Here is a 230,686-nt window from a genome sequence, read left to right as displayed (position 1 = left end):
ATTGCTCTGAATAATAGGAACATTATTATTTACAGCTACTTCTTTGGCTCTTACTTTATCTCCTAAAGATCTTAGGACATCCACTTTAGGACCTATAAAAATTATTCCGTTTTCTTCACATTGCCGCGCGAATTCAGCATTTTCAGAAAGAAAACCATAACCGGGATGGATTGCATCTACCTCATTTTTTTTAGCTACCTTTATAATGGTGTCTATATTAAGATAAGGTTTCAAAGGATCTTTGTCCTCTCCTACCTGGTAAGATTCATCGGCTTTATAACGGTGAAGGGAATACCTGTCTTCAAAGGTGTAAATTCCCACTGTTTTAATTCCAATTTCGGTACAGGCTCTAAATATTCTGATAGCGATTTCACCCCTATTTGCAACTAAAACTTTTTTTATCTTCATTGTTTCTATAAATTTTTCGGAATTTACGGAAATTAGAAAAGTTATTTAATTTTTTAGAAGGATAAAATTAAAAAAGACTGCTATAGTTGCAGCCTTTAACACATTTGAGGATTTTGTTATTTATTTTACCTTATAAATACAGGCTCCTCCTCTTTTGTAGTTTCAGCTTCACTAAAACGATAATCCATATAATTAAAGGATTTCAATTCTTCCAAATTCTTTACATCCTTATCTATAATATAACGAACCATAGCTCCTCTTGCGGTCTTTGCAAAAAAGCTTATAATTTTTAATTTGCCATTTTTGAAGTCTTTAAACACAGGAGAAATAATTGGAACCTTTAATTTTTCCGTATCAACCACTTTAAAATATTCATTACTGGCCAAATTGATAAAAAGTTCATCCTTTTCAAGTTCCTTATTTAGATGAGAAGTTACCTTGTGTTTCCAAACATCGTACAGGGTTTTCTTTCTCCCTATTCCTATGGAAGTACCCATTTCAAGCCTATATGGCTGAATGAGGTCGAGTGGCCGTAGAATACCATACATCCCGGAAAGGATTCTCAAAGTCTCCTGCAGCTTATCTAACCTGTCTACTGGAAGGGAATAAGCATCCAGACCTAGTGTAAACATCTCCGGCAAAAGCATAGACAGCGGCCCGGGAATTTTCTTTATTATGACTGTTCTGAAATTCCCTGTCTAGGGTGGTAATTAAGATCTGCAAGTTTTGCGCTTATATCCATAAGATTTGCAATCTTTGATTTGCTCATCCTGGCAAGTTTGCTGTTTATTGCTGCTGTAGTTTCCAGAAATGCAGGTTGAGTTCCTCTGCCAGTTGGCAGGTCACTTTCATAATCAAGAGTTTTGGCGGGGGATATAACAATTTTCATAAAAAAAGAATATTTGTACTGAAGGCTTTGCGCAAAAATAACATTCTACAACAAAAAGACTGGCTCATATAGTCATTAGTTACCAATAGAGCCATTGAAGAAGTTTATACATTAAGAATTGCAGAAAAATTGACAATAATCCATCACATTAGATTTGGTTTAAATACTGAAATTTTCAACCAAAGCTTCTGGTAGCAGGAAAGAGAAATCTTAAATCGGTATATTAGATCTAGAGCTAAATTAAGCAGGTACAAAAACTTTCTTTATTAGGATAATTTAGAAAATTTAATCCTCGTCTAAAAAATCCTTCTGATTTTTGGAATAGTTTCTCCACTTTTCGATACAAGCTTCCATATCCTGAGGAAGCGGTGTTTCAAAGCTCATCCATTCCTTAGAGACAGGGTGAGTAAATCCCAAGGTCTTGGCGTGTAAAGCCTGTCGTGGCAATATTTTAAAGCAATTCTCTACAAATTGCCTGTATTTTGTAAAAGTAGTTCCTTTTAAAATTTTATCTCCTCCATACCGCTCATCATTGAATAACGTATGGCCAATATGTTTCATATGAACCCTGATTTGATGGGTTCTTCCGGTTTCAAGTTTGCAGGAAACAAGCGTCACATAACCAAGCCTTTCCAGCACTTTGAAATGAGTGACAGCCATTTTCCCATATCTTCCTGATCCCCGGTGTAAACTGTATTTTGTAGCCTGTTCTTGGGATGTCTTCCTATATTTCCTTCAACAATACCTTCGTCCTCTATTACATTCCCCCATACAAGAGCAACATATTCACGCGAGCTGGTTTTTTTGAAGAACTGCTTAGAAAGATGGGTCATTGCCATCTCAGTTTTTGCTATTACGAGAAGTCCGCTGGTATCTTTGTCTATGCGATGCACCAGTCCAGGCCTTTCACTGCTGTTGTTAGGCAGATTATCAATATGATGAACAAGAGCATTTATAAGAGTACCGCTGTAGTTCCCGTGCCCGGGATGTACCACCATTCCTGTAGGTTTGTTTACTACTAAAAGTGAATCATCTTCAAAAATGATATCAAGAGGAATATCCTCAGGCGTTAGGAGAAATTCATAAGGTGGGTGTTCAAACATCACCTGCACCACATCCCCCGGTTTCACTTTGTAATTAGATTTTACAACTGTATTATTAACAAAAATATTTCCGTCTTTAGCAGCCTTTTGAAGTTTGTTTCGGGTCGCTTTCTCAATATAATTCATCAAAAATTTGTCTACCCGCATGGGCTGTTGACCTTTGTCTGCAGTAAATTTATGATGTTCATATAGATCATCATCCTGAGATTCCAATTCGGGATCTATATTAGAATTCGTCATTGGATTCTGTTTCGTAGTCATATTCGTCATTCACCTGAAGAGAATCGGTCTCTTCCTCCATATCAAATCTTCCTGATCCATCGCCCACCACAAGATCAATGACCGATGTTTTCATTAATTCATCACCCGGCTCCAGCAATCGACCGCGATGTCTTAGTTCCAGTACATCTGTTCCTATGTCTGGCTTTGTAGTAACATCTCCAATTTCAAAGCCGAGAGACTTTAGGGTTGGCTCAACCTGTCTGCGGGTCCTTCTAATTAAATTTTCGGGAATAGTAACTTTCCTGTATCCGGAAGGGTTTAGAGTCAAATATATCTTTCTGTTCTCTTTTACATATTTTCCGGGCAGAGGCGCCTGTTCAATAACGGCATATCGAGGATAGTCGGGATTGTAATTAGCCGAATCTAAAATTTCATACCGAAGATCCATCTCATTAAGACGCTCCTCAACCACATCCAGGGATAAGCGGCCAAGATCTGGCACCTCTATCCTTTGGTCCTGGTTGGTGCTGAAGTCCAGCCACTGAAGTGTAATAAATGCAATTAGGACCAGGGCTAATACTGCCAAACCTAACTGAATCAAAAAGGTTTTGCTAAAGAGAAATTTAAAAAAGCTCATAGAATTTTAATAATAGGCAAAGATATAAAAACGGCTGACTTTTGGTGGCACCCGTGAATAGTCATATTTTTGTTTAACGGAAAACAAGTACAAATATTAGGGATGAAGAAAAATATTGCTATTGCAATGGGCGGTTACTCCAGCGAATATCGTATTTCTATTAACAGTGGAAATGTAGTTTACAAGAACCTTGACCGCAGCCTTTATGAGCCTTACCGGGTTCACATTATGCAAAAAGAATGGTTTGTGGTTACAGAGGATGACACTCCATATCCCATCAACAAAAGCAACTTCACAGTTAAAATTAATGATAAAACTATAGTTTTTGACTGCGTTTTCAACACTATTCACGGCACACCTGGTGAAAATGGTCTTTTACAGGCATACCTGGAATTGGTAGGGATTCCCCAAACATCATGTGATTCTTATCAGGCTGCTTTAACTTTTAATAAAAGAGACCTTATAAGCGTTTTACAACCCTATGGGATTAAAACTGCCACAAATTATTTCCTGAACAAAGGAGATGAAGTTGATGCTGAAGCAATAGTTGAAAAAGTTGGAATTCCCTGTTTCGTAAAGGCCAATAAATCAGGAAGCAGTTTTGGAGTTACAAAAGTGAAAAAGGCTGAAGACCTGGAGCAGGCGACAAAAGTGGCATTTAAAGAAGATGATGAAGTAATTATAGAATCATTTCTGGATGGAATGGAAGTTTCTGTTGGAGTGGTGAGGTATAAAGGTGAAATTCTGGCTCTTCCGGTAACAGAAATTGTTTCTGAAAATGAGTTTTTTGATTATGAGGCTAAATATCTGGGCAAATCTGAAGAAATTACTCCGGCAAGGCTTTCAGAAGAACAAACAAAGAAGGTTCAGGACATTTCGAAACTAATCTATTCTAAACTGAAAAATGAAAGGCTTCTCAAGATCTGAATTTATTTTTCACAATGACGAACCATATTTTATTGAGATCAATACAACACCGGGATTGAGTGAAGCGAGCATTTTGCCACAACAGGCGATAAGTGCGGGTATATCTTTAAAAGAATTATTTGGAAGTGCGATAGAAGCTGCTTTGGCCCGTTAACTCTCAACGGAGGAAAATCTTTAATCTAAGTTTTGATCTTAGGGTAAATTTCAATTGTTCGCTTTTCTAACTACTCTTAAAAATTATTTAGAGAAAGTAAATAGTATATTTAATTACATAACCTTTTTACCATGAGAAGAGCAGTATTTCCGGGATCTTTTGATCCTGTCACTTTAGGACATGTAGATATTATTGAACGAGCACTTCCTCTCTTCGATGAAATTATTCTTGCTATTGGTATAAATGCAGATAAAAAATATGCCTACCCTCTTGAAGAACGGGTAAAGTTTTTAAAAGACACATTTCAGGGGGAAGCAAAAATTAAAGTGGATACCTATGAAGGTCTTACGGTAGATTTCTGCAAGGAAGCAGATGCTAGTTTTATCCTTCGCGGACTCCGAAATTCCATTGATATGGAATATGAGAAGACCATTGGACAGGCAAACTTCAAAATGTCCGGAATAGAGACGGTGTTTTTAATTTCTTCTCCGGGAAAAAGCTACATCTCCTCTACTGTGGTAAAGGATATCAAAAAGAATGGAGGGAATTTTTCACATATGGTGCCGGAAGCAGTGAATAAATAACAGTTCTAAAAACTATAATTTAATCCTACTCCTCCAAAATAGTTTCGGTTATTCCCGGGATAATAATAACGTGGAGCCGCTCCTCCAAAGCCTACAGCATTTGGCAGTACACTTGCCGCATAGTGTTCCTCAAAAGCATTATTAATCCCTCCGGAAAATACAATTGTAAAATCTCGTAGAAGCTCAAGGTTGTAGTTTAGCCTCAGGTTCACCACCCGGTAAGGATCAGTAAATTTGCTGTTCTCATCATTTAAAGGAATTTCTCCCACTGCCAGAAGGTTGCTGTAAAAGGAAAAACCTTTGTAATTAGCATCGAGTCCAACATTCACTGTACTTGAAGGAACTCCAGGTAAATTATTACCCTCAAAATCTTCCTCTCTGTCCTGAAATTTTCTAAATTCAAAGTTATTTATTGCTGCATTAAAGTAGGGCTTCACCTGAAATTCACTAAGCCAGGGTAAATGCATATCTAAGAAAAATTTCTGCTCCCGTATGGCTGGTTTTTCCGGCATTGATTCCTACATATTGGTCTTCGGCAATTCTTTCAGCAACCAAAAGATCAGTAATTTGGATAGAGTATAATGAGACTTCAGAATACAAACTGTTATTAAACCAGTTTCCCTTGAAGCCAACTTCATAGTTCCACCCGGTTTCAGGTTGTAGGTCAGTATTTATTAAACCTTCCGGAGTTAGAGTTTCGGCTACGGTCGGTGTGGAAAAACCATGGCTCACAGAGGCGTAAATATTTTTTGCGGTTCCAACTTCATACGTAACACCTACTCTTGGAGAAAGAATACTGGTAAAGGTGTAGTCACCACTCTGGTCCACCTCATCACCTACAAAAAGATCTGTCAGGCTGTAACGGGTTGTGTTCAGGTTGACGCCTGCTTCAACATCTAATCTTTCTGACAATTCCATCCTAAGCTGTGCAAAGAAATTTGTATAGTTCCTGTCCTGCTCGTTATTGCTCAGGCGCTCACCCAGAACACTTCCCCTGTCTTCAAATTCCACGTAGAGATTTTGAAAAGTTCCTATTTCGTACCATTCTTTGTAATATTCAGCTCCAAAACTTAATTGGGAACCAGCATCAAAAACAACGATGTCGTAGTTAAACTGTGTCCTTGCTCCTGCTGACACCCGCTCCTCTTTTAGAATATCAAACGGCCGCGGCTCATATGCATCTCTAAAATTTACATAGACGCTTGTAAGATTAGAAAATTTATTAGAAAAGTTGTGCAGATAAGAAGCACCAAGCAATCCCCTGTCATACGATTCATAGCCCCTGGACTGTCTCCAGGTAAAAGCTGCTGTTGTAGGATCATTTCTAAAATCTTCTTCATTTATAGAACTCGGGATATAAGCCTTTAACCGTGTAAAATTAGCAAGGAAACTTAGAGTGTTTCCTCCTGCTGTGGTGAGACTGGCATTTGCGAGACCAGATTGCCTGCTATACTCTCCATTTTCGCGATACCCATTAGTCTGCAAATCATTAAAATTAATATAAATCCGGCTGTTTTCTGTTCCGTGACGAAGGCTCACGCTATTTTTGGACATATCGTAGCTTCCGAAGAAACTTTTTACTTCTGCATTAGTTTCGTTTGCAGCAGGTTGCTCAGAATAAAGATTTATAACACCACCCAATCCCGCACCATAAATACTGGAAGTGGGGCCTTTTATAATTTCTACCCTTCCCAAAGCTTCGGGATCTATATCATCAAGGGTTAATTCACCCTCGGCAGTAGTAAGCGGGATTCCGTCAAAATAAGCCTGAATTCTGTTGGTACTGTATTGGGAACGGGCGCCTATCCCCCGAATATTCAACTTCGTCGTATTTAAAGCTCCCTGATTCACATATACCCCCGGCACATTATTAAATGCCTGCGGAAGGTTGGTGGGATCAATGCGTTGAAGATCTTCGGAAGAAATGACACTAACAGCTGCAGGCACCTTTCTTAATTCTGAAGGAATTAAGGTACCTCTTACTATTACTTCTGAAAGATTTTCTGAAACCGGAACCATATAAACGGTTACCCTGTCTTCATAATTAAATCTTCTGGTCCTGTTTTCAAACCCAATAGCTGAAAATCGAACCGTAACCGGAAATTCTTCTACCCTAAATTCAAAATTACCGTTGCCATCAGAAACTGTTCCCGCTTGTGCATTTTCAATAGAAATATTGACATTTTCAAGTGGAAGATTTGTGGCGGCATTAATAACTGTGCCCTTTAGGCTTTGGGAATAAATACTCCCAAAGCACAAGGTCATTACTACTAAAACTAAGAGGGTTCTTTTCAATATAATTATTTTTCAGCCGAAACTCTCCAAAGCACATTTGAATCATCGTCATTAACCAGAAGAGAACCATCAGGTAATGTTGTAACTCCTACAGGTCTTCCATAGACCTCGCTTTTAGATTCATCGGCAATAAAACCAGTTAAGAAATCCTCTGGTTGCTGGGGTTGTCCATCTTTAAAAGGAACAAATAAAATCTTATAACCTGCAAATTCAGCCCGGTTCCAGGACCCGTGTTGTCCTACAAAAGCTCCGTTTTTGTATTTTTCAGGAAATTGATCGGCCGTGTAGAACTCCAGCCCCAGGGAAGCTGTGTGCGCTCCCACGGGAACATCAGGCACAATCGTTTTTTGAACAAGCTCTTTATGAGGATCGTCTTCCCACCTGGGATCAGGAATTTGACCAAAATAAGAATATGGCCAGCCATACCAGCCATCCTCTTTTACACTCGTAATATAATCGGGAACAAGATTATTTCCAATTTTATCCCTTTCGTTAACAGCGGTCCATAATTCTCCTGTCACAGGATTCCAATCCATTCCTACAGGATTTCTTAAACCTGAGGCATAAATCTTTTCACCCGAGCCGTCAGGATTAATTTCCAGTATAGCCGCCCGGCGTTCTTCTTTTTCCATTCCATATTCCCCGGCGTTACTTGCTGATCCAACTGAAATGTAAATTTTTTCCCCATCCTTGCTTAGCTATTAAATTCCGGGTCCAGTGATTATTATATCCACCTGCAGGGAGATCTACAATTTTTTCTCCTTCAGCATCTATTTCCAAATCTCCTTCAGAATATGGGTAGCGATATAGGCCATCGGTATTTGCTACGTAAAAAAAGTCTCCAAGGATCAACATTCCGTAGGGCTGATTTAAATTATCAAGAAAGACTTCTCTTACTTCAGGCACAGCATCGCCATCTTTATCACGAAGAACAGTGATCCTGTCGGCACTGTTTTTAGTATTGGATTCTACAACAAAAAGATCATTATTAGGTGCTAAATAAGTTCTTCTTGGGTGTTCAAAACCATCGGCATATCGCTCTACTTTAAAACCTGCTTAAGTTGCCTGGGGAGTCTTTCCCTCCGGCCAGCCAATAACTTTGCTATTCTTCGTAACCGATTGAGATTTGTAGGGAGGAGGCAACGTAAGTTTACCTATTGTAGTTTCCACTGTGACGGGTCCTTTTTTGGTCCACTCTTTTTTCTTTGCTCGCTAAGTTCTTTCATTTGGGAGTTTGCACAAAAAGCGCATCCCATTAAAAGCAGGGTAAATAATCTTGTCTTCATTTTCTTTTCTTTAGTTCCTAAAATTAGTTTTTAAAAAATAAGCCTAAAAATTTTGCTGCAGGATTAGTGAATCTTTAACAGGAAAAGGCTTTATTTGGCTTCTCAATTAGTTTTGGCTGCTTAAGGAGATTTGAGTAAGTTTATATTTTAATCAGGAAATTTTCCTATGAAAAAAATCTTTGCAACACTTCTTGCAGTTATTTGTTTGTCCTCCTGTGATTTATCCAAGTACAAATTAGTAAAGGAGTATGATTTCACCACAGTTTTTGAAGCTTCAGAAGGAAAAGAAACCGCTACATATCCTGAAATAATATCCTATTACACCCGGCTTGCAGAAGCTTATCCCACTATACAATTACAGGAATATGGAACTACTGATAGCGGAGAACCTTTACATTTGGCGATATATAGTCCAGGTGAAGATTTTGTTCTGGACGAAATAAGAGAAGATCATTCAATAATCTTTATAAACAATGGGATTCATCCTGGAGAAAGTGATGGAATAGATGCCACCATGATGTTGTTTAGAGATCTTGCGGAAAATAAAATTACAACTCCCAAGAACACCATTTTGGTCACCATACCTGTATATAATATTGGCGGGGCTTTAAACCGGAATTCTACTTCCCGAACAAATCAAAATGGTCCATTAGAATACGGCTTTAGAGGAAATGCCAGATTTTATGATCTCAACAGGGATTTTATTAAAGCTGATACAAAAAATACCCGCAGCTTTGCTGAAATTTTTCATCAGGTAAAACCAGATATACTGGTAGACACCCACGTAAGTAACGGAGCAGATTACCAATACACTCTCACCCATCTTTTTACACAGCACAATAAACTGGGTGGGGAATTAGGAGAATATTTACAAAAACGAATGATTCCCGCTTTTGAAGAATCTTTATGGGAGCACGATTGGGAGATCACGCCGTACGTAAATGTATTTAATGAAGTTCCCGAGAAAGGTTTTTCGCAGTTTATGGACAATCCCCGATATTCTACGGGATACGCAGCTTTGTTCAACACCCTTGGATTGATGATCGAAACTCATATGCTTAAACCCTACAACGAAAGGGTGGAAGGAACCTACCAGGCCTTAATATCTCTCATTGATGTTTCTGAAAGAGATTGGTCAACAATTAAAGATCTTCGTGCCAGGGCGCAAAGGAAATATCTTACAGAGCGCTGGTATCCTGTAAATTTCGAGATTGACAGCAGCAAAGTTTCCCAGCTTCAGTTTAAAGGTTATGAAGGGGAAATGGTGGAAAGCGAAGTCACCGGGAAACAACGGCTACGGTATAACAGGGATAAACCTTTCGAAAAATCTGTGGATTATTATAACAATTTTACAGCTTCAGAAAATATAGAAATACCACGCGCTTATATAATCCCGCAAGCCTGGTGGAACGTAATCAACGTACTGCAGGCCAGTAAGGTAGAGATGCAAATTTTCCCGAGAGATACAATTGTTCAGGTAGAAGTTTATAATATTGACAGTTACGAGACGCAGAAAAATGCTTATGAAGGTCACTACCCTCATTACAACACCCAGGTGAGCAAATCTGTTCAAAATGTAGCCTTCAGAAAAGGTGATTACTATATTAAGACATTTCAGCCGGGAGTGAGATATTTAATTGAAACGCTGGAACCTACTACTGTAGATTCCTTTTTTAACTGGAATTTTTTCGACACCATCCTTCAGCAGAAAGAAGGATTTTCACCTTATGTTTTTGAAGATATAGCCAATCAATTACTGCAGGAAAATGAAGCGCTTAAAGCTGAATTTGAAAGAAAAAAGGAAAAAGACAGAGACTTTGCGAGCGACTCTTACGCTCAACTCGAGTGGCTACACAAAAGATCTCCTAATTACGAAAATTCTCATTTACGCTACCCTGTTTTTAGGGTTAGTCGATAAGTATTCTTCCGGAAAAAGCAACTTAATGTTTGAGTAGGATTTGGTAAGGGCTTTGCGGCTCTTTTCAAGGTTTTTCCACTTTACTTTTTTAATACCTTCATTAAGTTCGGGAATGAGCTCTCCATCATAAGTGGAGAACATTTTATACCAATGGGTCACCTTAATCCTGTATTTATCTTTCCTTTTAAATATATGATAGGTTTCCTTAATATGAGAGGTGATCTCAAGGTCCTTAATCCCGGTTTCCTCCATCACCTCCCGCCTGGCCGATTCTTCAAGGGTTTCTCCTTTCTCCACTTTCCCTTTGGGTAAATCCCAGCGTTTGTTCCTGTAAATAAATAAAATTTCGTTTTTATCATTAAAAACCATTCCTCCTGCAGCAGTAACTACAGGTAACTTCTTAAAAAGGTGCTTAAGAAGCTTTTCCTCTTTGTCATGATAAAGATTAACAAACATTAATTCTCCATCATTAATTTTGTTTATTATTCTTTTTAACTTCACGGTCTTTATGGGAAAGGACTTGTACTTTTCTCCAATATCCTTTTTTGTTGACAGAATAATAGGAATATCATTTACAAAAACTTTATACATTTGCAAGTATGATTTTAAATAAAGAAACAGCTATAAAAACGGCTGAATTATTATTGCAAATTAAGGCAATAAAATTAGAACCGCAACAACCCTTTACGTGGGCAAGCGGGTGGAATTCTCCAATATATTGTGATAACAGGATTATCCTCTCATATCCCCCCATAAGAAATTATGTAAGAGAACAATTTGCCCGACAAATTGAGGATTTGTATGGGAAACCAGATGTTATTGCCGGAGTGGCAACAGGAGCTATAGGAATAGGAATGCTCGTGGCAGAATATTTAAGCCTTCCATTTATATATGTTCGCCCGGAGCCTAAAGGACACGGTAGAAAAAACCAGATAGAAGGAGTTTTACATAACGGACAAAATGTTGTGGTAATAGAAGATCTTGTGAGTACGGGAAACAGTAGTCTTAATGCTGTAAAAGCCTTAAAAGAAGGCGGAGCAACAATAAAAGGAATGATGGCTATTTTTTCATACGGTTTCAAAGAATCTGACGATAACTTCAAAAAAATGAAGACAGATTTATACACGCTAAGCAACTATGAATATTTAATAGATACAGCCTTAAAAACACATTATATTAACGAATCTGAAGCTGAGACCTTGAAAGCCTGGCGGAAAGATCCAAGTAACTGGAAACCATAATTATGAATTTAGAAAGTCCAAAAGTAACGACCCAGAAGAGTCAACAGGAAATGTATAATTTCCTGACCAATGTTGAAAATTATGAACAGGTGATGCCGGAGAGTCTTGAGAATTTTAAAGTTAAAGCCCCCGATACTTTTTTATTTTCCCTCAAAGGAATGCCACAAATTGAATTGCAAATTAAAGAAACCAGAGAACCGGAACTGGTTGTATTAGGCTCAACATCAGAAAAATTGGATTTCTCAATAGATTTGGTTATCGAACCTGCTTAGTGAAAATATGAGTGAAGTTCAATTATTCTTCAATGGCAAATTTAATGCGATGACTGCTATGATGGTAAAGAGCCCATTGAAGAAATTTATAAATACCCTGAGTGAAAATATCCAGAAGGTTTAAAACAGTAGTTTTACTTCTTTTAAATCAAATGGTTTAAGGACCTCATCCTCTACCCGGACCTTTAGAAGCCCGGTAGAAGTAACTCCAACTATAATACCTGTGAGAAAATTTCCATCTTTAAGTTCAAAGGTGGAAATTTTGTCTTTTTTAAAAAGCAATGCTTCATACTTCTGAAAAATTTTTTCTGAAGAATTCCTGTCCAATGTATTTACGAAATCTTCAATAGATTTTACCACTACATTGAGCACCTCCTCCAGTTCATACTCTTTTGACGATAAATTACGTAAGGAAGAAGCCTGGGGAAGGTCGGGAAATATTTGCTGGTTGACATTTAATCCAAGACCTATGACAGAAGCGGCAATCCTGCCATTTGATAATATGTTTTCAATTAGAATACCGCCAATCTTCTTATTCGCTGCCATAATGTCGTTTGGCCACTTCAATCTAACTGTGTTAAAATTTAGAAGTTTTAAGGCCTTTGTAATTGCTAATCCCACCCCTGCACTTAGAAGAAATTGCTCGTTTATTTCCAGGGAAGGAAGAGGAAAAAGGAGACTCATAGTGAGGTTTTCCCCTCTGTTTGAATTCCAGGTTGCCCCTCTTTGTCCACGTCCCGCAGTTTGTTCATCTGTAACAAATACTACTGCCCCGGAGTCTTTATTGGAAACATACCATTCCTTAGCCAAATTATTTGTAGATTCCGTGGCACTAACTTTGATAATACGCATATTGAAATGGACTGGTTTTTGGGAATTAAATGTTGTGTTAACAAACCCTCTAAAAGACTAAAATGTAATAACTTTGCGTAAAGAAATAAATTTAATGGCAAAAAAAGAAACGAACAACGATCAACTTATAGCTCATATAATAAAAGGAATAGAAGAGGTTAAAGGAAATAACATAGACATTCTTGACTTAAGGGAAATTGACAATACTGTTTGTGATTACTTTATTATCTGTAGTGGAACATCAAATACCCAGGTAAATGCCATAGTAAACTCCGTACAAAAAATTGTAAGCAAATCTTTAAAAGATAAACCCTGGCACATTGAAGGAAGTGAGAATGCCGAGTGGGTGTTAATGGATTATGTAACTGTGGTAGTTCACATCTTCCAAAAACACATCAGGGAATATTACGATATTGAGAGTTTGTGGGGCGATGCTAAAACTACCTCCATCCAAACAAATTATTAAAAGAAATAAAGCAAGAATGGCTAAAAAGCAAACAAATAAAAATATAGAACCAAAGAAGCCCAAGTTTAATGCTTATTGGATTTATGCCGCTATAATTATTATTTTCATTGGGATGAATTATTTCGTAGGAGGCGGTTTTAACGATCCTGCACAAACTAATCCTGCGGAATTTGAATCTTACCTTAGACAGGGAGACGTAAAAAAAGTTGAAATTGTAAACCGCAACCACGCAAAGGTTTACTTAACTGAAGAAGCTAAAAATAAGGAGGAGCACAAGAAAGTTGGAGAACCTGAACTTTTTGCAGCCGGAGATACCCCTGCTTATACTTTTGAATTTGGAGACCTTCAAAATTTTGAAAATTCCATAGAAGCAATAAAATCTGAAAACAATCTAGACACAGTAGTTACTTATAATACTCAGAAAAACGTTTGGGGAGAAGTTCTTCTTACACTTCTGCCATTTATTTTAATTATTGGGATCTGGATCTTCATAATGCGTAAGATGAGTTCTGGTGCCGGAGGTGGTGCAGGTGGACAGATCTTTAACATTGGGAAATCGAAAGCAAAGCTATTTGATCAAAATACTGATGTGAAAACGACTTTTAAAGACGTTGCCGGGCTGGAAGGTGCTAAAGAAGAAGTACAGGAAATAGTAGACTTTCTTAAACAACCGGAAAAATATACCGCCCTGGGAGGTAAAATTCCTAAAGGAGCATTATTGGTAGGGCCTCCGGGAACAGGGAAAACTCTTTTAGCCAAAGCGGTTGCAGGAGAAGCCAAAGTACCATTCTTCTCACTCTCAGGTTCAGATTTCGTTGAAATGTTTGTGGGAGTTGGAGCTTCCAGAGTTAGAGACCTTTTTAAACAAGCTAAGGAAAAATCACCTTCAATTATCTTTATTGATGAAATTGATGCAATAGGGCGCGCGAGAGGGAAAAGTAATTTTTCAGGCTCTAATGACGAAAGAGAAAACACACTTAACCAGTTGCTTACAGAAATGGATGGTTTTGGAACCAATACAAACGTTATTGTAATAGCAGCGACAAACAGGGCAGATGTTCTTGATAAAGCATTAATGAGAGCTGGTCGTTTTGACAGACAAATTTATGTTGATCTACCGGATGTAAGGGAGCGAAAAGAAATTTTTGAAGTACACCTTAGACCATTAAAGAAAGTTGCTGAGGAACTGGATATAGACTTCCTGGCCAAGCAAACTCCTGGATTTTCGGGAGCAGATATCGCAAATGTTTGTAACGAGGCTGCTTTAATTGCTGCCCGTAAAGGTAACACGGCAGTGGGAAAACAGGATTTTCTCGATGCAGTAGACAGGATCGTGGGAGGACTCGAGAAGAAAAATAAAATCATCACGCCTGATGAGAAAAAGGCAATCGCTTTTCACGAGGCAGGCCATGCAACCGCCAGCTGGATGCTGGAACATGCAGCACCCCTTGTGAAAGTAACAATAGTTCCCCGTGGGCAATCTCTGGGTGCAGCCTGGTATCTTCCCGAAGAAAGGCTTATCGTACGACCCGAACAAATGCTCGATGAGATGTGTGCCGCCTTAGGTGGTCGTGCAGCAGAAAAAGTTATCTTTAACAAGATCTCTACAGGAGCTCTTAGCGACCTGGAAAAGGTTACGAAGCAGGCTAGAGCAATGGTGACAATTTATGGCCTTAATGAAAATTTAGGTAACCTTACTTTTTATGATTCAAGTGGGCAGAGTGAATATAATTTCACCAAGCCATACAGTGAGAAAACATCTGAACTTATAGATAAAGAAATTTCTAATCTTATTGAGTCTCAATATCAGCGTGCAATAGATCTTTTAGAGCATAACAAAGATAAACTTACACAGCTGGCAGAAATTCTTTTGGAAAGAGAAGTGATTTTTAAAGATGACCTTCAACAAATCTTTGGCGACAGGCCTTTTGACAAAAAAGAAGAGACTGTTCCCCTTGTAACCAAAAAAGGTGCAAGTGGCCCAAATTTCACTGAAGATGCCCAGATAACTGAAGGTTCTTCAGTTAATAAGTAAGTTAATAATGTATCGGAAAAAATCTTAATTTGACGTAGTGTTAGATTAAGATTTTTTACCTTTGAAATAAAGGCTTTATTAAACCCCTAATCTCAATATGAGTCTATTTAGAAAATTCTTAAATCCTAAATCTAAATCAGACAAAAGTCAGGACATTCCAGACAAGGCTGATCGGGGGAAATATATGCCGGATGTTAAACTTCCAACAGATGAGCGGTTCATGCTCAATTTTAAAAACAACGGCGGAAAATTTATTTATTGTGAAAATGATGATGAGATTTTGGATGCTTTTGATAACATTCTCCTGGAGAATGACTGGTACGAAAAAAACCAGCTGTTGTTTTGATCCAAATCTTAAAACGAAATTTGACAAATTCAATCTCGAATTTACAAAATCTGGTAATTCTTCATTTTTCCTCTCCACCTGTGAATATTTAATAGCAAATGATGGTTCAATTTTAATTTCTTCAAACCAAATTAAAGAAAAGAAGTTGAACGAATTACCTGCTAATTTCATCATCCTTGCCTCTACCAGTCAATTAGTTGACACCATTGGCGAAGGTTTAAGAGGTATTAAATATCACAATAAAGAGCGTATTCCTTCAAACATTACCACTATAAAAAGTTTCGAAACTCAAAAAGAAGGCGATTTTATGAGTTATGGAAGTAGCACAAAAAACCTATATTTGCTGCTTCGGGAAGATCTATAACCAATGAGGGAAACAATTATTAGAACAATATCAGGATTACTGTATGTATCCATTTTGGTTGTTTCTATACTCTCTTCTGAAACTATATTTATAACCCTTTTTTTTCTCCTTGGCTTCGTTTGCCTTTTGGAACTTGAAAAACTGCTCAGGTTAAAAAGTTACGCTTTATACGGGGTACATGTGCTGTTCTTTGTGTTGTTCAGTTATATGAAGTTTAATCCCAATGCCATTGTAGTTTTACTGTGTATTACCATATTTGTAAATCTTTTCCTGGTCAAAGACCTTTTATTTATCAGGAAAATTCCTGTTTTTGAAAAGAAGAAATACATCATTCTCATATTTTACCTTATTTCCTCTATAGTTTTTCTCACTCTTATTCCAACTTACAACGGTACATTCAATCCTATTTTAATTGTGGGAGTGTTTATATTGATATGGATCAATGATACTTTTGCTTTTATTATTGGCAAGAACTTTGGAAAAAACAAACTGTACGAAAAAATTTCTCCAAACAAGACTATTGAAGGTTTTATGGGTGGATTAGTGTTTAGTTGCATAGGGGGTTATTTCATTTTTGAATTCACACATTACCGCAATTTTCAGTTCTGGTTGGGAATGGCAATTATATTGAGTATTTTTGGAACACTCGGTGATTTGATCCAGTCCAAATTTAAACGACAGGCAGGAGTCAAAGACAGTGGAAAGCTAATGCCCGGGCATGGAGGTTTATACGATAGACTGGACAGTATAATATTCTCGAGCCCTTTTATATATGCGTATCTTTTAATCATACAAAATGTTTCATAAAGAAGGACATAGAATTATTATTATTACCGTGTTTTTACTCATCGCAGTAAATATCATCTCTTACCTGTCAATTAACACCTATTGGATCAAATTTGCGATTCTGGTATTAAGTATCCTTGTGTTTTTGCTCATTATTCAATTCTTTAGAAATCCAAAGAGAACAACTCAGGTAAATGATGCTCATGTTGTTGCGCCTGTTGATGGTAAGGTGGTAGTGATAGAAGAGGTTTTTGAAAAAGAATATTTTAATGAAAAACGTCTACAGGTTTCAATTTTTATGTCACCTATAAATGTTCATGTTACCAGGCATCCTATAGGAGGTGTGGTAAAATATAGTAAATATCATCCTGGAAAGTTTCTTGTAGCCTGGCATCCAAAGTCAAGCGAGGAGAACGAGAGAACTACTGTTGTGGTTGAAAACTCTAAGGCTGGAAAAGTCCTTTACAGGCAAATTGCTTAGGTGCTTTAGCGAAGCGTATTGTAAATTATGCCGAGGAGGGCCAGGAAGTGGCTCAGGGAAGCGACAGTGGCTTTATTAAGTTTGGTTCCCGGGTAGATGTCCTCCTTCCATTAAATACAAAATTAAACGTTAAGCTTCAGGATAAGGTTAAAGGGGGCTTAAGCGTAATTGCAAATATTGAATAGATTTACAATGACAGAAATTTCTGATCAGAAGTTTTCGAGGGCTTATGAAATGGCTAGTAGTACAGATTTAAAGTTCCCGCCGGATATTATGCTGCACTTTTATGCATATTATAAAAGAGCAACAGAAAAAGATGGTTTTTACACCCCAAGGAAAGATGAAGATATCCGCAACGGTTTTAAGGCAAATGCTCTTTTACAGGTAAAGGATCTTTCCAAGGATGAAGCCAGGGAAAAATATGTAGAAATGGTAGAAAAATATATAGGAGAGGTTTAACCTCCCCTATTATTTCATTTTCTATCCTATACGTCTTATTTTAGGGAGGCAAGACTTGCTTCCAGCACTTCAATTTTAGATTGCGCATCTGCCTGCTTTGCTTTTTCCACAGCCACCACACTCTCAGGTGCATTACTCACAAATCGTTCGTTGTTCAACTTCTTTTCTACGGAATTCAAGAAACCTCGCGTATATTCCAACTCCTCCGTCAACTTCTTTCTTTCAGCTTCAACATCAATAGCTCCTTCTACAGGAATAAAATATTCATTCGATTTTATACGGAAGGAGAAGGCTCCTTCAACTTTTTGATCTACGGAAGAAATCTGTGACAGGTTTCCAAGTTTTGCTATTACCGAATTAAAATCATTTGAGGCTTTTTCAGTATTTATTACCTGAAGAGAGATTTCATCTTTAAAAGATATATTTTTCGATTTCCTTATATTTCTTATTCCTGCAACAACTTCCGAAGCAAAAGCAAATTGATCAATTATCTCTATGTCAAAATTCTTCATTGCAGGCCATTGCGCCACAATTAGCGCGTCCTGTGGAGATCTCTTTTCCAGCTGTTGCCAAATTTCTTCAGAAACAAAAGGAATAAAAGGATGAAGGATCTTTAGGTTATCTTCCAAAATTGCAATAACATCTTTGTAAGTTTGACTATCTATAGCTTCACCAAATGGAGGTTTAACCATTTCCAGGAACCAGGAACAGTAATCATCCCACACCAGCTTGTATGTGGTCATAAGGACGTCACTCATCCTATACTTGTTATAATGATCCTCGAGCTCTCTCAATGATTGCTGAAAACGTGCCTTGAACCATTTCACTGCCATTTTGGAAGAATCGGCCTGCTCCCTTTTTTCATCAACCTCCCAGCTTTTAATTAACTTGAAAGAATTCCATATCTTATTTATAAACCCACTCCCCTGCTTACAAAGATCTTCATCAAACATAAGGTCATTTCCCGCAGGAGAACTAAGCAACATTCCCACCCGTACGCCATCTGCTCCATATTGATGTATTAAACCCAGAGGATCGGGGGAATTACCCAAAGATTTGGACATCTTCCTTCGCTGCTTATCCCTTACAATTCCTGTAAGGTAAACATGGGTAAAAGGCTTTTCCTTTCTAAATTCATAACCCGCCATGATCATTCTCGCAACCCAGAAAAACAAAATTTCGGGAGCAGTAACAAGATCATTGGTGGGATAATAATAGTTTACTTCTTCATTCTCCGGCTCAAGAATTCCATTAAAGACACTTATAGGCCATAACCACGAGGAGAACCAGGTATCCAGTGCATCATTATCCTGCTTTATATCATAATGAGAAAGTTTTGGATCTCCGGATTTCTCCCTTGCCCGTTCCAAAGCTGCTTCAAGAGTTTCAGCAACTACAAAATCTTCTTTCCCGGGACCGTAATAGAAAGCAGGAATTCTATGTCCCCACCACAATTGACGTGAGATATTCCAGTCTCTCACGTTTTCCATCCAGTGTTTGTAAGTATTCAGGAATTTCTCCGGAACGAGGTTCACATCTTTTTCAAGTACTGCGTCAAGAGCAGGTTGAGCCAGTTCTTTCATTTTTAGGAACCATTGATCACTAAGGCGCGGTTCAATTACTGCACCTGTACGTTCACTGGTACCTACTTTGTTAAGGTGGTTTTCAGTCTTTATTAAAATGCCTGATGCTTCAAGTTCTTTTACTATTTCCTTCCTTACCTCGAATCGGTCCTTACCTTCATAATGCAATCCGTAGAAATTAAGAGTAGCATCTTCATTAAAAATGTCTATTACTTCCAGGTTATGCTTTTCTCCCAGGATCTTATCATTTTCATCGTGTGCCGGAGTAACTTTTAAACATCCCGTTCCAAACTCAATATCAACATATTCATCCTCAATAATTGGCACTTCCCTGTTAGCCAGGGGAACAATTGCAGTTTTTCCTTTTAGATGAGTAAATCTCTCATCGCCGGGATTTATACATATCGCAGTGTCTCCCAAAATAGTTTCGGGACGGGTTGTAGCAATTGTTACCGTGTCCTCACTACCCTTAATTTTATACTGAAGATAATATAAGGTTCCCTGCTTCTCCTGATAAATAACCTCTTCATCACTTAGAGTAGTCTTTGCCTCAGGATCCCAATTCACCATCCTGTAACCGCGGTAGATGAGTCCTTTGTTATAGAGATCCACAAAAACCTTAGTTACAGAAGCAGACATGTCATCATCCATGGTAAATTTAGTGCGTTCCCAGTCACAGGAGGCTCCAAGCTTCTTTAGTTGTTCCAGGATGATTCCCCCGTGTTTATGGGTCCATTCCCAGGCATGTTCCAAAAATTCCTCCCGGGAGAGATCATCCTTGTTAATACCTTCAGCTTTTAACTTTGCTACTACTTTTGCTTCAGTAGCAATGGACGCATGATCTGTACCGGGAACCCAACAGGCGTTAAAACCTTTAAGTCTGGCTCTCCTAATTAACACATCCTGTATAGTATTATTCAACATGTGTCCCATGTGCAGGACTCCCGTCACATTTGGCGGAGGTATAACAATAGTATATGGCGTTCTTTCATCTACTGTGGAATAAAAATACCTATTATCCATCCAGTACTTGTACCATTTTTCCTCTACCTCGCGAATATCATATTTTGGGATAACCGTCATTTGTGGTCTAATTTTTGAAAATATTGAGCAAAAGTACTTATAAGTTGAAGATAAAAAAAGAAGTTGTTAGGCATATCAATTTTGATATAGGACAAAAACAACCTATCTTTATTGACTATCATTACTAAGTAATAAAAGAAAAAAGATGAAAATAGTAGTTTCAATACTGGCCTTATTTTTTGCAGGATTTACTACAATGACTGCGCAAAACACCCCCAAATTCCAGTTTAAAACTGAGGTTATAGATTATGGAGAAATAAAGAAAGGCAGCAATGGGGTAAGAGTTTTTGAATTTAAAAACATTGGAGATGCTCCTTTAATTATAGAAAATGTTTATTCCAGTTGCGGTTGTACCGTTCCCTCCTGGACCAAAACTCCTGTTGCCCAGGGTGAAACAGGCCAAATTGAAGTCAAATACAATACTGAAATTGTTGGACCTATAAGAAGGACAATTAGCATAACCTCTAATGCAGATGAGTCGACAAAGGCTGTGAAAATTAAAGGAAAAGTACTGGAATAGCATTTATACCTAAACAATTTTAAGCTCCCAAAATCCGGGAGCTTTTTTTATTAAGATTTTTACCGTCGCAAATTTTTCTCTTCTTCTCCTCTACTTCTTGCCTGTCTATCTTCATAATTTCCTGCCATACAAATATATTAGATAGCTGTTATAATATAACTTACTCACCGCATTTTAAGGGGGAAGCAGATTTTCTTGTGTACATCTAAAGGTATATTAAGAGAAATTGTCTATTTATTTTTGCACTTTTGCAGCTATAAAAAACCAAACTTTTTATGCCTAAAATTTCACAAAAAGGAATTTCCATGCCGGAATCTCCAATAAGAAAATTAGTTCCTTATGCAGAAGAGGCCGTAAGGAAAGGAAGAAAAATTTATCAGTTAAACATAGGTCAACCAGATATTAAGACACCTCAACTGGCTTTAGATGCGGTAAGAAATCACAATATTGAAGTGCTTGCATACAGTCATTCAGCAGGTTTTGAGGAATATAGAAATAAACTTGCCGATTACTATTATAAAAATGAGATCCCAGTAAGGGCCGATAACATAATTATAACGACAGGAGGATCTGAAGCTTTGCTATTTGCAATGGGAAGTATTGCAGATGCCGGAGACGAAATCATAATTCCTGAACCTTTTTATGCAAATTACAATGGTTTTGCAACTGCATCTGGTGTTAGTATTATTCCTGTTGAATCAAAAATAGAAACAAATTTTGCCCTCCCTCCTATTGCAGAATTTGAAAAACTTATTACCTCCAGGACCAAAGCAATTTTGATTTGCAATCCTGGAAATCCTACAGGTTATCTTTATACTGAAGACGAGATAAGGCAGTTAGCCAAAATAGCTCTAAGACATGATATCTTTCTTGTCGCAGACGAAGTTTACCGGGAATTCACTTATGACGGAGAAAATCATTTTTCAATCATGAGTATTCCTGAACTTGAACAAAATGCAATAATGATCGACTCCGTTTCAAAGCGATATAGCATGTGTGGAGCGAGAATTGGTTGCCTGGTCTCTAAAAACAGGGAGGTAATTCAAACTGCCATGAAATTTGCACAGGCCCGGCTAAGCCCTCCTACTTTTGAACAAATAGCAAGCGAAGCAGCTCTGGATACTCCACAAAGTTATTTTGATGAGGTTATTGAAGAATATACAAACCGAAGAAATTTACTTGTTGAAGGTCTCCAATCAATTGAAGGTGTAACTGTAGCTATTCCCAAAGGAGCATTTTATTGTATTGCAGAATTACCTGTTTCCAATGCTGATGATTTTGCTAAATGGCTTCTGGAAGAATTCCATTACAATAATGAAACGGTAATGGTAGCTCCTGCTGCAGGATTCTATTCTACGCCTAACACAGGATTAAATCAGGTAAGGATTGCGTATGTGCTTAAAAAAGAAGACCTCATACGTGCTGTGGAAATTTTAAAAGTTGCTTTAAAGGAATACAACCAATAATGAAAATTTCCCGTAATACTTCTTTAAAACCCTATAATACTTTTGGAATAGATGTTACCGCCAGTAGGTTTATTTCGGTTACTACTCTGGAAGATCTAAAAGAAGTTCTTAGGAAAAATTATTCCGAAGATCTTTTTATTCTTGGAGGCGGCAGTAATATGCTGCTTACAAAAGATGTAGAAGCTACAGTATTGCACGTAAATCTCAAAGGAAAAGAGATCATAACCGAAACGGAAGATGAAGTTCTGGTTAAATTCTATGCAGGGGAAAGCTGGCATGAAACCGTTCTGTTTGCCCTCGAAAATGATTGGGGTGGGCTTGAAAATCTTTCATTAATTCCCGGGAATACAGGAACTGCACCCATTCAAAATATTGGAGCTTACGGGGTAGAACTTAAAGACAGCTTTGTTTCCTGTGAAGCAATAGATATTCAAACTTTAGAACTTATTACATTTACTAAAGAGGCCTGTAAATTTGGATATAGAGATTCTATATTTAAGAGTGAAGTAAAAGATAAATACATAATTACCAGTGTCACCTTTGGACTTACAAAGCGTAATCACGTGTTAAATACGGGATACGGCGCAATAGAAGAAGCTTTGACAAACATGGGTATTAATTCCCCTTCTATTAAGGATGTATCTTCAGCCGTAATTAAAATTAGAAAACAAAAACTACCCGATCCTAAAGTCCTTGGAAACAGCGGAAGCTTTTTTAAAAATCCCATCGTTTCTACGGAAGAATTAAAGCAAATCCAGGCTCGCTATCCGGAAATTCCATTTTATATAATTTCTGAAGATGAAGTCAAAATTCCCGCGGGTTGGTTAATAGATAAAGCGGGATTAAAAGGTTACAGGGAAGGAGATGCGGGAGTTCACCAGCATCAGGCTTTAGTTCTTGTTAATTACGGCTCTGCAAGAGGACGGGATATACTTCATCTTGCTGAAACTATTCAGTCTAAAATTAGAAATCAGTTTAATATAGAACTTCATCCCGAAGTAAATATTTTCTAAAACAAGAAGAGGCTCACAAAATTTGTAAGCCTCTTTTAATTTTAATGCAGCTGCAATTTTTAGCTACCGGTTCCTGTACCCTGGCCAGTTCCGCTACCCGAGGTAGTATTTGAATTTTTGGTCATCCTTTCCGCCGCAGCATTTTTAGTTGGATCTTTAGGTTTTAAAACAGCATCAATGACATGCACAACCCCATCAGATGCCGTACTATCTGTTTGAGTAATTCTTGCCTGGTTACCAGATCCATCTTTTAAAACGATTTGGTCTCCTTCAAGAGTAGCTGTTATTTCTTCCCCTTGCATAGTCTTAATTGCATAAGAACCGTTTGAACTCTGAATTTGTTGTTTCAGGTCTTCTTCGGTTAATCTTTCCTCTACCATTAAATAGTTAATAGAAGCCACGTTTACATTTCGGTTATCTTCAGTATTACTATTAATTTGATTACGATCTGCCTCAGGTAATTTTTCATACGCACTGTTTGAAGGGGCAAAAATTGTGTAAGTCACCATTCCCTGTGTTTGTTCCATGGTTCCACTTTGGTTACCTGTAGCCCTTTCTCGTACTCCCGTGGCCGGGTCAGGATTATTTTCCTGGTTTTGAGCAGCTTTTTGTGCCTCAGTCGTGGTGGAAGTGGGACTATTTCCTGTAGTTGAAACAGACTCATCCTGACGCAGACTTGTAGTTACCTGATTCCGGTTCATATTTTGGGAAAAGGTACTTAATTCCTGATTTTCCTGAATTCTGGCCGTAACACTGTTCCTTTCGTTCTCAAGTCGCTGCTCATTCATCCTTAAATCGGCTTCCCGCTCTGAATCGACCAGTTCAATGTCCTCATTCTCTCCTTCACTGGCATCGTTTTTACACGAAGAAAATGCAAATAATGAAAGCACTCCCAGCATTAATAAATTCTTTAGTTTCATAATTTAATTTTTTTGTTGATTTAACTGTGCAATTTAGCTCTCAAGTACCTGATACAAATGATATTACATTTAAATTTTAGTTAAATAGTGTAAAGGTTGTATTAATTAGGAGTTACACTTTTTAAGACCCGTTATTATTCTTATTTTTGCATCAGGAATAAAAAACTATGAAACTATTAATTATAACATTTATATTACTGGCACTTGCCGTTGCGTATTGCCATTAAAATATGGGGTAAAAAGGATGGTAAATTTGCAGGCACATGTGCCAGCCAAAGCCCATTTTTAAATAAAGAAGGAGAAGCTTGTAGCTTCTGCGGAAAGTTACCCGATGAAGTTAAAGATTGTTCTGATAGCAGGAAGGTAAATTAACCTACTTTATGGCAATAACTTTACTGGTCCTCTTTCTTATAATTTCTATACTTAATATCCTATTCTATATAGGATATTTTAGTTTTGCTTCAGATAATCCAAAAATGCCCGCACCGAGGAAAGTGCTTAGTTTCGGTTATTATTTGCGCAAAGAATGAAGCAGAAAACCTCAAAAAGCTGGTACCTTCTGTTTTAAATCAAAAATATTTCGATTTTGAGGTTATTTTGATAAACGATGCTTCTACCGATGAAACTTTAGATTTGATGGAGCAATTTCAGGAGAAAGATCCTCGAATAAAGATCGTGAATGTTCAAAATAACGAAGCGTTCTGGGGCAAGAAAAAGTACGCCCTAACGCTGGGCATTAAAAAATCCAAAAATCCTTACCTTCTTTTTACTGATGCAGATTGCCTTCCGGAATCTGACCTGTGGATAGAAAATATGGCCTCTCATTTTGAAAAGGAAAAATCGATCATTCTGGGTTATGGAGGGTATCAAAAAGATAAAACCTCTCTTTTAAATAAACTGGTGAGATTCGAAACTCTATTTACTGCTCTGCAATATTTCTCTTATGCCAAATGGGGGATTCCATACATGGGGGTGGGTAGAAACCTGGCCTATACTTCTACTGAATTTTATAACCAAAATGGATTTGCCACTCACCTTCATGTAAAGTCAGGTGATGATGATCTATTTGTAAATCAGGCTGCAACAGCCAGCAATACTGCCATTTGTTACCATAAGGAAGCAATCACTCGAAGTGTACCCGAGACCAATTTGCGTTCCTGGATTAGCCAGAAAAGAAGACATGTTTCCACTGCAATTCTTTACCAAAAGAAGCATAGGATATTACTGGCAACATTTTTCCTTTCCCAGTTTGGATTTTGGGTTCTATTCCTGGCACTTATAAGTCTTCAATTATTTTGGCAGGTAGCTCTTGTGATTGTAGCTCTTCGTCTTCTTCTTCAATATACAGTCTTTTGGAGAGCAGCTCAAAAACTGGACGAAAGGGATATAGTTTGGCTCGTGCCATTTCTGGATATATTTTTGGTTTTCATGCAATTCGGTATCTTTAGTACAAATCTTATTTCAAAACCCGCTAATTGGAAATAAATAAAGCTGCGCTGCTAAATCAAATAGAACAGGCAAAGGCAGGCCAGCAGGCAGCCTATAAATTTCTTCTCGATACGTTTTGGACAGATGTCTATGCTTTCCAGTTAAAGCGAACCAGGAATGAGTATGATGCTGAAGAAATAACAATACAAACTTTTTCTAAAGCTTTTGATAAACTGGAGACTTTTGACAGTAATTATGTATTTAAAACCTGGCTTATCACTATCTCAAAAAATATTCATATTGACCTGGTAAGAAAGAAAAATTCCTCCATTAGGGCAAGAACTGCCGATGAATCCAATGAGAAAGTTTATAAAATTCCTGATGAAACTCCTACCATTGAAGACAGCCTCATTAGTGAACAACACCTGGCTCAACTGCTAAGTGATATTAAGCAATTAAAACCTCCTTATCAGGAAGTAATCAACCTGCGCTATTTTCAGGAAAAATCATATAAGGAAATTGCTGCGCATCTTGATGAACCGCTTAACAATATTAAGGTAAAATTGCTTCGGGCGAAGAAATTATTGTCTCAAATAATTGAATCCCGGAGAGGCTAAGATCATCCTTTAGATCCCCTTCTACTTTTTATCGATTTCATCATATTATTGTATCTTTGCACCCAAGATTTTCAAAATGACGACAGATACTTTACCTACTCAAAAACCTACTCCAAAACCTAAATGGCTACGGGTAAAATTACCTACGGGAAAGAAATATACCGAACTTAGGAGTCTTGTTGATAAATACGATCTTCATACAATTTGCACTTCGGGAAGTTGCCCTAACATGGGGGAGTGCTGGAGTGAAGGTACTGCTACATTTATGATCTTAGGAAACATTTGTACCCGTTCCTGCGGATTTTGTGGCGTTAAAACAGGAAGGCCGGAAACATTAGATTGGGATGAGCCCGAAAAAGTTGCAAGATCGATAAAATTGATGAAAATCAAACACGCGGTCATTACCAGTGTAGATCGTGACGACCTCAAAGACATGGGATCAATTATGTGGGCTGAAACTGTTAAGGCAATAAGACGTATGAATCCCGATACGACTTTGGAAACTTTGATTCCGGACTTTCAGGGGAACGAGAGAAATATTGACCGTATAATAGAAGTAAATCCTGAAGTTGTATCTCACAATATGGAAACTGTAAAACGACTTACAAGAGAAGTGAGAATACAGGCAAAGTATGAAAGAAGTCTTGAAGTTTTAAAATATCTTAAGGAACAGGGAATCAATCGCACGAAGTCCGGAATTATGCTTGGTCTGGGAGAAAAGGAAGAGGAGGTCATTCAAACTCTGGAAGACCTGCGAAGTGTTGGCCTCGATGTGGTTACAATAGGTCAATACCTACAGCCAAGTAAGAAGCATTTACCTGTTAAACAATTTATTACACCAGATCAATTTAGAAAGTACGAAGCTATAGGATTGGAATTAGGCTTTAGACATGTAGAAAGTAGCGCTTTGGTAAGATCCTCTTATAAAGCACAAAAACATTTAACCTAATTCTCCAGCAAGTCTATGGCTGAAAAAATTAAAATCGGGATCAATGGATTCGGAAGGATTGGTCGTAACCTCTTTAGGCTTGTTTTTGATCATGAATCTATTGAAGTAGTAGCAATTAATGACATTGCAGATGCTATAACTCTTTCCCATCTTTTAAAATATGACAGCATCCATGGGAAATTTCCTTTTTCTGTAAAAGCGGCAGGTGATGCAATTAAAGTAAACGATAAAATTATACCCGTTTTCAATCAGGTTTCCCCTGGAGATATTGATTGGGCTAAGTACGATGTAGAATATGTAGTGGAATCCAGTGGAAAATTTAAAACTACGGCACAACTCCTCCCCCACCTTGGCAAGAGTGTAAAAAAGGTAATTCTCTCGGTGCCACCGGAAGATGAGGAGATAAAAATGGTAGTTTTGGGAGTTAATGAGCATATTTTAGACGGAAGTGAAAAAATTATATCTAACGCCTCCTGCACTACAAATAATGCTGCACCGATGCTGGATGTTATTCATAAAAACTTTGGTGTTAAACATGCGTATATATCTACTATTCATTCCTATACCTCAGATCAAAGCCTGCATGACAGACCGCACCGGGATTTACGCTATCCCGGGCAGCTACACAATCTATAATCCCTACAACCACGGGTGCTGCAAAAGCACTTACAAGGATATTTCCCGATCTACGGGATGTAATAGGCGGTTGCGGGATTAGAGTACCTGTACCTAACGGTTCCCTAACGGATATGACCCTGAATGTTGACACCCCGACGACTATTGAAAAAGTGAACGCAGTTTTTAAAGAAGCTTCAGAAACCTACCTCAAGGGACTTTTAAGTTATACTGAAGAACCTTTAGTATCCATTGACATTATTGGAGAACCTTTTTCCTGTGTGTTTGATGCACAGATGACCTCGGTAATTGGCGGTGATCTCATTAAGTTGATTGGCTGGTACGATAACGAAATTGGTTATTCCAGCCGCCTTATTGATTTAATTTCTTTCATTTCAAAGATTTAACTATATTTAACCGATTATGTACTAGCCATACCCCCAATGAAAAACCTACTATTTTCCCTCATTTTCCTGCTTAGCTGCTACACGTCTGTAGCATTTCAGGAGAAGAGTCAGGAGGAGATTTCGGATATTAATGACAGCATACAGCTCCTACTCAACGAGGCAGAAATATCAGTAAACGTTCTTGACTTTGAAAAAGCACTTAATCAACTAAACCAGGCGCTGGAACTTGCCAAGCGAATTAATGACCAAAAATACATTGCTTTATCGAGCAGTATTCTCGCCCAGCTTTACTACATAAGACACGATAATGAAAGGGCTATTACAGAATTACAAAGGGCAATAGCAATACAAAGAGAGATTGGTGATAATGCCAGGTCTCGCTTACAGTTACCTCAATTACGCTAAAGTTTTTAATGCTCTTGGTGATTTTGACAGGGCATTTAAATATCTCAATTTAGCTGAAGATTTTTATGCTCAGGAAGAAAATTCGGAATACCTGGGAATTGTTAACCTCAACAGGGGAGTTACAACCATCAATGCCGGGGTAAATTTAGAAATTGCCCTTTCTCAATTAAATAAAGCTGAAGATTATCTTCAAAGCAGCGACAATGCATACGAAAAATCCCGACTTTACTTCTATAAATCCAGAGCTCATCTCACGATGAATAATTTTGAGGAAAGCGAAAGAGAAGCTCTAAGATCCCTGGCCATTTCTGAAGAGTACAGTTTTGGCAGTATGATCATGAGCAACAATAAGCTGTTAAGCCAGATCTATGAAGCAACCGGAAAGCCGGAAAAATCTTTGGATTATTTAAAAACAAGCAATCACGTAAGAGATTCTATATTTGATATAAATCGCGAAGCATTGGCCCTTGATGCTAACACGAGGTATAACGTAGACGCAATGCGTACCAGCGTGAAAGAACTTACAAGGAGAAATGCTGAACAGGAAAAATCTTTAAAGGTCAATAAGCTTACCACCATCCTAAGTGTAGCTTTAATTACAATTCTTTCCTTACTCACTCTTTCCCTTTACAAGAACAACAACTTACGGGCAAGAGCCAATGACCTTTTGCAAAAGAAGAATGATGAGCTTACGATTGCAAAGGAAAATGCAGAAAAAGCGTCTCTGGCCAAAGCCCAGTTTCTCTCTACTATTACTCACGAATTACGCACACCACTTTATGCAGTCACAGGCCTCACCCATCTTCTATTGGAGGAAAGCCCAACTGAAAATCAAAAGGAACATCTTAATTCGCTCAAATTTTCCGGAGAATATTTGCTTTCTCTCATTAACAACATTTTGGACCTCAACAAACTTGAAGCCCGAAAAGTTGAAATTCTGGAAACCTCATTTAACCTGGAGAAAAGAATTTCAGATGTACTGGTAGCATTAAAAAATTCAGCTGATGACAAGAAAACCCAGCTACATTTCAATTTTGACCCCGATATTCCGAAGAAATTAAAAGGAGATCCACTTAAAATTTCTCAGATCCTGATCAACCTGATCGGCAATTCCATAAAATTCACCGAGAACGGAGATATCTGGATCAATGTAAACAGGGTTAATCAGGTAGGCCAGCAGGTATTCCTCCATTTCGAAATAAAAGATAATGGAGAGGGTATAACCAAAGAGAAACAAACTTCAATTTTTGAAAATTTCACCCAGGGATCCATGCAGATTAACAGGAAATTCGGTGGCACAGGTCTTGGTTTATCTATTGTTAAAAACCTTCTGAATTTAATGAATAGTGAGATCCACCTGGACAGTGAATTGGGGAAAGGCTCTACATTTAGTTTCGATTTAAAATTTGAAGCTTTTGAACAACCTGTACCTATAAATACTGCCCGAGGAAGAAAAGCAGTTGCTCTTACCAATGATATCATGCACGGTAAAAGTATTCTTATCGTAGAAGATAATAAGATCAACCAGATGATCACGCGTAAAATTCTCGAAAAGCACCAGGTGAAATGCGATGTGGCTGATAATGGGACAATTGCAATTGACAAAGTAAAGTCCAATCATTTTGATTTGATCTTAATGGACATCCATATGCCCGGAATAAGCGGAATTGAAGCTACTATTGAAATAAGGAAATTTGATGAAAATATCCCCATTGTTGCGCTAACTGCTGTAACTCTGGACGAAAACCTGGATGAATTTTATCTTAATGGATTTACCGATATTATACCCAAGCCTTATAAAACCGAGGAATTCTTCCAAAAAATTAATATGCATTTGGCTGCGAGTATTCCTGCCTAGCTCTTTGGCATAAAGCTTGAATATATTGGGCTAGTAGAATTATATACAAAAGAATTGATATAGTTTGAATTAGCCAAAATTGAAAAAATGAGGTGCAAAAGCGCCTCATTTTTCATTTATAAAATCCTGAATGGCCAATTGGAAATCTTTCTCCTTATTAAGAAATTTTGTTCTTATAGGTATATAATAAAATTGGGAGTGAGAAATTGAATTTTGAAGTCTCATATAATCCTTTTCTGTTGTCACAATAATTTCAGCTTCAGAAATTTTAAAGATATCCTTTTCTAAAAAATTGTGATGATCTGGAAATTGCAGATGATCAAAACTCAGGTTTAGTGAGCTTAAGTAATGAAGTAGTGGCTTGGGCTTTGCAATTCCCGTAACCAGAGTAAATCTTTTGCTTAGCTAATAATGCGGGATCAATATTTCTGCCTTTACCGTCGAGCAAATAATCACTATATTCTATATAAGAGAAGAAAAGTTGCTGATGGGTTTTGATTTTCAGTTTTTTCCCGATCTTCTCCTGGTCGTGCAAACTTAAATTTTCCGGAGATTTAGTTACAACAATAACATCTGCCCGCACAGCTCCCGATTTCGGCTCCCTTAGATTCCCTGTGGGAAGCATACGATCTTCCGAATAAATATTATCAAAACTTGTAAGAAGAATATTAAATCCTGCCTGGATTTTCCTGTGTTGAAAGGCATCATCCAGCAGTATTACTTCAGGTTGATATTCAGAAACAATTCTCTCTATCCCCTGCTTGCGGTTTTCATCTACCGCTACAACCGCCTCAGGAAATTTTGTTTTAAATTGAAGCGGCTCATCCCCTACGGTCTCTGCAGCCTCCTTTCCGTGAAGTTCAATATATCCTTTGGTTTTTCTACCATAACCCCTGCTAAGAGTTGCAATTTTATACTGAGGCAAGAGGAGATTAAGCAGGTATTCTATCATTGGAGATTTTCCCGTACCTCCAACACTAAGATTGCCAACAACTATAACGGGAGTAGAATAGGAAAAAGAAGATAAAATTTTCTTATCGTAAAACCAGTTGCGCAATCTTATAACGAGGCCATAGAGTAGTGAGAATGGCAAAAGGAATTTTCTTAGTATACTCATCAAAGCGAAAGTATAATATTTATATTTGAATTAAAATAGTTTTATGGTTATTGCTGAAGTGATAAAACATCTGGAAGAATTCACTCCTCTTTCAACAGCAGAAGATTTTGACAATGTAGGTTTACTTGTAGGGAATCCTCAAAGTGAGCTAACGGGAATTCTCATAACCCTTGACACTTTGGAAGAAGTAGTAGAGGAAGCGATCCAAAAGAACTGCAACCTTATAGTAAGTTTCCATCCTATTATTTTTTCAGGACTTAAAAACCTCATAAGTAAGGATTATGTGCAAAGAGCTGTCATAAAGGCCATAAAAAATGATATTGCAATTTATGCAATTCATACTGCACTGGACAACCACCGCCTGGGAGTTAATAAAATGATCTGCGATAAGTTAGGACTGAAAAACACCCGAATTCTTATTCCCAAAAAAGGAGTAATAAAAAAATTGACCACCTATGTTCCACTTAACGATTTTGAGCAGGTAAGGGAGGAATTATTTTCTGCGGGAGCGGGTGCAATTGGCAACTACGAAAATTGCAGTTTCAAAATAGAAGGAGAAGGCAGCTTCTTACCTAATGAGGATGCAAATCCAACTAAAGGTAGCCGGGGAGAATTGCATCTCGAAAAAGAAGCACAATTGAACCTTATTTTTCCATCCCACCTGGAGAGCAAGATCCTGAAAACCTTATTTAAGAGCCATCCCTATGAAGAAGTAGCTTATGAAATTGTCACATTAGATAATGAACATCAGGCACAGGGATTGGGAATGATAGGGGAATTAGAGAATGCGATGGAAGAGGGAGAATTCCTGTCTCATTTAAAAAACACCTTTAATTCAGGATGCATTAGACATTCTGAACTTCTGGAAAAATCGGTTAAAAAGGTCGCTGTGTTAGGTGGCAGTGGCAGTTTTGCTATTGAGAAGGCGAAAAAAGCAGGTGCAGATTTTTTTATTACTGCCGACCTGAAATACCACGACTTCTATAAAGCTGAGAAAATGCTGGTCCTGGCAGACGTGGGCCACTATGAAAGTGAGCAGTATACAAAAGAATTATTACATTGGTTTCTTAGCAAAAAATTTAGTAATTTTGCGCTTATTTTAGCGAATACAAAAACCAATCCTATCAAGTATTATTAACTATGGCAAAAAAAACCGATGTTACTGTAGAAGAGAAGTTAAGAGCGTTGTACGATCTTCAACTAATTGATTCCAGGATCGATGAAATTAGAAATGTACGAGGTGAACTTCCGTTGGAGGTAGAAGACTTAGAAGATGAAGTAGCCGGATTAAATACACGTATACAAAAGTTAGAGGCCGATCTTGATGTTATCGAGAATGACATTAAATCTAAGAAAATCCAGATTGATGATTCTAAATCGGCAATTAAAAAATATAGCGATCAACAAAAAAATGTTCGTAACAACCGTGAATTTAACGCTTTAAGCAAAGAAGTAGAATTTCAGGAACTGGAAATAGAACTGGCTGAGAAGCACATCAAAGAATACCGGGCACAAATTGAGCAGAAAAAAGAGGTAATTGACCAAACAAAAGAACGTTTGGAAGATCGTCAAAAACATCTTACTCATAAAAAAGGGGAACTTGATGCAATTCTTGCAGAGACTCAAAAAGAAGAAGAATCTCTTCTTGAAAAGTCTAATGAGTTTGAAGCCCAAATTGAACCACGCTTAGTAGGGGCTTATAAACGTATTCGCAATAATGTTAAGAATGGATTGGCAGTTGTACCTAGTAGAACGAGGTGCATCTGGAGGTTCTTATTTCACTATACCGCCACAGGTTATTGTAGAGATCGCAGGCCGCAGGAAGATCATTACCGATGAGCACAGTGGTAGAATACTTGTAGATGAAGATTTAGCTAAAGAAGAACAGGAAAAAATGTCTTCCTTTTTTTCCAAGATCTAGATTAATATAATTTTATTATCCAGGGGTATTAGAAGGTAGAACTTTTTAATACCCTTTCTTTTTTGCTCCTGCCAAGTGTTAACATGGCTTTTACAAAAAAAATGATTTTATCTTCTAACTTTAAAAAATTAAATTCGGCACTATGAAGATCAAATCCCTTTTTCCATGTATTCTGGTTCTATTGATGGTTTTTTCCTGCAAAAACAATAATAAAACTGAAGGCGAAATAGTCAATCCAGAATCTGATGTTCAATTTTCCCCTACTCCCAATGAAATTAGCCGGAAAGATACTTTAGGAAGAACGATAGACTCAACACCTGTTTCACGGGAAGAGGAAGAATTACCCAAAGAATTAAAGACTGCTACTACGTCTCCTACTAAGCAGATATATAAAGGCTGACCAGCAGGGAGATAATAATTGTGCCTGTTACTGTCTTGATATTAACCCAGGAGCAACTTCAGAATTATGCCTGGTAGATGGGACCATGTACATTTCCACCAGAATGGAGAAAAGTGGAAATAATATTAATATATATTTTATTGAACCCTCTGCCCGAAGTTCTGAAGGAAAAGATATTCCCTGGAAGGATTTCGATAAAAATTCTCCAATTGCTACCATTATTCCGCAGAACAATGGAGAAATTGAATTGGATTGGTTAGGTTTTACTGTTAATGGAGACTTAGCTATGGACTACGCCATCTATGGTAAAAAAACCTTAGAAGGTGTTTACAAAAAGAAATAAAATGAGAAATCTATTTTTACTAACTATTGCCCTCTCCCTTTTTTCCTGTGGCAATGGTAATACACAAACCGTAACTAAAAAAGAAATTGCCAACGCCGAACTAGTAGAGGTTCCTATGGAAGGAAATCTTGCCCGCGCATATTTTGCCAGCGGTTGCTTTTGGTGCGTGGAAGCAATTTACGAAAGCATGCAAGGAGTTGAGGAAGTGATCTCGGGTTATTCCGGTGGCCATACTAAAAATCCAACTTATGAAGAAAGCAACAAAGGAACTACTGGACATGCTGAAGCTGTGGAGGTTATTTATGATCCCGAAGTAGTTGATTTCGCCACCCTTGTAGAAGTTTTTTTTGGGTCCCAAAATCCAACCCAGCAAAATGGACAGGGACCTGATGTTGGTTCTCAATACCGTTCTATAGTATTTTTTCAAAATCAGGAACAAAAAGAAGTAATTGAAAGGATAAAAGCTGAAGTTGCAGAAAATTATGACAAACCTATAGCAGCTGAAGTCTTACCATTTCAGAAATTTTGGGTTGCTGAAGATTATCATCAGAATTATGAAAAGCTCAATCCTGATAATCCTTATATCCAAAATGTTTCTATCCCCCGATTAAACAGGTTTAAGAAAAAATTTCCGGAGCTACTGAAAGCCAATGCAAAAGCTGCCCATAAATAATTAATTTTCAGAAAGAATAGATTTGAAGCTCACCGGGGCTTCATTTTTATTAATAGCAAAAGCTGAATTAAATTTTTACCACCAACACAGGAACTTTAATGGAAATTACAACAGAAAATGTTTTACTCATAGGATCCCTCCTGTTGTTCATAAGCATATTAGTAAGTAAAACCTCGTACAGGTTCGGTGTTCCAACATTGGTGTTATTCCTTATGGTAGGAATCCTGGCCGGATCTGAAGGTATAGGAAAAATAAATTTTGATGACCCACAGCTCGCTCAATTCGTGGGAATTGTCTCCTTAAATTTCATTTTATTTTCGGGAGGACTGGACACCAGCTGGAAAAGTATTAAGCCTGTGATGTGGCAGGGAATTTCTCTATCAACCCTGGGAGTTCTAATTACTGCCTTAAGCGTCGGAGTATTTGTAAGTTTTATTACAGACTTTACTATCTATGAAGGTTTACTCCTGGGGGCTATTGTCTCTTCTACAGATGCTGCAGCTGTATTTTCAATATTGAGATCTAAGAATCTTGCACTTAAATCCAATTTAAGGCCAACCCTTGAGCTGGAAAGCGGAAGTAATGATCCTATGGCCTATTTCCTTACTCTCGCCTTTCTGGGACTTGTCCTTGCACCTGATAATAGTATTTACAGCATCATCCCTTTTTTCCTTCAGCAAATAATTATAGGTACTCTCCTGGGGTTTGGGTTTGGAAAACTCAGTAAGATAATTATTAACAGGATTAAACTTGATTTTGAAGGTTTATACCCTGTTTTGGTAATAGCTCTAATGTTCATCACTTTTTCTGCAACAGATTTTTTTGGGGGTAACGGGTTCCTTGCCGTCTACTTATGTGCTGTATATTTAGGTAACCACGACATTATTCATAAGCGAACAATAATGAGGATGTTTGACGGTCTTGCGTGGTTAATGCAAATTGTATTATTCCTTACCCTGGGACTATTGGTCTATCCAAGTCATGTCTTACCTGTAGTGGGAGTAGGAATTTTTGTATCAGTCTTCCTCATATTTATAGCAAGGCCCTTAAGTGTATTTATAAGCCTGCTTTTCTTTAAAATGAAAATGCGCCGCAGGTGGTATATTTCCTGGGTAGGTTTAAGAGGAGCAGTTCCTATTGTGTTTGCCACGTATCCACTTCTTGCAGGTATAGAAAAAGCAGATATGATCTTTAATATTGTTTTCTTCGTCTCCTTATCCTCAGTTTTGCTACAGGGAACGACTTTGTCTCTCGTGGCAAAATGGTTACGTGTTGCTTTACCGGGGAAAGCCAAACAGCGATCTCCTGTAGATACCTTTTTAAATGATGGGGTGAAATCCTACATTAGAGAAATTATTATTCCAGAACATAATCACTCTGTAGGCAAAAGAATTGTAGATCTCAAATTCCCACGCAAAGCCATTATTGCTATGATCTCCAGAAACGACAAATTTCTTACTCCAAACGGTGCCACTCAAATTGAACCCAATGATATGCTTATCATTCTTACAGAAGATCAAACCTCCCTGCAAAGTGTTTATGAAAGCCTTCATCTTGATATGTCACTGGAACAGGAGGAATTTTAATTAATTTCTATGTTTTGATCTTTTAAAAGATGAAGTATTAGTTCTTCTATTTCGGGACTGTTCCACTTTTGAGCTATGTCTTTAGTTTTCATGACTTTATCCATAATCTCCCTCTGCTTAGTCTCCTATCGCAAGAGCTTCAGCATAAGGTTTATTTGAAAAAGTTACCCGCGAGTAAAGTGGAATCCATTTTTCAGGAAAATTTTCAGCAAAGCGATTTTCAATTTTCTTCCGAAGCAAAAATTCGGGAGTTGCAGTTTTATTGCTCATTTCAATAAAATTGCGGTAACTTAATTCTGCAATTGCATCAGCATTGGGTTTTCTCAATTCCTGATACTGCTGGAAAATCATTTCCCAATCATCTCCATGTTCTTTTATTAGATCATCCAAAACCGAGATATCCTCAAAACCTGCATTCATCCCCTGCCCGTAAAATGGAACTATAGCGTGAGCTGAATCTCCCACTAATGCAACCTTATCATTAAAAGTCCAGGGATAACATTTCATAGTCACCATTGCACTTGTGGGATTGCGAAAGAAGTCACGTTTTAGATTTGAAATCTCGTCCCGGATGTCCGGGAAATACTTTACAAAAAATTCATCTGCCTCCTTCTCGGTCTTGATGTTCTCAAAAGAAACAGGACCCTCAAAAGGCAAAAATAAGGTGCAGGTAAAACTGCCATTTATATTAGGCATGGCGATAAGCATAAACTCACCTCTTGGCCAGATATGGAATGAAGTATTATCAAGTTTATGAGATCCATCTTCGTTAGCGGGAATAGTTAACTCTTTATAACCCACCTCAATAAAATGCTGGGAATAATTGAACCTACTTTGCCTTTGCATTTTATGCCTTACCCGGGAAAAAGCTCCATCGGCCCCAAAAACGAGATCATACTGGTATTCGTTCCATTCACTCTTTTCGGTTTTTCCGGTATAAATTTTAGCCTCTGCCAAATCAATATCCCAAACCTTTTCCTCAAATTTAAATTCGGTTCCTGCTTCTTCTGCAAGGTCAATCATTTTTCTATTCAACAATCCTCTGGAAATAGACCAGATTGCTTCCCCTTCTTTACCATATTTTTGAAAATACAAAGGTTTGTCATTGACATGCATTGCCCTCTTATCCAGTGGGAGTGCTAGTTTTCTAACCTCATCCTCGACGTCAATCTTCCTTAAAGCTGCCCAGCCCCGGTTGGACATTGCCAGGTTAATGGACCTTCCTGAAAATTCAACAGTTCTTACGTCCTGCCGTCTATCAAAGACAGTAACAGTATGCCCGTTTTTTCGTAAATAAAGAGCCAGTAGAGATCCTACCAGTCCCGAACCAATAACAGCTATATTCCTGGGGTGTTGCATTCGATTTTTCTAACTATATATAATTTCGAGCATTTTCGAAATTCATAGAGTAAAAGTACTTAAAATATATAAGAACTGCCCCTGTAACCCCTCCTACATATGATTGGATTCTTTCAGGGAGGTATTTATTATATTATTAACAGGTTCTGTCATTGGGATAGCTAACTTTAGATAAAATAGTTTCGATAAACAACTGGAAGAAAAATATCCACTTGTTATAATCAAACAATTAAAAGATAGAAAAATGGATCAGGAAAAGTTAGACCAGATGCGCCAGATACGCAACAAATTAGAAGACATTAAAAATAGCCAGGAAAGTGTTATTGATAAAATCAACCATGTAATTACAGATCTCTTTCAGCATCCTGATGCTGATTTGGAAAAGGCAATGGAAGAGGCTCATCAAAAATCTTCAGATAATGTAGATGCTGTTCGGGAGGTGATAGAAGATTATGATATTAAAATAAATAAACTTGAGAACGAAGGCTGAGAGAATAGAAGTTTCAACTAATTAACCCTGCTAAAGACTTTAGTGGTGGTTTGAATAAGTTAATATTTTTAGGTAACGGGAGAGTTTCAATTTCAGTTTATCTAATAATTTAATCAACATAATTAGAATTTCAAAATCCCATTATTATTAGTCTCATTGAAATTTTTACAAAAATCCTTGCAGGATTAAGGAGAAAAAAATTAATTTCTTATTTAATCGCTTTTTAATTAAGAAATTTCGTTAAACACTCGTTAAAGTAGTTTCGCCTGGACTTCCTATTGTATAAATTCGTAGAGAATAACTAACCAGGTTATGTGATTTTTGAAATGGAGTTTTTTTTACCTGGTTATGGTACAGCTTTATTTTAAAAATCAGTAACTATTAATTTGTAACTAATTGTTACATTAAAACTTTAAATTATGAGAGATTTAATTTGGCTTATCGTAGTATTATTAGTAATCGGCTGGCTAGTAGGTTACTTTGCTTTTCCAGATTTGGGAAGTATTATTCACATTTTAATTGTGATAGCCGTAATTTTAATTCTGTATAAATTACTGACTGGTAGAAGAATGTAATTTTAAAAATTAATACTGGGAGCCCTTTGAATTTTCAAAGGGCTTTTTTATTTAAAAAATTTAGAGATGAACAGGATGTGGAATTTAAATGGATGTACTGCTGTAGTAAGTGGGGGAAGCAAGGGAATAGGCAAAGCAACGGTTATTGAGCTGTTAAATTTGGGAGCAAAAGTGATCTTTACAGCCCGGAAGGAAGAGGATATCAAAGAGTTGGAAAATGAACTTCAGAAAAAGAATTTTGATGTGAAAGGTTTGGTTGCCGATGTTTCTGTACAAAAGGATAGAGATATCATTTTAGAAGAAGTAAGGAGCAAATGGGAGAAGCTTGATATTCTCGTTCACAACGCGGGAATCAACATCAGGAAAAAAGCAAATGAGTATACTGAAGAGGAATACCGTAAGATCCTGGAAATAAATCTATTTTCTCCTTTTGAGCTAAGCCGAATGCTTTATCCCTTACTTAAAAAGAGTTCCGGAGGTACAGTTATCAATGTAGCCTCTGTTGCAGCCCTTCAGGATGTTGGAACAGGAACCCCCTATGCTATGTCTAAAGCCGGACTATTACAACAAACCAGAAGTTTGGCTGTAGAATGGGCCATAGATGGAATTAGAGTAAACGCTGTATCTCCATGGTTTACAGAAACGCCATTAACACAGGGATATCTTTACCAAGAAGAAAATATTGTTAATATTCTAAAACGCACTCCTTTAAAGCGGGTTGCAAAAGCCGGGGAAATTGCGAATATTATAGCTTTTCTTGCTATGGAAAAATCTTCCTACATAACTAAGCCAAAATATAGTAGCAGATGGGGGAATGACAATTAATGCCATTTAACCGGAGTCTTACCAATTAGAAGGAAATTATTATTACATTTAAACAAAGCTTTGAATATGAATAAACTGTACTTTCTCCTTGCTATTTCTCTCTTCCTTGGAAGCTGTAAAAATGAATCGACCCCTTCTACTTCTGTAGAAACGGAGACTACTAAAGACCCACTGACTACGGAAATTGCTCTTGCAAATGGTTTCAGTAATTTTGAAAATGTAGAACAATTGAATTTTACTTTTAACGTGAAGGTCAATGACACGCTGAGATCTCAACGCTCCTGGAAATGGTTTCCAATGGATGAAAAAGTGGAATTAACAGAAAATGGAAGTACATTAAGCTATATTAACGACGGAGATCTTACTGATGAGGAAAAATCTATAGACCAGAAATTTATAAACGACTCCTATTGGTTATTATTCCCATACCAACTCATGTGGAGTGATTATGAATTTGAGCAAAACAGAAGTGCAGTTGCACCTATAAGTGGAGAACCAATGAGACAGGTCTCTATTTCTTATACGAACGATGGTGGTTATACTCCGGGAGACACCTATCACCTGTTCCTGGATAACGAAAATTCTCTAATAAAGGAATGGACCTACGAATCTTCGCAAGGCAGAACAATGTCTACTACCTGGGAAGATTACGAAACTTTTAATGGTATCACTATAGCTCAAATGCACAAGAGTGAAGACGGAAGTTTTCAATTATACTTTACAGATATTGAAGTAAAGGCGGAACAGGATTCTACTTTGTAAAATTAATATTTAAGACCTCTCACTAAATTTTCAGAACCATCAGCAGGTTTCCATTTCGATTCAGGTTCAAAATAATTCCAAAGGTAAGCAGAAATTTTTCTTTGTAAGACCCAGCTTTCATTATCATATTCCCAGGAAGCATCTTCGTTTTCTTTTGTAGCCACATAGAAAACGTAATCACCACCGGGAGCATTGACCATCACTAATTCCGATCTTGACCTGTCTACCATTCCCTGCTTGGCCGCAGTTTGTACGTAAGGAGGAATTTGGGAAAGAGAATAATCGGTATAAAAAGAATTTGTCATCATCCGGTACATTTCGTCACTGGCCGCGGCACTTACTAATTTCCTGTTCCTCATTTTCACTAGTAACGAAGCCATTTCTTTAGGAGTTGTTTGTCCCCATCCAAATTCTTCCCAATTCTCTTCTCTGCCCTTCGTTCTGGAATTCACCCGGGTATTTTGAAGTCCCAGCTCCTCCATAATTTTGTTTATTGCCTCTCCTCCACCTGCCAGTTCCTGGCTCCAAATGGAGGTGACATTATCACTGTAAGTAATCATAAGTGCTGCAAGGGTACGAAGATCTGTTTGAGTACTGTCCTTAAAAAACTGCATTAAACCTGATCCTCCATATACCCGCTCATCCCGGTAGATAAGGGTGTCGTTCAGGGAAAGTTCCCCGCTGTTGATCTTGTCAAATAGTGCTATTAGAATTGGAACTTTAACTATACTGGCCGTGGGGAAAATAGTGTCCTGATTTATTGCGGCTTCTTTGCCAGTTTTTAAATTGTAAACATATACTCCTGCTGTTCCATTAAAGTCACGGGTTATTTCTTTTAAACCCTTCACAAGTTCCAAATCCTGTTGAGGAGATTGAGCCCGGAATTCAAAGGGGTAACTTAAAGCCAAAATAATTAAAAGTCTACAGATCATATTTCAGGAGAATTTGATAAAAATATTAACGACAAATAAATTCTAAATAGGGATTTTTACTCCAAAATACCTCTTTTAAGGATTTGTCCAAATTTATACATATCTTCAAAAGAACAGTAAAAAGGTGCAGGCGCCAATCTTATAACATTAGGTTCTCTCCAGTCTGTAATTACACCATTCTTCATAAGATACCTAAAAATCTCCTTTCCTTCTCCATGGAGAAAAACAGAGAGTTGCGTCCCTCGTTCTTCCTGCAGCATAGGAGTAATTATTTCAAATTTTCCATTCACTTCCCTTGCAATTTCCTGAAGTATGAATTCAAGGTAAGCAACAATTTTATTCCTCTTTTCTATTAATGCTAAGCATTCCTACCTCATCAAACATCTCTATAGACGCAAGGTAGGGTGCCAAAGCAAGAACGGGAGCATTGCTAATTTGCCAGGCGTTAGCATCTGGTTCAGGTTGGAAATTCGGTTCCATTAAAAATCTTCTTTCCTTATTATGGCCCCACCAGCCTTCAAAACGTGGAATGTCAGTCCTATTATGATAGCTCTCGTGTACAAAACATCCTGAAGCGTTCCCAGGTCCGGAATTCATATACTTGTAGCTACACCAGGCTGCAAAATCTACATTCCAGTCATGTAACTTAAGTTCAATATTTCCCGCAGCATGTGCAAGATCCCATCCTACTTTTGCACCAATTTTTTGACTAAGCGGCAGTAATAGTTTTCATGTCCATCACCTGCCCTGAATAGTAATTGACACCCCCAATAAGAACAAGCGCACATTCCTCCCCAATTTCCTCTATTTTTTTAACTATGTCTTCGGTTCTAAAATGATGTTCTCCTTCCCGCTTTTTAATTTCCACTACAGCCTCACGTGGATCGTATCCATGGAATCGCACCTGTGAGGCAATCATATACTGGTCGCTTGGAAAAGCTTTTTCCTCACATATAATTTTAAATCTTTTACCTGCAGGCCTATAGAACGACACCATGAGTAAATGAAGATTCACTGTAAGGGTATTCATTACTGTCACCTCGTGGGGTTTGGCTCCAACAATTTTGCTTAACTTTTCCGGAAATCTTTCGTGATAGTCCCACCAGGGTTTATTAGAATGAAAATGACCTTCCACAGCCAGTTCCGCCCAATCTTCCATAATATCATTGACATATTTTGCTGCAGAGCGGGGTTGCAACCCGAGGGAATTTCCCGTGAAGTAAATTACTTTTTTCCCATCCACTTCAGGAAATAAAAATTCCTCTTTATATTTAGCTAAAGCATCATTTTTATCCAGGGATCTGGCGAAATCCCGGCTATTCTCAAAATCCATAACTATAGTTTTGCAGTAAAAATACCATTAAAAAGCTGCATCAAAAAGCTGCACATCCATTTAAAGGAAATTCATTTTAATGGCGGTAGAGTTTATTAAATTTGCTAAAACGACCCTTATGCATTTTATCCCCGAATCCTTAGATGAATATTCAGTAAATCACACTCAACAGGAACCTCCATTACTAAAAGAACTGGCAAGGGAAACTCATCAAAAAGTTTTACAGCCCCGAATGTTGAGCGGCCACTATCAGGGAAGGTTACTTAGTATGATTTCAAAAATTGTTAAGCCACGAACAATTCTTGAATTAGGAACCTACACAGGATATTCAGCCTTATGCCTGGCAGAAGGTTTACATCCTGAAGGAGCACTTCACACCATAGATGTGAATGAGGAACTGGTAGATTTTCAGAAAAAATATTTTCAGTTATCAAATTACAAAAACCTTATCCATCAACACCTGGGAAATGCATTAGATATTATTCCTACACTAGACCTGAAATATGACCTGGTTTTTATGGACGCCGATAAACCAAATTATCCGGCCTATCTGGACTTGTTGATAGATAGAATTAATCCGGGAGGAATTCTTCTTACAGATAATGTACTATGGAGTGGAAAAGTAGTGGAACCTAGTGAAAGAGGACGATCTTTCTACTATTGCTTTAATAGAATACAATAAAAGAATTGCACAGGATGACAGACTTGAGACGGTCATGCTACCAATAAGAGATGGACTAAGTATTACAAGAGTTAAGTAGGAAAGAAGATCTTAAGAAGTTAAGACTTGTTTGTAAAAGGAAGAAAGTATCTAGAAACGCCTTTTTACAGAGGTAATTTCTTCAATGTCTTCTTTAACTTTGCTTATTTCCTGCCGAACATCCTTTGAAATATCAGAATCTATACCTTGTTTTTCGGCACTTTTGGTGATCTCATTTTTGATGTCATTGGAAGCATCCCGTAAAGTGCGCATTCCTTTCCCAAGACCTCTGGCGATTTCGGGAATTTTATCGGCACCAAAAACCATTACCAGTATAAACATTATAAAGGCAATTTCTGCTCCACTAATAAATAAAGGAAGATGAATCATAGCACACAAATATAACCACAAATTTATCCAAAAAAAGAAGCCGACTCGTTAAAGTCGGCTTAATATTTTTTTTACACTAAATTAGTTTCCTGAACTGTCCCGAAATTGTTCAAATTTGTCCACTTTCACTTCTTCCGGCCAGGAATTGTTTTTAAGATCTACATCTGCAGTTTCAAGATTGGGATCTACTACAATTTTTACTATTTCCTTATCGGTAGCTACTGCCTTACTTATTTCATTATCATTCTTTCTCCAAACCTGAACAGGATAGGTAATTTTTTCTGAAGTACCATCAGCATAAGTATATTCTACTATCATAAGCATTACGAGACCTCCCGGTTTTACAAAAGTGATCTGGTAGAAATACTTTGGAGATTTTAAACTGGCTCTTTCAGCAGGTGTAAAATTGTCCATCACATATTCATTAAGCCGGGGGACATTTTCAAGGGGAGTCCTGCCTTTCATTTCTTCAGAATATTCTTCACTTCCTTCTTCTACTACAAAGAGAGCTTTTACCTCTTCAGGATTTTCAACTCCATATTGCTTTAATCGTGCAATTCCATCCTTTGTAGGCTTATCTGTTACATAATATTTTTTAACCTCCTTAATTCCTATGTCCACATTATCGGTACTGTAGAACCAGCCTCTCCAATACCAGTCAAGATCAACTCCAGATGCATCTTCCATTGTTCTGAAAAGATCCTCGGGTGTTGGGTGTTTAAACATCCAACGTTGTGAATAGGTCCTGAACGCATGATCAAATAAATCCGGACCCATTACAGTTTCCCTCAGGATGTTAAGAGCCGTAGCAGGTTTACCGTAGGCATTGTTCCCCAGTTGATAAACATTCTCAGGATTGCTCATGATGGGAGCAATATAATTTTGGTCGCCCTTCATATAAGGAACGATATTGGCAGGAATACCTCTCCTGGAAGGATAAACCTCGTTTGGCGCAATTGCCTGCGGATATTCTTTACCAAATTTTTGTTCAGCAAGATACTGGAGGAAAGTATTTAGTCCTTCGTCCATCCATCCCCATTGCCTTTCATCACTATTTACGATCATTGGGAAAAAGTTATGCCCCACTTCGTGAATAATCACGCTAATCATTCCAAATTTAGTTCTGTCACTGTAAGTACCATCTTCCTCGGGTCGTCCATAATTCCAACAGATCATTGGATATTCCATCCCCTGATTTTTGGCATGAACCGAAATTGCTTTATGATAAGGATATTGAAAAGTGTGATGTGAATAGGTCTTCAAAGTACTTGCCACCGCAAGAGTAGAATATTCCTCCCACAGAGGGTTTCCTTCTTTAGGATACATAGAAATAGCCATCACATTTTTTCCCATCACATCTGTATTCATCATATCAACGACAAATTTTCGTGATGTAGTGAAGGCAAAATCTCTCACCATCTCTGCCTTAAGTTTCCAGGTCTTCTTTTTTTCTGAAAAACCTTTTTCAGCTGCTTCAGCTTCTTGCTGGGTTACAATAATAACAGGTTTGTCAAAAGACTTTTTAGCCTGTTCATACAAGTTCATCATTTCACGGGAATAAACTTCTTTTCTGTTCTGGATTTCCCCTGTTCCATCTAAAATATGATCTGCGGGAACAGTAATATTTACTTCATAATTCCCGAAAAGCAGGGCAAATTCACCGTTCCCCCAAAATTGCATATTCTGCCATCCTTCTACATCATTGTAAACAGCCATGCGGGGAAAGAATTGGGCTATGACATAAACATTATTTCCATCTCCAGGAAAATGTTCGTAACCCGATCTCGCTCTGTCAGTAACGTGATTGTTAATTTGATACCACCATTTAATTTTAAATGAGTAACTCTCTCCCGGTTTTAATGGCTGCGGAAGATCTATTCGCATCATTGTGAAATTTATGGTATAAGGAAGAGCTTTCCCGTCCTTACTTACTTCTTCAATTTTAAATCCACCGTCAAAAGGCTCCTCCATAAACTGAGTTACAAAACTCCCCGGATTGGAAACCGGAGGTATCCCACTTGCATCTTTTTGCAAGGCAGGCGAATCTTTAGTTCGTATATTTTGATCCAGTTGAACCCAAAGATATTCCAGCGGATTGGGAGAATTATTATGATAAGTTATAGTTTCTACCCCTTTTAATTGCTGGGTTTTATCATCAAGCTCAATATCCATTTTATAGTCGGCCTGATTTTGATAATAAGCTTCCCCGGGTGCACCTGAAGCGGTACGATATTGATTGGGTGTAGAAAAAAGGTCATAAAGTTGACGAAACTTATTCTCATTAAAATGGCCTTTTTGTGTTACTTCCTCCTTTTGGCTTTCGTTTTCCTGAGCATAGACAATTTAGCGGAAATAGTAAAGCAAAAAACCAGTAATAGGGATTGTATTTTTCTCATTCTAAAAATTAGTTTATACAGGGCCTAAAAATAAGGTTTTATTCCTCATTATTAGGTACTCTGTTAGAATTTAATAGAGTCCATATCCTTGTCAGAAATTAAAACCATACTTCGGGTACGGCCATTGAGAACTACATGGACAAGGTTCTTTTGCTCTTCAAAAAGGTCCATTAAAACGGAATTTTTTACAGAAATTTCCTTAAATGGTTTAACCCCCGGCACTTCAATGTAAAATAGGATCATATCGTTTTGAAACTCTTTCCCCAGGTATTTCACCTCTACCTTTTTTCCGTCTAAAGCAACATCAATTTTTTGTTCAAGGTATTTTTCAATGTACTCCTCTACACCCGAAGTTTCTAAGCGGGGTCCAAGTTTAATATTCTTATCATACCTGTCTTTTAAAACATCTTCAAAGTCATCAATAAAAACCCGGGAAAGGATTTGCAGACTTTGGGCTTTTTCGTTGTATTCAATTTCAGTTACGCTTACATAAAACTTGTGAAGACTGGGTAAAGGAGGTAAGGCTTATTACAGCCAGTAAAAGAAGGATTTTATTTCTCATAATAAAATGCGGTGTAGGTGCAAATATCTTCAAGAAGTATTCCACAAAAAAACAGCAGGGCACCTCCTCTTGTTTCCATAAGGAATTACTGCTTTTTAAAATAAGCGAACTGCTTTTGCATTTTTTGAAAATATTCTATTAACTGCAGTTCGTTTTCATTAATAATCCTGTTGCGGAGGTCAGAATTTTCTGCACAATAATACATGAAGGAGTATATTTCCTCCTTCGGAATATGAAGAAGAGTGGTAAAAAACTCTGTGGAAAAAGCATCAATAGCCCTTTCTATAAGGCGCGATAGGTCCTCATTTGCTTTTATCATCTTAAGCCTTTTCAATCGCCCGGTGAGAGCATTAATGGCCATATCCAGCGGAATTTTCAGAGTGCGATGTTCAAACTTAACGCTTTCAGAATGTAGCTCTCTTTCAGCTTTTGTTGGCAGAGGTTTTTTAGACAAAGGAACTCCAAGCTTAAACTTATCGATGATCTTGATATCTGCAACGTCCTTTCCAAGATTTCCTGATAGACCGGAATCATTAATGTTTACTTCTTCTAATTCATTAATAACTTCTGAAAGCTTTATCTCAAGATATTTTTTCTGAAGATTTTCAGCTGTCACAATGACCTATAGTTTTTCGTATTGCACAGAAGAAAACCACAGCGTATCGTTTTCCTGAACTTCAATGAGAAATGATCCTGTTGCAGTGTTTAATGTTCCCGTGCCGCGGGAAATGTTAATTATATGAAGAGTAGATTCTTCCAGGGAGTCTGCAAAAACTTTTCCTGAAAGATTCACCACCTGGCTTTGACAGTATATACTGAAGAAAAGAAAAAGGAACAGGGGGAAATTTCTATTCATATAAGCTTTTAACTCCGTATAAAAGCAATTATTTTAATTGCCTGCACGAAGAGCTTTATACTTTTCACTTTCGTTAAATAAAAAGTCAATGAGAGCGAGCTGGTTTTCCTTTTTAAGTAATGCAGAATTAATACCTACGTCGTCCAGATAGAAAATGAAATCCTCAATCCTGTCTTTGGTAATCCCCAGGCTGCTTGTAAAAAAATTATCATCAAATAACTCTCTCACCTGTTTAGAAGCTGGTTTTGCAGGTGCGGTATACATAGGTTTGGATTTCCCTTTTATACCAAGCACATCTGCTAAAAGGCCAAGCCCGCCAAGGATGTTTAAACTACTAAGCACCAGTAGATATTTCATTTTGCCTCATGGCAAGATGATCTGGTGCTGCAAGGGGATCATTAATATCAGCCTCGAATCTTTTGTTTTTAATAGCACTAAAATCTACTTCTACAGGAAGATCCTTTACGATCTCAATACTGGAAAGATCAGTATTTATATTAAGGTAAGTTTTATATTACTAATATTTACCTCGGCAAGCTCATTAACATCCTCAATAAGATTTACTTCAATAACACCAGCTTTTAAGTCTTCTTTAGTTACTACACGTTCTTCATTTACAAATTGAATAGATGAAAAGAGAAGAGTATCATTTTGTTTCACCTCTATTACAAAGGTACCTGTGGAGGAATTCACAGTTCCTGTTTGTTGAGATTTGTTGATAATGTGCACCGCTGAACCATCGAGATTATTTGCTATGATTTTTCCCCGTAAAGGGATATTTTCCTGAGCCTGTGCCGCAAAGGAGAAGAAAGCTCCAATAATCAATAGGAGTAACTGTTTTTTCATATAAGTATAGATTTATTCAGAGTGACGCAATATTTTACTTCCTGCCACGCTGCCTTTTATATTTTTTACTTTGTTCAACTAAAAAATCTATTAGTTCAAGCTCGTTCCCTTTCCGTAACATATGCTCTTCAAGCCCATTCTCATCGGCGTAATAAATAAATTCATTAATATTCTCAATTTCAATATTTAAATTTTCCTTGAAAAATTCATCTCCGTATAACTCCCGCACATCCATTTCCAAAGAAGCCGATGGTTGTTGTACCTGCTCCTGTCTACTTGAAATAAGCAAAGCTTTAAACAAGTTTACAAAATTTAATCCATTCACCAATCTGGTTTGATAGGTGGCAAGGGCTGTATTATATGGAGCGTCCTGGGTATTTGGTGCTGCATCTGCCTCGAAATACATGTTTTGAACCTGCATACCATTTAAGGTATCGGGAATATTTACAACCGGAAGCCGTGCAATATCCACCTGTACATTACCAGTAAGATCATAAGGACTTACAATTACCTCTGGCAGTTCATTAACAACTTCAGTCACATTAATATTTAACTGTCTTGAATTTATAACACCTTCATTAATAACTACAGTAAAACCCTGAAATTGTACAGCTGAAATACGAATGCTATCATTGACCCCAACATTAAGCCTGAATTCCCCGGCATCATTGGAGACAGTTCCTCTATTGGTATTCAAATTAAAAACACTTACTCCTCTGGCCTCATCTTCGGCTGGCATTTGTATACTCCCGTCAACACCAACTCTCAATTTGTCCTGACTATACACCTTACAACAGAACAGGATCAAAATAAAAATTAAAATCTTTTTCATAAATGGCAATTTACTTAAAGAAACAATACTTTTTATTATAATTCCTATAGAAGCGGCTAAACTTTTGTTAAACAAGTTGATTTATTAAATTTACAAAAAACACTCATTCCTGTCTAATTCCAGGGATTAGGAAAAATGATTTAATATGAAAAATGCTATACTGGCAAGCACCTCCACCCTTCACGGTGAACAATATTTAGAATATTTGATTCCGGAAATAACTAACCACTTCAAAGACTGCAGAGAATTGATTTTCATTCCCTATGCCCGGCCTGGTGGGATTTCTCATGAAGTGTATACCCAGGGTGTAAGGAAAGCTTTCGAAGGCCTGGATATAAGAATAAAAGGTCTTCATGAATTTAAGGATCCTGTACTGGCAATAGATAATGCGGAAGGTATATTTACAGGTGGAGGTAATACTTTTTTACTGGTTGAGAAACTTTACCGAAACAAAATCATGAGTTCCCTGCGGGAATCTATCCTAAGGGGCACCCCCTATCTTGGCACCAGTGCGGGAACTAATATTGCTTAAGCCTCACTATGCAAACAACTAATGATATGCCAATTATATATCCGCCTTTATTTCAAACTCTGGGAATTGTACCTTTTAACATCAATCCTCATTACCTCGATCCCGATCCTACCTCAAAACATAAAGGAGAAACAAGGGAAACCAGGATCAAGGAATTCCATACTTTAAATACTCAACTAGGTAGTGGGTTTAAGAGAAGGAAGCTGGATTGAAGTTAAGGCTGATAAATTTTCGTTAAAAGGAATTCATTCCGCCAGAATTTTCCGGGTTGATGAAGTACCTTACGAGTTAGAACCGGAAAGCAGCCTTACACATTTAAATTAATATGGATTACCAAAAGATCTTAAACACAATTTACGAAGAATTAAGTCACATAGATCTACAGGGAGAAGTTGCCAGTTACATCCCTGAACTCGCCAAAGTTGATCCCCGAAAATTTGGAATGCATCTATATGTTGGAAAAGGAGAACATTTCTGTTTTGGTGACAGTACCGAAAAATTTTCTATACAAAGTATTTCCAAGGTATTTACCTTAACCATAGCCATGCAATTATTGGGAGAGAACGTATGGGAGAGGGTTGATGTGGAACCATCTGGCGATCCTTTCAATTCCCTTACGCAGCTGGAATATGAGAACGGAATTCCCCGAAATCCCTTCATAAACGCAGGAGCTCTGGTAATATGTGACATCCTGGTCTCTAATTACGAGGATCCCAAAAAGGAGTTGCTTTCATTCGTGCGAAAAATAACTCAGGACGAGAATATTAACTACGACCATAAGATAGCAGCTTCAGAAAAATCTACGGGTTTTAGAAATATTGCTTTGGTAAATTATATGAAAGCTTTAGGTAATATAAAAAACGATGTTGAACCCATTGTAGACTTCTATTTTCATCAATGCTCCCTTGCTATGTCCTGCGAAGAATTGGCTAAAGCTTTTATGATCTATGCCAATAACGGAAAAATGTTGGAAACAGGAGAAAAAATCCTTTCCAGAACAAAGACAAAACGTATTAATGCTCTAATGCAAACCTGCGGATTTTATGATGAAGCGGGCGAATTTAGTTTTGAAGTGGGATTGCCGGGGAAAAGTGGAGTTGGCGGGGGTATAGTCGCCATTCATCCCGATCAATACTCGGTGGCGGTATGGAACCCTATTCTTAATCAAAAAGGAAATTCTGAATTAGGTATGGCAGCTTTGGAAAAACTTACCACAATGACAGGATTGTCAATTTTTTAGCTATAAATATTTCCATAAAAAACCCATCTATTGATGAGGTTTTTAAGAGCAGGAGACCGGGTTCCCTTCTGCTACACTCAGGACAGGTTTCTCACCCGATATGAAATTGAAAAACCCCATCTGGCGATGAGGTTTTATGAGCGGGAGACCGGGTTCGAACTAAGCGACATTCAGCTTGGAAGGCTGACGCTCTACCAACTGAGCTACTCCCGCGGACACTGCAAATATAAAGTTTAAATTTTTCAACTTCCAAAACTTTTTTAGAGCTTTTTCAAAAAATGATAACCCTTGATCACAAAATCGTGATTCATGTAAAATTTATGAGATCTAAAGTTGTGAACGTATGAATTAAGCTCAATTGTTTCACAATCCTTTTCAGCAGCATAATCAAATATAAAGGAAAAGATCCTGGTCCCAATTTTTTTATTTTGGTACATAGGATCAATAAAAACGTGATCAACCTCACATGATTTTCCAGCATAGTGCCGTGTCATAAACCACATGCCAAAAACTCCTATGATTTCACCAGCATTATACACCCCATAACATTCGTAATTTTGGTCAAACATTTCAGCAAAACGTTTGCGAAGTAGATCCAGGGGAGTTTGATGCTCCCCCAGCTGGTGAACAAAAGGAAGGACGATCTCCAGATCTTTCTTTAAAATCTTGTTAAATGCCAATTCCATCCTGCCGTTTTCTGCGAAAATAGTCATAATTTTAGCTTTTATTATCTTCGGCTTAGTATTTAGTTTCTGAAGGAGAATCTTTCAAAAACCAGCTGAAGTTTCTATAATTTATTAGATAAAATTGAACAACAACTTATGAAAGATAAAGCCGGAAAAGCACAGGACCTTATAGATGAACAATTTCTTAAACAACGGAAAATTTTTCTTTGGGGAGAGGTTAACGATAAAACAGCAAAACACGTAATAGATAGATTACTTTACCTGGACGCTCAGGGTGATAAAGAGATTCAGTTTTTCATAAACAGCCCCGGAGGATATGTAACCGATGGATTTGCCATTTATGATACCATGCAAACCTTAAAAAGTCCAGTATCTACCATTTGTACAGGACTGGCCGCCTCTATGGGATCCATATTGCTTTCCGGAGGAACTAAAGGAAAAAGATATATTCAGAAACACGCTAAGGTGATGATCCACCAACCAAGCGGGGGAACCCGTGGGCAGGCTTCTAATATTGAGATACAGGCAACAGAAATTTTAAAGACCAAAGAACTTAGTGCCAAAATTCTTGCAGAAAATTGCGGGCAAACTATTGAAAAGGTTTTAAAAGATTTTAACAGGGATTACTGGATGGATGCAGAGGAATCTGTTTCCTATGGTATTGTAGATGCAGAATTCAAACCATAAACGATGGAAAAAGAGATAAAACATAAGGAAAGCGACCGAAGAGGTATGTTCTACATGGAGGATGAAAAAGGAATAATATCAGAACTTACCTATGCCCGGAAGGAAAATGGAATTATGGTAATTGATCATACTGAAACCCGCCCGGAACTTGAGGGTCAGGGTCTTGCCTCACGCCTGGTAAAAAGAAGTGTGGAATTTGCCCGGGAGCAAAATTTAAAAGTTGATCCTCTCTGTCCTTTTGCAGAAGTTCAATTTGATCAAAATCAAGATTATAAGGACGTTCGTGTGGATTAAAATTGAGGGAAAATTCTTTTTATTTTTCCTACCCAATTTTATAGATAATCCGGATTTAGATTATAAAAAATCACTTACAGTGGTTTATAAATATGCGTTGCCAGTAATAAAAGCTGGCAACGTTCTTTTTAAGGAGGTTTTTAAATAGTCTTAAATGAATTGAGACGATCCTCATTTGAATGAACGTTTTTATAGATTAGAAATAAATGATGATAAAAAAGATATTTTTAAATAACTATAGTAAAAGCATTAAAGGATACCTGCTGCTTTTTATTTTATTCCTTTTAATATCCTGTAAGAATGACTCCTCCGGGAGTAAGGATTCTTTCTTTTCCTTTGGAAGTGATGAAGTAGAAATTTTGGGAACTGCCGACATTATTCAACAGGAGTTGACTACTGAAGAAAATCTAAAGTTGTTACGCAAAGATTCAGCACTGGCATTTTATAAAAGAAGGAATTTTGAGCCCGCCTGGCAGGATCACGATACACGTGAGAATCTACTAAAAACATTTGATGAAGCTGAAGTTGAAGGTCTTTACGCGAAGGATTACCACGGGGAAGAAATAAGAAAGAAGCTTGAAAATATCCAGGATCTGGATGATACAGAAAAAAGCCGTTTGGATATTATACTTACAGATGCTTTTTTAGAATTTGGAGAACATCTGTTAAATGGTAAAACCAATCCCAAAAACTTTCATGAAATTTATGATGTACCACGGGACTCTCTTAGCACGCTGTCCATCTTAGAAGAAGTGGTACAGGAAAAGAAACTTGAAGAATCAATTGAAAAACTTAGGCCACATCACCCCCTTTATTTTGGGCTCATAGAATCTTCACGAGAGTATAAAAAACTTAAAGAAAATTTTAAAGGCTTTGAAATCATTCCTGAAGGAGAAATGGTCAAAGCAGGTGAAAAAGATCAACGTTTGCCCTTAATCCAGGAGCGTTTGAAATTTTTTGGACATCTTAATGAGGTCGATTCCACTAACGTTACGAATTCTGAAAACATTCAGGAGGCTCTTAAAAGCTTTCAAAAAGAGAATGGAATTGAAGCTGATGGTATTATAGGTAACAGCACCATTAAAATGCTCAACAAAGGTTATGATAAACGATATGAAGATGTACTGGTAAACCTGGAAAGATGGCGTTGGTATCCCCGGGAACTAGGAGATCATTACATTATAGTGAATATAGCTAACTTTCAATTACATGTAGTAAAAGATAACGATACCGTCAAATCTCATAAAACGATGGTTGGTACAGAAGCCAGAAAGACACCAATTTTTTCCGAGGAAATCGATCACATTGTTTTTAATCCCACCTGGACTATTCCTCCTACTATTAAAACGAGAGATGTAATACCCGGAATGAGAAAAAATTCTAATTATTTATCCAGGAAAAATATTGAAGTTTATGATGCGAGCGGTTCGCCAGTAAGTGCTTCCTCTATTAACTGGAACGGCGATGAGGCCCAATCCTATACATTCAGGCAGGAACCAGGGGTTACAAACCCTCTGGGGAGAGTGAAAATTATGTACCCTAACCAGTACTTGATTTATTTACATGACACCCCATCAAAAGCTCTGTTTGAAAGGGATTCAAGATCTGAAAGTTCGGGTTGTGTAAGAGTCGAGGATGCCATAGGCCTTGCTGAATATCTTTTAAGTGATCAGGGCCAATACTCCTCTAAAAAAATAGAAGAGATTATTGCAAAAGGAGCTACAAAGCAAATTGAGATGAAGCAAAAAGTAAAAGTTTATCACTTATACTGGACAGCCTGGAGGGAAAATGGCAAAACCAGATTTACAGAAGATATTTACAATTATGACAATAAGATCCTGGAAGCTTTAAAAGCTTCCTAAGCTCTTATCATTTTTGAATTTTTTGTGTATTTAAGATCGTTCGAGTGAATATAAACTACAGACTTATCTTTAATAATATCTATAAATTTTTGAGTTAGATCTCTGGGTACTGCAGGGCAGCCATAACTTCTTCCCAATCTTCCGGTGCGTTTAGCTACTTCAGGATTCGCGTAATCTGCTCCGTGGATTACTACATAACGCTCACGGGCTCTTGAATTAAATTCCTTTTCCTTACCATCAATAAAGAGAGATAAACCATTTTTTCCGAAGTAAGTTTCCCCGGTCACATAGAAGCCAAGAGAACTTTGGAGAGAGTTCACAGTGTTGGAAAATTTGGTTGCAAATTCCCCCTAAGTGTTCTTTCCATGGGATACAACAGTGTTTAAAAGAACTTTTTGTTTGTCCATATCCAAAACCCATAATCTGTTTTTAGTTGAGGACATCGTGAAATCAATAATTGTAAGTATTTTTTTATCTACCTGCCCCTGATTTTCCAGTTTATAATAACCTAACATTCCATTTTTAAAGCTTGCCAGGTTAGGCATAGTAGCATTCTTTTCAGAAAATTCGTCGTATAATTCTATGATTTCTTCCTCTAAGGTAAGATCCTCAGTAGTGCCGGAACTGAAGTAAGTGCTTTTTTGGAAGGAGTAAATGTGCTGGAGTCGGTGGTAGTAAAAGCGAATGAAAATATAAAAATTGCCAGTACAGTTAAAATCTTATGCGTCATAAATTAAGTTTTTTTTAGTAGTTGGTGTTAATAAATGTACAAACACAATACCAACTTTAAACAATATTAATTTAATTTCGTTAAAACCCAAACTTTAACGTTTGGAAGTCTTTAGGATTAAAAATCAGGCAAATAGAGCTATTTTTTCTGATCCTTCACATCCTTCAAACGCGAAAAAACTTCTTTTATTTCGTATCTAAAAAATAATTTCGTTAAAATTTTTAAATTAATATTTTAACATTTGGATATAAATGACAACTGTTCCTTCAGATAAATTAATTTGAACTTTCTAAACCTTTTTTATTCTCCTTTAAAGCAATGATTATTTTCTTACGTCTTCTACACTAAAGTTAGCCTGCTAAATTTCGAAGCGCACCAATTAGTTTTTATCTTTACCATACAAACTTTAAATCATGAATAAAAAAGTAATCTTAATGATTCTGGATGGCTGGGGACTCAGCCAGGATGAAAACGTCTCGGCCGTTGCAAAAGCTAAAACTCCTAATTTTGATTCTCTTCTCTCGAGGTATCCAAACACACAACTCCTCACCCACGGAATGAACGTGGGACTTCCTGATGGACAAATGGGCAACAGTGAGGTAGGACATATGAATCTTGGAGCAGGAAGAATAGTTTACCAGGACCTGGCTAAAATAAATCTTGCAGTGCAAAACAAGAGCTTATCCAAAGAACCTGTGCTCGAGCAGGCTTTCAATTATGCTAAAAATCATAACAAACCCATTCATTTTATGGGCTTATTGAGTGATGGTGGCGTCCATAGTCATATAGATCATTTAAAAGGATTACTAACAGCCGCCGATGAGTTTGGGGTGAAGGAGAAGTACGTACACGCATTTACAGATGGCCGTGATGTTGACCCTAATTCAGGCCTTGGCTTTGTTAAAGAAATAGAAGAACATCTTAAATTGACCAATGGAAAACTTGCATCTATTATTGGCCGCTACTATGCCATGGATAGAGACAGAAGATGGGAGCGGGTACAAAAAGCCTATGACCTAATTGTTCGTGGAGAGGGAACCAAAACAACAAATGCCAGTGAAGCTGTACAAAGAAATTATGACAATGGTATTACAGATGAATTTATAGAACCTATTGTTCTTACCGATGATCTTGGAAATCCTGTGGCCACTCTAAAAGAAGACGAAGTAGTGATCTTCTTTAACTTTAGAACAGACCGCGGCCGACAGCTCACTTATGCTCTTACCCAGGAAAATATTGCAGAATACAATATGAAAATACTTCCATTGTACTTTGTGACGATCACTAAATATGACGACAGTTTTTCCAATATTAATGTTGTCTTTAAAAAAGATAATATTAAAACAACTTTAGGGGAAGTGTTGGAATATATGGGCAAAACCCAAATTAGGATTGCAGAAACCGAGAAATATCCACACGTAACATTTTTCTTTTCAGGAGGTCGCGAGGAGCCTTTTAAGGGTGAAAAAAGGATCATGGTCAATTCTCCTAAAGTGGCCACTTATGACCTACAACCCGAAATGAGTGCCTATGAATTAACCGAAAAAATTATTCCCGAAATTAAGTCCCACAGTGCAGATTTTGTATGTTTAAACTTTGCAAATCCCGATATGGTAGGACACACAGGGGTCTTTGAAGCTGCAGTTAAAGCTTGTGAAGTTGTAGATGAGTGCCTTGGAAAGGTGGTGGATACAGCTCTTGAAAATGAGTATAGTGTACTTATAATTGCCGATCACGGAAATAGTGAAATGATGATAAACCCAGATGGATCGGCCAATACAGCACATACTACTAATCCTGTTCCTTTTATTTTGGTAGATAAAGATGTGAAATCTTTGAAAAGTGGTAATTTAGGAGACATTGCACCGACTATTCTGGAATTGATGGGCATAACCAAACCCGAATTAATGACTCAACATTCACTTATATAAGATTATCTTATGAAAATTACATTTTACATTTTAGCCCTGGCCGTAATGACTTCCTGCGGAAATACATCAAAGACGGCAAAGGATCCTATAGCACAAAGCACTCCAACTGAAGCAGCTCCCGTTCTAACTGAAGCAGCTTCCACTGCACCCACTCTGGCTAAGGCTCCACGGGCACAACAAAGTAATATGATAGTAGGGCAATTTCAAAAAGAAGATCTTCAGGAAGAGCCTTATTCCAGCTGGTTTAACAGCAGTTATGAAAGTTACTCCCCTTCAAAAGAGGCAATGGAAACTATAAAGAAAAACATTTCAGATTATGAGATCGTTGCTTTCATGGGAACCTGGTGTCCTGATAGCCGACGGGAAGTACCGCATTTTTTTAAAATTTTGGACCAGGCTAATTATGACCTTTCCAAACTTAAAATAATTGGGGTAGACAGAAGTAAGACTACACCAGATAATTTACAGGAAGGGCATAGTATTAAACGTGTTCCAACTTTTATTTTCTATAAAAACGGAAAAGAGGTTAACCGCTATGTAGAATATGCAAAAGAAAGCCTGGCAGAAGATATAGCCGCCATAGTTTCGGGCAGGGAATACAAAAATTCCTACGCTGAATAGTCTTGTAAACACTATCCTCAGAAAGATCGTGTAAGAATTTTTTTCTTCTTAACTTTGCGACATGCACAAACAATTAACTATTGCTGTTGATTTTGACGGCACCATAGTAGAGAACAGGTATCCACGAATAGGAAAACCACTTTTGTTTGCAATTGAAACTTTGAAAAAACTTCAGGACGAAGGGCACCATCTTATACTGTGGACCTATAGATGCGGAAATGAACTTGAAGAAGCTGTAGAATTTTGCAGAAGCAAGGGAATTAATTTTTATGCAGTAAATAAAAGTTATCCCGAAGAAGTTTTTGAAGAAAGGATCAGCAGGAAGATTCAGGCTGATATTTTTATAGATGATAGAAATATTGGTGGTCTAAAAGGCTGGGGAGAAATTTATCATTCCCTTGCCTCGGCAGGCGGGCCAAGGTCACAAAATATTATTAGGAACAAAAAACGAGGTAAAGATGTTTTACATTACCTTAAATCAAAATTATGATGGTTACAAAAACCAGGGAAGAGATTGAATTAATGAGAGAAAGTGCCTTAGTCGTTTCAAGGACATTAGGCATGTTAGCTGCTGAAATTAAACCCGGTATTACTACATTATATTTGGATAAACTGGCAGAGGAATATATAAGGGAGCAGGGAGCAGTCCCCGCTTTCCTGGGATTATACGATTTTCCAAACACACTTTGCATGAGTCCCAATGCACAGGTGGTACATGGAATCCCAAACGATGTTCCTTTGGTGGAAGGTGACATCATATCTATTGATTGCGGGGCTAAGAAAAATGGATTTTATGGAGATCACGCTTATACTTTTCCCATAGGTGAAATCGCCGAAGAAACCAGGAAGCTCTTAGAAGTCACGAAGGAATCTTTATACGTGGGAATTAATGAATTTCGTATTGGAAATCGTGTTGGAGATGTAGCTTATGCAATCCAGAAATATTGTGAGGACCACGGCTATGGAGTTGTAAGAGAGCTGGTAGGTCACGGTTTAGGCACAAAAATGCATGAGGACCCTGAAATGCCAAATTACGGTCAACGAGGCAGAGGTAAAAAATTTATTGAAGGAATGGTCGTAGCGATTGAACCTATGATTAACCTTGGCACCCAACGAATAAAACAATTAAAAGATGGTTGGACTATCCTAACGGCAGACAATAAGCCGAGCGCTCATTTTGAACATGATGTCGCTATTTTGGATGGAAAACCAGAACTTCTTTCTACATTCAAATACATCTATGATGCTCTGGGAATAGAAAGTACTGAAGAGGACAATTTCAGGTCTAAAGTATATGATTAAAAATTATCGGCACGAGGAATGGAAAACTCTTCATAAGGATATCTGGCAGGACAGGTTCGTATATAAAGTTTCCAATTATGGACGGGTTATCAGCTACGTTAAAAATCCGGAAGGAGAATTACTCTCAGGGGGAAAAACGGCAGGATATCTTTCATTTGTTGTTGTCCTGAAATCAGGAAAAAATAAAAGTTATTATTTTCATCGCGTCATTGCCGAACTATTTCTGGAAAAAGGTGAAAATGATCAATACGTAATCCACAAAAACTACGTGAAACATGAAAACCAGGTTTCAAATTTAGAGTGGGTTACAAAAAAAGATTGGACCTTACACCAGTATAACAATCCGCAGGTACAGGAGAATAAGCTTAAAAGAAAATTAAGACAGGCTACTTCTTATTCCAAGCTCACCTATGCACAAGCGGTTATTCTCAAAAAGAAACTCCTGGACCCTAATAGAAAAACAAGGATTCGGGTTTTGGCAAAACAATTTGGAGTTTCAGAAATGCAATTATATCGCATAAAATCGGGAGAAAATTGGGGCGATATTGAGGTATGAAGATCTTCAGGAAAGTTTTAAATACCATTCCCCGCCCTTTACTCATTCGATTTAGTTACCTGGCTAAGCCATTCCTCCAGCTATTTCTTAAGGGTAATAAATTTGAAGATCCCATAGATGGAAAAACCTTTAGGAAATTTCTGCCTTACGGATACGAGAATCAAAGAGAGAATGTTCTTTCTCCTTCTACTTTGTCTTTGGAAAGGCACAGGCTTTTATGGCTCTACTTAAATGCCGAAACAGGATTCTTTAGGGATAACCTTAAAGTTTTACATTTTGCTCCGGAACAAGCCTTCTATAGCCGTTTCAGGAAATTAAAAAACCTTAATTATACTACTACCGATCTTAACTCTCCTTTAGCTGATGTAAAAGCTGATATTTGTAATTTACCTTTTGAAGATAGTTCTTTTGATTTTATTCTTTGCAATCATGTTCTGGAACATATTCCAAATGATACCCGGGCCATGCAGGAGCTTTTTAGAGTTTTAAAACCGGGTGGCACGGCCATTCTACAAATACCTCAGGACCTTTCCCGTGAGGTTACATTTGAAGATGATTCTATAACTTCAAGGGAAGAAAGAGCTAAAATCTTTGGACAGTATGATCACGTAAGAGTGTACGGCAGGGACTACTTTGAGAAATTAAGAAGCATTGGTTTTGAAGTAGAGGAAGTAGAATATTCCAGGGATTTACCTTCAGAAGAAGTTGAAAGATATAGATTGGCAAAGGGAGAAATTATTCCTGTTTGTCATAAACCTATTCTTTAAGAAGTGCCTGCTCAAAACCGGGAGTAGAATACACTTTAACTTCTTCCTCTGCCGTCGAATAAATTAAATAAACATCTACTTTTTCTAATTTCTCTACCAGCTCCACTGCCCTTTCATACCCCATAGCCATAAACGCGGTTGCATAACCATCGGCCAGGGAACATGTAGGAGCAAGAACCGTGGCACTTAAAAGATTACTTTTTTCTGAAAGACCTGTGAGTGGATTAATGGTATGTACGAATCTTCTCCTAATTGGAATCAACTCTAAATTTCCTATAATTACCCGAAGTTGCCATAGCTCTGTTTTCCAGACGCAGGGCAGCTGTAAGGGACCTCTTTCCCTCGACCTGGAGAGGATCATCAATTCCCACGGTCCAGGGGAAATCTTTACCGAGGTTCTTCCCCTTGGCTACAAGCTCTCCACCAACTTCTACGAGAATATCTTCAACTCCTTTACTTTCTAGATATGAAGCAAGTACATCAACAGTATAGCCTTTGGCTATAGCATTAAAATCGAGATATATTTCAGGATGATCCTTTATAATGTGGTTATCATTTGAAAGTTTAAGCTTATTGAAACCTACGTACTGAAGCATTGAATCTACTTCTTCCTGGTCTAATTCTGCCTCTCCTGATTCCGGTCCAAATCCATAGGCATTTACAAGATTTCCAACTGTGGGATCAAAAAAACCGCGGCTCTTAATATAGATTTGATAAGAATCCATAAAGACCTTACGAAAATTTTCGTCAACCATAATAGTGGTATCTCCGGCATTGATTCGGGAGATGTCAGAGTTGTCCTGATAGGTACTCATCGATTCATTAATATTTCTAAAAATGGAATCCAGACTTTCCTGCAGTTCCAGTTCTTCGGGATAGAAAAATTTAATTTGATAAGAAGTACCCAGGGCCTCTCCGCTATAGATCTGTTCTTTGGATTCCTGACTATTACAGGCCAAAAATAAAATAATAAAAAAACCACTAAAGAACAGCTTACTCAATTTCCTGAAGTCCGTCATAATTTATAATATAATCTTCTTCTTTTACCATAAGCTTTTCGTAATCCTGTGAATTCGCAAGACCTACCCCGGCATAGAAGGTTCGTGCATTAAATTTTACTGCGTGATCCTTCACCTTCTTCATCAATGCAAGATCAAAATTTTTTGGGTTATCTGGATAGGTAATTGCTCTAACAACCACGAAGTGCAACTTCTTTTCTTTTAGTGCTACAAACTGGGGATTTGTTTTAAATTCACTGTTGACCCCCAGAAATTCATAACCATTTTCCTCAAGATCCTGTCCTACGATATTCATCGCAAGATTATGAAGTTCCTGTTGAGTAAGTTCCGTTTTCATACTAGCTGCAAATTTACAATTCTGCTAAAGAATATTGTTGATCCTTTTTAAAAATCACAATAGGCTTAACAAAAAACAGCCGCCCTTTGGCAGCTGTTCTATTATTGTATGGTACAGGTTAACCACCAAAATCATCAAATCTCACATTTTCAGGTGGTACCCCAAAATCATCAGTCATTTTTTCTACGGCTTTATTCATAAGGGGCGGTCCACAAAAGTAATATTCAATATCTTCAGGTTCCTCGTGGAACTTAAGATAATTGTCAATAACTACCTGGTGGATAAACCCTACGAATCCATCTCCTTCATCATCTATACTTTTCTTAACCTTCCAGTTGTCCTCTTCAAGAGGTTCAGAAAGGGCAAGGAAAAAGCGGAAATTAGGGAAATCTCTTTCCAGAGCACGGAAATGTTCAGTATAGAATAATTCTCTTTTTGAACGTCCACCATACCAATAAGTTACTTTTCTTCCTGTTTTTACAGTACGAAAAAGATGGTACAGGTGCGAACGCATAGGGGCCATCCCTGCTCCCCCACCTACGTAAAGCATTTCTGCCTCACTTTCATTGATGAAGAATTCCCCGTAAGGTCCTGAGATAATACATTTGTCACCTTTCTTTAAAGAGAAGATATAGGAAGATGCGATTCCAGGATTAACATCCATCCATCCATTCTTTGCTCTGTCCCATGGTGGGGTAGCAATACGCACGTTCAGCATAATTTCTCTTCCTTCAGCAGGGTAAGAAGCCATAGAATATGCACGCTCCACTGTTTCAGTATTTCTCATTACAAGAGGCCACAAGTTGAACTTATCCCATTCCTCTTTAAACTTCTGTGGATTTTCCGGATGCTCATCAGGATGGGCAGTAATATCCATATCCTGATACTTAACTTCGCATTTTGGAATTTCAATTTGAATATAACCTCCTGCCCGATAGTCCATATCTTCAGGAATTTCAACTACAAATTCTTTAATAAAAGACGCCACGTTGTAATTACGTACCACAGTTGCCTCCCATTTTTTGATTCCAAACACCTCTTCAGGTATTTGAACTTTCATATCCTGCTTTACCTTTACCTGGCAACCAAGTCTCCAACCCTGAGCAATTTCTTTACGTGTAAAGTGTGGCTCCTCTGTAGGGAGAATAGATCCCCCACCTTCAGAAACAATACATTTACACTGGATACAAGTACCACCACCACCGCAGGCAGATGGCAAAAATAATTTGTTTTCACCCAAAGTAGACAATAAAGTTCCACCCGATCCAACTTCCAGATCCTTTTCATTATTAATATTGATTTTTCTAAGTCCTGAAGGAACAAGTTTGGCTTTAGCACCTAAAAGTACACCCACCAATATTAAGATCAATACTAAAAATACAATTACACTTGCTATAATAACTGTCATATCTTCTAATTATAATTTGATTCCCATAAAACTCATAAATCCAAGAGCCATTAAATGGTAATAATGAAAGTTATACCTAATCCTTTAAGGGGAGTAAGCACATTAGAATAAGTAATTTTTTCACGGATGGCTGCAATACCTATAATGGCCAGAAACCAGCCAATACCACTACCTAACCCATAAGTTACTGCGTATCCTATTCCCGGAAAATCCTTTTGCTGCATAAATAACGCGCCACCAAGGATAGCACAGTTAACCGCAATAAGTGGAAGGAAGATACCCAAAGCCCCATATAAAGCCGGAGCAAATTTCTCAACGACCATTTCTACCAGTTGCACCATTGCCGCAATAACGGCGATAAACATAATAAAACTAAGGAAACTAAGGTCAATCGTTGCATATTCTGCTCCTAACCAGGATAAAGCACCGGGACGAAGCAGGTAGTTGTCCAGAAGGAAGTTAATAGGAACGGTCATTGTAAGTACAAAAATAACCGCAGCACCTAATCCCACAGCTGTTTTCATTGTTTTGGAAACTGCCAGGTATGAACACATCCCAAGGAAATAGGCGAAGATCATATTCTCTATGAAAATACTCCTGACAAATAAATTTACGTAATCCATGATATATTTTTTAGCTGTTATTGATTAGGCCTCAATTAGTTTTCGGTTTCTGGATCTTTGGAACCAGATCAAAATACCAACAACTATAAGAGCCATTGGGGAGAGGAGCATTAATCCGTTATTTTCATATCCTATAGCATATAAATAGAGTAGATTCTGCAAGGGTAGCTCCTTTATGGCCAAGAACTTCATAGCCGAACAATTTGCCAGCACCTAACAATTCCCTGAAGAAAGCTACAATAACAAGAATTAATCCGTATCCGGCAGCGTTACCTACCCCATCAAGAAAAGACCTGTAGACACCATTACCAAGAGCAAAGGCTTCCAAGCGTCCCATTACTATACAGTTCGTAATAATAAGACCAATGAATACTGAAAGCTGCTTACTCACATCATAAGCATAAGCCCTTAAAACCTGGTCTACCAATGCCACCAAAGATGCTACTACAACAAGCTGAACGATAATTCTGATCCTACTCGGGATCATATTTCTCAACATTGAAATAATCATGTTAGAGAAAGCCATTACCGCTGTTACCGCTAAAGCCATTACAATAGCTGGTTCCAGCTGCACTGTAATTGCAAGTGCTGAACAAATACCAAGCACCTGAACAGTTATAGGGTTATTATCATTTAAAGGATCTGAAAGTAGTTTCCTGTTTCTCTTAGAGAGAAAACTTTCTTTTTCTTCAGAATCTGATAAGAAAAGAACCATTGCGTTCTTCTTATCTTCCCGTGATTTTTGTGTTACCTCAGCAGATTGCTCAGGGTTTAAATTTTTTTCCTGTGCCATAATATTAATTATTTGCAACTTTTACGTCAGTTTGGCTTTTGAAGTATGGTAAATAGTATTGAAGCCTTTCTGAAATCATATCTGATACCCCATCTCCAGTAATTGTAGCCCCGGAAATTGCATCAACCTGATTGTCATCTTTTGAAGTACTGCTGTTTCCTTTAACAACCGACACTCCAATTAAATTACCTGAACCATCAAAGATCTTTTCATCTGTGAACCGCTCCCTAAACCATTCCTGGGTAATTTCTGCTCCCAATCCGGGAGTTTCCCCAAGGTGATCAAAGACGGCTCCTTTTATGGTGTTTACATCATCTTTAAGAGAGATGTAACCAAAGATCGCATTCCATAATCCCGATCCTCGTAGTGGAACTATATAATATTTTTCACCTTCAACTTCGGCGATATACAATGGAAAATTTTGTTCCAAAGGTTCTCTTTTGATCTCTTTAGCAAGATCCACATCAAAAGCTTCTACACCCTCTTTTATTTCTCCTTCGTAATCAAGTACAATTTCCTCAGTTATGTACTTTTTGTACAATTCTTCAGCTCCTGCCCTGTCCGTTTCAACACCAACAGTAGCAAGAATGTTCTGCATTTTTTCCTGACGCATATTCTCATACTGCGTAGGCTGCAACGAGGTAGCGGCAAAAGCCAGAATACTACCCACTACCACCACCATCACTATAGCAAAAATAAATGTATAGGAGTTAGTGTTTGTTTTATTGACCGATTTCTCTTCCATTTTTAAACAGCTGTATTAATTTGTGGATTCATAGAAGTATCTCTCCTCTTTAATCTCTTTTTAACGTTACCCTGTATTACATAATGATCAATTACAGGCGCGAAAACATTCATTAACAGGATCGCAAGCATAATACCTTCCGGATACGCAGGATTAAACACCCTGATCATTACTGCAAAAAATCCTATTAAAAATCCATATATATATTTTCCCCGTGTGGTTTGTGATGCCGAAACAGGATCTGTAGCCATGAACACTATACCAAAAGCCAAACCTCCGGCAATTAGATGTTTATACCAGGGGAAATTTGTTAGGGCATTTCCTTCAAAACCAAAATAAGGAAGGGAATTAAAAATAAGCCCCATTACTATAGCCCCCACGAAACAACTCAACATTATTCGCCAATAACCAACTCCGGCAAAGATCATAAAGGCCGCACTTAAGCAAGAATACACAGGGTAGAAGTCTCTGCTATAGAACCGGGAATCACTCCCACAAACATATCCCAGGCATCGTACTGCACCTTTTCGCCAGCTGCAAGACTACCTAAAATAGTCTCTCCCGATACTGCATCGAGTTCGTATGCATTGCTCACCCAAACCGAGTTTCCAGACATATAAGTAGGGTATGCAAAGAATGCAAAAGCCCGGGCAGTTAAAGCGGGATTAAGAATATTCATTCCTGTTCCTCCAAAAGCTTCTTTACCTATAATAACTGCAAAAATTACAGAAATAGCTACCATCCACAATGGAATGTCTATTGGCATTATCATAGGGATCAACAACCCGGTAACAAGGTATCCTTCGTTAACTTCGTGGCCCCGCATAATAGCAAATGCGAATTCAATTCCTAATCCCACCCCGTAAGAAACGGCAATCATAGGAAGTATTTTTGACGCTCCGTGACCAAAGGCCTCCCAGAATCCAACTTCTGCCTGAATTTGCGAAAGGAATTGGTATCCCTGGTTCCACATTCCAAAAATTAAAGCAGGAAGTAAAGCAATAACCACTGTAATCATAACCCTTTTCAAATCTACAGCATCCCTAATGTGAGCATAAGTTTTTGTAGTATGGTTAGGGGTAAATAAAAAAGTATCTAAAGCATTAATGGCAGGAGCATATTTTTCAAATTTCTCTCCCTTATTAAATGGCTTTTTAAATTTATCTAATCTCTGTCTTATCCATTCCATAATTAAACTTTTTAACCTACTTCAGTAATCATTAAATCCAAACCTAACCGTATAATTTCCTGTGTTTCAATTTTAGAAGTATTTACATAATCAACTAAAGCAAAATCTTCAGGAGCTACTTCATAAATTCCCAGGTTTTCCATTTTTTCAATATCCCCCGCCATACAAGCCTTAATCAATTGCATAGGGAATATGTCCATAGGAACTACTTCTTCCATTTCTCCCGTCACCACTAAAGCACGTTCCTCCCCATTTAAATTGGTAGTAGGTTCATACTTTTTCTTGGGAAATAAGAAGGACAGGGAAGTCCTGGAACTGGAATGGATATTATTATATGTAAATGGTAACCACCCTAACATTCTATATTGATTTCCTTCCGGAATTAAACTAAGGGTGTTGTGATAAAATCCCAGGTGTTGATTATTGGAGATTTTTGTACCTGTAAGCACGTCTCCGGAAATGATCCTTACATTCTCTGGAATTCTTCCAATTAACTCATTGGAGTTTGCTCCTATTTTAATTTGGTAATACTTTCTGTCTTTAGCTTCACTGCCCACTACTGCAACAGTACGATTTGCGAGATACCTTCCGGTAAGAAAAACATTTCCAATTATAGCAACATCCTCAGGTCCCACTGTCCAAACCCGCTCACCAATATTAACAGGGTCCAGTTTATGGATTTGAACTCCCACATTTCCTGCAGGATGTTTTCCTTTAACATGCACTATTTCGGCCCCTTTAATATCCTTAAGATGAGTAGCAGAACTTTCATCAACAGAAAGATATACTTTCCCGGGGGTCAACTTTTGCAAGGCGTAAATCCCCTCCTGAAAAGCGGCCACTTTATCCTTTAAAATAAATCCCTTATCTCCTGCCAGAGGAGCTGTTGTAACGGCAGAGACAAAAATTGACTTGGGCGTATCTTTTGGATCTGCAACAATATCGTAAGGCCTTTGCATTATAAAAGCACCACATCCACTTCTAAGGATAAGATCTTTTACAGATTCTGCATCTGCCGTTGAAGCATTTAACTTTCCGAAGTCTTTGTATTCATCATTAAAGTAGCTTCAATGATCACTTCCAAAATTCGTCGTTTTTCACCGCGTTTAACTTCCAAAACAGTACCACTCACAGGAGAAGTAAACCTCACCTCTTCAGTATATTTAGAAAAGAAAATTTCATCACTTAAGCAAGAAGTTTATCTCCTTCTTTGACAACCATTTTTGGAATTACTGAGTGAAAATCGGGGGGTTTAATGGCGTAGGTTTTAGACCTTGGGGCCTCAACAACTTGTTTTTCCGCCTCCCCTTTTAATCGTAGAGTTAAACCTCTTTTAATTCGAATGTCCTTTGACATAGGATGGAGTGTATATTAAAAATTATTTTTTTAGGTGCGCAAATTTACTAATTTTAACCCTACAACTCCCAAAGAAATCAGATATTTTTCAGACTTCAAACCTGTTAAAAACAAGGCCTTTTTTTCGGGTATATTAATTGCATCACACTTTTTCCTAATATTGTTATTATGAAGAACTTACTACTGTGTTTCACCATTTTATGGAGTGCCTGTATTTATTCCCAGGTCTTAATGGAAACCCCGGCTCCCGGTTTTATACGCAGTATTGAATTCCGGGGAAGTTCTTCGGTCACTGGAAATCCTGTAATTGCATTAGGAGAACCGCTCCATCTTAAATTTGATGATATAATTGGGGACGAAGCAGACTATTACTATACTATAGAACATTATAATTATGACTGGACCCCTTCAGAACTAGTTAAATCTGAATATCTTTTAGGGTTTGATGATGTGAGAATCTTTAACTATACCAATTCGTTTAATACCCTTCAGCCGTATACTCATTATGAATTAAGCATTCCTAACCGGGATACCCAGGGCCTAAAAGTGACGGGAAATTATGTTCTGAATGTTTACAATAACAGTAAAGAATTGATCTTTTCGAGAAAGTTTATGGTTTACCAACCCCTTACACAGGTGGGAGTAACCATTAAACGTTCCAGGGACCTTCAGTTTATTAATAAAAAACAGGTTGTGAATTTCACTATTTACTCACCAGATATTTTACTGAGAAATCCTGAACGAACAGTAAATGTCATGATTATGCAAAACTATAATCTAAAGTCGGCTATTACGAACATTAAACCACAATACAGTCTCGCCAATGAACTTATCTACAGGTACGATCAATCCACCGCATTTTTGGCAGGAAATGAATATCTTAAATTTGACAGCAAAGATGTTAGAGCTCCCACTGTTCAAATAAGCCGGGTTGAACTCAATGATCTCTATCATCACTTCTTATTTACTGACAGGTCCAGGGATGAGCAACCTTACACTTATAATCCCGATGTCAACGGGCAGTTCGTTGTAAGAACTCTACAGGGAAATGATCCGGATATTGAAGCAGAATATGTTTGGACCCATTTCTCCCTAATGAATTATGAACCCCTGGGCGGTGGGGAAATTCACCTCTTTGGCGCTTTCAATAATTTTCAACTGGACGAATCTACTTTAATGAAATACAATAAAGAGTCGGGTCTTTACGAGAATGCGCGATTATTTAAACAAGGCTATTATGATTATAAATATGTTCTATTAAAAGAGGACCAATCTATGGATCCCGGCTTCATTAGCGGAAATTTCGAAAAAACTGAAAATGAATTTCAGGTTTTAGTTTACTTTAGAGACCTGGGAGCCCGTTATGATCAAATTATTGGCGTGGGGACTGCAAACTCAATTAATATTACAAACTAAGCAGGTAGTAATGGCCTTACTGCAACAAAAAAATCCCCGTACTGCAACAAATCATAGAGGAAACCGCTGCCTTAATTGTGAGCATCCATTAGATACCAGCGATAAATTCTGCCCCCAGTGCGGTCAAGTAAACAGCACTAAGAAATTAAGTTTTGACGACTTCTTTAATGAATTTTTTGCAGGATTATTTGCTTATGATTCCCGAATAAGAAGAACCTTAACTACCATACTTTTTTACCCGGGAAAAATTTCCTGTGAATACATTTTTGGGAAAAGAGTAAGGTATGCTAACCCCTTTAGATTCTATTTAAGTGCATCTATCATCTTTTTCATTATTTGGAATTTTACTGGTGACTATGACAGCATGTTAAATAACTCTACCAATAATAATACTGAATTAACTGCGGAAGAAAGAGAAGAATTAAAGGAAGATCTTAAAAAAGTACCTGGTGGTGAGGCTATAAACATTGATTCTCTAATAGCAGCTCCGGCAAAAACTACAGGTAGGGTAATTGAAATTTCAGATTCTTTAGAAGCTACCTCGCAGGGGACGGCAGGCGGCAATTATATGAATGATTATATTAGTCAGGAAAAACTGGATAGCCTGCCCTGGTATAATTCTCTAATCTCCCAAACCGATTACTACAATAGTTTTTATAAGGAAACTTCGCTTAGAGAACCATTTAGCGCTATTGACTCTTTAAATCATACGAACTCCACCTATAACCGTTGGATCTATAAAAAAGTGGTGGACTGGAATAGTATGCGAGATAATCCATCAATCTTCTACAACTACTTTGTTAGCAAATTGCCTTTTATAATTTTCTTTTACCTGCCAATATTTGCTCTTTTTATCTGGTTGCTTTACCTAAGAAGGCCCTTCAATTATATGGAGCACCTCGTCTTTGCTTTCCATGTTCAAACCACCTTTTTTATAATGATGGCACTGGGGTTAATTCTGGATTATATTTTCTCGTCTGACACCTTTACTGAAATACTCACCTTCATTTTCCTGTTCTACCTTTATAAAGCAATGCGCAAGTTCTATTGCCAGGGGAGATTTAAAACCATTGTTAAATTTATACTACTAAATGGAATATTTACTACATTAGCTATCATCGCTGCCTTATTTTCCCTAACGGCTTCTTTTGCAATCTTTTAAAAATGATACAACAGGTAACTAGTGGCATAAAGATTTCTGTCGAGACCAATTTCGAAGGCACATTTTATAAGAACTATAAAATAAACTTCGCATTTGGCTATAGGATCACCATTGAAAATCAGAGCAAAGACTCTGTGCAATTAAAATCCAGATTCTGGAGAATAAAAGATGCTCTTAATAACACTGAAGTTGTACAGGGAGAAGGTGTTATTGGCAAGAAACTAGGTGCTTAAACCGGGAGAATCGCACACCTACAGCAGTGTTTGCCTCCTAACAGCACCTTTTGGGGCAATGAGTGGACATTTTAATATGATCAATTTCACTTCCTCTAAAAAGTTTAAAGTAGGAATCCCTTCCTTTAAACTTAGTGCTCCCTTCGCTTTAAATTAAGAAAAAATCTAGGTTTTTATTTCCCGTTCTGTTATTATTCCCGTAGTTAGATCTTCATAGACCATTTTGGTGTAATGCTGAAAATTTATTATCTGGGTAATACTTTGGGTTTTTACAAAACCGCGATCCATTATAAGATCTACCTCTGGATTTCCCTCTCCCCCTGAATGATGAAATTTCAAAAGATTTTCTGAAGAAGCTTCAGTTTTCAAGAAATCTTTAAACCATTTAAGACGACTTTGTCTCATCGCCTCATCATATAAAGGAGATGAAGACCAAATATGAGCTTCCAAAGGTAGTTCCTGGATGTGCCGAAGGTTCCCATCCCACACGAATTCTATAAATCTAAGGTTGTCGCTCCAATCCACCAGAATAATTATAAAAGGCTCGATCCCTTCCAGATAATATTCCATTAATGCTGAATCAATATCAACTGCACAGAGTAACTCCTTTACCACCACTCCCCTGCTCTTCCTATATGTTGATTTTCTTTGATGAGCTTCAAAAGCACCATTTTAAAGACAGATCAACCTGCAATTTTCGCCAACTCCTATCCAGGTGCCTCCTGCAACCTTGTCCTTTGGGAAAAGGATGTTCACCCCGTTTACTTCATAGATTTCCGGCGGAACAGCTTTTCTTTCAGCCGCCTCATCCCTGTTTGAAGTTAGTATAAAGCCTTTTGTGGTTTCATTATTCGGAAGCAGAGTTACTGTACACAAAATGGTTTTAGATTTAGCTGAAATATTAAAACTTAAAGATAATCGAAAATGACAACTTCAGAAATCTCACGAGAGCATAAGTCGGTTAATTTTTTTTACCTTTACGCTCCTTAATTAGAAACCTAAAAATCAAAGAAATAATATGGGAAAAGGATTTTTTCAAGTTCCTACAGCGGTCAATGAACCTATAAAGTCATACTCTCCCGGGACCCCCGAAAGAGAGGAAGTATTAAGTACCTACAAGAAATTATGGAAATCTACTATTGAAGTACCATTATATATAGGATCAGAGGAAATTAAAACAGGGGACACAAAAAGCATGCACCCTCCTCATGACCACAAACACAACCTAGGAGTTTTTCATCAGGCAAAAAAAGAACATATAGATTTGGCCATTTCAGCAGCTCTTGAATCTCGGAAAAAATGGTCGCGACTTGAGTGGGAACAAAGAGCAGCAGTTTTTTTAAAGGCAGCCGATCTTATTGCAGGACCTTACCGCTCCAAGATTAATGCCGCTACTATGATAGGACAGTCGAAAACTATTTTCCAGGCCGAAATAGATTCAGCCTGTGAACTTATAGACTTCCTGAATTTTAATGTGGAATATATGGCGCAGATCTATGAAGAGCAGCCCGAATCTACACCGGGAGCCTGGAACAGATTGGAGTAAGCACTTTGGAAGGGTTTGTTTATGCCATTACCCCCTTCAACTTCACAGCAATCGCAGGAAATCTTCCTGCCAGTGCAGCTTTAATGGGTAATACCGTAGTGTGGAAGCCTAGCGACAGCCAGGTTTATTCCGCTCAGGTAATAATGGAGGTTTTTAAAGAAGCCAGTCTACCAGATGGAGTAATTAATATGGTAATGGGAGACCCTGTAATGATTACAGATACTGTACTTGCAAGCCCCGATTTTACCGGAGTGCATTTCACTGGTAGCACCCATGTCTTCAAGGGAATCTGGAAGAAAATTGGAGAAAACATCAACAATTACAAAACATATCCCCGCATTGTTGGGGAAACAGGTGGTAAGGACTTTATTCTTGCTCATCCTACAGCAAACCCTAAACAAGTGGCTACAGCCATCTCTAGGGGAGCATTTGAATTTCAGGGACAAAAATGTAGTGCAGCTTCCAGGGTTTACCTTCCAAAGAGCATGTGGGAGCAAGTGAAAACTTTTGTGACTGAGGATGTCAAATCTTTTAAAATGGGATCTCCGGAAGATATGAGCAACTTTATCACTGCAGTGATCCACGAAGGTTCATTTGATAAACTTGCTGAATATATAGACAGAGCAAAAAATGATAATGATGCTGAAATCGTGGTTGGTGGTAATTACGATAAGTCTAAAGGATACTTTATTGAGCCTACTGTAATTCTTACAACAAGTCCTGAATATACCACAATGTGTACCGAACTTTTTGGTCCTGTGGTAACAATTTATTTGTACGAAGACAGCCAATGGGAAGAAACCCTTAAGCTGGTTGATGAGACAAGTGAGTATGGTTTAACCGGAGCAATTTTCTCAGGCGACCGATACGCCATTGCACAGGCAACTGAAGCCCTTCAAAATTCGGCAGGAAACTTCTACATCAATGACAAACCTACGGGAGCAGTAGTAGGCCAACAACCCTTTGGTGGAGCCAGAGCCAGCGGAACCAACGACAAAGCCGGATCAAAACTGAACCTGTTACGATGGGTTTCTCCACGAACCATTAAAGAAACTTTTGTACCTGCAACAGATTACAGATATCCATTTATGGGATAGAAAAATAAACTAAAATTTTTAGTAATACAGAAGCCATAAACTCTCCAGTTTATGGCTTTTTTTATGCTGTAGGAAGAACAGTACCGTAATGAGAAATTAACATTTTATTTGTAGGTATAAGAGATGATTTTAAATCCTTTGCTATCGGTTTCCTCTCCCGTTTTTGATCTTCATCGACTATTACCGCCTTTCAACGAAAACATAAATTACCATAGTTAAATTGCTGTACTTTAGATTGTTAATTGGCTTTTCCCCAAAGCGAAATTATAGAATTTAACCGTCTTCAATTATCCCCTAACATAGTTGAAAGCACCTAACAATGTACGACTATGGGAAAAAAATTACTTTCTGTATTCTTTCTTCTATTTATATTTTTTTTAAGCTCCTGGAGTGGGTTTGGACAGGAGTGTACTGGTACTGCCTCCGTTAATATTACTTCAAGTGAAGCAGATAATGCCATTTGTGCTTAGTGAAACTGTAACTTTTACAGCTACTGCACAAAATGCAGGTACTAGTCCTAAATTTCAATGGAGAGTAAATGGAATTAATCAAGGATCTAACGGTTCAAATACTACTTTTCCAACACCCTCTAATTTTCAAACTGGCAGTATTGTTACAGTTGTATTGACGCCAGATTGTGAAAATTCTTCGCCAGTTACAAGCAACAGTATTTCTACAACGGTTAACGCATTACCTACTGTTAATGCAGGGACTGCAGTATCCCCCATTTGTCAGGGAGGAACGACGGGACCATTAGGAGGATCTTATGGTGGAGGAGCAACATCAGCCGTTTGGACTGCGGATGTAGCGGGCGGAACTTTTTCAAACAATTCTGGAAATACACCAAATACAGCAACATATACTGCTGCCTCTAATGCACAAGGAATAATTACCTTGACCCTTACTACCTCAGGTGGATCTTGTGGAACAGTAAGTGCAACAAAGGCATTAAGTATTAATCCAAATCCGACTGTAAATGTTGGAGGAAACATAAGTGCAATATGTCAGGGAGGAACAACCTCTGCTTTAGGCGGCTCCTTTGGAGGAGGTGCGACCGGAGCAATATGGTCTGATGGCGGAGCCGGAGGTACTTTTGCCAACAATTCTGGTAGTACCCCGAATACAGCGACCTATACTGCTGCTTCAAATGCACCATCATCAATCACTTTGACGCTTACCACCGCGGGTGGATCTTGTGGTGCCATTAGTGCCACCAAAGCTTTCACCGTCAACCCGAATCCTACTGTCAATGCTTAGGTGGTTCCATTGCCATTTTTTGTCAGGGAGGAACTACTTAGCGCTTTGGGAGGATCTTATGGTGGCGGAGCTACTTCAGCCGTTTGGACAGATGGAGGTGCAGGTGGTACCTTTGCCAACAACACAGGAAATACACCTAATACAGCTACTTATACTGCTGCTGCAAATGCACCTAGCTTCAGTTACATTAACGCTTACAACAGCAGGAGGATCTTGTCAAACTGTGAGTGCATCCAAGACATTAACGATCAATCCAAACCCTACTGTTGATGTGGGAAGTTCAATTGCAGCAATTTGTCAGGGAGGAACAACCGCTGCTTTAGGTGGTTCTTTTGGTGGAGGAGCTACATCAGCAGTATGGACAGATGGAGGAGCAGGTGGAACTTTTTCAAATAACTCTGGAAATACTCCAAATACAGCAACATATACTGCTGCTGCAAATGCACCAAACTCGGTTACTTTAACCCTTACAACAGCAGGAGGATCTTGTCAAACAGTGAGTGATTCTAAAACTATAAGTGTAAACCCAACCCCAACTGTAAATGTTGGTGGAGCAATTGCCGCCATTTGTCAGGGAGGAACAATAAGGCGCATTAGGCGGCTCGTTTGGTGGAGGAGCTACATCAGCAGTTTGGACGGCTAATGTTTCGGGTGGAAGTTTTGCTAATAATACTGGAAATACACCCAATACAGCTACATATACTGCTCCTGCAAATGCGCCTTCTTCCATTATTTTAACTCTTACAACGGCTGGTGGATCTTGCGGAGCCGTAAGTGCCACGAAGACAGTAACTGTAAATCCAACTCAGATACCATCTGTAACCATAACTGCTTCTTCTACTAGTATTTGTACAACGGCACCATCGGGCTCTACCCCGGTTACCTTTACTGCTACGCCAGTAAATGGAGGAGCGTCTCCAACTTATCAATGGTTGAGAAATGGTACACCCATTTCCAATGAGACCAAATCAACTTTTACAGCGAATTCATTAGTCGACGGATCTGTGATTTCAGTAAAGATGACGTCGAATGCAACTTGTGCAGCCCCCCAAACTGTAACAAGTAGCAATAGTATAACTATGAAAGGTTATACACCCCCTGCAGCCCCTGTATTTGTTGCCTCATCTGGAAATGTAAATATATCATCAGGCGTTTGTCCTCCCGTCTCAGATTTGGTTTACACCGTTATTCCTGATCCTAATGTAACTTCCTATAATTGGACAGTTCCTCCTGGGTGGAATATTGTTGGGGGAGCCTAAGCACTAATTCAATCACGGTCGAGGTGACCGGAGCAGCCCAATCAGGAAGAAATGTTAATATAATAGCTTCAGCTAAAAACGCCTGTGGAACTAGTTCTCAAAAGACTTTCTCGGTAAATGTAAATAACTCAGCGTCTGTATATGCAGGTTTAGACGCAACTATATGCAAGGGAGGTTCAATTGTACTTTCTGGTGAAAATAACGGTTATGCTCAAAATTATGAATGGACTGCGACTCCAGCTGTAGGAGAATTTAGCAATAATAAATTATTAAATCCAACTTACAATCCTCCACCAGCATTTACTGGTACAATTAGTCTTAAATTAATTAGTACTAAGCAACCAGGCAATGTAAAATGTCCTGTAGTTGCTGATGAGATGATTTTAACTGTTAATGAACCTGCAACAGCAGTTGCAGGAACCGCAATAACCGCCTGTTCTAATGCTGCTGTTAATATTACAACAGGATCATCAGCTTCTAATAACGCTGGTATAAATTGGACTTCTAATGGAACAGGAACAATTGCTAATCCTACTTCTCTTACTGAAGCTACTTACACACCAGGTACTAATGAAACTGGACTAGTAACTTTAACTTTAACAGCTACAGGAAATACTCCCTGCGCAAATGCCGTATCAACAAAAATAGTGACCATATCAAAAGCTCCAACAGCAGTTGCAGGAACTGCCATAACTGCCTGTTCTGATGCCGCAATAAACATGACAGCAGGATCATCAGCAACTAATCACACTGGAATTACGTGGACATCTAATGGAACAGGAACAATTACTAATCCAACTTCTCTTACTACCGCCACTTACACACCCGGTGCAAATGAGATTGGTCCTGTTATTTTAACATTAACAGCTACAGGAAACAGCCCTTGCGCAAGTGCTGTATCAACTAAAAGCTTGACAATATCAAAGGCCCCAACAGCAGTTGCTGGAATTGCAGTAACTGCCTGTTCAAATGCTGCAGTTAATATAACAGAAGGATCATCGGCTACCAACAACACAGGAATTGTCTGGACATCTAATGGAACAGGTACAATTTCTAATCCTACTTCTCTTACTGAAGCTACTTACACACCCGGCAATGGAGAAACCGGACCTGTCACTTTAACCTTGACTGCTACTGGAAATACTCCTTGTGCAAATGCTGCGTCAACTAAGACTTTGACAATATCACAGGCTGCCACAGCTGTTGCAGGAACAGCAATAACCGCCTGTTCAAATGCTGCAATAAATGTTACAGCAGGATCATCGGCTTCTAATAACACAGGTATTGTATGGACTTCTAATGGAACAGGTACAATAACAAATCCTACTTCTCTTACTGAAGCTACTTACACACCCGCCATTGGAGAAACCGGGTTTGTCACTTTAACCTTGACTGCTACTGGAATCACTCCTTGTGCAAATGCTGTGTCAACTAAAACATTAACAATATCACAGGCTGCAACAGCCGTTGCAGGAACAGCAATAACCGCTTGTTCAAATACTGCAATAAATATTACAGCAGGATCATCGGCTACCAACAACACAGGAATTGTCTGGACTTCTAATGGAACAGGTACAATTGCTGATCCTACTTCTCTTACTGAAGCTACTTACACACCTGGCAATGGAGAAACCGGGCCTGTCACTTTAACCTTGACTGCTACTGGAATCACTCCTTGTGCAAATGCTGTGTCAACTAAAACATTAACAATATCACAAGCAGCAACAGCAATCGCGGGGACAGCCGTAACAGCTTGTTCTAATGCTCCAATAAGTATAACAGAAGGATCATCGGCATCCAATTATGGGGATATTCTTTGGACATCGAATGGAACAGGCACAATTGCGAATCCTACTTCTCTTACTGAAGCTACTTATACACCTGGCAATGGAGAAACCGGGTCGGTCACATTAACCTTAACAGCTACAGGAAATACACCCTGTGGAAATGCTGTGTCAACTAAAGCATTGACAATAAATCAGAAAGTACTAATAATATCCCAGCCTAATCCGTCTCAAATAGTTTGTGCAGGTTTCCCTTTCGAATTTGAAGTTGAAGCGACCGGAACCAATTTAACTTATCAATGGCAACTTGATGGTGTAGATATTCCAGGTGCGACCAGTGCTCATTATTCGGTAAGTCAGGCTTCCTCAACTCATAAAGGGAAATATAAGGTATTAGTTAAAGGATCCGATCCCTGTACCGATGAAATTTCCAATGAAGTTCAATTAGAAGTTAATCAAAGTATAACTTTTGCTACTGGTGGCCAACCGACAGCAGAAATAAAAAGCTGCGTCGGAGACAGCAATCCCATTATATTATCCGTTACTGCTGAAGGTACAATTTCTGAATATTTATGGAGAAAAGATAATATTCCGCTTTCGGATGGTGGAAATATTTCCGGAGCTACGACTGCCCAATTAACTATATCCAACCAAACTCCGGATGATTCTGGTAGCTATGATGTAGTTATAAGCAGTCCGGCGGAGTCCTGTTCACAGATTATTTCAAATCCATCTGTTGTTACTGTGAATTCTAAATCGGCTGATCCGACATCTGTATCTACGTCTGCATCGGAAAATGCAATTTGTTTAGGTGATAGTACAGTCCTTACCCTTAATGGCGGTGGGGGTGGAACCGGAGAAGAGATTAGATGGTATACAGATTCTAATGGTACTAATCAAATAGGTACTGGAAATAATTTAGAGGTAAGTCCTGAAGTAACAAGAACTTATTATGGCAGATATGAAGATCCTTCAGAATGTGCCACACCTTCTGCTTTTGCATCTGTGGAAGTCACAGTAAATTATAACTCTACAATTGAATTAACCTCTGCCGAAGGTAGCGATGAACAAACAATTTGTATTAACAATCCTTTGACCTCTATCATCTATCAGATTGGTGGCGGGGGCGATAATGCTGTGCTCACCGGAGACCTTCCTGAAGATGTCATAGGGTTATTTGCTGATGGGAAATTTACTATTAGTGGTACACCTTCAGAATCGGGAACATTTGATTATACTGTTACTACCGAAGGACCTTGTAATCAGGAATCTTTAAGTGGAACAATAATCGTAAATGCCGATTCTGTTATCGCTTTGTCGTCTCCGGAAGGAACCGATGATCAAACACTGTGCATAAATACTTCAATAACGCCCATTTCTTATACAGTTTCAGCAGGTGCAACAAGTGCGAATCTTGTTGAAGAGAGTTTACGGCAGGATTAATAGGAGCATATAACAACGGTATTTTTACCATAAGCGGAACTCCTACTGAACCAGGAACTTTTGATTATACGGTAACTACTATTGGAAACTGTGTTGAAGAAACTCTTAGTGGAACTATTGTCGTTAATGATGTAGCATCTGTAAGCTTAAGCTCTTCTTCGGGAAGTGATTCCCAAACTTTGTGCATCAACAATGGAATAAAAACAATAACATATTCGGTTGGCGGGGGCGCAACAGGAGTTGAGCTCACCGGATCCCTCCCTGAAGGAATTTTACAGAATTATGATTCTGATAATAGGATTTTTACAATCTCTGGTACAGCTACATCGGCAGGAATTTTTGACTACACTATTACCACTACCGGATCCTGTGAAAATAATTCTATAAATGGAAAAATAACGATTCAGGATAATTCCACAATTGGTCTTTCCTCTGGTGAAAACACTACCAATTTCAACGTATGCATAAATGGTGAAATAAATTCCATAACCTATTCTGTTGGTGGAGGTGCTACGGGGGCAAATATTTCTGCAGGCACATTACCAACTAGGTCTTATTGGAAAATACGAGAATGGAAGTTTTACAATAGCGGGAATACCAACAGTTGCCGGAACTTTTAATTACACTATTACTACTACAGGACCTTGTCAAAATGCTTCAGTAACAGGTTCTATTACTGTGGATCCACTACTAGTTGGAGGAACTTTATCTTTTGGATCTGTAGGAAGAATTTTTATGATTTGCGAGAATCCTTCTAAAGAAAGCTTAACTCCTCTTACCTTAAGCGGGATCACTGGTCACATAAAGGTTTGGAAATACAGAAAAAGTTCTAGCACTTCTTGGACTCCGATTCAACAAAATGGCAGCAATTTTACTGGATCAACCTTATCCAGAGATCAAATTTTTGCTTTAGGTCTGAATGAAACTATTTCATTCCAGGTTGAAATTGAAAGTGGAGCTTGTACACCGAATGTTTTATCACCACGAGCTATATTAAGTATAGTACCCTCAGATATTGAGCCTGCACCCGTGACTATAACTCCTGGAGTGGTATGTTATGGTGCTAATGTTACCCTCAGCTCAAGTACAGGATATGCAAGTGGAGGTGATATTGGAGGAGGAGAATTTGATAACTCCTCTATTACAAATCATGGATGGAGAGTTAAAAGAGATGGAAACAACACTGATCTGGGCTTTAACTCAGGAGCAAATAACACCCGACCTGCAATTTGGCTTCGGGTAAATCCACATGAGTTTTCAACAGCAAATGTAAATAATCCTACAAATAATCCTCCCGATGTTACCTGGGATTCCAATCCATCAAATCAAGGCAACAAAGGTTTTGCAATTATATCTGGTGCCAATGCTGCTACTTTAGAAACACCTGTTTTTAATACTTTTGCAATGGAAACTGGAAAGCTAACTTTTGATCAGGCTTATAATTTAACTTCCGGAGCATCAATAAGTGTGGATATTTCTACTGACGGTGGAGCAACCTATCAAACTCCTCCCCTATATTACAAAGCAGGGCCAGAAAGCAGTGGCTACTTTAATGGATTCAGTGCAGGAGATTCAGACAACCAAATCAGCCTTAATTTAGAAAACTATTTAGGGGAAGGGAATTTGAGAATACGGTTCCATTTTATTGGAACCAGAGTTGGTGATGTTTGGGCTATAGACAATATGGATTTACCTGATGGCCCCAACGGTGTTGGAATGGTTTGGAGAGATTACACTGATCCTGCAGCTCCAATAACCATTGGAACAAGTACTTCAGAACAATGGCAACCAAAAATTATAGGATGGAACACTTTTGAGGTAAGAACGACTCTTCAATTAAATTCTGAAGGACAAGCTTGCCAAAGTATTGAAAATTTTGAACGGGTTAAAGCCTTTGTATTCGACACTTACACCGCAACCGCAACTGCAACTGGTGGCAGTTGTGGAAATAGTAGTACAAAGTTAACAGCAACTGTTGTTAGCGGTACCAAAGGTGCTATGGCAGAATTTAACACTCCAGGATATACCACTCCTGATGGTTATACAGGAAAATGGGAAGTTACTGGGCCAAATGGGTATTCTTATTCTGCTTCACATTTCACCCCAGCAGTGAATGATCCTAATGCCGTTTTTACTCCTAATTATCAGGGAGAGTTTAGCCTTAACTGGAAACTTACTCCCACAACCAAAGGAGAAGATGGAAATTTAATAGAAAATCAAACCTGTCCTCCGGCCAGTACTCCCATTAAGGTAACTATTCAAGATTGTTCTAAGTTAGATTTTGATGGAGTAGATGACTTTGTGGATTTAGGCGAGGAATATACCGGAGACTACAGCATTGAAGCCTGGATACGGCCAGAAGCTGCTACCAGTACAATTATTAGTACTCTTCAATTAGAAATAAATATGGCAGATCTTTCTGGCTTGGTAATACCTAATAGTCGATGGTATCATATAGCTGTGGATTCTGACGGAAAACTTTATGTAGATGGAATATATACTGATAAAAACATTTCCAAAGCTGGTACAACAAGAGCATTCATTGGAGCAAGATGGAATGCACCTAATCCTGAGAATTTCTTTTCTGGATGGATTGAAGAAGTACGGATTTGGAATGGTAAAATCGAGCAGGAGCAAATTCGATTTTTAATGAATCAGAGGCTTCAAACTGGTGCGAACATAGGGGTTAAAATACCTATGCCTGCACCTGGCTTGCCCTATTCAAGCTTGTCTGGCTATTACCAATTATTAGCTAACAATATACTCAATGGAGGATATACACTAGATTTAGCTGGTAATTCTGTTAATGGTAAGCTTAGGAATATGGAAACGTTGCAGGAGAATACTGCTCCGTTACCTTACACTTCAGCGGCTGATGGAGATTGGACTACCCGAGCTACCTGGACTCAACCTGTGGTGTGGGATTATCCAAATAGTACTGGGTACAACGGAACACCTATAGAGTGGAATATAGTAGAGATTTCTCATAATATTGAATCTCAAGCAAAAGATATTACAGTTTTAGGACTTATCTCTGTGGAAAACGAACTTACCATCGCCGCTCCGGGCGCTCAAAATGAATTTAACTCTGGACAATTTTTAAGGGTTAGTCATTACCTTAAATTGGACGGAGGAATTGACCTTGTAGGAGAATCTCAACTACTGCAGGACCTGGAAAGTATTGTTGACCTCCAAAGCTCAGGCTGGCTTGAAAGAGATCAACAGGGAACAGCAAACAGCTACAACTACAATTACTGGTCTTCGCCAGTGAGTTCAAAAGCTGGAAATATTCCTTATACTATTAAAGGTGCAATGAAAGATGGGACAAATTCCGCAATTGGGGCTTTTGCAGATTTACAATTTGGAACTCCATATGCACACGCAGACGGAGCAGCTGCAAATCCCCGAAAAGTAAGTAGCTATTGGCTAAACTTATTTCACGGTAATGAAAATGTATATGCTGAATGGATTAAAATAACTGAAGACACGGGAATTCCTGTTGGTGAGGGTTACACAATGAAAGGTACTGCTGGAAATGCGGCAATCTCCGATAGACAAAATTATACTTTTAGAGGTATACCAAATAATGGCACAATTCATCTATCTATTGCAGCTGAACACAGTTATCTTATCGGTAATCCATATCCATCGGCAATAGATGCAAATGAATTTATAAAGGACAATTTAGAAGATGTTGCGCAAGGAAAAAATGACGGAAATTCATTTAATGGATCCTTATATTTTTGGTCACATTTTGCCGGAGGAGATACTCATATACTTAAAGAATATATTGGAGGTTATGCAGTTTATAATTTAGCAGGGGGAGTGAAAGCCATAGCTAATGATTATCGGATAAATTATGAAGCCGGAGGCTCAGGTGGGGAAGTGCCAGAACGATTTATACCTAGTTGGACAATCCTTTTTTATAAATTCTACATCTGTTGGTGAATGGAATCAAAATAATTCAACCAACAATCCCCCTGCTATAACCGGAGGTGATTTAGTGTTCAGGAACAGCCAAAGAATATTTGAAACAGAAGGTGATCACTCTGTTTTTCATAAGCCAGAAATAGTGGTTAAAGGAAACAAAGAAGTCAAAGATCATTTGGATAAGAGAACGAAATTCTGGTTGAAGTTTAAATCTCCAAAAGGTTATCACAGGGAAATACTTGTCGCTGCAGATGAGAATACTACCGACGGATTTGACCTGGGTTATGATGCTCCTATGATTGAATATAACATAGAAGATATGTTTTGGTTAATTGGTGCTACTGAATTAGTTATCCAGGGAGTACCTGATTTTGACAAAGCAAGAGTAATTCCTATGGGACTTGTTATAGACGGTACTGAAGACTTTACTATTGAAATTGCTAAATCTGTAAATGTTCCGGAGGGTATGGAAATATTCTTAAAGGATAAAGCCACAGATAGTATTCACGATCTAAGAAAGACTGACTATGTTTCTACTTCAGAGCCTGGTTACATCAACGAACGCTTCGAGATTGTCTTCTTTAAAGAGGATCCAAAAATTGAACCTAAACCAGAGGTTCCTGGTGAAGAGGTAGACTATGGAATAGATCTTTCATTTAGACATGCGCACGTGGGAAGAGAACTTCAAATCCTTAATCCTAAACAGGTTCCAATTAACGAGCTTCTTCTGTTTGACATGAATGGTAAATTAATAACAACCTATAAAAATATTGCACACGAGAAGGAAGTGAGATTGCTTAGTGAAGAATTACAGTGCAGGTGTTTATATAGCTAAATTATATTCTGAAAGTACAGTGATAACAAAGAAAATTATAATTCAAAATTAATAAGATTCTTCCTACAAATAGAGGTAATATTGATAGATCTAGTGTATTTGGTCGAAAAATGATGCTTTTAAACGGTAAATTTTTCGGCTAAAACGCTTGTTATTAAATTTTTATATATACTTTTATCCACTATTTCTAAATTTAGTGGATGGGAAAAATTACTTTTCTGGCAAGAACCTCTTTGCTAATAATTTTTCTTTTAGGTTCTTCCCTCTCCTTTTTAACGGCAAAAAATACAAAGACAGTGGAAATTACCATTTCCGGAACTGTCCTGGATGTATCTTGTTCCGGCGTTAATGACGGGAGTATCTCTGTTAATATTTCCGGAGGGGTTGCCCCTTATACCTTCACCTGGACCGAACTTAGCCAAACAACAGAAACAGTTTCCAACCTGCCTGTTAAGTTCCTATACCATCACTGTAACTGATAAAGAGGGAAGTTCTACATCCAAAACCTTTGAAGTTACAGAACCCGCTCCCTTACAAATTTCTCCTTCCACTACAACAGAAGTAAGTTGTCATGGAGCTAGTGATGGTTCTATTACAGCAGGAACCGTTTCCGGAGGAACAGCGCCTTTTGAATATTTTTTAAATGGAGATTTTAGTTCTACGAACACCTTCTCGGGACTTACAGAAGGAACTTATACTCTTACAGTTAAAGATGCTAATGCGTGTGAAATCTCTCAGGAAATTATCGTTTCTCAACCTGAAGCTCTTACCATGGCTGCTCCGTCTTTTACTGCAATTAGCTGCAATGGTGGGAATGATGGAACTGTAACAGCAGGAACTGTTTCCGGAGGAACTGGATCTTACCAGTATAAACTAAATGATGGCACCTTTGGAAGTACAAATTCATTTTCAAACCTTTCTGCTGGAAATTATATATTAACTGTTAGGGATCAAAACGAATGTGAAACTTCTCAGGAAGTAACAGTAACTCAACCTGATGCTCTTAGTATGACTGCTCCGTCATATACGGCTGTCAGCTGCAATGGCGGGAATGATGGAACTGTAACAGCAGGAACTGTTTCTGGAGGAACGGGATTTTATCAGTATAAAATTAATGATAGCACCTTCGGAAGTGAAAATTCATTTCCAGACCTTTCCGCTGGAAATTATATAATAACCGTTAGGGATCAAAACGAATGTGAAACTTCTCAGGAAGTAACAGTAACTCAACCTGATGCACTTATCCTTGCTGCCCCAACTTCTACAGGGGTTAGCTGTAATGGTGCAAGTGACGGTACAGTTACCGCGTGCTGTATCTGGTGGAACCGGAACTTACCAATATAAATTAAACAATGGCAACTTCGGAAGTGCCAAATCGTTTTCAAACCTTTCCGCAGGAACTTATACCATAACAGTTAAGGATGCTAACGCCTGTGAAGCTTCTCAGGAGGTTATTGTTACTCAACCTGACGCTCTTAGCATGGCTGCTCCAGCATTTACTCCGGTAAGCTGCCATGGTGGAAATGACGGAACAATTACAACAGGAACAGTGTCCGGTGGAACCGGATCTTATCAGTACAAACTAAACAATGGCACCTTCAAAAGTGCAAATACTTTTACCAATCTTTCTGCAGGTACATATACTATAACAGTTAAGGATGCTAATGCCTGTATTACTTCTCAGGAGGTAATGGTAACGGAACCGGAGATTTTAAGCGCCACAGTTTCTTTTACTGATATTACCTGTAATACTGCAAACGATGGTACAATATCTATTTTATCTCCTATAGGTGGTTCAGGTGCTTACCAATACAGTATAAACAGTGGTACATCCTGGCAGGACTCCGGAATTTTTACCAATTTGAGTGACGGTACCTACCCAACCTTAATAAGAGATAAATCTCATCCCAATTGTAGAATCTCCCTGGACACGCACCTGGAGATTACCCGCCCTTTTACACTAAGGGGTGATATTTCCGGTGAGAACGTGAGCTGTAATGGGGGTTCTGATGGTAGTATAATTATCTCCAACGCTACGGGGGGATATGATTCATACGAGTTTAGCATAAATGGCACTACCTGGCAAACAAGTGAAATCTTTGACAATTTACCTGTAGGAACTTATTCAGTTCAAATTCGTGATGCGGTAAATCAGGGTTGCACAGAAATTTTGGATCCGGCATTTGAAATTACTGAACCCGCTGAACTATCTGCAACTATTGTGTCTAAAACCGATGTTTTGTGTAATGGTTATGCTACAGGAGCAGTTACTGTTTCGGCCACCGGGGGGACTGCTCCCTATACATATTCATGGGGTTCATTAGGAGCAGGGGATACAAAGACTGATCTGCCTGCAGGAACATATTCGGTAACAGTAAAAGATGCTAATGGTTGTACAACTGCACCTCTTTCCGTTACTATTACCCAGCCGGAGACCTTTGTAGAAATTACATCTGTTTATACCACATCCGGTTGTTACCAGCAAAATAACGGAACTGCAAGAGTAGAAGTTAGCGGTGGAACAGGAAATTACTCCTTCTTATGGAGCAATGGGCAAACAACTCAAACTGCTACCGGACTTGCTCCCGGAAATCATACGGTAATAGTAAAAGACGGAAATGGCTGTGAAAAAGCCAGAACTGTAACGGTGTCTACTCCTACTCAATTGAAGATCACCGGATTTTTGACTACTGAAACCACATCCTGGGGATCGGCAACAGGAACTGCAACTGCACAGGTTAGTGGGGGAAGTCCTAATTATACTTTTAAATGGACAGGTGTTGGAAGCAATAGCCAAACAGGGCAAACAGCTCACAACCTTCCTGCCGGGACTTATACGATCACAGTAACCGATGCCAATGGGTGTAACGTTACTAAAGAAGTAACCATAATAGATGCTCTGGATGCCATTATAATTCCCACCTCAATTTGTGAAGATGATGAAAATTTAATTAGAACCTCCTATTTTAAAGTAGATAATCTTACTGCCAGAGGGGGAACAGGTCCTTATACTTACCAGTGGAATTTTGGTAAGGCAAGTACACCATCGACGGCAACGGGTCCAGGAATTCATCGTGTAGAATATTCAGAAATTGGTGACAAAACTATTTCTGTTATAGTTACTGATTCAAAAGGCCTGAAGTTTACACAAACTATAATACAGTATGTAGGTGGCTGTTTTGCCGATGATTGTGGTTCAAATGATTTGAGTGCAGACGACTATTTCATCGGTGATAGTAATGGTAACGAAATTACTACTGCAAATTGCGATGATGTCCAGCAAAAATATCTTTACGTAAGGGTACCGAGCAGCCCGCATAGATATTCCTTATACATAGAATATATTTATTCCCTTGAGAATATTGATACTGGAGTAAAGGAAAATTTTAAAGATTTTGGCTGTTTTTATGATCGTACAGATATTCCCGACGTAGCACAAACCATCCCTATTGATTATAGTTGTGGAAAAATTTTAAAAATAGAAGGTATTTATTTTACCTTCTCCAATAATAAAAAATGGAAATGTGGAGAAGGTCCCGACCCTAAATGCTATTCTACTAACAATGAAGCAACGGTAAGATCTCCTTTATATGCTGTAGCATTTCCTAATGAGCTTCTATGTAATGGAGGAATAAACGGAGTAATAAATGCCAGAGCGTCTGGAGGAAGTGGAGCTTATACTTATAAATTGCTTTCTTCTACAGGAAGTACCGTTAGAAATGCCCAAACTTCAAGCAGCTTTACAGGACTTCCCGCAGGAAAATATAAAGTTGTTGTTAATGACGGAGTAGAAAATTACACTACTGTCGAAGTGGAAATTCGACAACCCTCTAACCCCCTTTCTTTGAAGTTGACTTCAGAAACAGGTATTACCTGTTATATGGGCAGTGATGGTACTGCTACTGTCCTTGCTGAAGGAGGAACTCCTAATTCTACAGGAGACCCTTATATCTATGTTTGGAGTAACGGCCAAACAACAGCAACAGCAACAAACTTAACTGCAGGAGAATATACTGTTAGAGTCATTGATGCTAATGGATGTGAGTTGACTTTACCTGTACAAATTGCACAACCTGCACAAATTCTTGCAGTCGCAGGACCTGATCAAACCTTATATTGTGGAACTACCACTACACAATTAGAAGCAGTTTATACTTCTGAAGTAACTCCAGGGCAGACAGGGGAATGGACTATTGTCAACGGACCTGCTTAGTGGATCTTTTGCCGACAAGAATAATCCCACAACCACATTTACAGGTGCCCAGGGAACATATACTTTGAGATGGACTGTTCCCTGTGGAGGTAGTGATGATGTCAAAATTTCGGTTAGTTTCTGCAGTACTTTGGATTTTGATGGTATTAATGATCATATTATTTTTGGAGATCATTTTAACCCTTCTGAAAATTTTGCTCTTGAAGCCTGGATCAAACCCAATCCCAATACTTCCGGCGGTATAAAGACTATTTTATCCAAACGCAATATTTCCGGATTAGCTGAAGGAGGATATGATCTTATTATAGAAAATAATATTCCAAAATTTAGATGGAACAACAGCACTCTTGTCTCTCAATATCCCATTGGGACAGACAGGTGGTATCATATTGCTGTAATTAAAGGTGGAATAGACGAAGGTTTATATGTCGATGGAATTAAAGTAAATGCCAGCGGCACATCCCCCGGAGTACCATTGCCTGTTGTTCATCCCTTCCTTGTAGGTGCTGCATACAATACTGCTACTCCTGCCAACCCTCTTAATTATTTCCATGGTTGGATAGAGGAGGTGAGAATTTGGAATGTTGCACTTACCCTGGAACAGCTTCACTTCATGATGAATCAAAGACTCCAAAATAACTCCGATAAAGTTAAGGGTGTGGAAATACCTTTCAATGTGCCCGGAGAACTCTCGTGGACTTCCCTATCCGGGTATTACCAAATGGAAAAGGTTGAAAATGGTTATACTTTGGGAGAAGTGACCAATAGTCCAAAAGGTAATTTGATTAATATTACGACCATACAGGAAAGAACCGCTCCTTTACCTTATATTTCAACCCGTGCAGGAAGCTGGTTCAGCGATGCTACCTGGTTAAGACCGCAGGTGTGGGATCCTCCGGGAAGCAAAGGAATTGACGGTACTACAGTTATAGACTGGAATATCGCCAGTATTTCCCACAACATTAATTCCGGTGGTAAAAACATTAAACTTCTGGGATTACTTTCCAAAACGGGAAAATTAACGATTGCAAATCCCGGGGAAGCATTAAACGAAAAGAATTCCGGTCAAAGTCTCACGATTACCCATTATCTTCAGTTAAATGGATCGATTGACCTGGTTGGAGAATCACAGTTATTACAAACAGATATTCTTTCCAGAGAAGACATAGAGCCTGAAGATACAGCTCTGCCCCAAAGTATAATAAGCGTCTTAGCGGAGTCCAGCTCTGGATTTATTGAAAGAGACCAGCAGGGAACAGCCAATAGTTATAATTATAACTACTGGTCTTCCCCCGTGTCCCTGCGGGGGACTCCCAATAACTCCACCTATACTATAGCATCTGTTATGCTTGACGGAACAAATTCCAGTACTCCAAAAGGCCTGAGTTTTGGAGGACCCTATTGGTTTGCTGACGGTGCTTTTACTACCCCAAGGAAAGTGAGTAATTATTGGTTGAATAAATTTAGGGGCACTGCCAACGTATATAGTGAATGGAAAAGAATTAGCCAATTTGACACTTTAAGGGCAGGAGAAGGCTATACTATGAAAGGTACTTCCGGGGCTGCAGCTATAGAAGATCGACAAAATTATGTCTTTACAGGAAAACCTAATAACGGAACAATTTCTTTAACGGTGGGACAGGAGCAAAATTATCTTTTGGGGAATCCATACCCATCGGCGATTGATGTGAATAAATTTATTCTGGACAACCTTAGCAGTTCTGATGTAAGTGGAGCAACAAACACTGCTAATATTTTTAATGGAGCAGTGTATTTCTGGGATCATTTTTCCGGTGGAGACACTCACATATTAAAAGAATATATTGGCGGTTATGCTACGCGAAATTTAATAGGTGGAGTTCCGGCCATCTCAAGTGACGAACGGGTTATGGCAAATGATAGCATTGGAAATAAAATCCCAGGACGGTATATTCCTGTAGGACAGGGATTTTTCATCAATACTTCTTATTATCCTGAAGATGCCATGGATGTAACCGTAGTTGGAGGAAACGTTATATTTAGAAATTCACAGCGGGATTTCGTACGGGAGACCAGTGGTAATGAAGGTGGTTCCCTTTTCCTTAAACCTGAAGTTCATTCAAAATCTACTGAGAAAACAGATCTCCGTCCAAAGATTCGACTTGATTTTAAATCACCTCTCAACTATAACCGACAAATCTTTGTAGGTGCTGATCCTAATACTACAGATGGTTTTGATCTTGGATATGATGCTGCTTTAAATGACAATGTTCCCGAAGATATGTACTGGCTCATTAATTATGGCGAATATGTTATCCAGGGAGTACCTGATTTTAATCTGAACAGAGTGCTGCCTTTAGGAATTAAAACAACAGAGGAGGGAGATTTGACTATAAAGCTTAACAAAGTTGAAAATCTTGATGAGAAGGTTAATATTTTTGTGAAGGATCTTGAAAATAAGACTTTCTGGAATCTTAAAAAAGGAGACTTTACAATAAACCTTGATCCTGGGTTCTACCACGAAAGATTTCAAATTGTCTTTAAAGAAGATGTAGTATCTGAAATACCTGATGAAAAAGAGGAACCTCAAAAACCTGGAGAAGGCACGGGAGAAGAAAAGCCAGGGGAAGAGGTAAATGGGGAAATTTCTATAAAATACATTTCCGATTTAAAAGAACTGGTTATACAAAATCCAAAACAGGTAGAGATCATAGATGTATCAATTTACAGCCTTGGAGGCCAAATCCTGGAAGATCATAAGAACCTTCAAAATCCTAAAGAAATTGTACTTCCCGTTCGTAACTATAGTTCTGCAGTATACCTTGTAAAATTGACCACTCCTTTGGGTGTTATACAGAAGAAGATTATCATAAACAACTAAAAAAAAGCCCGGAAATTTCCGGGCTTTTTTAGTTATAAATTAAGGAGTCAAAACGACTTTAATGCAGTTATCCTTCTTCTCTTTAAAGGTTTTATAGGCTTCCGGAGCCTCACTTAAAGGCAACCTATGTGTTATTATAAATGTGGGATCTATTGCTCCCTCCTCTATTTTTTCCAGGAGTGGTTTCATATACCGTTGTACATGCGTTTGGCCCATATTAAACTTGAGAGCTTTGTTCATTGCCGCACCAAAAGGAACTTCATTAACGAAGCCTACATAAACTCCGGGAATGGACACTGTTCCTGCTTTTTTACAGCTCATCATGATCTGTTGGAGAACGTAAGGTCTGGACATAGGAAGTGACAGGACTTCTTTTGTTTTATCCACTACCTTTCCTATCATACTATCTCCATGGGCTTCTGCCCCCACAGCATCAATACAGGAATCAGGACCTTTTCCGTTGGTCATTTCCATCAATTTCTCGTAAACATCTGTCCTGTCAGTGGTGCGAATAACTTCTGCTTTACCGTGAACTTCAGCGAGATTTAATCTTTCTTCTACATTGTCTATTGCAATAACTCTTCCTGCTCCCAGCATCCAGGCACTCTGAATAGCAAATTGGCCCACAGGACCGCAACCCCATATAGCGACTGTATCTCCTCTTTGTATATTAGCATTTTCAGCAGCCATATATCCGGTGGGAAAAATATCTGATAGAAATAGCGCCTGTTCATCATTGAGGGTATCAGGCACCTTAATCAAGTCCCACATCGGCATAAGGCACCCTTACATATTCTGCCTGTCCACCGGAAAAACCTCCCATCATATGAGAATAACCAAATATGGCAGAAGTTGCATGGCCCAGATTTGCTTTTGCAAGATCAGGCTTTGGATTTGAATTATCACACAAACTATAGAGGGTGTCATTACAATAACTACAGTGCCCGCATGCAATAGTAAAAGGTACCACTACCCTATCCCCTTTTCGAAACTTTTGGACATTATGACCTATTTCCACCACTTCTCCCATGAATTCGTGACCCAAAATATCTCCTTCTTTCATAGTTGGCACCAATCCATCGAGAATATGAAGATCGGACCCACAAATTGCTGTGGAGGTGATCTTTATTATTATATCTCCGGGATCCTGTATTTTAGGATCAGGTACATTATCTATTCTTACGTCATTCCTTCCGTGCCAAACTAATGCTTTCATATTTTTCTGTTTTAGTTAATATTGAATTATTTCTTTCGTTCATCCCTCACAAACTTTCCGTGAGAGGGAACTCCATCTTCTTTAAAATTATCTGCCAGATGTTTTAATCCCTGTTTTAATTCCTCTCCCTCCATATGACTGCCATGGCCTGTTACAGCATAATCAGGTTTAAGGGCTTCCAATTTTTGAACTGATTCTTCTGCCATTTCCCAGTTAGTAGTTAAATAAACCGGAGGACCCTGTACTTCGGTCTTCTGAACCAGCACTTTGTACATGGAATCCTGTTTTACGGTTACAAAAGCATCGGCCGCAATAAGAACTTTATCCTTTTCCCGGAATAATGCCACCTGCCCCGGGGAGTGTCCCGGGACATGGATCCATTTCCATTCCGGAAGACCGGGTACAGTAAAGTCTGTAGGAAGTTCCCTTAGGACACCCGATATATTAATGGGTTCTATAGGATAAATTGAAGAAATTTTAGCAAGCATACCACCCTCAACAGATGTATCAGGCTCGGGATATCTCTTCTCTCCTGTGAGGTACAAAAATTCAAGAGGGTGTGCGTATACAGGAACTCCCCATTCATTGATAAGATGAACCAGTCCACCAACATGGTCAAAGTGTCCATGAGTTAATATTATGGCTACTGGTTTTTTTCCTTTACCAAACCTCTTCTCAGCAACTTTTACAATTTCCTCTCCCGATTTAGGCATTCCTGCATCTATTAAAACCCAATCTCCTGCAGGATCCCCAATCATTATTACATTTACTATTTGATTGGTGTAGTAAAATACATCATTACGAATTTCCCTTCCCTTACCACTCGAAATAGAGGTCATAGGAATAAACTTGTTATCTTTACTCTGGTGCATTTTCTCTTCCATAATTTTTAATTTATATTACTCCTGAATTCTTTGTAAAGGATCAAAGGCGGGTCCTTCCAGTACTTCCCCTTCTACATCAAAGCGGGTTCCATGGCATGGACAGTCCCAGGATTTTTCGGCATTGTTCCAATTGACAATACATCCCATATGAGTGCAAACCGCAGAGAAAGCTCTAAATTCACCTCCATTTGTGCGATAAACTGCTACTTTTTTATTGTCTATTTTTACAACTTGAGCTTCTCCAGGAGGGATGTTCTTAAGTTGCTCATCTGAACCTCTAGAAAGCCAATCCTTAACCAGTTGGGCAGCTACATCAAAATTTTCCTTTATAAATTCTTTTGATGCTTTTGCAGGATTATGTCGGGAAGCTTTAAAAAGAGCCTCGTATTCATTCTTCCTTCCCGTAATAATATCAGTATTTATTATTGCCGATAAGGTTCCATAGGTTAAACCATCCGTAGAAAATCCTGTTGCAATTAACTCATTGGAATTGGAGGTTTTTCGTCCAATGTACGGGAGGAGATCGGCAGGTTTATAATTTTGTCCACCCCATTTATAAACTACTTCCTTAATTTTAAATTTTTCCTCTGCAAAGCTTATAAGTTCCTGAATATGCTCTTTATTATCTTTTGCCTGGCCAACCTTGTGAGGCCTGCCTATACATAATAGATATTGTTCGCCTCCCCTGGAATACGATCTAAAAGAGAATTTGTCACCATTGAAATATCCCCAAAATATACCTTCAGGATAAGTTCCCGATTGAAGTTTTGCAGCTATTCCATATTCTCTATACGGTCCTAACACGGTGTGATACTGCAGCTCTACACCCTTTGGTGTATGCGTGGCCTGGATCACGTATTTAGCAGTAACTCTTCCCCCAGTAGTTTTAAGAATAAAACCATTATCAGTTTTATCAATATCGCTCACCCGGGTGTTCTCATAAATGGAGCAATTCTCTCCTTCTATCACCTTTGCCAGACCCTGTATATAAAGCAACGGATTGAATTGGGCCTGATCTGGATAACTAAAACCTTTAATACCACTCACCGGAAATGGCTCGGTTAAATCAGCTGTTCCTAACCCGGCTTCTTCGGCTCTTTTTCTTTCAGCTCCCAAATCCTTTTCATTCTTATCTTCAAAAAGATAGAGCGGCAATCTTTTAAAGTCGCATTCAATTTGGAATCGCTGTACCGTTTGTTCAATAAAATTCACAGCGCTTTCCCTTGCTCTCACTATTTTTCCAACCACCTCTTTATCATACTTGGACCTTAGAGGCTCAAGAAGATTATCTGTTATTGCGTAAAGGTTTCCAGTACTGTGGGAAGAAGTACCACGTCCTATTTCACGGGCTTCTAATATGGCTACCTTCATTCCCCTTTCTTTTAAAAGAAAGGCAGTAGTTACCCCGGTAATTCCCCCTCCCACTATGGCAACATCTACCGTAAGATCTTCATTTAATTCTGAAAAAGATTGATTTGCGGCGTGTGCATTCCAAATTGAATTTGTGAACATTCTATTTATATTAAGAGTTAAATAAAAAACCTGAAAATCAAATCTTCAGGTTTTTTATATTCTGATATATTTATTCTAACTGTAATTTTTTTCACCCAAATTTCTTCCGCTGAAGTTTTCCAAGTGATCCATTTCCTCTTCGAGATCCTGGTATAATTTCAATCCCATGGATTCGATCTCATTAAGAATTAGCTGCATAGAGTGTTTTTGAAAAAGCAGCATCTCTCTTATTTGACCCATACTTATTCTCGAAAGCAGACTGTTGTAAAACCCGATGTTTTGCTTTTCCCGGCGGTAGCATTCTTTAATCAGTCCGTCTTTCTCTACCCGAAAAACTAGGTAAAATTGGTGAGTGATGGTCTTCCCAATCTGGGTAAGATTTAATTTCTCCACCCATTAATAAAATTTCATTCTCTAGTACTTCTATTTCGTACTTAATTCTTTTACAAAATGCTCGTTTTTGATGCGCAAGCTTTCGAAAAAAGTTTTTATATAAGAGTCTTTTACTGCTCTCTGCAGCACTTATGTAAACCCTTCCGTCTAAAAAGCTCTTAGCCAGAACTTTATATAATAATCCAATGGTATCTTCCCTGTAACCCATGATTTCCCTCCTTTAATTGTATACTTAAATTTAGCCTCTAAAATTCTGAAATGAGAGCCTTTTAACTAATTTAACTTCATGTAAGGTTTTAGATAACACAGCTTTAACTTAGCCTGAGAAGAAAAAGATTGGGGTCAAAACTTTTGGTAATAAATACTACAAATAAAAAACGCCTGAATTTCTCCAGGCGTTTCTTCTAATATTTTAAAGCGGGAACTATTTTTTTGCTTCCCTGTTTAATCGTCCTTCTGCCATTTTATTAAGATCCTCGTCTGCTTTATATTCCTGTTCCAATGTTTTGGCCAGTTTTTTAGCAATTTTATCATGTCCAAGTTCTTTGGCATAACGAATTACTGTTCCGTATCCGGAAATCTCGTAGTGTTCCACTCGTTGTGCTTCTGCAATAATTCCTGCATCTTTCACATCTTCGTCTGCATCTTCTTCCAGAAAACTTTCGGCCTCTTCAATTAAGCCTTTCATAGCTTTACATTCTTCACCTAAGTTGGTTTAATTCCCAGTTCATCACATACTTCCTTTAAACGTTCTTTATGCTCCTTAGTTTCTTCAAGATGTTTTTCAATAGCTTTTTTCAACTTATCATCACTTGCCTTTTTTGCCATTTTTGGTAACGCTTTAATTAATTGCGATTCGGCACTATAAAGATCTTTTAATTGATGTTGAAATAAATCTTCTAAATTTTTCATAATTATCTGTTTTTATTGGTACTACCAAAACTACAGAGTAAAGGCCTTTTATAGAGTTAAATGATTGATAAAGATATGTTGTATTTGTATTAAAGGGTATCATCTATAATAACACAGAAAACATATAGAGCTAGCCTTTAAATTTCATAAGTAAGTAAACTACTTTTTTTGTTTCGTAGAAATCTTCTGTAAAGTAATTATTAAGCGGAAAGATTTGAACGTTGCGGTAGGGTTCTAATTCTTCAGAAAGGTCACCACCTTTTAAATAAAGAATACCATTTTTGAATTCATGATTATTTTCCTTTGCGATCTTACCTTTTACCCAATGCACAAAGGTTGGCATGGCAGCCACTGCGCGGCTCACAATAAAATCATACTTTCCGGTTATTTCCTCTACACGTGAGTTAGTAGTTTTTACGTTAGTAATTCCCAGGCCGGAGACTACCTCATCAACTACTTTAATTTTTTTTCCTATTGAATCAACCAAATGAAACCGGGTCTCGGGAAAAAGAATTGCAAGAGGAATACCAGGAAAACCTCCTCCAGTACCTACATCCAGAATAGAAGCCCCGGGATTAAATTCCTGCACCCTTGCTATTCCCAGGGAATGTAGTACGTGACGTAAATACAATTCATCTATATCCTTTCTGGACACTACATTTATTTTTAGGTTCCAATCCTTGTACAGTTCCTGTAGTTGGGAGAATTGTTCTAATTGTAGTTGAGAAAGATGAGGAAAATATTTGTTGATTAGTTCCAAAATGCTTTATTTTAAAGCAAAAGTAAGGAAAAATTGAGGTAAACTTTACACTATTCTAGTATCGGCACAATTAATGTTTTACCTTTACATAATTATCTTATACCTCATGAATTTTAATCAAGACTCCATCCGCTTTTCCCGAATTGATTCGGCTAAATTTTTTAGAACTTTAAATAAACGTGTTAATAATTACTTCAAAGAAAATAATTTAGCTAAAACGGGAAACTGGAAATTACACCTTAAAGCATTGGTAATGTTTACCTTGTTTTTGGCTCCGTATTTTCTAATTTTGAGTCTTGACATTTCCCAATGGTGGATGCTACTACTAACCATTGTAATGGGCGCGGGCATGGCCGGAGTGGGAATGAACATAATGCATGATGGTAATCATGGCTCCTATTCAAGTAAAAAATGGGTAAATAAATTTATGGGAGGAACTATATACGTACTTGCAGGAAATGTTTATAACTGGCAGGTGCAACATAATGTCCTTCACCACACCTACACCAATATACACGGGCACGATGAAGATCTTGATGCAGGAAGAATAATAAGATTTTCCAAACACGCAAAGTGGGCAAAATTTCATCGCTTTCAACAGTATTACTCGGTATTTCTTTACGGGCTTTTAACTTTTAACTGGGCCCTCACTACAGATTTTAAACAAACCAGGAGATATCTGGCTCGAAAACTGGCTTATGGCAAATTACCCAGCCCAGTAAAGCAATGGAGTATTATCGCTATCACAAAACTTATTTACGTAAGTATTTGGATCGTACTGCCAATGATTATTTTATCAATTGCGTGGTGGAAAATCTTTTTAGGATTCTTTATAATGCATTATACTGCAGGTCTTATCCTTAGTGTAGTTTTTCAATTGGCGCATGTAGTAAAACAAACTGAAATGCCACTGCCCGATGAAACCGGATCCATGAAGAACACCTGGGCGATCCATCAATTATACACGACTGTGAATTTTGCGACTAATAACAAAATTGTTAACTGGTTCACTGGCGGTTTAAACCATCAGGTAGAACATCACATTTTTCCCAACATTAGCCATATACACTACTCCAAAATAGCAAAGATCGTTAAGGAAACCGCCAGAGAGTGTAATTTACCTTATAACGAATATAAAACAACCAGGGAAGCAATTATTGCCCACTTTGAACATCTTAGAGAAATGGGTATGAAACCTGCAATTTCAGCTTAAGTTTTATTATTAACCAACCATTTATGCAACAAAAATTATCAGACAGGATTAATAACCTCGCAACTTCTCAAACGCTGGCCATGGCTGCCAAGACAAGAGAATTAAGGGAAGAAGGAAAAGACATTATAGGTTTAAGCCTTGGAGAACCAGATTTTAATACTCCAGATTTTATTAAAGAAGCCGCCATACAGGCAATTAATGACAACTACAATTCATACACCCCGGTAGACGGTTATGTTGAATTAAAGGATGCCATTATAACCAAATTTAAGAGAGATAATAATCTTACTTATAACAGGTCCCAAATTGTTGTTTCAACCGGAGCCAAACAATCTCTGGCAAACGTGGCAATGGTCATTTTGAATTCCGGAGACGAAGTACTTTTGCCTTGCCCGTATTGGGTAAGTTATGCTGAAATAGTTAAACTGGCAGATGGAGTTCCTGTAGAAATTCCTACAACAGTAGAAAGTGATTTCAAAATTACTCCTGAACAACTGGAAGCTGCCATTACTCCTAAAACCAGGATGATTTGGTATAGTTCACCCTCCAATCCAAGCGGAATGGTCTATAGTCGTAAAGAACTTCGGGCTTTGGCAGATGTGCTGGTAAAACACCCGAACATTATTGTGGTGAGTGATGAGATCTATGAGCACATAAATTTTGTTGGAGAACATGCGTCTATGGCAGAATTTGATGACATGTACGATCGGGTGGTTACTGTCAACGGAGTTTCAAAAGCCTTTGCAATGACTGGATGGAGAATTGGATATATTGGAGCTCCAGACTGGATTGCCAGGGCCTGCAACAAAATGCAGGGTCAAATTACCAGTGGAGCGAATTGCATTGCTCAACGAGCAGTAATTACCGCGCTCGAAGCTCCCGTAAGCAAAATTCAACATATGGTGGACACCTTTAAAGAAAGAAGGAAACTAATAATTTCCTTACTTAATGAAATCCCAGGATTTAAAACCACTGAACCAGAAGGAGCTTTTTACGTATTTCCTAATATCTCCCATTTCTTCGGAAAAACTATCAAAGGACATCAAATTAAAGATGCTACAGATTTTTCTATGTTTCTCCTGGAAGAAGCACTTGTTGCCACAGTAACAGGAGACGCATTTGGAAATCCTGACTGTATAAGACTTTCATATGCCGCCAGTGAAGAACAAATTGAGGAAGCATTAAAAAGAATTAAGGCTGCAGTTTCCTAAAGATAAATTGTAAAAAAATAAGAGCCGCTTTTTGCGGCTTTTATTTTTAATATATTTTACCCTAAGAGGAAATCTTTAAGGGTTTAGCTTATTATAAAAATAGTTTCTCCACCTTATTAATAGATCGGGGTAGGCAACATACCACTATCCGGTCCCCAGATCTTATCATAAAATCTCCCAGTGCAATTAAACCCTCTCCATTCCTGATGATTCCTCCTATAATTGCAGATCGTGGAAAATCAAGATCTTTAATTTTTTTGTCGCAGACCTGGGAAGTTGGTTTAACTATGAACTCTAAAAGTTCAGCATTCATATTGTTAAGTTTGGTCATGGCCACAACCTCTCCTTTTCTTATATATCTAAAGATATTATTGGCCGCCAGTAGTTTCTTATTGATAAGTGTATCTATTCCAATAGAATGACTTAACTGAAAATAGTCCATGTTTTCAACCAGAGCTATTGTCTTTTTAACGCTCTTGGATTTTGCTACAAGACAGGACATGATATTAGTTTCAGAATTACCTGTTACCGCAATAAAAGCATCCATCTCGTGAATATTTTCTTCATCAAGTAATTCTACATTTCGCCCGTCACTATTGATAATAAGTGCATCGGGCAACTCATCGGCAAGATCAAATGCTTTTTCCCTGTCATTTTCAATTAATTTCACTTTGAAATTATTCCGGCATAAATCTTTTGCTGTCTTTTTACCTATTTTACTTCCTCCAAGGATCATTATATTTTTGATGGTATGCTTTACTTTTCCTGTAAGTTTATATAATTCTTCAACTCCACTAGTAACTGTAACAAAGTAAACCTGATCCCCCTCTTTAAATTGAGTATCTCCTCGAGGAATTAAGGTATACTGTGTACCAAACCTCTGGATAGCAATAGGTACAAAATGGAGTTTTGGGAAAATTTTTGCGGCATCCTTGACAGTTTTTCCTACGAACATAGCAGTCCTGGAGAGATTTAAACCAATCATAGTAAGTGCCCCATCTTCAAACTCGTAGCTGTCATTAAAAGCAGACTGGTCCAGAAGTAAAGCAATTTCTCTCGCGGCAAGTGCTTCGGGGGAAATTAATTCATCAATTCCAAATTGGGTAAATCCAATTTCTTCCTTATTTTCGAGAAATTCAGTATTAGAAATTCTCGCAATAGTGCGTTTCGCTCCCAATTGCTTTGCAAGTACACAAACGGTAATATTTGTGGCTTCACTAGAAGTTACACCTATTACCAAATCAACATATTTTACATTAGCGTCTTTTAAAATAGAAATTGAGGTAGCATCTCCCTTAACAGTTCGTATGTCTAAGTGAGTATCAGCATATATTAAATTGTCCCTGTTGTTATCTATAAGTGTAATATCCTGGGACTCAAAGGAAAGTAATTTAGCCAAATGAAAGCCAACTTCACCAGCACTAAGCGATAATAATCTTCATAAAGAGCGATCAAATTGTAATTATTCTCAAAGGTACATTAATTTAAACAATCCCGAAATTCCTGAATTTGAATAAAAAACCCTTCTCTGTGAGTCAATTATTGGATAACTCTTATCTTTGACCCAAATTTTGCCGTATGGAAAAGAAAGTTACACCTTATAAAGATTCACAGCTTAATAAGAAGGAGCAGGTCGAGCAAATGTTTGACACTATATCTGAAAATTATGATGGATTAAACCGGGTGATTTCTTTTGGGATTGATGTCAAATGGAGAAAAAAGGTTGTAAAGAAAGTACAGGATCAAAAACCTGAAAATATTCTCGATATAGCCATAAGTACTGGTGATCTTGCTATTAGTTTTGCCCCCTCGGGCGCAAAAGAAATTGTGGGTCTGGATATATCAGAAGGAATGCTTGCTGTGGGACGAAAAAAAATTGCTGAAAAAGGTCTTTCAGAAAAAATTAAAATGGTCCAGGCAAATTCTGAAGCATTACCGTTTGATAATAATTCTTTTGATGCCATAACAGTTGCTTTTGGAGTTCGAAACTTTGAAAACCTCGAGAAAGGTTTAGGGGAAATATTACGAGTATTAAAACCCGGGGGTATCTTTGTAGTTTTGGAAACCTCTGTCCCAACTAAATTCCCGTATAAACAAGGCTATCGATTTCATTCAAAAGTTATACTCCCACTCATCGGGAAAATGTTTTCAAAAGATAAGGTGGCCTACTCCTACCTTAGTGAAAGTGCTGCTTCCTTTCCTTTTGGAGAAGAGTTCAACAATATTTTACGTAAAATTGGGTTTATAAACGTAAAGGATGAGCCACAAACCTTTGGTGTAGCTACTATATATACAGCTTCTAAAAATTAATATGAAAAAATATTTTGCCATTTTGGGGCTGCTATTCTGTTTTTCTCAGGGTAACGCACAAATTTTTTCGGGAGAACGATTACTAAATCAACCAGACATTGATGTAAAAAGATGGTCCTGGGGTTATTTCCTCGGCTTTAATAAGTATGACTATTCTTTTAGATATAAAGAATACCTCCCCAGCCCCTCTACCGGGAAAGATTTAATTGTCGAGACTGGAATTGGTTTTAATGTAGGTCTTGTAGGGAGCTTAAAGCTTTCCAACAATTTAGATATTCGATTGGAACCAGGTGTAAGTTTCAACACTGCAGGAATTAAAGCAACTTATACTACTGAGGTTGATGAAGTAAGCAGTACCCACGTTCACATTCCATTGCTGCTGAAATTTTCAGCTAACCGATTAAACAACTTTCGACCCTTTGTTGTGGGAGGAGTATCAACTTCAATAAATTTATCCAGTAACGAAAATAATCCTGAAGCGAATATTAGGATGACTACGAATAACTACTTCTATGAAGTAGGAGTGGGAATAGATTTATATTTTTACTATTTCAAGCTTTCTCCATCGCTTCGTGGAGTTTTTGCCTTGAATAATGAATTTATTTCCGGAACTGCAGACATGATGAATGTTGAAACTATGCACACACGAGGAATTTTTCTGAATTTTACATTCCAGTAATTAATTTATAGTCCGCCGTTTGAATTCGCTTAAGACAATGGCCGTGGCGGTAGCGACATTCAAACTTTCGGTTTCTGCAGCAGTTCCAAACTGTGGGATATGTATTTTTGAGCTAATTACTTCTTCAATCTCAGAAGAAATTCCATTAGCTTCATTGCCTAATATTATAATGCCTTTTTCTGAAATTTCAGACTTATAAATATTACTTCCATCCAGAAAGGTCCCCCATTTTGGGGCACTGGGATTTTCTTCAAGAAACTGAAGTAGATTTTTATAAACTATATTCACTCGCGTAATACTTCCCATTGTTGCCTGTACAACCTTAGGATTATAACAATCTACGGTGTCAACAGAGCAAACAAGGTCCTCTATTCCAAACCAGTCGCATAACCTAATAATTGTCCCCAGGTTTCCCGGATCTCTTACTCCATCTAAAGCAACAATAAGTTTTTGGGTATTAACTCTTTTCTCTGTTGGTATTTCAAAAAGAGCCACCGCAGTTTGAGCCGTTTTTAACCTACTGATTTTTTTCAACTCAGCCTGGGTTATTGTAAAAGTTTTTTCTTGTGGAGAAACAAAAATATCTTCTGCAGTAAAAAGACTATGAAGTTTAAAAGGAGAGCTTAAAAGTTCTGCAATTCCTTTCCTTCCTTCCACCATAAAAAGTCCCGTTTTTGAACGACCTTTTTTTTGCTCAAGACTTGTTATTAACTTAATTTGGCTTTTGCTTACCATTGATTTGAAGTAATTTTAAAATCTCTAAAGAAGTTTTATTGAAACGCCTTTCTGCAAAAATATCGTTATTTATTTTAACCGTTGTATTATTAATTTCCTGTAATGCTGTAAAGAGAGTAGAAAGTGATGAATTGCTTCTTACCAATAATACAATCTACCGTAACGGGGAGGAAATAAAAAAAAACAGAATATATAACCAGCTGTACCAGGAACCCAACTCCCGGCTCTTAGGTGTTCCTATAAAATTACATTTTTATAACTGGGCAAAGCAAGATCCAGACTCCGCTTTTCTTCACTGGTTGCACAAAAAACCGGGAAGGGAGGAAAGACTGGTAAACATTTATTCACGAAAACAGGTGGATAAGATGAGGGAGGCGTACGTTAACTTCAATGAGTGGATAAAAAGCACAGGAGAAGCCCCGGTAATTATTGATGAGGAATTAGCTAAAAAATCCCGGAACCGATTACAATCCTGGTACTTCAATAACGGCTGGTTTAATGCTCAAATAGACTATGAAATACTACCAACTAAAGAGCAACGTGGTGAAATTAATTATTTTGTAACTACCAAAGAGCCCTATATAGTTGACTCCATTCGTACCAGGATTGCATCACCTGTTATAGATTCCATTTATGAAGCACATTCGTCTGCCTCTTTAATTAACTCAGGAGAACAATACCGCACTTTAGATTTTAATGAAGAACGGGACAGGCTTACCTCATTATTCAGGAACAATGGAGTGTATAATTTTGATCAGGAATACATAAGTTTTGAGGCCGATACTGTTGACACTAATTACAAATTAAACTCTACAACAATTATAAATAACAGGCAGGTTAACAATAATGGGATATCCACCAGGGAACCCTTTAATATTCACAAAATTTCGCGGGTAAATGTATTTACTGATTATTCCTATGCCAACAGGCTCAATCCTGTAACCGATAGTGCGCAGTACAACGGGTATTACATTTACAGCTTCGATGAACTTGAATTTAAACCCCAGGCCATTACCGATGCTATATTCATAAGACCGGGACAAATTTATCGGGATAGAGACAGGACACGAACCTATAACAGGGTAAGTTCGTTGCGGGTATTTAAATATCCCACTATTGAATATACTGCAGATCCTGCAGATACTACAGATACCAATTTAATTGCAAACATTTTTCTATCCCCTCTACAAAAATATTCCTTAGGTTTCGATTTTGAGGTATCCCAAAGTAATATTATGGACTTCGGAATAGGTTTTGGAGGCTCTCTTCTAATTCGGAACGTTTTTGGAGGTGCCGAAAATTTTGAAATTTCAGGACGGGGTAGTGTTGGTTCTTCTTCTGATGCTGCACGCGGAAGCTCAAAAGACCGTTTTTTTAATATTTCGGAAGTTGGAGCTGATTTAAAATTGACTTTCCCAAGGATCTTTCTTCCTTTTGATACCGAAAAGTTTATTCCGAAGTATATGTCGCCATTTACCTCAGTGAGTTTAGGAGTAAGTAGCCAAAACAATATTGGTCTGGATAAACAGAACGTAAACGGAATTTTGAATTACAGCTGGAATCCCTCCCGGATTCTTTCACACCGCCTGGATCTTTTAAATATTCAGTACGTTCGAAATGTGAATACCGATAATTATTTTAATGTCTATAGAAATTCCTATAACAATCTAAATGAAATTGTTAGATCGGGTAACGTTGTTACTTCTCCACAATATTTAACTCAGGAAGGCTTACTTTCCATTCCTAATGGTGCAGAGGGATTTATACGCGACGTCACCGAGGAAAATTCAGGAACCTCTGGCCTCTCACCCGGCCAGCGCCAGGAAGTTAGAAATATAGGGGAACGGAAAAAGAGATTAACTGAAAATAACCTAATTTTTTCAACCAACTTCACCTACTTACGCAACAACAAAGAAAATCTTTATGACAGTGATTTCTCCAGATTCCGGTTTAAAGTAGAAACTGCAGGAAATGTGCTGGCCGCCGTTTCGGGAATTGCTTAGGTTTGGACCGTAGTGCTTCAGGAGTTTATGAAATTTGGGGAGTAAATTTTTCACAATACGCCAAGACAGAAATTGATTATATAAAACACTGGGACTGGGGCAATAAAAATATCTTTGCAATAAGAACATTTGGTGGGGTTGCTATTCCTTATGGCAATGCCAACAGCATTCCTTTTATTCGTAGTTTTTTTGCCGGAGGACCAAATGATAATCGTGCATGGCAGGCATACGATCTGGGTCCGGGAAGTAGCGGCGGAAGGAATGAATTTAACGAAGCAAATATGAAAATTGCTTTAAATGCAGAATACTAGGTTTAACATCTTTGGAGCTTTAAATTCTGCCTTATTTGTAGATATAGGGAATATTTGGAATGTGCTGGATATCGTAGAAGAGGATGCCGCCACCTTCAATTCTTTTGCAGACCTACAGGATATCGCAGTTGGAACAGGTACGGGCCTGCGCTACGATTTTAACTTTTTCGTTCTTCGATTTGACGTTGGTTTTAAAACTTATGACCCTGCACTACCTAAGGGTGAAAGGTGGTTTAAGAACTACAATTTTAATAATGCCGTATATAATGTTGGAATTAATTACCCTTTCTAACCAAACAATTTTCCTATTTTTGTATAACTAAATAATGAAAAATCACGTAAAATGAGTCACAACATTAAACCAGGAGTAGCCACAGGAAAACAAGTACAGGAAATTTTTAAATATGCCAAGAGCAAAAGGCTTCGCCCTCCCCGCGGTAAATGTTATAGGCTCCAGTTCAATTAACGCAGTTCTGGAAACAGCGGCAGAATTAAATGCGCCTGTTATAATTCAATTTTCTAACGGCGGTGCTCAATTTAATGCAGGAAAATGGCTATCTAATGAAAACCAACGTGCCTCAGTTGCAGGAGCTGTGGCTGGAGCAAAGCACGTTCACGAGCTTGCAGAGCTGTACGGGGCAACCGTAATATTACATACAGACCACGCAGCAAAAAAACTGCTTCCCTGGATTGATGGGATGTTAGAGGCAAGTGAAGAGCATTTTGAAAAAACAGGGAAACCGCTTTTTAGCTCTCACATGATTGATCTCTCTGAAGAATCTTTGGAAGAAAATATAGGTACCTGCAAAAAGTATCTTGAAAGAATGAGTAAAATGGGGATGACCCTGGAAATAGAATTAGGTGTTACGGGAGGTGAAGAAGATGGTGTAGACAATACAGATGTTGATGATTCTAAACTTTACACTCAACCAGAAGAAGTTGCCTATGCATATGAGGAACTAAGCAAAGTAAGTGATCAATTCACAATTGCAGCTGCATTTGGAAATGTTCACGGAGTTTATAAACCTGGAAACGTAAAGCTTACTCCAAAAATTCTGAAAAATTCTCAGGAGCACATTAGCCAAAAGCATGGTCTTGGAGATAATCACATTGACTTCGTGTTCCACGGAGGTAGCGGTTCTACCCTTGAGGAAATAAGGGAAGGAATAAGCTATGGAGTCATAAAAATGAATATTGACACAGACCTACAATATGCTTATCTCGAAGGAATAAGAGACTATATGTCCAGTAAAAAAGATTATCTTCTTGGTCAAATAGGAAATCCTGAAGGTCCTGATTCTCCAAATAAAAAGCACTATGATCCTCGTATATGGATTCGTGAAGGAGAAAAAACTTTTGTTACACGTTTGAAAAAAGCATTTGAAGACCTTAACAACGTTCATACATTATAAGAACAATATTAAGACAGCCGGAATTAATATAATTCCGGCTGTTCTTATTCATGGTTAACGCACTGATACTAAAAAATTTGTTGCAGACGAACTTACAAAGAGAACAAAATGGCGTGGTTTAAAAGAACACAAAAAGGTATACAAACACCTACTGAAGAGAAAAAGGATGTTCCAAAAGGTTTATGGTACAAATCTCCTACAGGTAAAATTGTAGATGCAGAGCAGCTTGAAAAAAATTTCTATGTTAGCCCTGAAGATGGTTATCATGTGAGAATTGGCAGTAAAGAATACTTCAAAATACTTTTTGACGACAATCAATTTAGAGAACTAGATAAGAATATAACCTCCAAAGACCCTTTAAATTTTGAGGATACTTCTAAATATACTGATAGATTAAAGGCCGCTCAGGAAAAAACCGGACTTACTGATGCTGTAAGAACAGCGGTAGGTAATTCCAAAGGTAAAGAGTTAGTGGTTGCCTGTATGGATTTTAGTTTTATTGGTGGTTCTATGGGATCTGTTGTAGGAGAAAAAATAGCACGTGCTGCAGATTTTTCTTTGGAAAACAAAATTCCCCTACTAATTATTTCAAAATCTGGTGGCGCAAGAATGATGGAAGCAGCTTTGTCCTTAATGCAATTAGCAAAAACTTCTGCTAAACTTGCACGCCTTTCAGATGCTGGTATACCATACATTTCTCTTTGTACAGATCCTACTACAGGAGGAACTACGGCTTCCTTTGCAATGCTAGGGGACATCAATATATCTGAGCCAGGGGCATTAATTGGGTTTGCTTACGTCCACGAGTTGTAAAAGATACAACTGGACAGGATCTCCCAAAAGATTTCCAAACTGCAGAATTTTTAATGGAGCATGGATTTCTTGATTTTATAACTCCCCGATCTGAACTTAAAGATAAAGTTAATCTCTACCTGGATCTTATCCAAAATCAGTAGTAAGGGCCTGAAAAATAAATTTATAGGCCAAAGGTATTTAATCAAAATATTAGTATATTTGCCGCCTGACAGAAATCCTGTCAATACATAAAAATCATTAAAATTAATATTGGAATGTATTTAACTAAAGAAGAAAAACAAGATCTTTTTGCAAAGCACGGTAAAGGAAAAGATGATACCGGATCAGCAGAAGGACAAATTGCGTTGTTTACACAACGAATCTCTCACCTTTCAGATCACCTGAAAACTAATCGTAAAGATTATAATACAGAGCGTTCATTAGTAAAGCTGGTAGGTAAAAGAAGAAGTTTGCTTGATTACTTAATGAAGAAAGATATCATGAGATATCGTGCTATTGTTAAAGAATTAGGTTTAAGAAAATAAATTTTAAAGGGGGCTTTACGCCCCTTTTTTTATACAGGAAAGACTTTTTAAAAGTCTTTTTTTGTTATATTGGTTACAAAACTTACCCTGTCCTGCAAATGGACAGAAAGTAGTTTTTCATTGGTCTGCTACACAACAACTACACACAACAACACAGCAATTCCCGATGAAAATTCAAAGGGAGACCATTGTTTAACGTAATATGTAGAGTTACATATTAAATTCAAAAAAATTTATGATTCCAAAAACATTTAAAGAGGTTATCGAGTTAGGAGATGGAAGAACTATTTCACTCGAGACCGGAAAATTAGCAAAACAGGCCCATGGATCGGTGGAGCTTAGAATGGGAAATGCTGTAATGCTTTGTACCGTTGTATCCTCTCACACTCCAACTACAATGGATTTTTTCCCGCTTACATTAGATTATCGTGAGAAATTCGCTGCAGCAGGAAGATATCCTGGTGGTTTCTTTAAAAGAGAAGCCAGGCCAAGTAATGAGGAGATCCTGGTAATGCGTCTGGTAGACCGTGTTCTGAGACCATTATTTCCATCAGATTACAAATTTGAGACACAGGTAATGATCCAGTTAATGTCTCATGATGAGGAAGTGATGCCAGATGCTCTTGCAGGTCTTGCTGCTTCTACCGCTATTCAGCTTTCTGACATTCCTTTTGAAACTCCTGTTTCTGAAGCTCGTGTAGCCAGAATTAACGGAGAATTCGTTATCAACCCAAGTCGTTCAGCATTAGAAGAAGCTGATATTGATATGATCATTGGAGCTTCTGCAGATTCTGTGATGATGGTAGAAGGTGAAATGAAAGAATGTAGCGAAGAGGAAATGGCTGAGGCTATAAAATTTGCTCACGAAGCTATTAAAATTCAGATTGATGCTCAGGTTCGCCTTGCAGAAGCTTTTGGCAAAAAAGAGCCAAGAGAATATGAAGTTGCGAGAGAAGACGAGAGTGTTCAGCAAAAAGTCAGAGAAGCTGCTTATCAAAAAATATACGATACCGCTAAAGATTCTAAGGCAAAAAAAGATCGAAGTGCAGCTTTTTCTGAAATAAAAGAAGAAATTAAGGCACAATTTTCTGAAGAAGAACTGGAAGAAAATGGAGCTATGATTTCTAAATATTTTAAAGAAACTCAAAAAGCAGCTATTAGAGACCTAACTTTAAAAGAAGGTACTCGTTTAGACGGTAGAAGGACAGACGAAATTCGTCCTATTTGGAGCGAAGTCGCCTATTTACCTGCTACTCATGGTTCAGCTCTTTTTACAAGAGGTGAAACTCAGGCATTGGCAACCGTGACTCTTGGAACATCCAGGGAAGCAAACCAGGTGGATCTTCCAACTTTCCAGGGAGAAGAAACATTTTATTTACATTATAACTTCCCTCCTTTCTCAACAGGTGAAGCTTACCCCTTAAGAGGGACTTCAAGACGGGAAATTGGACATGGAAATCTTGCACAACGCGCACTTAAAAATATGATTCCTGCAGATTGTCCTTATACTGTAAGAGTTGTTTCTGAAGTATTGGAATCCAACGGTTCATCTTCTATGGCTACTGTTTGTGCTTAAGTACTATGGCCCTTATGGATGCTGGTATTAAATTGAAAAAACCTGTATCAGGAATTGCAATGGGATTAATCTCTCAGGGTGAAGATTTCGCGGTTCTTTCGGATATTCTTGGAGATGAAGATGCTTTGGGAGATATGGACTTTAAAGTTACAGGTACCAGAGATGGAATTACTGCCTGCCAAATGGATATTAAAGTAAAAGGACTTTCCTACGAAATTCTTGTGAAAGCTTTGAAACAAGCAAGAGAAGGCAGACTTCATATTCTTGATAAAATAGAAGAAGCCATTTCTCAGCCTAATGAAAGCGTAAAAGCTCACGCTCCTAAAATTGTAACAGTAACCATTCCTCAGGAATATATTGGTGCACTTATTGGACCAGGTGGAAAAGTAATTCAGGAATTACAGAAAACAACTAAAACTGAAATTGTCATTAACGAAGTTAATGAGCAGGGTGTTGTAGAAATCCTTGGAACCAGCCAGGAAGGAATTGATAAGGTTCTTGCTAAAATAGACTCTATCACTTTCAAACCTGAAAAAGGTAGCGTTTACGAAGTTAAAGTTATAAAAGTTCTTGATTTTGGTGCAGTAGTAGAATATTTAGATGCTCCCGGAAATGAAGTTTTATTACACATTTCTGAACTTGCGTGGGAACGAACTGATAATGTTACAGATATTGTAAACATTGGTGATGTTATAGACGTGAAATATTTTGGAGTAGATCCAAAAACGCGAAAAGAAAAAGTTTCACGGAAAGCCTTACTTGAAAAACCTGAAGGTTACCAGGCAAGACCGCCTCGTGAAGGTAATGACCGCAACGATCGTAATGACAGAGGTCGTGATAACCGTGGTGGCTCAAGAGACAACCGTGGCCGCGACGACAGAAGATCTAGAGATAATAGGAACGATTAATTTCACTATACCTAATAACAGAGTCCTGAAGAAATTCAGGACTTTTTTATTTTGTGAAAGTGCGGGATCTTCTGGAAATTTAACTTCTTATAAATTTACTTTAAGTAATTATTCCATATTTTTGGAAAAAATCCATTTTCTCCAAATAGAAAGGAATATTATGTCATTTGAAAGAATTAAAGAGAAGCTGAACATCCTGGCAGATGCCGCCAAATATGATATCTCCTGTTCCAGTAGTGGAAGCAAAAGATCCAATAAGAATAAAGGACTGGGGAACAGCGACGGTATGGGAATTTGCCATAGTTATACGGAGGATGGCCGCTGTGTATCTCTCCTTAAGATCCTTCTTACTAACCACTGCATTTTTGACTGCGCATACTGTGTTACGAGGAAAAGCAATGATATTCCCCGGGCAGCTTTTAAAGTACAGGAAGTGGTAGACCTGACAATGAACTTCTACCGCCGCAATTATATTGAAGGACTCTTCCTTAGCTCAGGAATATTTAAAAGCCCTGACCACACTATGGAACGTCTTGTGCAGGTAGCAAAAAAGTTGAGACAGGAAGAAAACTTTCATGGCTATATTCACTTAAAATCTATTCCCGGAGCAAGTGACGAGCTAATGCTGAAGGCTGGATTATATGCAGACAGGCTATCAGTCAATATCGAGATTCCTACCGTGTCAGGACTTAAATTGTTGGCACCGGATAAAAAGCACGAAGACTTTACTAAGCCTATGCTTGCTGTTCAAACAGGAATAGAAAAATATAACAATGAGCGCAAGATCATCAGAAGCACTCCAAAATATGCTCCCGCAGGTCAAAGCACGCAAATGATCGTTGGTGCCACAGGAGAAAGTGATCGGGATGTGATGTTTTCTGCAGCTTATTATTACAAAAAATATCAGATGAAGCGGGTGTATTATTCGGGTTACATTCCGGTGGCAAATGACAACAGGTTGCCTGCATTGGGCACTCCTGTACCTATCCTACGAGAGAGCAGGCTTTATCAAACAGATTGGCTTCTGCGTTTTTATGGATTTGATGTACGTGAATTATTTAATGAAGATCACCAAAATCTGGATTTAGATATTGATCCAAAACTTAGCTGGGCATTGCGAAACAGGGAGATGTTTCCATTGGATATAAATAAAGCTGAAAAGGCTCTCCTGCTGCGTATTCCCGGAATGGGTTTAAAGAGTGTTTCTAAAATTATTGAAGCCCGCAGGTTTCGAAAACTCAACTGGGAACACCTTAAGAAAATAGGCGTGGCATTAAATAGGGCTAAATACTTTATTACCTGTGATTCCCGGGATTGGGTGAAGCAGGATTTAAGCGGAATTCAAATAAAAGGCCTGGTATTGCAAAATTCTGAAAGTAAGTTCCGGAAAGAATATTCTTCTCAATTAAGTCTTTTCTGATGCAGCGGCAGAGCATAAACTTTATTTACGACGGAAGTTTTGAAGGTCTCCTCACCTGCATCTTTGTTGCTTACGAACAAAAACTTCAGATTACTCGTATTTATACTGAAGAAAATGCACAACCCGATTTTTTTGCTGAAATCCACGAGGTGATAACAGATACTGGAAAAGCTGAAAGAGTTCACAAAGGATTAGAGTCTAAAATAGATTCTAAAGGATTTCAGCAATTATTTTACACCTTCCTTAGTGAACTTCCGGGAGTGGAAATGCTAATCTTTGAAGTTGCTAAACTTGCTTTTGCACAAGATACCTTCAGCATAAAAGATTATGGAAATCCATTAGTTTTGAAAGTCGCACAAACAGCCAAAATGGTGGACAGAGAGAAGCACCGGATGGAGGCTTTTGTGAGATTTAAGCTGACCAAGGATCAAATCTATTTTTCTCTTATATCTCCTGATTTTAATGTTTTACCGCTCATTTTGAGTCACTTTGAATCTCGATATGCCGATCAAAAATGGGTAATTTATGATTCAGGAAGAAATTTTGGAATATTTTATGATTTGGAAAAAGCTGTTTATATCAATTTAAAGGATTATGATAATCACAATAATAGGAGCCAAAATAAAGGAATATTTGATGATTCTGAAAAAGAATTTGAGAATTTATGGCAGAACTACTTTAATAGCGTGAACATCCAGTCCCGTAAAAATTCCCGATTACACGTTCAACACGTTCCAAAGAGGTACTGGAAGTATTTAAGTGAGAAGAGACCTTTGCATAAATAAAAAATAGTTTAAATTTGTCTATTCAACTAATCAAACATTTTAGAAATGAAAAAATTATCTTTATTATTATTAGCTTCTGTTTTCACATTGTCTATCTACTCTTGTAGAGAAACTACTGAAGAAAGAACAGAAGACTCATTAGAAGAAGTAGGAGAAGATATCGAAACTACTACTGAAGAGGCTGCTTATGAGACTGAAGAAGCTGCTGAAAACGTAGAATCTGAAATTGAAGCAGAAGTAGAAGGAACTGACGACTTACAATAGTCGACATTACATTTTATTAAAAAAGCCATCATGATTATAGTTGTGATGGCTTTTTAGGTTGAATCTTAAAAGTGGTAATTATGAAAAAGTCATTCTTAATGTTATTGTTGGCCATTTTCTCGTGCACCCTGTTCTCCTGTAGAGAAACCACCCAGCAAAAAACACAGGACGCAGTAGAAGCTATAGGTGAAGACATTGAAGATAACACCAAAAAAGCAGGAAAGAAAATTGAGGAAGGAGCTAAAAAAGTAAAAGAAGAAGTACAGGAGGAAATTGACAATGCGGATGATGTCAATGGAGAAGAAGTCAATGAAGAAATCCAATAGTACCTTAACACTTAAAAGTACCTAAGTAGAATCCTTTTCTATTTTTTATTATTTTAAATAAAAAGCTCCGCAGAGATTTGCGGAGCTTTTCTATTATACCTTTATTATCTAAGCATCCGTCTTAAGGCTGGCATCAATTCTTGCCACTAGATCATTCCAGTGGTATCGGGTCAAAGAATCATTTGTGTTGGATCTCCTTTGATTAATATCTCTTCTCAATCTCTCCATTTCGCCTCTCATTAAAGCTATAATGTCACTTTTTAAAATACCCTCACTATCCTCTTCTTTCAACTTTTGAACATAGTTGGTCGCTGCATCAACATACGATCTCTGTATATTTCTACGATAAGCATCCACTTTTTTGGAGCTGTACAGTTCGGCGAAAATACCTTTTCTAAGGTCGTTCATAAGTTCAACAACAGTATAAGCCTCTCCTCCATTTACCTGTTCATTGGTTACCATTCGTTTCAACCTGTCTTTATCTAAAAGGTTATCCAAAGAACGTGTTTGCAAACTTTGAATTCGCTCTATAGCCCCTGCAGATTCAATTCTATTCAATAAGTCCTGATTCAATAACCAGTCTGGAGTAGTGAAGGCATCTTTATTCAGAAAACTCACTGCCTTCTTTTGAATATCTTGTGGAACAGGAGTGTAAATAACACCTTGCTGATCGGAAGTTTTACGGGTTTCATAAACTCCTCCCACGTTAGCTATGACGTGAGAAATATATCCTCTCCACATACCGGTCAATTCCCCGTACACTTCTGCAAGTTCATCATAGCCATATCCATCCTTTGCAGTCCATTCCACGAGATTTGGAACCACTTTTTTAAGATTGGCTAAACCATATTCCCCTGCTTTTACCTGGTCAGCTCCCAGACTTTCTCTTTGAGACTGAGGATCTACACCATCATAACCTCCCCCAAACTCGTAGACTCGATCCCCGGCTTTATCCAGAATCCATTTGTCCAGAACCTTTTTTTCTTCCTGAGGAGAATTTGCTTCCGGAAGAAACCTGTAACCCCAGTTTATGGCGTATAAATCATAAGGCCCCATCATTCTTATGTATCGAACTCCTTTATCTTCAGGTTGAGCTATATAGTTAACCCTTGCGTAATCCATAATTGATGGAGTAAGACCATATTTTTGTGTAAATGTAGCAGACCTTAAAGAATCTGTTGGATAAGCGGCACTTGCTTTCATGTTATGCGGTAGACCAAGCGCGTGACCAACTTCATGAGCGATTACCATTCTCATCATTTCTCCTATTTCCTTCTCTGGCGTGTTAAGGCTTCTTGCTGCGGGGTTTTGAGCACCTGCTTCAATCATAAACCTATTTCTATAGGAACGAAGGTGGTTGTGATACCATATGATGTCACTCTCAATGATCTCTCCTGTACGGGGATCTGTCACTGAAGGCCCTACAGCATTCCTTGTAGTACTGGCAACATATCTTACAACACTATATCTTACGTCTTCAGGACTAAACTCCGGATCTTCTTCTTTTGTAGGTGGATCTTTAGCTATTATGGCATTTTTAAAACTGAGCAGCTTCAAATGCTACGTTCCAGTCTTCTATCCCCTGCTTAAAATAAGGTCGCCATTTCTCAGGTGTGCCCGGGTCAAGGTAATATACGATAGGCTTAACAGGCTCAACAAGTTCTCCTCTTTTATAAGCCTCCACGTCCTTAGGTACCAACCTCCATCTTCGAATAATCTCATAATCATCGGACTTCAGTTCCTCAGAATCATAATTGTACTTTTGTGTTGTAAACCACCCTACGCGATAATCAGCCAGCCTCGGCTGCATCATATCGTCCGGAAGTAAGATCATAGACTGGTTCATAAGAAGAGAAATAGTGCCCGCCTGACTTCTTTCCGGCGGTTCTTCAGCTTCATATGTCATTACATGTTTAATCTCTACATTCTTCGGATAAGCCTGAGCAGATTCGATATAGGACCTGTTTTGGTCCAGCTTCTTCACTTTATATCTCTTCTTAAGAGACGAAGAAACTCCATTTATAGCTTCAATATCTGTTTCAAACAAGCTGTTTACCTCAACAACAACTGCAGACTTGTCCTCACTATAAGCCGAAATTTTTGCGCTGTAAAGGATTGGAAAGAAATTGTTTGCTGCAACCGACTGATAGATAGGGGAATTTTCGTCGCTTTGGTTCTCAAAGCTTATAACTTTTACATCTATAAAATTTCCTCTTTGCGTCCAGCGAATTACCTGCTCGTTCACTTTGGAGCCAGCATTAACATAACCTCCTCCAAATCCCGAGGGGACCCTGGCAATCCTGCTTACCAGGAGCATATCCTTGTCTAATAGAGTAAGAGGGATTTCAAAATACAATTTGTCTCCCATCCGGTGGGTGGTGAAAAGGCCTTCATCACTTTTTGCCGCTCCGGCAATAACTTCATGATATGCTTTGAGATCACCTGTAGATTTTTTAAAACTTGTGGAGGAATTAGAAGAGTTTGCCTGTGGGTTTTCTGCAACTTTACCCTGACTTTGACAGCCAAAACAAAGTGCGGCAATAACACCTATTGCCGATATTTTCCTGATCATAAAAAATTTTATTTAAATGCTCAAGATACTAAAAACCCCCATATTTAGTAGAAGAAAAATACAAAGTTGCCCTTCCCAACTGGCAAAGGAAATTTTAAAACTGAAATAATATTTTACGAAACAGAATTTTTTCTTTTTTCTACAATTTCTCTTATCTTAGAAATAAGTTCATCCATTTCAAAAGGCTTGGCAATAAAATCATCTGCCCCGGCCTTTTTACATTTATCTCCGGCATTGTGAAGAGCAGACATCATTAAGATAGGAATATTTTCTGTCTCTTTATTATTTCTTAACCTGGAACAGACATCTGTACCGTTTACTCCGGAAATGAGCATATCTAACATGACCACCTCAATTTGCTTTTCTGCAATTATGCTTTCAGCACTATCGGGAAGTTCTGTCACTGTTACCTCAAATCCATAAAACTCTAATAAGGTTTTCAGCATTTCTCCAATTCCCGAGTCGTCATCTACGACCAGTATTTTAGTTTTTTCACTCATATTTAACTCTCTTGATCTTTAGCGGCCACCGAGAGATTGAAACCAAACTCTGATCCTTTGCCCAATTTACTTTTTACCGTAATAGAGCCCTCATGGCGGTGAATTATTTCTTTAGCAAGGTACAAACCAATTCCAAAGCCTGAATAAGTCTCCTCACTTTTTGTTCCTACACGATAAAAACGTTTAAAAATTCTTTTATGGTCCTTCTCTTCAATTCCTATACCACGATCTTTCACACAAACATTCACAAATCCTTTTTCAATCTCCCGTATATAAATTTCTACTTTGCGGTTCTCGGGTGAATATTTTATAGCATTGGTCACGAAGTTTATTAGAACCTGCCCTATCCTATCTTTATCGGCATGTATATTACAATTAAAATCATGAAAAACTTCTATTTCATGTTGGGTATTGGTATAAGTAATATCCTGAACGGTTTGATCTACCAGTTTATTTAAATTAAAGGTTTCCTTCCTTAGCTCCAGTTTATTTTCTTCCAATCTGCTTAGGTCCAACATTTCTGAAATCAACCGGGTAAGCCGAACGATTTGATGATCAATTCTTTCAAGAGAAGGCTTTAAAGGAAGCGAAGAAATATCGGTTGTTTTACTGTTGTTAAGGAGACTTAGCAATAGCTGGACATATCCTTTAATGGAGGTGACAGGAGTTTTCAATTCATGACTTACCATTTTAAGAAAATCTTCCTTTCTTTTCTCCTCCTCCTTTATTTTTTGAATTTCTGTCGTAGTAGCGATCCATCGGTTAATTATCCCATCTTCATTACGCATGGCCTCTCCCCTACTTAAATGCCATTTATATTTGCCTTCTGCGTTCCTACACCTAAATTCCATTTCAAACCTATTACCTGTTGCTAAAGAGGCATTCCATCGTCTTACAAATTCTTCCTTCTCCTCAGGGTGAATAAGATCCATAACTCCGTGAATTTTGAGCTCCTCAAAGCTTAATCCGCTATACTGTATCCAATTTTGATTAAAATAAATTGGTTCCCCATTAACATCACTCTTTGCAACTTTCTCCGGCATAAGGTCGGCCATTTGCCTAAACCTGGATTCACTTTCCTTCAAAAGATTTTTAGATTCCACCATTTCCGACACATCAAGAGCCATATTTAAAATTCCATAAATTTGCCCTTTCTCATTGCGCAAAGGTTTATAGGTAAAGCTGAAATAACCTGATTTAAGTTCATTCTCGATATTTAACTCCACCCTGTCCTCTTTCCCCCAATATGTTTCACCTGTGGTGAATACCTTGTCAAGAAGACCGTAAAAAGGCTGACCTTCAAGTTCAGGCAAGGCTTCACGCAAGGTTTTCCCCACAACAGATCTGTCCTTACCCCATAATTGGATCATGGCATCATTGGCCAGCTCAATCTTCATCTCTCTTCCCGTATAAAGAGCCGTAGCAACAGTAGCTTCTTCAACAATAGAGCGAATTCTATGCTCCTTTTCCCTTAGCAATTGCTCCTTTATTTTATCCTCGTGAACATCTACAACCGTACCTATCATGCCCTTATAAGTACCATCTGATGTATAATTAGGCACACCCCGTGCTATCATCCACCTGTAATTTCCCGCTTTGGTTAAAAGTCGATAAGTTGTACGATAGCTTTGACGATTTCTATTAGCTTCTATAAATGAAGTTTCGGCCCGTTCTTTGTCATTAGGATGAATGGCATCTAACCAACCATAATTTTTTACCTGTTGCTCACTCTGGCCAGTATAGTCCATCCAGTTTTTATTCAGGAAAGGACTATACCCATCCTTGTTTGTTAACCAAAGAATTACAGGTGCAGTGTTAATAAACGTGCGTAATTGTTTTTCACTTTCTTCGACTTTTTTCCTTGCCAACACCTGTTCGGTTACATCTATAGCATGCACAAAAATGCCATCTACTTCCCCTCCAGAACTTCTTGTGGGATGATACACAAAGTCCAGGTAGGAAAGTCTTGGCTCTTCCTCTCCCACGTCCAGTTTAATAGGGATTTCATTTCCCACAAATGGATTTCCTGTAGAATAAACTTTGTCAAGAATTTCGAAAAAGCTCTGGTTTTCAACTTCAGGCAGAACCTGACGCACTTCCTTACCAAGAATGTTGGTTTTTCCAACCAAGTTAATATAGCGTTCATTGGCCAGTTCAAAAATATGCTTCGGACCCCGTAGGGTACAAATTGCAGCTGGTGCGTGAGATAAAATATCATTCAATCCTTTTGTAAAAGTTCTTTTTGAACCTGTTAAAGGACCTGTAGATGAATTTTTAAAATTTATTAAAAGCAGAATTTCCCCGGCTTCGAGATCCAAACGACCTATAGAAATATCAAATTGTTTTTTGACTGATAAGTTATTGAGAATTATTGTTGAACTATCTGATTGTTTTTTCCCTGTAATTATAGTGTGCAACAATTGTTCGAAGCCCATTTCATACGTAAAAACATCCCGCAGAAATTGTTTTTCTATGACTTTAGGCGAAAGATGAGAATGGATATAAAAATCTTTATTTCCGGAAATTATTCTTAGCTCCCTATCCAAAACAAGTAAAGAACCCTGGGCAACTTTTAATATTGCCTCCGCATTTGCTTTAAGAACAGGTTTAAAAACAATTGAAGAATCAGGTTCTAAAGAAGTTTTTTCCATGATGATAATTTCCGAATAAGATTCGTCAATATTAACTTCAAAAATACATTAATTTTATAGCTTCTGTTGGGGCTTAACAGCAAAATTGAGCATTTTTTAAAAAATTACTCCAGGAATATTACTTTCAAATTAAAAATTATTAAGGTTGAAAGTTTTTCTTATTTTTCAGGAACAGAATTATCTATGAAACCCAGTTATTTTATTTTCATCTTCTTAATGAATATTCTGTGCTTTGGCCAATTAAAAATTTTGCCGAAGGGTTTTGTGTATGTGGATGAAGTAATTCCCGATATTATTGTTGACCTTAGGTACACAGGTACAAACAACTTTTTAGGGTCTCCGGTTACAGGATATAAGGGTTCCCGGGCAATTCTTACTGAACCTGCAGCCAAAGCTTTAGGAAAAGTTCAGGAGGATTTAAAGAACAGCGGATATTGTATTAAAATCTTTGATGCATACCGACCTCAAAGAGCGGTCGATCATTTTATTAAGTGGTCTCGAGACAAGGCTGATACTCTAATGAAAAGAGATTTTTACCCAAAACTTCCAAAGGATCAGTTGTTTCGCCTGGGATATATAGCTACGAAATCAGGACATTCGAGAGGCAGTACCGTGGATCTAAGCCTGGTAGAAGCAGAATCAGGAGAACCTGTTGATATGGGTGGGAGTTACGATTTTTTTGGCGAAATATCTCATCACTCCTCCACACAAGTATCAGAGAAACAAAAAGAGAACAGGGAACTTCTACGAAAAACAATGCGTAAATATGGATTTTTCTCCTATTCCCAGGAATGGTGGCATTACACCTTTCGCCCAGAAATGTTTCCCAATACCTATTTTGACTTTGTGGTTGAATGATCCGGATTTTTATTGCCGTCAACCAACCTGTAAATTTTCTTTTTTTGATTTTTCAGTTTGGAAAGAGCGATTTTGTAATAGTTAATCTCATTTTTTTCCTTGAGCAGCTTATAAAGATCACTACTAATTTGATTATCATTCCTGGTAGAAATTATATACCAAATAAAATTATCTTTATTCTTTCGGTAAACATCTAAATGAAACACATTTTCATAACGCTCCAGTTTGCCTAAAAGATCGAGGGTGAGAGCTGTTCTTAAACATTTTTTACACTTAGAACAATTTATTCCCTCTTCTTGCTTTCTACGAGGACTCGTACAAATATCAAGATGATCATAAGTCCCTTCAAAATCTGCAATAAAGCTTGTTCTTTCTAATCTAGTAAGATTTGCAACTGCAGAAAAAAAGGTTGTAGATTCTGTAGAAAGCATATTTAAAATAAGAGAATCATAATCCTGAGTATCATAGTCGTGAAGCTTGAAAAAATCAAACCTATTTTTAGAAGCTGAATAATAATTTCTAAACAGTTTTTGCAGAAGTAGAGCACAGGACGCATTACGCAAAGTGTTAGTTTTCTGAAACTTCATCATTAAAATTTCACTAAGGTTGGAATCAATTGGTATAATTTCCTTTCCTTCCCGGGCAGCAAATTTTTCAGATTTTTTCAATCTTTGTTTAAAAACTTTTTGAGTGAAATTTCCTCCAGATCCATGAGATCCAGCATTAAAAAAGGTGAAATATTTAATTTTATATGAACCTGTTTCGTTCCTGTGATCATAATAAGCTGAAAATGAATCAACACCGCAGGAAAGACCTGTGGCTGCAACATTACCCACATTTAAATTGTTTTCGTTTAATTCTAAGGCATTAACTTTTATTTCCTTCAAGTCAGGATTTGCAAGGCATAACGCAGGAATTAGGTAATGATTAATTGAATACAGCAGTTTTGACGAAACCGGGCCTTTTAAAGTTATATCTTCTCCCTTCTTTAAAGCTAAAAAAAGTAATCCTACAAGAAAAGCATCCAAATTTTCCGTAACCAAATACTTCTCATATTTTCCGGGAACCGTGTACCAAAGTTTTTGCTCTTTATTCTCTAAAGTAAACTTTACTGATAATTCAGCAAGATCATTTTGCAAAAGCTGAAGATGCGGTTTTTCAATTATTATCATACTTTCAGGGTTTGACTTCTCTATTATAATATTGAATAGAAATATTGCATTTGCAAAGATAGTTTTTTAGGTTGGCGGTTAAAAGTCCTGTTTACTATTTAAACCCTTGTTTACAGGAGCTATGGAGTTAAAAAGAATAATATGATGTCTATCCATTATTAATAACCTCTAAGCCAGGTTTATTTTTTTTCACCTCGAGGTTATTACTTTTATATATTCTAATGGCTTTCCCCCCTTTAACCTCATTATCTTTAATTACTATATTATTGCAATACGAAGCACCTACGTACAATCCTTTTTTATGCGAAACTCTGTCAACATTTCCTTCAATCAAAATATTTTCTGTCCAGCCAAATTTTATGACAGGAGAAGAGCTGCCATAAGTATTGGTTCTCACATTTTTTATAAATTTCCAGTTTTTTCTAATTGTAGGATTCTTCTCATTTGAGGTCCTGCAAAAAATAGTATTACCTGAACCTGTATATTCATTATTGTGAATGTAAATATTACTTACATCACCTCTTCCACCTGCTGCAAAGGGGGTTAACTGAACATCAATTTTTGAATTTCTCACTTCAACATCATTGGCAAAACCTTCATCATGAAAAGGCTCTAAATCAATACCTGATCTCCTACCTTTATCAATCCACACCTTGTCTATAATAATCTTCCTCGCATCAGAGACCGCAATTCCCTGTAAGCCTGTAAACTTGAGATGCAGGTTTCGTAAAATAATGTTTTCTGATGGATTTGTAGTACTTTGGCCTATATATACTCCATCCCCCCAAACACCATAAACGGAGGAATCTTCAATGGTAATATTTTGAGAATTTATAATGTCAAAAGCATGTTCAAATTCCCAGTAAGACTGGTAAGCTGGAAAACCTGATTTACTACCTGAATCCTTTCCACCTTCCCAAAAATCAGGTGTAAATTCTGATGATGAACCTAATACCTTTCCTTCAATAGTATTTGAACCCTCAATTCGAATGTTTCTAACAGTAATATTTGTGCTTTGATGAATTCTGAAATGCCTCCTATGGGAGTAATTTCCTCTACTAACATTACCACCAAAAGGTATTGCGGGAGCCTTGGTGTAAAAAACAGTAGGCTCTTCTTTGGAAAAACCTTCAATAATTAGATGGTGCTTGTTTACAAAGTTTATAATTCCATTTTTTCCCTTTGGGTTCCATTCCAAATTTCCTTCTGTCCAAAATCGTCCTCTTGGGAATTTTATAACATTTGCCTTTTGAGCTGTTCCATTGGGTACAGCATCTATTTGATCCTGAATATGTTTAGTCAAATCACCTCCCCCCTGGACATTGATATAATAAATATTTGTAGTATCAACTACTTCTTCCGCACCCTTTATGGTCCTCAATGTAAGTGCTGAAGTATCTTTATTTAAAGTGGAACTAATTCCCAAGACAAAAATGGCATAAATCAGTAAAAAAGTAGTTTTGTATATGAACATATTTTTAAAACTTAAAAAGTGAAAGAGAAAAAAAATCCAATCCTCATTTTTTAAATCTACGGAAGAATTATGCCAAAGCTGCACCAAATTGAGAAAAGGCAAAAGTTATTTGCAAACTCATTTATATGTTATAAGAAACCGGGTCATTAAAATAAAATATAGAAAACTCTCAGGTACGGATCTACCACACCTCCAAATGCTGATGTATACAAGAACTTAATGGTAAAAAGATAATTCCTGAAAGTGAAGCTAAAAGAATGAGGGGCTATAAAAATTTTAAAGACATATCTGGCCGATAAAATGGTATTTACCCCAGGATCCGGTAAGAAGAATCGATGCAATAAAAAATTTTATAGGTGAAATTTTCGAAAAGGTATAGTGGTTCCTGAAGAAGCCAAAAAAATCTTAACTCGAATTGATCAAAATACTGTTCATTATAATTTATTGTACCGCTCAAAAAATAGTGAACTTCTTTTTTGCTATGTAAGGCACAATTATAATGAATTGCTTATCTGTTCTATTTCTTATAAAAAATCATTGCCTCATCGACAACCCGTTCCAGACCGAGATTCTGTAATTCATTTTCTAAAGGAGTAATTTCATATATTGCTCTTTTCTCCGGATATAAATTCACTACAAAAATTGCTATTTTTTCTTTACCCGAAATTTTTCTCTCAATTTGGGAAATGAACTGGAGAGTCTCCACAGGCTGGAAAAAAGAATCAATACCTAAAGATGACTCGGGATAGAGATATCTAAAAATGTGAGATTTATTTCCATAGAAATATACATTATAGCCTTTGCCCTGTAAATCTGCTACCTCAGCTTGAATTTTTCTCAAAAATTGAGCTCTCAACTCATTCGTTCTAAGCGGGTATAATAATTCACTTTCTACTGGAGAGTTCAACAAATTTAAATTTTTATCTTCAAAAATACCGCTCCCCTTTTCCAATATTGAGAGGGGAATTAAAATGATAAATATCAATATCCAAAACCTTTTTAATTCTATTCCTGTATACCACATTACAAAAGGAAAAAGCAAAAACAAAGAAGAAACTTTTAAAAGTCCGGTTATTGATCCCAAAGGATTGACAAAAAGGAATAGTACAAAGGTGTATATAATCAAGCTATTTTTAAATTGAGGAATCTCGCGGTTCTGGTAAGTGTGGACTCCTACGATAGACAAAGGTAGAGAGATCAAAAAAAGAGAATAATTCCACGAATAATTGGTATTATAAATAAAAAGAATTATAAAGATGAAATATACAATTCCAAAAATTACTAAAGAAATTCTACCCAATTTCTTTAACAGCAGGAATTTGTAAATTGAAAACAAACTCAGGTTTAAAATTATGTACAGCAATAGTTTGAATGCATCCTTTAAATAATTTGTTATAAGACTTTTCAATGAGTAGTATTCTGAACCTTCTACTGTCTTTTGTAATTTTCCCAGCCCGTTGTAATACAATAAATAAAATATAGCTATAGTCGATAAGGAAAGGATAAGCACGAATAAAGGATCTTGCCACCTCTTTTCCCTTTTTCTCCCCTCTTTTAATTGAAAAAATACACTTAGCATAACAATAGGTATTACCGCAACATTAGGAATTCTTACCACAACTGCTGCTCCACATAAAAACGAAATTAATCCTATCAAGAAAAAATTGGCTTTTGAAAGGTATAGAACTGTAAGGGAGAAAATGAGAGAAAGAAGAAATACACTTAGAGTATCATAGCCTAAAATATTAGCATTTAACGGAGAAATTAAAATTAATGTACTGCCCAGGTAAAGATATAATTTGGATCCTTTTTTCTTGTTTCTAACGATGAAGAACGGTAATAGCAAAGAAACCAGTAAAAAAAAGTATTTATAAATCTTAAAGTAATAAGTTTTCCGCCAAAGACTTTAATAATTGATTCAATTGTTAAGGAGCTTAGGAGGAATGAGAAAACGTGTTTATTACCCTCAGAATAAATCGCCTGGTTTAAATGGTAAAAACCATCTGTAAAATCTAAACCAAAAAATATCCACGAGAAATAATAAAGAACAGCAAAGACAAAAAAAACTTTAGAAAGAATATTAAACTTCATAAAGACTGTTAAACAAATATAAATTATATGTGGTAGAGGAATTGTTTTTAGAAGATATTCTCTACAGGTTATATCCTAACACTTATGTCCTTATTAATATCTTACATATTAATTTCCAACCATATATTTAATGCTTAGCTTTTAAATACATCCATTTAAGTCCTCTTTTTCTCCCTTCACGAACAGCAGTTACTTTTAGCTTTGGATGAAGAAGCCACCAGGGCGCTTCCTCAGGCTGCCTCCCCCTAAAATGAATTACCTCAATATTATGGCTATTCCTAAACCTTTGAGTGAATTCTTCTAAAGCGAAATTTTCTTTACCGTCATGCAGCTCTACTAACATATCTATTTTATAAAGCTTCTCGACTTTTTGGGGATCTAATAAAGATGTTTCAGCACCTTCAATATCACATAAAATAAAAATATTTTTATCGGGTAGAGTATTTAAAACTTCGTGATTACAAAACTCATGAACTTCAATATTGTTTTGAACATTATTTTTAATAGCCAATTCTTTGATATAAGGATGAGCAGCCAAATTCGTGTCAAAGGCCTGTATTAAAAAATTTCTGTGTCCCTCTATCTTTTTTAAATAAGCCAATCCTACTACATAAAAACCTTCAGCCGCCCCTATATCTATGATTATCTCATACTCCTTATTTACTATTTCAGAAATAATATTGTGTAACTCCTTTTCGTAAGTTCCTAAAATTTTAGGTAAAAAGGCACTGCCATGAGATGTATTAATATAAAACATTCCCTGAAAAGGACCAGACACAATCTTTTTTTGATGGATGTAATATAAAATTTTTTCAAAAATTTTATATTTTTTGGTTTTCATTTGGGAGGTTTTATGTTAAAGGTACTAGTTTTCCAAAACTTTAAAAAATACTAACTATAACTTCAAAAGGAAGTATAATGTAGTATAAAATTAATTGCGAGAAAAACTAGCTATCTTAGGCCTTTAAAAATAATTAATTCTAAGTTTTTGATAACTGCTTTTGAACGATTAATAATCAGTTGTATTTTGGTAATTTTTAAAACTTAAAACCAAAAAAAACCCTCTAAATCAATAAGATAAAGAGGGTTTCTGTACTCGGAGCGGGACTTGAACCCGCACGACCGTTGCTGGTCATTGGATTTTAAGTCCAACGTGTCTACCAATTCCACCATCCGAGCGTGGATTGTATACTGAGCGAAAAACGGGATTCGAACCCGCGACCTCCACCTTGGCAAGGTGGCGCTCTACCAACTGAGCTATTTTCGCGTATTTCTAAGAACTTACATTCACAATACTAACCTGTAGAATGCGGAGGCAAATTTAAAACAATTCTTATAATACCAAAGACTTTTTTGTACAATTTGAACTTTCTAATGTGCATTTTTTGCCTACTCAAAAAAGAACATCTTTAACTTCTTGTACTTCAACGCCTAAAACATCCAATCTTTTTCCCGTTTGCCCATTCTCTTCTCTCTTCTCTCTTCTCTCTTCTCTCTTCTCTCTTCTCTCTTCTCTCTTCTCTCTTCTCTCTTCTCTCCTACCTCTCTTTCCCCTGGAGTCTTGTATCTTGTTTCTTGTTTCTTGTTTCTTCTATCTTAACTCTCTTTTCTGAAAGTCAGTGTCGATCACGCCTTCGCCTTCTGCTTACTGCCAAGCATCCTCTTGATTTCGTTCAATTTCATCAAAGCTTCTACCGGGGTGAGGGTATCTATATCTATATGTAGTAGTTCTTCTTTTAACTCTAACAAAAGCGGATCATCCAGATTGAAAAAACTCAACTGCAAATCGTTTTCAGCTGATTTCTTCAGCACCGCCCCGGCATCTTCCATTTGATGACTCTTCTCAAGCTTCTTCAGGATCTTATTAGCTCTGCTAAGTACCTGTTGTGGCATTCCTGCCATCTTTGCCACGTGGATTCCAAAACTGTGTGCACTCCCCCCGGGAATAAGTTTCCTTAGAAATAGAACATTATCTTTTAGCTCCTTCACAGATACGTTGTAGTTCTTGATCCTGGAAAATGTTTCTCCCATTTCGTTAAGCTCGTGGTAATGGGTCGCAAATAAGGTTTTGGGCCTCGCCGGATGTTCGTGCAGATATTCTGTAATGGCCCAGGCAATAGAGATCCCGTCATAAGTGCTCGTCCCCCGACCGATTTCATCCAAAAGCACCAGGCTTCTTTCTGAAATATTATTTAAAATGCTGGCTGTTTCATTCATTTCTACCATAAAAGTAGACTCTCCCATCGAAATGTTATCACTCGCCCCTACTCTTGTAAAAATTTTATCTACCAAACCAATACGGGCAGACTTTGCAGGAACGAAACTCCCCATTTGCGCAAGAAGCACAATTAAAGCTGTTTGACGTAATATAGCAGACTTACCACTCATATTAGGATTAGGTTATCATAATGATTTGTTGCATCTCTCTGTCGAGATATACATCATTAGCAATATAAGCTTCTCCCAGAGAAAGTCGCTTTTCGATCACGGGATGACGACCTTCTTTAATATCAAGTTCAACCGAATCTTCTATTTCGGGCTGTACATAATTTTCCAGAATTGCATGTTTAGCAAAGGAGCAAAGGCAGTCAAGTTGACCTATAAGTTTTGCATTTTGCTGTACTTAGCTGTATATAATCAGCCAGCCAATTAACCAATTTAGAGAAGAGTTCCTGTTCCAGCTGCTGTATCTTCTCTTCAGCTCCCAGGATTTTTCCTTCGTATTCCTTAAGTTCTTCTGTTATGTATCTTTCAGCATTAACAAGCGTTTGTTTTCTGGTCCAGTTTGAGGGGACCTTATCTTTATGGGTATTTCGCACTTCAATATAATATCCGTAAACATTGTTACTTCCAATCTTCAAAGAGGAAATACCAGTTTCTTTGGTTTCCCTCTCCAGCATATTGTCCAGGTAATCTTTTCCTGAAAAAGCAATGTTCCTCAATTCGTCCAGCTCCGGGAAAAACCCCCTGGCTATACATTCTCCTTTAAGAATATTAACCGGAGCATCTTCATTAAGTGTTTCCTTGATCTTCGTCCTTAGTACTTCGCAATTTTGTAACTGATCACCAATAACTTTTAAAGATTCCTCCCCACAATCCATGGCTAAAGCTTTTACAGGGACTACGGCATCAAGAGAATTTTTAAGATGAATTACTTCCCGCGGACAAATTTTTCCAGTAGCCACTTTAGAAATGAGCCTTTCCAGATCGCTTATTTGCTTTATATGCTGCTGAATTTTTTCCAGATCATTTCTATTATTTATAAAATAAGAAACAACCTGCTGTAGTTTTTAATCTTTTCAGCATTTTTTAGCGGAAGGGCAAGCCATCGCTTCAACATTCGTCCCCCCATAGGGGAAATCGTTTGATCAATAACATCCAGTAAAGTCACAGCATTTTGAGCCGTAGAATGATATAATTCCAAGTTTCTTGTGGTGAACCTGTCCATCCACACGTATTCTTCTTCGGCTATCCGGTTTAAAGAAGTTATATGCTGCAGCTTGTGATGCTGGGTTTCTCCCAGGTAATGTAGAACAGCTCCTGAAGCTATTACCCCTTCAGCAAGATGATCTACCCCAAATCCTTTAAGGGTTTTGGTATTGAAATGTGAATTAAGAGATTCATATGCATAATCGCTCTTGAAAACCCAATCCTCCAGGTAGAAACAATGAAAAGCATCACCAAAAGTTTTTGTGAATTCCTTTTTAAAATTCTTCTGGATAAGAACTTCGCTTGGACTGAAATTTTGCAGTAATTTATCTATATATTCCTCATTACCCTGGGCCGTCAAAAACTCTCCGGTAGAAACATCCAGGAATGAAATTCCTAATATCTTTTTACCATAATGGATGGCACAAAGGAAGTTGTTAGACTTACTATTCAGCACCTCATCATTCATGGAAACACCCGGTGTAACTAATTCTGTAACACCCCGTTTAACAATGGTTTTAGTCATTTTAGGATCTTCGAGTTGGTCACAGATCGCAACCCGGAGCCCCGCCTTCACCAATTTAGGTAAATAAGTATTTAAGGAATGATGTGGAAATCCTGCCAGTGCAGTTTCTACTTCACTTCCATTCCCCCTCTTTGTAAGTACAATGTTAAGGATCCTGGCAGTCCTTACTGCATCTTCACCAAAAGTCTCATAGAAATCCCCTACCCTAAACAGCAATAAAGCATCGGGATACTTTGCTTTAATAGCATTGTATTGCTTCATCAACGGAGTTACCTGCTGTACTTTTTTTGCTGCCAAAATTTGTGGAATTATTTAAGCTAAAAGTAATTATTCCTATACATTAGAGGAAATATAAGATACACCTTTTATTCAAAATTATTCACAATACTAAAGGAAAGAAAAGCAGGAAACTTACTTTTCTCCTAACCCGGGCAGGCTGGGATAATGCTAATTCTTTAATACAAGAATGAAACCTCACGAATAGTTGCGAGCTGGTTTTTGTTGATAAAATATCAATCTCCCGCATAAAATGTTCTTAGTTCCCAACTCGTCAAATCCAAGGTTGGGATTTCCATAGTGGCTCCAGATGACGGATCATACTTCTTGAAATTCTTCTAATTTACCGCTGAACAAAAGTGATTTCCGGGAAGTTCATTGGATGAAAATCTGGTTTAATTAATTCTTTTGTTTTTCCGGGTGTTTAGGACTTTGCCGACAGAACCATTTTCTGAAGGAAATAAATTAAAGATAAACTGTGAATTTAACCCTTTTTCATGCCTGTGAGAGACATAAATTATGGCGGTTTCGGTTCTTTCTGAAATATAATTTATTAGTCGGGTGAGCAATATTGCACTCTTCTCGTCCAACGAAGTAGTAGGTTCATCTAAAATAAGTAGAGGAGGATGTTTTATCATTGCCCTTGCCACAAGCAGAAGCCTTTGCTGCAGAAGTGATAAATTTATAAATGGTGTATTTCCTTCCTCCGTTAGCTGCAGGGTCTTCAACCAGTCCTTTGCCAACTTATTTTGTTCCTCAGTCGGCTCCTGATACAGTCCCACACTATCTACAAGACCCGATATTAGCATTTGTTCCGCAGTATGAGTTCTTTTAAATAGTTCGGTAAGAGCTGGCGAAAAATAGCCGATTTTCCTTTTAATCTCCCATACACTTTCCCCACTGCCTTTCTTCTTTTCGAACAAAAAAAGTTCCTGGCCATAAGCCTTCGGGTTATCACCATAGATCATACTCAGCAAAGTGCTTTTTCCTGAGCCATTTGGCCCGGCCAGCTTCCAAAATTCCCCTTTTAGAATTTTCCAGTTGATGTTCCTTAAAATTGGCTTACCCTCATACTTTACTGAAACATTCTTCATTTCAACCAATACCTCCGGAATACCTTTATAATCTATTGGCGCCGGAGGAATAACAGGAACAAATTTCGTGTTTTCTTTTCGGTTAACATTCTTCTGAAAATCTGAAAGACTATAGATAGTGGTCTTCTCCTTTTCTTTAAATAATACATGGGAAATACAGGTAAGCAAATCCTCCCTTCTCTTAAAAAGCTGAATTAGAGGAATAGCTTCGGAAAGTTCCTGAAATCTTTTTCTCAATTGCATCACTGATTTTTTATCCAGACTGGCAAACGGATCATCCAGGACCAAAAAATCAGGTTCCTGATTTATCAAATGATCCAGCAGGGCCTTCCGTCTTTCACCACTGGAAAACGTCCTGATCCCCCGGCCTTCTCCCTGCACCAGTTCACTGCGGCCATGCCGTGCATCCTTCTCAATAAATTCATCCAGCACAACATCAGATAATAAAACCCCTTTTTTACCTCGCAATTCTGCCAGCTCTTCAACCACCTCTCCTTTCAGCAGTTCCTGGAGCCACTCGTTATGGAGGGAAAATTCCTCCCCGTATAACGCATAATGTCTTATTTCATTTTTCACATAAAAATCTGTGCCTGTTATTATTGTTTCCCGTTTTTGCTTAAGCTTTCCAGCCAGTCGCTCAACCTATCTGTCCAGGTTGCCAAATAACCACCTTCTTTGGCCATTGCAAATCCGTGCCCTCCTTTAGGATAGAGATGCATTTCAGCAGGAATATCTTTATCTGTCAATGCTTTATAGAATAAAAGAGAGTTTTCCACAGGAACCGCAGTATCATCAGCTGTATGCACCAGGAAGGTGGGTGGTGTGTCCTTAGTTACCTGCAACTCATTTGAAAATTGATTCACCAGTTCCTCAGCTGCATTCTCTCCTAAAAGATTCCTTCTGGACCCCCCGTGGGTAATTCCATTCTTCATGCTTATCACCGGATACACCAGAACAGAAAAATCAGGACGTGCAGAAAGCTTGTCAACAGCATCCTCCTTTTCCAAATAATCCTCATCAAAGCGAGTCGCCAGGCTGGCTGCCAAATGTCCTCCAGCTGAAAAACCCATTATTCCTACTTTATTATTCTGGATATTCCATTTTTCTGAATTAGCCCTTACTAACCTTATCGCTCTCTGCACATCCTGTAGAGGCGCCTTATAACTTTCTATGACCGATTTTGAGTCGGGAAGCCGATATTTCAAAACCACACCTGCTATACCTTTGGAATTAAGCCACTTGGCAAAATCCGTTCCTTCCCAGTCATAGGACAAAAATCCGTAGCCGCCACCTGGGCAAATCACAACTGCCTGGCCTGTTGCCAATCGTTTAGAAGGTAAATAGACTTCTATAGAAGGCTCCTGCACCTTGGAAATGCTTAAAATTTCCTGTTGATTCTGAATTTCTTTCTCATTAGATTTTTCACTATTAGGAATACCGTCAGGCCATAGGGAAAGTGTTTCCTGTTGTGCATAACTAAGCAAAAAAGGCTGAAAAAAAGATAAAATTATAAAGCAGTTGTTTTTTCATTTTTAAAATTGTTTAATTCATTGTTTTAAGTTATTTCTTTGACTTCAGAAAGTTGTACCCTTCTCACTCTTTCAATCTTTGACTCCTTCACTCTTTAACTCCTTCACGTTCTACTACTGATACCCTGCCGCCTGTAAATTAAATAATTCAGCATAAAGTTTATTATTTAGAATTAGTTCCTGGTGGGTTCCTATTTCCAATACAGAGCCATCTTTTAAAACCATAATCCTGTCAGCAATTCTAACAGTACTGAATCTGTGAGAGATAATAACTGCAGTTTTGCCTTCGGTTAACTTAATAAACCTGTCAAAAGCTTCCGTTTCTGCACGTGCATCAAGAGCCGAAGTTGGTTCATCAAGTATTAGGACTTCTGCATCTTTCATATAAGCCCTCGCAATAGCAATTTTTTGCCATTGTCCTCCCGAAAGATCTTTACCCTGTTTAAAGCGTTTTCCCAGTTGCTGGTCATATTCTTTGGGCAGGGCAGAAATAACTTCCCTCGCAAGACTTTTTTCCGCAGCACTGTCTATTCGTGGCTGGTTCCCAATTTCACCTATTTCCCCCATCGCAATGTTTTCCCTAAGCGTTAATTCAAATTTGACAAAATCCTGAAAGATCACTCCAAAATATTGTTGGTACTGCGTCTGATTATATTTTTCAACAGGGTTATCATCAAGCAGAATCTCTCCCTCTGTAGGCTCGTAAAACCTGAGCAATAACTTTATTAATGTTGTTTTACCTGCGCCGTTTTCTCCTACAAAAGCAAGTTTTTTCACCAGCCTTCAACTCGAAATTTATATTACGAACCACCCATATTTCAGATTTTGGATATTTAAAGCCAACATTCCGGAATTGAAAACCTTTCTGGATCTTCTGTGGTAAGGGCAACTTTTCTTCAGAATTATCTTCAGCATATTTTAAATCAAGAAACTCAAAATAGTCCTGCAGGTACAAAGCGCTTTCAGTAATAGCTGTAAACCGGGTGAAAAAACCCTGAAGCTTGGCTCGAAGCCTATTAAAAGAGCCCGAGAGGAATGTGAGATCCCCCAGGGAGAATATGCCTGCAACGGTTCTAAAAATAATAAAAACGTAGGCTCCGTAATAGGCCGCTGTCCCTATAACATTGAAAAAAGAACCCCAGCCCGCGCGCTGCTTTGCCAGCCCTTTGCTTTGCGTATAATATTTATCTGACAGATTCTTAAACCGTAGGGCCAGATAATCAGAAAGGCCAAATAGTTTCACTTCCTTTGCGGTTACATCACTGGCCCCGGCGTATCTTAGATAATCCAGTTCCCGGCGTTCCTGCGTCCAGCTTCTCGCCAGCGAATAACTGGTACCACTAAATTTTATTTCATTTATAATTGTGGGAATAATAGAAACGACAAGCAGGAGAACAAGCCAGGGTTCAAAAGTTACAACCCCGGCCAGTAAGGTTATAATGGTAATTATGTCCTCTCCCTGTGTAAGAATATTAGACATTAGCCCTACTCTCCCGGTGGTTTGCTGCCGTGCTCTTTCCAGCTTATCGTAAAATTCTGAATCCTCCAGTTGATCCAAATTTAATTCTGAAGTTTTCTTAATGATCTTTACTGAAGTATTGATAGAATATTGATCTCCCAGCAAAGCATCACTAAGACTAATCGCCCGGCTGATTAAATCGGATATTATTGCCAGACCAAATTCGGCCGCCACCAATATCCACAGCCTGTCCAGGTCTTTCACGTCTGCTCCTATCTGCAATACCACCTCATCTATAATAAGTTTTCCCACGTATAACATGAGAACAGGTAAAACAGCATTGATGACCCGGCATGATAAAGTTGCATAGAAAAGTAACGGATTAACTTTTCTTATCTCCTTAAAAAATCTGGGGACAAATTTTAAAGAGGCAAAACTCTCTTTAAAATTAATTTTATTGGGTTCTAAAGTGGATTTCAGTTTTGGCAAAAGCTATGATTTCTCTTTCTGTGCAAGTTAGTAATGAATTTTTACACAAAATCTTAAATTTACTGTCTAACTTCTTTTCAGCATAGTTTTAACAACGAGAGTACTATTAATTAGGAAACTTTAAGGATTTCTTCTTCCTGCGTCTCCTCCTTCTTTTTATCGACCTGCTCAACTGAAAACTTGGGGGTTATGTCTTTATAATAATGAGGAATGGGTACGGGAAGGACAGAGGCCAGCATTATCAAAAGCAAAAGGGTAAGCAGCCTTGCTAATTTTTTTATACTTTTCATAAAATAGATAAATAGTTTAGTCTTATTTAATATTGGGAACATGGTGTTCCTCGGGCTAAACTATCAAGAGAGAGGAAAAGGCTCTTTTATAGAAAAAGGCATTACTTTTTTATTCGGTAAAACATAGCTATAATCAATGATTACCTGTTGTTGCTTCAGATAGTTTTGGTAGATATTTTGATCCTGTCTAAGCTGAAAAATTTTAAAATGAAAGCTCGTATGGGCTGTAAGTAAACCTGGCTTAAGCGGAAGGTTCTTATCTTGGAAAAGCAGAAAAGGCTGCCTGGTTATGACTTAGCTTTTCTACCAGTTCCGTAGTTTCAACTTTACCATAATAGGTACAATTATTTCCGTTAGAACAAATCAGGAAACTCAGTAGAAATAAAAGAGCAGTTGCTTTCTTAATAGTATTCAACTTCATTTTATTTAGTGCAAGTAAGGATATTAACTCATTGCTCATCCCTCGCTTTGGAGAGAATCTTAACTAATTCATACTTAAAAGAGGAAACGTCCTGGGGTGGATTGGCAACCGGAATTCTTTTGACTATTATATCATATATAAATCCTGGTTCATAATTGAAGCCGACAATATCATCTTTGAAATAAAAGTATTCCCAATCTTCAGAATCAATCTTTTCTCCCTGCTGAATTAACAGGCATTCCCCTTCCATTAATCCTTCACAGTTAACAGTACTACTGTTTACCCTCATTTTAATCTCTTCTCCAACATCAGCTGTTGCACTGCATCCTGCAGTTAAAACAAGCACCAACAAAACAAGGATCTTCATGTTCATGATTGATTATATAATAAAAGTAATCAATTCTGAAAAAACACGATCATAGACAATTGATTTTCAGAACCTTTTATTGAAAATTTGTTTTTAATGGACCAGCTCTTCAGAAATTAATTCTTTATTAAGGGCTATTCCGGCTAAAGATCCTGCAGAAACTGCATGAGAAACTGCTCTTCCAAGACTCGAATTATCACTAAGCAGCGTAAACACCAGGAACTTCAGTTTTTTGAAAAAGATCTACCTCTATTCTTCCATGTTCAGTAAAAGTACAACCCAATTCCTGCGGGAGGTTAGATTTCTGCTTTATTTCGGGAGAGGCATAAAGCGCCTTTAAATTTTGTTTTGTATTATCTTTGAAAATTACATTTTGAATGTTTCCTTCTACATGTTCAAAGGCAGCGATTTCCTTTTCTTCTATTCTTATGTTATTGTTATGAAGCAGGGCAGTATGGTCTTTTGAAAGTGTAGAAGTACCATTAGTGTATAAAGTAATTTCACCTGACCAGTGGGAAATTAATTTTACCTGCTCATAACCTTTTTCCCCATTTCCGAAAACACCCGTTTTAGCACCCTTAAATTCATACCCGTGACAATAGGGACAATGTAAAACTGAAACACCCCAACAAGCAGCAAAGCCTTCAATATTTGGCATAATATCAATAATTCCTGTTGTAAATAATAGCTTTTTTGATTGATACTCCTCATTATTTGCGGTTTTAATCGCAAATCCCTTTTCAGTTTTTTCTGCCTTGACTGCTTCTCCTTTCAAAAAAGAAACTGTAGGATATTTTAATACATCTTCCCTGCCTTTGGAAGAAAGATTAGCCGGAGTTTCACCATCTCTGGTTAAGTAATTGTGAGTAAAGGGTGTGTGACTGTTACAGGGGTTCCCGGCATCTATAACGAGTACCTTTCGTAATGATCTTCCAAGACTGAGCGCTCCTGCCAGTCCCGCATAACTTCCCCCCACAATAATTACATCGTATAGTGCGTTTTGTGCCATAAATTTTGATAATTGAAGCAGGGCTTAAGAAGCCCTTATAGTTTTCCGAATAAAAATAGGTTCCTTCTACTAAAAGAGAATTGATGTTTTGTTAATTAACTTAGCTTTTGCTTATTCCTGCTGTACAAGGTATTTTCAGAGATATCATTTTTTAACCCCCTGAAACTTTATATTTTTGCCAAATGGAAAAGCGAAAATTGAAGAACAGCGAACTCGATAGAAAATCTGTTTCAGAATTTCGGGAGGCATCTAAAACGCCCTTAATTGTAGTCCTGGACAATATACGCAGCCTGAATAATATAGGCTCTGTTTTTCGCACCTGTGACGCCTTTCTTATTGAGAAAATATATTTGTGTGGTATAACTGCCACTCCACCTCATAAGGACATTCATAAAACGGCATTGGGAGCCACTGAAACTGTTGAGTGGGAATACCGGGAAAGCACATTGGAAGTAGTGCGAAACCTACAGCAGGAAGGAAAGAAAGTATTTTCTGTCGAACAAGCCGAAAACGCTGTTATGCTAAATAATTTCCAGCCAGAAAAGAATGAGGCCTGTGCCGTAATATTTGGAAATGAGGTTAAGGGGGTTCAGCAAGAAGTAGTTAATGCAAGTAACGGGGTCATAGAAATTCCGCAGCTTGGCAGTAAACATTCCCTAAACATAGCTGTGAGTGCCGGGGTGGTGATTTGGGACCTATTTGTTAAGTTATCTTCAGGAGCTTCTGAGCGCTCCAATTTTTCTCATTAGTTCAGTAGAAATCTGGAGGTTCAATTCTTCTATTCTTCCTTTACTCTAACGATAACGAACACGTTACCCCTTCTATTTTATTGTTGAATGCCCTTGACATTCTTCTATTTCTAATTTTCACTCCTAAAGAAAACATTGGGATTTTAAATGTAGTCCCAATTGTAATTTCAAACATTTTTAGAAAATTTTAACTCCTTTTGTCGATTAAGTTTGCACCTTGACGGAAATTATAGTTCTTTTACGCAACCTATTTAGTTCCAGCTGTTAAGAAATTAACAGTAAATAATTTGGATATTTTCGTTAAAAGCAGGCAAGGATTGTTAATAAATCCACTTCCCCCCGTATGAGGCACAATTACTTTGTATTAAGTTTATTGTCAATTTTATTTTTCGCATCCTGCACCCCGGAATTTCGGGGTGAGCTCGATAATATGCTTCATGAAGCCAGTATAACCTACTATATAAGCCCATCGGGGAATGATTCTAATAGCGGCAATACTCCAGATGATGCCTGGAAATCTATAGAGAAAATTAATTCCCTGGTACTTGAGCCGGGTAGCAGGATCTTTTTTGAAGGTGGTAGCGAATTTCCAGGTACTCTTTACCTTGACCAGGATGATGCAAATGACGCTTCCCATCCTGTTAAAATTTCTTCCTATGGAAATGGAAAAGCCAAGATCCTGGCAGGGAATGGCTTTGGAATTAATGTTTACAACACCGCCGGAATAAAAATTAATAACCTTATCGTTGAAGGCAGCGGGATGTATACGAATCAGGAATCGGGAATTCAGTTTTATAACGATTTACCGGGGAATATAAAACTTGAAAATATTGAAATAACAAATTGCGAGGTATACGGTTTTAAAATTTTTGGAATTGTAATTGGAGCCTGGAACCAAAATTCAGGATTTAAAGACGTTCTCATCGAAAACAATAAAGTGCATCACTGCCTGGACGTGGGGATTGGTTCTTATGGGCATTTCTCAACCACAAAGACTGAGTTATGCACATTACAATATCAACGTAAGGAATTGCGAAGTATACGAAATTGAAGGATATAATAAAGGAGGAAATTCGGGTAACGGCATTGTTCTCTCTGATGTTCAAAACTCTGTGATCGAATACAGCACTGTATATAACTGCGGAAAAGGAAACACTTCGTGTGGAGGACCCGTGGGCATCTGGTATTGGGATGCAGATTCAGTCACCATTCAACACAGCGAAGCTTATAACATAAGTTCCGGAAGCGGTGCAGGATGTGATGGCGGGGGATTTGATCTTGATGGTGGTGTTACTAATGGTATAATGCAATACAACTACTCTCATGATAATGATGGTGGAGGTTATCTGGTGGGCCAGTTCGATTATGCACGACCAATGAAAAATATTACAGTGAGATATAATATTAGTGAGAATGATGCTGCTACAAATGGAGGAAGTGTATATCTCTTTAACGGGTCAAGGAATATGAGCGACATTTATGTGTACAATAATACTTTCTATATAGCCGAACAATCTACCAACACCTCTTCGGCTGCAATTAAATTCTCAAACTGGAAACCTATAAATAACAACATCAATTTTTATAACAACATTCTATATGCTGCTAACGGTGCTGATCTTGTAAGCATTCCTAAAGGTTATTCGGCAAAATTATACGGTAACCTTTACCACAGTAGTGACAATGCTAAAATTGTTTATCAGGATGTGATTTATAACAATCTTGAAGCTTTTAGAACCAGTGGCAATGAAATGTATAATAATACTCCCACCTAGTGTTGAAGGAGATCCAAAGCTTATAGCGCCAGGTTTAGGAACTATTATAGGGTTTGGTAACGAATTAAAAGAACTGAAAGCTTAAGGCTTCTTTTTGAATCTCCTGCCAAAGACAGAGGAATTAAAATTGAAAGTAGTATAGGTGAAAGAGATTATTTTGGAAACCAACCCCTCAAAGGATTAAGCCAGGACATTGGAGCTCACGAGCTTTAAGACCGGGATTTAAAATACCCCCTTCCCCCTATCCCCCTGTAAAGGCGAAGAAATCTCTTCGCCTTTTTCATTTTACTCCCGTTGAAGATCTATTTCATTTAAAACTGAAAGATAATCGCCGCGATCATTAACAAAATCTTTATCGGATATTTCTATTATCTGTACCCGCATTTCTTTTTGAGATTTTATAAAAGATAGATAACTCTTGTTGATCTCAATCAGGTAATCTGGTTTAATGTTCTGCTCATATTCCCGACCTCTCTGTTTGATATTCTCAAGAAGCCTCTCAGTATTCTGGTACAGGTAGATATAAAGATCAGGTTTTACCAGTTCCTTATACATTATTCTGAAAAGTTTATCGTAGAGTAAATACTCATCTTCCTGTAAAGTTATTTTTGCAAAAATGAGGGATTTGAAAACGTCGTAATCTGAAACAACAAAATCTGCAAACAAATCATATTGCGCAAGGTCATCTGATAATTGCTGATACCTGTCAGCCAGAAATGACATCTCGAGAGGGAAAGCATAACGGTGCTTATCTTCATAAAATTTTGGAAGGAAAGGATTATCCTTAAATCGTTCCAGGATGAGCTTTGCATTAAAATCCTGAGAGATCATTGTAGAAAGGCTTGTCTTTCCTGCACCAATATTTCCCTCTATTGCTATATAATTACAATTTTGAAAACTGCGCTTCTTGGAAGGATTTGTCAATTCTCCCTGATAACCTTCAATGGATGAAGTATCCTGTACTTCCTGCAGAAGCTGCCCCACTGTCTTACCTATTCCCGGATGTATTACTTTTGAAGCTATATCAGCCAGAGGTTGAAGCACAAACCTCCTGTTCTGCATATGTGGATGTGGAATTTGCAAATGCGGAATATCAATTATCTCCTCTTCAACAAGAACTATATCAAGATCGATACTGCGGTTTTGATACGTGGAGGACTCGCTCCTCAATCTACCCAATTTTTTTTCTATTAGAAGAAGTTTTTCCAGCACTTTTTCCGCAGAATATCGGGTCTTCATCTCTATACAGGCATTTAAAAAAGAATCTCCTTCAAAACCCCAGGCAGGGGTTTCATAGATTTTAGAAATGGATCCTATTTCCCCAATTTCTTCGTATATTTTTTCCAGTGCAGCTTGCAGGTTTTGTAATCTGTTACTCTAGTACTTGCCAAGAGCGATGTAGAATGTGCGGGGAAAATTCAAACCTTTATTACGAGTGTTTAGGTGAAGACTGAATAATTTGCGGCAAATTAAACAAAAGAAACTTACATCCCCTTAACTTTGCAGCTAAGAGTTTTAAACAATTAAGGTGAGAGCACTTTCTTTAAAAGATCTTTTTCTGGCGCAAAAAATTTATTTAATTCTCGCCTCCCTTTTTATTGCTTCTCTTGTAGTCTCTAACCTTATATTTCAGAAATTCTTTTACTGGGACTTTTTTGGAATTTACACTTTTGAAATTTCGGTAGGCATCCTTCCCTATCCCATAACTTTTTTAATAACCGATATTATTAGCGAAATTTATGGAAAAGAAAAAGCTAACCAGGTGGTCACAGCGGGGATCTTTGCCTCAGTATTTTCCCTGCTAATTGTTTACAGTGCCGATTACGTTCAGGCAACTACCTGGTCACCTATAAATAATGCGCTCTTCACCCGGGTATTCGGTGCTACCGGAATAGCCGTTTTTGCTTCTATGACAGCTTATTTACTGGCGCAGTACATTGATATACAGTTATTCCATTTTTGGAAGAAACTTACCAAAGGTAAGCACCTGTGGGTACGGAATAATTTTTCAACCTTTCTTTCGCAATTCGTAGATACTTTTTCGGTCTTATTTTTGCTTTGTACCTTTAACAAAATTGAATGGGATTTGTTTGGCACTCTTCTCCTCAGTGGATTTTTGTTTAAAGTGCTGGTAGCGGTATGTGATACCCCCTTTCTTTATTTAAGTGTTTATGCACTAAGAAAAAGGTTTGGTTTAGGTTTGGGAGAGGAAATAAACCTGGAACGAACTACATTTGAGGAAGGAAAAAATATCCCTTAAAATAATAATGACAATGAAAAAAGCTTTTAAAATAGTTGGAATAATTCTTCTGGTGCTTATCGTTGTTTTGATAGCAGCACCTTTTGTCTTTGAATCTCAATTAAAAGACCTGCTTAAGAAGACCATAAACGAAAATGTTAACGCCACTGTGGAATTTAGTGACCTCGATTTGTCCTTTTTTAGAAGCTTTCCACAGGCTACTCTGGTACTAAGTGATCTAAGTGTAATAAATAAAGCTCCTTTTGAAGGTGACACCTTAGCAATTAGCGAAGAGACGATCCTGGAAATGTCTATTAAAGAACTTTTTAAAGGGAGTGATCAACCCAAAAAAATTGACCAGCTTATTCTAAATAATGCCTATGTTAACATTAAAGTAGACTCTCTTGGAAACGCCAATTACGACATCGCTATTGAAGACACCACGGCTACTGCCACGGATACTGCTGCAACCGCCTTTAGTCTTGACCTCGAGCATTATGAGATAAACAATTCCAGATTAAAATATTTAGATGAGGGGCAAAAACTTTCTCTTTTGCTGGAAGATTTGAACCACCAGGGAACAGGAGACTTCTCCCTGGACCAGTCCAAACTGGAAACCAAAACCAGATCATTTGTCACTTTTGATCTTGATGGAACAAACTTTTTGAGAAGGAATAAAGTCGCACTGGATGCGGTTATTCAAATGGATCTTGAAAATATGCGCTATACCTTTCTGGAGAACCAGGCAATGATCAACCAGTTACCTCTCAAATTTGATGGATATGTGCAGGTAAATGAGAATAATAATGAAATTGACCTCACTTTTAAAACACCTTCATCTGACTTTAAAAATTTCCTGGCTGTCATTCCCGAGGAATACGCAAAGAATATTGAAAACGTTCAAACAAGTGGAGATTTTGTGGTGAATGGGATGATCAAGGGAATTGTAGACGAATTGCATATCCCTAAACTCGATGTAAGTGTAACTTCTAACAACGCATCTTTTAAATACCCCGATCTCCCAAAAAGTGTTGAAGACATAAACCTGGATCTAAGAATACTTAATACTACAGGCCTGGCAGATGACACTTATATGACCTTTGAAAATGTCACCTTTAGAATTGACAGAGATGTTTTTGCTGCCAATGGAAGCGTAAAAAACCTAACTGGTAACATGCTCGTGGATATGGCTTTAAAAGGAACAATTAATCTTGCCAATATTGAAAAGGCCTATCCTCTTGAATTAGAACAGGAGCTGAACGGTATACTTACTGCCGATGTCACCACGAGTTTTGACATGAATTCTATTGAGCAGGAGCGTTACGAAAATGTAAACAGCAGTGGTACCGCCAATATTAAAGATTTTAGCTACAGCTCTCCTGAAATTCCCAATGAAGTAAAAATTGCAAATGCCGATTTAAATTTTAATCAGGGGAATGTAAGGGTACCTCAACTCATTCTTACTACAGGGCAATCTGATCTTCAGGCTACAGGAAATATTGAGAATTTGATGGGTTTTCTATTTAAGGATCAAAGCTTAAAAGGTTCATTTAATGTGAATTCCAATACTTTCTCTGTAAATGACTTTATGGTTGCTGAAGCTCCTGTAGAAGAAGGAACCACTCCGGAAGAAACTCCCACTGAACCAAATACAACCGCCACACCTACAGAGGCAGTAAAAATTCCATCATTTCTTGATGCACAGCTGGATTTCGCCGTCAAAAAAGTTTTATATGATGATCTCGTTTTAAATAATGCAAAAGGAACTTTGCTTATCCAAAACGAAACAGCAACTTTAAAGGGGATAAGTGCCAATATCTTCGACGGAAATATCGGTCTTAACGGAAATGTCTCCACACAAGGAGCCGTACCCACCTTTGATATGAAGCTGGACCTTAACGCAATGGATATTGCCAAGTCTTTTACAGGACTGGACCTGCTAAAAGGCCTGGCGCCTATAGCTACCGCTCTTGAAGGAAAATTGCAGACACAGTTAAACCTGAAAGGGGATTTAAATAAAGATCTTACTCCCTTGTTAACGAGCATTGCTGGAGATGCCTTTGCTCAAATTCTTACTGCCGAAGTAAAACCTGAGCAGCTGGCTTTACTTTCCAGGCTGGACGAGCAACTAAATTTTATTGACCTCAATGATATTAATTTAGATAACCTCAAGGGCTATGTAACCTTTAAAGATGGGGCAGTATTAGTGCAACCATTTGATTTTAATGTAAAAGGTATAAATGTAAATGTAGCTGGAGGTCACAGCTTTGATATGTCCATGAACTACAATCTTACCCTGGATGTCCCTGCACAAATGTTAGGCAGCCAGATTGGTAGCGCATTGGGCAAATTAAGCGGTGAGGATATCAAAAATATGGTAGTAGCTCTTCCTATTGGTTTAAAAGGGCAGTTTCAAAACCCTCAAATAAATATAAATATGGAGCAGGCAGTAAGCAGCCTAACCCAGAGAATTGTTGAAAAACAAAAGGAGAATCTAAAAGAAAAAGGAACCGATGCTGCCAGGGATATTCTTGGGGGTATATTGAACAGGCAGGGACAAAAACAAAATCCGGCTGATACGACAGCACGAAGAGACACTTTGCAAACAAAAACTCCCCCTGTAACTCAAAAAACTGAAACTCAGGTGAAGGATGCTGCAACGTCTATTTTGAACGGACTCTTAGGAGGTAAGAAAAAAGCACAGGATACTACCCGAATGAATAATTAAAGCTGAAAAACTGTAAATAAAACACCCGACAATTTAAATACTGTCGGGTGTTTGTTTTATAGAGACAATAGTTTTTAAACCATTACTTTACCTCCAGTTCAACCACATAACCTTCATGGGCACGAACATTAAAAGCAGTACCGTCTTCAAATATTAAATATTGCCCTTTTATTCCCTTAAGCACTCCTTCATAATATGGAGCTTTTGTGAGATTCAAAGTCTTTACTTTCTTTGGAAACTGAAGTACAGGAAACCGGATTTCAGTTTCTTTGTTATTCTCAAGATAGTAATCCTTTGCTTCTGCAGGAATATATTCTTTTAGTTTTTCCCGCTCCTCTTCCAGGTTGAGATCTTTAATATCATTTGTAAGCATTCTTCGCCAGTTGGTTTTGTCAGAAACATGTTTCTTCAAAGCTACCTCGGTAATTCCTGCGAGATATCTGTTTGGAACTTCAACAATTTCAATAGCCTCATGCGCCCCCTGGTCAATCCATCTGGTAGGAATTTGGGTTTTACGGGTTACTCCCACTTTTACGTCACTGGAATTGGCTAAATAGACAATATGGGGCTGTAACTGAGCTTCCATTTCGTATTCCAGGTCCCTGTCTGCTATTCCTAAATGGGCCTTACTCATCTCGGGACTTCTAATCCATTCCCCGGTTTGTGGTAAAGTACTAAAACATTGATAACAGTGACCCTGAGCGAATACCTTTTTTTGTCCATTACAGTGAACACACCGAAAATTGAGGAAATTTATGCTTAATCTTTTATCAAGAATTTGATTCACGTGAATAAAATCTAATTCAAAGATGAGATAATACTGCACCGTATCTTCTAATTCTGTTTTCATTTTGGTGAGCATTCCTTCGTACCTCATATATTTTTTACTTATTTTGCTGAAATCTAATTTTTGCAGGCTTCAGGATTAGTTATAAATTTAGCCAGGATTACTTATTACTGAAGCTTTTTTTCCGCCGCCTAAAGATAAAAAATAAAAATGCCAATCCCATTAGTTAACTCCATTGCTTCCTGGTTTCTTAAGAAGCGTATCCATCAAATGGAGCTGTTTATTAAATATCCGCATGAAGTTCAAAATGAGCTTCTGAAAAATCTTATTTCCAAAGCAAAAAATACAGAGGTTGGCAGAAAATACAATTTTTCTGAAATTAAAAACTACAGAACATTTGCTGAAAGAGTTCCCGTACAGGATTATGAAGATTATAAACATGATATTGAACGCAGCCGACTGGGGGAAAATAATATCTTTTGGCCCACTCCTATAAAATGGTTTGCCAAATCCAGTGGAACAACCAGTGCAAAAAGTAAATTCATTCCGGTGAGTGATGACTCTCTTGAGGATTGTCATTATGCTGCAGGAAAGGATATGCTTTGTATGTACTTAAATAATAATCCGCAATCTCAGATGTTCACGGGGAAGAGCCTCAGGTTAGGGGGTAGTAAGGAGATCTATAAAAACAACGGCACCTCTTATGGGGATCTTTCAGCAATACTTATTGATAATATGCCATTTTGGGCAGAATTCAGCAGTACTCCCAGCAACGAAGTTTCATTAATGAACGATTGGGAAGTGAAAATGCAGGCAATTGTAGACGAAACTATTCAGGAAAAAGTGACAAGTCTGGCGGGAGTACCCTCATGGATGCTTGTTTTACTGAACAATGTTCTGGAAACTACAGGCAAAGAGAATTTGTTTCAGGTGTGGCCTAATCTTGAAGTATATTTTCACGGGGGAGTTAGTTTTGATCCCTATGCACCGCAATACCAGAAGATCCTTCCGAAAGAAGATTTTAGGTTCTATGAGATCTACAATGCCTCTGAAGGTTTTTTTGCCTGCCAGGACCAGAATGACTCTAAAGAAATGTTGCTTTTGCTTGACTATGGTATCTTCTATGAATTTATTCCCATGGATACCTATAATAGCCCGGGACAAAAAGTAATTCCTTTGAGCGAAGTAGAGACAGGTGTTAATTACGCAGTTATTATCACTACCAATGCAGGATTATGGCGATACAGGATTGGCGATACTGTAAGGTTTACTTCCACAAGTCCCTACCGGATAAAAGTTTCAGGACGTACCAAGCATCACATCAATGTTTTTGGGGAAGAACTTATAATAGAAAATGCCGAGAATGCCCTCAAGAAAGCATCACTCCTTGAAAGTTGTGAAATAGTAGACTATACAGTAGCTCCTATTTTTATGGAAGGAAAAGAAAAAGGTGCTCACGAATGGATTGTAGAGTTTAAAACCCCGCCAAAGGATCTAGAAAATTTTAAACTACAACTTGATCTCGCACTACAGGAAATAAATAGCGATTATGAAGCCAAACGGTTTAATAATATGACCCTCAACATGCCTGTTATTCACCAGGCAAGGGAAAAGCTTTTTTACGACTGGTTGAAGAAAAACGATAAACTGGGAGGACAGCATAAAATTCCGAGACTTTCAAATAGCTAAGCAGTACCTGGAAGAATTGCTATCTCTGGGGGAGGAAAGGTAAAATAGGTTCAAGGTTCCAGGTTCAAAGTTTAAGGTTCAAAGTTTAAGGTTTAAGGTTTAAGGTTTAAGGTTTAAGGTTTAAAAGTTTCTGGTTTCTGGTTTCAAATTCCAATAATTAATCTTGGTTTTGTTTATTAAAACTATTATCCTTTTACTTGAACTTCGTACTTCCGACTTCCGACTTCTAACTTCCGACTTCCGATTTCCGATTTCCGACTTCTAACTTAACTATTATACCCGAATCTTTTCAATTGTCTTGGATCGTTTCTCCAGTTCTTGTTGACTTTTACATAGAGTTCAAGATGTACCTGTTTTCCAAAGAAAGCTTCCAGATCTTTTCTGGCTTCTACTCCTACCCTTTTTAAAGCAGCCCCTTTGTGGCCAATGATAATACCTTTTTGAGTTTCACGCTCTACCATAATGATGCTGCGCATACGGATGATCTCTTCCTCCTCAAAAAACTCTTCAGTGTCTATTTCTACACTATAAGGTATTTCTTTTTTGTAATGCACCAATATCTTTTCGCGAATAATTTCATTCACAAAGAAACGCTCCGGTTTGTCGGTTAGGGTGTCTTTTGGATAAAATGCCGGAGATTCCGGAAGAAGATCTACGATCCTCTGGAAAACTTCAGGCACATTAAAGCCCTGCAAAGCCGAAATTGGATAAATTTCAGCATTAGGGACTTTGTCCTTCCAAAGTGCTACCTGCTCCTCCAGTTGCTCCTGATTAGAGGTATCTATTTTATTCAGCAGTAATAAAACCGGAATACTGGAATTAATAATTTTATTAAAAAAAGCCTCGTCCTTCAATTCCTTCTCCCCAATCTCCACCATATAGATCAGGATATCAGCATCCTCAAAGGCAGACTTAACAAAATCCATCATAGATTGCTGAAGATCATAGGCGGGCTTAATAATCCCGGGAGTGTCACTAAGGATCACCTGGAAATCATCTCCATTCACAATTCCAAGGATCCTATGGCGGGTGGTTTGTGCTTTAGAAGTTATAATTGAAAGTTTTTCACCTACAAAAGCGTTCATTAAAGTAGATTTTCCAACGTTTGGATTTCCTATGATGTTTACAAAACCAGCTTTATGTGCCATAACAGTAAATATTTTTACAAAGATATTTTATTTGAATTCGCCTTCCTAAGGCTTTATTGAAATTGTTAGGGTTACTATTGTCCTCCTCCTTTCAAATATATGCTCCTGAAGTTAAATTTTACTAAATTTTGTTTAATACATCTTTCCAGTAAAGGAAAAAACTTACAAAATTTTTATCTTTCAGGAAGGACTTAAATTTACAACTATGCCCGAAAGGATTAATGGAGACAAAGACTTTGCCAGTGAATTATCGGTAAAGAACAAGGCTCTTCGAGTTAACTTCAATGAAAACATCTACGGAACTTTTGCTGAAATTGGAGCTAAGCCAGGAAACCGTTCGGAATTTTTTTAGGGCTGGTGGTGCTTCGGGAACCATCGCAAAAACCATGAGTGCCTACGATAAAGACTTCAGCGATGCTATTTACGGCCTCGAACCTCAGGGAAGATATGTGACCGAGGCAAGGCTAAAAAGCATGTTGAAATATGAGACCACTCTTATTGAGCAGCGCCTTTCCAGAAAAAAGCATCCTAATAAACTTTTCTTTAGTTATGCTAACACTGTAGCGACCATAGATTTTGCAAAAAAATATAAAGGACACGGATGGCTGGGAATAAGATTTCAGGTTAATCCTGAAGAAGAATACAGTGAGATCATCATTCACGTTCAGTTTCACGAAACAAATGCAGCCCTGCAGCAAATTACCCTTGGGATCATGGGAGTAAATCTTATTTATGGAGCTTTTTATAAATATGACCAACCCCGGGAATTGCTAAAATCTTTATACGACCACATAAATAAGGACAAAATAGAAATTGATACCATAAACTTTACGGGACCCTTATTTGAAGAAGTAGACAACCGCCTTATGAGTCTTCAACTGGTAAAAAATGAAATGACCCAGGCCGTAATGTTTGCTCCCGATGGGCACATGGTTTTACCCGCAAGTATCCTTTACAAAAAGAACATTTTGACGCTTAGGGGTAGTTTTAGGCCTGTTACCAGGGTAAACATGAGTATGTATGAAAAGTCGCTCGAGCTTTTCCTTAAAGAGAAAAAAGTAGATAGCGAGAAAACAGTAGTAATTTTCGAGATTACGCTTTCTAATTTAAAATCTGAAGGGGAAATTGACGAGCGGGACTTTATGGCCCGTGCAGAATTATTATGTTCCCTTGGGCAAACGGTAATGATCTCCAACTTCCAGGAATACTATAAAGTAGTGGAATATTTCTCCCAACATACAAAGGAGAGAATGGGTCTCACCATGGGGGTAAATACTTTTATCGAAATTTTTGATGAAAAGTATTACCGCCATCTTAGTGGAGGAATTCTTGAAGCCTTTGGAAAGCTTTTCTTCCGGGACTTAAAAATATATTTATATCCTCTAAAGGACAAAGAAACCGGGGAGATTACAAACAGCCAGAATTTAAAAGTTCATCCCCGAATGAAGGAATTGTACAAATTTTTCATCGACAATGGAAGAGTGGTAGATATAATAGATTACGACCCGGAAATCCTGGATATATATTCAAGAGAAGTTTACAAAATGATCTCTGAAGATAAGCCGGGCTGGGAAAATATGCTGCCGAAAGAAACTACTGAGATGATCAAAAAGTACAATATGTTTAGAAAAGAAACTACTTTCAGAAATTAAAAAAGCGGAAATCTCTTCCCGCTTTTAATATGTTGTAATAGTTATTAGTAGATCTGGTCCTCATCAAGAGCTGTAAAAGCTTTAATTGCAGCGTTAGGTTCTATAATATTATATCCTTTCCAAAATTCTGAATTGTACACTTTAAAGGTTTCGTATTCAAATGAATTGGTACTGGTAAATTCTTTAAAAACATCTTCCCCTATTGGGCTACTCTCATAAACAACCAGTTGATATTTTCTTACGTCTCCCGCATTAATTTTTATATCAAGATCAAGCTCATTTTGCCTGCGCTTCCCTTTTACAAACTTATTTTTCTCAATTATTGTAAGGGGCCTGTCAATACCAAAACTGTCTCCCCTTTCAAATTCCAGGTACTTTGGATCGTACTGTCCCTCCTCTGCCCTTGAAAAGATCATTTTACCGCGGTATACATCCTCGCTGGCGCTAATCCCAAACAATTTGAAACTTTTTATAGGTTTTATATTATGATAATCAAGCCTGTGAACACCGTAATCCATAGTATTTACATAGATCTTCCCTTCAAAATCTCCTCTCCATTTTGGTGTGAAGGAAATGACATATACTATAAAATTGTCCATTTGTGCATAACCTTCAACCTCAAATTTATACCTTCCTGGTTTTTCAAAGACATCAAGAGTAATGTCTTCATTCCAGAACGTGGACTTCATTAATTTACCTATTTTTAGAGTAGTAGAGCTGGCAAGGTTCTTTTGTCTTTCTGCAAATTCTTTTTCTTTTTGTTCAGGAGTTTTTTCTACTGAAGTTTTGGCAACTTCTTTTTCCTCTTCCATTTCCTGTGTCAGCTCTTCAGCATCAACTTTTACTCCAATGATTCCTGACTTTATTTTAAGAAAGGAATTGCTTTTGATGTTGTCTTTAAAGATTCGCTCCAGTTTATCTGTTAGTTCAGTTAATCCAGTGGTGCTTTGAGGGTTATGAAGATTAGCCGCTTTTACTACCTGTAATTTCTGGTTATCGTAATTTCCGTAAATATCTCCAAGTACTTCCTTATAAGAATCAGAATATCTGGGAACTTTTTGGGAGATGCCTGTCATAAGAGCCTGATCAAGATCGGGAAACGTACTTTTATCCACTAAGAGATCAAACCTCTTAATATTGTTGACCTGGGATTCTCTAAAGAAAAACCGTTTATGTGTGAGATCAAAATTGTAATTCTGCTCAACATTCTGTTTTACCTTCTCTATGATCTCCTTTCCCTTTAAATTCTTATTTGTAAGAAATACATCCTTAAGTTCAATGTTTGAGGATTTAAGATAAACAGTCTCATCCTTTAAATCTTTAACTGGAAACCCCAGTGTTTCAAATCCCATAGAAGAAATAACCAAACTATCCTCATCCTTTAGCTGTACCTGTAAGGTAAATCGCCCTTCATCATTGGTGATTACCCCTTTGTTGGCAGCATACTGTACTGTTGCATAAGGAATTGGTTGCCTTGTATGAGCGTCTACCACAACTGCGGTGATTTCCTGTGCTTTTAGGTGATATAATGGAAGAATTAATAAGGTTGTAAGAAATAAAAGGCTGCGCATAACTAAGGTTTATGAAAAGACGTAAAAGTATATAATTTGTTACGCTGGAGGATGAAAAATTTTATGCTATAAAAAAATTCCGGCTTAAGTACAGCCGGAATTTTAATAGTATAATTTTAGTTTTAATTAATCCTGTTTGTAAAAATTGGAAGGCCAGGCATCATTAGAAAAATTTACATCTGGAAGAACCTTATCAGGATCAAGTTCTATGCTTTTCACTTCCCTGTCTGTTCTTAAAAGATGATTCCAGGAATCCCCACGCTGCCATATTTCTACGGGGAGTCTTTGAGTTTCTGTACTACCATCTGCATAGGTGATTTTTAGCTCTAAGCATTGGGATGTCCCCTTTGTTTGAGAGAGTGACCACATAATTTCCCTGGTAAGATTGTACTCCATCCAAAGAGATATCTATATTCCCGGTGCCGTAAAACCATCCTTTCCAGAACCAGTCAAGATTTTCACCTCCAACATTTTCCATATGATTAAAAAAATCATTGGGTTGTGGATGTTTATACGCCCAGGTCTTTATATAGGATCTAAAGGCATTGTCGAACCTCTCCGGTCCAAGAATATATTCCCGTAAAAGGAATAAGCCTATTGCAGGTTTGTAGTAGGCTATCATTCCCAGGTTACTCAAATTCGCAACATCGGGATAAGTATCTATACCTTCCCTGTTAGGGTTAAGAAACCAGCTAATTGAATTTCTCGTCCTGTTCAATCTTGAAGGGTATTCTCCATTATTAAATTCCAGGGTGCTATAGTGGTTAATAAAGGTATTAAAGCCTTCATCCATCCAGGCATATCGGCGTTCGTTAGTACCCACGATCATAGGAAACCAATTGTGCCCAAACTCATGATCTGTTACTCCCCATAGGGACGCTCCCTTACTTCTCCAGCTACAAAAATTTAAACCGGGATATTCCATTCCTCCTATTTCTGCAGCAACATTAGTGGCTACCGGGTAAGGATACTCAAACCATTTGGTAGAATAATGTTCTATAGATGCTTTTGAATATTCGGTAGAGCGGCCCCAGGCTTCTTCACCCATACTTTCCTTTGGGTAAGCAGATTGTGCCAGGGCTTTACGACCACTTGGCAAATCGATTTTTGCTGCATCCCAGATAAAAGCTTTTGAAGATCCAAAGGCTACGTCTCTCGAATTTTCGATCCTGAAGTGCCAGGTAAGTGTCCCCTCCTGTTTTGCTCTTAAAGACATATCATTGACTTCTTCAGGCTTAAGTAAATAAACCGTAGTATCGCTCTTTTTTGCCTGCTCCAGTCTTTCTCTTAAGGTTTTGGATAATACCTGATTTGGATTTACCAATTCGCCGGAGCCAACAATAATATGATCAAAAGGTGCAGTAATTTTATAATCAAAATTACCATAATCATAATAAAACTCTCCTGCTCCTAAATAGGGCTCCACATTCCAGCCTATTATATCATCAAAAACCGCCACCTGAGGAAACCATTGAGCCATTGCGTATATGGTTCCATCTTCTACTTCCAAACGTCCCATTCTATCCATTCCATCCACAGGAATTCTGTACTGGAAATCCATAGAAATAGTAGCTTTTCCACCGTTTGCTGCAAGAGGTTCGTCAAAAAACACCTGCATCCTTGTATCATCTATAAGATGTTTTGTAGAAGTGCTGCGTTTTACCTTTGCCTGAAGATTGCTAATGGTATATCCTCCATCCACATCTCCATTATAACGATTACCCTGGACAGGTGTGGTTAAAGTACCACGGGAATTTTCCCTGAACCGGTTTTGTTCCAGATACATCCAAATGAATTCCAGTTCCTGCGGACTGTTATTTGTGTAGGTGACTGTGACCTTTCCTGTAATAGTATGTTCCACGTCATTCAGGCTTGCCTCAATATTATAATCGGCTGAATTTTGCCAGTAAGCATATCCAGGTTTACCCGAAGCTGTACGAAAAGCTGTTCCCTGCCTGTTTGTAAATTGGTCAAAATCCGCCTGATTCGAAGGAGCTACTTCTTGTGCCTGCGTTTGCGGAAAGATCAACATGAGTCCCATAATAAGACTCAGTTCAAAATATTTCTTCATTTATTTTAATTTAGTTTGCCGCTAATTTAAATAAACTTGTAAGAAAGTACCAACAGGAGAAGTAAATACAGATGATCTTTTACCTCCACCAGGTTTTATTTTAATTTTCAAATTCATATTTCTACACTCCTCCCTCCGGAATTTTTTAAAAGGGAACTGAAAATTTAATTGATATTATTAGAGATGACCATTAAATATCCGGCGAATATTTTATAAAAGATCTTTAGCCCGAATATTCCTGCTCCTTTAAAATAAAACAGAGATTTAAGGAAGCCAGATAATTCCTACTAATAAGTATTTCAAACCTCGAAGCAGTTTTGCTAACTTAATTTCTGCATCTTAATAATTAGTACTTTCCCTCCTTTAACACAATATTATAAATAAATACCAGCCAATTTTGTACTTTCCCAGTTATAAATATTAAAAACTAACTAATATGAAAAATATTTTTTTAATTCTGGCTGTTGTCGCAATGGCTTTTACCAGTTGTAATGACGACAGTAAAAATTTATCTGAAGAGTTTGATAAACTTCAAAAAGAAACTGATTCTATAAGTCAGTTGCATCAGGAATTCCAGACCAAGCACGAGCAAATGAAGACGGAACACCAAAACCTGGCACAACAACTACAAGGTCAGGAACTGGAAGATTCCACCTGGTTGGAAACTTTGGCTGAATATGAAGTTACTTTAAAAGCACACGAAGCACAACTTGCAAAACACGATGAACTTCTAAAAGGACACGAGGAATTAAGGAGCAACTTTGGAGAACTTTCTACTGCTGAAATGGAATCTCAAATTGCAGCTATGAGAAGTAATCACGAGCAAATTCAAAGTGACCAAAGTAACATGCGTGATGAGCACGATAGTATGATGAGTGACCTTGAAAATATTAAAAATAAAGCTATGGATCAAACTGCCGAGGGAGAAGAACCTCAGAAAGAATAGTAATTTTTTAATACAACAGGAAAGGGATTTAGCAAAAACTAAATCCCTTTTTTATTTATGATCTTTTCAAATTGTTTCAGTGTTTTAAATTAAATATCGATATTGGTAATTTCCACACCTGTACCTCCCTCAATATGCACCAGGACAAGAAGCTCATTGTTTCCTATAATAATATTACAAATCCTGGCCTGCTTCAGGTTACCTGAAAGCTTAACACCATTTGCCACTTCCATGGTATTTCCCAGCTTTTCGTTCAGCTTTTCAAGTTGCGGAGCAATATGAGAACGAAAATCTACCGACATTTTATTCCTAAGCTTATCATACATTAAAGAGTTTGCAACCGTCTCCAGAGTTTTATTCATAAACCAACTGTTGCCTGTTCCCACGATTTTATAATCTCCAATTCTTAGCCTTTGTTCCAGTTCTTTAAAGTCTACGGTTGCATGGAAAAGCAGGCTTCCTTTGGTATTTTTAAACAGGGAAGTTAGAGTGGTAAAATGCACCTCAACAGTAAGGTCATAATCCTCCTCAATACTCCTTCCCAGCGAAACATCAAGAATTTTGGCATATTTAGTAACATCTCCATTTTCTTTTTCCACCTGTATATTTTCACCAACCATTCTTTCCCGAAGCACTTCCTCGAGCACATGAAATTTTACTTTTACAGGTAGACTTATGTCAATATTATCGCGTAATTGTTTCTCCATACAAATCTTTAAAATTGCAGTATCAGGGGTTCAAAATTATTTCATCATTAAAATAAGTAATTAAAAATTAAAAACTGATAAGGTTTAATTAAAAGATGCAGTTAGGATACATAACCATAGAATTACCCAACTTTATATCCTGAAGGCAGGAATTCTCCAGGGGGTAGATTAACAAATGAAAAATAAAATTTTCAGCAGTTATGCTCGCGTAATTTTTTGAAGTATGACATTTATAATCTGCAAACACTTTAGTACATACGAGCATCCGGGTTTTAACACCAGATAAAAATCACCCATAAGATTGGCTCCAATTAAAATCTATCTATGATCGTTCCCGGCATCACCCCAAAATGTTTTTTATAGGATGTAAAGAATATATCCTTGTTGGCAAATCCTGCTTTTCTTGCCACATCTGCCAGGTCAGAATTTCCATCAATTATTAGGGAGCGGGCGTATTTTAGTCTGGTCCTCATCACGAAGTCCTGAGGACTTATTCTTTCAGAATTCTGAATTTTAAAATGTAAAGATGCAGGACTTAGTCCCATCGCTGCACTTAAATCTTCTATATTAAAGGCAGGATTCTGAATGTTTTGAAGTATGATTTTTTCCAACCGCCCGCCAAATTCAGTATCCAGAGAACCTTTAAGGATCATACTGTTGCGTTCACTTAACCTGGGATTCTGATGAGGCCTGGACTGAGCTTGCTGAAGGTCATCAAGAATTACCTGAAAGAGCGCATTAATATTTAAAGGTTTAGAAATAAGCGAGAGCCCCTGTTCTGCTATGTCCCCGGGCAATTTATTTCTTTCGGCAGGTGTAACCATCAGGTAAAATGCAGAATTTCCTATAACCCCTTCTTTGTTCAAAGCTTTAAATAATGAGAGGCCATTCATTCCCGGCATTTCAAAGTCCGCAATAATAATTGCAGGTTTTATTGTAGTGGCTATTTGGTAAGCCTCCATTCCTCGCTTGGCTTCAAAAACCTCCCCTAACCTTTTAAAAGATTCTATAAATATTTTCCTTAATTCATCATTATCCTCAGCAATAAGGACCTTTACCCCCAGGTTGTCCATTGGTTGCGGCAATGCTTCATGAATTACCTGCTCTACTTGTTTTACAGGAGCAACCTGTTCAGGAGATTCTTCCTGGATCGATCTTTTCTCTGGCCCAGGTTCGCTGGTTTCCGCTAGTTGATGATTCTTTAAAATTATTGTAAAAGTGGTGCCCTGGTCTTTACTGCTTTCAAAAACAATGCTTCCTCCAATTTTGCTTATAAAATCTTTTACATATAAAAGGTTGAGTTGTTGAGAGTGCCCTTTAACTAAAGTGTTTTTTGCATTCTCAAAGTAATCTCTTATAATTTTTTGATCCTCCTGTGGTAGTCCCAACCCGTTATCGGCAATTTGAACTTTGAGATCTCCCCTGTTGGTTTGAATGAGGTTGATGATGATCTTACCACCATCAAAAGAATAAGTTATGGAATTCGAAATTATAGTAAGGAAAATCTTATTAAGAAAAAATTTATCATTGTAGAAATAACCATTGCTCCATTGATCATTTACGTAAATCTCCAGACCTTTTTGTTTGAGTAATGGATCAAGATCCTTCGTAAGATCCTTTATATATTCCTGTAGGTTGATCTTAGCAATTTTTGGCGGATGTCCTTTAACTATTCCCGCTGATTTAGAACTTAAGATAGGCTCCAGAAGTTCCTGAAGTCTATATATAATGCTTTGTAAACGGGATTTATTTTTCACGTCCTCTTCCTCTGCAATACTATCTAAGGAAGCGAGTAGAACTGTTAAAGATGTTCCCATTTCCTGGTTCAGGTTTTGAACATAAGATGTTTTGGTTTTTTGTGATCTTCTCCTGTTCTTCCTAAAGACCCTGATGAGAATAAAGCATAGTGCAAGCAGAATAATCCCTGCTAAAACATAGGCTATCGGTGACATCCACCATGGGCTGCCTATTTCAAAAGAAGCTTCTTCTACCTCACTCCATTTACCTCCAGGTTTTCTCGCTCTTACAAGAAAAGTATAATTTCCCGGGCCAAGGTTTGCATAACTAACTCTTTCCTGATTTGATGCCAATGACCATTCTTCTTCATAACCTTCTAGCCGCCAGGAATATTCAATTGAGCTATTAAATCCGGGATAGGTAGAATAAAAATTGAAATTAAGGGAATTTTCGTTGTGTGCCAATTCTACAACTCCAGCCTCTTCTCCAGGATTAAATTTTTTGTTTGGATTCCTATTTAAATCTATAGAACCAAGAATAACTTTAGGGGCAATTTCTTCTGAAGCCTTGATCTTTTCAGGATCAAAAATGCTAACTCCCTGATAAGTTCCAAATGCCAGCTGGCTATCTAATCTCGCATAACTCCCGCGGGTAAAAACCGGACTCAAAAGACCTAAGCATCTTTATCAAAAACTCTTACAGCAGAATCTTCTTTCATCTCCAGGAAAATTAAACCCCTGGAAGTTCCGGCCCACACTTCATCCCTGCCATTCATAATGAGCCCCCGAATTCGGTTTGAAGGCAAACCATTTTTCCTGTTGATCTTCTTAAAAGAATCTTTTTCCAGATCATAAATTACAATTCCGGCACCTTCAGTAGCCAATAAAATTTCCCCGGAAGGCGTTTCACTTATTGAATTGATTGTAAAATAAGGCAGGTCATCCCATCCCGGCTGAAGTTTAGAAATAGGCACAAACTCGTTTCCTCCGGGAGTTAAAGAATAGACACCATTTTTCCCGGCAGCAATAATGCTTCCTGAAGATAATTGATGCAGGGCTTCAATATTTTCAACAGGATAAGTGACTATGTCGTTGCTGGGGCTTATTCTAATAATTCCACCTTCTTCTCCCCCGGCCCATACATTTTGATTGGAATCAACTATTACGGCACTTACCTTTTGCAGACTTGTTTTTGTTTTTGCATCTGTAGAATAATGTGCCCTTAAAAAAGTATTGATGTTTACTTTATATAAGCCATCATTATAAGTGGCTACCCACATATGAATATCATTTGCGTGCAGGTCCTTTATAACATCGGGCTCGTTGTGAGCTTGTGTAAAAGATAAATTCTTAAGATGCTGCCAGGTATTATTTTTTATATTCCAAATACTCAATCCCTCTCTCGTTCCAAACCAAATATTTCCATTACTGTCTTTTTCAATAGCTGAAGTTACATTGTCAGCGAGGCTTGAATATTTTTGGGGATCATTCCTAAGAAATTCAAAATATTTCTGTCTTATGTTTAAGGAATGTAACTGGCCGAAATCTGTATAGATCCAGAGTGTGTTAAAATCATCTGCATACAAACCTTTTATGTGACTATCTGCAAGTGAGGAATTATCACCATTTTCCAGGCGGTGCTGGGAGATGAGATTCAAATTTTCATCCAGCACGATCAAGCCGTCTCCCTTTGTAGAGATATAAAAATTCCCCGATCTGTCATTCGTAATTGCTGAAAGTGGTACACTTTGAGAAGAATAGGGAAGGGAATAGACTTTTTCAGTCCTGGTGAAATCTTCACTTACTCTAAATAAGCCTTCGTCTGTTGTACCAATGAGATAAAATTCTCCCGAGAAGAAAATACTTTCCACCTTAAGATCTTTATAATTCAGCAAGGGAATTTTATCGTAATGGCTGCTGGTCTTGTTTAAGCTGAATAATCCTTTGGAAGTTCCAAAAATCACCTGCTTATTTACGGTAAGTAATCCGTTGACTATTTGTTCGGCCGGAAAAGAGGTAACAAGCCTAAGATTTTCTCCCGAATAATTCCATATTCCATTTTGGGCCCCCAGCCAAATTGTGCCATCTTCGTCTTCAGTAATTTTTTCTATTGCTTAAGCTGAACTGCAGCATTCTTGGAGGGTATTGGGGAAAACTTCCCTTCCTTATGATCGAAAAGCAATAATCCCGAAGCCGAACCTGCAAAAATCCTATTTTTAGAATCAATAAAAATGGTGTTTATGTTTCCTGCCTCTTTGGGTATACCTTTAAAACGATTGTAAACTTCAGAAACTGAAGAATTGTATTTAAGAATTTGAGTATTGGAAGAAACCCACAAATTCCCAAGGTTATCCTGTTGAACTCCCGTTATTTCCTGAAAATCTCTGCTTATTTCAGCAAATTCATCTATTTCCTGGTAAACCTGTCCATTTGCTTTTTCTGTATTGATTATCAAAAAAGTGAGTAATACAGTAAAAAGTAAGCTAAATTTAAAATTCCCCAAAACTTTAAATATTTAGTAAAAATAATTTAAACAATGTACAGATATCCCGGAATGCTTAAAAGCAGTTCGGAACTGACTTATTAAGACTTTATTAACCGCTTCTATAAGAACAAATTCTGCAGAAAAATTCAGTTCTCCACGTCTTATTACTATTCCGAAATTTTTTAATTTTTACAGGATTTATTCTTCTGAAGTAAAGATACCCCGTGACCTTGAGTAGAAGTATTCAAATTATTTAGTTGGCAACCTTTTGCTGAGGAAGGAATTCATTCATTAAAAGGTATACCTCAGCCCTAGTAAGTAGCTGTCATCGTCACCAGAAAAGCTTACCTGGATTTGTTTTTCCTCGAGAGGAGTAGTGAAAAACCAGGTGCTTCCTATCCCCACAGCAGCTCCTGCCAACACGTCCCAGCCGTCGTGCCGGGCGGCATTGAGTCTACTATAGCCCGTAAAACCTGCCAGGATGTAGGCTGGTATGCTATACTTAAATCCGTATCTCCTGTGATAAAAGGAGGCACTTTGAAAGGCGATAGAGGTGTGGCCCGAGGGAAAGGCATAATCTCCTCCTTCAAGCGGCCGTTCCTTATTTATTAGATATTTTGCCGCCCCCGTTACGGCCAGGTTGAGGACAAAACTTTTTGTAAACTGCCAGGTTCCTTTTGTATCCTTTAAAATTAAACTGGTGGCAACTGCCGATGTCAGTAAAAGAACTATAAAAGCGTCGCCTGAAGTTTCCACATTGGGATCCTTATCTTTAAATACCTGACTAAATGAATCACATGGCAAAAGAAAAACCACGCCCAGGAAAAAAGTTAAGACAATTCTTCTTAGATGATAAGGAAGAAGATTAGCAGAAGTGCAACAGTGAGCTTGAAATGCAGACAAAGGTTATATTTTTTCGTTCGTAATATTTAGTTTAATAGAGGATTACAAAGATAATGGACATAAAAAAGAGAGAAAATTTTACAATTTTAATGTTTTGCTAAACTTCTATTTAATTTTACAAATTAGTGATCCCTATTGCCTTAATTGTTATCTTTTTTGTTCTTCATTAAGTACAATCATTTTTATAAATAAGCCGTTAATTTTTTCGAAACAAGATATCTGTTTTCCAAACTTTTGATTTAATCTTGTATAATCTCCAGGTGACTTTTTAAAACTTTTTCAGGTATGGATCTCCAGCATTATCTTAAGCGCATTCATTACAAGGGCAAAACTGAGGTTTCTATAGAAACATTAAATTTCCTGCACCGTGCCCACGTTCTTAATGTTCCATTTGAAAATTTTCATGTGATAAACCGAATTCCTATTGTTCTTGACCAGGAAAAATTTTATTCAAAAGTTGTGGAAAGGAAGAGAGGCGGCTTTTGTTATGAATTAAATGGTTTATTTGCAAAGGCATTAGAAGAAATAGGATTTGACAACTACTTTATAGGCTGCAGTGTATTCGTGCCACCACTGAACGATTTTGGATCTAATTTTGGACATTTGGCAATTATAACTTCCATAGACGAACAGCTTTTCCTAGTTGATGTAGGTTTTGGAGATGCGTTTTTAGAGCCGCTGGAACTTAAATTTGACGAACCTGTATTTCAATTTGGATTCTACTACAGGCTTACCCAATTGCCAAACGAGGAGATTTTGTTAGAAAAATCGCTGGATAATGAGAGTTACCAGAAAATGTACAAGTTTACCCTTAAGAAAAGAGATCTTCAGGATTTTGCCGAAACCTGTGAATTTCATCAGGTCTCTCCACTTGCTCCTTTTACTAAAAAACCGCTGTGTTCCCGTGCTACTTCAGCCGGAAGGATCACCCTTACCTCAACAAGCCTTACAATAACCAATGGGCAACAAAAAAAGGAAGTACCTATATTATCTTCCTCTCAATTTGATGAACTGCTCGAAGAACATTTTGGCATGAAATTTACAGCAGATCCGGATCTGGTAGCCTAGTTATTCAGTCAGTTAAAAGACGAGGCTCATTATTGTGCCTTTATCCTCCTCACTGGTTATCTGGATCTTTCCTTTGTGTAGCATCATAATTTGCTTACACAGGCTTAGGCCGATTCCACTACCATTCTTCTTTGTAGTAAAAAAAGGAATAAATATGCTATCCAATATTTCTGCTTAGGTATACCTGTACCGTTATCCTGTACCTTAATGACAGGATTTAAATTGTAATCCTGCAGAGCCACTACCTTTATCCGCGGCTCGGGGTTTTGACTACATGCGTCAATGGCATTCAGGATAAGGTTAATTAAAACCTGTTCTATTAGATAACTGTCTATTTCAATTTGAAGATCGGGGTTTTGTTGCAGGAATTCAATAGTTATATGTTTGTCCTTAATAGAGGGTTGCATAAGATGCTGAATATTCTGGAAAAGCTCCCGCACATAAACCTTCTCAAGATTGAGATGAGTAATTTTATTAAGACTGCGATACGTCTTTGCAAATTTCATTAATCCCTCACTGCGGGCTTTAATACTGCTTATGCCAGCATCCATATCCTCCATATCCAGGGGATATTCCTTCGCATTTCCGGCAGATAATCTAATTTGTGACTGCAAAGTATCAGCCAGGGAAGAAATAGGTGCAATAGAGTTCATTATTTCGTGAGTCATTACACTAAGAAGCTTTTTCCAGGCTTCAGATTCATTTCTGTCCAGCGTTTCATCTATATTCTGAAGAACGATGAGTTTGTAGACATCTTCATCAATATGAAAAACGGTATCTGAAATGAGGACCTTCAGCCTTTCATTATTTACTGAAATACTTACAGCAGTAGCTTCAGAATAATAGGTTTCAAATATTTCTTCGTACAGTTCAGGTTTACGGCGCTCCACGAAATTTATATTCTTAAAAGAAGGAAGGTTAAGGGTTTCTTTAATAGAATCATTTGCCCAAAGAACGAGGCCATTGTCTAAATTATAAGCTATTATACCAATATCCACCATTTCGAGGATCTTTTGAAGGTAAAGATATTGCACCTCCTTTTTCGCATTTATCTCACGCACCACCTTGTTAACCTCATTAAATCCTTTATGTAGATTTCTTATATCGCGTGGGCCAAGGTCTTCAACGAATCTGCGCGAGAAATCCCGATATTTCACCGCTTCAAAAAAGTCATCAATCTCAGTAAACCTCCTTGCCAGGAATTTGTGGAGATTCATAAAAGTGAGAAAACAAACTACACCTGCTCCCAACGCCAGGTAGTACCGGGTGGATATAAAAGAATATGCCAGGAGTGCCAGGAATAGTAGGAGAATAAGCAGCCTGGCCAGTAAGAAAACACTGTGGGACTTATAAGTCATATTTTTCCAGTCTACGATAAAGTGCAGCCCTCGTAATTCCTAACTCTTGTGCAGATTTAGAGATATTACCTTTATTCTTTTTGATCACGGTGAGAATAGTATTTTTCTCTATCGTTCCCAACTTCATATCACCGGGTTTAGAAATCTCCTCTGCATTTTCTATTGCTGAAAATACCAGGTCTTCATCTGTAAGTTCATCTCCTTCAGCCATAATTACAGATCGTTCAAGTACATACTGAAGTTCCCGAACATTGCCGGGAAAAGAATGGCTCTTAAGCTTATTTTGAAAACTTTTTTCAATTTGGAAAGGACCTTTTTGATACTTGGAAGCATACACCTGTAGAAAATGCCTGGTCAAAAGCATTAGATCACTGCCCCTGCTGCGCAGGGGAGGCACTACAATATCCACAGTATTTATCCTGTAGATTAGGTCTTTTCTAAACTTATTCTCATCTGCCAGCTCCGGGAGGCCCAGATTCGTGGCACATATAAGTCTAATATCAACAGGAATAATTTCATTGGATCCCAAAGGTGTAATGTGACGGTTTTGAAGAACTGTAAGTAGCCTCGCCTGTTGTCTCAGGCTAATATTCCCGATTTCATCCAGAAAAAGAGTACCACCCTGCGCTGCTTCAAACCTTCCTTTCCGGTCCTCACGGGCATCTGTAAAAGCTCCTTTCTTATAACCGAATAATTCACTTTCAAACAAAGTAGAAGTCAATGCCCCCACGTCTACCTTTACAAAGGGTTTATTTTTTCTAAGGGAATTTTCATGAATAGCTTTTGCCACCAGATCTTTACCCGTACCGTTCTCCCCCAGGACAAGAATATTAGCATCTGTAGGAGCTACCTTCCTCAGTTTTACAAATACGTCCTCCATCACCTCACTTTCACCAACAATTGCTGTTCCTTCTGAAAGTTTTGGATTCTTTGGTGTTTTTTTGGAAGATTTCTTTTCAACCAGATTTCTTACAGAATTGATCAACTTTTCATTATTCCAGGGCTTTACTAAAAAATCTGATGCCCCTTCCTTTAAAGATCTTATAGCAAGATCAATATCTCCATAAGCAGTAATAAGAATGACATCTGCCCCGGGACTTAGTTTTTTAATTTTATTCAACCAGAAGATCCCTTCATTCCCTGTATTTACCAATCCGTTGAAATTCATGTCGAGAATTACTATATCAAACTGGTTGTTGCCTAACAGCGAAGGTATTTGATTTGGATTCTTTTCCACAACCACCTCCTTCACCATACTTTTAAGTAATAAACGAAGTGCAGTGAGCACATCTACGTCGTCATCAATGATTAATATGCGGGCTTCTTTAAGTATCATTGGTACAATATTACAATTTTATAATTAGCTGATATACCTCTCTTTACTCAAATTTTGGAAAGACCAAAAACTGTATTGTAAGCGAACAGCAATTGTTCGAAAACGGACAGTTTTTCCCTCTATTTAGGAGGCAAACCCAATAAAATCAAGCTCTTGAGAATCTGGCATCATTCTTCATATAAACAAGAGAAAATAAAATTATAAATGGACATACCATTAAAAAAGAAAAGATTTACAACCTCCCGGATTCTTATGATATTGGGGGGAGCTTTGCTCCTGGCCTTAATTATTTTTGTACTCATTTCCTCGGGAGGTAACTCTAAATTAAACGTTCAAAAGGAACGAATAAGTATCAATACTGCAACTCAGGGCATTTTTCAGGAAAATATCCCCGTTAATGGAATAGTACTACCTATTACCACCATATATCTGGACGCTTTGGAAGGTGGAAGGGTGGAAGAAAAATTTGTTGAAGATGGCGCCATAATGGAAGCCGGAGATCCTATTCTTCGCCTCTCTAATACCGATCTTGAATTGAGCCTTGTAAACCAGGAGACTTCGGTTTACAACCTGCTTACCCAAATGCAGATTTCTCAAAATGCAGCCCGCCAAAACACCATTAACAGGTTAAATCAATTGACAGATGTAGAAAACAGCCTCATAGAAGCCGAAAGACTTTATAACCTCAACAAAAAACTGTACGAGAAAAAGGCGATTGGAAGACAGGATTTGGTGGAATCTGAAAATAACTACAACTACCAGAAACAGCGGATGGAACTTGCAGAACAGGTAATGAAACAGGATTCTATAGCAACGAGGCAGGAGGTAACCCAGGCGCAAAATTCCTATAGCAGGACTCAAAGCGCTCTAGAACTTATGCGCAAAAAAGTGGGAGATCTCATTGTAAGAGCACCACGTAGACGGGCAACTTACCTCCCTTGATGCTGAAATAGGCCAGTCTAAGAACAAAGGGGAAAGACTGGGGCAGATCGATGTGCTTAGCGGTTACAAAGTAAGGGTAGACATTGATGAGCATTATATCTCCCGCATCTATAATGGGCAAACCGGAACCTTTTCTTTCGACGGAAAAGAATACACCCTCACAATAAAGAAAGTTTATACCCAGGTAACCAACGGAAGATTTCAGGTTGATATGCATTTCGATGGAGAAATTCCTGAAGGGATTCGTAGAGGACAAACACTTCAAATTAGAGTTGCTCTTAGCCAGGAAAAACAGGCTCTTTTAATTCCGAAGGGAGGTTTTTTCCAACAAACAGGAGGTAACTGGATCTTTAAAGTGAGTGAAGATGGCCAGAGTGCCTACAAAACAGATATCAGGCTTGGAAGCCAAAACACCGAATATTATGAAGTATTGGATGGGTTGGTACCAGGAGACGAGGTCATTACTTCCAGTTATGATAACTATGGTGACATCCAGGAACTGGTCCTCGAGTAATGTAACACCAAAAATTATAGTTGGTCTTTTAGTTAAAGATCTTCACAAATGAAAAACCAAAAAACTATATAAACAGAATTAATTAGAAGCAATGATAACAATAGAAAATCTAGAAAAATTCTACAGGACTGAAGAGGTTCAGACAGTCGCTTTGAACAAGCTTTCTTTCAAAGTTAAAGAAGGAGAATTTGTAGCCATAATGGGACCTTCCGGGTGTGGAAAATCAACTTTACTAAATATTTTAGGACTGCTTGATGACCCCGATGGTGGAAGTTTTGTGTTCAACGGGACGGAGGTTTCTGGTTTTAACGAACGCAAACGAGCTAACCTGAGAAAACATAACATAGGTTTTGTATTTCAGAGCTTCAACCTTATTGACGAATTAACGGTATATGAAAAATGTAGAGCTTCCGCTAATCTATACAGGTGTAAAGTAAGCTGACCGTAAAGTGCGTGTTCATGAAGTCCTTGAGAAAATGGGAATTATGCACAGGAGGAATCACTTTCCGCAGCAACTATCAGGAGGTCAACAACAACGGGTGGCAGTAGCCCGTGCCGTGGTTAATAATCCCAAACTTATCCTTGCCGATGAGCCTACGGGAAACCTGGACAGCAGCAATGGTAACGAAGTTATGGATCTTCTTACAGAGTTAAATGAAGCAGGAACTACTATCATTATGGTAACGCACAGTGAACACGATGCCAAATACAGCCATAGGATCATCAGGATGCTGGACGGGCAAAAGGTTACAGAAAACGTTCTTGTTTAAGATTAGGGTCATCATCAATCAATAGAATTATCACTCAATTCCCGCACTATGTTTCTCAATTTCATTAAAATCGCACTACGTAATCTTTGGAGGCACAAATGGTTTTCCCTCATCAACATTTCGGGTCTTGCAATTGGGCTAACAATGGGATTTTCTCATCCTGCTCTATGTAGGATTTGAACTTAGCTATGACAATTTCCACTCTAAGGGTGATCGAATATATCGTGTAGTGGCCGATGTGAAAACTCCTTCGGAAGTTATTAAAGGAAATATTACTTCGTGGGCTGTAGCGCCAAATCTTGAACCGGAATTTCCTGAAATTGAAGCTGCCATTCGTGTGAACGAAATAGAGGCCCTGGTAAAAAAAGATGATCTTAAGTTTTTGGAAGAAGACGTAATCGCTGCAGATCTTAGGTTTCTTTACAAGCTTTGATTTCGATTTGCTTCAGGGGAAAAAGCAAACTGCATTAACAACTCCTTTTACTGCCGTAATATCCCGGTCCACGGCTCAAAAATATTTCGGAGAAGAAGATCCCCTGGGAAAAACTATTAAAATCTTTGATGAAGGATATTCAGTTGAGATCACAGGGGTAATGGAAGATATCCCTTTGAATTCTCACATCCAGGCAGATATTGTTCTTTCTATGGTAACTTTTAGTCAAAATCTTTACCAGGGTGTAGATGAGCAATGGGGAAATTATAGTCCTTCCACATATATCCTGGTTGCCCCTAATACCAATCCAAAACAACTTGAAGCAAAATTTCCGGCTTTTCTGGAGAAGAAGGCTGGTAACGAGATGAAGGAATCACAAATGTTTGTATCTCTCTTCCTGGAACCCTTTGAGGAGGTTTATCTTCATTCTTCAAGAGGAGGATCTGTGCAGGGCAGTATCAACAATGTATATATATTTGGAATGGTTGTGGTATTTATTTTATTGATCGCCTGTATTAATTTTATTAACCTCACCACAGCCCGTTCAGTAGAAAGAGCGAAAGAAGTAGGAATAAGGAAGGTTGTGGGAGCTCAAAAGAGACATCTTGGTTCTCAATTCATAGGAGAATCAATTGTCATATGTTTCATAGCAGCTGTTTTTACTGTTGGATTTGTTTCACTGCTACTGCCCTACTTCAACCAAATGGCCGGAAAAACGGTAGCTGAAAATATCTTTTCTGAACCTTTTTACCTGCTGATGTTGTTTGTTGTTGCTATAATTTTAGGACTCATTTCAGGTATTTATCCGGCACTTGTTCTCTCTTCTTTTAAGTAGGTAAGCGTCCTCAAAGGCCGATTTTCTGCAGGAAGCAAGGGAGTTTTTTTAAGGAAGGGTTTGGTAATTAGTCAGTTTACTATTTCTATAGTCCTTATTATAGGTACAATTGTGATTTACAACCAGATGCAATACATGAGGACGACGGACCTGGGTTTTGATAAAGAACAAATTGTGATGCTAAGACCAAACAATAACCCTGCACAGGAAGCTCTCCAGCAAGCTCTGTATAAAATCCCCGAAGTAAAAACCAGCACTTTTAGTTCGAGTGTACCGGGAGGAAATAATTATGGTGCTTATTCAGAAATTGAAAATAAAAAAGGAGATCTCCAGATAGCCAACATTGATGTTTATTTTGTGGATTTTGACTATATCCCAACATTTGATATTGATTTAGCTGCAGGAAGAACTTTTTCCCGTGATTTTGCTTCAGATACTACTCAGGCGATGTTGATTAATGAGAGTGCGGTGCAGCTACTGGGTTATTCTTCAGCAGAGGAAGCTATTGGACGTAAGTTTCGACAGTGGGGTCGTGAAGGCCAAATAGTGGGGGTGGTTAAAGATTTTCATTTCACCTCCCTTCAGGAAGAAATTAAACCTCTAAGCATGCGTATCGAGCCGGACAGGACCAACCTCCTGGCTGTAAAAATTGACCCCGGTAATGTGCCTGGTACTATTGCCTCCATTGAGAAGGAATGGAACAAATTATTACCTCAACAACCTTTTGATTACTATTTCCTCGATGAATTCTTTGACAGGCAGTATCGCAGTGAACAACGCTTTGGAGCACTGTTTTTAAACTTTGCAGGCCTTGCCATTTTCATTTCCTGTTTAGGTTTACTGGGACTCGCCTCTTACAGTACAATACAGCGCAGGCGCGAAATAGGAATAAGAAAAATAGTGGGAGCATCGGTTTCGGGAATAGTGAATTTACTATCAATAGAATTTTAAAGCTTGTTCTTATTGCTTTTGTAATTGCCTCTCCCCTGGCCTGGTTCCTAATGGATAAATGGCTACAGGATTTTGCCTATAGAATAGATATTAGCTGGTGGATTTTTGTTGTAGCCGGAGTAACTGCAATCTTTATTGCACTATTTACCATAAGCTTTCAGGCAATTAAAGCTGCCATTGCGAACCCGGTAAAGAGTTTAAGAACAGAGTAAGCACCCTGTGTCTTCCTCTCGTGCAAGTCCCCCCGGTGGGAACCAAAGCGAAAGAGGAGAAACCACGAAAAACCCTCTAAAATTGATTTAAAATTGTCAATATGCTCAAAAATTATATCAAAATCGCCTGGCGCAACTTAAAAAAGAAACCGCTCTTTTCCTTCATCAATGTTGTGGGACTCACTACTGGACTGGGCTGTACTTTTTTTTTTTACCTGTGGGTGAGTGACGAACTTATGATCGATCGTTTTCATAAAAATGATGCGCGACTGTATCAAATTATGGAAAAAAGTACAGAAAACGGCAATGTGCTGATTCATGATCACACCCAGGGGCCCCTTGCCGAGGCACTGGAAAAAGATTTTCCTGAAGTAGAGCATGCCGTCACGGTGATGAATCTGGAAAAAGAAGGTATGAAAATTACTTTTACCAATGAAGAACACGCCTATAAATCGGCCGGAGTTTTCTCCAGCTCCACCTTTTTTGACATATTCACTTTTCCTCTTATTGAAGGGAATAGAGCACAGGTGCTTCAGGAAAAAAACAATATTGTTGTTTCAGAGCAATTGGCAAACAAACTCTTTGGCTCCAGTCAAAATGCTATGGATAAAAGTTTGGAGTATTCCATCTTTGGGGTAAATCACGTCGCAAAAATCAGCGGTGTTTGTGAAGATGTCCCCGCTAATTCCACTTTAAAATTTGATTTTATATTATCCAAAACCAAACTTTTAGAAGACATCTGGGTCAATGGAAAAGAATGGTATAACACAGGTCCTGAAACCTATGTTCTGCTCAAGCCCAATACCAATGCAGCACTTTTTGAAGGAAAAATAAGTAACCTCATTGACAAATATGACGAGGGAAATATTTTCAGCATTTTTCTACGAAAATTTTCTGATGGCTATTTGTACGGGAACTATGAAAATGGAATTCAAAGTGGGGGAAGGATCACCTATGTGAGATTGTTTTCTTTAATCGCTATCCTTGTACTGCTCATAGCCTGTATTAACTTTATAAATCTCTCCACAGCACAAGTTTCCAGCAGGTTTAAGGAAATAGGAATTAAAAAGGTAGTCGGCACAAGCAGGAGTGCTTTAATGCTGCAGTTCTTGACCGAGTCGATAGTCCTGAGCTTTTTGGCTACGGTGCTTGCTATTGGTCTTGTTTTACTTTTCATGCCAAGTTTTAACTACATCACTTAAACAAAGCACTCACTGTTGAGTTTTCTCCTCTTAATATTATTTTGTTGGTAGCCGTAACCCTGGCAACTGGGCTGCTTGCAGGGAGTTATCCGGCCTTTTATCTTTCCGGGTTTACACCTTTAACCACGCTCAAAGGAAATTTTAAAGGGAAAGTGGGCGAAATATTTATTAGAAAAGGCTTGGTAGTCTTTCAATTTATGGCTTCTATTATTCTTATTATTTCTGTACTTGTTATAAAAAAGCAAGTCAATTTTGCACTTAATAAACCCATAGGCTACGAGAAGAACAATATTATTCATTTTGACCTGGAAGCAAAGGCAAGTGAAAATACCACCTCATTTTTTAATGGCCTAAGGACTCTTCCAGGGGTTGTAGATGCTTAGGTGGAATAAACCAAACGCTTATTCGGGAAGACGGTGGTTCTTCTACCTATGGTATTTCCTGGCCGGGCAAAAAGGAAAACAACCCTATTGATTTTCTAATAAGGGGCATCGACACACACCTTATGAGCACCCTCAATATGAAAATGGCTGCTTAAGTAAACCATATTCTGAGGATTTGGGTGCATTAGATTCCTGCGTGTTGTTAAATGAAACAGCAATCAAAATTATGAACCTCAAAGATCCCGTGGGTAGAAAAATAAATGTTTGGGGTGAAGATAAAACGATACTGGGTGTCATAAAAGATTTTCATACCAGTTCTGTCATGCGAAACATCCCACCACTCGTTTTCCATTAAGCCCCAGGAAGCCACGATGGCAATGGTAAGCATCAAACCGGGAAATGAAAGAAAAACGCTGGAACTGATCAAAAGGTACTATGAGCAGTACAACAACGGTTACACATTTGATTTTAAGTTTCTGGATGACACCTTCCAGGCTCAATACACAACAGAGCAGCACCTACTGAAACTTTCAGGATACTTTGCTTATATGGCAATCCTCATCTCCTGCCTGGGGCTTTTGGGACTTGCCACCTTTAATGCCGAAATGCGAAAAAAAGAAATCGGGATCAGAAAAGTTTTGGGATCTTCTTCCCTGGGAATTTTAAAGTTGTTAAATGCCGATTTTATAAAACTGGTGGGACTTTCCCTTGTTCTGGCCATTCCTATCGCCTGGTTTGTTATGCAACGCTGGCTCTCTCAATTTGCCTATAGAATAGATATAAGCTGGTGGATTTTTGCTGTAGCCGGGGTAACTGCAATCCTTATCGCACTGTTTACTGTAAGCTTTCAGGCAATTAAAGCTGCCATTGCGAACCCGGTAAAGAGTTTAAGAACGGAGTAAAATATGAAAATGTAAATTTTAAGATCATCATTTCATTCATCAATAAATAAAGCTTATGCTTCTCAATTATTTCAAAATAGCCTGGAGAAACTTATTAAATAATAAGGTGTATTCCCTCATAAATATATTCGGTCTTGCCCTGGGCATGGCAGTCACTATTATGATTTGTCTCTGGATTCAGGATGAGATAAATTTTAATAGATCTTTCCAAAATCACGACCAGATTGCACAGGTATTTCAAAGTCAGACTTTGAATGGTGAGGTTGGAACGGGACCAGCTATTCCAAGGCCTTTAGAATTTCTTTTCAGGGAATCTTATAATTCAAATTTTGACAAACTTGCGATGTCTTCCTGGACCAATTCTAAATACCTCAAATATGGAGAAACCAATATTTCCAAAACCGGGAATTATATACAGGAAGAAGGACTGGAGATTTTTGAACCAAAAATTTTAAAGGGAGACAAAAATGGCTTAGATGAAATAAACTCTATCATGATTTCTGAATCAACAGCCAAAGCTTTATTCGGAAACAATGATCCTCTGGGAAAAATTTTAAAAGTAAATAGCGTAGATGATATGCTTATAACTGCCGTGTATGAGGATTTCCCGCTAAACACCTCTCTATATGATGTTCATTTTCTCATGCCATGGGAACATTATATTAATTCGCAGGAATGGATAAAGTATGCCAGGGATCAATGGGGAAATAATTCTTTTCAATTATTTGTGAAAATTCCCGAAGACCTCTCCATGGAAACTGTTACGGCCAATATTTTAGATTCAAAAAAGAAGGCCAATGAGGAAGCAATAAATTTTGACACTAAAATTTTTCTTTTGCCTATGGCCGATTGGCACCTGAGATCAAACTTTGAAAATGGGGTGCAAACCGGAGGGAGGATTGAAAATGTATGGCTTTTTGGAATTATAGGAGCTTTTGTGTTGTTCCTGGCCTGCATAAATTTCATGAACCTGAGCACAGCAAGATCTGAAAAAAGAGCATTAGAGGTGGGTATTCGTAAAGCTATAGGCTCTAGTAAAGCACAATTAATTAAACAATTTTTAAGTGAGTCACTTGTGGTGACCATGATAAGTTTCATCGTTTCCCTTGGATTAGCACTCCTCTTTCTAAGCACTTTTAATGAACTGGCAAGCAAAGAAATTACTTTCCCCTGGTCGAGTCCTGAATTCTGGATCTACTCCTTAGTGTTTATCATAATTACAGCCTTGTTAGCCGGAGGTTATCCTGCTTTATACCTGTCCTCTTTTAGACTAGGTAAGAGTTTTAAAGGGAACATTTAATTCCGGAAGGTTCTCTGCGCTTCCCAGAAAAGTGCTGGTCGTAACACAGTTTACTGTTTCTGTTGTTTTAATTATTGGAACTCTTGTGGTGATGAGCCAAATTCAGTTCAGCAAAAACAGGCCCGTTGGATATAACAAGGGTGGTTTAATACAGATCTAAGTTATGAGCGCAGATTTTGAGGGGAAAAACGACCTCATGCGAAACCAGTTTATAAACTCGGGTGGGGCAATTGAAATGGCTACCTCCATGAGCCCAGCAACCGAAGTTTGGTCTAATCGATCAGGTTATGAATGGGAAGGAAAACCGGAAGGTTTTCAGGAAGATTTTGCCTGGACCGAAGTCTCCTTTGAATATGTGAAGACTCTCGGAATGAAAATTATAATGGGGAGAGATTTCTCGAGGGAATTTGCCTCAGATTCCAATGCAGTTATTATCAACAGGACCGCGATGGAATATATGGGGATGACAGATCCTGTTGGAAAATATCTAAGGGATGATAATGAGGAAGATCCGGGACCACCAATGCAAATTATTGGAGTTGTGGAGGATGCCATTATACAGTCCCCCTATTCACCTGTAAAACAGCAATTATTTGTTTTTGACAGATTTAATAATGCCAGTTATTACAATCTTAGGTTGAACCCGGAAAACAGTGTTTCTGAAAATCTTACGCTAATTGAAAATACCTTTAAACAACAGTTCCCAAATCTACCTTTCAAATACGATTTTATAGACGAAGAATATGCTAAGAAATTTGCGGCAGAGGAACGGGTTGCAAGTCTGGCTCAAATATTCACAGGTCTCGCAATATTTATAAGTTGCCTGGGATTATTCGGGTTGACTTCTTTCGTAGCTGAACGACGTACAAAAGAAATAGGTGTTAGAAAAGTTCTTGGTGCAACAGTTACCAATTTATGGCTTCTGCTATCAAAAGATTTTGTACGGCTGGTTCTTATTTCCCTGTTTATTGCCATTCCTGTTGCATATTATTTTATGCAAGGTTGGTTGCAGAAATTTTCTTACAGGACAGAAATCTCCCTCTGGATTCTAGTGGCTACAGGAATTGGTGTTTTGATGATCACGTTGTTAACAGTAAGTTTTCAGTCCATCAAAGCAGCTTTGTCTAACCCCACCAGAAGTTTAAGAGCTGAGTAAAAGGATTTAAGCCTAAAAAGAGAAGGAACAAAAATAATTAAACTATTAATCATCATTCAACTCCCTATGATCAGGACTTATTTCAAATTAGCCTGGAGAAGCCTTCAGAAGAACAAACTGCAAACCTTCATCAATTTTCTCGGTCTTACCGTGGGAACAGTGTGTTGTTTGAGTATCCTGGTTTATGTTTCGGCTCAATTTGGGTATGACACACATCACGCAGAATCAGAATCTCTGTACCGCATAAGGACTATCAATAAGAGCCGGAATAACAGCAGCATCGATTCTGACCGAGCAACGAGTAGCCCACCCATTGCTTTTGCGCTCAAAGAGGATCTCCCGGAAGTAATAGAAGCCTGTCGACTGGTATATATGGGGGAAGGAAGTGATGCTTTACTACGTGTAGCTGAAAGTGCATCGGGATTTTATGAACCCCGTGGTTACCTTGCAGACCCTACGGTTTTTAATTTATTTAATTTCAGTATTACCGAAGGTCAACCCAAAGGCGCCTTGGTAGAACCTAATACTGTGGTACTTTCCTCAACATTAGCCAGGAAATTGTTCGGAAGTGAAAGGGCCCTGAACAAATCCCTTGTTATGGGAAGTGGGGAAGAAGAAGTTTCTTTAAGAGTGACTGGAGTTTTCGATGATCAAACAGGGGAAAAATCTCATCTTAATCCCAACTATTTTATGAGTATGAATTCCCCGGGTTTGGGTGAATTCGTACAAAATGTACAAAATTTTGCCATTCAGAATTTTGTGCACAGCTATATAAAACTTGCGCCGGGGGCAGATGCTAACCGGGTGCAGGAAAAGCTTCCTGCTTTTTTAATGGCGCGGGGTAAGAAAGATCTTGCAAGTGCAGGATTTGAAAAAACATTGCTGCTGCAAAAAGTTAAAGATATTCATTTATACTCAAGTGGAATAACCAATCAAATAGAGGAGGTATCAAATATTAATTATCTCTATGTGCTGCTCATACTTGCGCTTTTCATCCAGTTGGTGGCCTGCATTAATTTTGTAAATCTAAGCACGGCCCGGGCATCTAAAAGGGCTAAAGAGATTGGGGTGCGAAAAGTAGTAGGTGCAGGAAAGGCTTCTCTTGTGGGGCAATTTTTAGGAGAATCTTTATTGCTTTCCTTAGGTGCTTCTATTATAAGCATACCAATAACTGCACTGGTTTTACCCTTTTTAAATCTACTTATTACGGGGAAGGTCAATCCTACAGCTTTGTACGACTGGAGAATATTTACTGCCCTGTTAGGTTTGAGTATCATCACAGGATTACTTGCAGGCATATACCCTGCCCTAATTTTATCTTCCATAAAACCCATTAAAGTTTTAAAAAGCTCTTTCAGCATACAATCTGGTAGCGGCACTTTTCGTAAAGCGCTGGTGGTATTTCAGTTTGTGGTATCTATAGGATTAATAGTAAGCGTAATAGTAATTATTCAGCAATTAAAATATACCCAGGTAAAAGATATGGGGTTCAATAAAGAAAACCTGATCGCAATAAGGTTGGGTACAAGTGAAGCCAGCAGTAAGTATAGTGCTCTTAAAAATGAGATTTCCCAAATAAGCGGAGTGATGGAAGTAAGCGGCAGTAACCACTACCCTTCTGAACTTATGCTTGGAGACTTAGGCCTACATCTACCGCAAGATGATCCTACAAATCAAACGGCCGTTATTTATAATGGAATTTCTGAAAACTATTTTGAAACCGTAGAAACACCTCTACTTGCCGGAAGGAATTTACGGGCGGGCGACAGCACACAGGTTATTGTTAACAAAGCCACTATTGATGCTTTTAATATTAAAATGGACAATGCTGTTGGTTCTACCCTGGTGCAAACTTATGAAGGTGTAAGAGAAGATTTTGAAATTGTGGGTGTAGTAAGTGACTTCCATTTTGCATCCCTTAAAGAAGATATCGCGCCGCTATTACTTTTTAACGAGGAGGCCCCAAATTGGCTTCTGCTAAAGGCAGACGTGTCCAATTATGAGCAATTACTTGCAGATCTTGAGCAGAGTTGGGAAGCAGTAAATAAGGATACACCTTTTACTTATTCATTTATAGACAAAGAAGTAGAAAAACTATATGCAGAAGAACAACGCCTGGCAAAAGTTTCTATTGTCTTTACCTGCCTCGCGGTCCTTATAAGTTGCCTTGGCCTGTTCGGGCTGATCTCATTTATGGCAGAGCAGAAGAAAAAAGAGATCGGGATAAGAAAAGTTCTGGGAGCAAACGTGAGTACAGTGGTACATATGCTCACAAAAGATTTTGTAAAACTGGTGTTGATAGCCTTAACTATCGCAGCTCCCTTAGCCTGGTATTTTATGAACCAGTGGCTTCAGGATTTCACTTACCGCATTGAAATAAGCTGGTGGATATTTGTATTGGCAGGGGCAGTTTCACTGGTTATTACCATACTAACCATAAGCTTCCAGGCAATTAAAGCTGCCATTGCGAACCCGGTAAAGAGTTTAAGAACTGAATAATAAAGGCTTTAACCCCCTTATGGGGAAAATGTAAAATGTGAAACTATGATCCTGAACTATTTTAAAACTGCCTGGAGAAGCCTGGTAAGATTTAAGCTTACCATAAGCGTAAGCCTGTTTGGTTTATTTTTAGGTGTTACCTGTTTTCTCCTGCTGTCTACTTATATTTTGAATGAAATACGGTATGATCGTTTTCACGATAAGGCAGATCGCATTGTAGCTGTAAATATGAGTTACAAATCTCCCGCCGATGCCGATTTTGTTAGCACTACATTAACCCCTACTGCTGTTGTTCCGGTTGCTAAAAGAGAATTTTCGGAAGTTGAGGAGGCCGCCAGGATTTACAATTATGGTACCCGGGAAGTAAAGGTTAATAACGTTCTTTTTACCGAAAAAGATATGGTTATTGCCGATGAAGGATTCTTTAGAATTTTCAGTTTCAATTTTATAGAAGGAGATCCGGGTGAGGCTTTAAAAGATCCATATTCTGTAGTAATCACAAGTTCCACTGCCAAAAAATACTTTGGCCCGGGACCTGCACTGGGTAAAGCAATCATAATAAATGAAGACAATTGGAAGGTAAGTGGTGTAATTGAAGATATTCCTCCCTATTCCACACTGCAATTCAATATTTTGGGCTCTTATAGTTCAGATCCAAGAGCAACTTCAGAAGTTTGGAATTCAGCAAATGACAGATCCTATTTATTACTTAATCCGGCTTCAAAAACTCAGGATCTTCAGCAAAAAATTGATAAATATGTTTCCAGTCGTTTTTCAGAAGAGTTTAAGGCCGGATTTAAATTTCAACTGCAACTACAACCACTTACCCAGGTGCATTTATATTCAGTGGATAGTAATGATAACAATGTTATTTATTTATACATCTTAAGTGTAATTGCAATTCTACTGCTAATTATAGCCTGCATAAATTTCACCAATTTAATGACCGCAAAATCCTCGGAACGCTTGAGGGAAATTGGGGTTCGAAAGGTTTTAGGGGCCAAACGTGTTAATCTTATATTTCAATTTTTGACCGAATCTGCCATTGTAAATTTTATCGCCCTCACATTAGCCGTAATAGCTGCTCACCTGTTGCTGCCATCCTTTAACAATTTCACAGGGTTGAGCATAGGAGTGGGAACCTGGCAGGAAGATGAATTTGTACTGTTCCTTATTTTTCTTTTTACCTCGATGACTCTCATAGCGGGAACCTGGTAAGCTGTGATTTTATCCAGGTTAAAACCTGTAGCCGCTTTAAACAAAATTCAAACTAATTTGGGAAGTTCTACCATTCTAAGAAAATCACTTTTAATTTTCCAGTTCACAGTATCAATAGCCTTTATTATCGCCACCCTGGTAGCTCAAAAACAGCTTCATTTTATACAGAATACCAATACCGGGGTTGACCGTTCAAATGTAATCGTACTGGATGGAGGAAGTATTGATCTTAAACAATTTGAATCTTTTAAAGAGGAACTTTCTGGTTACAGCTCCATACAAAATGTTACCGCCTCATATGATTCTCCTGTAAACATACAGGGTGGATATTCATTTTCTGTAGCCGGAAGGCAGGACGGGGAAGGTATGTCTATTACCGCTATTCCAGTTGATAAGGATTTTGTTTCAGCGATGAACCTGGAAATTATTAAGGGCAGAAATTTCACTACTGCTGATAAAAAACTGGTTTCAATTGACCGTCCAGAACGTCAATATGCTTTTATGCTGAATAGAACGGCTGTTGAAGCACTTGGTTATATTCCCGGGGAAGCAATTGGGAAGGCTGCAAGTCTAAACGGAAGAAACGGTTTAATTACAGCCGTTCTCGAGGATTTTAATTTTGTATCTCTTCACCAGAAAATAGAACTAGTAGTAATTTTTGCAGAATATGACTGGTTTGGGCAGATACTTATAAAAACGACAGGTGATAATATAAACCAGGCCATAACTGATATTGCAACAACCTGGAACTCATTTAATCCGGGCAAAACCTTTGAGTACCGTTTTCTCGATGACGAATATAGAGAACTTTACCAAACTGAACAGAGAACTGCTTCGATCCTGAATATTTTCTCCTTAATTACAATTCTCATCTCCTGTCTGGGATTATTTGGCCTTGCTGCTTTTACCGCTACCCAACGAAAAAAGGAAGTAGGTATAAGAAAAGTCCTTGGAGCATCTGTTGCACAGTTAACCACCTTACTCTCCCTGGATTTCTTAAAGCTGGTTTTACTGGGAGTGTTAATTGCAGTACCTATTGCCTGGTATGGGTCTCATTTCTGGCTTCAGGGTTTTGCTTATAAAATTAAAATGCCTTTTGAATTATTTGTAGTGGGCGGAATTCTGGCTATAGGAATTGCCCTGGCAACGGTGAGTTTACAAACAGTAAAGGCAGCCATTGCGAACCCGGTAAAGAGTCTGAGAACAGAATAATTATTTCAGGTCTCTCAAATTAGGAACTTGGGAGATAAAAAACATCAGGTGTTATGATCAAAAGCTATATAACCTCAGCAGTTCGAAACCTAATGAAATTCAGGTTCATCTCCCTGATAAATATCTTCGGGCTTACTATTGGACTTTGCTGCTGCCTTTTAATTTCAGCCTTTGTGCTTCATGAACTGAGCTATGACCGCTATCACGAAAATGCTTCAAATATCTATAGAATTGAAAGAACCTTTATTAATCCTGAAACTGGAATACCTTCTCTTGAACTGGGATCTGCAGCACCAGCCATTGGACCATTACTTGAGAATGATTTTAAAGAAATAGAGAAATTAACAAGAGTTGTTTCTGCAGGTATCGTTACCCTTCAGCATAAAGACAATATTTTTAATGAAAACGATACCTACTTTGCCGATGAGAATTTTGTGCAAATGTTTAATATCAATTTCATAAAAGGTAATCCTGAACATGCACTTACTGAAAACCTGAAAACCCGGTTCCCGGCTTTCTTTAATAGCGGCCTTGAAGCATCAGGCTGGATTTCCCTTAATCTAAGGCCGCTCAACGAGATTCCTTCATACTCTCATACCGACCTTGAAGCTGAAGTGAACGGCAACACCTCCTATCCTATTAAAACTTAAGAACCGAATAAAATTGTAAAAATGATCTGGAATTACTTCAAAATAGCGTGGCGAACCTTAACTAAAAACAAGGTTTACTCATTCATTAATATTCTGGGTTTAACCATAGGAATCGGGGCATGCATGAGTGTGGCCACAGTTGTTATAGATGATCTTTCTTATGACACGCACTGGAGTAAAGGAAATGACCTTTACAGGATCATTACTGTTAGTACCACCGGAAGTAACCAATCTAAAAGGATGGCTTCTTCATTTGCTGGTCTTAATCCCGTCTTAATGAATGATTTTCCGGAAGTAGAAGCTGTCTCACAGTTAAGTACCCGCCCCATTCATTTAAAACTTTCTTCTTCGGAATCAGATCAGGTTGAAGTGAATCTTTTACAGGCAGATACTACCGTCTGGAAGATGCTGGATTTAAAAATTTTGGCTGGAGGTCCTGAAAATTATATCCACGACAAAAAAAATCTGATCATAAGCCGCAGTTTAAAAGAAAGGTTCTTTCCAAATGAAGATCCAGTTGGTAAAATTATTTCTGATGTACCCTCTTATGGCGCAGAACCTAATTCATACGTTATCACAGGAGTTATAGAGGATATTCCCTCGAATACCCACTTAAGAGCCGATGCACTTCTGGTGCAAAAAGGAAGGCTGGAAGTTTTAAACAAGGAGCAATTTGGCACCTTTCGTCAAAATTATGTGCTTCTGAAATCAGGTACAAATTCAAATGAGTTTGGTCAAAAGCTGAGTAACTGGTATGCTGACTTTGTAGAAGCTGAAAAGGCAGATTCATTTGAACTACAACCTGTAAAGGACATTTATTTACATTCTGATTTTGCTGAATATCAGGAAATAAAAGGAAGTTTTTCAAATATATACATCCTTAGCGGGGTCGCTTTGCTTCTGCTCATTGTGGCCTGTGTTAATTTTATTAATCTTAGTACTGCCAGAGCAGTTAAACGGATGGGGGAAATAGGCGTAAGAAAGATTCTTGGTGCCAACCGTAAGCAACTGGTATTCCAGTTTCTTACAGAAGCTGTTTTATTCTTTACTATTTCTGCCTTAATAGCCACTTTCTTATATAAATTATCTGTCCCTTTTATTGAAAATTATTTGGGGCATGCATTACAACAGACCTTTGTCTCAGGTTTTTACCTGTTTGGAATAATGACTGTAATTCTTCTTTGCATAAGTCTTCTGGCAGGAGGCTATCCCGCCTTTGTAATGTCAGGATACAATCCTGCCGAAACCATAAAAGGGAATTTATATACCGGAAATTTAAGTGGCCAGAACCTGGTAAGAAAAAGCCTTGTGGTGCTTCAATTCTCAATTTCTATTATTGTTCTTATCGCACTCATTGTGGTACAGCAGCAGGTGACTTTCCTTAAGACCACAGATATTGGATATAATAAAGAATCTCTTTTAAGTATTGGAACTGTGAGCTGGGACGGCAAAGGAGATGTTTTTAAAACCCAATTATTAAAAAATTCGAATATCGAAAAGGTGAGTGTTTCCACCTGGATACCTACTAAAGGAAGGTTACATGTCCAAAAGAGTACCCGATCCTGCAGATCCTGATAAAAGTATTGAAATCTATTATATAAGTGCAGATCTTGATCTTGCAGAAACCCTGGGTCTTCAATTGCAGAAAGGAAGGCTCCTGGACAAAAAATTTCCTTCTGATGTAAAAGCTGGCAATCCCAACGGTGAAATCATTTGGAAGGAAGAGCAGGAAATCCAGTAACAGCCCTGCTTCAATTCTAACTTCATATACAGCGAATATTCTTCAGGTTAAAAATTTAAATGAAAATATTGAAGATGCTAAGATAACCCCGGTAGGAATTGTGGAAAATTTCAATACCGAATCTTTAAAAACTTCTCTTAAACCAACAATAATTACTGCGGAAAATCCTATTCCTTACGGAGGGATGATAATAAGAACAAAATCAGGAGCTGAACAGGCAGTTTTAGAAGAACTGCAAAAATTGTGGACGGAATTTTATCCCAATAAATTACTGGAAGTAAACAGGGTAGATGAAATGTTAGCCACCCAATATAAGGCTGAAAGTAAATTGCAGCAGTTGTTTGCCTTTTTCAGCGGATTAAGCTTATTCCTCGCTGCAATGGGAGTTTTTGGACTTATAGTTCAAATAACAGAACAACAGATAAAAGAAATAGGAATAAGGAAAGTGCTGGGAGCTTCGATTAACTCCATTATCCTACTTTTTTCGAAATCATTTCTGAAAATAGTAGCGGTAGCTATTGTTATTGCTTCTCCTATCGCATGGTATATTATGCATGACTGGTTACAGGATTTTGCGTACAGGATAAACATTGAATGGTGGGTATTTGCACTTGCAGGAACTCTGGCCTTGTTAATAGCAATTCTTACAGTAAGTTTTCAGGCAACCAAAGCAGCAATAGCAAATCCGGTAAAAAGTTTACGAACCGAGTAAAAATATTATTATGATCTGCAACTACTTCAAAATAGCGTGGCGAAATATTTGGAAGAATAAACTTTTTTCCTTCGTAAACATTATGGGGCTTGGTCTGGCCATTCCATTTGCTTTGCTTTCTTTGATGCAGGTTCAAAGTGTTTTTGAATACGATAATTTCCATCCGGAGAGAGAAAAGATATACCGTGTTACCACACAAATAGAAACGCCATCTGGTGAGAAAACAAAGTATGGCTCCTCTCCTATGGCCGTTGCTAGCAGATTGAGAGAGGACTATCCCTTTGTAGAAAAAGCTACTCATACAACCAGAGAATTTGGATGGGAACTTAACAATAGTATCAAAACTATAGAAGTAAACCCACTCTTTGTAGAGCCTGATTTTTTTAAAATTTTTGCCTTTCCCCTTAGAACAGGAACAATACCAGATTCTCCTAACACAATAGTGTTGAGCCATGAAATGGCACAAATATTTTTCGGAGATGCAAATCCAATAGGAAAAACCGTGACTCATCACGACTATGGAGAATTAACTATTACGGGAGTATTGCAACCCTATGAAAAAACCACGCATTTTAGAAGTGATGTCCTGGTTTCTATGGCTACCCAAAGCAAATTCAGGGACCAGAACCCACAGCTGGATCTTACAGGATATACTTATGTAAAACTTCAGAATGAAGAAAACCGCAAGAACCTGGATGCGGCTCTGGCTGCAATTACAGCAAACACTAATAAACTGGTGCAGGAGAAGGACGAAAAAAGATTATTTCAAAGCCAGGCTTTTGACAAAATCTCTCCGGATTTTGAAGAGTTGGAGGACAATCCCTATGTAGAATCTCTCAGGGACCTTTCGGTTAACTTTTTTATGGCACTCGCTATAATCTTACTGGTAAGTTTTAATTATACCAATCTCACCCTTGCACGATCATTAAACCGTGCAAATGAAGTCGGGATTAGAAAGGTAAACGGCGCCAGCCGGAACCAACTTGTATGGCAGTTTCTATGTGAATCTATTCTAATAGCTTTATTCGCACTGGTTGTTGGATTTTTTCTATTGAAAATAATGGAAGAGTTTATCACCGTAAACTGGCTCACATGGGAAGTAGATAATTACCTAATCCTTTGGTCTGTATTTATTAGTTTTACTGTACTTACTAGTGCGGTAGCGGGAATAATTCCTGCCAAAATTTTATCCCGTTTCTCACCAGCAAAAGTTTTAAAAGGAAATTTAAATCCTGCTTCCTTTGGAAAAATAGGCTTTAGAAAAAGCCTTGTGGTTATTCAATTTGTTGTCACAGCCTGTTTTATCTTCTTAATTGCAAATATGTTCAGCCAGTTCAGATACATGGCTACAGACAATGAAAATTTTAATAGGAAAGACATCTATAACATTTCAGTCAGGGGAGATCATACTTTAATGGCAAATGAAATTGCCTCGCATAAAAATGTGGAAAGTGTAGGATTTACCTCTGCTCCTTTTGGAGGAACCTCCATGACTGCCGCAATAAAAGAGAAAAAACTGGATGAAAATTTCGAAGCAAGTTATTATGCAGTTGATGCCGATTTTATTAAGAATATGAAACTCGAAATAATTGCAGGAGAAAATCTTCACGAGACCTCCGGTGATTCTACTTCCAATTTTATTGTTGTCAATGAAAAAACCCTTTTTCCCTGGGATTAGGTAAACCTAGTGGAAGCTGTCGGAAAAACAATTTATCTGAACAACGATCAACAGGTAACTATTAAGGGAGTGGTAAAGGATTTTTGTTATTACATATACCAGTTTGAAACCCGCCCTCTTGTACTTCACTACAACCCGGAAAAATTTCAGGTCCTGAGCATTAAAACTACAGGAGATTTAAATGAAGCTGCTTTCCGTGCAGGAATAGGCTCTATCTGGAAGAAACACAAGCCTTACGAGGAGATAGCAATTTCCAATTATGAAGAAGAATTATATGAGCGCTATTATCCCGGTGCCGAAATGAAATTTATGGGTATGGTATGCTTAACTATTTTCATCATTGCAATTATGGGTCTTTTAGGCATTGTCACCTACACCACCGAGAAAAGGTTCAAGGAGATAGGCATCCGTAAAGTTTTAGGTGCCTCTGTGCGAGCCATTATTCAGGAACTTTTAAAAAGTTTTTTCAAACTCCTGGCTATTTCGGCAGCAATTTGTCTTCCTCTGGGATATTTAATTTCCTTCTTCTTTATCAACATTTTCGCTTTCAATGATGGAGTGGCTGTAGGTTTAATGCTATTGCTCTTCCTTATAATAATTGCCATAGCACTTTTAACCATAGGCATACAGGCTGCTAAAGCTGCAATTACTAACCCTGCACAAATATTAAGAACAGAATAATATATAGCCATGTTAAAAAACCATTTCAAAATCGCCTGGAGAAATATGCTGAGGCATAAAGGGTTTTCCTTTTTAAATATCGCAGGTTTGGCTTTAGGCTTTACAGCTTGCTTTTTAATTGCCCTCTTCATTTGGGACGAATATCAATTTGATAAATTCCTTCCTGAAGGAGATCGGGTTTACCGGGTTTATAATAACCATACCGATAATGAAGGAACCGAGGATTTGGCTGTAACTTATCCTATGATTGCTCCTACCCTGAACGAAAACTTTCCTGAAGTTGAAAAAACTGCCAGGATCTTAATGCTGCCGGAAACAAAGAACCTTTATGAAGTAGGCGATAAAAAGATCTATGAAGAGAGGGGAATTTTTGTTGATTCTACCTTCTTTGAGGTTTTACCCTTAGAATTTAAATACGGAACCGCAAAAAGTTCCCTAGATCAACCGGAATCTATTGTTCTTTCTGAAGAAATGGCAGAAAGATATTTTGGTATTGAAAATCCTGTAGGTAAAGAAATTATTATGAATAAAACTCCTTTAAAAATTACAGGAGTTTTTACAAAAAAATCCAAAGTTTCATTTACAATTCGAATCTGTAATGCCTCTTGCTTTGGCAGGTATACCTGCTGAAAGAATGCAAAGCTGGGGATGGAATCAATTTTATAATTATGTAAAGTTAAAACCCGGTACCAATGCAGAAGCTTTGGAAGCAAAACTACGGCAGATTGTAGAGCAAAAAACAAAAGAAACTAAGCCAGGGAGGAGAACTCTCAACTAACATAATGCACTTGCAGCCTTTAAAAGATATTCATTTACATTCCTCCAGCTTTGTGTATGACAATGCTAAAAGAGGTAATATTACTTATGTAAAGGCTCTTACTTTTATCGCAATCTTTATTTTACTTATTGCCTGTTTTAACTTTATAAACCTTGCTACCGCAAAATCTCTACAACGAGCAAAAGAAGTTGGAGTTAGAAAAACTATTGGAGCAGATCGAAAGCAATTGATCACTCAATTTTTGGGAGAAACGGTATTCCTTACAATTATAAGTATTGTTCTTTCTCTGGCTTTAACCGCTCTTTTGCTACCATGGTTAAATGAGTTTACAGGTAAAGATATAAACTACTCTGCCTTCACAAACCCCATAGCATTACTGGTATTTTTAATTCTTACAATAACTGTGGGAATTCTTGCCAGCCTTTACCCGGCGCTGGTACTTTCTAAGTTTAGGTAGTAAAAGTACTTAAAGGTTCGGCTGCAGGAGATCAGGAACCGGGAAAGACACCACTGCTTCGCCACGGGCTGGTAGTTCTTCAGTTTTCCATGTCTGTCTTGCTTATAATTAGCGCCATTGTAGTTTTTAATCAGGTGAATTATCTGCATAATAAAGATTTGGGATTTAGTAAAGACCAGATCATGTTTTTTCCAATGCGAGGGGATGAAATGTTCACCAACAAAGATGCTTTTAAGGATCAACTGGAACAAATTCCCGGAGTTGCTTCTGTATCCGTGGGCTATGGATTCCCGGGAGATGCAGTGGCGGGAGACGGAATAAAGACTCTTAAAAACGGGCAACTGGTAGAAAACCCGGCCACGCAGTTAATGGTAGATTATGACTATATCCAGACCTTAGGTCTGGAAATGGTAGCGGGCCGACCTTTTTCAGAAGAAATGGGAACAGACAGGGATAAAGCTTTCATCATTAACGAAACCGCTGTAAAAAACCTCGGATTTGAAACTCCGGAGAAAGCCATAGGACAACAACTTACCTGGAATGTGTGGAACAATACCAATCCCGATTCTTTAAAAGTGGGACAGGTAATTGGCGTTGTAAAAGACTTTAACTATAAGAGTCTTTATGAAAAAGTTGAAACTACAGTGCTCCAAATTTTCCCTGATGCAGCCTGGAAAGTAGCGGTGAAATTGGAAACTGCGCAACTGGAAAGTTCTCTTGATCAGGTTGAGACGGTTTGGAACAAATTCAGTCCCGAATATCCTCTTGAATATAAATTTTTAGACGAAAATTTTGAAGTTATGTATCAGTCTGAAGATAAATTAAAAACTCTGTTGGGCGTATTTACCGGGCTTGCAATTTTCGTGGGTTGCCTTGGATTATTTGGATTGGCTGCATTTTCCGCAGAAAGAAGGAAGAGAGAAATTGGAATTAGAAAAGTTCTTGGGGCAAGTGTAGAAAACATAGTTATGCTTCTTTCTAAAGATTTTGTAAAGCTGGTATTGGTTGCTCTTTTAATTGCCTCTCCAATTGCCTGGTATTTTATGGACGGCTGGTTACAGGATTTTGCCTATAGGATCAACATTGGCTGGTACGTGTTTTTAATAGCAGGAATTTCGGCAGTAAGCATTGCCTTATTAACAGTAGGTTTTCATGCTATTAAAGCAGCAGTAAGCAATCCCGTTAAAAATATAAGAACAGAATAAAGCCAACCCCCTGAAGGCGACATAAAAATTATATCATCAATCAATCTTATCATTATGAAAAATAACATCAAATTTTTCTTTATCCTGCTCCTGATAATAAGCAGCACAGCCGGGTTTTCACAAAACTCTTCTTCTGAAGATGAAAAAAAGGTGAGAGCAGCAATCCTGGATTATGTTGAAGGGGTTTACGAAGTTGATCCCGCAAGGATTAAAAAAAGTGTTCATCCCTCTCTTGTAAAGCGGGGAACATCCCTGAACAGGCAAAGCGGTGAATATTCTCAATTCAATGAGATGACCTTCGGGCAACTGGTAGAACTTGCCAAAAACTGGAATAAAGATGGGAACCGTGCAGACTCAAAAACGGTGCGAGATATCACTGTTTATGATGTTCAGGATAAAACAGCAACGGCAAAAGTTGTAGCCGCCTGGGGAACAGATTACTTCCATTTAGCACAGATTGATGGAAAATGGTACATCATGAATGTGCTATGGCAATCACTAAAATCTAATTGATTTCAGCAAAAACATAACGCCATGCTATCACTTTCTATAAAACAAATCCTTCGGAACCTGTGGAGAAACAAGAGCTTCACCTTCATCAACCTGTTGGGTTTATCCCTTGGTATTGCAGCTGTTGTTGTACTTTTTCTTATCTCTACTTATGAAAGCGGCTTTGACCAATTTCATTCTGAGACTGACAATCTTTACCGCGTAGTAAGTAAAACTGAAAGAAACGATCAACTAAATTTCGATGCCCATGTTCCTTATCCAACTAAGCAGATTCTTGCAGGATGAAGTTCCGGGAATTACAGCTACACAGATAAACTTTGCTGATGAGATGCAGGTGCAGATTGCAGAGCAGGACCCTATTCTTGAAGAAAATGTAATTTTTGCTGACTCTCTTTTTTTTAATGTTCTTGATTTCAAAGAGGTTGAAAATTTCTGGATCTCCGGAAGTCCTGAAACCGCTTTAGACTTACCTAATGTTGTGGTACTATCAGAGAGTAAGGCAAAAGAGTACTTCCCCGGCAGTAATGCAATGGGCCAGCTAATTCGAATTGATAATAAGGCAGATCTTGAGGTGGTGGGAGTTGTAAAAGATGTTTCAGGTAGAAGCCATTTACCGTATTCTATAATTATCTCCTACTCCACCTTAAATGATGAACTCATGAATGGGTTTGATCTCCAGAGTTGGTCTTTTACTTCCGGCGGCTATAGCTATGTGCGCCTTCCTGATAAGCAGGCACCTACTGCCCTTGATGCGGCTTTTGAAGCTATGGTGGAAAGAAAATCTACTCCCGAGGAGAAAAGAAAGGAAGAAATATACCTGCAGCCATTGTCCCAAATACATTTTGATCCCACTTACGAGGGCAGTAATGCAACATATACAGTAAGCTCCAGATACCTTACAATGTTGTTGTTGCTTGGGGGTTTCATACTGCTCATTGCATGCGTTAATTATGTAAATCTTTCTACTTCTTTTGCTTTTACTAAATCAAAAGAGGTTGGGGTTCGAAAAACAATTGGAGCCTCTAAAAAGCAGCTGTTCTTTCACTATATGCTGGAGACTTTTGTTGTGACTCTGTTGGCAGCTGTGATAGGAATTGCCATTGCTCTTCTATTTTTACCTACGATCAACAGTATTTTAGGGAAATCCATTAATTCATTAGCTCTTCTTGATCCTCTTTTCATAACCGGATTTTTAGGCATAATAATTTTAATCTCCTTTATTTCAGGAGCCTACCCGGCTATTATTTTATCCGGGTTTAGCCCGGTGAATTCACTGAAAAATCGCTTTGCCACGCCGGGTAAATCCTCTGTGGTATTAAGAAAAGGATTAGTTGTATTTCAATTTACCACATCCATTGCCCTCATAATTTGTACCCTGGTCATCTCCCGACAAATGGAGTATTTTCAGAATAAGGAATTAGGCTTTAACAAGGAGGCTGTCATAGAAGTGCGATTACCGGAAAGCGATAGTATCAAACGTGAAAATTTCAGGAACCTCTTACAGGAACAAACAGGAATTAAGCAAATCTCTTTTTGTTTGGGAGCTCCAATTTCAGGAAGCGGAATTGGTACAAGTTTAAACGCACCTCAACTTCCGGAAGGTGGTGGTTATAGTACCAAGGTCATTCCCTGCGATGGCAATTATCTTAAAACCTACGAGATGGAAATTCTGGCAGGCAGATGGTTTCTTTCTTCAGAAGAAAAAAATATAGGAAGTGCTGTGGTCATAAACCGTTCCCTTGCCAAAACCCTGGGATTTAATGAACCTGAAGAAGCTCTGGGAAGTACAATACAAATAGGAATAAATGATATTAGACCAACCATTGTAGGAGTAACTGAAGATTTTCATACTTCTTCCCTTCACGAGAATATAGGATCGGTTGCAATGACACCTTTCCCATACTTTCATGTAGCTGCGGGTATTAAAATTAATCAGGCAGATATGAGAAATACCCTGGCGGCTGTGGAAGATTCCTGGAGAAAAATTTATCCCGATAATGTTTACGAAATGAACTTCATTGATGAAACACTTGCAGGAAGTTATGAGCAGGAAACGCAAAACTTTCAAATTTTCAAAGCATTTTCATTCATCTCCATCTTCATTTGCTGTATTGGTTTATGGGGTCTTATCTCTTTTGTAGTGGTGAGGAAAACAAAAGAAATAGGAATAAGAAAAGTGCTGGGCGCCACGGTAAGTGGGATAGTGGTTTTGTTAAGCAGGGATTTCCTCCTCTTAATTGCAATTGCATTGTTGCTTGCTTCTCCCGTCGCCTGGTATTTTATGGATAAGTGGCTTCAGGATTTTGCATATCGCATTGACATAGGATGGATCGTTTTTGCCATTGCAGGAATATTTGCCATTCTTATAGCTTTTATAACAATAAGTTATCAGGCAATAAAAGCTGGACTGGCAAATCCGGTTAAAAATTTAAGGACAGAATAATTCAAATAACCAGACCTCACAGGTTTTTAAAACCTGTGAGGTCTTAATCTTCTACCGTCATGTTCAAAAACTATTTAAAATTAGCCGCCAGGAATTTGATGAAGCATAAGACCTTCTCTTTCATCAACATCTTTGGATTAGCAATTGGTTTTATCTGTTGCATGCTTATCTCCTTGTATATTTTTCACGAATACAGCTATGACCTGCATCATGAAAATGGAAGCAGAACTTATCAGTTAGCTGCGGTACACGAATCCGACGGAGAATCAGAAGCAAGACCTACGGTACCTGCAGCAATGGCAGGGACTCTTACTCAGGACTTTCCGGAGATCGAGGAAACCACAAGATTACTGGCACTTTTTGAAGATGATAAAACCCTTTTGAAATATGAGGCACCAGGTGGTGCGACAAATTCCTTTTATGAGACAGAAGGATTTATTGCCGATGCTTCCTTCTTCGATATGTTCACTTATAATTTTATTGAAGGAAATCCTGAAACAGCACTTGCTGCTCCCAACACTGTAGTTGTAACAGAAGAAATTGCGAGGAAAATGTTTGGAAATGATTCCGCATTGGGCAAACAAATAAGAGTAAGCAGCAGTACCAACGGGGACCACGACTACACGATTAGCGGTGTCTTTAAACCTCATAAAAATCCTTCCCATATCAATGCCCGCTTCTTCCTGTCTGTTGAGGGAGGAAATCTTGAGGAGTTTGTAAATAACAGTACCACACTGGTAAACAATAATATGTTCTTTACTTATTTAAGGCTGAAGGAAGGGATTGATCCACAAAGTCTGGAGAAAAAATTTCCTGGTTTTATTAAGCAACATATGGAGGAAGACTTAAAGGCCCGGGGATCTAAAGCCGAATTTTTTCTTACTCCCCTTGAAGATATTCACCTGGAATCAAGAATGGCCGAAAATGTTACCCCTCCCGGAAGCAGGAAATACATCTATATTCTGGCTTCTATTGCTATTCTTACCCTGCTTATAGCGTGTATTAACTTTATGAATTTGTCTACCTCCCGCTCTTCCAAGAGAAGTGTGGAAGTAGGTGTTCGTAAAGTCCTGGGTGCCGAAAGGAAAACGCTCATCTGGCAATTTTTGGGAGAATCACTTATTATGTCTCTTATTGCTTATTTCTTCGCAGTTATACTGGTGCAGTTTCTTCTTCCCATCTTCGGCCAGGTAGCGGGAAAAGAAATTACTTTGGCACTTGATCAACAAGTACAGCTATATCTTGCCTTTTTATTGATAGCATTTCTTACGGGACTTCTTGCAGGAAGTTATCCGGCTTTTTTCCTGTCCTCATTTAAACTAGGTTAAAGTACTTAAAGGAAAATTCTCAAATTCCTTTGCTGCCATTTCTCTAAGAAAAGGATTGGTAGTAGTACAATTTGTAATATCTGTGGTATTAATTATCGCTTCTGTTGTCATCTCAAAACAAATGAACTTCTTACGTTCTACGGATCTTGGGTTTAAAAAAGAACAACAACTCGTAATCCCATTGAGGAGTGCAGTAGCAAAAGAAAATTACCTGAATTTAAAGCAAAAAATAGCTGCCAATCCCGATGTCAAATCTGTTGGGGCATCCTTTTACTATCCGGGAATCTTTAATCCTACAGACTGGTTGATGTACAAAGAAGGAAATACTATGGAAAACGCCAAATCTGTTTACATCAACAGGGTTGACAATAGTTTTTTACAAACCATGGAGATTAAACCTGTAGCAGGACGTATTTTTTCTGAAGATTTTACTGGAGACAACGAGAACAGTATAGTAATAAATGAAAAGGCTGTTTCAGTGATGGGTTTTGCTTCGCCGGAAGCAGCAGTAGGTAACTGGATCGCCTTTGACTGGGAAGGCACGCAGTATCGCTTCGGGATTATAGGGGTTGTAAAAGATTTTCACTTTAAAGATCTCCATATAGGCATAGAACCTTATGGTTTCCTATTAAACAACACCTCAAACCAAAATTACATCATTGCCCAGGTGGGCACAGGTAATATGAAACAAAACCTCGATTCCTTTGAAGCAAACTGGAAAAGTGTAATTCCTAATGAACCTTTTGAGTACAGTTTCCTGGACCAGGATTTTCAGAAAAATTATCAGGCAGAAGACTGGCTTGCAAAGATGATAAGCTATTTCACTTTAATAGCAATTATTATTTCCTGCCTTGGATTATTTGGCCTGGCCACCTTTAGTGCGGAGCAGCGAATCCGGGAAATCGGCCTCAGGAAAGTTTTGGGTGCAAGTGTTTCCAATCTTGTGGCCTTACTTTCTGTTGACTTTCTAAAATTGGTATTGTTGGCAGTTTTGATTGCCTCTCCTCTTGCCTGGTATGCTATGGACAAATGGCTGCAAACTTTTGCCTATAAGATCAGTATTTCCTGGGAGGTGTTTGCTTTAACGGCATTACTTGCAATAATAATAGCACTGGTCACAGTAAGTTTCCAGGCAATAAAAGCCGCTCTGGTAAATCCTGTAAAGAATTTAAGAACTGAGTGAAAAATTTTAGACCTCACAGGTTTTAAAAATCTGGGAGGTCTGATAAAAAATAAAATCATGATTAGAAATTATCTTAAAATGGCCTGGAGGAATCTATTAAAAGATAAAACCTTCAGCTTTCTGAATATTTTCGGACTGGCTGTGGCTTTTGGTGTAGCAATTCTCTTAAGCATCTATGCTCTTTTTGAACTTTCATACGATCAATTTCATTCAGATGAGGTTTACATAGTTTATTCTACAGATCAAACTCCAAAGGGAGCTCAGGCAAGTACTTCAAGGGAAATACCTTTTGCAGGAGCATTACAGGAAGAAGTCCCGGGAATAGAAAAAATTACAAGGTATATGGGGACCTCCGGTCTTATAATTTCCGGAGATAAGCAAATAAGGCTGAACACAACTTACGTAGATCCCGATTTCTTTTCCATCTTTAATTTTCCACTGATTAAAGGTGATAAAGAAAATCCAATAACTGAAAAATCTACTGTTGCAATCACTCAATATGCAGCGAAAACAATATTTAATTCTGAAGATGTTATAGGTGAAACTATAAGAATCCTGCAGGAAGGAGAGGAAACCCCCTATACCGTGGCAGCTATAGTAGAAGATTTTCCGGATCAAAGCAGTATGGGTTTTGATGTTGTTTTAAACTTTAAAAACCTTCCGGATTTCGTTTATGCGGATAATCTTAATGCCTGGGATAAATCGAATCACGAGGTGTTCCTCAAATTATCTGAAAATGTTACTCCTGCTGAATTTGAAAAATCCACCAGGGCTTTTACTGAACTACATTATCAGGAAGAGTTAGAAGCTGCAAAAAGAGATGGAGCTCAACCTGACGCAAATGGTCATTATAAACAATTTCGCCTGGTACCATTTTCTGATTCCCGTTTCCTGAAGTTTGAAAATGGAATAGCAAAAATTTCCAAAACAATGCCATACCTGGTGCTGGGCATCGCATTCCTGATATTGTTTATCGCCAGTGTCAACTTCATCAATATGAGCATTGCCAGGAGCTCACAACGGCTTCGGGAGATTGGAATGCGAAAAACTTTAGGAGCGGGGAAAATCCAGCTCTTTCTTCAATTTTGGGGTGATAGTATTCTTATTTTCTTAGCCGCCATGGCACTGGGAGCTTTATTGGCTACTTATCTTATAGATCCTTTCAAGACGCTATTCGAGACTTCCGCCTCATTTAAATCTGTTTCTTCCCCTCATATAATTGCAATTTTTCTCCTGGTGCTGCTTCTAATTACGCTTTCGGCAGGTGGTTATCCCGCAATTCTACAAAGCAGGCTGGGAACTCTGCAGGCATTAAAAGGTAAACTTGAGACCACAGGCAAAAACAGAGTGCGAAATTTTCTAATGGTGCTCCAGTTTGGTATTGCTATTCTTTTAATAAGTGGTACCCTGATACTTTGGAATCAGCTGGAATTTATGAGAAATAAAGATCTGGGTTTTGACAAGGAACAGGTTATTGCTTTTCCACTTAACGGGAAGCAAAGTGACCAAAGAGCCATGCAGTTATTGCGGAATGAATTGCAGGATAAGCCTGGAATAATCAGCGTGAGTGCATCCAACAATATCCTTGGAATGGGAAAAGATCAAACCCGGTCTACAAGTGTTATAGGATTTGAATTTCAGGGACGGGGGGTAAGAACAAATATGATCATGGTTGATCACGACTATATTGAAACCCTGGGTTTGGAGATGATAAAAGGCCGAAGTTTTGATCGGCAATTCGCGACAGATAGTCTTGCTGTGGTTATTAATGAAGCTATGGTCAGAGAACTAAATGAAGAAGATATTCTTAGCACCAGGATCACTCTGGACGATTCCATCCAATATTCCGTGATTGGTGTTTTAAAAGATTATAATTTCCAGGACCTCAACCGGGAAATTGAGCCTATGACATTGTTCCTGAATCCCGGGTGGAATCTACGGCACGCATATGTTAAAGTTGCTCCTCAAAATGTTTCAGGATCTTTTGAGAAAGTTAAAGCAGCCTGGAACAAAATTGAACCCCAGGCTGAATTCATGGGATCCTTTCTCGATGAAAATATCGACCGTACTTTAAAACGAGAACGCAATATGACCACCATGATAACCAGCGGATCTATTATTGCAATTATTTTGAGTTGTACAGGTTTGTTTGCCATTTCCCTCTTAGTAGTAACTCAACGCAGAAAAGAAATAGGTATAAGAAAAGTTGTGGGGGCAAGTGTTTCCAACATCACTTTTATGCTTACCATGGATTTTCTGAAGCTGGTAGGGTTAGCTTTTCTTATTGCGGCACCCATTGCCTGGCATTTTGGTAGAAAATGGATCCAGAACTACCCGTATAGGATAGATCTAAATTTGTGGATTTTCCTGGCAGTAAGCGGAATTGCTGTCTTAATCGCATTATTGACAGTAAGTTTTCAGGCTATAAAGGCCGCAACTTCTAATCCTGTAAACAGTTTAAAATCTGAATAAAATAATAAGGAACTACCTCAAAATTGCCTGGAAGAATATCCAAAGGAACAAGGGAAAATTCTCAATAACAATGGCTACAGGATTTTGCTTACCGCATATCGATCGAGTGGTGGATTTTCGCACTTGCAGGCTCGATAACTTTAATAATTGCTTTCCTTACGATTAGTTATGAAAGCATAAAAGCAGCTACGGCCAACCCTGTAGAAAGTTTAAAAACAGAATAAAGGTCCCTCCTCATGGTTCCTGTAGTGCAGGCCAATGGGATGTGTATTGGTACCGAACACAAAGTGTTCGCCAACGAACACTTTTAAAAATGTATATGCATTAAATGGTTATAAATCAAAATATTGCATTAACGGCACACTTTTGCTAATTGAATAAGGGACCATACTTTTGGCTTAGTTTAAAACTGGTTTAGAGACCAAATATAGTTTTAAGTCTGTCAATGCTGCAATACGAAATCCTATGAAAGGGTTGAGACCAGGATAAAACGTCCCGAGTCCTGCCTTTGCCTATAGAATGGTCCGGAGGGACCACAAAGTGCTGGAAAAAGTTTAAAGAAATAAGAGTCAGGAGACAGTAGCCAAGAAAAAATTGGAAAGTGGTACTGTCAGCAGTCAAATCTTAGAAGAACAGAATAGGATAAAATATAATTTATATCATGGTAAAAAATTACTTTAAGATCGCGTGGCGGAACCTGGAAAACAGTAGAACGTACTCTATTATAAGTATTTTCGGATTGGCTGCCGCTTTAGCCAGTTTTATTATTGTCTTAGTTGCTGTTAATTATGAGCTCAGCTACGATACCTGGGATCCAGAACTTCAAAAAGTTTATAAAGTCTCTATGCGGCTACAGGATGATGTTATGGAAGATACCCCGGCACCATTAGCCTCTTTTTTAGCTGAAAAACACCCCAATATTGAAGCAGCCACCTCTATGCAGGGAGCCGGGGAGTATGAGGTTCTTGTAAGCAGCGGTGAAAAAAGCATCTACCATAAAGGCTTTGCATCTGCAGATTCTCTTTTTTTACAGGTCTTTCCCTATAAACTTAGCCGTGGAGACAGAGCTACCGCGCTTCATGCTCCAAATGCGGTAATCATAAGTGAGGAACTGTCAAAAACACTCTTTGGGGACAGCAATCCTATGGGAGAAACAATAAAGATCTTTAATGCAATGGAAGGGGTGATAACCGGAGTGATGGAATTGCCTAAAACACCCTCTCATCGCAATGTTCATTTAGTAATGCGGGATCCTTATGCTAAACAGAATTTTTTCTGGAACAATAATTCCTATAATACCTATATTAAATTAACTCAGGTTGTTTCTGAAACTCAGCTTGAAGAAGATCTTAACAGAATATACCTGGAGGAACGAGTTCAAAAGGATGAAGTTTTAAGCGAAGCCTATAACAAGTCAGGACAAAAGACCATATTGTTTACAGATGTCGTCCCGAATATTCAAAATTTTTCAAAGTTTGGGAATAGCAATATTAAAACCGTTTCCATATTGTTTTTTCTGGCAATTTTGCTTCTGTTAACGGGTGCCATTAATTTTAGTAATCTCACGGTCGCCAAGTCTATAGGAAGGGCAAAGGAAGTAGGAATAAGGAAGGTTTTGGGTTCTGGCCGCCGTAAATTGATCTTGCAGTTTATGACCGAAACTGCCGTGCAATGCACCATCAGTCTTATAATAGCCATAACAATTGTTATTTTATGTTTGCCATATATAAATAACTCTCTTAACCTTCAACTCAATTTTTGGGGAGAAAACAGTCTAACGCTTATTACACAAATTGGATTGTGTCTGGTTGTAATCACTTTGCTTTCGGGGCTTTATCCCTCGATTCATCTTTCCCGTTTCAACATTGTAAAGGTTTTAAAAGGAAATTATTCCGCAGGAAATAAAGGAATCACTTTTAGAGATATCCTGGTAGTATTTCAGTTTATGGTAACTGCCTTTTTTATTATTGCTATTTTAGGAATAAACAGACAGCTCGATTATATTCAAAGTAAAGACAAAGGTTTTACAGGAGAGCAGGTGCTGCGAATTGAAGCTACCCAGGCTACACGTGAACAGGGATTTGCGGATACAAGAAATTCCTTGCTTTCAATTCCGGGAGTGAGTAGTGTTGCTAAAACCACTACTGTTCCCGGCGATAAAATAGCCGATTCTTCCACCTATAATTTTAACTATAAGGGCGAAAAAATACGTATGGGATCGGTAAAGGTGAGCACCGATTATTTTAAGACTCTGGAGATTCCTTTAATTGCAGGAAGGTTTTTCAATGAAACTTTTAGCGATCAAAATACCCGCAGTGCAATTATTAACGAGACTGCGGCAAAGAAGCTACAGGTGGAGGATCCTCTTGGGGAAACGATTTCCTTTGGAGGATGTGAGGAGGGAGCGGTGCAGATTGTTGGAATTGTAAAAGATATTAATGTTCATGGGTTTGAATTTGAAGTGAAGCTTAGCTGTTTATACTATAGAAAACAATGCCTGTATGTATCAGTCTGGAGGAGCAATCCTGGTAAAACTGAAATCTCACCAGATAGAATCTACTCTTGCCGAAATTGAAAAAAAATGGAAAGTAATTGAACCCGATTTTCCGCTACGTTCTTCCTTTTTGGATGCCAACTTTCAGCAATTGTTCAGCTCCTATTTCATGCTGCAAAAGGTTGTCAGATTTTTTGGCACCATTGCAATATTAATTTCTATAATGGGATTGTTTGCATTAACAGCATTTATAATCAAACAGCGAAATAAGGAAATAGGAATAAGAAAGGTCCTGGGAGCAAATACCAGGAATATAACCGCACTAATAGGCAAAGATTTTTTACTACTGGTTTTAGTCGCAAGTTTTATTGCCATTCCCGTTGGCTGGTGGGCTATGGATATTTGGCTGCAGGACTTTGCTTACCAAACTACTATAGATTGGTGGGTGTACGCAGCAGCACCAATTATCGTTTTAATAGTTGCCCTTGTAACAGTGAGTTTCCAAACTATTAAAGCTGCATTACAAAACCCGGTAAAAAGTTTAAGAACCGAATAAGGCGTAATAACCTTAGTGGGAATGAATAATAAATTTAATTGTCGTGACAGCAAAATATTTCAAGATCGCGTGGTGCCATTTATAGAAGAACAAGCTTGATTATTTGCTTTACCTGCTCTCGATGGTGGAAAGGACAAAAGAAATTGGAATTAAGAGAGTGTGACACCTGAGATAATGGACTTGAGACGGTGAAAGGGAGAATTGTCCAAAGTTGGAATAAAGTAAAAACGAGGAAAGTGATTATCAGGATATAAGACAGGGATTTATTTGTGAGTGATATGCGGAAACCTGAGAGTTCGGAGGGAAAAAAGAAGAAGGTGGAAGTTGAAAGTCCGAAGTCCGAAGTTGGGAGTTGGGAGTTGGGAGTTAGAAGTTAGAAGTTAGAAGTTAGAAGTTCTAATTAATAAAAGTGAAAAGAGGAAAGTGGATAGTCGGGACCTGGAAAATTGGATTTAGTTATGAGGTATCTGCGGAGATCTGGGGGAAATAAATATTAGTGGATTAGTGGCTAGCCTTAACCAGTAACGGTAAATAAAGAACAGAGAACAAAGAACGAAGAACAGAGAACAGAGAGTTGAGAATTGAGAATTGAGAATTGAGAATTATAAAGAACGATAATTTAAAACCAGAAACATGCTAATAGAACTAAAAAACATTTACAAGTGGGTAAAGCAAGGAGGAAGAAGAACATTTTTGCTAAATGACCTCAGCCTTAAAGTGGAAGAGGGAGAATTTCTTTCCATTATGGGACCTTCAGGGTCCGGGAAATCCACGCTTTTAAATGTGATAGGAATGCTGGACACTTTTGATGAGGGAGAATATTATTTCCTCGATGAGCTAAGTCCATCTGCTCAAGGAAAAACAAAGAACAAGGCTTTTTAATGAAAATGTCGGCTTTATCTTCCAGGCATATCACCTGCTGGATGAACTCACAGTTTATGAAAATATTGAAACACCACTGTTGTATAAAAACGTGAAGTCTTCAGAAAGAAAAGCAATGGTAGCCGATATTCTGGACCGTTTTAATATTGTGGGAAAAAAAGATCTTTTTCCTGCACAACTAAGTGGCGGGCAACAACAACTGGTGGGAATAGCAAGAGCGCTAATAATAAAACCTAAACTGATTCTGGCCGATGAACCTACAGGAAACCTTAAGACCAAACAGGGAGAGGAAATTATGGAACTTTTTAAAGAACTCAACCGTGAAGGTGTCACCATTATTCAGGCCACACATTCAGAAAATAATGCCAGTTATGGTACCCGTATTATCCATCTCGTTGACGGAATGATGCAGCGCCAAAACTCTGAAACCCTTTAATATGTTACGAAGTTTAATAACCGGATTCTTAATTTTATCTTTTACAGTTGCTCTTTCCCAGGAGGATGCTGTATCCCTCACTCTGGAAGAAAGTATAAGAATTGCTCTCGAAAACAACCTCGACCTGCAAAGTGCCCAACTGCGTTCTAAACGTGCGAATGTAAATTTCAGGAGGGCCAGAAACAGCGTGCTGCCAGATTTAGGGGGTTCCTACAATATAGGTTTGAGCAACGGTAGAAGTATTGACCCTTTTACTAATGCTTACATCAACAGAGAGCTGACTTTTTCTAATGCCGGACTGTCGCTTGATGCAGTTATCTTCAACGGCTTTAACCTGTTAAACAGGATAAGACAGAGTAAATTAAATTTACGAGCCTCACAGATGGAGGTTGAGGAAGAAAAACAAAATCTGATGCTTGATGTTACCCTCGCCTACCTCACAGTTCTTAACAATCGCGACCTTGTACAGCTGGCTGAGAACAGGCTGGAAACAACTGCAGAACAGGTAAACCGTCTCCAGACGCTCTACAACGAGGAAGTGGGGAATCCTGCTGACTTTACAGATATACAGGGACAGGCAGCAGTGGAACGCACAGGAATTATTCAGTCACGCAATAATCTACAGGAATCTCTTCTCAACCTGGAGCAGCTTTTAAACATCACTTATGACGTAGCACCTGAAGGTATTCAGTTACTTGTTGACCTGGAGCCCTACTCCTATTCTGCTGAACAGGTGTATGAGGAAGCCTTAAACAGCCTGCCTACGTTTAAGGCCAGGGAGTTAAGAGTAGAAGCTGCAAGAAAAGGAGTGCACGTTGCGAGATCTCTATACATCCCTGAAATTTCCCTATTTGGACAATTAAATACCAACTATTCCAGCGCTGCACAGATATTTCTTGAAAAGGGAACAACAACTGTTGAAACAGGAAATTTTGTGACTATAGATAATCAACAAATACCTGTTTTTGCAAATCAAACCCAGTTTACTGAAGAACCTATTACCTATAACGACCAGTTTACAAATAACCTCAACTCTGTAGTGGGAGTTTCGGTTAGGCTGCCAATCTTCAATGGCTTTGAGGCAAAAAACAATGTTGCCCTTGAGAAGATCAATCTTCAGGAATCGATTGTGGAGATGGATAATACAAGTCTCCGGCTAAAGCAAACTATTGAACAGGCACATAATGATATGCAGGCGGCATATACCCGATACAATATCCTTCAGGAGCAGGTGGCAGCGTTTGAAGAATCCTTCAGGATTAATGAGATAAGATTTAACAGCGGAGTTTCCACTATAGTCGAATATACCATCAGCAAAAATAACCTGGACAACGCAAGGATCAACCTGGCTAATGCTAAGTATGAATACCTGCTTCGGGTGAAGGTGCTGGATTACTACCGTGGCATAATTTAAGCCTTAATATCAGGAAGAATAGATGTGCTGTAAAAGCTGTAATTTTACAACACTTTTATTTAAAAAATTTCGAGATTATGGCTTTAATTCTTCCTGTAAATGGAAAAACTCCCGAATTTGGAAACGACTGTTTTATTGCACAAAATTGTACCGTAGTGGGGGATGTGGTAATGGGAGAAAAATGTTCTGTTTGGTTTAATGCAGTGGTGCGTGGAGATGTCAATTCTATTCGAATCGGGAATAAAACAAATATTCAGGATGGTGCAGTAATTCACTGCACTTTTGAGAGAGCGTCAACTACTATTGGAAATAATGTTTCTGTTGGTCATCGCGCAATTGTTCATGGTTGTACTGTAGAGGATAATGTCCTTATAGGAATGGGAGCCATTGTGATGGATCACGCCTTAGTGGGTAAGAATTGTATTATCGCTGCAGGGGCAGTAGTTTTGGAAAACAGCAAATGTGAAGAAGGCTGTATTTATGCTTAAGTATTCCTGCTAAAAAAGTAAAGGAGTTAAGCCCGGAGCAAATTAAGAATTTAAAGAAAACTGCAGATAATTATGTAATGTACAGCAACTGGTTTAATACTGAAGCTTATGAAAAATAATGTTCCATCTTTAGATCCTGATCTCCTAATTATAACTGAACGGGTTCTAAACTATTCCAGAAAAACCGTTTTCTCTGTCTGGTCAAATCCTGAAATTTAAAAAAATGGTGGGGTCCCAAAGGATTTACCAATACATTTGAGGAATTTGATTTTAGACCGGGCGGAAGGTGGAAATTCATTATGCACGGACCTGATAAAGGCAATTATCATAATGAATGTGATTTTATAGAAATTGAGCAACCGGAATTAATTTACTGGAAGAGACATTCAAAACCTCTCTTCAATATTCTCGTTACCTTCGAGGAAATTCAGGAAGAAAAGACCAAACTAATTTTTAGAATGATCTTTCCAACGAAGTCTGAATGTGAAAAAATGAAAAAATATGTGATTGACAGGAATGAGGAAAATTTTGATAAGCTGGAAAATGAATTGTCTAAACTTGTTTCCGGCTAATGTACCAATACAGGTCTAATCTTTTTTCTCCTATCTCTTCCCTCTGTTATTTATTCCCCAACCTTTATTTGGATTAGAACCCATTATAAACTTTAGTTCTCCTCCTTCCATTATTTGTGTGTGTGAGATTGTTGTAGTATCGAAAACTTCACCATTCAAAGTTGCGGACTGGATATAAATGTTTTCTTCGGAAACATCTTCAGCAACAATAACGAATTTATTCCCATTTTCCAGATTAATAACAGATCTTTCGAACAGCGGACTACCAATTTCATAGGTAGCAGAAGCCGGGTTGAAAGGATAAAGACCCATTGAACTGAAAACATACCAGGCAGACATTTGCCCTGCGTCTTCGTTTCCGCTCAATCCATCAGGCTGAGCGCTGTACTGCGTCTTAAGGATTTCCCTCACCCAATATTGAGTGCGCCATGGTTGCCCCGCCTTGTTGAATAAATAGGCAATATGATGGCTGGGTTCATTTCCGTGAGCATACTGCCCTACCAGTCCCGAAATATCTGAAGAAGTATTATCTCCTGTAATTTCAGAACTTTCAGTAAATAGTTGCTCCAGTCTTTCAGTAAAAACCTCCTCACCCCCATGAAGTTCTATTAATTTCTCCGGCTCGTGGAGTACGAACCAGCTGTGCTGCCACGCATTACCTTCAGTATAATCGGTATTCTCCCGGTGATTGGAATGTTTGGGATCAAAAGGTTCGTTCCAGGTCTTTCCATCAGGCGCTTTTCCTCTCATAAATCCGGTTTCAGCATCTAATAGATTTTGATAGGCTTTTGCACGATTAGAGAAGTATTTAAAATCTTCCGGCTTATTTAATGCTTTTGCCATTTGCGCAACACACCAGTCATTATAAGAATATTCAAGAGTAATGGTGACAGATTCATCCAGAAGATTGTAGGGAATATAGCCGTACTCCTTGTAGAATTTAAGACCGCGCTCGTCCTGCATCATAGTGGTTTTCATTGCTTCGTAAGCCTTTGCGACATCAAAATCTCTTATGCCTTTGAAATAAGCTTCAGTAATCACAGGAATTGAGTGGTATCCTGTCATTGTATTCGTTTCATTACCGTAAAGCGTCCAAACGGTAGAATTTTGTTTGTTTCATAATATTCCAGCATAGACTTAATAATATCAGAAACTTTATCAGGATCAGTAAGTGTAAGCAGAGGTTGTTGGGCGCGGAAGGTATCCCAGAGAGATAATGTGGAATAGGCGGTATAATCCCGCGCAGTTACAATACTATCATTTTCTTTTCTGAATTGTCCATTTTTATCGCTGAAGGTAACAGGTGCAAGTTTTGTATGATACAGGGCTGTATAAAAAATAGATTTTAAAGAGTCATTGGGAGTCTGGATCTCAATGTCATTTAACTCTTTCTCCCAGACTTTAGCCGATTCTTCCCGTACTTCCTCAAAATTAAAATTTCCTTTATCGAGGTTCTCCTTTGCATTTTCTATACTTACTGAAGAAAGTGCCACTTTCACCTGTAACTCATTACTACCGGAAGGATCAAAAAAGAACTGGGCCGATGTTTTGGCTCCTTCAGCGGATTTAGTTTCAGATTTTTTACCGTCACCAAATAACGAAGCTGAAGCTATAGGCTTAGAAAATTCAGCAACAAAAAACACTTTCTGATTATTGGCCCACCCTGTACTGTGCCTGTAGCTAAGTTATCCTATTTTCCCCCTCCAGGTTAATTTGAGTTTGTGTTGGCTTATCCCAGTTAATGGAAAACCAAGATCAACAACTACAGTTTGCTCCTGCCTTTCTTTAAAAGTGTATTTGTGGTAGCCTGTTCTTTGTGAAGTGGTTAGCTCCACCTCTACTTCGGGATCCTCAAGAAATACACGATAATATCCGGGAGAAGCTGCTTCATTAGCATGTGAAAAGGAGGATTTATAAGATAGATCATCACGGGATTCAAATGTGGCAGTTAGATCAACTTCTTTGGAAACAGGCATAAAAAGTATATCGGCAAGATCGCCAATTCCTGTACCGCTAAGGTGGAGGTGACTAAATCCTGCAATGATGCTATCTGAAATATGATAGCCGGATACCCAGTCCCAGCCGTTCCTGCCATTATCCGGACTCAGCTGTATCATACCAAAAGGACTTGTAGCTCCCGGGTAGGTATGTCCATGCCCACTCGGTTCCAATAAAAGGATCTACAAAAGAAATAAGCGGAACAGTTTCCTGATTGGCATTGGTTTCTTTCTCTGCTTCATTACAGGAGAAAAGGGTCAAAATTAATAAGATGTAGAATCCGGTATTAAATTTCATAAGTCTTTGAGGGATGTTATTTATCATTTCAATAATTCATTATTTATGCTTTCGGAAATTTTAACCAAGATCTCCTACAATTCGCTTTCCGTGATAGGCTTTCGAATGAAGAAACTGATTTAGTTGTTCAATATTACTCTCAGTGACTTTTCCAGCCACTACTATTTCAATCTGCCCATCTGCAATCTCAATCATCTTCTTGAGATTATTCTTTCCTTCAAAAGCTGTTTCCATTCCTCCGGAAGTAAGAATGCTGCTAATTTCCTCAATGTTCAACAGCTCTTTCACTGCACCCACAGGGTCTGGGGTGTTATCAATAGCTTTATGAACAACCACTTTTAAAGGTGAGGCAATTTTGGCAAGTTTTTGGATCTGTTCATAGTTTAAATATCCATCTTCTTTTTGTATTCCAAAAACCACAGCTTCTACTCCTAATTCTTTGCAGAATAAAATGGAACTCTCCATTTTATTCAGCTCTTCCTCAGTGTAAATAAAATCCCCTCCTCTCGGCCTGATCATTACCCTCACAGGTATTCCTGTTTCCATAGCTGCTATAATAAGTTCCCGGGGAGGAGTGGTCCCGTCAAGGTCGAGGCGGTCGCAAAGCTCAATCCTGTTTGCTCCTTTCTTCTGGGCCTGTAGCACCTGTGAAAGATTTTCAACACAGGCTTCTTTTATATAATTTCCAATCAATTCTTTGGGGTTAGATTTAGACCAATTTACATCCGGACGGCTGCTAAAAATCAGCTCTTAATAATTCTTTAAAATTACCTATTCCCATTTTTAAAAACAAGATTTATGACCATCTCAATCCGTCAAATTTTAGTTTTTATTGATCCTGTTAAAAAGTAGTGCTACTGTGTTTAATAATAGGACTGAACTTCCAAATAGAAAATGAGATTTCGGGGAACAAACCGCTCTTTCAGAAATAGTTGTAAATTACCTGCCGTATCTCCTTTAGATCTAAAATGAAATTTTATTAATAATCAGATCTCAGTTTATCAACAAAATCTTTCTATATGAAGTTCTCTCTATTAATTCTTATATCGCTTACCTTTTTTGATTTTATGTCACCAGGACAGGAAAAGGTGAAGCTCACCAAAACAGATGTTGAAAATGTCGTAATAACCCCGACTTCTAAAGGAAAAGAGAAAGGAGTAGTAAAAAACAATGTATATATCTGCTCCATATACGACTGGAGTATTTCGATTCCCAAAGAATCCATCGTCTACTATCCAAAAACTGATAAAAAGAAAAGCAGCAAGTTACCTGAAGTTATAAAAAATCAGATAAATGAAAATCTACTGGTGATTTTCGGTGTAGATGAAAATAATTACTTTTCAGCTTACATAGAATCAACAACAGAATTAAAAAATAATGGTTCAGGTTTAAATGAAATCTCCGAAAACTCAATAAATAATTTCCGCGACACTTCACGAAATTTATGTGCGAAATTTGAAGCAAGATATTCTAACAACCGAGAAGTAGCCTTTAAGCAGTATTGGAAAAATGAACTTATAAGTGGTGTAAATTATGACATTTATGAGATCCGGCTCGTGTTGTATCCCGAAGAAGCTCCGATTGTAAATCAGGTTGTTTATGTAAGAAAGGAAAGAGACAATACTATTTATTTTACCGTTACCTATACTAATGAAAATGATAAAGAGGTTCTTATGCAGAATTTGGTGGAATCTTTACAATAATTCGAGCAATATAAGTTACAAAAGCATCTTCCAGTGACCGTTTAATATTTGCATTTCGTAGATCCTAAAATCAGCTACCTCGGGATTATAGAACAGGAAATTGTTTTTTATCTTGCTGCTCTTATCCCAAGGTGACTCAATATGAAAACCATAAAAGATCTGGCAAAGGTCCATGAACGAATTTCTCCATATATACATCGAACCCCAATCCTCACCTCCGGCTTATTGAACGAAATTTCGGGCGCAGAACTTTACTTCAAATGCGAAAATTTCCAAAAAATGGGCGCTTTTAAGATGCGGGGTGCGGCAAATGCCGTTCTAAATCTTCCAGAAGAAAAACGTCAAAAAGGAGTGGTTACACATTCCTCGGGAAATTTTGCCCAGGCTCTTTCCCTGGCAGCAAAGAGTGCCGGAGTACCCGCATATATTGTTATGCCCTCTTCTGCTCCCGAGGTTAAAAAAGAAGCTGTGAAAGCTTATGGCGGAAAAATAACAGAATGCACTCCTACCCTCGAAGAACGGGAAAAAAGCTGCGGAAAAGATCATCGCTGATACAGGTGCAACTTTTATCCATCCGTCAAACGACCTGGATGTAATCTATGGGCAGGGTACTGCTGCCTATGAACTCCTGCAGGAGCATAAAGATCTCGACTTTATCATTACCCCCGTAGGTGGTGGCGGACTCATTGCCGGAACAGCTCTTGCCGTAAATTTTGCTTCGGAAAGCTGTAAAACTATAGGTGCTGAACCTTTTGAGGTGGATGATGCTTACCGTTCCCTCCTTAGCGGAAGAATAGAAACCAACGAAGCCGCAAATTCAATTGCTGACGGTTTAAAAACCCAGCTTGGGGACAAAAATTTTCCTATCATTCAAGAATTGGTTTCAGAAATTATTCGGGTGGAAGAACAGGAGATCATAGCTGCCCTAAAACTTATATGGGAAAGGATGAAAATCATTGTAGAACCTTCCAGTGCCGTTGCTTTTGCTGCTGTTTTGCGGGAAAGGGAAAAGTTCCGAGGGAAGAAAGTTGGAATTATAATTTCCGGCGGGAATGTAGATCTTCGGAAGTTGCCGTTTTGATCTTATTTACATTTCCTGTTTAAATAAAATTATATTGACAAATGGAAATACGACATTTAAGATTATATAGCTCAAATTTTGCAACAGCTCATTATTTTTAAAGTCTTTATAAAAATCATTAAACTCTAAAATGAGAAAAAGCCTTATTCCCCTCAGCCTCATCATTGTTTTAGTTGCTCTCTGCTTTTATATTAGCTGGTTCAATATTGTTTTGTTAGCTCTTGTACTTCTTATTATCCTCTACATAACCCTTGCTACAGCCGTTAGGAAGCTAAAGGGAAAGAAGATCAAACCGCTATTAGGGTTTCCTTTACGTCTTATTGGGATTCTCCTTATTGCTATTGCAGCAAGTTTTTTTATTCCTTATTCCCCCGCGGTTATAGAGACAGGGGATATATCTGCTGAATTAAAATACGCTTATGAAACCGATCAGGAAGACCGTAAAAACCTGAAATCCTATACGGGGATCTTCCAAAATGAAATTCAATCGCGAGACGAGTTGCGTCTGGATCAGGTTAAAAAATATTATTCTGAAGGAAACATAAAAAAACCTCTTGATAAATTCCACGCTGCTTTTGTTTACCACCACAGCGATAATAGTGCAGATTATGAAGTTGCCTCTAAACTGGCTGCAGAAGCTGCTTAAGTACTAAAGAACTAAAAGATCATTACCTAACCCAATGGCTGGCAAAAGCTTCCTATGATAGGTGGATGTTGTCAATTGGAAAACCTGAAAAATATGGCACTCAGGATTCGTTTAGTGTTGATATCGAAAATTAGAGGTTTAACCGAATAACCTATACTAAGCCTAAATAGATGCCTGAACCACCTGTTAACTATAAAACCTCTTTTCCTCCTATTTCAAATTCTGAAACTGAAATTTTGATCCTGGGAACCTTACCCGGGGACAGATCTTTGGAAATGGGAGAGTATTTTGCCCACCCCCGCAACAGGTTCTGGAAAATCATTGCGGCTATTACAAATAATCCATTGCCGGAGGATTATTTACAAAAACGGGACCTTTTATACAACACGAAAATTGGGGTTTGGAATGTTCTTCATAAAGCACATAGGAAAGGCAGTCTGGATTCAGCTATTCAAAACGAGGTGCCAAATGATATTTCCCGATTTATTAGGAAGCATACCAAATTAAAGGTTATAGCCTTTGACGGCCTAAAAGCAGAAGCTTTATTTGATAAACATTTTACAAGAAGAAGCGATATAAAATATATTCTGTTGCCAGCCTGTAGCCCTGCCAATGCAAGATTTAATCTAATAGCATTGTGTGACAGGTGGAAGGAAATTTTATTGTCTTTGGAAGATTAAAACCTAAGAAATCTGTTTTTTCAGCTTATCAATTTCTCCCTGAAGGTCCTCTTCAAAATGAGAAGGCCGTACGACATCGTTCCAATCGATTTCCCCCACCACTTCTATATTCGTTCCGGTTAATTGCTCCAGCAACCCTTCATTATTGCGGATGTAGGTCTCCAGTTTTTCAGTAATTTCTTCAATATCTGTTATAGACTGTGCTCTTTCAGCATTGTCATTGGTTTTTTTACCCATAGCTTTTGCTTTTTGGAAATCTTTCAAAAGAGCCTCTAACCAATTTACTGCATTTTCTATTTTCTTCTTTTCCATTTTTTTAGTTTTTGACACTTCTACATTATAAGATTTTATGTTGATGATGCAGCTTAAGAAATAGATAAAATTTAGGCAGGTTGACTACAAATGAATTTGGTGGCCTTTAAAAAAAAAGCTCCACATTCCTGTGAAGCTCTTACAATGCCTATTATGGCTGGATTAATCTACTGCTACTTTATAGCTTGGATCTTCAATAACATTTACATCTATAATTTTGTCAGCGTTTTTTAGCAGCCTCTGGCAATCAGGACTTAAGTGCCTTAAATGGACTTTCTTTCCCACCTTTAGATAGCGCTCCGTAATCTTGTTAAGAGCTTCAATAGCGGACATATCCACTACGCGGCTTTCCTGAAAATCGATAATAATTTCATCAGGGTCTCCTAATACGTTGAATTTTTCGTTAAAAGCTGTAACCGAACCAAAAAATAACGGACCGTAGATTTCATAATGTTTTACACCATTTTCATCAATAGATTTCCTGGCCCTGATTCGCTTTGCATTGTCCCAGGAAAATACCAAAGCAGCAATTATAACCCCTACAACTACCGCTAATGCAAGGTTGTGCAGGAAGATAGTAACAAGTGTTACCACTACCATAACAAAAACATCAGATTTTGGCATTTTGTTGAAGGTCTTCAGGCTTGCCCATTCAAATGTTCCTATTGCTACCATAATCATTACTCCTGTAAGAGCCGCCATTGGCAACTTTTCTATTAAACCTGCACCAAACATCACAAAGATCAACAAAGCAACTGCTGCTACAATAGCCGATAATCTCGCACGGGCACCGGAGGATACGTTAATTAGGCTTTGGCCTAACATTGCACATCCACCCATTCCTGAAAAAACTCCGGATAACATGTTTGCTGTACCCTGGGCAACAGCTTCTTTGTTCTCTCTTCCCCGGGTTTCCGTAATTTCATCCAGAATATTTAAAGTAAGTAAACTTTCAATTAAACCCACACCCGCAACTATCGCTGCATAAGGAAAAATAACACTAAGAGTTTCCCAGGTAAAAGGAATATTGGGTATATGAAATGGTGGAAAACCACCCTGGATTGAAGCAATATCACCAACTGTTCTTGTATCTATTCCAAAGGCTATAACTATTCCAAAAATTGCCAGTATTGCAACCAGGGAAGAAGGTACAGCTTTAGTGAGTTTTGGTAATCCCCAAATAATTAGCATTGTAAGCAGTACCAGTCCTAAAAGAATGTAAAGAGAATTACTTAAGTCATCCATACCAGTTCCCCTGCATCATTTACAGTTTTAAACTGATCCAACTGGGACATGAATATTATGATTGCCAGGCCGTTCACGAATCCAAATATCACTGGGTGAGGCACCAGGCGCATTAATTTTCCCAATCTAAAAACACCTGCCAGGATTTGAATTATTCCTGCAAGTATCACAGTCGCAAAGACATATTCCACACCGTGAGAAATAACCAGGGCAACAATGACCACGGCCACAGCCCCGGTAGCACCGGAGATCATTCCCGGTAAGCCACCGAAAATAGCGGTAACAATACCCATTACAAATGCGGCATATAAACCCGTTAAAGGTGACAATCCCGCAATTAAAGCAAATGCAACTGCTTCAGGTACTAAAGCCAGTGCCACTGTAAGGCCTGATAAAATTTCAGTTTTATAATCTACTTTTTGTTTGAAATCGAATAAATTGAAAATCTTCTGCATAAAAAAATTTTTTTATAGAGGCTTCACAGGCTCTAACTGGTAACAATAAAATTGTGGAAGTAATGATTTAGAATTGAAAATGCAGAAATTTTCAGGGCGGAGTAACCGCAGGAAGGAGTGGGCTGTATTTGTTAAAAAGCTTTCTCATTTTGAAGCTGCAAAACTACATCTTTTTTTCCTGCTGTAAAACAACAAAGCGAGAAAACCCCAATATAATTTCCAGAGGATGATATAACCTTTTAAGTATTTTAAGTCTAACTCTTAAAAAACGCAAGATAAAGAAGAAAAAAACTCCCGTCTATTGACAGGAGTTTTTTCTCATTAATTTTCTAGTGTAGAATTAATTCTCATCCCACCATACCGGGGCATAAAGACTATTCTCGCCGCCTAATCTTTCAACTGCAGCATTATAATTTTCGGCATTGTTGAATGCTTCATTATCCGGATACGCCAATCTTAGAGGAATTGCTAGGCCATTCGGTTGCACCAGGTTATCGGGAAAACCTGTTCTCCTCCATTCTGACCAGGCTTCGTAGCCATGCATAAACAGGTGAATATACCGCTGTTCTGCAATTTGTTCCATGGCATTATCAGGATTAAAGGAAACTTCAGGCGTATTTAATAATGTTTCAGCTCCTTCAGTACTTCCGGTCCATTGTAGTATAGATCGTGTCACGGCTTCGTTGTAATATTCTTCAGTATCACCCGTGATCCACCCGCGTTCCGCAGCTTCAGCTAATGCAAATAACACCTGTGCGTGAGTAACTAAATGAATTGCCAAATCCTGAACAATGATATCTGAACCTAGAAGTGATTCCTTGTCAACTCCTAAATTATCCTCCTGCCCATAGGGACGACCAACAAATTCACCGCTTTCCCTTGCCGGATCTCCATAAACAGGTAAACGGGGATCCTCAACGGGTTTCATCATCTCAACCAGATTTTGAGTTAAAGCCCACCACTCCCGGTTTTGATTGACCACCTGACCATACCAGTAGCTCTGGTTATTCGCATCGGCCAGGTGCTGAAAAACGAGATTGTCATCATTGGAGGTAAAAACTCCATCTTCAAGAGCGTCATTAAACTCCGTTCGGGCTTTATCCTCATCAACTTCAGATAATCGAAGGGCCATTAAAAGTCTAACAGAATTTGCCAGTTTCCTCCAGTTTTCCATGTCTCCACCATAGATGATATCATCACTTATTTCTCCGGAAACCATCATATCATTAGCTTCTTTAAGTTCCTGAAAAAGGTCATTATAAATTTCCTCCTGGGTGTCATAGACGGGGGTAAAATTATCGGTTCCCTGTAAAGCTTGAAAGTAAGGGACGTCACCCCATCTATCTGTAATGTTCCAGAAGAAATATGCTTTAAGAATTTTTGCTACTGCTTTTTGATTGGACGGTGGTCCTTGTGTGGCGTTTAATTCTTCGGCATCAATTACTTCCTGCAAGGCAATAAGGGGTCCCTGGTAAAATCCATAAAAGCTTGTGCTGCCCTGAGGGTAAAGAGAAGCTCCCACATACTGGGTTTCTGCAAGGTACTGGGCCAGGAATTCTCCCTGGGGAGAACTACTTAAACCTGGAAGAGAGAGCTGAGCCTGGGCTATTAATTGTGTTCCCGAGGCTTCACTAGGCTGGTTTGGATTTATATTTATTTCATCGTCAAAATTGTCGCATCCCAAAACCGTTGAACACAACAACATAAGAATTATATATCTGTTTTTCATAATCAAAGTTTTTAGAAGGTGATGTTAATGTTAATTCCGTAAGATCTAACAGAAACTAACTGGCCAGATTCATACCAGCTTATTGATTGCCCGCTTAGAGAAATTTCTGAAGGATCTATTCCCCTGGGAGCTTCCTGCCAAATCATTAAAGGATTACGGGCTATCAAAGCAATGTTTACAGTTTCCAATGGCCAGGTAGCAAGCTGGTCTTCACTAAAGTTATAACCCAGCCTCACTTCTCTAAGTTTTACATAAGAGGCATCAAATAACCATTCTTCATAGACTCTCCTGCCTATATTATTTCTGTAATAGGATCTCGCATCCACAAATGTGTCTACAGCCTCACCTGTATTGGCATTTACACCCACTACTCTCACTCCTCCACCTTCAGAAACCTAGCTCTCTAACACTTACTCCATTTTCATTAATTGCTGCAGTTATTGGATCCTGCCCCGTTCTTACGGCCAGCATTTTTGATCGGCTAAAGAATTGTCCTCCTCCCTGGAAGTCTATTAATGCTGCCAGATTAAAGTTCCCAAAACGAAGGGTATTTTGAAATCCGCTGAGTATAATCGGGCAAAACAGAACCAAAATTGTGAGTAGCATCTGTATACAGCGGCATATTATTATCACCCAATAAAATATTCCCGGCATCATCTCTTTGATATGCCTGCCCTACAAGACTTCCAAATGGCATTCCCTCATAAGAATTGAGATAACTCGTAACTCCCGAATAAGTTGTTTGATCGTAAGTATACACATTGATGTCGGGGTGAAGTTCAACTACCATACTACGATTCCTGCTCAGGTTGAAAGTGGCATCCCAATGAAAATTTTCGGTTTGTACCTTAGCCGGGCATTTAAAGTTAGTTCCAAACCCTTATTTTCTATAAGTCCGGCGTTGATAGTGCTGGAAGCATATCCACTCGCACCTGATACATCCAGCTGAATGATCTGGTTTTTATTTTTCTGTTCGTAGAAAGTAAGATCAAGGCCTAACCTGTTTTGGAAAAACCTTAGCTCAATACCTGCCTCATAAGAGTGGGCAAAGGAAGGTTCTATATTAGGATTATTCAGGTTGCCAGGAATAAAAATGGTAGTAGTTCCATCATAAACGGTACCTACCCCATAAGACCTGGTTGTCAAATAGGGATCAAGATCTGATCCTGCCTGCGCATAACTTGCTCTTAATTTTCCAAATGAAAGGTCCTCCCAATTTACGAGTTCACTAAAAATTACACTTCCGGAAATTGAAGGATACCAATAGGAATTGTTTTCTTTGGGTAAAGCCGATGAAATATCATTCCTTATTGAACCATCAACAAAAAATGTATCTCTATACCCTAAGGATACCATCCCAAACATACTTCGAATTTCTTTCCTTAATAAATACGAAGTAGTTTCTGGCCTGTCTATTGAAGCGTCAATGTTATAAAACCCGGGAGAAGATAATCCCCCAACAGTGGCCATGGATAACTGAGAGAATCTTCTGTCAAAAATATTGCCGCCCAGGTTGGCATTGATTGAAAACTCCTCCCACCTTTTATTATACTGAGCCAGGAATTCATAATTCATTTCAACATTCTCATATTTTCCTGTTGTAAAAGCAGGTACTCTTCTACCACCAAATGCAGTTCGGGTTTCAATATTCTGCGTATACATGTCTGATCTTACAAAGGCACTTAATTCCAGTTCAGGGAGGATCTTATATCTTAAACCTATATTTCCAAAATACCTGTTCCTTCTGTCTTCCGCAGTATTCTCATAGGCATCAAAAAATGGATTATTCCAGTATAAAGGTTCAAAATCTTCTATTTCACCTGTTGTTGAACTGGGAGTGCTTAAGTTCCAGTGAAGGTAAGTACCATCTTCATATTGATAATCTCTTAGCCTGTTCATATCAATGTTTCTTTGAAACCATTGAACGAAATACCCGGTGCCGTGCTCCGACCCCTGCTGCGGTCTTCTTGCATTGTTGGTTGCATAATTAATATTGGCAGAGGCTGTAAGTTTTTCATTAAGATCCAGGCTAGCATCAAGTCCCACATTATTCCTGCTTAAATAGGTATTAGGTTCTACCCCTCCAACCTTTGTGTCATTTAAACTTAATCTAATGGTGGAATTCTCGTTTCCTCCCGAAACCGAAATTCCGGTAGTAATATTATATCCCGTCTCGTAGTAATCTTTAATATTATCGGGATGAGGCACGAAAGGAGTTAGCTGCCCATAAGTAGGGTCCTGGGGATAAAAACTAAATACCTGCCTAACGGGAGTGCCGTCCATTCTGGGTCCCCAGCTCTCATCATAATCTACTGCTACATATGGATCCCCATTAGGAAGGGTATCAAAAGACAGGCTGGATCCTGCTCCAAATTCATTTTGAAGAGGCATGAAGTTATATGCCTCCTCAATTGCAAGAGAGGAATTAATTTGCACTCTAATATCCTGTGCTCCCTTCTTTCCTTTTTTAGTGGTAATCATTATCACCCCATACTGCCCCCTTATTCCATATAAAGCAGATGCGGCAGGACCTTTTAAAACGTTCACCGATTCTATATCACTGGGGTTTACATCCTGTCCCAGGTTTCCATAATCGGCCTGATCGCTTCCAGAAAAATTTGCATTAGAGATAGGAGTTCCATCTACTACTATGAGAGGCTGATCTCCTCCACTTATTGAATTTACACCTCTAATTTTAATCTTTTGAGTACCTCCCATACTTGCTCCTGAAGATCCTGTAACCTGCACGCTTAAGCAACCCTTCCCGATAAGGAACCAAGTACATTTTGTTCGTTAGTAAGAATTAGATCTTCCCCCTCTACTTCCTGGGTTGCGTATCCTAAAGATTTTTTGTCCCGCGTAATTCCCAGAGCTGTAACAACCACCTCATCAAGACCCTCCAAATCCTCTGTCAAAGAAAGATTGATAACCGATTGATTACCGACCTCAACTTCCCGCGAACCGAAACCCAAAGATGAAAATACCAAGGTTGCATTTTCGGGAACGGTAAGAGAAAAATTCCCGTCCATATCGGTTATAGTGCCCTGATTGGTGCCCTGAACAATTACATTCACTCCGGGCAGGGGCATTCCATCTCCGGCAGAAGTCACCTTCCCCGATACTGTCCTTTGTTGAGCGAAGGTCAGGCTAACTGTGAGCAATAACAAAATAGTTGTAATTACCTTAAAATGTTTTTTCATACTCTGCTTGATTTTGAATTTTAAACATTAATTAAGAAAGTGTTAAATATAAATGTAAGCTTTATTTTGAAAAAGGGAATAGTAGAAAAGTAAGTAAATACTCACATCAAGGTTCAAAAAGTAGTAAGTTTTTAGAATTAAGGAGTATGAAATTACTCTAAATCTCTATTCCAAACCCATGCTTTAAAATTAGCCGTAGACCTACGTAAAAAACAAGAATTGCAGTTAATATACCCAAAAACCTGAGGTTAAGTTTTTTGCTCGAAAGGTAAGATCCTATTGTTCCTCCCAAAATCACAGCTACAATAAGCTGCAGGATAAGGTTATAATTTATCTCAAAAGTTCCTGCAACCTGTAAACCAATCAGCCCGGCCAGAGAATTGACTAAAATAAATACTGATGCCAGTGCTGCTATGATGCGAGGATTTGCCCAGTTTACAATGTTCAGGATTGGAGATAGAAAAATGCCTCCGCCTATCCCTGAAATCCCTGAAAGCAATCCTACCATACCTCCCAGGACATATTTTTTAGGATTGGAAAAATCCCGGGAATCGAGCTTTTTCTGAAGATATTTAAGCAACAGGAATAATCCGGAGAGAATGAGGGCAGAACCCAGTATTAAAAAAAATAACTGTTGGGAAAGTTGGAGTTGTGCTCCCAGGAATGCCAATGGGATACTCGAGATCACAAAGGGCCAGAACAATTTAAAACTAAAGATATGGTGCCTTATAAACATTATAGTGCCAATGCTCACCACACACATATTCAGCACCAGTGCTGTTGAACGAATTTCATAAAAATCGGTTAGAAACAGGCTCAAAATAGCCAGATAACTCGAACCACCCCCAAAACCAACAGAACTATAAAATAAAGCGATGAAGAAAAATATGATCGGCAGATATTCTATAGGCATATTGGGAAATTAAAAAAAGAATCTGTGAGTTCCCTTTTTGGGATTAAAAGTGTAGCATGCCTGCCGTTTTTAGCGCCTGTAGTTGTATTTGAAAATATCATTCTAATTTTCATTTTTGATCAGGTCTCGTATGCCATACAGATTTTCCCTCAAAGGTTTAAGAATAGAGTTCTCCTTTGTTTACCTGTTTACTTTCCATTGATGAGTTTCATCCCCAAAGATCTCTTTTCCAAAAATGGGGACTTTGGCTTTAATTTCCTCTACAAAATAATTACAGGCTTCAATGGCAATTTTCCTGTGTGCAGAGGAGGTAAAGACAAATAAACATAGCTCCCCGGTTTTTATTTCGCCCAGGCTGTGATAAATATGCGCACAGGTAATATCAAATTTTGAAAATGCAGCCTCTCTTATTTCGTGAAAAACTTTTTCGGCCATTTCTTCGTAAGCCGTATACTCTATTGCGCTAACCTTTTTACCCTTCACCTCATCTTCCCGGATCTGCCCCAAAAAGATACTATGAGCTCCAATATTGGTCTTGGATTGATGACTTGCAATAGATTGTGCAATTTTTTCCGACGGAATTGCCCCCTGTACGAATACTGTTTTTGCTTTTTTCTTATCCATGAATTATAGTTTCTATTCCTCCCTCCACATTTTTAAGATTTTGAAAACCAAAATTCTTCTGAAGCATCTCAATTGCCCTCAGGCTTCGTTTTCCTGACTGGCAAAAAACCAGCACTTCTTCAGTCCCGGGGATTTCCCGGAAGCGGTCCTGGAGTTTTCCCAGTGGAATTTGGATCACATTTTCTGAATTAATCCTTGGTTGCTCAAAATCTTCCCGAACATCCAGGTAGATCGTCCCTTTATCTCTTACTTCGCAATCTATGTGTACAGGGATAATTCCTTTACTTCTGATCTTTTCGATCTCCTCCGGCCTCTTCTGAATATTCAGCACCTGTTCTGTCCCCGTTAAAACATTTATCAACTTTAGTTTTTCTGAAAGTATACTGCCAACTCCAAGAATGATTTTTAGTACTTCCGCTGCCTGAAGCGTTCCTAACAAGCCGGGAGTCACCCCTAAAACATCGGTTGCTTCACAACTCACATTTTGCCTGGTGGTTTTTGGGAAGAGACAACGGTAAGAAGGTCCATCCTGATAGTTGAAAACCGACAGTTGCCCTTCATTTTTATAGATCGAGGCATAAATCCAGGGGTTTCCTGTTAATATGCACACATCATTAATAAGGTATTTTGTTTCAAAATTGTCTGTTCCATCTAGGATCAGGTCGTATTGCTTAAAAAGATTTTCAGCGTTTGCAATAGTTAAAGCCTCTTCAATAGCAATAAGTTCGATCTCGCTGTTTACATGTTGCAATTTGTCTTTTGCTACCAAAGCTTTGGATTTGCCAACATCAGCTTCATTGAAGAGAACCTGCTTGTGTAAATTGGTAATAGAAACCTTGTCATGATCCATTAAGCCAATTTTACCTATACCCGCACCTGTGAGGTATTGTGCCGCAGGACATCCAAGGCCTCCCACGCCAATGATCAAGACGCTCGCATTCTTCAACTTTTCCTGTCCCGAAGAACCTACTTCTCTTAATTTAATTTGCCTGTCGTACCTCATCAGCCTCCTGCGAATGGCGGTAAAAAAGCCACCTCATCACCTTCTTTTAATTCCACTTCAGTATTCAAATTTTGATTTACCGCCAACTGTACAGAATCTGGGTCAGGGATGTTGTAGATTTTTATCTGCCTGTTCTTTAACTGCGTGGAAAATATTCCTTCATCCAATTCCAGGGTTTCCTCATTTTTACCTGCGGCTTCAGCAAGCATTCCAAAATATTTTATTTTTATTTTCATCAATTTTATTTTGTCCAAAACTTCCGGAATCGAACCGCAAATTTTTACTTCTGGTCGTATGCTGTTGACGGCCTGCAGCATCATGCTGTTTTTATGACCTTTCCATTCGTTTTAGTCGTTCCACATCTTCCCGGGTATCTACATCAAAATTACCACCTTCAAACTTTATAGTTTCAAATTCTCTTTTCCCGTCGAGGATCAGCTTTTTACCTCCCTGATCTTTTTTCAGCTTTTTTAATTCTGAAAAACATTCTTTTGAAAAAATTGCAGGAACTCCCAGCTCTCCTGCATATTCTGAAAACGTTGCCTGCTTCTCAGTCTTCAACTGAACATTTATCAATTCCTGGATTCTTTCTCGGGTTATAAGGGGTTGATCTGATAACAGGATAAGAATATAATCCAGGGCTTTTTCAATTTTTTCTGCTTCAAATATTCCTTTGCTAATGCTGGTACCCATACCTTCTTTCCAGTCTTCATTTATGGCCACCTTAAAATTCCTGATACTAACCTCCTTTTTAATTTCTTCAGCAATTGCCCCCAGTACTAATATCCTGCAGTCAAATTCCAGGGAACATGCTATACTAACGACGTGCTGCAGGAGTGGAATACCCCGAAATTCCACCAGCTGTTTTGGATAGCCAAGGCGGCTGGAAGAACCTACTGCCAAAATTACAACTCCTATTTTTGCTTTTTCCCTCAAACCCGAATTTGTATAAATTGATCCTCTATTCTCTCATGAATAGGAGAGGATTTTTCCCTTAAGGGTCTGGCACTTTTTTCCATCAAAACGGTCTGTATTTCTGCCAGAATTGATAACCCGATCTCTGCCGGAGTCTCTGCTCCCATTTCCAGCCCAACCGGAGCATAAATTTTATCAAGGATTTCAGCTTCCAGGATAAAGCCTTCTTCTTCCAGTTCTTTCAACATTCTCTGGTACTTTTTCAAGGGACCAAGAATACCAATGTACGGGATCAGCTTTTCGGCTATAAGCAGTTTTAAAACAGCGAGATCATAGTTGTAATTATGGCTTATTAATACGAAACAACTGTGATGATCCACCTCTATATTTTCAAGCATTTGCTCCGGCTTTGAGACAATGATCTGGCAGGAGGAGGTAAAACGTGTTTTATTAGCGTGAGTAGGCCTGCCATCTGTTACTACCACATCCCATCCCAGCAATTCGGCTTGTTGTGCCAATATCTGCGCGTCATTTCCCGCGCCCACAATTACAAGTTTTACCGGGGGCTGATAATTTTGAATGAAAACATATCTCTTTTCCTGCCCGGTCAGGAATTCAGCAAAATAGTGATTCTTATTAGTCAGGGAAAGATAAGCCTGCTCCCTTATGATTTGAAAAATCTCTTCTTTCGGAATTCTTCCAATAGTTTCTGAATTTTCGGAAATTACCAATGTAGTTCCCGGCTGATCTTTTGTTTTTATCAGGTTAAATTGAACCACTATAGCCACAGCATCTTTCTGCTTTATTACTTTTTTCAGTAATTCACAGGGGTTAAGTTCATCCTGATAATTCAGAGGTTCAAACACCACCTGGATGATTCCGTTACAGCCTAATTGTGCTCCAATTATCGCGTCCTCTTCATCACTAGTATCGTAAGTTATTAATTTGTTTTTTTGTTGATGCAGGGCAAGAAGTGCTTTCCTTAAAGCATCTCCTTCAAGGCAGCCTCCACTAATGGCGCCCGTAATGTTACCATATTCATCCACCAGCATTCTCGCACCCGCTCTGCGATAAGAAGACCCTGCTACATGCACTACTGTGGCCAGCACACCATCAATGCCTGCACTTTTCAAATGCTCATATTCAGCAATTATGGAATCTAATTCTCTCATACCATTGTCTTCCTTAATAAGCTGGAAATGTTGGTAATCTCTTTAACCGCAAATTCAATCTCTTCCCTGCTAGTGTACTTTCCCATACTTATCCTAAAGGAGGAGAGCCCCTGTTCATCGCTTAAACCCATTGCTTTTAAAACATGGGAAGCCTGAATTGTATTGGAAGTACAGGCCGAACCTCTTGAAATGGCAAGGCTATTTAATTTTCTCAACAATAAATTACCGTCAATATTGTCAATAGAGACATTGGTTGTATTAGGCAGACGATCTGCGTCTTCGGAATTTATTTTTGCCCCCTCAATATTTTTAAGTTCTTTCTCCAGCTTATTTCTCAACTTCAGGATCCTTTCGTTCTCCACCTCCATTCCAAAAAGAGCAATTTCAGCAGCCTTACCAAATCCTACTATTCCGGGAACATTAAGAGTACCGGGGCGCATTCCTTTTTCCTGTCCGCCGCCAAAAAAATAAGGATCTATTCTTACAATGTTATTTTTATTGATATACAGGGCCCCCACTCCTTTAGGACCATAGATCTTATGGGAAGAGAAAATTGCTAAATCTAAATTTAATTTTTCAAGGTCTACAGGAATTTTACCCACGGCCTGGGTTATGTCACTCATCAATTTCACATTTGCCGAATGAACTATTTTTTCAATTTTATCCATTGGGTGAATTAATCCGGTTTCATTATTTGCCAGCATCAGGCAAACCAGGATAGTTCGTGAATTTATAGCCTCTTCTAATTGTTTTAAGTCAATATTTCCTTCGGGATCCACTTCGAGATAAGTAAGCTCAAAACCTCTTCTTTCCAGCGCTTTCATAGAGTCTAGAACCGCTTTATGTTCAGTTTTGCAGGTGATAATGTGATTTCCTTTGTTTCTGTATCTTTCACAAAATCCGAAAAGACCAAGATTAGCAGCTTCAGTAGCCCCGGAAGTAAAAGTGATTTCGGAGGGCTTACAATTTACAAGTCCGGAAATTTGCTCCCGTGCATTCTCAACCGCTTCCCCTGCATCCCAGCCAAAAGCGTGGTCACTGACAGCATTTCCAAAATTTTCGGAAAAATAGGGCAGCATAGCATTAAGCACATCCGGATCTACCGGAGTAGTTGCGTTATAATCGAGATATATGTTTTTTCTACCTGGCATTTTCGTTATATATTCCCGTATATATCGGTTTGTATATCGGGATTCTTAAGTCATCCTTACGTGCCTTCAGGATCAAAAGGTATCATACTTCAACTAAATTAGAAGCTGAAGAAAAGTTTAGCTCGATGAATCTATCATCTTCAAATGACCTTATTCATTACTATAAAACCCTAATGAATTCATTCTGATGCTCGAGCACCTCCTCTATTTTTTTCTGGAAGCTTTTCATACTCCTGCACAGCTTTGATAGCATGGGGAGTAATTTCAGCCCCTCCTCCATGTTGCCCACCTTTCTTCAAAACAACCCAGGGTTCTTCAGAATGATTATTTAATCTCTGGACCAGATCCCATGCTTTTTTATAGGACATATTCATTTGCCCGGCAGCCTTTGAAAGCGAACCCTCCTTTTGAATTTTCCGAATCAATTCGTGAGGTCCGGGACCATAAAATTTTTCACCATCTTCTTCTACCCAACACTTGAATTTGATCTTCTTCATCGCAAAAAAGAGCGTGTTAGGTTTTAATCTCCCTGCTTTGATTTTGTAATTCGGGCAAGAATGGTTGCTTATATATCCTTTTCCCTGTGGCTTTGTATAGAGCATTTGCCAAAGCTCCCTGTACGGGAGGAAACGGAGGTTCTCCCAATCCTGTGGGATCTATCCCATTGTCTACAAAGTGAACATCGATCTTTTTTGGGGCTTCCCTATGGCGGATAAGCCTAAGTATCAAAATTCCTCTGTTGTGGTACTCCATCTTCAAAAGTTAACTCGCTGTATAGAGCGTGGCCAATACCATCTATGGTTCCACCCTCAACCATATTTTTAGCAGCATCAGGATTTACAACAATTCCGCAGTCTACTGCACAGGTGACCTTATCTATTACGGGTTCATTATTTTTCAAATTCAATTCCAGTACCTGTGCCACATAAGAATCATGGCAGTAATATGCTGCAACACCCTTGTTGGAAGATGTACTGTTGCTGTCCCAGCCCGCTTTATCCCTAACCAGCTCTAAAACTCCTGCATACCGGGCAGGGTCATAATCATTATCTTCTCCCACAGGATCATTTTGGGCACGTTTCAGCAAATCAAGGCGAAATTGAATAGGATCCTGTTCCATTTCTTCAGCCAGTTCATCCAGAAACGACTGTTCTGCCCCTGCAATAAAATTAGATCTGGGAGCCCTAAAAGCTCCTATAGAAATATAAGAATCTACAGTCCAGCTTTCAGCCAGGTAATTTTCTACAGCTCCTGCGGGAAAACGATTGGCAAAAAGTGGACTCTCGTTTATTCCTCCTGCATTCACATGAAAGGCGGTAAGATTGTTATTCCCGTCCAGTGCAGCACGATAGGTTACCTTATAAGCCGGGCGATAAACTCCATTGGTCATATCATCTTCACGGGAATATACCAGTTTTACCGGGGCACCTACTTTTTGCGAAATTACAGCTGCCTCTACCAGGAAATTTCCATAGAGACGGCGGCCAAATCCTCCTCCCATCCGGGTCATTTGAATATCTATATTCTCAAGCTCCAGTCCCAGGCGTTTGCTTACACTTTTTTCAGCAAACTCGGGAGTTTGGATGGGACCCAACAATTCAGCTTTCTCACTGGTAACATTGGCAAAAAAGTTCATTGGTTCCATGCAGTTGTGCGCGAGAAAAGGGCAGCTGTAGGACCTTTCAATTACCCGTGCAGCATTTTTAAAAGCCTCTTCCGGATCACCATCTTTTCTAATAATTTCAGAATTTTTGGGACCATCTTCAGCCATTGAGGAAGCATGATTTTTAGAATTCTCCAGTCCGCAGTATCTATCATCGCTTAATGATTTCTCAAGGATCTCAATTTGTTCTGTGAGTTCAGGTTTTAAGTCCCACTCTACCTCCAGGGCTTTTTTCGCCTGCATCACCTGCCATGTAGATTCTCCTACCACAGCTACTAATTTGGGAAAAGCAGTGGTATCACTCCATTCCCTTTCCATATCATCGGGATAGGTATTAATGGGGAAAACATCCTTAATACCAGGCATTCCCTTTACCCTCTCCGGATCCATGGATTTAAATTCCATTCCAAAAGCTAAGTGGTTGCACTATCATAGCAATTAACATATCATTACGATGTACATCCAGCCCATATAAGGGTTGTCCAGTAACAATTTTTTTGGCATCAACATTTTTACGTGAAGTACCAATTATTTTGAAATCGGCATTATTTTTAAGTTCCACCTCTTCCGGAATTTCCAGATCTGCAGCCGCCTTGGCAACCTCTCCGAAACCAACAGACCTGTCGCTGCTTAAGCGTGGCTAATAATTCCATTTTCTACTTTTAATTCACTTAGAGGCACATCCCATTCATTTGCCGCAGCTGTAAGTAACATTTGCCTGGCAGTGGCTCCTGCCATTCTTAACGGCTCCCAACCCTGGCGTATGGACTGGCTTCCTCCTGCGAGTTGGCGGGTGAAGACATCCATGTTAAGAGGCGCCTGTTCTACGATCACATTGTTCCAGTCTACATCCAGCTCCTCAGCGACAAGCATGGGCATGGAGGTCTTTACGTTTTGTCCTATCTCGGGGTTTGGAGAATAAATTGTTACCACTCCATTATCCCCAATTTTAAGGTAGCCATTCATTTCAAACCACTTGTCCGGCATTTCCAGGGCAATTTCTGTGGAATTCTCTTCGGCTGCACGTTTACATGCCATCCAGTTAAACCCGATCACTAATCCACCTCCCGCAAGAGACATATTCTTGATAAAGGATCTCCTGCCCATTCCTGTTTTTATTTTACTCATTTTTTCCGGATTTAAATCAATAGACCATTAAACTATTTGTGAATTTGCAGCGGTTTTAATAGCAGCTTTAATTCGGGTATACGTCCCACAGCGGCAGATATTACCGTGCATGGCATTTTCAATTTCAGCATCGCTGGGATTAGGATTACTCTTTAGCAGGGAAGCGGCGGACATGATTTGTCCTGCCTGGCAATACCCGCATTGCGGTACATCATGCTCCAGCCAGGCCTGTTGAACCGGATGATCCCCGTTTTCTGAAAGTCCTTCAATAGTAGTTATTTTGTTTTCTCCCACAGCCGAAATTGGAAGCTGGCAGGATCTTATAGCAGAGCCGTTCATATGAACAGTACAGGCACCACATTGGGCAATTCCACAACCGTACTTTGTTCCTACTAATTTCATATGGTCCCTTAAAACCCAAAGCAAAGGAGTATTGGGATCTACATCAAGCCTGTGGCTTTCTCCATTAATGGATACATTAAATTCTGCCATGATTAAAGATTTTTCTAAAAATAATGAAACTATTAAAGTAATTATAAAATTTAACAGCAAAGGATTGACAATATATTATTCTGCAGCAATTTAGGAACTCAAAAATTCTTAATGGAGACGTGGTAAATCTGGTTTTACCCGGAAATGTTGCAACAATTATGACTAAGCAATGGAATATACACGATTAATAAGGAAGAAGTGCAACAGGTAGGGATTGAACCAGATATAAAAGTTGAAATTCGGATACAGGATCTTAAGATTGGAAAAGATGTAATTTTAGACAGGGCAATTGAAGCAGTGCAATAATAAAATCATACTACAATCTGCCTATATATAGTTGCCTGCTTTTCTCTATTTTTGAAATCTTGTAGATTATCACCAGTGTTTTGCGCGCAAAATTCACACTTAACTCGAGCCTCAAGAACTGCCAGTAGGCAGGACGACATAATAAAAACTCTATACTTAAAATGACAATAAAGAAATTAAAATGTGGACTACTTATCCTGGGAATAATGGCTTGCAACACAAATAAAAAAGACAGCAATGCGACAAACACAGTAACCTATCCAGATATTAAAATTGTGGGAGCAATGAAAAACGTGATGTGGAAAGGGGAATTAGATAGTAGTATCGACCTCAATTCTATCTCCAACAAAAACGGGCTTTACGGTCTTGGTCCTATGAGCTATTTGAGGGGAGAAATACTAATTAATAACGGCAAAAGTTATGTGTCAAGAGTAACATCGGATTCAACAATGACCGTTGAAGAAGAATTTGAAGTTTCTGCACCTTTCTTTGTTTATACCAACGTCAACGAATGGATTGAAGAAGAGTTGCCTTCTAACATAAAGACTATTCCCGAGCTGGAGCAGTACATTGATAAAAAAACAAAAGATTTTAAAAGACCTTTTGCTTTTAAACTGGCGGGACAGGTTTCAAATGCACTTATTCATATTCAAAATTTACCACAGGGAACCCAGGTCTCATCACCAACCGAAGCTCATCAGGGACAAATCAATTACCAATTAAAAAAAGAAGATGCAGAAATAATAGGATTTTTCTCCACAGGGCATCAAGGGATTTTTACACATCACGATTCTTTTTTACATATGCACTTGATAACTACAGACGAAAGAAAAATGGGACATTTAGATGAATTAGAAATTGGAAAGATGACTTTATACCTTCCGAAAAAATAAAAATTAAATTTCCCCATGGAACGTCATACAAGTTTACAACCTAAATGAAAAACTTCCTTTTCACTTATATCCGACGGCGCGGATTTATAATCCGTGCCTGGACTTCAAATTTCTCTGAGCAAATTCACCAGCTTACTCGTCCCCTATATTCAACAACTATTGAACCTTACCCGTCAAAATAGGAATGGCTCCTTATAACTAAAATTAAAATAAATGAACCTGAAAAAATTCCTTGTACTACTTTCATTTATCGCCTTCCTGAGCTGTGATAATGCCAACCGTTCCATATCTAAAGCTGAGAATTTGGGCGAAATGAATATGGCAGATGAAGAACAGGCCCTCACGGCTACCCAATTAAAAACAGATCCGGCAAATGAGGTAGAAAGGAAGTTCATCAAGAACGGCCATATAGATTTTGAAACTGAAAATCTCAATAAAACCCGGGAAGATATTTATAAAGCCATAGATAAGTACAACGGCTATATATCTTCTGAAAATGAATATAAAAATTCAGAAGAGATTAGCAGCAATTTCGTAATCAGGATTCCGGCAGATAATTTTGGCAACCTCATTCGGGAATTAACTATGGGAGTCAGGAGGTTTGATCGGAAGGACATTTACCTTCAGGATGTCACAGAGGAATTTGTTGATATTGAGGCCCGTTTAAGGACCAAGAAAGAACTTGAAAACAGGTATCGGGAAATATTAAAAAAAGCCACCAATGTTTCTGAAATCCTGGAAGTTGAGAAACAGATTGGCGAATTGCGGTCAGAAATTGAATCTATTGAGGGAAGATTGAACTATTTACAAAACCAATTTTCTTTATCTACCCTCACTGTACGAATCTATGAACCAATATCTACCCAGACAGAATTCGGTAAAAAATTCAAAAACGGATTTAAAAACGGTTGGGATAAATTGATACTGTTTTTTGTCCTGCTGGTCAACATCTGGCCTTTTATATTGATTATTTTTGGAATTCTCATTTTGATCAGATATTTCAGGAAACGAAGGAGAACTTCCTGATAACCCCTACGGCGCGGGTTTGTAATTGGTCCCATGGATCTCAATTCTGCTGCAAAAAATCTCCCGGCTTCTCACCAAAATGCTTAACAACTATTGCTGATTAAACACATACAATATACAAATAATGAAAAACCTCCTCCTGCCCTTTTTCTTCATTACCAGCCTAAGCTTTTCCCAGTCAGCTAAAGAAGAACTGTTCAGGCAGGACGTCGCTGCTTTGGTGGAGGAAATGGAGTTTATGTACGGCTATGACCAGCTGCTGCGGGAATACCTCATCTACAAATCTTTCAACAAGAGCGAAACCGACAGTTAGAAACCCTTGCTGACAGCTAGGCAATGTACTGCTATGAAAGATCGAAAATTTGTCAATGACAGCCTGAGTGATCGCATTTACCGGGGATACATTAACCCAAAGATGCCCGGCACACCGAAAGAATGATCGAGATAACGAAGAAATTCGGCTTCCCGGGTTCAAAAAGGATAAGGAAATACTACGACAAAGAATCTTCAGACCCTGAGTTTCATCCCTACATCCTCCTGGTGCACGCGCCAAAATCCTAATGGAAAGAACTAAAGCTACTAATGAAAACTGAACTGGACGAAGGTCGTATTGACCGTTGCACCTATGGTCATATGTTATGGCATTTCACCGGACGCCAAAGTTTTCAGCCACTGCTGGACAACAGTTTTGTGATGGAGGAAGTAAATGGCCGCACAAATTTGAAATCTACCTGTGAATAGTCGTAGGAATAAACTTTCGGATTTTTCATTTTAAACTATTGAAAGTCAGAACCTTTCTTATTATTTTAGATTAAAATTTAAGAGGGGTAAGTAGGGATACTTCTCATTTCATAAAGCAGGTCGTGGGGGGATGACCTGCTTTATTTTTATGCTTCCCTGCATTACATTCTTCCTGTAATGATAATTTGCTACAGGAAAATCCTCTTCGATTCAAATTGAATAATTTGGAGCCGCCCGGGGGCGTGGATATACAATCTGTACTCCCCGTTACAAATTAAGTGTTTCCGGATGTAATTTATGCCCCTTCTGATCGTACTCCTATTCAATATTTCAATCAATTCTGGTACTGTTTCATCTGAATTTATGTATTCTTCCAGCCTAGCCCATATCCCATCATTTTTCTAAAAAAAATGACAAAGGTCATATCGGTCTCCATTGGATTGCATTAAATTTAAAGCTAATTAGGATTTAATTGTCACCTTTAATAAGGACTTTCAATGAAGAAGAATCACCTTGACCTCTACCTGTTGCTTCCTATTAAAGGTTTTATTGAGAAACAAACATCAGTAGGTTTGCTCTTAATATTTTCGGCTTTACTTGCTATAGTTGTTTCTAATTCCCCCTGGTCAGATGTTTTTATCACGCTTTGGGAGAAAGAAATCTACGTAGGATTTGATGACCTGGTAATCAGGAAAAGTTTGTTGCACTGGATTAATGATGGACTTATGTCAATCTTTTTCTTTCTTGTTGGCCTAGAACTTAAAAAGGAAATAGTATTTGGGGAGTTTTCAGACTTTCGACGGGCCACCCTTCCTATAGCAGGGGCCGTGGGTGGAATGATAGTACCTGCCTGTATTTATTTTATTTTTAATAATAACACTCCCGCAATTTCAGGATGGGGAATCCCCATGGCAACTGATATTGCTTTCGCTTTGGGAATACTTTATTTGTTAGGAGATAAAGTGCCCTTATCCCTAAAAGTTTTTTTGACTGCTCTTGCTATTATAGATGATATTGGAGCAGTACTGGTAATTGCTGTTTTTTATACATCTGATATTTCCCTGGAAAGTTTAGCTGCTTAGCGGGTTTTTTCTTTTTATCCTTATTGTTGCTAATTACATAGGAATAAGAAATACCCTATTTTATGCAATTATGGGAATTGGTGGGCTTTGGCTGGCAGTCCTGCTGTCGGGAGTGCACGCAACTGTTGCCGCAGTAGTAGCTGCTTTTGCTATACCTTCAGGTAAAAGAATTAATACTCCTTTATTCATTAGAAAAGCAAAATTACTTTTAAGAGATTTAAATTTTCTGAATAAAAATTATAAAGGTTCTAAAGAAACTGAAGACAAAATTTCAATAACCATAGAGAAATTCTCTTCCCTGGCTGATGATGCCACTCCTCCCCTTCATCGCCTTGAACACGCTCTTCACCCTTTTGTAAGCTTTATAATCCTGCCTCTATTTGCCTTTGCCAATTCGGGTGTAGCCATTTCTTCAGATTTCTTCACATCATTAATTAGCCCGGTAGCCCTGGGAATTACTACCGGGCTGGTTATTGGAAAATTTTTAGGAATTGCTTTGTTCAGCCATCTAATGGTAGCTTTTAAAATTTGCAGACTGCCGCAAACTCTCAACTGGAAGCACATTTATGGAATTAGTTTATTAGGTGGAATGGGCTTTACCATGTCGTTATTTATTACAGAACTTGCTTTTAGTAATGAACTATTTTTATCGCAGGCAAAAATAGGAATACTCACAGCCTCTCTTATCGCTGGCCTGGCAGGTTTCCTTTACCTTAAATTATTACTTAACAAACCTGAATCTCTTGTAAAACCTAAAACAAGAATGGTAAAAGAACCTGAAAATGTTTTTTAGCTTCTATCGATAAGTAGTACTGAACAATGGACTAAAGAAGGGTTAAAAATTAAAATATCCCGTCATGAAAAATATCCTTTTACCCACAGATTTTTCAGCAAATTCAAGAAATGCAATTGTTTATGCACTACATCTATATAAAGAGGAAGTATGCGAGTTTACCTTATTACATTCCTATGAGGTAGACGGCTATCTTGAAGGAAGCAGCCTTGTTCCAATTCCTAATGCTAAATCTTTTTCAACTAAAAAAGAGTTAGTTGAAAATGAATTAAAAGAGTTCCTGGGGAATTTAGTTGAGGAGCACGTAAATTCAAATCATAGGTTTCGCGTTTTTACAGGGAATTTGGCGTTAACAGCCTTTATAAATAAAACCGTCAGATCCTCTAACTGTGATTTAGTTGTAATTGGTACGCAGGGAATTACCAGCTCAGCCAATGTTGCATTTGGAGCTAACACGCAAAGGATTATAAAAAAAGTTACCAGCTGTCCCATTTTGGCCATTCCTTCTCACGTGACATTTTCCAAACCCAAAGAAATAGTTCTGGCCTCAGGTTTTAAGACTGTACCCCGACCAGAAGATTATGTATTTATCAGTAATTTAGTTAAACAGCATAACTCCCAATTAAAGATTTTATTTATTGACGATGGTGGAGGTTTAAGTTCCGGACAGGACAAAAACAAAGAGCTTTTAATGGAATTATTAGAAGACACTCCTTTAAGTTTTCATTCCCTTACCCATGTTCCAATACCAGTAGGCGTTTATTGCTTTACTGAAAGCCTAAGCAAAGTGATATTCTGGCTTTAATAAACAGAAAACATAGTTTAATAGAAAACATTTTATTTGATCCTCTTTCTGCAAACGTAGGTAACTATTCTACTATCCCTGTCCTGGTTATTCAACGACATTAATTTCAATGGGGCGGTTTTGCTAAGCCTTTATACGGTTTTATAAAATTAGATTATCAAAACATCGACGGCAGTCGCAATGTGCTGGAGCTTATAGAGCAGAATTAATTAAAAATTCTTTCAATTCGATCGGCCTTCTGCCTGAGAGAGTCTAAGGTTGAAGAAGCATTATTAATAATGGAATCGGCTTCTTTAATTTTCTTACTGGTTTCGGGTAAAATGGAATCTAAATTAGTTACTCTTTCAAGTCCGTCAGTTACCATTCCATCGAGTTCGGTTGCTTTTGTATTAATTTCCCTAAATTGTTCTTCAGCCTGCCTGCCATACTCACAGGATGCCACAAGCGCTCCAATTAAAAGTACCAACACGTAACTCTTTTTAATCTTTTTAATCACTAAAATTTTAATTTATTGAAGTTTCAAAGGTATTGAATAAATACAGCTAAAGCACAAACTTTAAGACCTAAACTGATGGCGCGTATTTGCAATCCGTTCCGTGCCACATAAAAACAGTTTTTCAAAGAAATAATTCCCAACTTTATATTAAACCGCTTCTTCTTACCTTCATAAATACTTAATTTGACATTGACAATTAAAAATATAAGATATGGAAATCCTGCCCGGAGCTTCAGTAAGGTCCTTAGCTAATTTTTTGTTCCCGAACCGGAAGTTTCCAGAAAAGGTGAAAGCTTGTGATGAATAATCCTCCTAATTATCCGTATCAATTCTACGGTGGTCTTAGCGGCTTACAACTTCCTATTCCCAAGTATTTATTTCCACCTCCTTATGAAAATGCAAGTAGGCTCACCTTTTATTCATCCCATTTTAATAGCATAGAATTCAATAGCACTTTCTATAAAATTCCGCAACCTTCTACAGTCGCTAAATGGGCAGCATCAGTTCCGGAAGATTTCAGGTTCAGCTTTAAATTGTGGAAAGGAATCACTCACAACAAGGGTTTAAATTTTAATGATGAAGATATAGTTACTTTTTTTAATTCGGTAAATTCTGTAAATGAAAAGAAGGGATGTTTGCTTATTCAGTTTCCTCCGGGTCTAGGGAGGGAGTACCGCGCACAGTTGAAATATTTGTTAAGCTGTATTATGGAATTGGACCCTATACAAGACTGGAAGATTGCTGTAGAATTTAGAAATACATCCTGGTACCAAGACGAGGTTTATGATCTGCTGAATTTTTACAAAGCCACAGTGGTCATACAGGACATTCCAAAATCTGCAACGCCTATACTGGATCAGGACTCCAAGCATCTTTACCTGCGCTTTCATGGCCCCACAGGTAATTACCGGGAGAGTTATCATGAAGACTGTTTAAGGGATTACGCATCTCTTATTTCTCAATGGAAAGAAGAAGGAAAAACTATATATGCATATTTCAATAACACAATGGGCGACGCTTTTAATAATTTAAAAAGCCTGAAGGATTTTGTCAAGCATTAGGCTATAGATTACTATAGATTATAAAAAATAAGGAGCCAGGCCAAAAGAAAGAATTAAGGAAGTTATTGCTTCAAAAGTATAATTAAAGAAATGAGACTCACAGGAGTAAGAATTTAAGAAATCAATAATAAGGTAAAACCTGCAGTAAAAACTTTAATAAATTATAAACAAAATGCCAGAAGGACCTTCAATATTACTAGTTAAGGAAGCGGTTGATAAATTTACTAGCAAGGAGATAATCGACGTGAGCGGGAATAGTAAAATTGAGCAAAGTCGTTTGCTTAATAAAACGATCATCAATTTTAAAAGTTGGGGAAAGCATTTTCTTATTTGCTTTGAAGGATTTACCCTAAAAGTCCATTTCTTAATGTTTGGCAGTTATACCATAGATGAAAAAAAACCAGACAGGGCAATAAGACTTCACCTGAAATTTGAAAATGGAGAAATAAATTTTTATACCTGCTCAGTCAAATATCTGGAAGGTGATATTAACGAACATTACGACTGGAGTGCAGATGTAATGAGTGACCAGTGGGATAAAAAGAAGGCAAAAACTAAATTAAAAAAAAACTCCCGAAGCCCTTATTTGTGATGCTCTTTTAAACCAGGAAATTTTTGCGGGAGTTGGAAATATTATCAAGAACGAAATTCTATATAGGGTGAGGGTGCATCCTGAATCTTTGCTAGGAAAAATACCCAATGCAAAGCTCAATAAACTCATCGATGAAACCCGTATTTACAGTTTTGAATTTCTGGAATGGAAAAAGGCATACGAGTTAAAAAAACATTGGCTGGCACATACCAAAAAAATATGTTTAAGATGTGATCTACCAATAATTAAAAAACAAACAGGAACTAAAAAACGCAGAAGTTTCATCTGTACCAATTGTCAAAAATTATATAATTAAAATTTCCTATTACTCGTTTTAAAGAAACAAACGAGGGTAAATCTGGCTCAAACCTCAAATGATTTAGAGATTCATAGCATACATATTTTAATTAAATTTTTTTTGAGATAATAAAATAATCTTCTGTGTTAAAATTAAATACCTGTCAATTATAAATAATTTTTTGAAAAACCGAAAAATTTTACCTTTGTCTACATTGATTCCTAAGGTGGAATAGGAATTCTTGGATTCAGGCCCATTTCTATGATATATTAGCTACCATCCTCCTATGTCAAAACAATCTAAAAAAGATATCCTACAACTAAGGAATCTCAATTTCGACCTTGCAAATTATTTTTCCAATACTATCATACCTCAACTGTTTGTAGATGCAGACATGATTTTGAGAATATTTACACCACTTAAGCTATGGTGCAATTCTCATTGTCCTATGA

193 protein-coding genes, 3 tRNA genes and 41 pseudogenes (2 of these 237 running past the window's edge) are annotated in these 230,686 nt (G+C 38.2%); 134 read left to right on the top strand and 103 right to left on the bottom strand.

What is annotated here, in order from left to right; all coding sequences use genetic code 11:
• The 4 genes and pseudogenes from LZ575_RS21225 to LZ575_RS21210 all read right to left on the bottom strand — a co-directional run.
• Window positions 1–408, bottom strand: a pseudogene (locus LZ575_RS21225) (pyruvate carboxylase); it reaches 3,044 nt to the left of the window's first position.
• Between the two features lie 125 nt (window positions 409–533).
• Window positions 534–1,297, bottom strand: a pseudogene (gene yaaA, locus LZ575_RS21220) (peroxide stress protein YaaA).
• A 285-nt stretch (window positions 1,298–1,582) separates the two neighbouring features.
• A pseudogene (locus tag LZ575_RS21215) lies at window positions 1,583–2,640 on the bottom strand (RluA family pseudouridine synthase).
• A complete protein-coding gene (locus LZ575_RS21210; protein ID WP_235327193.1) occupies window positions 2,627–3,259 on the bottom strand; it encodes a PASTA domain-containing protein in 633 nt (210 codons plus the stop codon). Before LZ575_RS21210 ends, LZ575_RS21215 begins: the two are co-directional and overlap by 14 nt.
• 102 nt (window positions 3,260–3,361) lie before the next feature.
• Between LZ575_RS21210 and LZ575_RS21205 the strand changes: the two are divergent.
• Together LZ575_RS21205 and coaD are read left to right on the top strand one after the other, a co-directional pair.
• Window positions 3,362–4,340, top strand: a pseudogene (locus LZ575_RS21205) (D-alanine--D-alanine ligase).
• A 131-nt stretch (window positions 4,341–4,471) separates the two neighbouring features.
• On the top strand, window positions 4,472–4,924 hold the full coding sequence (coaD, locus tag LZ575_RS21200) for a pantetheine-phosphate adenylyltransferase (protein ID WP_235327190.1): 453 nt from the start codon (window positions 4,472–4,474) through the stop codon (window positions 4,922–4,924).
• Between the two features lie 5 nt (window positions 4,925–4,929).
• Here the strand turns inward: coaD and LZ575_RS21195 are convergent, their stop codons facing one another.
• From LZ575_RS21195 to LZ575_RS21185, 3 genes and pseudogenes are all read right to left on the bottom strand, one after another.
• Window positions 4,930–5,391 carry a TonB-dependent receptor domain-containing protein gene (locus LZ575_RS21195; RefSeq protein WP_235327188.1) on the bottom strand — a complete coding sequence of 154 codons (462 nt, stop codon included), beginning with the start codon at window positions 5,389–5,391 and terminating at the stop codon, window positions 4,930–4,932.
• Entirely contained in the window at window positions 5,372–7,219 is a 1,848-nt protein-coding gene (locus tag LZ575_RS21190) for a TonB-dependent receptor (protein ID WP_235327186.1), read from the bottom strand. The genes LZ575_RS21195 and LZ575_RS21190 overlap by 20 nt, the downstream gene beginning before the upstream one ends.
• 5 nt (window positions 7,220–7,224) lie before the next feature.
• A pseudogene (locus LZ575_RS21185) lies at window positions 7,225–8,505 on the bottom strand (PQQ-dependent sugar dehydrogenase).
• Window positions 8,506–8,671: 166 nt separating this feature from the next.
• On the opposite strand from LZ575_RS21185, the gene LZ575_RS21180 reads away from it, so the two are divergent.
• Window positions 8,672–10,423 carry a M14 family metallopeptidase gene (locus tag LZ575_RS21180; protein WP_235327184.1) on the top strand — a complete coding sequence of 584 codons (1,752 nt, stop codon included), beginning with the start codon at window positions 8,672–8,674 and terminating at the stop codon, window positions 10,421–10,423.
• On the opposite strand, the gene LZ575_RS21175 is transcribed toward LZ575_RS21180, so the two are convergent.
• Window positions 10,391–11,014, bottom strand: coding sequence for an NUDIX hydrolase (locus LZ575_RS21175; protein ID WP_235327182.1), 624 nt, complete (start codon window positions 11,012–11,014; stop codon window positions 10,391–10,393). The two genes, LZ575_RS21180 and LZ575_RS21175, sit on opposite strands and share 33 nt — an antisense overlap.
• An 8-nt stretch (window positions 11,015–11,022) precedes the next feature.
• Here LZ575_RS21175 and pyrE point away from each other — a divergent pair, with 8 nt between their 5' ends.
• Both pyrE and LZ575_RS21165 read left to right on the top strand, forming a co-directional pair.
• Window positions 11,023–11,664 carry an orotate phosphoribosyltransferase gene (gene pyrE, locus LZ575_RS21170; RefSeq protein WP_235327180.1) on the top strand — a complete coding sequence of 214 codons (642 nt, stop codon included), beginning with the start codon at window positions 11,023–11,025 and terminating at the stop codon, window positions 11,662–11,664.
• Between the two features lie 2 nt (window positions 11,665–11,666).
• Window positions 11,667–12,060, top strand: a pseudogene (locus LZ575_RS21165) (SRPBCC family protein).
• Here the strand turns inward: LZ575_RS21165 and LZ575_RS21160 are convergent.
• Window positions 12,057–12,788, bottom strand: coding sequence for a biotin--[acetyl-CoA-carboxylase] ligase (locus LZ575_RS21160; protein WP_235327178.1), 732 nt, complete (start codon window positions 12,786–12,788; stop codon window positions 12,057–12,059). The pseudogene LZ575_RS21165 and the gene LZ575_RS21160 sit on opposite strands and share 4 nt — an antisense overlap.
• A gap of 94 nt (window positions 12,789–12,882) precedes the next feature.
• On the opposite strand from LZ575_RS21160, the gene rsfS reads away from it, so the two are divergent.
• From rsfS to LZ575_RS21130, 6 genes and pseudogenes are all read left to right on the top strand, one after another.
• The gene (rsfS, locus tag LZ575_RS21155; protein ID WP_235327176.1) at window positions 12,883–13,254 is read left to right on the top strand and encodes a ribosome silencing factor; all 372 of its coding nucleotides are present in this window, start codon (window positions 12,883–12,885) and stop codon (window positions 13,252–13,254) included.
• 16 nt (window positions 13,255–13,270) lie between these two features.
• A complete protein-coding gene (gene ftsH, locus LZ575_RS21150) occupies window positions 13,271–15,289 on the top strand; it encodes an ATP-dependent zinc metalloprotease FtsH (RefSeq protein WP_235327174.1) in 2,019 nt (672 codons plus the stop codon).
• A gap of 97 nt (window positions 15,290–15,386) precedes the next feature.
• Window positions 15,387–15,999, top strand: a pseudogene (locus LZ575_RS21145) (LUD domain-containing protein).
• A 3-nt stretch (window positions 16,000–16,002) separates the two neighbouring features.
• A complete protein-coding gene (locus LZ575_RS21140; protein WP_235327172.1) occupies window positions 16,003–16,806 on the top strand; it encodes a phosphatidate cytidylyltransferase in 804 nt (267 codons plus the stop codon).
• Window positions 16,796–17,451 (top strand): annotated as a pseudogene (locus tag LZ575_RS21135) (phosphatidylserine decarboxylase family protein). Before LZ575_RS21140 ends, LZ575_RS21135 begins: the two are co-directional and overlap by 11 nt.
• 7 nt (window positions 17,452–17,458) lie before the next feature.
• Window positions 17,459–17,725: an acyl-CoA-binding protein gene (locus LZ575_RS21130; RefSeq protein ID WP_235327170.1), complete on the top strand. Its 267-nt coding sequence runs from the start codon at window positions 17,459–17,461 to the stop codon at window positions 17,723–17,725.
• A gap of 35 nt (window positions 17,726–17,760) precedes the next feature.
• Here LZ575_RS21130 and LZ575_RS21125 read toward each other — a convergent pair whose 3' ends face one another.
• On the bottom strand, window positions 17,761–20,391 hold the full coding sequence (locus tag LZ575_RS21125; protein WP_235327168.1) for a valine--tRNA ligase: 2,631 nt from the start codon (window positions 20,389–20,391) through the stop codon (window positions 17,761–17,763).
• A 145-nt stretch (window positions 20,392–20,536) separates the two neighbouring features.
• On the opposite strand from LZ575_RS21125, the gene LZ575_RS21120 reads away from it, so the two are divergent.
• From LZ575_RS21120 to murB, 3 genes are all read left to right on the top strand, one after another.
• Complete coding sequence (locus tag LZ575_RS21120; RefSeq protein WP_235327166.1) at window positions 20,537–20,911, top strand: DUF1573 domain-containing protein; 375 nt, start codon at window positions 20,537–20,539, stop codon at window positions 20,909–20,911.
• 275 nt (window positions 20,912–21,186) lie between these two features.
• Window positions 21,187–22,377 carry a pyridoxal phosphate-dependent aminotransferase gene (locus tag LZ575_RS21115; RefSeq protein WP_235327164.1) on the top strand — a complete coding sequence of 397 codons (1,191 nt, stop codon included), beginning with the start codon at window positions 21,187–21,189 and terminating at the stop codon, window positions 22,375–22,377.
• On the top strand, window positions 22,377–23,390 hold the full coding sequence (gene murB / locus LZ575_RS21110) for a UDP-N-acetylmuramate dehydrogenase (protein WP_235327162.1): 1,014 nt from the start codon (window positions 22,377–22,379) through the stop codon (window positions 23,388–23,390). Before LZ575_RS21115 ends, murB begins: the two co-directional genes overlap by 1 nt.
• Before the next feature lie 59 nt (window positions 23,391–23,449).
• Here murB and LZ575_RS21105 read toward each other — a convergent pair whose 3' ends face one another.
• Entirely contained in the window at window positions 23,450–24,310 is an 861-nt protein-coding gene (locus LZ575_RS21105; protein ID WP_235327160.1) for a fasciclin domain-containing protein, read from the bottom strand.
• Between the two features lie 167 nt (window positions 24,311–24,477).
• Between LZ575_RS21105 and LZ575_RS21100 the strand changes: the two are divergent.
• The 7 genes and pseudogenes from LZ575_RS21100 (at window position 24,478) to LZ575_RS21070 (ending at window position 30,589) form a co-directional block, all read left to right on the top strand.
• Window positions 24,478–24,682, top strand: a pseudogene (locus LZ575_RS21100) (membrane or secreted protein).
• Window positions 24,683–24,766: 84 nt separating this feature from the next.
• Complete coding sequence (locus LZ575_RS21095) at window positions 24,767–25,795, top strand: glycosyltransferase (RefSeq protein ID WP_311195890.1); 1,029 nt, start codon at window positions 24,767–24,769, stop codon at window positions 25,793–25,795.
• Window positions 25,786–26,355: an RNA polymerase sigma factor gene (locus LZ575_RS21090; protein WP_235327158.1), complete on the top strand. Its 570-nt coding sequence runs from the start codon at window positions 25,786–25,788 to the stop codon at window positions 26,353–26,355. Before LZ575_RS21095 ends, LZ575_RS21090 begins: the two co-directional genes overlap by 10 nt.
• 76 nt (window positions 26,356–26,431) lie before the next feature.
• Complete coding sequence (gene lipA, locus LZ575_RS21085; RefSeq protein WP_235327156.1) at window positions 26,432–27,304, top strand: lipoyl synthase; 873 nt, start codon at window positions 26,432–26,434, stop codon at window positions 27,302–27,304.
• Window positions 27,305–27,319: 15 nt separating this feature from the next.
• Window positions 27,320–28,326, top strand: a pseudogene (gene gap, locus LZ575_RS21080) (type I glyceraldehyde-3-phosphate dehydrogenase).
• 36 nt (window positions 28,327–28,362) lie between these two features.
• On the top strand, window positions 28,363–28,731 hold the full coding sequence (locus LZ575_RS21075; RefSeq protein WP_235327154.1) for a tetratricopeptide repeat protein: 369 nt from the start codon (window positions 28,363–28,365) through the stop codon (window positions 28,729–28,731).
• Complete coding sequence (locus LZ575_RS21070) at window positions 28,694–30,589, top strand: ATP-binding protein (RefSeq protein ID WP_235327152.1); 1,896 nt, start codon at window positions 28,694–28,696, stop codon at window positions 30,587–30,589. The genes LZ575_RS21075 and LZ575_RS21070 overlap by 38 nt, the downstream gene beginning before the upstream one ends.
• A gap of 105 nt (window positions 30,590–30,694) precedes the next feature.
• Here the strand turns inward: LZ575_RS21070 and LZ575_RS24080 are convergent, their stop codons facing one another.
• Window positions 30,695–30,964 carry a tetraacyldisaccharide 4'-kinase gene (locus LZ575_RS24080; RefSeq protein ID WP_311196135.1) on the bottom strand — a complete coding sequence of 90 codons (270 nt, stop codon included), beginning with the start codon at window positions 30,962–30,964 and terminating at the stop codon, window positions 30,695–30,697.
• Window positions 30,909–31,706, bottom strand: coding sequence for a tetraacyldisaccharide 4'-kinase (lpxK, locus tag LZ575_RS21065; RefSeq protein WP_311195889.1), 798 nt, complete (start codon window positions 31,704–31,706; stop codon window positions 30,909–30,911). The genes LZ575_RS24080 and lpxK overlap by 56 nt, the downstream gene beginning before the upstream one ends.
• 43 nt (window positions 31,707–31,749) lie before the next feature.
• Here lpxK and LZ575_RS21060 point away from each other — a divergent pair, with 43 nt between their 5' ends.
• The 6 genes and pseudogenes from LZ575_RS21060 (at window position 31,750) to LZ575_RS21035 (ending at window position 36,629) form a co-directional block, all read left to right on the top strand.
• On the top strand, window positions 31,750–32,844 hold the full coding sequence (locus LZ575_RS21060; protein WP_235327150.1) for a Nif3-like dinuclear metal center hexameric protein: 1,095 nt from the start codon (window positions 31,750–31,752) through the stop codon (window positions 32,842–32,844).
• A gap of 2 nt (window positions 32,845–32,846) precedes the next feature.
• Window positions 32,847–33,627, top strand: a pseudogene (locus tag LZ575_RS21055) (zinc ribbon domain-containing protein).
• Window positions 33,628–33,769: 142 nt separating this feature from the next.
• Complete coding sequence (locus LZ575_RS21050) at window positions 33,770–34,027, top strand: hypothetical protein (RefSeq protein WP_235327147.1); 258 nt, start codon at window positions 33,770–33,772, stop codon at window positions 34,025–34,027.
• Between the two features lie 103 nt (window positions 34,028–34,130).
• On the top strand, window positions 34,131–34,370 hold the full coding sequence (locus LZ575_RS21045) for a hypothetical protein (RefSeq protein ID WP_235327145.1): 240 nt from the start codon (window positions 34,131–34,133) through the stop codon (window positions 34,368–34,370).
• A gap of 1 nt (window position 34,371) precedes the next feature.
• A complete protein-coding gene (gene msrA, locus LZ575_RS21040; protein ID WP_235327143.1) occupies window positions 34,372–35,043 on the top strand; it encodes a peptide-methionine (S)-S-oxide reductase MsrA in 672 nt (223 codons plus the stop codon).
• Between the two features lie 98 nt (window positions 35,044–35,141).
• The gene (locus LZ575_RS21035) at window positions 35,142–36,629 is read left to right on the top strand and encodes a potassium/proton antiporter (RefSeq protein WP_235327141.1); all 1,488 of its coding nucleotides are present in this window, start codon (window positions 35,142–35,144) and stop codon (window positions 36,627–36,629) included.
• On the opposite strand, the pseudogene LZ575_RS21030 reads toward LZ575_RS21035, so the two are convergent.
• A pseudogene (locus LZ575_RS21030) lies at window positions 36,626–37,988 on the bottom strand (FAD-dependent oxidoreductase). The gene LZ575_RS21035 and the pseudogene LZ575_RS21030 overlap by 4 nt on opposite strands.
• A 244-nt stretch (window positions 37,989–38,232) precedes the next feature.
• On the opposite strand from LZ575_RS21030, the gene LZ575_RS21025 reads away from it, so the two are divergent.
• The 4 genes from LZ575_RS21025 (at window position 38,233) to LZ575_RS21010 (ending at window position 40,640) form a co-directional block, all read left to right on the top strand.
• Window positions 38,233–38,478: a hypothetical protein gene (locus LZ575_RS21025; protein WP_235327139.1), complete on the top strand. Its 246-nt coding sequence runs from the start codon at window positions 38,233–38,235 to the stop codon at window positions 38,476–38,478.
• A gap of 419 nt (window positions 38,479–38,897) precedes the next feature.
• Complete coding sequence (locus LZ575_RS21020) at window positions 38,898–39,053, top strand: lmo0937 family membrane protein (protein WP_235327137.1); 156 nt, start codon at window positions 38,898–38,900, stop codon at window positions 39,051–39,053.
• Between the two features lie 66 nt (window positions 39,054–39,119).
• Entirely contained in the window at window positions 39,120–39,878 is a 759-nt protein-coding gene (locus LZ575_RS21015; protein WP_235327135.1) for an SDR family oxidoreductase, read from the top strand.
• A 66-nt stretch (window positions 39,879–39,944) separates the two neighbouring features.
• Window positions 39,945–40,640, top strand: a complete 696-nt coding sequence (locus tag LZ575_RS21010) for a hypothetical protein (RefSeq protein ID WP_235327133.1) — start codon at window positions 39,945–39,947, stop codon at window positions 40,638–40,640.
• A 2-nt stretch (window positions 40,641–40,642) separates the two neighbouring features.
• On the opposite strand, the gene LZ575_RS21005 is transcribed toward LZ575_RS21010, so the two are convergent.
• Together LZ575_RS21005 and kynU are read right to left on the bottom strand one after the other, a co-directional pair.
• Window positions 40,643–41,572 (bottom strand): serine hydrolase, encoded by a 930-nt coding sequence (locus LZ575_RS21005; protein WP_235327131.1) that lies wholly within the window; start codon window positions 41,570–41,572, stop codon window positions 40,643–40,645.
• Between the two features lie 56 nt (window positions 41,573–41,628).
• Window positions 41,629–42,905: pseudogene (gene kynU, locus LZ575_RS21000) on the bottom strand (kynureninase).
• Window positions 42,906–43,023: 118 nt separating this feature from the next.
• Here kynU and LZ575_RS20995 point away from each other — a divergent pair.
• Window positions 43,024–43,666: pseudogene (locus LZ575_RS20995) on the top strand (O-methyltransferase).
• A gap of 50 nt (window positions 43,667–43,716) precedes the next feature.
• On the opposite strand, the gene LZ575_RS20990 reads toward LZ575_RS20995, so the two are convergent.
• The 8 genes from LZ575_RS20990 to LZ575_RS20955 all read right to left on the bottom strand — a co-directional run bounded on the left by LZ575_RS20990 (window position 43,717) and on the right by LZ575_RS20955 (window position 49,487).
• Window positions 43,717–43,995 (bottom strand): twin-arginine translocase TatA/TatE family subunit, encoded by a 279-nt coding sequence (locus LZ575_RS20990; protein WP_235327129.1) that lies wholly within the window; start codon window positions 43,993–43,995, stop codon window positions 43,717–43,719.
• 81 nt (window positions 43,996–44,076) lie between these two features.
• Window positions 44,077–46,167 (bottom strand): M1 family metallopeptidase, encoded by a 2,091-nt coding sequence (locus LZ575_RS20985; protein WP_311195888.1) that lies wholly within the window; start codon window positions 46,165–46,167, stop codon window positions 44,077–44,079.
• A 287-nt stretch (window positions 46,168–46,454) separates the two neighbouring features.
• Window positions 46,455–46,838 carry a DUF6702 family protein gene (locus LZ575_RS24075; protein ID WP_311196134.1) on the bottom strand — a complete coding sequence of 128 codons (384 nt, stop codon included), beginning with the start codon at window positions 46,836–46,838 and terminating at the stop codon, window positions 46,455–46,457.
• Between the two features lie 200 nt (window positions 46,839–47,038).
• Complete coding sequence (locus LZ575_RS20975; protein WP_235327125.1) at window positions 47,039–47,569, bottom strand: hypothetical protein; 531 nt, start codon at window positions 47,567–47,569, stop codon at window positions 47,039–47,041.
• A gap of 6 nt (window positions 47,570–47,575) precedes the next feature.
• Window positions 47,576–47,809 (bottom strand): hypothetical protein, encoded by a 234-nt coding sequence (locus tag LZ575_RS20970; protein WP_235327123.1) that lies wholly within the window; start codon window positions 47,807–47,809, stop codon window positions 47,576–47,578.
• A gap of 33 nt (window positions 47,810–47,842) precedes the next feature.
• Window positions 47,843–48,166, bottom strand: coding sequence for a hypothetical protein (locus LZ575_RS20965; RefSeq protein ID WP_235327121.1), 324 nt, complete (start codon window positions 48,164–48,166; stop codon window positions 47,843–47,845).
• Window positions 48,167–48,301: 135 nt separating this feature from the next.
• Window positions 48,302–48,655, bottom strand: coding sequence for a carboxypeptidase-like regulatory domain-containing protein (locus LZ575_RS20960; protein ID WP_235327119.1), 354 nt, complete (start codon window positions 48,653–48,655; stop codon window positions 48,302–48,304).
• Window positions 48,656–48,689: 34 nt separating this feature from the next.
• Window positions 48,690–49,487: a carboxypeptidase-like regulatory domain-containing protein gene (locus LZ575_RS20955; protein WP_235327117.1), complete on the bottom strand. Its 798-nt coding sequence runs from the start codon at window positions 49,485–49,487 to the stop codon at window positions 48,690–48,692.
• Window positions 49,488–49,632: 145 nt separating this feature from the next.
• Between LZ575_RS20955 and pepE the strand changes: the two are divergent.
• Window positions 49,633–50,343: pseudogene (pepE, locus tag LZ575_RS20950) on the top strand (dipeptidase PepE).
• 1 nt (window position 50,344) lies between these two features.
• The gene (locus LZ575_RS20945; RefSeq protein ID WP_235327115.1) at window positions 50,345–51,259 is read left to right on the top strand and encodes a glutaminase; all 915 of its coding nucleotides are present in this window, start codon (window positions 50,345–50,347) and stop codon (window positions 51,257–51,259) included.
• A 139-nt stretch (window positions 51,260–51,398) separates the two neighbouring features.
• Here the strand turns inward: LZ575_RS20945 and LZ575_RS20940 are convergent.
• Both LZ575_RS20940 and LZ575_RS20935 read right to left on the bottom strand, forming a co-directional pair.
• A tRNA-Gly gene (locus LZ575_RS20940) sits at window positions 51,399–51,472 on the bottom strand.
• Window positions 51,473–51,519: 47 nt separating this feature from the next.
• Complete coding sequence (locus LZ575_RS20935; RefSeq protein ID WP_235327113.1) at window positions 51,520–51,972, bottom strand: N-acetyltransferase; 453 nt, start codon at window positions 51,970–51,972, stop codon at window positions 51,520–51,522.
• A 108-nt stretch (window positions 51,973–52,080) separates the two neighbouring features.
• On the opposite strand from LZ575_RS20935, the gene LZ575_RS20930 reads away from it, so the two are divergent.
• The 3 genes from LZ575_RS20930 to LZ575_RS20920 all read left to right on the top strand — a co-directional run bounded on the left by LZ575_RS20930 (window position 52,081) and on the right by LZ575_RS20920 (window position 54,788).
• A complete protein-coding gene (locus tag LZ575_RS20930) occupies window positions 52,081–52,632 on the top strand; it encodes a ClpP family protease (protein ID WP_235327110.1) in 552 nt (183 codons plus the stop codon).
• A gap of 3 nt (window positions 52,633–52,635) precedes the next feature.
• Window positions 52,636–52,926 (top strand): GNAT family N-acetyltransferase, encoded by a 291-nt coding sequence (locus LZ575_RS20925; protein ID WP_235327107.1) that lies wholly within the window; start codon window positions 52,636–52,638, stop codon window positions 52,924–52,926.
• A 206-nt stretch (window positions 52,927–53,132) separates the two neighbouring features.
• Entirely contained in the window at window positions 53,133–54,788 is a 1,656-nt protein-coding gene (locus tag LZ575_RS20920) for a murein L,D-transpeptidase (RefSeq protein ID WP_235327104.1), read from the top strand.
• Here the strand turns inward: LZ575_RS20920 and LZ575_RS20915 are convergent.
• A pseudogene (locus tag LZ575_RS20915) lies at window positions 54,785–55,303 on the bottom strand (murein L,D-transpeptidase catalytic domain family protein). The gene LZ575_RS20920 and the pseudogene LZ575_RS20915 sit on opposite strands and share 4 nt — an antisense overlap.
• Before the next feature lie 80 nt (window positions 55,304–55,383).
• Window positions 55,384–55,518, bottom strand: a complete 135-nt coding sequence (locus tag LZ575_RS23005; RefSeq protein ID WP_255702711.1) for a hypothetical protein — start codon at window positions 55,516–55,518, stop codon at window positions 55,384–55,386.
• Window positions 55,519–55,931: 413 nt separating this feature from the next.
• Between LZ575_RS23005 and gpmI the strand changes: the two genes are divergently transcribed.
• The 6 genes from gpmI (at window position 55,932) to LZ575_RS20885 (ending at window position 60,695) form a co-directional block, all read left to right on the top strand.
• Entirely contained in the window at window positions 55,932–57,449 is a 1,518-nt protein-coding gene (gene gpmI / locus LZ575_RS20910; RefSeq protein WP_235327102.1) for a 2,3-bisphosphoglycerate-independent phosphoglycerate mutase, read from the top strand.
• A gap of 9 nt (window positions 57,450–57,458) precedes the next feature.
• Window positions 57,459–58,070: a thioredoxin family protein gene (locus LZ575_RS20905; RefSeq protein WP_235327099.1), complete on the top strand. Its 612-nt coding sequence runs from the start codon at window positions 57,459–57,461 to the stop codon at window positions 58,068–58,070.
• A 61-nt stretch (window positions 58,071–58,131) separates the two neighbouring features.
• The gene (locus tag LZ575_RS20900) at window positions 58,132–58,560 is read left to right on the top strand and encodes a BT0820 family HAD-type phosphatase (protein WP_235327096.1); all 429 of its coding nucleotides are present in this window, start codon (window positions 58,132–58,134) and stop codon (window positions 58,558–58,560) included.
• Entirely contained in the window at window positions 58,557–59,372 is an 816-nt protein-coding gene (gene map, locus LZ575_RS20895) for a type I methionyl aminopeptidase (RefSeq protein ID WP_235327093.1), read from the top strand. The genes LZ575_RS20900 and map overlap by 4 nt, the downstream gene beginning before the upstream one ends.
• Window positions 59,365–59,928, top strand: a complete 564-nt coding sequence (locus LZ575_RS20890; protein WP_235327090.1) for an HNH endonuclease — start codon at window positions 59,365–59,367, stop codon at window positions 59,926–59,928. Before map ends, LZ575_RS20890 begins: the two co-directional genes overlap by 8 nt.
• Window positions 59,925–60,695, top strand: coding sequence for a class I SAM-dependent methyltransferase (locus LZ575_RS20885; protein WP_235327088.1), 771 nt, complete (start codon window positions 59,925–59,927; stop codon window positions 60,693–60,695). The genes LZ575_RS20890 and LZ575_RS20885 overlap by 4 nt, the downstream gene beginning before the upstream one ends.
• Here LZ575_RS20885 and LZ575_RS24070 read toward each other — a convergent pair.
• The 9 genes and pseudogenes from LZ575_RS24070 to LZ575_RS20845 all read right to left on the bottom strand — a co-directional run bounded on the left by LZ575_RS24070 (window position 60,685) and on the right by LZ575_RS20845 (window position 68,165).
• Window positions 60,685–60,957 (bottom strand): FAD:protein FMN transferase, encoded by a 273-nt coding sequence (locus LZ575_RS24070; RefSeq protein ID WP_311195887.1) that lies wholly within the window; start codon window positions 60,955–60,957, stop codon window positions 60,685–60,687. The genes LZ575_RS20885 and LZ575_RS24070 overlap by 11 nt on opposite strands.
• On the bottom strand, window positions 60,944–61,714 hold the full coding sequence (locus tag LZ575_RS20880; protein WP_311195886.1) for an FAD:protein FMN transferase: 771 nt from the start codon (window positions 61,712–61,714) through the stop codon (window positions 60,944–60,946). Before LZ575_RS20880 ends, LZ575_RS24070 begins: the two co-directional genes overlap by 14 nt.
• Window positions 61,689–62,051, bottom strand: coding sequence for a Na(+)-translocating NADH-quinone reductase subunit F (locus LZ575_RS20875; protein ID WP_235327086.1), 363 nt, complete (start codon window positions 62,049–62,051; stop codon window positions 61,689–61,691). The genes LZ575_RS20880 and LZ575_RS20875 overlap by 26 nt, the downstream gene beginning before the upstream one ends.
• Window positions 62,052–62,169: 118 nt before the next feature.
• Window positions 62,170–63,459, bottom strand: a complete 1,290-nt coding sequence (gene nqrF / locus LZ575_RS20870) for an NADH:ubiquinone reductase (Na(+)-transporting) subunit F (protein ID WP_235327084.1) — start codon at window positions 63,457–63,459, stop codon at window positions 62,170–62,172.
• 9 nt (window positions 63,460–63,468) lie between these two features.
• Window positions 63,469–64,082 (bottom strand): annotated as a pseudogene (nqrE, locus tag LZ575_RS20865) (NADH:ubiquinone reductase (Na(+)-transporting) subunit E).
• Between the two features lie 24 nt (window positions 64,083–64,106).
• Window positions 64,107–64,797, bottom strand: a pseudogene (locus LZ575_RS20860) (NADH:ubiquinone reductase (Na(+)-transporting) subunit D).
• An 82-nt stretch (window positions 64,798–64,879) separates the two neighbouring features.
• Window positions 64,880–65,620, bottom strand: coding sequence for a Na(+)-translocating NADH-quinone reductase subunit C (locus LZ575_RS20855; RefSeq protein WP_235327082.1), 741 nt, complete (start codon window positions 65,618–65,620; stop codon window positions 64,880–64,882).
• Between the two features lie 2 nt (window positions 65,621–65,622).
• Window positions 65,623–66,809 (bottom strand): annotated as a pseudogene (locus tag LZ575_RS20850) (NADH:ubiquinone reductase (Na(+)-transporting) subunit B).
• An 11-nt stretch (window positions 66,810–66,820) separates the two neighbouring features.
• Window positions 66,821–68,165: pseudogene (locus LZ575_RS20845) on the bottom strand (Na(+)-translocating NADH-quinone reductase subunit A).
• Between the two features lie 168 nt (window positions 68,166–68,333).
• On the opposite strand from LZ575_RS20845, the gene LZ575_RS20840 reads away from it, so the two are divergent.
• The 3 genes and pseudogenes from LZ575_RS20840 to apaG all read left to right on the top strand — a co-directional run bounded on the left by LZ575_RS20840 (window position 68,334) and on the right by apaG (window position 71,133).
• Window positions 68,334–69,581 (top strand): DUF5103 domain-containing protein, encoded by a 1,248-nt coding sequence (locus tag LZ575_RS20840; protein WP_235327079.1) that lies wholly within the window; start codon window positions 68,334–68,336, stop codon window positions 69,579–69,581.
• Window positions 69,529–70,743, top strand: a complete 1,215-nt coding sequence (locus tag LZ575_RS20835; protein WP_235327077.1) for a DUF3667 domain-containing protein — start codon at window positions 69,529–69,531, stop codon at window positions 70,741–70,743. Before LZ575_RS20840 ends, LZ575_RS20835 begins: the two co-directional genes overlap by 53 nt.
• A 2-nt stretch (window positions 70,744–70,745) precedes the next feature.
• Window positions 70,746–71,133, top strand: a pseudogene (gene apaG, locus LZ575_RS20830) (Co2+/Mg2+ efflux protein ApaG).
• 8 nt (window positions 71,134–71,141) lie between these two features.
• Here apaG and LZ575_RS20825 read toward each other — a convergent pair.
• Together LZ575_RS20825 and LZ575_RS20820 are read right to left on the bottom strand one after the other, a co-directional pair.
• Window positions 71,142–71,594, bottom strand: coding sequence for a hypothetical protein (locus tag LZ575_RS20825; protein ID WP_235327075.1), 453 nt, complete (start codon window positions 71,592–71,594; stop codon window positions 71,142–71,144).
• A gap of 54 nt (window positions 71,595–71,648) precedes the next feature.
• Window positions 71,649–71,852 carry an NRDE family protein gene (locus LZ575_RS20820; protein ID WP_235327073.1) on the bottom strand — a complete coding sequence of 68 codons (204 nt, stop codon included), beginning with the start codon at window positions 71,850–71,852 and terminating at the stop codon, window positions 71,649–71,651.
• A 142-nt stretch (window positions 71,853–71,994) separates the two neighbouring features.
• Here LZ575_RS20820 and pruA point away from each other — a divergent pair.
• From pruA to LZ575_RS20760, 14 genes and pseudogenes are all read left to right on the top strand, one after another.
• Window positions 71,995–73,619, top strand: a pseudogene (pruA, locus tag LZ575_RS20815) (L-glutamate gamma-semialdehyde dehydrogenase).
• Between the two features lie 441 nt (window positions 73,620–74,060).
• Window positions 74,061–74,876: a hypothetical protein gene (locus LZ575_RS20810; RefSeq protein WP_235327071.1), complete on the top strand. Its 816-nt coding sequence runs from the start codon at window positions 74,061–74,063 to the stop codon at window positions 74,874–74,876.
• Between the two features lie 9 nt (window positions 74,877–74,885).
• Window positions 74,886–75,146 carry a hypothetical protein gene (locus LZ575_RS20805; RefSeq protein WP_235327069.1) on the top strand — a complete coding sequence of 87 codons (261 nt, stop codon included), beginning with the start codon at window positions 74,886–74,888 and terminating at the stop codon, window positions 75,144–75,146.
• Entirely contained in the window at window positions 75,100–75,519 is a 420-nt protein-coding gene (locus LZ575_RS20800; RefSeq protein WP_235327067.1) for a hypothetical protein, read from the top strand. Before LZ575_RS20805 ends, LZ575_RS20800 begins: the two co-directional genes overlap by 47 nt.
• A 376-nt stretch (window positions 75,520–75,895) precedes the next feature.
• Window positions 75,896–76,135, top strand: a complete 240-nt coding sequence (locus LZ575_RS20795; protein ID WP_235327065.1) for a hypothetical protein — start codon at window positions 75,896–75,898, stop codon at window positions 76,133–76,135.
• Complete coding sequence (locus tag LZ575_RS20790; RefSeq protein WP_235327063.1) at window positions 76,111–79,362, top strand: immunoglobulin domain-containing protein; 3,252 nt, start codon at window positions 76,111–76,113, stop codon at window positions 79,360–79,362. The genes LZ575_RS20795 and LZ575_RS20790 overlap by 25 nt, the downstream gene beginning before the upstream one ends.
• A gap of 179 nt (window positions 79,363–79,541) precedes the next feature.
• Window positions 79,542–79,982, top strand: a complete 441-nt coding sequence (locus LZ575_RS20785; protein WP_235327061.1) for a hypothetical protein — start codon at window positions 79,542–79,544, stop codon at window positions 79,980–79,982.
• On the top strand, window positions 79,864–83,310 hold the full coding sequence (locus LZ575_RS20780) for a LamG domain-containing protein (RefSeq protein WP_235330788.1): 3,447 nt from the start codon (window positions 79,864–79,866) through the stop codon (window positions 83,308–83,310). Before LZ575_RS20785 ends, LZ575_RS20780 begins: the two co-directional genes overlap by 119 nt.
• The gene (locus tag LZ575_RS20775; protein WP_235327059.1) at window positions 83,222–84,127 is read left to right on the top strand and encodes a hypothetical protein; all 906 of its coding nucleotides are present in this window, start codon (window positions 83,222–83,224) and stop codon (window positions 84,125–84,127) included. Before LZ575_RS20780 ends, LZ575_RS20775 begins: the two co-directional genes overlap by 89 nt.
• Window positions 84,093–84,179, top strand: a complete 87-nt coding sequence (locus tag LZ575_RS24470) for a T9SS type A sorting domain-containing protein (RefSeq protein ID WP_409187230.1) — start codon at window positions 84,093–84,095, stop codon at window positions 84,177–84,179. The genes LZ575_RS20775 and LZ575_RS24470 overlap by 35 nt, the downstream gene beginning before the upstream one ends.
• Window positions 84,180–84,327: 148 nt before the next feature.
• Window positions 84,328–84,606 carry a SprB repeat-containing protein gene (locus LZ575_RS24465; protein WP_409187186.1) on the top strand — a complete coding sequence of 93 codons (279 nt, stop codon included), beginning with the start codon at window positions 84,328–84,330 and terminating at the stop codon, window positions 84,604–84,606.
• The gene (locus tag LZ575_RS20770) at window positions 84,512–85,471 is read left to right on the top strand and encodes a SprB repeat-containing protein (RefSeq protein WP_409187185.1); all 960 of its coding nucleotides are present in this window, start codon (window positions 84,512–84,514) and stop codon (window positions 85,469–85,471) included. The genes LZ575_RS24465 and LZ575_RS20770 overlap by 95 nt, the downstream gene beginning before the upstream one ends.
• Window positions 85,407–88,340 carry a SprB repeat-containing protein gene (locus tag LZ575_RS20765; protein WP_235327055.1) on the top strand — a complete coding sequence of 978 codons (2,934 nt, stop codon included), beginning with the start codon at window positions 85,407–85,409 and terminating at the stop codon, window positions 88,338–88,340. Before LZ575_RS20770 ends, LZ575_RS20765 begins: the two co-directional genes overlap by 65 nt.
• The gene (locus LZ575_RS20760; RefSeq protein ID WP_235327053.1) at window positions 88,321–91,200 is read left to right on the top strand and encodes a LamG-like jellyroll fold domain-containing protein; all 2,880 of its coding nucleotides are present in this window, start codon (window positions 88,321–88,323) and stop codon (window positions 91,198–91,200) included. The genes LZ575_RS20765 and LZ575_RS20760 overlap by 20 nt, the downstream gene beginning before the upstream one ends.
• Window positions 91,201–91,239: 39 nt before the next feature.
• On the opposite strand, the gene LZ575_RS20755 is transcribed toward LZ575_RS20760, so the two are convergent.
• The 8 genes from LZ575_RS20755 to rsmG all read right to left on the bottom strand — a co-directional run bounded on the left by LZ575_RS20755 (window position 91,240) and on the right by rsmG (window position 96,877).
• Window positions 91,240–91,953, bottom strand: coding sequence for a zinc-binding dehydrogenase (locus tag LZ575_RS20755; protein WP_235327051.1), 714 nt, complete (start codon window positions 91,951–91,953; stop codon window positions 91,240–91,242).
• Between the two features lies 1 nt (window position 91,954).
• Complete coding sequence (locus tag LZ575_RS20750) at window positions 91,955–92,416, bottom strand: alcohol dehydrogenase catalytic domain-containing protein (protein WP_235327049.1); 462 nt, start codon at window positions 92,414–92,416, stop codon at window positions 91,955–91,957.
• Between the two features lie 26 nt (window positions 92,417–92,442).
• Window positions 92,443–93,300 carry an MBL fold metallo-hydrolase gene (locus LZ575_RS20745; protein WP_235327047.1) on the bottom strand — a complete coding sequence of 286 codons (858 nt, stop codon included), beginning with the start codon at window positions 93,298–93,300 and terminating at the stop codon, window positions 92,443–92,445.
• 15 nt (window positions 93,301–93,315) lie between these two features.
• Window positions 93,316–94,812: an FAD-dependent oxidoreductase gene (locus LZ575_RS20740; protein ID WP_235327045.1), complete on the bottom strand. Its 1,497-nt coding sequence runs from the start codon at window positions 94,810–94,812 to the stop codon at window positions 93,316–93,318.
• 75 nt (window positions 94,813–94,887) lie between these two features.
• Window positions 94,888–95,205, bottom strand: coding sequence for a hypothetical protein (locus LZ575_RS20735; RefSeq protein ID WP_235327043.1), 318 nt, complete (start codon window positions 95,203–95,205; stop codon window positions 94,888–94,890).
• A gap of 424 nt (window positions 95,206–95,629) precedes the next feature.
• Window positions 95,630–95,893, bottom strand: a complete 264-nt coding sequence (locus LZ575_RS24460; protein WP_409187184.1) for a ferritin-like domain-containing protein — start codon at window positions 95,891–95,893, stop codon at window positions 95,630–95,632.
• 17 nt (window positions 95,894–95,910) lie between these two features.
• Window positions 95,911–96,117, bottom strand: a complete 207-nt coding sequence (locus LZ575_RS24455; protein ID WP_409187183.1) for a ferritin-like domain-containing protein — start codon at window positions 96,115–96,117, stop codon at window positions 95,911–95,913.
• A gap of 130 nt (window positions 96,118–96,247) precedes the next feature.
• Window positions 96,248–96,877, bottom strand: a complete 630-nt coding sequence (gene rsmG / locus LZ575_RS20725) for a 16S rRNA (guanine(527)-N(7))-methyltransferase RsmG (protein WP_235327041.1) — start codon at window positions 96,875–96,877, stop codon at window positions 96,248–96,250.
• A gap of 106 nt (window positions 96,878–96,983) precedes the next feature.
• Between rsmG and LZ575_RS20720 the strand changes: the two genes are divergently transcribed.
• Window positions 96,984–98,090 (top strand): acyl-CoA desaturase, encoded by a 1,107-nt coding sequence (locus LZ575_RS20720; protein ID WP_235327039.1) that lies wholly within the window; start codon window positions 96,984–96,986, stop codon window positions 98,088–98,090.
• A 23-nt stretch (window positions 98,091–98,113) separates the two neighbouring features.
• The gene (locus tag LZ575_RS20715) at window positions 98,114–99,301 is read left to right on the top strand and encodes a pyridoxal phosphate-dependent aminotransferase (protein ID WP_235327037.1); all 1,188 of its coding nucleotides are present in this window, start codon (window positions 98,114–98,116) and stop codon (window positions 99,299–99,301) included.
• Between the two features lie 91 nt (window positions 99,302–99,392).
• Here the strand turns inward: LZ575_RS20715 and trkA are convergent.
• Window positions 99,393–100,743: pseudogene (gene trkA, locus LZ575_RS20710) on the bottom strand (Trk system potassium transporter TrkA).
• 136 nt (window positions 100,744–100,879) lie between these two features.
• Between trkA and ubiE the strand changes: the two are divergent.
• A complete protein-coding gene (gene ubiE, locus LZ575_RS20705; RefSeq protein ID WP_235327033.1) occupies window positions 100,880–101,611 on the top strand; it encodes a bifunctional demethylmenaquinone methyltransferase/2-methoxy-6-polyprenyl-1,4-benzoquinol methylase UbiE in 732 nt (243 codons plus the stop codon).
• A 1-nt stretch (window position 101,612) separates the two neighbouring features.
• Window positions 101,613–102,290 (top strand): porin family protein, encoded by a 678-nt coding sequence (locus LZ575_RS20700; RefSeq protein WP_235327030.1) that lies wholly within the window; start codon window positions 101,613–101,615, stop codon window positions 102,288–102,290.
• Here the strand turns inward: LZ575_RS20700 and LZ575_RS20695 are convergent, their stop codons facing one another.
• Window positions 102,291–103,025 (bottom strand): RNA methyltransferase, encoded by a 735-nt coding sequence (locus tag LZ575_RS20695; RefSeq protein ID WP_235327029.1) that lies wholly within the window; start codon window positions 103,023–103,025, stop codon window positions 102,291–102,293.
• A 38-nt stretch (window positions 103,026–103,063) separates the two neighbouring features.
• On the opposite strand from LZ575_RS20695, the gene LZ575_RS20690 reads away from it, so the two are divergent.
• The 11 genes and pseudogenes from LZ575_RS20690 (at window position 103,064) to LZ575_RS20650 (ending at window position 113,370) form a co-directional block, all read left to right on the top strand.
• Window positions 103,064–105,028 carry an outer membrane protein assembly factor gene (locus tag LZ575_RS20690; protein WP_311195885.1) on the top strand — a complete coding sequence of 655 codons (1,965 nt, stop codon included), beginning with the start codon at window positions 103,064–103,066 and terminating at the stop codon, window positions 105,026–105,028.
• A gap of 2 nt (window positions 105,029–105,030) precedes the next feature.
• Window positions 105,031–105,339, top strand: coding sequence for a BamA/TamA family outer membrane protein (locus LZ575_RS24065; protein WP_311195884.1), 309 nt, complete (start codon window positions 105,031–105,033; stop codon window positions 105,337–105,339).
• Entirely contained in the window at window positions 105,326–105,631 is a 306-nt protein-coding gene (locus tag LZ575_RS24060) for a BamA/TamA family outer membrane protein (protein ID WP_311195883.1), read from the top strand. Before LZ575_RS24065 ends, LZ575_RS24060 begins: the two co-directional genes overlap by 14 nt.
• Window positions 105,632–105,682: 51 nt before the next feature.
• Window positions 105,683–106,751 (top strand): annotated as a pseudogene (gene fbaA, locus LZ575_RS20685) (class II fructose-bisphosphate aldolase).
• Between the two features lie 108 nt (window positions 106,752–106,859).
• Window positions 106,860–107,707: pseudogene (gene accD / locus LZ575_RS20680) on the top strand (acetyl-CoA carboxylase, carboxyltransferase subunit beta).
• 114 nt (window positions 107,708–107,821) lie between these two features.
• A complete protein-coding gene (rpsO, locus tag LZ575_RS20675) occupies window positions 107,822–108,091 on the top strand; it encodes a 30S ribosomal protein S15 (protein WP_235327027.1) in 270 nt (89 codons plus the stop codon).
• Between the two features lie 235 nt (window positions 108,092–108,326).
• A pseudogene (locus LZ575_RS20670) lies at window positions 108,327–110,575 on the top strand (polyribonucleotide nucleotidyltransferase).
• Between the two features lie 160 nt (window positions 110,576–110,735).
• On the top strand, window positions 110,736–111,995 hold the full coding sequence (locus LZ575_RS20665) for a putative DNA modification/repair radical SAM protein (protein WP_235327025.1): 1,260 nt from the start codon (window positions 110,736–110,738) through the stop codon (window positions 111,993–111,995).
• On the top strand, window positions 111,995–112,780 hold the full coding sequence (locus LZ575_RS20660; RefSeq protein ID WP_235327022.1) for a TIGR03915 family putative DNA repair protein: 786 nt from the start codon (window positions 111,995–111,997) through the stop codon (window positions 112,778–112,780). Before LZ575_RS20665 ends, LZ575_RS20660 begins: the two co-directional genes overlap by 1 nt.
• Before the next feature lie 45 nt (window positions 112,781–112,825).
• Entirely contained in the window at window positions 112,826–113,044 is a 219-nt protein-coding gene (locus LZ575_RS20655; protein ID WP_235327020.1) for a hypothetical protein, read from the top strand.
• Between the two features lie 80 nt (window positions 113,045–113,124).
• Entirely contained in the window at window positions 113,125–113,370 is a 246-nt protein-coding gene (locus tag LZ575_RS20650; RefSeq protein WP_235327018.1) for a hypothetical protein, read from the top strand.
• Between the two features lie 108 nt (window positions 113,371–113,478).
• On the opposite strand, the gene LZ575_RS20645 is transcribed toward LZ575_RS20650, so the two are convergent.
• From LZ575_RS20645 to LZ575_RS20630, 4 genes are all read right to left on the bottom strand, one after another.
• A complete protein-coding gene (locus tag LZ575_RS20645) occupies window positions 113,479–114,927 on the bottom strand; it encodes a zinc-dependent metalloprotease (RefSeq protein WP_235327016.1) in 1,449 nt (482 codons plus the stop codon).
• Window positions 114,908–115,942 carry a DUF5117 domain-containing protein gene (locus tag LZ575_RS20640; RefSeq protein ID WP_235327014.1) on the bottom strand — a complete coding sequence of 345 codons (1,035 nt, stop codon included), beginning with the start codon at window positions 115,940–115,942 and terminating at the stop codon, window positions 114,908–114,910. Before LZ575_RS20640 ends, LZ575_RS20645 begins: the two co-directional genes overlap by 20 nt.
• A 113-nt stretch (window positions 115,943–116,055) precedes the next feature.
• Window positions 116,056–116,442: a PleD family two-component system response regulator gene (locus LZ575_RS20635; protein WP_235327012.1), complete on the bottom strand. Its 387-nt coding sequence runs from the start codon at window positions 116,440–116,442 to the stop codon at window positions 116,056–116,058.
• Window positions 116,443–116,444: 2 nt separating this feature from the next.
• The gene (locus LZ575_RS20630; RefSeq protein ID WP_235327010.1) at window positions 116,445–119,093 is read right to left on the bottom strand and encodes a PAS domain-containing sensor histidine kinase; all 2,649 of its coding nucleotides are present in this window, start codon (window positions 119,091–119,093) and stop codon (window positions 116,445–116,447) included.
• 249 nt (window positions 119,094–119,342) lie between these two features.
• Here LZ575_RS20630 and LZ575_RS20625 point away from each other — a divergent pair, with 249 nt between their 5' ends.
• The gene (locus LZ575_RS20625; RefSeq protein ID WP_235327008.1) at window positions 119,343–119,951 is read left to right on the top strand and encodes a M15 family metallopeptidase; all 609 of its coding nucleotides are present in this window, start codon (window positions 119,343–119,345) and stop codon (window positions 119,949–119,951) included.
• On the opposite strand, the gene LZ575_RS20620 is transcribed toward LZ575_RS20625, so the two are convergent.
• The 15 genes and pseudogenes from LZ575_RS20620 to LZ575_RS20555 all read right to left on the bottom strand — a co-directional run bounded on the left by LZ575_RS20620 (window position 119,927) and on the right by LZ575_RS20555 (window position 135,577).
• Window positions 119,927–121,123 carry a hypothetical protein gene (locus LZ575_RS20620; RefSeq protein ID WP_235327006.1) on the bottom strand — a complete coding sequence of 399 codons (1,197 nt, stop codon included), beginning with the start codon at window positions 121,121–121,123 and terminating at the stop codon, window positions 119,927–119,929. The two genes, LZ575_RS20625 and LZ575_RS20620, sit on opposite strands and share 25 nt — an antisense overlap.
• 148 nt (window positions 121,124–121,271) lie before the next feature.
• Window positions 121,272–122,597 carry a right-handed parallel beta-helix repeat-containing protein gene (locus LZ575_RS20615; protein WP_235327004.1) on the bottom strand — a complete coding sequence of 442 codons (1,326 nt, stop codon included), beginning with the start codon at window positions 122,595–122,597 and terminating at the stop codon, window positions 121,272–121,274.
• A gap of 517 nt (window positions 122,598–123,114) precedes the next feature.
• Window positions 123,115–123,438 carry a hypothetical protein gene (locus LZ575_RS20610; protein ID WP_235327003.1) on the bottom strand — a complete coding sequence of 108 codons (324 nt, stop codon included), beginning with the start codon at window positions 123,436–123,438 and terminating at the stop codon, window positions 123,115–123,117.
• A 1,377-nt stretch (window positions 123,439–124,815) separates the two neighbouring features.
• Window positions 124,816–125,529: a hypothetical protein gene (locus tag LZ575_RS20605; RefSeq protein WP_235327001.1), complete on the bottom strand. Its 714-nt coding sequence runs from the start codon at window positions 125,527–125,529 to the stop codon at window positions 124,816–124,818.
• A 252-nt stretch (window positions 125,530–125,781) separates the two neighbouring features.
• Window positions 125,782–125,867: transfer RNA gene (locus tag LZ575_RS20600), tRNA-Leu, on the bottom strand.
• A gap of 15 nt (window positions 125,868–125,882) precedes the next feature.
• Window positions 125,883–125,955: transfer RNA gene (locus LZ575_RS20595), tRNA-Gly, on the bottom strand.
• 359 nt (window positions 125,956–126,314) lie between these two features.
• Window positions 126,315–128,904 (bottom strand): annotated as a pseudogene (gene mutS, locus LZ575_RS20590) (DNA mismatch repair protein MutS).
• 410 nt (window positions 128,905–129,314) lie between these two features.
• Window positions 129,315–130,589: an ATP-binding cassette domain-containing protein gene (locus LZ575_RS20585; protein ID WP_235326999.1), complete on the bottom strand. Its 1,275-nt coding sequence runs from the start codon at window positions 130,587–130,589 to the stop codon at window positions 129,315–129,317.
• A gap of 20 nt (window positions 130,590–130,609) precedes the next feature.
• Window positions 130,610–131,497: an alpha/beta hydrolase gene (locus LZ575_RS20580; protein ID WP_235326997.1), complete on the bottom strand. Its 888-nt coding sequence runs from the start codon at window positions 131,495–131,497 to the stop codon at window positions 130,610–130,612.
• Window positions 131,498–131,656: 159 nt separating this feature from the next.
• Window positions 131,657–133,490: pseudogene (locus LZ575_RS20575) on the bottom strand (ABC transporter ATP-binding protein).
• 110 nt (window positions 133,491–133,600) lie between these two features.
• A complete protein-coding gene (locus tag LZ575_RS20570; RefSeq protein ID WP_235326995.1) occupies window positions 133,601–133,780 on the bottom strand; it encodes a hypothetical protein in 180 nt (59 codons plus the stop codon).
• 256 nt (window positions 133,781–134,036) lie between these two features.
• Entirely contained in the window at window positions 134,037–134,195 is a 159-nt protein-coding gene (locus LZ575_RS20565) for a hypothetical protein (protein ID WP_235326993.1), read from the bottom strand.
• A gap of 34 nt (window positions 134,196–134,229) precedes the next feature.
• Window positions 134,230–134,568 (bottom strand): DUF4377 domain-containing protein, encoded by a 339-nt coding sequence (locus LZ575_RS20560; protein WP_235326991.1) that lies wholly within the window; start codon window positions 134,566–134,568, stop codon window positions 134,230–134,232.
• A gap of 93 nt (window positions 134,569–134,661) precedes the next feature.
• The gene (locus LZ575_RS23000) at window positions 134,662–134,784 is read right to left on the bottom strand and encodes a hypothetical protein (RefSeq protein WP_255702710.1); all 123 of its coding nucleotides are present in this window, start codon (window positions 134,782–134,784) and stop codon (window positions 134,662–134,664) included.
• The gene (locus LZ575_RS20555) at window positions 134,768–135,577 is read right to left on the bottom strand and encodes an NAD(P)/FAD-dependent oxidoreductase (RefSeq protein WP_235326989.1); all 810 of its coding nucleotides are present in this window, start codon (window positions 135,575–135,577) and stop codon (window positions 134,768–134,770) included. The genes LZ575_RS23000 and LZ575_RS20555 overlap by 17 nt, the downstream gene beginning before the upstream one ends.
• 182 nt (window positions 135,578–135,759) lie before the next feature.
• Between LZ575_RS20555 and LZ575_RS20550 the strand changes: the two genes are divergently transcribed.
• From LZ575_RS20550 to LZ575_RS20540, 3 genes are all read left to right on the top strand, one after another.
• Entirely contained in the window at window positions 135,760–136,326 is a 567-nt protein-coding gene (locus LZ575_RS20550; RefSeq protein WP_235326987.1) for an RNA methyltransferase, read from the top strand.
• Window positions 136,327–136,669: 343 nt separating this feature from the next.
• Window positions 136,670–137,377 (top strand): right-handed parallel beta-helix repeat-containing protein, encoded by a 708-nt coding sequence (locus tag LZ575_RS20545; protein ID WP_235326985.1) that lies wholly within the window; start codon window positions 136,670–136,672, stop codon window positions 137,375–137,377.
• Entirely contained in the window at window positions 137,298–138,101 is an 804-nt protein-coding gene (locus tag LZ575_RS20540) for a hypothetical protein (RefSeq protein ID WP_235326983.1), read from the top strand. Before LZ575_RS20545 ends, LZ575_RS20540 begins: the two co-directional genes overlap by 80 nt.
• 285 nt (window positions 138,102–138,386) lie before the next feature.
• Here LZ575_RS20540 and folK read toward each other — a convergent pair whose 3' ends face one another.
• Window positions 138,387–139,460, bottom strand: a complete 1,074-nt coding sequence (gene folK, locus LZ575_RS20535; RefSeq protein WP_235330787.1) for a 2-amino-4-hydroxy-6-hydroxymethyldihydropteridine diphosphokinase — start codon at window positions 139,458–139,460, stop codon at window positions 138,387–138,389.
• A 169-nt stretch (window positions 139,461–139,629) separates the two neighbouring features.
• On the opposite strand from folK, the gene LZ575_RS20530 reads away from it, so the two are divergent.
• Together LZ575_RS20530 and LZ575_RS20525 are read left to right on the top strand one after the other, a co-directional pair.
• Window positions 139,630–140,361 (top strand): queuosine precursor transporter, encoded by a 732-nt coding sequence (locus tag LZ575_RS20530; RefSeq protein ID WP_235326981.1) that lies wholly within the window; start codon window positions 139,630–139,632, stop codon window positions 140,359–140,361.
• Window positions 140,362–140,374: 13 nt separating this feature from the next.
• Entirely contained in the window at window positions 140,375–143,068 is a 2,694-nt protein-coding gene (locus LZ575_RS20525; protein ID WP_235326979.1) for an AsmA-like C-terminal region-containing protein, read from the top strand.
• Between the two features lie 82 nt (window positions 143,069–143,150).
• Here the strand turns inward: LZ575_RS20525 and LZ575_RS20520 are convergent, their stop codons facing one another.
• Window positions 143,151–143,945: a DUF2797 domain-containing protein gene (locus tag LZ575_RS20520; RefSeq protein WP_235326977.1), complete on the bottom strand. Its 795-nt coding sequence runs from the start codon at window positions 143,943–143,945 to the stop codon at window positions 143,151–143,153.
• A gap of 120 nt (window positions 143,946–144,065) precedes the next feature.
• Here LZ575_RS20520 and LZ575_RS20515 point away from each other — a divergent pair.
• A pseudogene (locus LZ575_RS20515) lies at window positions 144,066–145,587 on the top strand (GH3 auxin-responsive promoter family protein).
• Window positions 145,588–145,810: 223 nt separating this feature from the next.
• Here the strand turns inward: LZ575_RS20515 and era are convergent.
• A complete protein-coding gene (gene era / locus LZ575_RS20510) occupies window positions 145,811–146,692 on the bottom strand; it encodes a GTPase Era (protein WP_235326975.1) in 882 nt (293 codons plus the stop codon).
• Between the two features lie 205 nt (window positions 146,693–146,897).
• Between era and LZ575_RS20505 the strand changes: the two are divergent.
• Window positions 146,898–148,344, top strand: a pseudogene (locus LZ575_RS20505) (TonB-dependent receptor).
• 44 nt (window positions 148,345–148,388) lie between these two features.
• On the opposite strand, the gene LZ575_RS20500 reads toward LZ575_RS20505, so the two are convergent.
• Entirely contained in the window at window positions 148,389–149,915 is a 1,527-nt protein-coding gene (locus LZ575_RS20500) for a carboxypeptidase-like regulatory domain-containing protein (RefSeq protein ID WP_235326973.1), read from the bottom strand.
• 126 nt (window positions 149,916–150,041) lie between these two features.
• Window positions 150,042–151,986: pseudogene (locus tag LZ575_RS20495) on the bottom strand (M1 family metallopeptidase).
• 436 nt (window positions 151,987–152,422) lie between these two features.
• Here LZ575_RS20495 and LZ575_RS20490 point away from each other — a divergent pair.
• The gene (locus LZ575_RS20490; RefSeq protein ID WP_235326971.1) at window positions 152,423–152,932 is read left to right on the top strand and encodes a hypothetical protein; all 510 of its coding nucleotides are present in this window, start codon (window positions 152,423–152,425) and stop codon (window positions 152,930–152,932) included.
• A gap of 89 nt (window positions 152,933–153,021) precedes the next feature.
• Here the strand turns inward: LZ575_RS20490 and LZ575_RS20485 are convergent, their stop codons facing one another.
• The 5 genes from LZ575_RS20485 to LZ575_RS20465 all read right to left on the bottom strand — a co-directional run bounded on the left by LZ575_RS20485 (window position 153,022) and on the right by LZ575_RS20465 (window position 158,763).
• Complete coding sequence (locus tag LZ575_RS20485; protein ID WP_235326969.1) at window positions 153,022–153,639, bottom strand: DUF4403 family protein; 618 nt, start codon at window positions 153,637–153,639, stop codon at window positions 153,022–153,024.
• 311 nt (window positions 153,640–153,950) lie between these two features.
• A complete protein-coding gene (locus tag LZ575_RS20480) occupies window positions 153,951–156,044 on the bottom strand; it encodes a triple tyrosine motif-containing protein (protein ID WP_235326967.1) in 2,094 nt (697 codons plus the stop codon).
• Window positions 156,045–156,049: 5 nt separating this feature from the next.
• On the bottom strand, window positions 156,050–157,339 hold the full coding sequence (locus tag LZ575_RS20475) for a two-component regulator propeller domain-containing protein (RefSeq protein WP_235326965.1): 1,290 nt from the start codon (window positions 157,337–157,339) through the stop codon (window positions 156,050–156,052).
• 143 nt (window positions 157,340–157,482) lie between these two features.
• The gene (locus LZ575_RS20470; protein WP_235326963.1) at window positions 157,483–157,878 is read right to left on the bottom strand and encodes a hypothetical protein; all 396 of its coding nucleotides are present in this window, start codon (window positions 157,876–157,878) and stop codon (window positions 157,483–157,485) included.
• Window positions 157,879–158,151: 273 nt separating this feature from the next.
• Window positions 158,152–158,763 (bottom strand): phosphatase PAP2 family protein, encoded by a 612-nt coding sequence (locus LZ575_RS20465; protein ID WP_235326961.1) that lies wholly within the window; start codon window positions 158,761–158,763, stop codon window positions 158,152–158,154.
• A 285-nt stretch (window positions 158,764–159,048) separates the two neighbouring features.
• On the opposite strand from LZ575_RS20465, the gene LZ575_RS20460 reads away from it, so the two are divergent.
• Window positions 159,049–159,831 carry an arylamine N-acetyltransferase gene (locus LZ575_RS20460; RefSeq protein ID WP_235326959.1) on the top strand — a complete coding sequence of 261 codons (783 nt, stop codon included), beginning with the start codon at window positions 159,049–159,051 and terminating at the stop codon, window positions 159,829–159,831.
• A 12-nt stretch (window positions 159,832–159,843) separates the two neighbouring features.
• On the opposite strand, the gene LZ575_RS24055 is transcribed toward LZ575_RS20460, so the two are convergent.
• The 3 genes from LZ575_RS24055 to LZ575_RS20450 are packed head-to-tail and all read right to left on the bottom strand — an operon-like array spanning window position 159,844 to window position 162,525.
• Window positions 159,844–159,996 (bottom strand): ATP-binding protein, encoded by a 153-nt coding sequence (locus tag LZ575_RS24055; protein ID WP_311195882.1) that lies wholly within the window; start codon window positions 159,994–159,996, stop codon window positions 159,844–159,846.
• Window positions 159,936–161,189 (bottom strand): HAMP domain-containing sensor histidine kinase, encoded by a 1,254-nt coding sequence (locus LZ575_RS20455; RefSeq protein WP_311195881.1) that lies wholly within the window; start codon window positions 161,187–161,189, stop codon window positions 159,936–159,938. The genes LZ575_RS24055 and LZ575_RS20455 overlap by 61 nt, the downstream gene beginning before the upstream one ends.
• Window positions 161,179–162,525, bottom strand: a complete 1,347-nt coding sequence (locus LZ575_RS20450) for a sigma-54 dependent transcriptional regulator (RefSeq protein WP_235326957.1) — start codon at window positions 162,523–162,525, stop codon at window positions 161,179–161,181. Before LZ575_RS20450 ends, LZ575_RS20455 begins: the two co-directional genes overlap by 11 nt.
• A gap of 204 nt (window positions 162,526–162,729) precedes the next feature.
• Between LZ575_RS20450 and LZ575_RS20445 the strand changes: the two are divergent.
• From LZ575_RS20445 to LZ575_RS20280, 35 genes and pseudogenes are all read left to right on the top strand, one after another.
• Window positions 162,730–163,981, top strand: a pseudogene (locus LZ575_RS20445) (efflux RND transporter periplasmic adaptor subunit).
• Window positions 163,982–164,072: 91 nt separating this feature from the next.
• A pseudogene (locus LZ575_RS20440) lies at window positions 164,073–164,751 on the top strand (ABC transporter ATP-binding protein).
• Between the two features lie 229 nt (window positions 164,752–164,980).
• Entirely contained in the window at window positions 164,981–165,184 is a 204-nt protein-coding gene (locus LZ575_RS20435) for a hypothetical protein (RefSeq protein ID WP_235326955.1), read from the top strand.
• A gap of 7 nt (window positions 165,185–165,191) precedes the next feature.
• Window positions 165,192–166,019, top strand: coding sequence for an FtsX-like permease family protein (locus LZ575_RS20430; RefSeq protein ID WP_235326953.1), 828 nt, complete (start codon window positions 165,192–165,194; stop codon window positions 166,017–166,019).
• A gap of 135 nt (window positions 166,020–166,154) precedes the next feature.
• On the top strand, window positions 166,155–166,970 hold the full coding sequence (locus LZ575_RS20425) for an ABC transporter permease (protein WP_235326951.1): 816 nt from the start codon (window positions 166,155–166,157) through the stop codon (window positions 166,968–166,970).
• A 50-nt stretch (window positions 166,971–167,020) separates the two neighbouring features.
• On the top strand, window positions 167,021–167,182 hold the full coding sequence (locus LZ575_RS20420) for an ABC transporter permease (protein WP_235326949.1): 162 nt from the start codon (window positions 167,021–167,023) through the stop codon (window positions 167,180–167,182).
• A 101-nt stretch (window positions 167,183–167,283) separates the two neighbouring features.
• A complete protein-coding gene (locus tag LZ575_RS20415; RefSeq protein ID WP_235326947.1) occupies window positions 167,284–168,384 on the top strand; it encodes an ABC transporter permease in 1,101 nt (366 codons plus the stop codon).
• A 44-nt stretch (window positions 168,385–168,428) separates the two neighbouring features.
• Entirely contained in the window at window positions 168,429–168,767 is a 339-nt protein-coding gene (locus LZ575_RS20410; RefSeq protein WP_235326945.1) for a hypothetical protein, read from the top strand.
• A 371-nt stretch (window positions 168,768–169,138) separates the two neighbouring features.
• Window positions 169,139–169,669, top strand: a complete 531-nt coding sequence (locus tag LZ575_RS20405; protein ID WP_235326943.1) for an ABC transporter permease — start codon at window positions 169,139–169,141, stop codon at window positions 169,667–169,669.
• 55 nt (window positions 169,670–169,724) lie between these two features.
• The gene (locus LZ575_RS24050; RefSeq protein ID WP_311195880.1) at window positions 169,725–170,969 is read left to right on the top strand and encodes an ABC transporter permease; all 1,245 of its coding nucleotides are present in this window, start codon (window positions 169,725–169,727) and stop codon (window positions 170,967–170,969) included.
• A gap of 163 nt (window positions 170,970–171,132) precedes the next feature.
• A complete protein-coding gene (locus tag LZ575_RS24045; RefSeq protein ID WP_311195879.1) occupies window positions 171,133–172,125 on the top strand; it encodes an FtsX-like permease family protein in 993 nt (330 codons plus the stop codon).
• Window positions 172,126–172,191: 66 nt separating this feature from the next.
• On the top strand, window positions 172,192–174,624 hold the full coding sequence (locus tag LZ575_RS20395; protein WP_235326941.1) for an ABC transporter permease: 2,433 nt from the start codon (window positions 172,192–172,194) through the stop codon (window positions 174,622–174,624).
• 45 nt (window positions 174,625–174,669) lie between these two features.
• Window positions 174,670–175,842: an ABC transporter permease gene (locus LZ575_RS20390; protein ID WP_235326939.1), complete on the top strand. Its 1,173-nt coding sequence runs from the start codon at window positions 174,670–174,672 to the stop codon at window positions 175,840–175,842.
• Between the two features lie 3 nt (window positions 175,843–175,845).
• Entirely contained in the window at window positions 175,846–177,054 is a 1,209-nt protein-coding gene (locus LZ575_RS20385) for an ABC transporter permease (RefSeq protein ID WP_235326937.1), read from the top strand.
• A 53-nt stretch (window positions 177,055–177,107) separates the two neighbouring features.
• Window positions 177,108–177,704, top strand: a complete 597-nt coding sequence (locus LZ575_RS20380; protein WP_235326935.1) for an ABC transporter permease — start codon at window positions 177,108–177,110, stop codon at window positions 177,702–177,704.
• 21 nt (window positions 177,705–177,725) lie between these two features.
• Window positions 177,726–179,279, top strand: coding sequence for an ABC transporter permease (locus LZ575_RS20375; RefSeq protein ID WP_235326933.1), 1,554 nt, complete (start codon window positions 177,726–177,728; stop codon window positions 179,277–179,279).
• Window positions 179,245–179,445 (top strand): hypothetical protein, encoded by a 201-nt coding sequence (locus LZ575_RS20370; RefSeq protein WP_235326931.1) that lies wholly within the window; start codon window positions 179,245–179,247, stop codon window positions 179,443–179,445. The genes LZ575_RS20375 and LZ575_RS20370 overlap by 35 nt, the downstream gene beginning before the upstream one ends.
• On the top strand, window positions 179,408–180,157 hold the full coding sequence (locus tag LZ575_RS20365; RefSeq protein WP_235326929.1) for an ABC transporter permease: 750 nt from the start codon (window positions 179,408–179,410) through the stop codon (window positions 180,155–180,157). Before LZ575_RS20370 ends, LZ575_RS20365 begins: the two co-directional genes overlap by 38 nt.
• 10 nt (window positions 180,158–180,167) lie before the next feature.
• Window positions 180,168–181,835: an ABC transporter permease gene (locus tag LZ575_RS20360; protein WP_235326927.1), complete on the top strand. Its 1,668-nt coding sequence runs from the start codon at window positions 180,168–180,170 to the stop codon at window positions 181,833–181,835.
• A 9-nt stretch (window positions 181,836–181,844) separates the two neighbouring features.
• Window positions 181,845–182,516: an ABC transporter permease gene (locus tag LZ575_RS20355; protein ID WP_235326925.1), complete on the top strand. Its 672-nt coding sequence runs from the start codon at window positions 181,845–181,847 to the stop codon at window positions 182,514–182,516.
• 45 nt (window positions 182,517–182,561) lie between these two features.
• On the top strand, window positions 182,562–183,146 hold the full coding sequence (locus LZ575_RS20350; RefSeq protein ID WP_235326923.1) for an ABC transporter permease: 585 nt from the start codon (window positions 182,562–182,564) through the stop codon (window positions 183,144–183,146).
• A gap of 158 nt (window positions 183,147–183,304) precedes the next feature.
• Window positions 183,305–183,751 (top strand): ABC transporter permease, encoded by a 447-nt coding sequence (locus LZ575_RS20345; RefSeq protein ID WP_235326921.1) that lies wholly within the window; start codon window positions 183,305–183,307, stop codon window positions 183,749–183,751.
• A 98-nt stretch (window positions 183,752–183,849) separates the two neighbouring features.
• Window positions 183,850–184,956: an ABC transporter permease gene (locus LZ575_RS20340; protein WP_235326919.1), complete on the top strand. Its 1,107-nt coding sequence runs from the start codon at window positions 183,850–183,852 to the stop codon at window positions 184,954–184,956.
• 54 nt (window positions 184,957–185,010) lie between these two features.
• Entirely contained in the window at window positions 185,011–185,469 is a 459-nt protein-coding gene (locus LZ575_RS20335; RefSeq protein ID WP_235326917.1) for a nuclear transport factor 2 family protein, read from the top strand.
• Window positions 185,470–185,490: 21 nt separating this feature from the next.
• On the top strand, window positions 185,491–185,751 hold the full coding sequence (locus tag LZ575_RS20330; protein WP_235326915.1) for an ABC transporter permease: 261 nt from the start codon (window positions 185,491–185,493) through the stop codon (window positions 185,749–185,751).
• Window positions 185,714–187,909 (top strand): FtsX-like permease family protein, encoded by a 2,196-nt coding sequence (locus LZ575_RS20325; protein ID WP_235326913.1) that lies wholly within the window; start codon window positions 185,714–185,716, stop codon window positions 187,907–187,909. Before LZ575_RS20330 ends, LZ575_RS20325 begins: the two co-directional genes overlap by 38 nt.
• Before the next feature lie 59 nt (window positions 187,910–187,968).
• Window positions 187,969–189,237, top strand: a complete 1,269-nt coding sequence (locus LZ575_RS20320; protein WP_235326911.1) for an ABC transporter permease — start codon at window positions 187,969–187,971, stop codon at window positions 189,235–189,237.
• Window positions 189,238–189,292: 55 nt separating this feature from the next.
• Window positions 189,293–190,420, top strand: a complete 1,128-nt coding sequence (locus LZ575_RS20315) for an ABC transporter permease (protein ID WP_235326909.1) — start codon at window positions 189,293–189,295, stop codon at window positions 190,418–190,420.
• Window positions 190,421–190,477: 57 nt separating this feature from the next.
• Window positions 190,478–192,892, top strand: coding sequence for an ABC transporter permease (locus LZ575_RS20310; RefSeq protein WP_235326907.1), 2,415 nt, complete (start codon window positions 190,478–190,480; stop codon window positions 192,890–192,892).
• A 661-nt stretch (window positions 192,893–193,553) separates the two neighbouring features.
• Entirely contained in the window at window positions 193,554–195,467 is a 1,914-nt protein-coding gene (locus LZ575_RS20305) for an ABC transporter permease (protein WP_235326904.1), read from the top strand.
• Entirely contained in the window at window positions 195,394–195,942 is a 549-nt protein-coding gene (locus LZ575_RS20300; RefSeq protein WP_235326902.1) for an ABC transporter permease, read from the top strand. Before LZ575_RS20305 ends, LZ575_RS20300 begins: the two co-directional genes overlap by 74 nt.
• 633 nt (window positions 195,943–196,575) lie before the next feature.
• Window positions 196,576–197,260: pseudogene (locus LZ575_RS20295) on the top strand (ABC transporter ATP-binding protein).
• Window position 197,261: 1 nt separating this feature from the next.
• Entirely contained in the window at window positions 197,262–198,674 is a 1,413-nt protein-coding gene (locus LZ575_RS20290) for a TolC family protein (RefSeq protein ID WP_235326900.1), read from the top strand.
• Window positions 198,675–198,751: 77 nt separating this feature from the next.
• A pseudogene (locus LZ575_RS20285) lies at window positions 198,752–199,281 on the top strand (gamma carbonic anhydrase family protein).
• Window positions 199,282–199,437: 156 nt separating this feature from the next.
• A pseudogene (locus LZ575_RS20280) lies at window positions 199,438–199,734 on the top strand (SRPBCC domain-containing protein); the annotation flags it as partial.
• A 30-nt stretch (window positions 199,735–199,764) separates the two neighbouring features.
• On the opposite strand, the pseudogene LZ575_RS20275 reads toward LZ575_RS20280, so the two are convergent.
• The 4 genes and pseudogenes from LZ575_RS20275 to LZ575_RS20265 all read right to left on the bottom strand — a co-directional run bounded on the left by LZ575_RS20275 (window position 199,765) and on the right by LZ575_RS20265 (window position 202,722).
• Window positions 199,765–201,227, bottom strand: a pseudogene (locus LZ575_RS20275) (GH92 family glycosyl hydrolase).
• Window positions 201,228–201,275: 48 nt separating this feature from the next.
• Window positions 201,276–201,851, bottom strand: a pseudogene (locus tag LZ575_RS24450) (glycoside hydrolase family 92 protein); the annotation flags it as partial.
• A complete protein-coding gene (locus LZ575_RS20270; RefSeq protein ID WP_235326898.1) occupies window positions 201,829–202,056 on the bottom strand; it encodes a hypothetical protein in 228 nt (75 codons plus the stop codon). The pseudogene LZ575_RS24450 and the gene LZ575_RS20270, both read right to left, overlap by 23 nt.
• Window positions 202,057–202,089: 33 nt before the next feature.
• The gene (locus tag LZ575_RS20265; RefSeq protein WP_235326896.1) at window positions 202,090–202,722 is read right to left on the bottom strand and encodes a copper homeostasis protein CutC; all 633 of its coding nucleotides are present in this window, start codon (window positions 202,720–202,722) and stop codon (window positions 202,090–202,092) included.
• Window positions 202,723–203,048: 326 nt separating this feature from the next.
• Here LZ575_RS20265 and LZ575_RS20260 point away from each other — a divergent pair, with 326 nt between their 5' ends.
• The 4 genes and pseudogenes from LZ575_RS20260 (at window position 203,049) to LZ575_RS20245 (ending at window position 206,139) form a co-directional block, all read left to right on the top strand.
• Entirely contained in the window at window positions 203,049–203,732 is a 684-nt protein-coding gene (locus tag LZ575_RS20260; protein WP_235326894.1) for a hypothetical protein, read from the top strand.
• A 141-nt stretch (window positions 203,733–203,873) separates the two neighbouring features.
• A pseudogene (locus LZ575_RS20255) lies at window positions 203,874–204,813 on the top strand (pyridoxal-phosphate dependent enzyme).
• A gap of 130 nt (window positions 204,814–204,943) precedes the next feature.
• Window positions 204,944–205,459 carry a hypothetical protein gene (locus LZ575_RS20250; RefSeq protein WP_235326892.1) on the top strand — a complete coding sequence of 172 codons (516 nt, stop codon included), beginning with the start codon at window positions 204,944–204,946 and terminating at the stop codon, window positions 205,457–205,459.
• A 170-nt stretch (window positions 205,460–205,629) separates the two neighbouring features.
• Window positions 205,630–206,139: a DNA-deoxyinosine glycosylase gene (locus LZ575_RS20245; protein ID WP_235326890.1), complete on the top strand. Its 510-nt coding sequence runs from the start codon at window positions 205,630–205,632 to the stop codon at window positions 206,137–206,139.
• 3 nt (window positions 206,140–206,142) lie between these two features.
• Here LZ575_RS20245 and LZ575_RS20240 read toward each other — a convergent pair whose 3' ends face one another.
• The 17 genes and pseudogenes from LZ575_RS20240 to LZ575_RS20160 form a co-directional block, all read right to left on the bottom strand.
• A complete protein-coding gene (locus LZ575_RS20240; protein ID WP_235326888.1) occupies window positions 206,143–206,451 on the bottom strand; it encodes a hypothetical protein in 309 nt (102 codons plus the stop codon).
• Between the two features lie 162 nt (window positions 206,452–206,613).
• A pseudogene (locus tag LZ575_RS20235) lies at window positions 206,614–208,151 on the bottom strand (SulP family inorganic anion transporter).
• 340 nt (window positions 208,152–208,491) lie between these two features.
• Complete coding sequence (locus LZ575_RS20230; protein ID WP_235326886.1) at window positions 208,492–209,880, bottom strand: SusD/RagB family nutrient-binding outer membrane lipoprotein; 1,389 nt, start codon at window positions 209,878–209,880, stop codon at window positions 208,492–208,494.
• An 11-nt stretch (window positions 209,881–209,891) separates the two neighbouring features.
• Window positions 209,892–210,257 (bottom strand): hypothetical protein, encoded by a 366-nt coding sequence (locus tag LZ575_RS20225; RefSeq protein WP_235326884.1) that lies wholly within the window; start codon window positions 210,255–210,257, stop codon window positions 209,892–209,894.
• A 149-nt stretch (window positions 210,258–210,406) separates the two neighbouring features.
• A complete protein-coding gene (locus LZ575_RS20220; RefSeq protein WP_235326882.1) occupies window positions 210,407–210,670 on the bottom strand; it encodes a hypothetical protein in 264 nt (87 codons plus the stop codon).
• Window positions 210,671–210,684: 14 nt separating this feature from the next.
• On the bottom strand, window positions 210,685–212,628 hold the full coding sequence (locus tag LZ575_RS20215; protein WP_235326880.1) for a TonB-dependent receptor domain-containing protein: 1,944 nt from the start codon (window positions 212,626–212,628) through the stop codon (window positions 210,685–210,687).
• A gap of 2 nt (window positions 212,629–212,630) precedes the next feature.
• Window positions 212,631–213,080, bottom strand: a complete 450-nt coding sequence (locus LZ575_RS20210) for a carboxypeptidase-like regulatory domain-containing protein (RefSeq protein WP_235326878.1) — start codon at window positions 213,078–213,080, stop codon at window positions 212,631–212,633.
• Between the two features lie 157 nt (window positions 213,081–213,237).
• On the bottom strand, window positions 213,238–213,993 hold the full coding sequence (locus tag LZ575_RS20205; protein ID WP_235326876.1) for a sulfite exporter TauE/SafE family protein: 756 nt from the start codon (window positions 213,991–213,993) through the stop codon (window positions 213,238–213,240).
• 180 nt (window positions 213,994–214,173) lie between these two features.
• Entirely contained in the window at window positions 214,174–214,617 is a 444-nt protein-coding gene (locus LZ575_RS20200) for a molybdenum cofactor biosynthesis protein MoaE (protein WP_235326874.1), read from the bottom strand.
• Complete coding sequence (locus tag LZ575_RS20195) at window positions 214,610–215,620, bottom strand: HesA/MoeB/ThiF family protein (RefSeq protein ID WP_235326872.1); 1,011 nt, start codon at window positions 215,618–215,620, stop codon at window positions 214,610–214,612. Before LZ575_RS20195 ends, LZ575_RS20200 begins: the two co-directional genes overlap by 8 nt.
• Entirely contained in the window at window positions 215,620–215,856 is a 237-nt protein-coding gene (locus LZ575_RS20190; protein ID WP_235326870.1) for a MoaD/ThiS family protein, read from the bottom strand. Before LZ575_RS20190 ends, LZ575_RS20195 begins: the two co-directional genes overlap by 1 nt.
• Window positions 215,857–215,947: 91 nt before the next feature.
• Window positions 215,948–216,556 carry an NTP transferase domain-containing protein gene (locus LZ575_RS20185; protein ID WP_235326868.1) on the bottom strand — a complete coding sequence of 203 codons (609 nt, stop codon included), beginning with the start codon at window positions 216,554–216,556 and terminating at the stop codon, window positions 215,948–215,950.
• Window positions 216,553–217,707: an XdhC family protein gene (locus LZ575_RS20180; protein ID WP_235326866.1), complete on the bottom strand. Its 1,155-nt coding sequence runs from the start codon at window positions 217,705–217,707 to the stop codon at window positions 216,553–216,555. Before LZ575_RS20180 ends, LZ575_RS20185 begins: the two co-directional genes overlap by 4 nt.
• The gene (locus LZ575_RS20175) at window positions 217,704–218,858 is read right to left on the bottom strand and encodes a cysteine desulfurase family protein (protein WP_235326864.1); all 1,155 of its coding nucleotides are present in this window, start codon (window positions 218,856–218,858) and stop codon (window positions 217,704–217,706) included. The genes LZ575_RS20180 and LZ575_RS20175 overlap by 4 nt, the downstream gene beginning before the upstream one ends.
• Before the next feature lie 179 nt (window positions 218,859–219,037).
• Window positions 219,038–219,355 (bottom strand): winged helix-turn-helix domain-containing protein, encoded by a 318-nt coding sequence (locus LZ575_RS20170; protein WP_235326862.1) that lies wholly within the window; start codon window positions 219,353–219,355, stop codon window positions 219,038–219,040.
• Window positions 219,356–219,371: 16 nt separating this feature from the next.
• Window positions 219,372–221,649, bottom strand: a pseudogene (locus tag LZ575_RS20165) (molybdopterin cofactor-binding domain-containing protein).
• Window positions 221,650–221,676: 27 nt separating this feature from the next.
• On the bottom strand, window positions 221,677–222,141 hold the full coding sequence (locus LZ575_RS20160) for a (2Fe-2S)-binding protein (protein WP_235326860.1): 465 nt from the start codon (window positions 222,139–222,141) through the stop codon (window positions 221,677–221,679).
• A gap of 467 nt (window positions 222,142–222,608) precedes the next feature.
• Between LZ575_RS20160 and LZ575_RS20155 the strand changes: the two genes are divergently transcribed.
• From LZ575_RS20155 to LZ575_RS20135, 6 genes are all read left to right on the top strand, one after another.
• Entirely contained in the window at window positions 222,609–223,340 is a 732-nt protein-coding gene (locus LZ575_RS20155; RefSeq protein WP_235326858.1) for an acetolactate decarboxylase, read from the top strand.
• Between the two features lie 213 nt (window positions 223,341–223,553).
• Window positions 223,554–224,366, top strand: a complete 813-nt coding sequence (locus LZ575_RS20150; protein ID WP_235326856.1) for a DUF4349 domain-containing protein — start codon at window positions 223,554–223,556, stop codon at window positions 224,364–224,366.
• 124 nt (window positions 224,367–224,490) lie between these two features.
• Entirely contained in the window at window positions 224,491–224,679 is a 189-nt protein-coding gene (locus LZ575_RS20145) for a hypothetical protein (protein WP_235326854.1), read from the top strand.
• Window positions 224,680–225,604: 925 nt separating this feature from the next.
• Window positions 225,605–226,189 (top strand): Na+/H+ antiporter NhaA, encoded by a 585-nt coding sequence (locus LZ575_RS22995; RefSeq protein WP_255702709.1) that lies wholly within the window; start codon window positions 225,605–225,607, stop codon window positions 226,187–226,189.
• Window positions 226,182–226,982: a Na+/H+ antiporter NhaA gene (locus LZ575_RS22990; protein ID WP_311196132.1), complete on the top strand. Its 801-nt coding sequence runs from the start codon at window positions 226,182–226,184 to the stop codon at window positions 226,980–226,982. Before LZ575_RS22995 ends, LZ575_RS22990 begins: the two co-directional genes overlap by 8 nt.
• Window positions 226,983–227,046: 64 nt before the next feature.
• Window positions 227,047–227,787, top strand: coding sequence for a universal stress protein (locus LZ575_RS20135; RefSeq protein WP_235326852.1), 741 nt, complete (start codon window positions 227,047–227,049; stop codon window positions 227,785–227,787).
• Window positions 227,788–227,992: 205 nt separating this feature from the next.
• Here LZ575_RS20135 and LZ575_RS20130 read toward each other — a convergent pair whose 3' ends face one another.
• Window positions 227,993–228,256 (bottom strand): hypothetical protein, encoded by a 264-nt coding sequence (locus tag LZ575_RS20130; protein ID WP_235326850.1) that lies wholly within the window; start codon window positions 228,254–228,256, stop codon window positions 227,993–227,995.
• 326 nt (window positions 228,257–228,582) lie between these two features.
• Here LZ575_RS20130 and LZ575_RS20125 point away from each other — a divergent pair, with 326 nt between their 5' ends.
• The 4 genes from LZ575_RS20125 to LZ575_RS20110 form a co-directional block, all read left to right on the top strand.
• A complete protein-coding gene (locus LZ575_RS20125; RefSeq protein ID WP_235330786.1) occupies window positions 228,583–229,344 on the top strand; it encodes a DUF72 domain-containing protein in 762 nt (253 codons plus the stop codon).
• Between the two features lie 172 nt (window positions 229,345–229,516).
• On the top strand, window positions 229,517–229,936 hold the full coding sequence (locus tag LZ575_RS20120; protein WP_235326848.1) for a DNA-formamidopyrimidine glycosylase family protein: 420 nt from the start codon (window positions 229,517–229,519) through the stop codon (window positions 229,934–229,936).
• On the top strand, window positions 229,929–230,252 hold the full coding sequence (locus tag LZ575_RS20115) for a hypothetical protein (RefSeq protein WP_311196131.1): 324 nt from the start codon (window positions 229,929–229,931) through the stop codon (window positions 230,250–230,252). The genes LZ575_RS20120 and LZ575_RS20115 overlap by 8 nt, the downstream gene beginning before the upstream one ends.
• Before the next feature lie 408 nt (window positions 230,253–230,660).
• A protein-coding gene (locus tag LZ575_RS20110) for an ATP-binding protein (RefSeq protein ID WP_235326846.1) crosses the window boundary here: on the top strand, window positions 230,661–230,686 show its 5' portion. It continues 964 nt past the right edge of the window; 26 of the gene's 990 nt are visible here — the first part of the coding sequence; its start codon is at window positions 230,661–230,663; the stop codon falls past the right edge of the window.

Origin of the sequence: Antarcticibacterium sp. 1MA-6-2 (assembly GCF_021535135.1) — a bacterium.
Taxonomy (GTDB): domain Bacteria; phylum Bacteroidota; class Bacteroidia; order Flavobacteriales; family Flavobacteriaceae; genus Gillisia.
The sequence above is the reverse complement of the archived record's forward strand: the minus strand, read 5'-3'. Positions and strand labels throughout refer to the sequence as shown.

Coding starts and splice junctions, on each gene's coding strand:
- LZ575_RS21210 (WP_235327193.1), bottom strand. CDS start 3,259: ATGAGCTTTTTTAAATTTCTCTTTAGCAAAACCTTTTTGATTCAGTTA.
- coaD (WP_235327190.1), top strand. CDS start 4,472: ATGAGAAGAGCAGTATTTCCGGGATCTTTTGATCCTGTCACTTTAGGA.
- LZ575_RS21195 (WP_235327188.1), bottom strand. CDS start 5,391: ATGCATTTACCCTGGCTTAGTGAATTTCAGGTGAAGCCCTACTTTAAT.
- LZ575_RS21180 (WP_235327184.1), top strand. CDS start 8,672: ATGAAAAAAATCTTTGCAACACTTCTTGCAGTTATTTGTTTGTCCTCC.
- LZ575_RS21175 (WP_235327182.1), bottom strand. CDS start 11,014: ATGTATAAAGTTTTTGTAAATGATATTCCTATTATTCTGTCAACAAAA.
- pyrE (WP_235327180.1), top strand. CDS start 11,023: ATGATTTTAAATAAAGAAACAGCTATAAAAACGGCTGAATTATTATTG.
- LZ575_RS21160 (WP_235327178.1), bottom strand. CDS start 12,788: ATGCGTATTATCAAAGTTAGTGCCACGGAATCTACAAATAATTTGGCT.
- rsfS (WP_235327176.1), top strand. CDS start 12,883: ATGGCAAAAAAAGAAACGAACAACGATCAACTTATAGCTCATATAATA.
- ftsH (WP_235327174.1), top strand. CDS start 13,271: ATGGCTAAAAAGCAAACAAATAAAAATATAGAACCAAAGAAGCCCAAG.
- LZ575_RS21140 (WP_235327172.1), top strand. CDS start 16,003: ATGAGGGAAACAATTATTAGAACAATATCAGGATTACTGTATGTATCC.
- LZ575_RS21130 (WP_235327170.1), top strand. CDS start 17,459: ATGACAGAAATTTCTGATCAGAAGTTTTCGAGGGCTTATGAAATGGCT.
- LZ575_RS21125 (WP_235327168.1), bottom strand. CDS start 20,391: ATGACGGTTATCCCAAAATATGATATTCGCGAGGTAGAGGAAAAATGG.
- LZ575_RS21120 (WP_235327166.1), top strand. CDS start 20,537: ATGAAAATAGTAGTTTCAATACTGGCCTTATTTTTTGCAGGATTTACT.
- LZ575_RS21115 (WP_235327164.1), top strand. CDS start 21,187: ATGCCTAAAATTTCACAAAAAGGAATTTCCATGCCGGAATCTCCAATA.
- murB (WP_235327162.1), top strand. CDS start 22,377: ATGAAAATTTCCCGTAATACTTCTTTAAAACCCTATAATACTTTTGGA.
- LZ575_RS21105 (WP_235327160.1), bottom strand. CDS start 24,310: ATGAAACTAAAGAATTTATTAATGCTGGGAGTGCTTTCATTATTTGCA.
- lipA (WP_235327156.1), top strand. CDS start 26,432: ATGACGACAGATACTTTACCTACTCAAAAACCTACTCCAAAACCTAAA.
- LZ575_RS21075 (WP_235327154.1), top strand. CDS start 28,363: ATGAAAAACCTACTATTTTCCCTCATTTTCCTGCTTAGCTGCTACACG.
- LZ575_RS21070 (WP_235327152.1), top strand. CDS start 28,694: ATGCCAGGTCTCGCTTACAGTTACCTCAATTACGCTAAAGTTTTTAAT.
- lpxK (WP_311195889.1), bottom strand. CDS start 31,706: ATGAGTATACTAAGAAAATTCCTTTTGCCATTCTCACTACTCTATGGC.
- LZ575_RS21060 (WP_235327150.1), top strand. CDS start 31,750: ATGGTTATTGCTGAAGTGATAAAACATCTGGAAGAATTCACTCCTCTT.
- LZ575_RS21050 (WP_235327147.1), top strand. CDS start 33,770: ATGAAGATCAAATCCCTTTTTCCATGTATTCTGGTTCTATTGATGGTT.
- LZ575_RS21045 (WP_235327145.1), top strand. CDS start 34,131: ATGGAGAAAAGTGGAAATAATATTAATATATATTTTATTGAACCCTCT.
- msrA (WP_235327143.1), top strand. CDS start 34,372: ATGAGAAATCTATTTTTACTAACTATTGCCCTCTCCCTTTTTTCCTGT.
- LZ575_RS21035 (WP_235327141.1), top strand. CDS start 35,142: ATGGAAATTACAACAGAAAATGTTTTACTCATAGGATCCCTCCTGTTG.
- LZ575_RS21025 (WP_235327139.1), top strand. CDS start 38,233: ATGGATCAGGAAAAGTTAGACCAGATGCGCCAGATACGCAACAAATTA.
- LZ575_RS21020 (WP_235327137.1), top strand. CDS start 38,898: ATGAGAGATTTAATTTGGCTTATCGTAGTATTATTAGTAATCGGCTGG.
- LZ575_RS21015 (WP_235327135.1), top strand. CDS start 39,120: ATGAACAGGATGTGGAATTTAAATGGATGTACTGCTGTAGTAAGTGGG.
- LZ575_RS21010 (WP_235327133.1), top strand. CDS start 39,945: ATGAATAAACTGTACTTTCTCCTTGCTATTTCTCTCTTCCTTGGAAGC.
- LZ575_RS21005 (WP_235327131.1), bottom strand. CDS start 41,572: ATGATCTGTAGACTTTTAATTATTTTGGCTTTAAGTTACCCCTTTGAA.
- LZ575_RS20990 (WP_235327129.1), bottom strand. CDS start 43,995: ATGATTCATCTTCCTTTATTTATTAGTGGAGCAGAAATTGCCTTTATA.
- LZ575_RS20985 (WP_311195888.1), bottom strand. CDS start 46,167: ATGGATATTGAGCTTGATGATAAAACCCAGCAATTAAAAGGGGTAGAA.
- LZ575_RS20970 (WP_235327123.1), bottom strand. CDS start 47,809: ATGAATAGAAATTTCCCCCTGTTCCTTTTTCTTTTCTTCAGTATATAC.
- LZ575_RS20965 (WP_235327121.1), bottom strand. CDS start 48,166: ATGAAATATCTACTGGTGCTTAGTAGTTTAAACATCCTTGGCGGGCTT.
- LZ575_RS20960 (WP_235327119.1), bottom strand. CDS start 48,655: ATGAAAAAACAGTTACTCCTATTGATTATTGGAGCTTTCTTCTCCTTT.
- LZ575_RS20955 (WP_235327117.1), bottom strand. CDS start 49,487: ATGAAAAAGATTTTAATTTTTATTTTGATCCTGTTCTGTTGTAAGGTG.
- LZ575_RS20945 (WP_235327115.1), top strand. CDS start 50,345: ATGGATTACCAAAAGATCTTAAACACAATTTACGAAGAATTAAGTCAC.
- LZ575_RS20935 (WP_235327113.1), bottom strand. CDS start 51,972: ATGACTATTTTCGCAGAAAACGGCAGGATGGAATTGGCATTTAACAAG.
- LZ575_RS20930 (WP_235327110.1), top strand. CDS start 52,081: ATGAAAGATAAAGCCGGAAAAGCACAGGACCTTATAGATGAACAATTT.
- LZ575_RS20925 (WP_235327107.1), top strand. CDS start 52,636: ATGGAAAAAGAGATAAAACATAAGGAAAGCGACCGAAGAGGTATGTTC.
- LZ575_RS20920 (WP_235327104.1), top strand. CDS start 53,133: ATGATGATAAAAAAGATATTTTTAAATAACTATAGTAAAAGCATTAAA.
- LZ575_RS23005 (WP_255702711.1), bottom strand. CDS start 55,518: ATGACGCATAAGATTTTAACTGTACTGGCAATTTTTATATTTTCATTC.
- gpmI (WP_235327102.1), top strand. CDS start 55,932: ATGAATAAAAAAGTAATCTTAATGATTCTGGATGGCTGGGGACTCAGC.
- LZ575_RS20905 (WP_235327099.1), top strand. CDS start 57,459: ATGAAAATTACATTTTACATTTTAGCCCTGGCCGTAATGACTTCCTGC.
- LZ575_RS20900 (WP_235327096.1), top strand. CDS start 58,132: ATGCACAAACAATTAACTATTGCTGTTGATTTTGACGGCACCATAGTA.
- map (WP_235327093.1), top strand. CDS start 58,557: ATGATGGTTACAAAAACCAGGGAAGAGATTGAATTAATGAGAGAAAGT.
- LZ575_RS20890 (WP_235327090.1), top strand. CDS start 59,365: ATGATTAAAAATTATCGGCACGAGGAATGGAAAACTCTTCATAAGGAT.
- LZ575_RS20885 (WP_235327088.1), top strand. CDS start 59,925: ATGAAGATCTTCAGGAAAGTTTTAAATACCATTCCCCGCCCTTTACTC.
- LZ575_RS20880 (WP_311195886.1), bottom strand. CDS start 61,714: ATGACGGACTTCAGGAAATTGAGTAAGCTGTTCTTTAGTGGTTTTTTT.
- LZ575_RS20875 (WP_235327086.1), bottom strand. CDS start 62,051: ATGAAAACGGAACTTACTCAACAGGAACTTCATAATCTTGCGATGAAT.
- nqrF (WP_235327084.1), bottom strand. CDS start 63,459: ATGACAGTTATTATAGCAAGTGTAATTGTATTTTTAGTATTGATCTTA.
- LZ575_RS20855 (WP_235327082.1), bottom strand. CDS start 65,620: ATGGAAGAGAAATCGGTCAATAAAACAAACACTAACTCCTATACATTT.
- LZ575_RS20840 (WP_235327079.1), top strand. CDS start 68,334: ATGAAGAACTTACTACTGTGTTTCACCATTTTATGGAGTGCCTGTATT.
- LZ575_RS20835 (WP_235327077.1), top strand. CDS start 69,529: ATGATCAAATTATTGGCGTGGGGACTGCAAACTCAATTAATATTACAA.
- LZ575_RS20795 (WP_235327065.1), top strand. CDS start 75,896: ATGACGTCGAATGCAACTTGTGCAGCCCCCCAAACTGTAACAAGTAGC.
- LZ575_RS20775 (WP_235327059.1), top strand. CDS start 83,222: ATGAAGCCGGAGGCTCAGGTGGGGAAGTGCCAGAACGATTTATACCTA.
- LZ575_RS24465 (WP_409187186.1), top strand. CDS start 84,328: ATGGGAAAAATTACTTTTCTGGCAAGAACCTCTTTGCTAATAATTTTT.
- LZ575_RS20765 (WP_235327055.1), top strand. CDS start 85,407: ATGGTGCAAGTGACGGTACAGTTACCGCGTGCTGTATCTGGTGGAACC.
- LZ575_RS20750 (WP_235327049.1), bottom strand. CDS start 92,416: ATGAAAGCATTAGTTTGGCACGGAAGGAATGACGTAAGAATAGATAAT.
- LZ575_RS20745 (WP_235327047.1), bottom strand. CDS start 93,300: ATGGAAGAGAAAATGCACCAGAGTAAAGATAACAAGTTTATTCCTATG.
- LZ575_RS20740 (WP_235327045.1), bottom strand. CDS start 94,812: ATGTTCACAAATTCAATTTGGAATGCACACGCCGCAAATCAATCTTTT.
- LZ575_RS24460 (WP_409187184.1), bottom strand. CDS start 95,893: ATGAAAGGCTTAATTGAAGAGGCCGAAAGTTTTCTGGAAGAAGATGCA.
- LZ575_RS24455 (WP_409187183.1), bottom strand. CDS start 96,117: ATGAAAAATTTAGAAGATTTATTTCAACATCAATTAAAAGATCTTTAT.
- LZ575_RS20720 (WP_235327039.1), top strand. CDS start 96,984: ATGAATTTTAATCAAGACTCCATCCGCTTTTCCCGAATTGATTCGGCT.
- LZ575_RS20715 (WP_235327037.1), top strand. CDS start 98,114: ATGCAACAAAAATTATCAGACAGGATTAATAACCTCGCAACTTCTCAA.
- ubiE (WP_235327033.1), top strand. CDS start 100,880: ATGGAAAAGAAAGTTACACCTTATAAAGATTCACAGCTTAATAAGAAG.
- LZ575_RS20700 (WP_235327030.1), top strand. CDS start 101,613: ATGAAAAAATATTTTGCCATTTTGGGGCTGCTATTCTGTTTTTCTCAG.
- LZ575_RS20695 (WP_235327029.1), bottom strand. CDS start 103,025: ATGGTAAGCAAAAGCCAAATTAAGTTAATAACAAGTCTTGAGCAAAAA.
- LZ575_RS24060 (WP_311195883.1), top strand. CDS start 105,326: ATGCAGAATACTAGGTTTAACATCTTTGGAGCTTTAAATTCTGCCTTA.
- rpsO (WP_235327027.1), top strand. CDS start 107,822: ATGTATTTAACTAAAGAAGAAAAACAAGATCTTTTTGCAAAGCACGGT.
- LZ575_RS20665 (WP_235327025.1), top strand. CDS start 110,736: ATGTCATTTGAAAGAATTAAAGAGAAGCTGAACATCCTGGCAGATGCC.
- LZ575_RS20660 (WP_235327022.1), top strand. CDS start 111,995: ATGCAGCGGCAGAGCATAAACTTTATTTACGACGGAAGTTTTGAAGGT.
- LZ575_RS20655 (WP_235327020.1), top strand. CDS start 112,826: ATGAAAAAATTATCTTTATTATTATTAGCTTCTGTTTTCACATTGTCT.
- LZ575_RS20650 (WP_235327018.1), top strand. CDS start 113,125: ATGAAAAAGTCATTCTTAATGTTATTGTTGGCCATTTTCTCGTGCACC.
- LZ575_RS20640 (WP_235327014.1), bottom strand. CDS start 115,942: ATGATCAGGAAAATATCGGCAATAGGTGTTATTGCCGCACTTTGTTTT.
- LZ575_RS20635 (WP_235327012.1), bottom strand. CDS start 116,442: ATGAGTGAAAAAACTAAAATACTGGTCGTAGATGACGACTCGGGAATT.
- LZ575_RS20630 (WP_235327010.1), bottom strand. CDS start 119,093: ATGGAAAAAACTTCTTTAGAACCTGATTCTTCAATTGTTTTTAAACCT.
- LZ575_RS20620 (WP_235327006.1), bottom strand. CDS start 121,123: ATGATAATAATTGAAAAACCGCATCTTCAGCTTTTGCAAAATGATCTT.
- LZ575_RS20615 (WP_235327004.1), bottom strand. CDS start 122,597: ATGTTCATATACAAAACTACTTTTTTACTGATTTATGCCATTTTTGTC.
- LZ575_RS20605 (WP_235327001.1), bottom strand. CDS start 125,529: ATGAAAACCAAAAAATATAAAATTTTTGAAAAAATTTTATATTACATC.
- LZ575_RS20570 (WP_235326995.1), bottom strand. CDS start 133,780: ATGAAAAGTATAAAAAAATTAGCAAGGCTGCTTACCCTTTTGCTTTTG.
- LZ575_RS20560 (WP_235326991.1), bottom strand. CDS start 134,568: ATGAAGATCCTTGTTTTGTTGGTGCTTGTTTTAACTGCAGGATGCAGT.
- LZ575_RS20555 (WP_235326989.1), bottom strand. CDS start 135,577: ATGGCACAAAACGCACTATACGATGTAATTATTGTGGGGGGAAGTTAT.
- LZ575_RS20550 (WP_235326987.1), top strand. CDS start 135,760: ATGGAAAAGCGAAAATTGAAGAACAGCGAACTCGATAGAAAATCTGTT.
- LZ575_RS20545 (WP_235326985.1), top strand. CDS start 136,670: ATGAGGCACAATTACTTTGTATTAAGTTTATTGTCAATTTTATTTTTC.
- LZ575_RS20540 (WP_235326983.1), top strand. CDS start 137,298: ATGGGCATTTCTCAACCACAAAGACTGAGTTATGCACATTACAATATC.
- LZ575_RS20525 (WP_235326979.1), top strand. CDS start 140,375: ATGAAAAAAGCTTTTAAAATAGTTGGAATAATTCTTCTGGTGCTTATC.
- LZ575_RS20520 (WP_235326977.1), bottom strand. CDS start 143,945: ATGAGGTACGAAGGAATGCTCACCAAAATGAAAACAGAATTAGAAGAT.
- era (WP_235326975.1), bottom strand. CDS start 146,692: ATGGCACATAAAGCTGGTTTTGTAAACATCATAGGAAATCCAAACGTT.
- LZ575_RS20500 (WP_235326973.1), bottom strand. CDS start 149,915: ATGCGCAGCCTTTTATTTCTTACAACCTTATTAATTCTTCCATTATAT.
- LZ575_RS20490 (WP_235326971.1), top strand. CDS start 152,423: ATGAAAAATATTTTTTTAATTCTGGCTGTTGTCGCAATGGCTTTTACC.
- LZ575_RS20485 (WP_235326969.1), bottom strand. CDS start 153,639: ATGGAGAAACAATTACGCGATAATATTGACATAAGTCTACCTGTAAAA.
- LZ575_RS20460 (WP_235326959.1), top strand. CDS start 159,049: ATGGATCTCCAGCATTATCTTAAGCGCATTCATTACAAGGGCAAAACT.
- LZ575_RS20455 (WP_311195881.1), bottom strand. CDS start 161,189: ATGACTTATAAGTCCCACAGTGTTTTCTTACTGGCCAGGCTGCTTATT.
- LZ575_RS20450 (WP_235326957.1), bottom strand. CDS start 162,525: ATGATACTTAAAGAAGCCCGCATATTAATCATTGATGACGACGTAGAT.
- LZ575_RS20425 (WP_235326951.1), top strand. CDS start 166,155: ATGAGGACGACGGACCTGGGTTTTGATAAAGAACAAATTGTGATGCTA.
- LZ575_RS20420 (WP_235326949.1), top strand. CDS start 167,021: ATGGATAAATGGCTACAGGATTTTGCCTATAGAATAGATATTAGCTGG.
- LZ575_RS20415 (WP_235326947.1), top strand. CDS start 167,284: ATGCTCAAAAATTATATCAAAATCGCCTGGCGCAACTTAAAAAAGAAA.
- LZ575_RS20405 (WP_235326943.1), top strand. CDS start 169,139: ATGGCAATGGTAAGCATCAAACCGGGAAATGAAAGAAAAACGCTGGAA.
- LZ575_RS24050 (WP_311195880.1), top strand. CDS start 169,725: ATGCTTCTCAATTATTTCAAAATAGCCTGGAGAAACTTATTAAATAAT.
- LZ575_RS24045 (WP_311195879.1), top strand. CDS start 171,133: ATGAGCGCAGATTTTGAGGGGAAAAACGACCTCATGCGAAACCAGTTT.
- LZ575_RS20395 (WP_235326941.1), top strand. CDS start 172,192: ATGATCAGGACTTATTTCAAATTAGCCTGGAGAAGCCTTCAGAAGAAC.
- LZ575_RS20390 (WP_235326939.1), top strand. CDS start 174,670: ATGATCCTGAACTATTTTAAAACTGCCTGGAGAAGCCTGGTAAGATTT.
- LZ575_RS20380 (WP_235326935.1), top strand. CDS start 177,108: ATGATCAAAAGCTATATAACCTCAGCAGTTCGAAACCTAATGAAATTC.
- LZ575_RS20375 (WP_235326933.1), top strand. CDS start 177,726: ATGATCTGGAATTACTTCAAAATAGCGTGGCGAACCTTAACTAAAAAC.
- LZ575_RS20370 (WP_235326931.1), top strand. CDS start 179,245: ATGTCCAAAAGAGTACCCGATCCTGCAGATCCTGATAAAAGTATTGAA.
- LZ575_RS20360 (WP_235326927.1), top strand. CDS start 180,168: ATGATCTGCAACTACTTCAAAATAGCGTGGCGAAATATTTGGAAGAAT.
- LZ575_RS20350 (WP_235326923.1), top strand. CDS start 182,562: ATGCTGAGGCATAAAGGGTTTTCCTTTTTAAATATCGCAGGTTTGGCT.
- LZ575_RS20335 (WP_235326917.1), top strand. CDS start 185,011: ATGAAAAATAACATCAAATTTTTCTTTATCCTGCTCCTGATAATAAGC.
- LZ575_RS20330 (WP_235326915.1), top strand. CDS start 185,491: ATGCTATCACTTTCTATAAAACAAATCCTTCGGAACCTGTGGAGAAAC.
- LZ575_RS20325 (WP_235326913.1), top strand. CDS start 185,714: ATGTTCCTTATCCAACTAAGCAGATTCTTGCAGGATGAAGTTCCGGGA.
- LZ575_RS20320 (WP_235326911.1), top strand. CDS start 187,969: ATGTTCAAAAACTATTTAAAATTAGCCGCCAGGAATTTGATGAAGCAT.
- LZ575_RS20310 (WP_235326907.1), top strand. CDS start 190,478: ATGATTAGAAATTATCTTAAAATGGCCTGGAGGAATCTATTAAAAGAT.
- LZ575_RS20305 (WP_235326904.1), top strand. CDS start 193,554: ATGGTAAAAAATTACTTTAAGATCGCGTGGCGGAACCTGGAAAACAGT.
- LZ575_RS20300 (WP_235326902.1), top strand. CDS start 195,394: ATGTATCAGTCTGGAGGAGCAATCCTGGTAAAACTGAAATCTCACCAG.
- LZ575_RS20290 (WP_235326900.1), top strand. CDS start 197,262: ATGTTACGAAGTTTAATAACCGGATTCTTAATTTTATCTTTTACAGTT.
- LZ575_RS20270 (WP_235326898.1), bottom strand. CDS start 202,056: ATGATAAATAACATCCCTCAAAGACTTATGAAATTTAATACCGGATTC.
- LZ575_RS20260 (WP_235326894.1), top strand. CDS start 203,049: ATGAAGTTCTCTCTATTAATTCTTATATCGCTTACCTTTTTTGATTTT.
- LZ575_RS20250 (WP_235326892.1), top strand. CDS start 204,944: ATGAGAAAAAGCCTTATTCCCCTCAGCCTCATCATTGTTTTAGTTGCT.
- LZ575_RS20245 (WP_235326890.1), top strand. CDS start 205,630: ATGCCTGAACCACCTGTTAACTATAAAACCTCTTTTCCTCCTATTTCA.
- LZ575_RS20240 (WP_235326888.1), bottom strand. CDS start 206,451: ATGGAAAAGAAGAAAATAGAAAATGCAGTAAATTGGTTAGAGGCTCTT.
- LZ575_RS20230 (WP_235326886.1), bottom strand. CDS start 209,880: ATGAAAAACAGATATATAATTCTTATGTTGTTGTGTTCAACGGTTTTG.
- LZ575_RS20220 (WP_235326882.1), bottom strand. CDS start 210,670: ATGGTAGTTGAACTTCACCCCGACATCAATGTGTATACTTACGATCAA.
- LZ575_RS20210 (WP_235326878.1), bottom strand. CDS start 213,080: ATGAAAAAACATTTTAAGGTAATTACAACTATTTTGTTATTGCTCACA.
- LZ575_RS20205 (WP_235326876.1), bottom strand. CDS start 213,993: ATGCCTATAGAATATCTGCCGATCATATTTTTCTTCATCGCTTTATTT.
- LZ575_RS20200 (WP_235326874.1), bottom strand. CDS start 214,617: ATGGATAAGAAAAAAGCAAAAACAGTATTCGTACAGGGGGCAATTCCG.
- LZ575_RS20195 (WP_235326872.1), bottom strand. CDS start 215,620: ATGAGGTACGACAGGCAAATTAAATTAAGAGAAGTAGGTTCTTCGGGA.
- LZ575_RS20190 (WP_235326870.1), bottom strand. CDS start 215,856: ATGAAAATAAAAATAAAATATTTTGGAATGCTTGCTGAAGCCGCAGGT.
- LZ575_RS20180 (WP_235326866.1), bottom strand. CDS start 217,707: ATGAGAGAATTAGATTCCATAATTGCTGAATATGAGCATTTGAAAAGT.
- LZ575_RS20175 (WP_235326864.1), bottom strand. CDS start 218,858: ATGCCAGGTAGAAAAAACATATATCTCGATTATAACGCAACTACTCCG.
- LZ575_RS20170 (WP_235326862.1), bottom strand. CDS start 219,355: ATGAAGAAGATCAAATTCAAGTGTTGGGTAGAAGAAGATGGTGAAAAA.
- LZ575_RS20160 (WP_235326860.1), bottom strand. CDS start 222,141: ATGGCAGAATTTAATGTATCCATTAATGGAGAAAGCCACAGGCTTGAT.
- LZ575_RS20155 (WP_235326858.1), top strand. CDS start 222,609: ATGACAATAAAGAAATTAAAATGTGGACTACTTATCCTGGGAATAATG.
- LZ575_RS20150 (WP_235326856.1), top strand. CDS start 223,554: ATGAACCTGAAAAAATTCCTTGTACTACTTTCATTTATCGCCTTCCTG.
- LZ575_RS20145 (WP_235326854.1), top strand. CDS start 224,491: ATGAAAAACCTCCTCCTGCCCTTTTTCTTCATTACCAGCCTAAGCTTT.
- LZ575_RS22995 (WP_255702709.1), top strand. CDS start 225,605: ATGAAGAAGAATCACCTTGACCTCTACCTGTTGCTTCCTATTAAAGGT.
- LZ575_RS20135 (WP_235326852.1), top strand. CDS start 227,047: ATGAAAAATATCCTTTTACCCACAGATTTTTCAGCAAATTCAAGAAAT.
- LZ575_RS20125 (WP_235330786.1), top strand. CDS start 228,583: ATGAATAATCCTCCTAATTATCCGTATCAATTCTACGGTGGTCTTAGC.
- LZ575_RS20120 (WP_235326848.1), top strand. CDS start 229,517: ATGCCAGAAGGACCTTCAATATTACTAGTTAAGGAAGCGGTTGATAAA.